Annotated in this window: 218 protein-coding genes, 3 tRNA genes and 3 rRNA genes (2 of these 224 only partly in view); 113 read left to right on the top strand and 111 right to left on the bottom strand. The window is 56.5% G+C overall.

Annotated elements, in window-relative coordinates; translation table 11 throughout:
* The 5 genes from SynPROS91_RS11555 to SynPROS91_RS11535 form a co-directional block, all read left to right on the top strand.
* On the top strand, nt 1-2,099 hold the 3' portion of the coding sequence (locus SynPROS91_RS11555; RefSeq protein ID WP_186517063.1) for a valine--tRNA ligase. It extends 646 nt beyond the left edge of the window; only the last 2,099 of its 2,745 coding nucleotides appear in the window; the start codon falls outside the window, past its left edge; it ends in the stop codon at nt 2,097-2,099.
* A gap of 12 nt (nt 2,100-2,111) precedes the next feature.
* The gene (locus SynPROS91_RS11550; RefSeq protein WP_186519795.1) at nt 2,112-3,086 is read left to right on the top strand and encodes an ATP-binding cassette domain-containing protein; all 975 of its coding nucleotides are present in this window, start codon (nt 2,112-2,114) and stop codon (nt 3,084-3,086) included.
* Complete coding sequence (locus SynPROS91_RS11545; protein ID WP_186517055.1) at nt 3,086-3,883, top strand: ABC-2 family transporter protein; 798 nt, start codon at nt 3,086-3,088, stop codon at nt 3,881-3,883. Before SynPROS91_RS11550 ends, SynPROS91_RS11545 begins: the two co-directional genes overlap by 1 nt.
* Nucleotides 3,884-4,672, top strand: coding sequence for an ABC transporter permease (locus SynPROS91_RS11540; RefSeq protein WP_186517047.1), 789 nt, complete (start codon nt 3,884-3,886; stop codon nt 4,670-4,672).
* Between the two features lie 89 nt (nt 4,673-4,761).
* On the top strand, nt 4,762-5,370 hold the full coding sequence (locus SynPROS91_RS11535) for a TVP38/TMEM64 family protein (RefSeq protein ID WP_186517038.1): 609 nt from the start codon (nt 4,762-4,764) through the stop codon (nt 5,368-5,370).
* 469 nt (nt 5,371-5,839) lie between these two features.
* On the opposite strand, the gene ligA is transcribed toward SynPROS91_RS11535, so the two are convergent.
* Both ligA and SynPROS91_RS11525 read right to left on the bottom strand, forming a co-directional pair.
* Nucleotides 5,840-7,933, bottom strand: a complete 2,094-nt coding sequence (gene ligA / locus SynPROS91_RS11530; protein WP_186517036.1) for an NAD-dependent DNA ligase LigA — start codon at nt 7,931-7,933, stop codon at nt 5,840-5,842.
* A gap of 9 nt (nt 7,934-7,942) precedes the next feature.
* The gene (locus SynPROS91_RS11525; protein WP_186517028.1) at nt 7,943-8,362 is read right to left on the bottom strand and encodes a hypothetical protein; all 420 of its coding nucleotides are present in this window, start codon (nt 8,360-8,362) and stop codon (nt 7,943-7,945) included.
* 98 nt (nt 8,363-8,460) lie between these two features.
* On the opposite strand from SynPROS91_RS11525, the gene SynPROS91_RS11520 reads away from it, so the two are divergent.
* The 3 genes from SynPROS91_RS11520 (at nt 8,461) to SynPROS91_RS11510 (ending at nt 10,196) form a co-directional block, all read left to right on the top strand.
* The gene (locus SynPROS91_RS11520) at nt 8,461-9,009 is read left to right on the top strand and encodes a SprT family zinc-dependent metalloprotease (protein WP_186519793.1); all 549 of its coding nucleotides are present in this window, start codon (nt 8,461-8,463) and stop codon (nt 9,007-9,009) included.
* A 106-nt stretch (nt 9,010-9,115) separates the two neighbouring features.
* On the top strand, nt 9,116-9,628 hold the full coding sequence (locus tag SynPROS91_RS11515) for an RNA helicase (protein ID WP_186517026.1): 513 nt from the start codon (nt 9,116-9,118) through the stop codon (nt 9,626-9,628).
* A 46-nt stretch (nt 9,629-9,674) separates the two neighbouring features.
* On the top strand, nt 9,675-10,196 hold the full coding sequence (locus SynPROS91_RS11510; protein WP_186517024.1) for a DUF1269 domain-containing protein: 522 nt from the start codon (nt 9,675-9,677) through the stop codon (nt 10,194-10,196).
* Here the strand turns inward: SynPROS91_RS11510 and SynPROS91_RS11505 are convergent.
* The 8 genes from SynPROS91_RS11505 to SynPROS91_RS11470 form a co-directional block, all read right to left on the bottom strand.
* Nucleotides 10,183-10,629, bottom strand: coding sequence for a hypothetical protein (locus tag SynPROS91_RS11505; RefSeq protein WP_186517022.1), 447 nt, complete (start codon nt 10,627-10,629; stop codon nt 10,183-10,185). The genes SynPROS91_RS11510 and SynPROS91_RS11505 overlap by 14 nt on opposite strands.
* A gap of 87 nt (nt 10,630-10,716) precedes the next feature.
* Complete coding sequence (locus tag SynPROS91_RS11500; RefSeq protein WP_370586807.1) at nt 10,717-11,301, bottom strand: chorismate lyase; 585 nt, start codon at nt 11,299-11,301, stop codon at nt 10,717-10,719.
* Nucleotides 11,302-11,869: 568 nt separating this feature from the next.
* On the bottom strand, nt 11,870-12,472 hold the full coding sequence (locus tag SynPROS91_RS11495) for a M23 family metallopeptidase (protein WP_255439792.1): 603 nt from the start codon (nt 12,470-12,472) through the stop codon (nt 11,870-11,872).
* A 196-nt stretch (nt 12,473-12,668) separates the two neighbouring features.
* Complete coding sequence (locus SynPROS91_RS11490; RefSeq protein WP_255439791.1) at nt 12,669-13,310, bottom strand: DNA polymerase III subunit beta; 642 nt, start codon at nt 13,308-13,310, stop codon at nt 12,669-12,671.
* A 24-nt stretch (nt 13,311-13,334) separates the two neighbouring features.
* Complete coding sequence (gene mnmG / locus SynPROS91_RS11485) at nt 13,335-15,284, bottom strand: tRNA uridine-5-carboxymethylaminomethyl(34) synthesis enzyme MnmG (protein WP_186517020.1); 1,950 nt, start codon at nt 15,282-15,284, stop codon at nt 13,335-13,337.
* Between the two features lie 35 nt (nt 15,285-15,319).
* Nucleotides 15,320-16,735 carry a replicative DNA helicase gene (dnaB, locus tag SynPROS91_RS11480; RefSeq protein WP_186517018.1) on the bottom strand — a complete coding sequence of 472 codons (1,416 nt, stop codon included), beginning with the start codon at nt 16,733-16,735 and terminating at the stop codon, nt 15,320-15,322.
* A gap of 62 nt (nt 16,736-16,797) precedes the next feature.
* Complete coding sequence (gene rplI / locus SynPROS91_RS11475; RefSeq protein WP_186517016.1) at nt 16,798-17,256, bottom strand: 50S ribosomal protein L9; 459 nt, start codon at nt 17,254-17,256, stop codon at nt 16,798-16,800.
* 42 nt (nt 17,257-17,298) lie between these two features.
* A complete protein-coding gene (locus tag SynPROS91_RS11470; protein WP_186517014.1) occupies nt 17,299-18,231 on the bottom strand; it encodes a fatty acid desaturase in 933 nt (310 codons plus the stop codon).
* Between the two features lie 54 nt (nt 18,232-18,285).
* Here SynPROS91_RS11470 and SynPROS91_RS11465 point away from each other — a divergent pair, with 54 nt between their 5' ends.
* Nucleotides 18,286-19,035 carry a hypothetical protein gene (locus tag SynPROS91_RS11465; RefSeq protein WP_186519785.1) on the top strand — a complete coding sequence of 250 codons (750 nt, stop codon included), beginning with the start codon at nt 18,286-18,288 and terminating at the stop codon, nt 19,033-19,035.
* On the opposite strand, the gene SynPROS91_RS11460 is transcribed toward SynPROS91_RS11465, so the two are convergent.
* Complete coding sequence (locus SynPROS91_RS11460) at nt 19,023-19,886, bottom strand: acyl-CoA desaturase (protein WP_370586806.1); 864 nt, start codon at nt 19,884-19,886, stop codon at nt 19,023-19,025. The genes SynPROS91_RS11465 and SynPROS91_RS11460 overlap by 13 nt on opposite strands.
* A gap of 164 nt (nt 19,887-20,050) precedes the next feature.
* Between SynPROS91_RS11460 and SynPROS91_RS11455 the strand changes: the two genes are divergently transcribed.
* The 4 genes from SynPROS91_RS11455 to SynPROS91_RS11440 all read left to right on the top strand — a co-directional run bounded on the left by SynPROS91_RS11455 (nt 20,051) and on the right by SynPROS91_RS11440 (nt 25,134).
* Complete coding sequence (locus SynPROS91_RS11455) at nt 20,051-21,355, top strand: methionine gamma-lyase family protein (protein ID WP_186516998.1); 1,305 nt, start codon at nt 20,051-20,053, stop codon at nt 21,353-21,355.
* Between the two features lie 20 nt (nt 21,356-21,375).
* A complete protein-coding gene (gcvH, locus tag SynPROS91_RS11450) occupies nt 21,376-21,765 on the top strand; it encodes a glycine cleavage system protein GcvH (RefSeq protein ID WP_186516991.1) in 390 nt (129 codons plus the stop codon).
* A gap of 68 nt (nt 21,766-21,833) precedes the next feature.
* Nucleotides 21,834-24,770, top strand: a complete 2,937-nt coding sequence (gene gcvP, locus SynPROS91_RS11445; protein WP_186516989.1) for an aminomethyl-transferring glycine dehydrogenase — start codon at nt 21,834-21,836, stop codon at nt 24,768-24,770.
* Nucleotides 24,771-24,864: 94 nt separating this feature from the next.
* Nucleotides 24,865-25,134, top strand: coding sequence for a hypothetical protein (locus tag SynPROS91_RS11440; protein ID WP_186516987.1), 270 nt, complete (start codon nt 24,865-24,867; stop codon nt 25,132-25,134).
* Between the two features lie 12 nt (nt 25,135-25,146).
* Here the strand turns inward: SynPROS91_RS11440 and SynPROS91_RS12295 are convergent, their stop codons facing one another.
* The 6 genes from SynPROS91_RS12295 to SynPROS91_RS11410 form a co-directional block, all read right to left on the bottom strand.
* The gene (locus SynPROS91_RS12295) at nt 25,147-25,353 is read right to left on the bottom strand and encodes a hypothetical protein (protein WP_255439787.1); all 207 of its coding nucleotides are present in this window, start codon (nt 25,351-25,353) and stop codon (nt 25,147-25,149) included.
* Between the two features lie 387 nt (nt 25,354-25,740).
* Nucleotides 25,741-26,265 (bottom strand): NADPH-dependent FMN reductase, encoded by a 525-nt coding sequence (locus SynPROS91_RS11435; protein WP_186519783.1) that lies wholly within the window; start codon nt 26,263-26,265, stop codon nt 25,741-25,743.
* A gap of 179 nt (nt 26,266-26,444) precedes the next feature.
* A complete protein-coding gene (locus tag SynPROS91_RS12330; RefSeq protein ID WP_186516985.1) occupies nt 26,445-27,158 on the bottom strand; it encodes a rubrerythrin family protein in 714 nt (237 codons plus the stop codon).
* 91 nt (nt 27,159-27,249) lie between these two features.
* Nucleotides 27,250-29,079, bottom strand: a complete 1,830-nt coding sequence (locus SynPROS91_RS11425; RefSeq protein ID WP_186516983.1) for a diflavin flavoprotein — start codon at nt 29,077-29,079, stop codon at nt 27,250-27,252.
* A complete protein-coding gene (locus SynPROS91_RS11420) occupies nt 29,079-30,854 on the bottom strand; it encodes a diflavin flavoprotein (RefSeq protein WP_186516981.1) in 1,776 nt (591 codons plus the stop codon). The genes SynPROS91_RS11425 and SynPROS91_RS11420 overlap by 1 nt, the downstream gene beginning before the upstream one ends.
* Before the next feature lie 293 nt (nt 30,855-31,147).
* Complete coding sequence (locus SynPROS91_RS11410; RefSeq protein ID WP_186516979.1) at nt 31,148-31,576, bottom strand: Hsp20/alpha crystallin family protein; 429 nt, start codon at nt 31,574-31,576, stop codon at nt 31,148-31,150.
* Between the two features lie 425 nt (nt 31,577-32,001).
* On the opposite strand from SynPROS91_RS11410, the gene SynPROS91_RS11405 reads away from it, so the two are divergent.
* Nucleotides 32,002-33,315 carry an NRAMP family divalent metal transporter gene (locus SynPROS91_RS11405; RefSeq protein WP_186516977.1) on the top strand — a complete coding sequence of 438 codons (1,314 nt, stop codon included), beginning with the start codon at nt 32,002-32,004 and terminating at the stop codon, nt 33,313-33,315.
* Nucleotides 33,316-33,344: 29 nt separating this feature from the next.
* Here SynPROS91_RS11405 and SynPROS91_RS11400 read toward each other — a convergent pair whose 3' ends face one another.
* The 4 genes from SynPROS91_RS11400 to SynPROS91_RS11385 are packed head-to-tail and all read right to left on the bottom strand — an operon-like array spanning nt 33,345 to nt 38,334.
* A complete protein-coding gene (locus tag SynPROS91_RS11400) occupies nt 33,345-33,839 on the bottom strand; it encodes an MEKHLA domain-containing protein (protein ID WP_186516975.1) in 495 nt (164 codons plus the stop codon).
* Nucleotides 33,840-33,842: 3 nt separating this feature from the next.
* Nucleotides 33,843-34,730 carry an SWIM zinc finger family protein gene (locus tag SynPROS91_RS11395; RefSeq protein WP_186516973.1) on the bottom strand — a complete coding sequence of 296 codons (888 nt, stop codon included), beginning with the start codon at nt 34,728-34,730 and terminating at the stop codon, nt 33,843-33,845.
* Nucleotides 34,727-37,921 (bottom strand): DEAD/DEAH box helicase, encoded by a 3,195-nt coding sequence (locus SynPROS91_RS11390; protein WP_186516971.1) that lies wholly within the window; start codon nt 37,919-37,921, stop codon nt 34,727-34,729. Before SynPROS91_RS11390 ends, SynPROS91_RS11395 begins: the two co-directional genes overlap by 4 nt.
* The gene (locus SynPROS91_RS11385) at nt 37,918-38,334 is read right to left on the bottom strand and encodes a hypothetical protein (RefSeq protein WP_186519781.1); all 417 of its coding nucleotides are present in this window, start codon (nt 38,332-38,334) and stop codon (nt 37,918-37,920) included. The genes SynPROS91_RS11390 and SynPROS91_RS11385 overlap by 4 nt, the downstream gene beginning before the upstream one ends.
* A gap of 34 nt (nt 38,335-38,368) precedes the next feature.
* Here SynPROS91_RS11385 and alaS point away from each other — a divergent pair, with 34 nt between their 5' ends.
* Nucleotides 38,369-41,050, top strand: coding sequence for an alanine--tRNA ligase (alaS, locus tag SynPROS91_RS11380; RefSeq protein ID WP_186519779.1), 2,682 nt, complete (start codon nt 38,369-38,371; stop codon nt 41,048-41,050).
* 105 nt (nt 41,051-41,155) lie between these two features.
* On the opposite strand, the gene SynPROS91_RS11375 is transcribed toward alaS, so the two are convergent.
* Nucleotides 41,156-41,818 (bottom strand): Coq4 family protein, encoded by a 663-nt coding sequence (locus SynPROS91_RS11375; protein WP_186516969.1) that lies wholly within the window; start codon nt 41,816-41,818, stop codon nt 41,156-41,158.
* Between the two features lie 163 nt (nt 41,819-41,981).
* Entirely contained in the window at nt 41,982-43,928 is a 1,947-nt protein-coding gene (speA, locus tag SynPROS91_RS11370; protein WP_370586771.1) for a biosynthetic arginine decarboxylase, read from the bottom strand.
* A 103-nt stretch (nt 43,929-44,031) separates the two neighbouring features.
* Between speA and ndk the strand changes: the two genes are divergently transcribed.
* Entirely contained in the window at nt 44,032-44,490 is a 459-nt protein-coding gene (ndk, locus tag SynPROS91_RS11365; protein WP_186516967.1) for a nucleoside-diphosphate kinase, read from the top strand.
* A 73-nt stretch (nt 44,491-44,563) separates the two neighbouring features.
* Here the strand turns inward: ndk and thiO are convergent, their stop codons facing one another.
* Entirely contained in the window at nt 44,564-45,664 is a 1,101-nt protein-coding gene (thiO, locus tag SynPROS91_RS11360) for a glycine oxidase ThiO (RefSeq protein WP_186519775.1), read from the bottom strand.
* A 99-nt stretch (nt 45,665-45,763) separates the two neighbouring features.
* On the opposite strand from thiO, the gene gatB reads away from it, so the two are divergent.
* Nucleotides 45,764-47,248, top strand: coding sequence for an Asp-tRNA(Asn)/Glu-tRNA(Gln) amidotransferase subunit GatB (gatB, locus tag SynPROS91_RS11355; RefSeq protein WP_186516965.1), 1,485 nt, complete (start codon nt 45,764-45,766; stop codon nt 47,246-47,248).
* On the opposite strand, the gene SynPROS91_RS11350 is transcribed toward gatB, so the two are convergent.
* Both SynPROS91_RS11350 and coaE read right to left on the bottom strand, forming a co-directional pair.
* The gene (locus SynPROS91_RS11350; protein WP_255439786.1) at nt 47,238-47,816 is read right to left on the bottom strand and encodes a hypothetical protein; all 579 of its coding nucleotides are present in this window, start codon (nt 47,814-47,816) and stop codon (nt 47,238-47,240) included. The two genes, gatB and SynPROS91_RS11350, sit on opposite strands and share 11 nt — an antisense overlap.
* A 192-nt stretch (nt 47,817-48,008) precedes the next feature.
* Entirely contained in the window at nt 48,009-48,635 is a 627-nt protein-coding gene (coaE, locus tag SynPROS91_RS11345) for a dephospho-CoA kinase (RefSeq protein ID WP_186516961.1), read from the bottom strand.
* A gap of 112 nt (nt 48,636-48,747) precedes the next feature.
* Here coaE and argJ point away from each other — a divergent pair, with 112 nt between their 5' ends.
* From argJ to SynPROS91_RS11325, 4 genes are read left to right on the top strand one after another with little or no spacing between them, the layout of a single operon-like run.
* On the top strand, nt 48,748-49,983 hold the full coding sequence (gene argJ / locus SynPROS91_RS11340) for a bifunctional glutamate N-acetyltransferase/amino-acid acetyltransferase ArgJ (protein ID WP_186516959.1): 1,236 nt from the start codon (nt 48,748-48,750) through the stop codon (nt 49,981-49,983).
* A gap of 47 nt (nt 49,984-50,030) precedes the next feature.
* Nucleotides 50,031-50,645 (top strand): hypothetical protein, encoded by a 615-nt coding sequence (locus SynPROS91_RS11335; protein ID WP_186516957.1) that lies wholly within the window; start codon nt 50,031-50,033, stop codon nt 50,643-50,645.
* Nucleotides 50,646-50,704: 59 nt separating this feature from the next.
* The gene (locus SynPROS91_RS11330) at nt 50,705-51,037 is read left to right on the top strand and encodes a hypothetical protein (protein ID WP_186516955.1); all 333 of its coding nucleotides are present in this window, start codon (nt 50,705-50,707) and stop codon (nt 51,035-51,037) included.
* Nucleotides 51,034-52,722 carry an AarF/ABC1/UbiB kinase family protein gene (locus SynPROS91_RS11325; protein ID WP_186516953.1) on the top strand — a complete coding sequence of 563 codons (1,689 nt, stop codon included), beginning with the start codon at nt 51,034-51,036 and terminating at the stop codon, nt 52,720-52,722. The genes SynPROS91_RS11330 and SynPROS91_RS11325 overlap by 4 nt, the downstream gene beginning before the upstream one ends.
* Before the next feature lie 568 nt (nt 52,723-53,290).
* Here SynPROS91_RS11325 and eno read toward each other — a convergent pair.
* A complete protein-coding gene (eno, locus tag SynPROS91_RS11320) occupies nt 53,291-54,583 on the bottom strand; it encodes a phosphopyruvate hydratase (RefSeq protein ID WP_186519773.1) in 1,293 nt (430 codons plus the stop codon).
* A gap of 99 nt (nt 54,584-54,682) precedes the next feature.
* Here eno and gloA point away from each other — a divergent pair, with 99 nt between their 5' ends.
* From gloA to rplL, 8 genes are all read left to right on the top strand, one after another.
* Entirely contained in the window at nt 54,683-55,084 is a 402-nt protein-coding gene (gloA, locus tag SynPROS91_RS11315; protein WP_186519771.1) for a lactoylglutathione lyase, read from the top strand.
* 15 nt (nt 55,085-55,099) lie between these two features.
* Nucleotides 55,100-57,958: an ATP-dependent Clp protease ATP-binding subunit gene (locus SynPROS91_RS11310; protein WP_186516951.1), complete on the top strand. Its 2,859-nt coding sequence runs from the start codon at nt 55,100-55,102 to the stop codon at nt 57,956-57,958.
* 83 nt (nt 57,959-58,041) lie between these two features.
* Nucleotides 58,042-58,281, top strand: a complete 240-nt coding sequence (gene secE / locus SynPROS91_RS11305; RefSeq protein ID WP_048347450.1) for a preprotein translocase subunit SecE — start codon at nt 58,042-58,044, stop codon at nt 58,279-58,281.
* 51 nt (nt 58,282-58,332) lie between these two features.
* Entirely contained in the window at nt 58,333-59,001 is a 669-nt protein-coding gene (gene nusG, locus SynPROS91_RS11300) for a transcription termination/antitermination protein NusG (protein ID WP_186516942.1), read from the top strand.
* A gap of 108 nt (nt 59,002-59,109) precedes the next feature.
* Nucleotides 59,110-59,535, top strand: coding sequence for a 50S ribosomal protein L11 (rplK, locus tag SynPROS91_RS11295; protein WP_048347448.1), 426 nt, complete (start codon nt 59,110-59,112; stop codon nt 59,533-59,535).
* Nucleotides 59,536-59,611: 76 nt separating this feature from the next.
* The gene (gene rplA / locus SynPROS91_RS11290) at nt 59,612-60,319 is read left to right on the top strand and encodes a 50S ribosomal protein L1 (RefSeq protein WP_186516940.1); all 708 of its coding nucleotides are present in this window, start codon (nt 59,612-59,614) and stop codon (nt 60,317-60,319) included.
* A gap of 224 nt (nt 60,320-60,543) precedes the next feature.
* Nucleotides 60,544-61,071: a 50S ribosomal protein L10 gene (rplJ, locus tag SynPROS91_RS11285; protein WP_186516938.1), complete on the top strand. Its 528-nt coding sequence runs from the start codon at nt 60,544-60,546 to the stop codon at nt 61,069-61,071.
* Nucleotides 61,072-61,120: 49 nt separating this feature from the next.
* A complete protein-coding gene (gene rplL, locus SynPROS91_RS11280) occupies nt 61,121-61,510 on the top strand; it encodes a 50S ribosomal protein L7/L12 (RefSeq protein WP_186516936.1) in 390 nt (129 codons plus the stop codon).
* 282 nt (nt 61,511-61,792) lie between these two features.
* Here the strand turns inward: rplL and SynPROS91_RS11275 are convergent, their stop codons facing one another.
* Nucleotides 61,793-62,491, bottom strand: coding sequence for a DUF3747 domain-containing protein (locus SynPROS91_RS11275; RefSeq protein ID WP_186516934.1), 699 nt, complete (start codon nt 62,489-62,491; stop codon nt 61,793-61,795).
* A 62-nt stretch (nt 62,492-62,553) separates the two neighbouring features.
* On the opposite strand from SynPROS91_RS11275, the gene SynPROS91_RS11270 reads away from it, so the two are divergent.
* The 5 genes from SynPROS91_RS11270 to SynPROS91_RS11250 are packed head-to-tail and all read left to right on the top strand — an operon-like array spanning nt 62,554 to nt 66,875.
* Nucleotides 62,554-63,309, top strand: a complete 756-nt coding sequence (locus SynPROS91_RS11270; RefSeq protein ID WP_186516932.1) for a ribonuclease H — start codon at nt 62,554-62,556, stop codon at nt 63,307-63,309.
* Nucleotides 63,310-63,317: 8 nt separating this feature from the next.
* Nucleotides 63,318-64,496, top strand: coding sequence for a quinone-dependent dihydroorotate dehydrogenase (locus SynPROS91_RS11265; protein ID WP_186519767.1), 1,179 nt, complete (start codon nt 63,318-63,320; stop codon nt 64,494-64,496).
* Between the two features lie 47 nt (nt 64,497-64,543).
* Entirely contained in the window at nt 64,544-65,443 is a 900-nt protein-coding gene (locus SynPROS91_RS11260; protein WP_255439783.1) for a hypothetical protein, read from the top strand.
* Complete coding sequence (locus SynPROS91_RS11255) at nt 65,440-66,132, top strand: PilN domain-containing protein (RefSeq protein WP_186516930.1); 693 nt, start codon at nt 65,440-65,442, stop codon at nt 66,130-66,132. Before SynPROS91_RS11260 ends, SynPROS91_RS11255 begins: the two co-directional genes overlap by 4 nt.
* Nucleotides 66,129-66,875 carry a hypothetical protein gene (locus SynPROS91_RS11250; RefSeq protein WP_186516928.1) on the top strand — a complete coding sequence of 249 codons (747 nt, stop codon included), beginning with the start codon at nt 66,129-66,131 and terminating at the stop codon, nt 66,873-66,875. The genes SynPROS91_RS11255 and SynPROS91_RS11250 overlap by 4 nt, the downstream gene beginning before the upstream one ends.
* Before the next feature lie 75 nt (nt 66,876-66,950).
* Here the strand turns inward: SynPROS91_RS11250 and SynPROS91_RS12395 are convergent, their stop codons facing one another.
* Nucleotides 66,951-67,457: a hypothetical protein gene (locus SynPROS91_RS12395; protein ID WP_370586770.1), complete on the bottom strand. Its 507-nt coding sequence runs from the start codon at nt 67,455-67,457 to the stop codon at nt 66,951-66,953.
* Nucleotides 67,458-67,526: 69 nt separating this feature from the next.
* Between SynPROS91_RS12395 and SynPROS91_RS11245 the strand changes: the two genes are divergently transcribed.
* On the top strand, nt 67,527-69,179 hold the full coding sequence (locus tag SynPROS91_RS11245) for a type II secretion system protein GspD (RefSeq protein WP_370586769.1): 1,653 nt from the start codon (nt 67,527-67,529) through the stop codon (nt 69,177-69,179).
* Between the two features lie 11 nt (nt 69,180-69,190).
* Here SynPROS91_RS11245 and SynPROS91_RS11240 read toward each other — a convergent pair whose 3' ends face one another.
* Nucleotides 69,191-69,997 (bottom strand): pentapeptide repeat-containing protein, encoded by an 807-nt coding sequence (locus SynPROS91_RS11240; protein ID WP_255439781.1) that lies wholly within the window; start codon nt 69,995-69,997, stop codon nt 69,191-69,193.
* 122 nt (nt 69,998-70,119) lie between these two features.
* On the opposite strand from SynPROS91_RS11240, the gene SynPROS91_RS11235 reads away from it, so the two are divergent.
* Complete coding sequence (locus SynPROS91_RS11235) at nt 70,120-71,241, top strand: histidinol-phosphate transaminase (RefSeq protein WP_186519761.1); 1,122 nt, start codon at nt 70,120-70,122, stop codon at nt 71,239-71,241.
* Here SynPROS91_RS11235 and SynPROS91_RS11230 read toward each other — a convergent pair.
* Nucleotides 71,202-72,278, bottom strand: coding sequence for a glycosyltransferase (locus SynPROS91_RS11230; protein ID WP_186516927.1), 1,077 nt, complete (start codon nt 72,276-72,278; stop codon nt 71,202-71,204). The genes SynPROS91_RS11235 and SynPROS91_RS11230 overlap by 40 nt on opposite strands.
* 58 nt (nt 72,279-72,336) lie before the next feature.
* Between SynPROS91_RS11230 and SynPROS91_RS11225 the strand changes: the two genes are divergently transcribed.
* A complete protein-coding gene (locus SynPROS91_RS11225) occupies nt 72,337-73,089 on the top strand; it encodes a hypothetical protein (protein WP_186516925.1) in 753 nt (250 codons plus the stop codon).
* On the opposite strand, the gene SynPROS91_RS11220 is transcribed toward SynPROS91_RS11225, so the two are convergent.
* The gene (locus tag SynPROS91_RS11220; RefSeq protein WP_186516923.1) at nt 73,086-73,964 is read right to left on the bottom strand and encodes an NAD(P)-dependent oxidoreductase; all 879 of its coding nucleotides are present in this window, start codon (nt 73,962-73,964) and stop codon (nt 73,086-73,088) included. The two genes, SynPROS91_RS11225 and SynPROS91_RS11220, sit on opposite strands and share 4 nt — an antisense overlap.
* Before the next feature lie 215 nt (nt 73,965-74,179).
* Between SynPROS91_RS11220 and SynPROS91_RS11215 the strand changes: the two genes are divergently transcribed.
* On the top strand, nt 74,180-74,602 hold the full coding sequence (locus tag SynPROS91_RS11215) for a hypothetical protein (RefSeq protein WP_186516921.1): 423 nt from the start codon (nt 74,180-74,182) through the stop codon (nt 74,600-74,602).
* Between the two features lie 30 nt (nt 74,603-74,632).
* Here SynPROS91_RS11215 and pgk read toward each other — a convergent pair whose 3' ends face one another.
* Nucleotides 74,633-75,841, bottom strand: a complete 1,209-nt coding sequence (gene pgk / locus SynPROS91_RS11210) for a phosphoglycerate kinase (protein WP_186516919.1) — start codon at nt 75,839-75,841, stop codon at nt 74,633-74,635.
* Nucleotides 75,842-75,931: 90 nt separating this feature from the next.
* On the opposite strand from pgk, the gene SynPROS91_RS11205 reads away from it, so the two are divergent.
* Genes SynPROS91_RS11205 through SynPROS91_RS11195 form a run of 3 tightly spaced genes read left to right on the top strand, consistent with a single transcriptional unit; the run spans nt 75,932 to nt 78,191 of the window.
* Nucleotides 75,932-76,315 (top strand): universal stress protein, encoded by a 384-nt coding sequence (locus SynPROS91_RS11205; protein WP_186516917.1) that lies wholly within the window; start codon nt 75,932-75,934, stop codon nt 76,313-76,315.
* Nucleotides 76,312-77,190, top strand: a complete 879-nt coding sequence (gene ylqF / locus SynPROS91_RS11200) for a ribosome biogenesis GTPase YlqF (protein WP_186516915.1) — start codon at nt 76,312-76,314, stop codon at nt 77,188-77,190. The genes SynPROS91_RS11205 and ylqF overlap by 4 nt, the downstream gene beginning before the upstream one ends.
* Nucleotides 77,187-78,191, top strand: a complete 1,005-nt coding sequence (locus tag SynPROS91_RS11195) for an RluA family pseudouridine synthase (RefSeq protein WP_186516913.1) — start codon at nt 77,187-77,189, stop codon at nt 78,189-78,191. Before ylqF ends, SynPROS91_RS11195 begins: the two co-directional genes overlap by 4 nt.
* A gap of 283 nt (nt 78,192-78,474) precedes the next feature.
* On the opposite strand, the gene SynPROS91_RS11185 is transcribed toward SynPROS91_RS11195, so the two are convergent.
* Nucleotides 78,475-80,088, bottom strand: coding sequence for an ABC transporter ATP-binding protein (locus tag SynPROS91_RS11185; RefSeq protein ID WP_186516911.1), 1,614 nt, complete (start codon nt 80,086-80,088; stop codon nt 78,475-78,477).
* A 55-nt stretch (nt 80,089-80,143) separates the two neighbouring features.
* Here SynPROS91_RS11185 and SynPROS91_RS11180 point away from each other — a divergent pair, with 55 nt between their 5' ends.
* Both SynPROS91_RS11180 and SynPROS91_RS11175 read left to right on the top strand, forming a co-directional pair.
* Complete coding sequence (locus SynPROS91_RS11180) at nt 80,144-82,480, top strand: bifunctional (p)ppGpp synthetase/guanosine-3',5'-bis(diphosphate) 3'-pyrophosphohydrolase (RefSeq protein ID WP_186519759.1); 2,337 nt, start codon at nt 80,144-80,146, stop codon at nt 82,478-82,480.
* 11 nt (nt 82,481-82,491) lie between these two features.
* On the top strand, nt 82,492-83,943 hold the full coding sequence (locus SynPROS91_RS11175) for a YdiU family protein (protein WP_255439778.1): 1,452 nt from the start codon (nt 82,492-82,494) through the stop codon (nt 83,941-83,943).
* 17 nt (nt 83,944-83,960) lie between these two features.
* Here SynPROS91_RS11175 and SynPROS91_RS11170 read toward each other — a convergent pair whose 3' ends face one another.
* On the bottom strand, nt 83,961-84,449 hold the full coding sequence (locus SynPROS91_RS11170; protein WP_186516907.1) for a DUF2062 domain-containing protein: 489 nt from the start codon (nt 84,447-84,449) through the stop codon (nt 83,961-83,963).
* Nucleotides 84,450-84,529: 80 nt separating this feature from the next.
* Between SynPROS91_RS11170 and mnmE the strand changes: the two genes are divergently transcribed.
* The 5 genes from mnmE (at nt 84,530) to SynPROS91_RS11145 (ending at nt 90,881) form a co-directional block, all read left to right on the top strand.
* Nucleotides 84,530-85,909, top strand: coding sequence for a tRNA uridine-5-carboxymethylaminomethyl(34) synthesis GTPase MnmE (gene mnmE / locus SynPROS91_RS11165; RefSeq protein WP_186519757.1), 1,380 nt, complete (start codon nt 84,530-84,532; stop codon nt 85,907-85,909).
* A 70-nt stretch (nt 85,910-85,979) separates the two neighbouring features.
* Nucleotides 85,980-86,870: a carboxylating nicotinate-nucleotide diphosphorylase gene (nadC, locus tag SynPROS91_RS11160; protein ID WP_186516905.1), complete on the top strand. Its 891-nt coding sequence runs from the start codon at nt 85,980-85,982 to the stop codon at nt 86,868-86,870.
* A 28-nt stretch (nt 86,871-86,898) separates the two neighbouring features.
* A complete protein-coding gene (gene argS, locus SynPROS91_RS11155; RefSeq protein WP_186519755.1) occupies nt 86,899-88,671 on the top strand; it encodes an arginine--tRNA ligase in 1,773 nt (590 codons plus the stop codon).
* Nucleotides 88,672-88,752: 81 nt separating this feature from the next.
* On the top strand, nt 88,753-89,868 hold the full coding sequence (locus SynPROS91_RS11150) for a histidinol-phosphate transaminase (RefSeq protein WP_255439777.1): 1,116 nt from the start codon (nt 88,753-88,755) through the stop codon (nt 89,866-89,868).
* The gene (locus SynPROS91_RS11145; RefSeq protein WP_186516901.1) at nt 89,868-90,881 is read left to right on the top strand and encodes an asparaginase; all 1,014 of its coding nucleotides are present in this window, start codon (nt 89,868-89,870) and stop codon (nt 90,879-90,881) included. The genes SynPROS91_RS11150 and SynPROS91_RS11145 overlap by 1 nt, the downstream gene beginning before the upstream one ends.
* Here the strand turns inward: SynPROS91_RS11145 and SynPROS91_RS11140 are convergent.
* The 6 genes from SynPROS91_RS11140 to prfB all read right to left on the bottom strand — a co-directional run bounded on the left by SynPROS91_RS11140 (nt 90,871) and on the right by prfB (nt 94,643).
* Nucleotides 90,871-91,608: an MBL fold metallo-hydrolase gene (locus tag SynPROS91_RS11140; protein ID WP_186516899.1), complete on the bottom strand. Its 738-nt coding sequence runs from the start codon at nt 91,606-91,608 to the stop codon at nt 90,871-90,873. The genes SynPROS91_RS11145 and SynPROS91_RS11140 overlap by 11 nt on opposite strands.
* 38 nt (nt 91,609-91,646) lie before the next feature.
* Nucleotides 91,647-92,243: an aminodeoxychorismate/anthranilate synthase component II gene (locus SynPROS91_RS11135; protein WP_186516897.1), complete on the bottom strand. Its 597-nt coding sequence runs from the start codon at nt 92,241-92,243 to the stop codon at nt 91,647-91,649.
* Nucleotides 92,244-92,245: 2 nt separating this feature from the next.
* The gene (locus SynPROS91_RS11130) at nt 92,246-92,719 is read right to left on the bottom strand and encodes a diacylglycerol kinase family protein (protein WP_186516895.1); all 474 of its coding nucleotides are present in this window, start codon (nt 92,717-92,719) and stop codon (nt 92,246-92,248) included.
* Between the two features lie 25 nt (nt 92,720-92,744).
* On the bottom strand, nt 92,745-93,278 hold the full coding sequence (gene ybeY / locus SynPROS91_RS11125) for an rRNA maturation RNase YbeY (RefSeq protein WP_186516893.1): 534 nt from the start codon (nt 93,276-93,278) through the stop codon (nt 92,745-92,747).
* Nucleotides 93,275-93,484, bottom strand: coding sequence for a DUF3285 domain-containing protein (locus SynPROS91_RS11120; RefSeq protein ID WP_186516885.1), 210 nt, complete (start codon nt 93,482-93,484; stop codon nt 93,275-93,277). The genes ybeY and SynPROS91_RS11120 overlap by 4 nt, the downstream gene beginning before the upstream one ends.
* Before the next feature lie 30 nt (nt 93,485-93,514).
* Nucleotides 93,515-94,643, bottom strand: a protein-coding gene (prfB, locus tag SynPROS91_RS11115) for a peptide chain release factor 2 (RefSeq protein WP_186516883.1) whose coding sequence is annotated in 2 segments (ribosomal slippage) — nt 93,515-94,567 and nt 94,569-94,643 — 1,128 coding nt in all. Because the reading frame shifts where the segments join, the coding sequence is not laid out codon by codon here.
* A gap of 81 nt (nt 94,644-94,724) precedes the next feature.
* Here prfB and grxC point away from each other — a divergent pair.
* Together grxC and gshB are read left to right on the top strand one after the other, a co-directional pair.
* Entirely contained in the window at nt 94,725-94,988 is a 264-nt protein-coding gene (grxC, locus tag SynPROS91_RS11110; RefSeq protein ID WP_186516881.1) for a glutaredoxin 3, read from the top strand.
* 13 nt (nt 94,989-95,001) lie between these two features.
* Nucleotides 95,002-95,928: a glutathione synthase gene (gene gshB / locus SynPROS91_RS11105; RefSeq protein WP_186519754.1), complete on the top strand. Its 927-nt coding sequence runs from the start codon at nt 95,002-95,004 to the stop codon at nt 95,926-95,928.
* A 27-nt stretch (nt 95,929-95,955) separates the two neighbouring features.
* Here the strand turns inward: gshB and SynPROS91_RS11100 are convergent, their stop codons facing one another.
* The gene (locus SynPROS91_RS11100; RefSeq protein WP_186519752.1) at nt 95,956-97,389 is read right to left on the bottom strand and encodes an isochorismate synthase MenF; all 1,434 of its coding nucleotides are present in this window, start codon (nt 97,387-97,389) and stop codon (nt 95,956-95,958) included.
* A 70-nt stretch (nt 97,390-97,459) separates the two neighbouring features.
* Here SynPROS91_RS11100 and menA point away from each other — a divergent pair, with 70 nt between their 5' ends.
* The 3 genes from menA to SynPROS91_RS11085 are packed head-to-tail and all read left to right on the top strand — an operon-like array spanning nt 97,460 to nt 100,690.
* The gene (gene menA, locus SynPROS91_RS11095) at nt 97,460-98,404 is read left to right on the top strand and encodes a 2-carboxy-1,4-naphthoquinone phytyltransferase (protein ID WP_186516872.1); all 945 of its coding nucleotides are present in this window, start codon (nt 97,460-97,462) and stop codon (nt 98,402-98,404) included.
* Nucleotides 98,405-98,409: 5 nt separating this feature from the next.
* Nucleotides 98,410-99,414, top strand: a complete 1,005-nt coding sequence (locus SynPROS91_RS11090) for an o-succinylbenzoate synthase (RefSeq protein WP_186516870.1) — start codon at nt 98,410-98,412, stop codon at nt 99,412-99,414.
* Nucleotides 99,401-100,690, top strand: a complete 1,290-nt coding sequence (locus tag SynPROS91_RS11085) for an AMP-binding protein (protein WP_186516868.1) — start codon at nt 99,401-99,403, stop codon at nt 100,688-100,690. The genes SynPROS91_RS11090 and SynPROS91_RS11085 overlap by 14 nt, the downstream gene beginning before the upstream one ends.
* On the opposite strand, the gene SynPROS91_RS11080 is transcribed toward SynPROS91_RS11085, so the two are convergent.
* Together SynPROS91_RS11080 and SynPROS91_RS11075 are read right to left on the bottom strand one after the other, a co-directional pair.
* Nucleotides 100,661-101,125: a thioesterase family protein gene (locus SynPROS91_RS11080; protein WP_186516866.1), complete on the bottom strand. Its 465-nt coding sequence runs from the start codon at nt 101,123-101,125 to the stop codon at nt 100,661-100,663. The genes SynPROS91_RS11085 and SynPROS91_RS11080 overlap by 30 nt on opposite strands.
* A 29-nt stretch (nt 101,126-101,154) precedes the next feature.
* Nucleotides 101,155-102,339 carry an NAD(P)H-quinone oxidoreductase subunit H gene (locus SynPROS91_RS11075; protein WP_186516864.1) on the bottom strand — a complete coding sequence of 395 codons (1,185 nt, stop codon included), beginning with the start codon at nt 102,337-102,339 and terminating at the stop codon, nt 101,155-101,157.
* A 45-nt stretch (nt 102,340-102,384) separates the two neighbouring features.
* Here SynPROS91_RS11075 and rsmH point away from each other — a divergent pair, with 45 nt between their 5' ends.
* Both rsmH and SynPROS91_RS11065 read left to right on the top strand, forming a co-directional pair.
* On the top strand, nt 102,385-103,317 hold the full coding sequence (gene rsmH / locus SynPROS91_RS11070) for a 16S rRNA (cytosine(1402)-N(4))-methyltransferase RsmH (protein WP_186516863.1): 933 nt from the start codon (nt 102,385-102,387) through the stop codon (nt 103,315-103,317).
* On the top strand, nt 103,314-103,862 hold the full coding sequence (locus SynPROS91_RS11065) for a DUF456 domain-containing protein (protein ID WP_186516861.1): 549 nt from the start codon (nt 103,314-103,316) through the stop codon (nt 103,860-103,862). Before rsmH ends, SynPROS91_RS11065 begins: the two co-directional genes overlap by 4 nt.
* Here SynPROS91_RS11065 and SynPROS91_RS11060 read toward each other — a convergent pair.
* Nucleotides 103,849-104,607 (bottom strand): hypothetical protein, encoded by a 759-nt coding sequence (locus tag SynPROS91_RS11060; RefSeq protein ID WP_186516859.1) that lies wholly within the window; start codon nt 104,605-104,607, stop codon nt 103,849-103,851. The two genes, SynPROS91_RS11065 and SynPROS91_RS11060, sit on opposite strands and share 14 nt — an antisense overlap.
* Nucleotides 104,608-104,662: 55 nt before the next feature.
* Nucleotides 104,663-105,844: a cysteine desulfurase family protein gene (locus tag SynPROS91_RS11055; protein ID WP_186516857.1), complete on the bottom strand. Its 1,182-nt coding sequence runs from the start codon at nt 105,842-105,844 to the stop codon at nt 104,663-104,665.
* Between the two features lie 3 nt (nt 105,845-105,847).
* Between SynPROS91_RS11055 and SynPROS91_RS11050 the strand changes: the two genes are divergently transcribed.
* From SynPROS91_RS11050 to SynPROS91_RS11040, 3 genes are read left to right on the top strand one after another with little or no spacing between them, the layout of a single operon-like run.
* On the top strand, nt 105,848-106,384 hold the full coding sequence (locus tag SynPROS91_RS11050; protein ID WP_255439774.1) for a hypothetical protein: 537 nt from the start codon (nt 105,848-105,850) through the stop codon (nt 106,382-106,384).
* 33 nt (nt 106,385-106,417) lie between these two features.
* On the top strand, nt 106,418-107,131 hold the full coding sequence (locus SynPROS91_RS11045) for a response regulator transcription factor (protein WP_186516856.1): 714 nt from the start codon (nt 106,418-106,420) through the stop codon (nt 107,129-107,131).
* Nucleotides 107,131-108,114, top strand: a complete 984-nt coding sequence (locus SynPROS91_RS11040; protein WP_186516854.1) for an RNA pseudouridine synthase — start codon at nt 107,131-107,133, stop codon at nt 108,112-108,114. The genes SynPROS91_RS11045 and SynPROS91_RS11040 overlap by 1 nt, the downstream gene beginning before the upstream one ends.
* A gap of 54 nt (nt 108,115-108,168) precedes the next feature.
* On the opposite strand, the gene bchM is transcribed toward SynPROS91_RS11040, so the two are convergent.
* Nucleotides 108,169-108,882: a magnesium protoporphyrin IX methyltransferase gene (gene bchM / locus SynPROS91_RS11035; protein ID WP_186516852.1), complete on the bottom strand. Its 714-nt coding sequence runs from the start codon at nt 108,880-108,882 to the stop codon at nt 108,169-108,171.
* A 27-nt stretch (nt 108,883-108,909) separates the two neighbouring features.
* Nucleotides 108,910-110,061 carry an amidohydrolase family protein gene (locus SynPROS91_RS11030; RefSeq protein ID WP_186516850.1) on the bottom strand — a complete coding sequence of 384 codons (1,152 nt, stop codon included), beginning with the start codon at nt 110,059-110,061 and terminating at the stop codon, nt 108,910-108,912.
* 57 nt (nt 110,062-110,118) lie between these two features.
* Here SynPROS91_RS11030 and purE point away from each other — a divergent pair, with 57 nt between their 5' ends.
* Together purE and SynPROS91_RS11020 are read left to right on the top strand one after the other, a co-directional pair.
* Nucleotides 110,119-110,673 carry a 5-(carboxyamino)imidazole ribonucleotide mutase gene (gene purE / locus SynPROS91_RS11025; RefSeq protein ID WP_255440003.1) on the top strand — a complete coding sequence of 185 codons (555 nt, stop codon included), beginning with the start codon at nt 110,119-110,121 and terminating at the stop codon, nt 110,671-110,673.
* A gap of 54 nt (nt 110,674-110,727) precedes the next feature.
* Nucleotides 110,728-111,807, top strand: a complete 1,080-nt coding sequence (locus tag SynPROS91_RS11020) for an AI-2E family transporter (protein ID WP_186516842.1) — start codon at nt 110,728-110,730, stop codon at nt 111,805-111,807.
* On the opposite strand, the gene cysC is transcribed toward SynPROS91_RS11020, so the two are convergent.
* Both cysC and SynPROS91_RS11010 read right to left on the bottom strand, forming a co-directional pair.
* Nucleotides 111,788-112,414, bottom strand: a complete 627-nt coding sequence (gene cysC / locus SynPROS91_RS11015; RefSeq protein WP_186516833.1) for an adenylyl-sulfate kinase — start codon at nt 112,412-112,414, stop codon at nt 111,788-111,790. The genes SynPROS91_RS11020 and cysC overlap by 20 nt on opposite strands.
* An 81-nt stretch (nt 112,415-112,495) precedes the next feature.
* Nucleotides 112,496-112,822: a translation initiation factor gene (locus SynPROS91_RS11010; RefSeq protein ID WP_186516831.1), complete on the bottom strand. Its 327-nt coding sequence runs from the start codon at nt 112,820-112,822 to the stop codon at nt 112,496-112,498.
* 39 nt (nt 112,823-112,861) lie between these two features.
* Here SynPROS91_RS11010 and SynPROS91_RS11005 point away from each other — a divergent pair, with 39 nt between their 5' ends.
* Together SynPROS91_RS11005 and trpB are read left to right on the top strand one after the other, a co-directional pair.
* Entirely contained in the window at nt 112,862-113,821 is a 960-nt protein-coding gene (locus tag SynPROS91_RS11005) for a class I SAM-dependent methyltransferase (RefSeq protein ID WP_186516829.1), read from the top strand.
* A 38-nt stretch (nt 113,822-113,859) separates the two neighbouring features.
* Complete coding sequence (gene trpB / locus SynPROS91_RS11000) at nt 113,860-115,116, top strand: tryptophan synthase subunit beta (protein WP_186516827.1); 1,257 nt, start codon at nt 113,860-113,862, stop codon at nt 115,114-115,116.
* Nucleotides 115,117-115,445: 329 nt separating this feature from the next.
* Here the strand turns inward: trpB and hrcA are convergent, their stop codons facing one another.
* Together hrcA and SynPROS91_RS10990 are read right to left on the bottom strand one after the other, a co-directional pair.
* A complete protein-coding gene (gene hrcA / locus SynPROS91_RS10995; protein WP_186516820.1) occupies nt 115,446-116,438 on the bottom strand; it encodes a heat-inducible transcriptional repressor HrcA in 993 nt (330 codons plus the stop codon).
* A gap of 71 nt (nt 116,439-116,509) precedes the next feature.
* The gene (locus SynPROS91_RS10990; RefSeq protein WP_186516818.1) at nt 116,510-116,860 is read right to left on the bottom strand and encodes a rhodanese-like domain-containing protein; all 351 of its coding nucleotides are present in this window, start codon (nt 116,858-116,860) and stop codon (nt 116,510-116,512) included.
* 48 nt (nt 116,861-116,908) lie between these two features.
* On the opposite strand from SynPROS91_RS10990, the gene SynPROS91_RS10985 reads away from it, so the two are divergent.
* The 9 genes from SynPROS91_RS10985 (at nt 116,909) to SynPROS91_RS10945 (ending at nt 124,610) form a co-directional block, all read left to right on the top strand.
* Nucleotides 116,909-118,528, top strand: a complete 1,620-nt coding sequence (locus SynPROS91_RS10985) for a DUF3352 domain-containing protein (protein ID WP_186516816.1) — start codon at nt 116,909-116,911, stop codon at nt 118,526-118,528.
* Complete coding sequence (locus SynPROS91_RS10980) at nt 118,506-119,006, top strand: histidine phosphatase family protein (protein ID WP_186516814.1); 501 nt, start codon at nt 118,506-118,508, stop codon at nt 119,004-119,006. Before SynPROS91_RS10985 ends, SynPROS91_RS10980 begins: the two co-directional genes overlap by 23 nt.
* A 32-nt stretch (nt 119,007-119,038) precedes the next feature.
* A complete protein-coding gene (locus SynPROS91_RS10975) occupies nt 119,039-120,229 on the top strand; it encodes a citrate synthase (RefSeq protein WP_370586805.1) in 1,191 nt (396 codons plus the stop codon).
* Between the two features lie 60 nt (nt 120,230-120,289).
* The gene (gene nuoH, locus SynPROS91_RS10970; protein WP_186519746.1) at nt 120,290-121,408 is read left to right on the top strand and encodes an NADH-quinone oxidoreductase subunit NuoH; all 1,119 of its coding nucleotides are present in this window, start codon (nt 120,290-120,292) and stop codon (nt 121,406-121,408) included.
* An 80-nt stretch (nt 121,409-121,488) separates the two neighbouring features.
* A complete protein-coding gene (gene ndhI, locus SynPROS91_RS10965; RefSeq protein WP_186516804.1) occupies nt 121,489-122,148 on the top strand; it encodes an NAD(P)H-quinone oxidoreductase subunit I in 660 nt (219 codons plus the stop codon).
* Nucleotides 122,145-122,744, top strand: a complete 600-nt coding sequence (locus SynPROS91_RS10960) for an NADH-quinone oxidoreductase subunit J (RefSeq protein WP_186516802.1) — start codon at nt 122,145-122,147, stop codon at nt 122,742-122,744. The genes ndhI and SynPROS91_RS10960 overlap by 4 nt, the downstream gene beginning before the upstream one ends.
* 20 nt (nt 122,745-122,764) lie before the next feature.
* Nucleotides 122,765-123,097: an NADH-quinone oxidoreductase subunit NuoK gene (gene nuoK, locus SynPROS91_RS10955; protein WP_006854001.1), complete on the top strand. Its 333-nt coding sequence runs from the start codon at nt 122,765-122,767 to the stop codon at nt 123,095-123,097.
* 15 nt (nt 123,098-123,112) lie between these two features.
* Entirely contained in the window at nt 123,113-124,069 is a 957-nt protein-coding gene (locus tag SynPROS91_RS10950; RefSeq protein WP_186516800.1) for an NAD(+) kinase, read from the top strand.
* 1 nt (nt 124,070) lies between these two features.
* A complete protein-coding gene (locus tag SynPROS91_RS10945; protein WP_186516798.1) occupies nt 124,071-124,610 on the top strand; it encodes a CYTH domain-containing protein in 540 nt (179 codons plus the stop codon).
* Between the two features lie 172 nt (nt 124,611-124,782).
* Here SynPROS91_RS10945 and SynPROS91_RS10940 read toward each other — a convergent pair whose 3' ends face one another.
* A complete protein-coding gene (locus tag SynPROS91_RS10940) occupies nt 124,783-125,061 on the bottom strand; it encodes a helix-turn-helix transcriptional regulator (RefSeq protein WP_186516796.1) in 279 nt (92 codons plus the stop codon).
* A gap of 81 nt (nt 125,062-125,142) precedes the next feature.
* Between SynPROS91_RS10940 and SynPROS91_RS10935 the strand changes: the two genes are divergently transcribed.
* Complete coding sequence (locus SynPROS91_RS10935; protein WP_186516794.1) at nt 125,143-126,033, top strand: methylenetetrahydrofolate reductase; 891 nt, start codon at nt 125,143-125,145, stop codon at nt 126,031-126,033.
* On the opposite strand, the gene SynPROS91_RS10930 is transcribed toward SynPROS91_RS10935, so the two are convergent.
* From SynPROS91_RS10930 to SynPROS91_RS10905, 6 genes are all read right to left on the bottom strand, one after another.
* Entirely contained in the window at nt 126,017-127,192 is a 1,176-nt protein-coding gene (locus SynPROS91_RS10930) for an NDP-sugar synthase (RefSeq protein ID WP_186516793.1), read from the bottom strand. The two genes, SynPROS91_RS10935 and SynPROS91_RS10930, sit on opposite strands and share 17 nt — an antisense overlap.
* A 45-nt stretch (nt 127,193-127,237) precedes the next feature.
* Complete coding sequence (locus SynPROS91_RS10925) at nt 127,238-128,140, bottom strand: segregation/condensation protein A (RefSeq protein ID WP_186516791.1); 903 nt, start codon at nt 128,138-128,140, stop codon at nt 127,238-127,240.
* A gap of 97 nt (nt 128,141-128,237) precedes the next feature.
* The gene (locus SynPROS91_RS10920) at nt 128,238-128,627 is read right to left on the bottom strand and encodes a lipopolysaccharide assembly protein LapA domain-containing protein (RefSeq protein WP_186519744.1); all 390 of its coding nucleotides are present in this window, start codon (nt 128,625-128,627) and stop codon (nt 128,238-128,240) included.
* An 85-nt stretch (nt 128,628-128,712) separates the two neighbouring features.
* Nucleotides 128,713-130,389 (bottom strand): NAD(P)H-quinone oxidoreductase subunit 4, encoded by a 1,677-nt coding sequence (locus SynPROS91_RS10915; protein WP_186516783.1) that lies wholly within the window; start codon nt 130,387-130,389, stop codon nt 128,713-128,715.
* 116 nt (nt 130,390-130,505) lie between these two features.
* Entirely contained in the window at nt 130,506-132,509 is a 2,004-nt protein-coding gene (locus tag SynPROS91_RS10910) for an NAD(P)H-quinone oxidoreductase subunit 5 (RefSeq protein ID WP_186516781.1), read from the bottom strand.
* A gap of 34 nt (nt 132,510-132,543) precedes the next feature.
* Nucleotides 132,544-133,266 carry an NnrU family protein gene (locus SynPROS91_RS10905; RefSeq protein ID WP_186519742.1) on the bottom strand — a complete coding sequence of 241 codons (723 nt, stop codon included), beginning with the start codon at nt 133,264-133,266 and terminating at the stop codon, nt 132,544-132,546.
* A 115-nt stretch (nt 133,267-133,381) separates the two neighbouring features.
* Here SynPROS91_RS10905 and SynPROS91_RS10900 point away from each other — a divergent pair, with 115 nt between their 5' ends.
* On the top strand, nt 133,382-134,377 hold the full coding sequence (locus SynPROS91_RS10900) for a LysR family transcriptional regulator (RefSeq protein ID WP_186519740.1): 996 nt from the start codon (nt 133,382-133,384) through the stop codon (nt 134,375-134,377).
* Here the strand turns inward: SynPROS91_RS10900 and SynPROS91_RS10895 are convergent.
* Complete coding sequence (locus SynPROS91_RS10895) at nt 134,374-134,976, bottom strand: DUF3172 domain-containing protein (RefSeq protein WP_186516779.1); 603 nt, start codon at nt 134,974-134,976, stop codon at nt 134,374-134,376. The genes SynPROS91_RS10900 and SynPROS91_RS10895 overlap by 4 nt on opposite strands.
* Nucleotides 134,973-135,320: an NAD(P)H-quinone oxidoreductase subunit M gene (locus tag SynPROS91_RS10890; RefSeq protein ID WP_186516777.1), complete on the bottom strand. Its 348-nt coding sequence runs from the start codon at nt 135,318-135,320 to the stop codon at nt 134,973-134,975. Before SynPROS91_RS10890 ends, SynPROS91_RS10895 begins: the two co-directional genes overlap by 4 nt.
* Nucleotides 135,321-135,428: 108 nt before the next feature.
* Between SynPROS91_RS10890 and pds the strand changes: the two genes are divergently transcribed.
* The gene (pds, locus tag SynPROS91_RS10885) at nt 135,429-136,847 is read left to right on the top strand and encodes a 15-cis-phytoene desaturase (RefSeq protein WP_186516775.1); all 1,419 of its coding nucleotides are present in this window, start codon (nt 135,429-135,431) and stop codon (nt 136,845-136,847) included.
* A 3-nt stretch (nt 136,848-136,850) separates the two neighbouring features.
* Entirely contained in the window at nt 136,851-137,759 is a 909-nt protein-coding gene (locus tag SynPROS91_RS10880; protein ID WP_186516774.1) for a phytoene synthase, read from the top strand.
* 22 nt (nt 137,760-137,781) lie between these two features.
* On the opposite strand, the gene SynPROS91_RS10875 is transcribed toward SynPROS91_RS10880, so the two are convergent.
* Both SynPROS91_RS10875 and SynPROS91_RS10870 read right to left on the bottom strand, forming a co-directional pair.
* Nucleotides 137,782-138,222: an RNA-binding protein gene (locus SynPROS91_RS10875; protein ID WP_186516772.1), complete on the bottom strand. Its 441-nt coding sequence runs from the start codon at nt 138,220-138,222 to the stop codon at nt 137,782-137,784.
* A gap of 70 nt (nt 138,223-138,292) precedes the next feature.
* Nucleotides 138,293-139,453: a CCA tRNA nucleotidyltransferase gene (locus tag SynPROS91_RS10870; RefSeq protein WP_255439773.1), complete on the bottom strand. Its 1,161-nt coding sequence runs from the start codon at nt 139,451-139,453 to the stop codon at nt 138,293-138,295.
* Between the two features lie 49 nt (nt 139,454-139,502).
* Here SynPROS91_RS10870 and SynPROS91_RS10865 point away from each other — a divergent pair, with 49 nt between their 5' ends.
* From SynPROS91_RS10865 to SynPROS91_RS10855, 3 genes are read left to right on the top strand one after another with little or no spacing between them, the layout of a single operon-like run.
* Nucleotides 139,503-139,754 carry a Ycf34 family protein gene (locus SynPROS91_RS10865; protein ID WP_186516768.1) on the top strand — a complete coding sequence of 84 codons (252 nt, stop codon included), beginning with the start codon at nt 139,503-139,505 and terminating at the stop codon, nt 139,752-139,754.
* A complete protein-coding gene (gene tsaB / locus SynPROS91_RS10860; RefSeq protein ID WP_186519738.1) occupies nt 139,751-140,374 on the top strand; it encodes a tRNA (adenosine(37)-N6)-threonylcarbamoyltransferase complex dimerization subunit type 1 TsaB in 624 nt (207 codons plus the stop codon). Before SynPROS91_RS10865 ends, tsaB begins: the two co-directional genes overlap by 4 nt.
* Nucleotides 140,374-140,961 carry a YdcF family protein gene (locus SynPROS91_RS10855; RefSeq protein WP_186516766.1) on the top strand — a complete coding sequence of 196 codons (588 nt, stop codon included), beginning with the start codon at nt 140,374-140,376 and terminating at the stop codon, nt 140,959-140,961. The genes tsaB and SynPROS91_RS10855 overlap by 1 nt, the downstream gene beginning before the upstream one ends.
* On the opposite strand, the gene SynPROS91_RS10850 is transcribed toward SynPROS91_RS10855, so the two are convergent.
* The 5 genes from SynPROS91_RS10850 to rpaB all read right to left on the bottom strand — a co-directional run bounded on the left by SynPROS91_RS10850 (nt 140,940) and on the right by rpaB (nt 145,692).
* On the bottom strand, nt 140,940-141,623 hold the full coding sequence (locus SynPROS91_RS10850) for a 1-acyl-sn-glycerol-3-phosphate acyltransferase (RefSeq protein ID WP_186516764.1): 684 nt from the start codon (nt 141,621-141,623) through the stop codon (nt 140,940-140,942). The genes SynPROS91_RS10855 and SynPROS91_RS10850 overlap by 22 nt on opposite strands.
* Nucleotides 141,624-141,629: 6 nt before the next feature.
* Complete coding sequence (gene fabD / locus SynPROS91_RS10845; protein ID WP_186516762.1) at nt 141,630-142,526, bottom strand: ACP S-malonyltransferase; 897 nt, start codon at nt 142,524-142,526, stop codon at nt 141,630-141,632.
* 27 nt (nt 142,527-142,553) lie between these two features.
* Nucleotides 142,554-143,543, bottom strand: a complete 990-nt coding sequence (locus SynPROS91_RS10840) for a beta-ketoacyl-ACP synthase III (protein WP_186519736.1) — start codon at nt 143,541-143,543, stop codon at nt 142,554-142,556.
* 81 nt (nt 143,544-143,624) lie between these two features.
* Nucleotides 143,625-144,965, bottom strand: a complete 1,341-nt coding sequence (gene plsX / locus SynPROS91_RS10835) for a phosphate acyltransferase PlsX (protein WP_186516760.1) — start codon at nt 144,963-144,965, stop codon at nt 143,625-143,627.
* On the bottom strand, nt 144,946-145,692 hold the full coding sequence (rpaB, locus tag SynPROS91_RS10830; RefSeq protein ID WP_186516758.1) for a response regulator transcription factor RpaB: 747 nt from the start codon (nt 145,690-145,692) through the stop codon (nt 144,946-144,948). Before rpaB ends, plsX begins: the two co-directional genes overlap by 20 nt.
* Nucleotides 145,693-145,783: 91 nt before the next feature.
* Between rpaB and radA the strand changes: the two genes are divergently transcribed.
* The gene (radA, locus tag SynPROS91_RS10825) at nt 145,784-147,181 is read left to right on the top strand and encodes a DNA repair protein RadA (protein WP_186516756.1); all 1,398 of its coding nucleotides are present in this window, start codon (nt 145,784-145,786) and stop codon (nt 147,179-147,181) included.
* A 3-nt stretch (nt 147,182-147,184) separates the two neighbouring features.
* Here the strand turns inward: radA and SynPROS91_RS10820 are convergent, their stop codons facing one another.
* Entirely contained in the window at nt 147,185-147,733 is a 549-nt protein-coding gene (locus tag SynPROS91_RS10820; protein ID WP_370586688.1) for a photosystem I assembly protein Ycf3, read from the bottom strand.
* A gap of 37 nt (nt 147,734-147,770) precedes the next feature.
* On the opposite strand from SynPROS91_RS10820, the gene SynPROS91_RS10815 reads away from it, so the two are divergent.
* From SynPROS91_RS10815 to SynPROS91_RS10805, 3 genes are read left to right on the top strand one after another with little or no spacing between them, the layout of a single operon-like run.
* Nucleotides 147,771-150,116, top strand: coding sequence for a cation-translocating P-type ATPase (locus SynPROS91_RS10815; protein WP_255439772.1), 2,346 nt, complete (start codon nt 147,771-147,773; stop codon nt 150,114-150,116).
* A gap of 2 nt (nt 150,117-150,118) precedes the next feature.
* A complete protein-coding gene (gene tmk / locus SynPROS91_RS10810; protein WP_186516754.1) occupies nt 150,119-150,769 on the top strand; it encodes a dTMP kinase in 651 nt (216 codons plus the stop codon).
* Nucleotides 150,766-151,749, top strand: a complete 984-nt coding sequence (locus tag SynPROS91_RS10805; protein ID WP_186516752.1) for a DNA polymerase III subunit delta' — start codon at nt 150,766-150,768, stop codon at nt 151,747-151,749. The genes tmk and SynPROS91_RS10805 overlap by 4 nt, the downstream gene beginning before the upstream one ends.
* Nucleotides 151,750-151,759: 10 nt before the next feature.
* Here the strand turns inward: SynPROS91_RS10805 and SynPROS91_RS10800 are convergent, their stop codons facing one another.
* The 4 genes from SynPROS91_RS10800 to SynPROS91_RS10785 form a co-directional block, all read right to left on the bottom strand.
* Nucleotides 151,760-152,560, bottom strand: a complete 801-nt coding sequence (locus SynPROS91_RS10800; RefSeq protein ID WP_186516750.1) for a response regulator transcription factor — start codon at nt 152,558-152,560, stop codon at nt 151,760-151,762.
* Between the two features lie 300 nt (nt 152,561-152,860).
* A tRNA-Asn gene (locus SynPROS91_RS10795) sits at nt 152,861-152,932 on the bottom strand.
* Nucleotides 152,933-152,967: 35 nt separating this feature from the next.
* On the bottom strand, nt 152,968-153,648 hold the full coding sequence (locus tag SynPROS91_RS10790) for an ABC transporter ATP-binding protein (protein WP_186516748.1): 681 nt from the start codon (nt 153,646-153,648) through the stop codon (nt 152,968-152,970).
* Between the two features lie 5 nt (nt 153,649-153,653).
* The gene (locus tag SynPROS91_RS10785; protein ID WP_186516747.1) at nt 153,654-153,917 is read right to left on the bottom strand and encodes a hypothetical protein; all 264 of its coding nucleotides are present in this window, start codon (nt 153,915-153,917) and stop codon (nt 153,654-153,656) included.
* 157 nt (nt 153,918-154,074) lie between these two features.
* Here SynPROS91_RS10785 and psbD point away from each other — a divergent pair, with 157 nt between their 5' ends.
* Nucleotides 154,075-155,130 (top strand): photosystem II D2 protein (photosystem q(a) protein), encoded by a 1,056-nt coding sequence (psbD, locus tag SynPROS91_RS10780; protein WP_115071676.1) that lies wholly within the window; start codon nt 154,075-154,077, stop codon nt 155,128-155,130.
* Nucleotides 155,131-155,561: 431 nt separating this feature from the next.
* On the opposite strand, the gene SynPROS91_RS10775 is transcribed toward psbD, so the two are convergent.
* The 4 genes from SynPROS91_RS10775 to SynPROS91_RS10755 form a co-directional block, all read right to left on the bottom strand.
* The gene (locus SynPROS91_RS10775; RefSeq protein ID WP_186516745.1) at nt 155,562-156,998 is read right to left on the bottom strand and encodes a DUF2079 domain-containing protein; all 1,437 of its coding nucleotides are present in this window, start codon (nt 156,996-156,998) and stop codon (nt 155,562-155,564) included.
* Nucleotides 156,999-157,275: 277 nt separating this feature from the next.
* Entirely contained in the window at nt 157,276-158,934 is a 1,659-nt protein-coding gene (locus SynPROS91_RS10770; protein ID WP_370586768.1) for a DUF2079 domain-containing protein, read from the bottom strand.
* A 186-nt stretch (nt 158,935-159,120) separates the two neighbouring features.
* A complete protein-coding gene (locus tag SynPROS91_RS10760) occupies nt 159,121-160,719 on the bottom strand; it encodes a glycosyltransferase family 39 protein (RefSeq protein ID WP_255439770.1) in 1,599 nt (532 codons plus the stop codon).
* A gap of 197 nt (nt 160,720-160,916) precedes the next feature.
* On the bottom strand, nt 160,917-162,554 hold the full coding sequence (locus tag SynPROS91_RS10755) for a DUF2079 domain-containing protein (RefSeq protein ID WP_186516739.1): 1,638 nt from the start codon (nt 162,552-162,554) through the stop codon (nt 160,917-160,919).
* A 268-nt stretch (nt 162,555-162,822) separates the two neighbouring features.
* On the opposite strand from SynPROS91_RS10755, the gene SynPROS91_RS10750 reads away from it, so the two are divergent.
* From SynPROS91_RS10750 to SynPROS91_RS10735, 4 genes are all read left to right on the top strand, one after another.
* Nucleotides 162,823-164,430 (top strand): iron uptake porin, encoded by a 1,608-nt coding sequence (locus tag SynPROS91_RS10750; protein ID WP_186516737.1) that lies wholly within the window; start codon nt 162,823-162,825, stop codon nt 164,428-164,430.
* A gap of 234 nt (nt 164,431-164,664) precedes the next feature.
* Nucleotides 164,665-165,633 (top strand): cysteine synthase A, encoded by a 969-nt coding sequence (gene cysK / locus SynPROS91_RS10745; RefSeq protein ID WP_186516735.1) that lies wholly within the window; start codon nt 164,665-164,667, stop codon nt 165,631-165,633.
* Nucleotides 165,630-166,355, top strand: a complete 726-nt coding sequence (locus SynPROS91_RS10740) for a J domain-containing protein (protein ID WP_186516733.1) — start codon at nt 165,630-165,632, stop codon at nt 166,353-166,355. Before cysK ends, SynPROS91_RS10740 begins: the two co-directional genes overlap by 4 nt.
* Nucleotides 166,355-168,442, top strand: a complete 2,088-nt coding sequence (locus SynPROS91_RS10735) for a phospholipid carrier-dependent glycosyltransferase (RefSeq protein ID WP_186516726.1) — start codon at nt 166,355-166,357, stop codon at nt 168,440-168,442. Before SynPROS91_RS10740 ends, SynPROS91_RS10735 begins: the two co-directional genes overlap by 1 nt.
* On the opposite strand, the gene ndhO is transcribed toward SynPROS91_RS10735, so the two are convergent.
* A complete protein-coding gene (gene ndhO, locus SynPROS91_RS10730; RefSeq protein ID WP_186516717.1) occupies nt 168,421-168,678 on the bottom strand; it encodes an NAD(P)H-quinone oxidoreductase subunit O in 258 nt (85 codons plus the stop codon). The two genes, SynPROS91_RS10735 and ndhO, sit on opposite strands and share 22 nt — an antisense overlap.
* Before the next feature lie 55 nt (nt 168,679-168,733).
* Here ndhO and SynPROS91_RS10725 point away from each other — a divergent pair, with 55 nt between their 5' ends.
* On the top strand, nt 168,734-169,987 hold the full coding sequence (locus SynPROS91_RS10725) for a cation:proton antiporter (RefSeq protein WP_186516715.1): 1,254 nt from the start codon (nt 168,734-168,736) through the stop codon (nt 169,985-169,987).
* 29 nt (nt 169,988-170,016) lie between these two features.
* Nucleotides 170,017-170,961 carry a TIGR01777 family oxidoreductase gene (locus SynPROS91_RS10720; RefSeq protein ID WP_186516708.1) on the top strand — a complete coding sequence of 315 codons (945 nt, stop codon included), beginning with the start codon at nt 170,017-170,019 and terminating at the stop codon, nt 170,959-170,961.
* Here SynPROS91_RS10720 and SynPROS91_RS10715 read toward each other — a convergent pair.
* The 4 genes from SynPROS91_RS10715 to SynPROS91_RS10700 are packed head-to-tail and all read right to left on the bottom strand — an operon-like array spanning nt 170,897 to nt 173,248.
* Nucleotides 170,897-171,172 (bottom strand): hypothetical protein, encoded by a 276-nt coding sequence (locus SynPROS91_RS10715; RefSeq protein ID WP_186516706.1) that lies wholly within the window; start codon nt 171,170-171,172, stop codon nt 170,897-170,899. The two genes, SynPROS91_RS10720 and SynPROS91_RS10715, sit on opposite strands and share 65 nt — an antisense overlap.
* Nucleotides 171,173-172,375 (bottom strand): lipid-A-disaccharide synthase-related protein, encoded by a 1,203-nt coding sequence (locus tag SynPROS91_RS10710; protein ID WP_186516704.1) that lies wholly within the window; start codon nt 172,373-172,375, stop codon nt 171,173-171,175.
* Nucleotide 172,376: 1 nt separating this feature from the next.
* The gene (locus tag SynPROS91_RS10705; RefSeq protein ID WP_186516703.1) at nt 172,377-172,805 is read right to left on the bottom strand and encodes a hypothetical protein; all 429 of its coding nucleotides are present in this window, start codon (nt 172,803-172,805) and stop codon (nt 172,377-172,379) included.
* A 50-nt stretch (nt 172,806-172,855) separates the two neighbouring features.
* Complete coding sequence (locus SynPROS91_RS10700; RefSeq protein WP_186516701.1) at nt 172,856-173,248, bottom strand: iron-sulfur cluster assembly accessory protein; 393 nt, start codon at nt 173,246-173,248, stop codon at nt 172,856-172,858.
* A gap of 113 nt (nt 173,249-173,361) precedes the next feature.
* On the opposite strand from SynPROS91_RS10700, the gene zds reads away from it, so the two are divergent.
* The 3 genes from zds to SynPROS91_RS10685 are packed head-to-tail and all read left to right on the top strand — an operon-like array spanning nt 173,362 to nt 175,799.
* On the top strand, nt 173,362-174,834 hold the full coding sequence (zds, locus tag SynPROS91_RS10695; RefSeq protein WP_186519730.1) for a 9,9'-di-cis-zeta-carotene desaturase: 1,473 nt from the start codon (nt 173,362-173,364) through the stop codon (nt 174,832-174,834).
* 4 nt (nt 174,835-174,838) lie between these two features.
* The gene (locus SynPROS91_RS10690; RefSeq protein ID WP_186516699.1) at nt 174,839-175,294 is read left to right on the top strand and encodes an SRPBCC family protein; all 456 of its coding nucleotides are present in this window, start codon (nt 174,839-174,841) and stop codon (nt 175,292-175,294) included.
* A gap of 1 nt (nt 175,295) precedes the next feature.
* Nucleotides 175,296-175,799, top strand: a complete 504-nt coding sequence (locus SynPROS91_RS10685) for a hypothetical protein (RefSeq protein WP_255439767.1) — start codon at nt 175,296-175,298, stop codon at nt 175,797-175,799.
* Here the strand turns inward: SynPROS91_RS10685 and SynPROS91_RS10680 are convergent.
* Genes SynPROS91_RS10680 through SynPROS91_RS10660 form a run of 5 tightly spaced genes read right to left on the bottom strand, consistent with a single transcriptional unit; the run spans nt 175,778 to nt 180,086 of the window.
* Nucleotides 175,778-176,587 (bottom strand): uroporphyrinogen-III synthase, encoded by an 810-nt coding sequence (locus SynPROS91_RS10680; RefSeq protein WP_186516697.1) that lies wholly within the window; start codon nt 176,585-176,587, stop codon nt 175,778-175,780. The genes SynPROS91_RS10685 and SynPROS91_RS10680 overlap by 22 nt on opposite strands.
* Complete coding sequence (locus SynPROS91_RS10675; protein WP_186516695.1) at nt 176,584-177,792, bottom strand: glycosyltransferase family 2 protein; 1,209 nt, start codon at nt 177,790-177,792, stop codon at nt 176,584-176,586. Before SynPROS91_RS10675 ends, SynPROS91_RS10680 begins: the two co-directional genes overlap by 4 nt.
* 40 nt (nt 177,793-177,832) lie before the next feature.
* Nucleotides 177,833-179,473 (bottom strand): glycoside hydrolase family 3 N-terminal domain-containing protein, encoded by a 1,641-nt coding sequence (locus SynPROS91_RS10670; RefSeq protein WP_186516694.1) that lies wholly within the window; start codon nt 179,471-179,473, stop codon nt 177,833-177,835.
* A complete protein-coding gene (gene rbfA / locus SynPROS91_RS10665) occupies nt 179,470-179,874 on the bottom strand; it encodes a 30S ribosome-binding factor RbfA (RefSeq protein WP_186516692.1) in 405 nt (134 codons plus the stop codon). Before rbfA ends, SynPROS91_RS10670 begins: the two co-directional genes overlap by 4 nt.
* 2 nt (nt 179,875-179,876) lie before the next feature.
* Nucleotides 179,877-180,086 carry a DUF751 family protein gene (locus tag SynPROS91_RS10660; RefSeq protein WP_186516690.1) on the bottom strand — a complete coding sequence of 70 codons (210 nt, stop codon included), beginning with the start codon at nt 180,084-180,086 and terminating at the stop codon, nt 179,877-179,879.
* A gap of 58 nt (nt 180,087-180,144) precedes the next feature.
* On the opposite strand from SynPROS91_RS10660, the gene SynPROS91_RS10655 reads away from it, so the two are divergent.
* Nucleotides 180,145-180,870 carry a glutathione S-transferase family protein gene (locus tag SynPROS91_RS10655; protein WP_186519726.1) on the top strand — a complete coding sequence of 242 codons (726 nt, stop codon included), beginning with the start codon at nt 180,145-180,147 and terminating at the stop codon, nt 180,868-180,870.
* Here SynPROS91_RS10655 and SynPROS91_RS10650 read toward each other — a convergent pair.
* On the bottom strand, nt 180,782-181,543 hold the full coding sequence (locus tag SynPROS91_RS10650; RefSeq protein WP_186516688.1) for a DUF6816 family protein: 762 nt from the start codon (nt 181,541-181,543) through the stop codon (nt 180,782-180,784). The genes SynPROS91_RS10655 and SynPROS91_RS10650 overlap by 89 nt on opposite strands.
* A 25-nt stretch (nt 181,544-181,568) precedes the next feature.
* Between SynPROS91_RS10650 and SynPROS91_RS10645 the strand changes: the two genes are divergently transcribed.
* Complete coding sequence (locus SynPROS91_RS10645) at nt 181,569-181,829, top strand: chlororespiratory reduction protein 7 (protein ID WP_186516686.1); 261 nt, start codon at nt 181,569-181,571, stop codon at nt 181,827-181,829.
* Here SynPROS91_RS10645 and SynPROS91_RS10640 read toward each other — a convergent pair.
* Nucleotides 181,786-182,400: a shikimate kinase gene (locus tag SynPROS91_RS10640; RefSeq protein WP_186516679.1), complete on the bottom strand. Its 615-nt coding sequence runs from the start codon at nt 182,398-182,400 to the stop codon at nt 181,786-181,788. The two genes, SynPROS91_RS10645 and SynPROS91_RS10640, sit on opposite strands and share 44 nt — an antisense overlap.
* Nucleotides 182,401-182,452: 52 nt before the next feature.
* On the opposite strand from SynPROS91_RS10640, the gene SynPROS91_RS10635 reads away from it, so the two are divergent.
* From SynPROS91_RS10635 to SynPROS91_RS10620, 4 genes are all read left to right on the top strand, one after another.
* Nucleotides 182,453-183,373, top strand: coding sequence for a 6-carboxytetrahydropterin synthase (locus tag SynPROS91_RS10635; RefSeq protein ID WP_186516676.1), 921 nt, complete (start codon nt 182,453-182,455; stop codon nt 183,371-183,373).
* Between the two features lie 27 nt (nt 183,374-183,400).
* Nucleotides 183,401-184,057 (top strand): dihydrofolate reductase family protein, encoded by a 657-nt coding sequence (locus SynPROS91_RS10630; protein WP_186516675.1) that lies wholly within the window; start codon nt 183,401-183,403, stop codon nt 184,055-184,057.
* A gap of 243 nt (nt 184,058-184,300) precedes the next feature.
* Complete coding sequence (locus SynPROS91_RS10625; RefSeq protein WP_186519724.1) at nt 184,301-185,482, top strand: GNAT family N-acetyltransferase; 1,182 nt, start codon at nt 184,301-184,303, stop codon at nt 185,480-185,482.
* A gap of 24 nt (nt 185,483-185,506) precedes the next feature.
* The gene (locus tag SynPROS91_RS10620) at nt 185,507-185,905 is read left to right on the top strand and encodes a DUF4346 domain-containing protein (protein WP_186516673.1); all 399 of its coding nucleotides are present in this window, start codon (nt 185,507-185,509) and stop codon (nt 185,903-185,905) included.
* 4 nt (nt 185,906-185,909) lie between these two features.
* Here SynPROS91_RS10620 and SynPROS91_RS10615 read toward each other — a convergent pair whose 3' ends face one another.
* From SynPROS91_RS10615 to rimO, 3 genes are all read right to left on the bottom strand, one after another.
* Nucleotides 185,910-187,484 carry a B12-binding domain-containing radical SAM protein gene (locus SynPROS91_RS10615; RefSeq protein WP_186516671.1) on the bottom strand — a complete coding sequence of 525 codons (1,575 nt, stop codon included), beginning with the start codon at nt 187,482-187,484 and terminating at the stop codon, nt 185,910-185,912.
* Between the two features lie 235 nt (nt 187,485-187,719).
* On the bottom strand, nt 187,720-188,949 hold the full coding sequence (locus SynPROS91_RS10610; protein ID WP_186516669.1) for an MFS transporter: 1,230 nt from the start codon (nt 188,947-188,949) through the stop codon (nt 187,720-187,722).
* Nucleotides 188,946-190,343, bottom strand: a complete 1,398-nt coding sequence (gene rimO / locus SynPROS91_RS10605) for a 30S ribosomal protein S12 methylthiotransferase RimO (protein WP_186516667.1) — start codon at nt 190,341-190,343, stop codon at nt 188,946-188,948. Before rimO ends, SynPROS91_RS10610 begins: the two co-directional genes overlap by 4 nt.
* Before the next feature lie 113 nt (nt 190,344-190,456).
* Between rimO and SynPROS91_RS10600 the strand changes: the two genes are divergently transcribed.
* A complete protein-coding gene (locus SynPROS91_RS10600; RefSeq protein WP_186516659.1) occupies nt 190,457-191,398 on the top strand; it encodes a vitamin K epoxide reductase family protein in 942 nt (313 codons plus the stop codon).
* 16 nt (nt 191,399-191,414) lie between these two features.
* Here the strand turns inward: SynPROS91_RS10600 and nadB are convergent, their stop codons facing one another.
* The 3 genes from nadB to SynPROS91_RS10585 form a co-directional block, all read right to left on the bottom strand.
* Nucleotides 191,415-193,094, bottom strand: coding sequence for an L-aspartate oxidase (nadB, locus tag SynPROS91_RS10595; RefSeq protein ID WP_186516658.1), 1,680 nt, complete (start codon nt 193,092-193,094; stop codon nt 191,415-191,417).
* A gap of 48 nt (nt 193,095-193,142) precedes the next feature.
* A complete protein-coding gene (gene psbU / locus SynPROS91_RS10590) occupies nt 193,143-193,520 on the bottom strand; it encodes a photosystem II complex extrinsic protein PsbU (protein ID WP_186516656.1) in 378 nt (125 codons plus the stop codon).
* Nucleotides 193,521-193,632: 112 nt separating this feature from the next.
* Nucleotides 193,633-194,271 carry a DUF3120 domain-containing protein gene (locus SynPROS91_RS10585; protein ID WP_186516653.1) on the bottom strand — a complete coding sequence of 213 codons (639 nt, stop codon included), beginning with the start codon at nt 194,269-194,271 and terminating at the stop codon, nt 193,633-193,635.
* 230 nt (nt 194,272-194,501) lie between these two features.
* Between SynPROS91_RS10585 and SynPROS91_RS10580 the strand changes: the two genes are divergently transcribed.
* The 11 genes from SynPROS91_RS10580 to SynPROS91_RS10530 all read left to right on the top strand — a co-directional run bounded on the left by SynPROS91_RS10580 (nt 194,502) and on the right by SynPROS91_RS10530 (nt 206,670).
* Nucleotides 194,502-195,353, top strand: a complete 852-nt coding sequence (locus tag SynPROS91_RS10580) for an undecaprenyl-diphosphate phosphatase (RefSeq protein ID WP_186516652.1) — start codon at nt 194,502-194,504, stop codon at nt 195,351-195,353.
* Nucleotides 195,354-195,374: 21 nt separating this feature from the next.
* On the top strand, nt 195,375-196,772 hold the full coding sequence (locus SynPROS91_RS10575) for a TIGR03279 family radical SAM protein (RefSeq protein ID WP_186519722.1): 1,398 nt from the start codon (nt 195,375-195,377) through the stop codon (nt 196,770-196,772).
* 156 nt (nt 196,773-196,928) lie between these two features.
* Nucleotides 196,929-198,488, top strand: coding sequence for a TolC family protein (locus SynPROS91_RS10570; RefSeq protein ID WP_186519720.1), 1,560 nt, complete (start codon nt 196,929-196,931; stop codon nt 198,486-198,488).
* Nucleotides 198,489-198,493: 5 nt separating this feature from the next.
* The gene (locus tag SynPROS91_RS10565; protein WP_186516650.1) at nt 198,494-199,294 is read left to right on the top strand and encodes an inositol monophosphatase family protein; all 801 of its coding nucleotides are present in this window, start codon (nt 198,494-198,496) and stop codon (nt 199,292-199,294) included.
* 604 nt (nt 199,295-199,898) lie between these two features.
* Nucleotides 199,899-201,383: ribosomal RNA gene (locus SynPROS91_RS10560) — 16S ribosomal RNA — on the top strand.
* Between the two features lie 182 nt (nt 201,384-201,565).
* Nucleotides 201,566-201,639 (top strand) — tRNA-Ile (locus tag SynPROS91_RS10555).
* Between the two features lie 9 nt (nt 201,640-201,648).
* Nucleotides 201,649-201,721, top strand: a tRNA-Ala gene (locus SynPROS91_RS10550).
* Nucleotides 201,722-202,139: 418 nt separating this feature from the next.
* Nucleotides 202,140-205,005, top strand: a 23S ribosomal RNA gene (locus tag SynPROS91_RS10545).
* A 115-nt stretch (nt 205,006-205,120) separates the two neighbouring features.
* Nucleotides 205,121-205,237: ribosomal RNA gene (gene rrf, locus SynPROS91_RS10540) — 5S ribosomal RNA — on the top strand.
* Together the 16S, 23S and 5S rRNA genes with 2 tRNA genes alongside form the textbook arrangement of a ribosomal RNA operon.
* Before the next feature lie 98 nt (nt 205,238-205,335).
* Nucleotides 205,336-206,268, top strand: a complete 933-nt coding sequence (locus SynPROS91_RS10535) for a YihY/virulence factor BrkB family protein (RefSeq protein ID WP_186516648.1) — start codon at nt 205,336-205,338, stop codon at nt 206,266-206,268.
* 51 nt (nt 206,269-206,319) lie between these two features.
* Nucleotides 206,320-206,670: a hypothetical protein gene (locus SynPROS91_RS10530; protein WP_186516646.1), complete on the top strand. Its 351-nt coding sequence runs from the start codon at nt 206,320-206,322 to the stop codon at nt 206,668-206,670.
* A 5-nt stretch (nt 206,671-206,675) separates the two neighbouring features.
* Here SynPROS91_RS10530 and SynPROS91_RS10525 read toward each other — a convergent pair whose 3' ends face one another.
* The 7 genes from SynPROS91_RS10525 to SynPROS91_RS10495 form a co-directional block, all read right to left on the bottom strand.
* Nucleotides 206,676-207,032 (bottom strand): DUF2834 domain-containing protein, encoded by a 357-nt coding sequence (locus tag SynPROS91_RS10525; protein ID WP_186516644.1) that lies wholly within the window; start codon nt 207,030-207,032, stop codon nt 206,676-206,678.
* The gene (xseB, locus tag SynPROS91_RS10520) at nt 207,025-207,309 is read right to left on the bottom strand and encodes an exodeoxyribonuclease VII small subunit (RefSeq protein WP_186516642.1); all 285 of its coding nucleotides are present in this window, start codon (nt 207,307-207,309) and stop codon (nt 207,025-207,027) included. Before xseB ends, SynPROS91_RS10525 begins: the two co-directional genes overlap by 8 nt.
* Before the next feature lie 5 nt (nt 207,310-207,314).
* Nucleotides 207,315-208,487: an exodeoxyribonuclease VII large subunit gene (gene xseA / locus SynPROS91_RS10515; protein ID WP_186516641.1), complete on the bottom strand. Its 1,173-nt coding sequence runs from the start codon at nt 208,485-208,487 to the stop codon at nt 207,315-207,317.
* A gap of 279 nt (nt 208,488-208,766) precedes the next feature.
* Nucleotides 208,767-208,910 carry a chlorophyll a/b-binding protein gene (locus SynPROS91_RS10510; protein ID WP_186516632.1) on the bottom strand — a complete coding sequence of 48 codons (144 nt, stop codon included), beginning with the start codon at nt 208,908-208,910 and terminating at the stop codon, nt 208,767-208,769.
* Between the two features lie 89 nt (nt 208,911-208,999).
* Nucleotides 209,000-211,558, bottom strand: coding sequence for an ATP-dependent helicase HrpB (gene hrpB, locus SynPROS91_RS10505; protein ID WP_186516623.1), 2,559 nt, complete (start codon nt 211,556-211,558; stop codon nt 209,000-209,002).
* Nucleotides 211,559-211,775: 217 nt separating this feature from the next.
* The gene (locus SynPROS91_RS10500; RefSeq protein ID WP_186516621.1) at nt 211,776-212,159 is read right to left on the bottom strand and encodes a hypothetical protein; all 384 of its coding nucleotides are present in this window, start codon (nt 212,157-212,159) and stop codon (nt 211,776-211,778) included.
* A 57-nt stretch (nt 212,160-212,216) separates the two neighbouring features.
* Entirely contained in the window at nt 212,217-212,474 is a 258-nt protein-coding gene (locus SynPROS91_RS10495) for a DUF2973 domain-containing protein (RefSeq protein WP_186519718.1), read from the bottom strand.
* A gap of 248 nt (nt 212,475-212,722) precedes the next feature.
* On the opposite strand from SynPROS91_RS10495, the gene SynPROS91_RS10490 reads away from it, so the two are divergent.
* Nucleotides 212,723-213,784 carry a trypsin-like peptidase domain-containing protein gene (locus SynPROS91_RS10490; RefSeq protein WP_255440000.1) on the top strand — a complete coding sequence of 354 codons (1,062 nt, stop codon included), beginning with the start codon at nt 212,723-212,725 and terminating at the stop codon, nt 213,782-213,784.
* Between the two features lie 18 nt (nt 213,785-213,802).
* Here the strand turns inward: SynPROS91_RS10490 and SynPROS91_RS10485 are convergent, their stop codons facing one another.
* A complete protein-coding gene (locus tag SynPROS91_RS10485; RefSeq protein WP_186516617.1) occupies nt 213,803-213,988 on the bottom strand; it encodes a hypothetical protein in 186 nt (61 codons plus the stop codon).
* Between the two features lie 117 nt (nt 213,989-214,105).
* Nucleotides 214,106-215,830 (bottom strand): ATP-binding cassette domain-containing protein, encoded by a 1,725-nt coding sequence (locus SynPROS91_RS10480; RefSeq protein WP_186516615.1) that lies wholly within the window; start codon nt 215,828-215,830, stop codon nt 214,106-214,108.
* Nucleotides 215,831-215,833: 3 nt separating this feature from the next.
* Between SynPROS91_RS10480 and SynPROS91_RS10475 the strand changes: the two genes are divergently transcribed.
* The gene (locus SynPROS91_RS10475; RefSeq protein WP_370586767.1) at nt 215,834-216,124 is read left to right on the top strand and encodes a hypothetical protein; all 291 of its coding nucleotides are present in this window, start codon (nt 215,834-215,836) and stop codon (nt 216,122-216,124) included.
* Here the strand turns inward: SynPROS91_RS10475 and SynPROS91_RS10470 are convergent.
* Both SynPROS91_RS10470 and SynPROS91_RS10465 read right to left on the bottom strand, forming a co-directional pair.
* Nucleotides 216,102-216,329, bottom strand: coding sequence for a hypothetical protein (locus SynPROS91_RS10470; RefSeq protein ID WP_186519715.1), 228 nt, complete (start codon nt 216,327-216,329; stop codon nt 216,102-216,104). The genes SynPROS91_RS10475 and SynPROS91_RS10470 overlap by 23 nt on opposite strands.
* Before the next feature lie 57 nt (nt 216,330-216,386).
* Entirely contained in the window at nt 216,387-216,734 is a 348-nt protein-coding gene (locus SynPROS91_RS10465; RefSeq protein ID WP_186516607.1) for a hypothetical protein, read from the bottom strand.
* Between the two features lie 137 nt (nt 216,735-216,871).
* Between SynPROS91_RS10465 and SynPROS91_RS10460 the strand changes: the two genes are divergently transcribed.
* Entirely contained in the window at nt 216,872-217,183 is a 312-nt protein-coding gene (locus SynPROS91_RS10460; protein ID WP_186516605.1) for a hypothetical protein, read from the top strand.
* Between the two features lie 7 nt (nt 217,184-217,190).
* Here the strand turns inward: SynPROS91_RS10460 and SynPROS91_RS10455 are convergent, their stop codons facing one another.
* The 5 genes in view from SynPROS91_RS10455 to hflX are tightly spaced (at most 24 nt apart) and all read right to left on the bottom strand, a layout consistent with a single transcriptional unit that may run on beyond the window.
* Nucleotides 217,191-218,345: an anhydro-N-acetylmuramic acid kinase gene (locus SynPROS91_RS10455; protein ID WP_186516603.1), complete on the bottom strand. Its 1,155-nt coding sequence runs from the start codon at nt 218,343-218,345 to the stop codon at nt 217,191-217,193.
* 3 nt (nt 218,346-218,348) lie between these two features.
* Nucleotides 218,349-219,053 (bottom strand): TrkA family potassium uptake protein, encoded by a 705-nt coding sequence (locus SynPROS91_RS10450; RefSeq protein ID WP_186516602.1) that lies wholly within the window; start codon nt 219,051-219,053, stop codon nt 218,349-218,351.
* 24 nt (nt 219,054-219,077) lie between these two features.
* Nucleotides 219,078-220,481: a TrkH family potassium uptake protein gene (locus SynPROS91_RS10445; RefSeq protein WP_186516601.1), complete on the bottom strand. Its 1,404-nt coding sequence runs from the start codon at nt 220,479-220,481 to the stop codon at nt 219,078-219,080.
* A 5-nt stretch (nt 220,482-220,486) separates the two neighbouring features.
* Complete coding sequence (locus SynPROS91_RS10440; protein ID WP_186516599.1) at nt 220,487-220,627, bottom strand: hypothetical protein; 141 nt, start codon at nt 220,625-220,627, stop codon at nt 220,487-220,489.
* A gap of 8 nt (nt 220,628-220,635) precedes the next feature.
* Nucleotides 220,636-222,061, bottom strand: partial view of a GTPase HflX gene (hflX, locus tag SynPROS91_RS10435; RefSeq protein ID WP_186516597.1) — the 3' portion only. The gene runs 275 nt beyond the window's last position; 1,426 of the gene's 1,701 nt are visible here — the last part of the coding sequence; its start codon lies off the right edge, out of view; it ends in the stop codon at nt 220,636-220,638.

Below are 222,061 nucleotides of genomic sequence, written 5' to 3'. Positions count from 1 at the left end.
CCACCACCCGCCCAGAAACCATGCTCGGTGATTCGGCAGTGGCGGTGAACCCCAGCGATGAGCGTTATGCCCATCTGGTCGGACAGACCCTTGATCTTCCTTTTACGGGCCGCCAGATCCCGATCGTTGCCGACGATCACGTGGAGAAGGATTTCGGCACTGGCTGCGTCAAGGTCACACCGGCCCATGACCCCAATGACTTTGCGATTGGGCAGCGTCACGGTTTGGCCCAGATCACTGTGATGCGTAAGAACGGCACGATGAATGCCGAGGCTGGCCGCTTTGAAGGCTTGGATCGCTTTGAGGCGCGTAAGGCTGTGGTGGCAGCCCTTGATGAAGAGGGTTTGTTGGGCAAGGTGGAGGACTACCGGCACAGCGTTCCCCACTCCGATCGGGGCAAGGTACCGGTGGAGCCCCTGCTCTCCACCCAGTGGTTTGTGAACACTGAGCCTCTCGCCGCTCGCTGTCGAGAAGCACTCACGAAACAGGACCCTCGCTTTAGTCCTGAGCGCTGGGAAAAGGTCTACCGCGACTGGCTCACAGATATTCGCGACTGGTGCATCAGCCGTCAGCTCTGGTGGGGCCATCGCATCCCCGCCTGGTTTGTGATTAGTGAGACCGGCGGGAAGTACACGGACTCCACGCCTTATGTGGTGGCTCGGAATGAGACAGATGCCCTTGCCCAAGCCAAAGAAAAGTTTGGAGCTGAGGCCCGCATTGAGCAGGACGAAGATGTGCTCGACACCTGGTTCTCCAGTGGCCTTTGGCCTTTTTCAACCCTGGGTTGGCCCGATGCAAATGCCGCTGACCTTCAGCGTTGGTACCCCACCAGTACCTTGATCACAGGCTTCGACATCATTTTTTTCTGGGTGGCTCGGATGACGATGATGGCCGGTGCCTTCACTGGTGAGATGCCTTTTAAGGACGTCTATATCCACGGGTTGGTGCGGGACGAGCAGAACCGCAAGATGAGCAAGAGCGCTGGGAATGGGATCGATCCCCTGTTGTTGATTGAGCGCTATGGCACCGATGCCCTGCGGTTCGCTCTAGTGCGCGAGGTGGCCGGTGCTGGGCAAGATATTCGCCTCGATTACGACCGTAAGAAGGACACATCGGCCACGGTGGAGGCCTCTCGTAATTTTGCGAACAAGCTCTGGAACGCCACCCGGTTTGCCCTGATGAATCTGGGTGGGGGCACACCAGCACAACTCGGTGAGCCTGATCCTTCCGCGTTGCAGCTTGCCGACCGCTGGATTTTGTCGCGCTTAGCGCGCGTGAATCAGGAAACGGCTGCCCGCTACAGCAGTTATGCCCTTGGTGAAGCTGCAAAAGGTTTGTATGAATTCGCTTGGAACGACGTTTGTGACTGGTACTTGGAACTGAGCAAGCGTCGTCTAAATCCAGGTGAGGAGCCCAGCGCTGCAGCTTTGGCGGATCAGCACACGGCCAAACAGGTGCTGGCCAAGGTGATCAGCCAAATGCATTTGATGTTGCATCCGTTGATGCCCCACCTCACCGAAGAGCTGTGGCACAGCGTGACCGCCGAGCCCGAAAACACGTTTTTAGCGCTTCAGCCTTGGCCTTCTGTAGACGAGGGTGCTTTGGATGATGGCTTGGAAGCGTCTTTTTCCGAGCTGATCGCTGCGATCCGAGTGGTCCGTAATTTGCGAGCTGTTGCGGGTTTGAAGCCATCCCAATCGGTGCCCGTGCGTTTCGTGACGAGCCGCCCAGAGCTGATGGCCGTGTTGGTGCAAGGTACGGCTGATATCACCGCGCTTACTCGAGCTGAATCGGTGGAGTTGATGACGCAGGCGCAGGCCGAGGCTGCACCTGTTGCCAAAGCACTCGCTGGCGTCAGCGGTGAGTTGCAGGTGTTGCTGCCCATCGAAGGTTTGGTTGACCTTGAAGCACTTCAGGGCCGTCTTGAAAAAGACATCGCCAAAGCGGAGAAGGAGATCAAGGGATTGGCGGGACGCCTCAGCAATCCCAACTTTGCGGATAAGGCTCCAGCCCCTGTGGTCGCTGAATGCAAGGCCAAGCTTGCTGAAGCGGAGGTTCAGGCTGAGCTGGCGCGCAGACGGTTGGTGGATTTGCGATGAATCGTGACTGTTGTGATCGAGGTTGAAGGCCTTAGCAAGATTTACCGGGTTGCTGACAAGCAACCGGGTTTGGCTGGAACCTTGCAACACTTCATCCGCCGGCGCCATCGTGATGTGTGCGCAGCGAGGGACATTTGTTTCACCATTGCTCCCGGAGAGATGGTGGGATTTCTTGGTGCCAATGGGGCTGGCAAAACCACCACCTTGAAAATGTTGTGTGGGTTGATCTATCCCAGTGAGGGTCAGGTGGTCGTTGCAGGTCATCAACCGCAAAAGCGTCATCCCGACTTTTTGCGTCGGATCACTCTGGTGATGGGGCAGAAACAGCAGTTGCTATGGGACCTGCCGCCGATGGATTCCTTGAGGGTGAATGCTGCTGTTTATGGCATTAGTGATCGGGATGCCAATCGCCGTATTTCAGAGCTGTCGGATTTATTGGAGTTGGGAGAGGAGCTCACGCGTCCTGTTCGCAAGCTGTCGTTGGGCCAGCGCATGAAAGCTGAGTTACTCGCTGCTTTGCTTCACCAGCCTGACGTGTTGTTCCTTGATGAGCCCACCCTTGGATTGGATGTGAATGCGCAGGCCCGGGTGAGGCAGTTTTTGGCTGATTACAACCAAAGGACCGGTGCCACTGTGTTGCTAACGAGCCATTACATGGCCGATATCACGGCCTTATGTCCGCGCGTGTTGTTGATGCATCAGGGGCATTTGTTCCATGACGGCCCGCTCGATCGCTTGGTGAGTCGGCTCGCGCCTGAGCGCCATGTTCGTCTGGAACTTGCTGCACCAGTTGGGGCTGAGGCGTTTGCTGGTCTTGGCCGCCTCGACAGTTGCTGCGACTGCGAGGTGAACTTGCGAGTCCAGCCCGATGAACTCACGGCTGTGGTGGCACAACTGCTGGACCGCTTTGAGGTGCGGGATCTGGAAGTGAGTGATCCCCCGATTGATCAGCTGATCGGTGATCTGTTTCGGCAGGGAAAGGTGTAATGCGGATTTTTGGACTCAATCGCAAAATCGTTCGTGTTTTGTTGGGCACGGAATACGCCCATATGCTGGAATATCGCGCCGAAATCGCCCTTTGGGCTCTTTCCGGTGTGCTCCCTTTCATCATGCTCAGCCTTTGGAATGGCAGTGATGCCCGCGGAGCGTTGGGGATGGATGGTGTGGGCCTTGATCGTTATTTTTTGAGCGCCTTTTTGGTGCGGCAATTTTCTGTTGTTTGGATGGTTTACGCCTTTGAAGATGATGCTCTCACTGGGAGATTGTCTCCTTATCTTCTTCAGCCACTCCACCCGCTCTGGCGTTATGTCGCAAGTCATCTTGGCGAGCAGCTCACCCGTTTGCCGTTTGCTGCGGTGATCACCGCGATTTTTTTCTTGATTCAGCCCAATGCCTTCTGGTTGCCATCGCTTGGTCACTTTCTGCTGGCTTGGTTGGCAACATGGATGGCCTTCTCGATTGCTTTTCTGTTGCAGAGCCTGATTGCCTCCCTTTGCTTTTGGAGTGAGAAGGCCAGTGCTCTGGAGAGGCTGTTGTTCATTCCATTCCTGTTTTTGTCTGGGCTGCTTGCTCCGCTTACAGCGTTCCCACCCTTTGTGCGCACGTTGGCGCAGTGGACTCCTTTCCCTTATTTGATTGACTTCCCGGCGCGTGTATTAGCTGAACAGCCTGTGGACTTGTTGGCTGGATTTGCAATCCAGTTGGCCTGGATCGTGCTGCTTTTGCCGCTTGTTCTTCTGCTTTGGCGCGCTGGGGTTCGGCGTTACAGCGCGATGGGGGCCTGAATGGGGCGTTACTTCAAAAGTCTGCGGCGATTCTGGGGAACAGCAGTGGCCTCGCAGCTGGAGTATCAACTCAACGTTGTGATTGAGTTGGTTGCGGTTGGTTTGAGTTTGCTTGGCAGCCTGTTCATGCTGTCTCTCTTTTTTGGACCAGGACGGGAGTTGGGTGGCTGGAGCTGGCATGAAGCCTTGATAGTTCAGGGTTTTTATACGGTTCTCGATGGTGTGGCCAGCACCTGGTTGCGTCCCAACCTGTCTTCGATCGTGACCCATGTGCGTGAAGGCACGCTTGATTTCGTGCTGTTGAAGCCGATTGACAGTCAGTTTTGGCTGTCCTTGCGAACGATCTCGCCAGCAGGGTTGCCGGAGATCGTTCTTGGCTTGTTATTGGTGATTTGGGGCGGGCAGCAGGCGGGCGCTTCTTTGTCGCTAGGAGGCATTGCGGTGGTGTTGTTGATGCTCTTGGCTGGTGGTTTGATCCTGTATTCGCTCTGGTTTTTGATTGCAGCGACCAGCATTTGGTTTGTGAAAACCTGGAATGCAACTGAGGTTTTGCGGGCTGTGCTGGCGTCAGGTCGCTATCCCGTAGCGGCCTACCCAGCTCCCTTGCGCTTGCTCTTCACCTTGGTGATTCCGGTGGCCTTTCTTACGACTGTTCCGGCTGAAGTTGTGCTGGGACGAGCCAGCACTCCCATGCTTTGGCTGGGGTTAGGCCTCGCTGTTGGTTTTTTCGTCGCTTCCCGTCGCTTCTGGTTCTATGCCTTGCGGCATTACACCTCCGCCTCCAGTTGAGTGCAGGCTTTGTTGAAGGCTCCGTTTCTACTCCAAACGGTCAGCATGGAAGTGTGGCTTCGGATGGGCTTGAACACATGATTGAGGGGATGTCCTGGTTTGAGCCATTCACGCTGTGGCTGCGCTCTCCTCTGGGTGGATTGGTGTTCATTCCGCTGTATGCGGCTTGGGTGACACTTCTGCTTCCAGGGGTATGGGCTTCGATGTTGGCTGGAGCTCTTTACGGAACCTGGTGGGGAAGCCTGATTGTGTTTGTGGGGGCCTGTCTCGGCGCAGAGGCAGCGTTTCTGCTCGGCCGATATTGGTTGCGCGATTGGACGAGCCAGCGTTTGACGCATTATCCAAAGCTTCAGGCTGTGGAGAGGGCTGTCAGCCGAGAGGGGCTCAAGCTTGTGCTTTTGACGCGTCTATCTCCAGCGTTCCCCTTCTCTTTGCTGAACTTGGTTTATGGCCTCAGTGAGGTGAGCTTGCGTGATTACAGCATCGGTCTGATTGGCATCGTCCCAGGCACTATTTTGTTTTGTGCGTTGGGCGCGCTGGCAGGTGATGCAGCTCGTTTTGGTGAGGTGCTCGCTGGAGAAGCTTCTGCCCAAGCATGGATCCTGCGCGTGGTGGGCGTCTTAGCCACGGTTGGAGTGGTTTGGTTAGTCGGGCGTGCAGCAAAGAACGCCTTAAATGATGAAACAACTTTCCTCTAAGGTTAATTCAAGCACGTGACTTGGTCTTGTCTCTATCTCCAAAGATCTCTCAGATCAATGATTTAGGCGATGGCTTACATCAAGTGAAGTTCTGATCTTGCTCGTGCGAGGGAATGCCATAGACAAATCCTATTTTAGTAGCTAATCCGGGTTGGGAAGGTTAGCATCTCGAATGCAGGCAATAAGTACAAACCATCCCAGTCTCAACTTGGGAATGACACCATTGCGAGATGAGAGGTCGATATATTTGGCTCGACCACAGTCTGTTTTGATCCAGCGGAAGGCTTTGGGTGAGTTCATTAATGTTTTTCTTCAGTGATGGTGTGTTTGAAGATTAGTTTGATTGTGCACCTGATAAAGTGCATTAATCATGCAGAAAGGGTGAAGATAATTATTTTGAGATCTGGCCAACAGATTGGCACTGAAAAATCCCAGGTTCTTTAAGGGCTGAGGTAGGTTTGATAGGTACTTATGGCGATGGTTTCAGAAGGTTCTGAAGGGCATCTTCATCGAGAACTTTGATCCCCAGCTCCTGGGCTTTGGTGAGTTTGCTTCCTGCCTCCTCGCCTGCCACGAGATAGCTGGTTTTCTTACTGACGGATCCCGATACTTTTCCGCCGAAAGCCTCGATTTGTTCTTTGGCCTGAGAGCGGCTGAGTGTGGGCAAGGTGCCGGTCAGCACAAAGGTGGAACCGGATAGATGATCGTTGGCTGCCGCCGCCGTGGCTCGCGTTTGCTCTTCCTCATTGAGTGCCAGGCTGAATCCGAGGCTGCGCAACTCATCGAGGAGCCGCTGATTGGCAGGGTTGGAAAACCACTGCTGCAAACTTTGGGCAATTTCTTTGCCGACTCCAAAAATTGCGGTGATGCTGTCCGGTGCGCGACACGCCGCTTGATTCAGGTCGTCTGCATTGGCAAAAGCAGCGGTAATCGCCTTGGCGTTGACGTCTCCAACGTGATGGATGCCGAGGCCGTACAGCTGTTTGGCCCATCCTTGAGAGCGGGATGCCTCCAAGGCTTGAATTAAATTCTCGGCGCTCTTCGATCCCATGCGCTCCAGGCTGCCGAGCAGGGCTGGGTCTAGGCGATACAGGTCTGCAATCGACTGAACGAGACCTCGATCCACTAATTGTTCGATCAGTTTGCTGCCAAGGCCATCCACATCCATGGCCCCTTTGCTGACCCAGTGGCGCAGAGCGCCGCGCAGGATCGCCGGGCAGCTGCTGTTGATGCAGCGCGTGGCCGATTCGCTGGTTTCGCGTACCAAGGTGGATCCGCAGGCCGGACAGATCTTGGGGAGCTCCACGGGTTGGCTGAGCGCAGGTCGTAGCTCTGGCAAGACCCTCACCACCTCCGGGATGATCTCTCCGGCCTTGCGCACCACAATCGTGTCGCCGTTGTGGAGGTCAAGCTCTACCAGTCTGTCGGCGTTATGAAGGCTGGCCCTGCTGACGCTCGTGCCGGCCAACAGCACAGGCTCGAATTCCGCCACTGGGGTGATCACTCCCGTTCGTCCCACCTGACAGCTGATCCTCAGGATCTTGGTTGGCGCTTCCTCCGCTGGGTACTTGAGCGCAATCGCCCAGCGTGGTGCTTTCTGGGTGAAGCCTGCGGCATCCTGCAGCCGTAATTCATTGAGCTTCACCACCACACCGTCGGTGGCGTAATTGAGTTGCCGTCGCTCTGTATCCCAGCTGTCGAAGAAGTTCTCGACCGAGGGAAGATCCGGCAATAAGCCCGCATTTGGGTTCACCTTGAATCCCGCATCTCCTAGCCATTGCAGGGCATCCCATTGCGTGAGTGGTCGGCGCCCTTGCCAATCGTCCGGCAGCTGAAGCGTGTAGGCGAAAAAGTCCAGCCGTCTTGAGGCAACAACGCTTGGATCCAGTTGGCGCAACGTTCCAGCACAGGCATTGCGGGGATTGGCAAACAGAGCTTCGTCGCGGCTTAGGCGTTCGTTGTTGATGGCATGGAAGGTGGCATCGGGGATGAAGGCCTCCCCACGCACTTCTACCCAGGCTGGTGCCGGTTCGAGGTGCAAGCGCAAGGGAATGGAGCTGATCGTGCGCACGTTGGCGGTGATCTCTTCTCCCTGTTCACCGTCCCCGCGCGTTGCGGCCCGAACGAGCACCCCGTTTTCGTAGCTCAAGGCGAGGGCGTTGCCATCGATTTTGAGTTCTCCCACCATGGCCAGGGCCGGAGGTGGAACTCCTTCTGCTGGTGCACGATCAAGCACCTTGAGCAATCGGCCATACCAGCCATGGAGCTCGTCATGGTTAAAGGCGTTGTCGAGGCTGAACAGGGGAATCCTGTGGCGCACGCTGCTAAATCCTTCTGCTAGGCGCCCACCCACCCGCTGGGTGGGACTGTCTGCACTCACCAATCTTGAATCTTGGTGCTCTAACTCTTGGAGTTCCCTGTAGAGCTGGTCATAGACCGCATCTTCCATGTCCGGAGCGTCGAGCACGTAATAAGCGTGAGCAGCCCGATTGAGCAGGCGCCGCAATTCTTCCGCTCGCGATTGAGAGCTGCTGGACGATCTCAGCGGCTGCGACCTACTCAACGCTCCTGCTCAGCTGTTCACGGCGACGATTCGCTCGATCTTCCAGGAATCATCCGTCTTGATAAACGTGAAATCCAGAGGCATCTCCTCTTTGTCTTCTGCGATCAATTTCACGGTCAGGATGATGTTGCCTTCCTGCAGCCTCGGGCGACCAGATTTGAGATTGCGGAAGCGATTCAGCTTCAAACCCGCCAGGTAGCGAATGAACTGTTGACGGTTCACATGCTGGCGATAGTTCTTGGTGGTGAGCAAGTAAGCGGCATCGATCCTGCCCGCTGCCACTTGCGTGAAGAACTGCTTAATTAGCGGATTGATCCCACGGGCGCTCAGCACGAGCTTCACCGCCGTGAATGTCCAGTAGAGGAGCAGCGCTCCACCACCGGCTAATAAAGCCTTGCTACCGATCTCGCGAACCAAGCCCAGTTCCATCGGGTGTATCCGAATGAGTGCAGATTCTGACTGACTGGATGCAGGAACGAGGCAGACTGGGCCGGCTTTCGTCCTGTTTGGCTTTTTTCGCAGTCCCCATGCCCCTCGAGCCACTGCTGCCGTTGTTTCACAGGCTCAATCGAGAACACTTTGATGGCTGCCTGGTGCGGGGCACGGGACCCCTGGTTGCCTTGCGCTGGAGTGATGGGCGGATGCGAAAGACGGCAGGCTTTTATCGCCGCGGGCCGGCGGTGGCTCCCCCGCTTGGACGGGAGATTGTGCTCTCAAAACCCTTGCTGGATCCCTTGCCTCGCTGCGCCACCGAGAGCACCCTCTGCCATGAAATGATTCATGCCTGGGTGGATCTGGTGTTGGGTCAGAGCGAGAGTCATGGCCCTTGCTTTCGGGCTCAGATGGAGGTGATTAATGCCTCACAAACCCGATTCAAGGTGAGCATCCGCCATCGTTTTCCTGTTCAGCAGAGTTCCCCTCGTTGGATTGCCATCTGCCCCATCTGTGGGCAGCGGACTCCGTATCGGCGACGGGTCAGGCAAGCGGCTTGCAGGTTGTGCTGTGATCGGCATCATGACGGTCACTGGGATGTGAGTTGTCTGCTCAGCTATGTATCTGCCCCCGCTCAGGATTGAGATGGATTTGTTTCTTTGGGTCTTAGAAGCTGGTGGGGTGTCGATCGCGTTAATCGGTTGGCAAAGGGAGCGTTGGCTGCAGCAGCGGCGTCGTTAAGGTCAAGGGATGGATGGACGTTTTCAACCGCGGCAGCGCAGTCAGGGGCAGCGCAGTCAGGACTCTGGTGATCGGCGATTGGATCAGTGGATTGAAACCGGTCGCCAGCTGGTGGATGGTGTTGCTGGCACGCGACCTGGTCGACGTTCTGCCGGTGGTATGCGTCCTTCAAGGGATCTCGAAAGAATGGGTCGCTGGGTCGGCGACAAGATCGATTGGCTGATGGACGAAGAAGAAGGCTGGAGAGATCCTGTTGAGCCGTCCCTGCAAGCTGAATCGCCTGCGGTATCAAGCCGCAAGCGGCCTCTCGATGCGATCTCACGGCGGCAGGTTATGGACCCCGTGCCTGAGCATCAGTCCACCTATGGCGAGGATGACAACAGCTGGCCTGATGACGAAAGCTTCCGTGTAGAGCGCTGGTCCCGCTCCTCGTCGCCCCCATCAGCTGCGGCGTCCACCCAGCCTTTATCCCGTGGCTCCTCCAGGCGACCATTGCCTCGCTCCAGTAGGAGACGGGACTGATCGTTAGATCGATTGATCTCTACTCTTTTAAAAACACTCTGGTTGTATGAGCAATTTGGTGGTTGTGGGCTTTCCAAAGGCTCAAGAAGCGGAGGAGGTCCGTCGCGAGTTGGTCACCATCCAGCAAGAGCATTTGATTGCGCTTGAGGATGCGGTGGTGCTTGAGCATGGAGAAGACGGCCATGTGCACTTGCGTCAGGCGATCAACATGACGGCGGCTGGAGCGATGGGCGGGAGCTTCTGGGGATTGTTGATCGGATTGTTGTTTGCCAATCCTTTGTTGGGTCTCGCCGTTGGTGCCGGTGCCGGTGCTGCCTCGGGATCACTCAATGACGTGGGAATCAACGACAACTTTTTGAGAGAACTCGCGGAAACCCTGCCGAAGGGCAGTGCTGCTTTGGCGTTGTTAGTGAGGGATGCCACGCCCGATCGCGTGATCGAGCGCTTGCGTCGCCATGCGCCTCATGCCCGGTTGATTCACACCAACCTCAGCCATACCGATGAAGACCTACTGAAAGAGCAACTCGAAAAGGCACGACGCCAGGCGGAAGGTCTCAGGTTGGGCTGACTAAAGGCTGTTTCTCCTGGAGACGTTGGACCTGATAGCGACAGCCTCGATGACTCAGCTGATGGTTCACGTCTTTGATCAGATCAAAGGGCAGATCTTCGGCCATTTGATCGGTGCTCGTGGAGACCGAGGCCGACCCTTCTTCCATGGCCTCGAGCAATGTCACCCACTGTGAAACCTGTTCACTGCGATTGATGGGGCGCTGGCTGTGGGTGGAGAGCACGGCGGCGCAAATGTCCACGTTCCAGCGGTTTGAGTGTCTGTGGTGATGGCTGTTGTGGCGCTGGCCTGCACCGGCTGCGATCGCAGCTGGCGTTGGATCTCCGTTGCCGTCGCGCCAGCCTTGATGGTCGAGAGCGTGGCCGCAATGTCTGGCAGAAAGCCCAAATCTGCGACCGAGGTCGGACAGGTTTAGCCACTGGGACGTTGTCATGAAACCATCGCAACTAGCGACATGATCCCGATCGCATGACCTACTGCAAGATCACAAGCACGTATTACGCGAAAACGCTGGCTTTCTTCATCTAGAAAGATGAAGAGGTTGGCGCGGAGTGGCTCCTAGCCATTGCTCCAAGGCAGGGCTGAACACCTCACGAATCACCGTGAGCTCTCGTCCTTGACGAAAAAATCGATAGTGGCGACTCCAAAACGGTCCTGAGCAGCCAAACCGTTCCTCAAGCCAGGGTTCTTGCACGAGCGCTAAACCATCCACTTCGCGAAAGAGCTCAGAGCGACCCTGCGTGAGGCTGAGCCAGATCGGCAGGTTTCGGTCTTGTAGGTGCTCGTTGGCTTCATCCTGATTCCACCAGCTTTCAGCCCAAGCCAAGGTTTGTCCGTCACAGTTCAACCAGACTTGCCGGCGTAGCAAAGGAGGTTTGAGCTCCTGCACTTCGCGTGGGCAGCGGACGGAAGGCTGTCCTCCTGGTTCTTCTGCCATGGCAATTAATTGCACGGCCACTGGATGTCCTGTGAGCAGACGGAGATGACGGGTTGGGCTGCCGTCTCCTAGGAGCATCAGTCTCCAGGGGCCCGGTAATTCCCCTGGATCATCCCCGGCCACAACCGTGTCGGCAGGTGCTTCCCATAAACAGCTGGGAGAGGGCAATAGCCCAGAAGACAATGCCAACTCTGAAGGTGATGTCAGTGGGTACCTCCCACTGAGACGGATTGGCGATGGAAGTTGGAAGCTGTGCTTAGCAAATCCTGTTGCATCAGTGAAATTTGGCGCACCCTAACCAGCCTTGTTGTCCTGGCTCGCAACTGGGGCTGGCCTTGATCAGTAACCACTGAAACGAAGGGCTAGCTCAAGGGCTCCAAGCCCGCAGAGAAAGGTTCCGCCAAGTAGTGCAGCTTCTTTAAAAGAACGAGCCATGATCATTAGGGCAGAACCCACGACTAACGCTCCAAAAAATCTAAATGGAATCTCGAGCTCCAATATTGAGACGTGTTTCATGAATCAATCATCAGGCGCCTTTGCTGCACTGATTTCACTCAACTTCATGAAGTTCGTGGCAGAAAGGCTGAATCCCCCAGCTTTGTCGGGCGAAAGGCAACGTTTCTACACTTTGATTTACCGATCTAAATTTATAAATGTCTAATTAAAGATCAAGGGCACGTTTTTCTCTGGGTACATTGACTCACGTCTAGTCAGGCTTTCGCTTGATTTCTCTCTCTCAGCGTCTCGATGTCTTGCGTAGCTGAAGAAGCGGGGCAGGGTCAATCGCCATCATCTGCCCATTCTTGAAGCGACGGAGCTCGAAATGAAGATGAGCGGTGCTGGCATGGCCGCTTTTCCCTACATTCCCGATTAGGTCACCGGTTTGGATGAGTTGGCCGGGCCTGATTCGAGCACGAAGTAAATGAGCGTAAAGCGTTTGCCAGCCATTGCCATGATCGAGTACGACGGTCAGTCCGTATCCAGAAATGGGTTGCACCATCAAGGCTTTTCCTGAGAGTGCAGCCAAGACTCCTGTTCCAGCGGGTGCGATCAAATCATGTCCTGTATGTAAGCGCCACTTGCCTCTATGGTCTGAAAATCGCCAACCGTAAGGGCTCACTTCCTGGGCAAGATAGGGAAGCGGGTATTCGAGTCTGATCCTCTCTCCACGCCTGATTGGCCACAAGCGTTGAGATAGCGGTCTCACTTTTGGGCCTAGAAGTGCAAGGTCGGAGACGCTCGTCAGGATTGGTGTATCCCTTGGCCGTGAAGGCTTGGCATCGGCATGGGTGCCTGCAATCATTGCGATCAGCAATACCGCGAAGATCTGTCGAGGCACCGGCTGCAGGCACAATGAATTCGTTGTATCTCTCCTTCGAGCGAATGCAACTCTGCAAACCAGTTGATGGGACGCTTAATGAGCAGCTAAAAGTGCTCTTTCAAAGACTCTCTATCTAGAGTCACTCTTCCTTTTAGTGTCTTTTCTTTTTAGTCAAAAACTATATGTTGGTAGCTATTTGATTGGATCTCTCTAGCTAGAAGGCACCTCCGATCGAAAGGGACTGGCGCTTGCCGTTGCGTTCAATTACCGCACCGGTGCTGGAAAGGCTCAGCAAGGACCAGCCACTGTTGCCGATGCTTTCGCCAGGAGTGGCAGAGAGCGATTGATTGTCTATTTGGAAGATCGCCGATCCCCCCACTTCGGCGTGGACAACTCCCACGAGAGCTGGCTGGCTCAAGGGAGCTGGGGCAATCGCTGCACTGAGCGGCAGCGTGAGCGGTTCGAGGCTGGGCAGGCTGGCGACCGTCTCAGGTTCAGCTGGTTTGGGAGATGCAGAGGGAGAGGGGGTGGCGCGTGCTTTGAGCTTTTCAGTGAGAGCCATATTGCGCTCGCGATAGAGGGCTTGTTCGGAGAGCTGCCAGCTGCGAGCCAACCAAGCACTACAGAGCAGGGCGCCGAGCGTCATGCCGATCAGGGTGAGCTGCTGCCACTGCTGAGTGCTGCGCTGCGATGTTGCAAGCGGATCCGCAACTTGGTTGTTGGCTGGATCTGGGGCTGGTTCCACTCGAATCTCAACGGCCTTCAGCGAGGGTTCCGCTGCTTGGAACACCTGGTCCATCACCTGTTCAGCGCGCAGATTCCAATACGCCGTGGATGTGGAGAGGCGAGAGGGCACTGCAAACCTTTGGTTGGGCCAAAGTTATCGAGAGTTGGCGCTGCTGGCGAGGCCTTCACTTTTTTTGGATCGGCGCTTTTGTAGCTCCAGCCAAAGCAACAGAGCCGTGAGATCTGCTGGGCTGACGCCAGGGATGTGGGTGGCCTGGCCCAATGTTGTGGGTTGAATGGCAGTGAGCTTTTCGCGCGCTTCTCGCGACAAGGTGCCGATGCTGGCGTAATCAAGATCGGCGGGGAGTTTGCGCAGACTTTGGCGTTTGACCTGATCGATCTGTTGTTGCTGGCGCTGCAGGTATCCGCTGTATTTAATGTCGATTTCCGCGCCCTCTCTCACCGCTAGGGGAAGTTCGGGATCGGCCAGGCCATGGCGCACGAGATCAGAGCTGTGGACCCCTGATCGACGCAACAGATCCGCAAGCGTGATCGAGCCTCTGATCGGAGCTCCGCTTTCTTGCTCAATGGCTGGTGCGACAGGGTCGCTGACCTTGAGGCGAATTGTTTCGAGGCGCTGTTTTTCTTCCTCCATAGCCTGGAGCTTGTCGTTGAACAGTTGCCAACGCCGGTCGTCAATCAGTCCAAGCTCACGGCCGAGAGGGGTGAGGCGCCGGTCGGCGTTATCACCACGCAACACCAAGCGGTATTCACTGCGACTGGTCAAGACCCGGTAAGGCTCGCGTAAGTCTTGGCTCACGAGATCGTCGATCATCGTGCCGATGTAGCTGTTTTCCCTGGGGAAGTGCACGGGCTCTTGGCCTCCGATCAGGCGGGCGGCGTTCAGGCCAGCGACAAGGCCTTGGGCCGCGGCCTCCTCGTAGCCCGTTGTGCCGTTGAGTTGCCCGGCACTAAACAGACCCCGCACGCGCTTGGTTTCTAGGGAGGGTTTGAGTTGGGTGGCGGGAAGGTAGTCGTAATCCACTGAATAGGCCGGCCGAAGCATGACGCAGTGCTCCAAGCCAGGGAGGGTGCGCAGCAGTTCCAGTTGGATCGTTTCTGGCAACCCTGTTGAGAAGCCCTGCACGTAAATCTCTGGGGTGTCGCGTCCTTCTGGTTCCAGGAAAATTTGGTGGGAGTCTTTGTCGGCAAAGCGCACGATCTTGTCTTCGATCGAGGGGCAATAGCGCGGGCCCTTGCTATCGATCACACCGCCGTAAATAGCCGTGAGATGGAGGTTGTCTTTGATCAGTTGATGCGTTGCTGCTGTGGTGCGGGTGATGTGGCAGCTCATCTGTTCTCCGCTGGCCCAGGCCGTTGGGTCAAACGAAAAGAAGCGATCAGCGGCATCGCTTGGTTGTGCTTCCAATTGGTCGAGCGCAATGCTGCGCCGATCAACGCGGGCAGGGGTGCCGGTTTTGAGCCGATCGGTGTGGAAGCCCAGCTGCTTCAAGGCGTCGGTTAGGCCTTCCGCGGCCTGCTCGCCAGCGCGCCCGGCAGACATCGATTGATGGCCCACCCAGATGCGACCGCCAAGGAAGGTGCCAGCGGTGAGCACCACGGCTTGGGCGCCGTAGACACTGCCGAAGTAAGTGCGGATGCCTTTGATCCGGGCACTGCCTGGTTGATTGGGATCTCCATCCACTTCGAGGCCCGTCACCATCGCTTCGCGCAGGGCCAGGTTGGGGGTGTGATGCAGCAGCTTCAGCATCTCCCGGGAGTAATGACGTTTGTCGGTCTGGGCGCGCAGGGCCCAAACCGCAGGGCCGCGGCTGGCATTTAAGACCCGCTTTTGGATGGCGGTGGCATCGGCGAGGCGGCCAATCACGCCACCGAGGGCATCCACTTCATGGACAAGCTGGCTTTTGGCTGGTCCGCCAACAGCAGGATTACAGGGCTGCCAGGCGATCCGGTCGAGATTGAGGGTGAACAGGGCGGTATTCAGCCCCAAACGAGCAGCCGTGATCGCAGCCTCGCAACCGGCATGGCCGCCTCCCACGACGATCAGGTCAAAACGTTCTGTGGGGGCAGGGCTGAAGCTCATATCTTTATTGTCTAGTTCCTAAGACGGCTCCTCGCTCAGGCCGCCAGGTTGCGGAAGCGCGTGAACTGGGGCTCGAACAGGAGTTTCACGGTGCCCACGGGCCCATTGCGGTGCTTGGTCACGATCACTTCGGTGATGCCCCGGTCTGGGGTTTCGGGGTTGTAGTACTCATCGCGGTAGATCATCAACACCAGATCAGCGTCCTGCTCAATCGAGCCCGATTCCCTCAGGTCACTGAGCATGGGCCGTTTGTTGGTGCGTGATTCCACGCCACGGCTGAGCTGGGACAGGGCGATCACCGGCACGTTCAGCTCGCGGGCCATGCCCTTGAGCCCTCGGGTGATCCGTGAGATTTCCTGGACGCGATTGTCGGGGGTTGATCCTTCCATCAGCTGCAGGTAATCAATCACCACCAGGCCTAGATCCTTGCCTTGTTCGGCCATCAGCCGGCGGCAGAGCGAGCGCATCTCCAGCACGCTGGAGTTGGGTTTGTCATCGATGTACATCGGTAATTGCCCCAGGGTGTTGATGCCTTGGCCCAGCAAGGGCCATTCCTCCTGTTGCAGCCTGCCGGTGCGTAAACGCCCCGCTTCGATGCCAACCTCCATCGAGAGCAGGCGATAGGTGAGTTGTTCTTTGCTCATCTCCAAGCTAAAGATGCACACCGGAAGGTTGTGCAATTGAGCCACGTTTTTGGCCAGGTTGAGCACGATCGAGGTTTTGCCCATTGCTGGACGGCCCGCCACGATGATCAGGTCACTGCGCTGCAGGCCTTGGGTCATCGCATCCAGGTCGTAGAAATTCACCGGAATGCCCGCCACCGAGGTGCCGAGTGATCGGCTTTCGATTTCGTTGAACGTGCTGGTGAGGATTTCAGCTGTGGGCGTGAGTCCTTTGGAGGGTTTCTCTTGGCTGATGGCGAAAATTTTCTGTTCGGCTTCATCCAGCACCTGATCCATCGGCAGACTTTGGTCAAAGCCCAGCTGAATCACTTCATTGCCGGAGCGGATCAGCTGCCGGCGCAGGAACTTATCCATCACCAGACGGGCCACCTGTTCGATCGAGGCCGTGGAGGCCACCCGCTCCACCAGCTCCACTAAGCGGCCACTACCGCCAACCTTGTCGAGCGATCCTGTATCCGCCAACCAGGCGGTCATCGCGGTGAGATCTGTGGGTTTGCCCTGGCTATGGAGCATCACCGCGGTGCGAAAGATCTCGCGGTGGGCACCTAGATAAAAGGCCTCTGGTTGGAGCACGTCCGCAACCCGTCCGATGGCGTCGGGATCCAACAAAACCCCCCCAAGAACCGCTTCTTCCGCCTCAAGGTTTTGGGGCGGAAGTGAGTCGGGCAGGGCTTCGAAATTGGGCTCATCGCGTTGACGGCCTTTGCCGTAACCACGCTGTCCCCCACCTTGGCTCGCGCTGTGATCAGGTTGGGAGACACTCGCCATGGCAGTGAACTGGCGCCGTTAAGTGATCACACTCTGGCTGGCCGTGACGGCGATGCCAAGAATCAATAACTGACGACTTCGAGGTTGATTTCTGCTGTGACTTCGCTGTGCAACTTCACCTGCACCTTGTAGGAGCCAGTGCGGTGGATATCGGGAACAGTGATGTCGCGGCGATCCACTTCTTTCTTTGTTGCCGCTTCGATCACTTCGGCGACATCGCCATTGGTCACGGTGCCAAACAGCACGTCGTCTCCACCGGTTTGTTTCTTCACGGTGAACCGCCCGATCGTGTCGAGAGCGGTGCGGAAAGCCACAGCATCTTGCTTCAGGGTGGCTTGGCGTTCTGCCTCTTTAGCCCTGCGGTGCTCCACCTGCTTCATCACCGCTGGGGTGACGGGAACAGCTTTACCGAAGGGAAGCAAGAAGTTGCGGGCGTACCCGGGTGCAACGTCAACCAGATCGCCATTGCGGCCCAGGCTGAGGATGTCCTCATTGAGTACGACTTGTACGCGCTTGGCCATGGCGATTTAGAAGGGGTTGACGATGAGAAGCGATTGCGAAGTTTACGACGTGACCGGTAGGCGCACCTTGGTTGCGAGCCCTAATGCGCGCATCAGGCGGATGTGTTCCCAGGTGAGATCGATCTGTCCCGGTTGCATGCCGTGGCGTGCGGAATGGGGGAAGGCGTGGTGATTGTTGTGCCAGCCCTCGCCGAAGGTGAGCGCCGCGACCCATTTGTTGTTGCGTGATGCGTCACCGCTGTCGAAGACAACGTTGCCCCAGCAATGCGTGGCGGAGTTCACAAGCCAGGTGATGTGATACACGACCACTAAGCGCAAGGGAATCCCCCACAACACCAGGGCCCAACCGCCAGCACCTGTGGCGGTACCGATCCAGAACAACAGCAAGCCAAGAGGGAGCTGGAGCCAGAGGAAGTGGGCATTCAGCCAGCGGTAATAGGGATCGCCCACGAGATCGCCGGTGAGACGGGGCACCGCAGGCATGGCTTCGATCGGGTGGAACATCCAACCCATGTGGCTCCACCAAAATCCGCGATGGCTGTTGTGGTGATCGGGATCCGTATCAGAAAACTTGTGGTGATGCCGGTGCAGCCCCACCCAGTCGATGGGGCCGTGTTGGCAGCTCAGGGCGCCGCAGGTTGCGAAAAAGCGCTCCAGCCAACGGGGTAGGCGGAAGGATCGGTGCGTCAGTAGGCGGTGATAGCCAAGGGTGACGCCGAGGCAGGCCGTGACCCAGTACAGAACCAGCAGGCTGGTGACAGCAGGCCAGCTCCAGAAGCTCGGCAGTAGGGCCACCACCGCGAGGGCGTGGATCACGATCATGAATCCAATCGTGATGGAATGCTGGTGATTTTTAGGGTTGGGCGCAGGCTGGCCCTTGCGTGGGCGATAAAGAAGTCTTGCTTGAGCTGCTGCCAGGTGCGAAGCTGCTGGCCGACTGGGCGGCGACGGAGTTCTGATCGTGCTTGCAACCATGGCTAATCCGCTTGATGTTTATAGACTATACCCAATAAGGATCCGTATCAAGTGATGAAGGAGGAAGGCATTCCTGATCATCTGCCCAAGGGTTACCGGGATCGGCTCGATGAAGGCCGTCGGGCGATGGCGCACTTGATCCATGTCTGGCACGAGCGCAATGGCTGGTCCCACAAGGTGTTGCCTGCCCTCGCCGATGCCCTCGATCTCGGTCGTGTGCACAACTCCCAAATCTCGAACTTGCGCAACGGCAAGCTCGCCTCTCCCGGTCCCGAGGTGTTCCTGGCTCTCGGGCAGGCCAATGCGATCCTCGAGGCAGGGTTGGATCCGATCCAAGAGCATCTCGCTGAGGTGCATCCCGATCTGCTCAAGGTGCTCAAGGTGAGCGCTGTGCCTGTGATCAGCGCCAACGGCAAGCCGTTGGGAGCAGGCCAGTTATTGGAGATCTTTGTAGGCCTTGCCCCTTTGCCACCAGGTTTCGATTGGCGCATTGATCCAATAGAAGCAGCCCCTTTGAGTGCAGCGCTCGCGGATTGTCTCTGCCGAGGGCAGCCTTGGCGTCATTGTCGCGATCAGTTGATGAGCGCGTATCCAGTCGGGAAAACGCAACGCCGTGAACGATTCGCTGCCGTGATGGCGGGTCTGCGTGATTACTCAGCCGAGGAACTTGATGGGGAGTTTCTCGATCTCCACTCCACCTATCTCTCCTTGGATGGTCAAAAGGGGGAGACGCCAGCGGCATTCCTTGATGAATTGCGACGTCTTCTCCCCTTCAAGGCAACCCAGGACGATCAGCCGGAATAGCGCGCTTGTCGCACTTTGCGGGTGAGTCCGAGTCTGCGCAGCAGTCGAATGTGCATCCAGGTGATGTCGAATTCGAACCAACGCAAGCCATGGCGGGCGCTATCTGGATAGGCGTGGTGATTGTTATGCCAGCCCTCTCCGAAGGAGAGCACGGCCACCCACCAGCAGTTGCGTGACAAATCAGGACTGTTGAAGTTCCGGTAGCCAAACGCGTGAGTGGCGGAATTGACCAGCCAAGTCACGTGATACACAACGGCGAGACGTAAAGGGATGGCCCACAGAACGAGCCCAACTCCACCACCGTGAATTCCTGCGGCCTCTCCGTACCAGTAAAGAGCTAATCCCAGTGGGATTTGGAGCAGGAGGAACCAATGGTCGAGCCACACATAAAAACGATCGTTCAGCAGATCGCCCGCATAGCGATGCTTTTCTTTCAGAGCGGGGATGTCGTGGAGCATCCATTCGCTGTGGCTCCACCACAACCCCCGGCCGGCATCGTGATGATCATTGGGCTGATCGGAAAAGCGGTGATGGTGGCGATGCAGAGCTACCCAATCAATCGGTCCGCTTTGGCAGGCCAAGGTGCCCATCACCACGAGAACCCTCTCAAGCCAACCGGGCACTTCAAAGCTGCGGTGCGCCACAAGCCGATGCAGGCCCAGGGTGACGCCAAGCACGGTCATCCAATACAGAACGCCGAAGGCAACCAGCCCCTGCCAGCTCCAGAAGCGTGGGAGTAAGGCCACTGTTGCCAGCACGTGGATGACAACCATGAAGCTGGTGGTCCCCCCTTTGAGGCGGCGCTGTTTTGAGGGGAGCGTTTGACGCGGTGCCATCACAGCTGCGCGCATGCGCAGCTCGCGTTGGGTGCTTGCGTCAGCCGGGGTGGATGTAACCAAGAGAGTCTCCTTGCACCGGATCTAGAGATTCAGACGACGAGAAATCGGCGAATCTTGAGACGGCTAGAAGATGCGAATGTAAAAGAACTGAGCACAAAAAGTGCGAATAAGCAGAGATGGATTCAAATTCTGGGGATGGCGCAACGGATGCTGCGAGCGCTGAGCAGTGGGCGCGAGCACGCATTCGGCAAGCGAAAGATCGACTCAGGCCCATGGCAGAGCAACGCACTGCGGGCGTCTCGGTTCGCTTGGAAAAGGTGCTGAATGCCTTCGCAGCTGAGCGCGTTGGGACCCAGCATTTCGCGTCTGTGAGCGGCTATGGCCATGGCGATCAGGGGAGAGAGGTGCTGGATCGCGTCTTTGCCAGGGTGCTGGGTGCTGAAGCCGCGGCTGTGCGACTCCAGTTTGTGAGTGGCACCCATGCGATTGCTGCAGCTTTGTTCGGGGTGTTGCGCCCTGGTGAGCGGATGCTCTCGATTACGGGTCGCCCTTACGACACCCTTGAAGAGGTGATTGGTTTAAGGGGAGAGGGGCAGGGGTCTCTTCGTGACTTCGGAGTGCAGTACGAAGAACTTCCCCTGCTCGACTCTGGAGCGGTTGATGAGGCGGCTTTGGATGCTGCTTTAGAGATCCCCCGCCGGCTGGTGTTGATGCAGCGCAGCTGTGGGTACAGCTGGCGGCCATCGCTGTCCATCAACACGATCGAACGCCTCTGTGAGCGCATTCATCAGCGGCAGCCCGATTGCGTTTGTTTCGTAGACAACTGTTATGGCGAGCTGGTGGAGGAGCGAGAACCCCCTGAGGTCGGTGCCGATCTGGTGGCCGGTTCGTTAATCAAGAATCTCGGTGGCACGATCGCCCCCGCTGGCGGCTACGTAGCAGGTCGAGCCTCGTTGGTGGAACAGGCTTGTTGCAGGCTGACTGCTCCAGGGATTGGGAGCGAGGGCGGCAGTGGTTTTGACCTGCATCGCCTGCTGTTGCAGGGCTTGTTTCTCGCTCCGCAGATGGTGGCGGAAGCCTTGATTGGTGCTGATTTGGTGGCGGCTGTGTTTGCTGATCTTGGTTATCCGGTGCAACCGTCTGCAGGGGAGCCACGCAGTGATCTCATCCAGGCGGTGCAGATCGGAGACCCAGACGCCTTGAAATTGATTTGTCGGGCCTTCCAGGGAATCTCGCCAATAGGGTCCTATCTCGACCCGGTGCCAGCGCCGATGCCTGGTTATGCCAGTGATTTGGTGATGGCCGGCGGCACCTTCATCGATGGCAGCACCAGTGAATTTTCTGCGGATGCTCCCCTGCGAGAGCCCTTCAATCTCTACGTGCAAGGTGGAACCCATCGCGCCCATGTGGAATTGGCTCTGATCAGGGCCCTTTGCGCTTTGCTGACGGCAGGTTGGGTTGATCTGGCGCAGACTGGGTAACAACCGCATCTCCTGGCCCGATGGCCTTTGACTTTCCCGACCAGTTTCGGTTCGCCGACAGTCATGAATATGTCCGGCAGGAAGCGGAGTTCGTGCGGGTTGGCCTAAGCGCCTATGCCGTGGATCAGCTCGGAGACATTGTGTTTGTGGATTTGCCTGAGCTGGGGTCTGCGCTCAGCCGCGGAACCAGCTTTGGAACCGTGGAATCGGTGAAGGCCGTTGAGGAGATGTACGCGCCGATTACGGGTGAAGTGGTTCAGCGCAATGAAGCGGTGTTGGCCAATCCTGAGGAGCTTCAGAACGATCCTCACGGGGAGGGTTGGCTCTTGTTGATTCGCCCTTCAGAGCCATCCCAGATTGAGGAATTGATGGATTCAGCGACCTACTCCGCCAAGGTGGCGGCTGCCTAACCGAAGCTTGATTGGCCCGTCAATGCGGCGGGGACTTCCTTACAGTCACTCTCCCCGCACCCGACCTTTTGACCTTGCTTGAACAGCGTGTGTCTGACGCGTCGGTGGCTCAGACACTGTCTCCGTTCGTAGGCCGGCATATCGGACCCGGAGATCAGGCGCAACAACGGATGTTGAAGGCGCTGGGATTTGAGGATCTCGATTCTTTTTTGCGTGCGGTTGTTCCGGCCAATATTTTTGATGCACTTCCTCCTGTTGAGGACCTTCCCCGTGGCTGCACCGAAGCCAGTGCTCTGGCGGAGCTGCGTGGCTTGGCTGACGCCAATCAGGTGAGGCGATCGCTGATTGGTCTTGGCTACTACGACACCGTGACGCCAGCGGTCATTCAGCGTCAGGTGCTGGAAAACCCCTCTTGGTACACGGCCTACACGCCTTATCAAGCTGAGATTGCGCAGGGCCGCCTGGAAGCGTTGTTCAATTTTCAGACCCTGATCAGCGAGCTCACTGGCTTACCAATCGCCAACGCTTCACTGCTCGATGAAGGCACTGCCGCAGCAGAAGCGATGGGCCTGAGCTTGGCCACCTGTCGCCGGCCAGAGGCCAAGCGCTTTTTGGTGGACGCAGCTGTGTTGCCCCAGACATTGGCCGTGTTGCAAACCAGGGCCCTACCCATTGGGGTGGAGCTGGATGTGGCGGAGCCCGAGGCGTTCCGCTGGGGTGACGATGTCTTTGGGGTTTTGCTCCAACTGCCAGGCCGTTGTGGGCGGCTTTGGGATCCGTCCGCCTGCATCGCTTCTGCCCATGACAGCGCTGCCCTTGTCACGGTGGCGGTCGACCCCCTTGCCCAGGTGTTGCTTGCTCCGGTTGGTGAGCTCGGTGCCGACATCGCTGTTGGCAGCACCCAGCGTTTTGGTGTGCCGATGGGCGGTGGCGGCCCCCATGCCGCCTTCTTTGCCACCCGCGATGCGTTTCGCCGCCAGGTGCCTGGCCGGATTGTCGGCCAGTCTCGAGATGCGGATGGCCAGCCAGCGTTTCGGTTGGCCTTGCAGACCCGCGAGCAGCACATCCGACGCGACAAAGCCACGAGCAATATTTGTACGGCCCAAGTGCTGCTCGCTGTGATGGCCTCGTTTTATGCCATCCATCACGGCCCTAAAGGGCTGGAGGCGATGGCGCACAGGCTTGTGGCCCTTCGGCTTCAGCTCGAGGAGGCGGTGCGTCAGTTGGGCTATTCGCTTGAGGCGAAGCCTCGCTTTGACAGTTTTGATGTTTATGGATCGATGGCTCCGCAGGTGCATCGCCTGGCAGCACTCGAAGGCATCAATCTCCGTGTCTTGCCAGATGGAGCCTCAGTGGAGACGGCTCAGGGATTTGGAATCAGCCTGGATGAACTCTCGGATTCCGACGAGATCAAGCGTCTCATCGCGGTTTTGGCGCAAGCGGTGGAGGCTCCTGTCCCAACGGATCTCGGTGAGCAGAGCACTGACGCTCATTTGAGTGGTGTTCCCTGTCGCCAAGCGCCCTGGCTTCAACAGTCGGTCTTTCACCGCTACCACAGTGAAACCGAGCTGATGCGCTACATCCAGCGATTGGTGAGTAAGGATCTGTCCTTGGTGCATGGAATGATTCCCCTAGGGAGTTGCACCATGAAGCTCAATGCGGCTTCAGAGCTTGTGCCTGTGAGTTGGCGGGAGTTTGCGGCGATGCATCCCTTCGCTCCTTTGGATCAGCAGCAGGGTTCCCAGCGGATGGTTCAGGACCTCGCAACCTGGTTGGCGGCACTCACCGGGTTTGCCGGTGTGTCGCTCCAGCCCAATGCCGGATCGCAGGGCGAATACGCAGGGCTGCTCGTGATTCGTGCCTGGCATCGCTCCCGTGGCGAGGCTTCTAGAAATGTTTGCTTGATCCCAACGAGTGCCCACGGCACCAATCCAGCCAGCGCCGTGATGGCGGGCATGCGTGTGGTGGCGGTGGCCTGCGATGACGAGGGCAATGTGGATGTGGAGGATCTGCGCTCTAAAGCAGAGCAGCACAGTGCATCGCTCGCGGCCTTGATGGTGACCTATCCCTCAACGCACGGAGTGTTTGAGGTTCGTATTCGTGAAATCTGTGCGCTCGTTCATGAGCATGGAGGGCAGGTGTATCTCGATGGAGCCAATTTGAATGCGCAGGTTGGGCTTTGCAGGCCTGGCTCCTTTGGGGCTGATGTCTGCCATCTGAATTTGCACAAGACCTTCTGCATCCCTCACGGTGGAGGTGGGCCAGGGGTCGGTCCGATTGGGGTGGCAGCTCATCTGCTGCCGTTTTTACCCGGACATCCCCTGATGGCCTGTGGTGGAGAGCAGGCCATCCAGGCTGTGTCTGCTGCCCCTTGGGGAAGTGCAGGCATCTTGCCAATCAGCTGGATGTATTTGCGTTTGATGGGTCCTTTTGGACTGCGTCAGGCCACGGCGATCGCCCTCCTCTCCGCCAACTACTTAGCGAGTCGCTTGGATGCGCACTACCCAGTGCTGTTTCGAGGGGAGAGTGGGCTGGTGGCCCATGAATGCATCCTTGATCTGCGGAGCCTGAAGCGAACCGCCGGATTGGAAGTGGATGATCTGGCCAAACGCTTGATGGACTTTGGCTTTCATGCCCCAACGGTGAGTTGGCCTGTGGCCGGCACGGTGATGGTGGAACCCACGGAGAGCGAGAGCTTGGAAGAGCTGGATCGGTTCTGTGACGCGATGATTGCGATCCGTGCTGAAGCCGCTGCGATCGAAGATGGATCCAGTGATCGGGAGAACAACCCTCTGCGCCGTGCACCGCACACCTTGGCTGCGGTCACAGCGGACAACTGGGACCGTCCCTACAGCCGGCAGCAGGCTGCATTTCCGCTTCCTGAACAAGTCAGCAACAAGTTTTGGCCTTCAGTGGCACGCATCGACAATGCCTTTGGCGATCGCAATTTGATTTGCACCTGTCCAAGCGTTGAAGAGATGGCAGAACCCGTTGCAATGCGTTAACTTCACGGAAATCGGAAATAAACGTTTCGATTTCAATCACGCATGCTGACCTGTTTGCACACTGATCGGCAATTGCTCCGTCCTAGGAGACAACATGAGCAGCGACATTTCCAACATTCATGGTCAAGGAGCGGTAACTCCAACTGCATCAGGCGATTCTCTTCAGCTGCCTGATCTCCCCGAGTGCCTGCAGGCAGCGTTGGGCAGGGGGCATACGCTTGCTATTGAGGGCACCAACGTGGTGCGCGTTCCTTTTGGAGTGCGTCGTCCCCGTCGTGAACGCCCCCAGCGTCCAGAACGTTGGGCAACCTTGGTGTTGCCATTGCAGCCTCATGGATCACCCACGCCTCCACAAGCGGCTTAAAACAGTTTTTAATTAGGCAACTTCTATTAAGTCTGGGCTGGTTCTGAGCTTCCAGTCCACGAGTGATTTTGCATCTTCAAGTGAACAAATCGTTGTCCTAAATGGAAGAAGCTGCATGGGACTCCGTTCTGGCCGAACCAACCAGCTCTGATTCGGCTGTTGCAAAAGAATGAATCCGCGGTAGCGCACAGCGAATTGCGGCTCGCCAAGAAATCCCATGGATGCTGGGGTTAATGGGTGGTTATGTGAGTTATTTCAAGGCAAAAAAGCAGGTTTAAGTGCCATCAGCTTGTTTTCTTTAGGTTTCGCTTTTTAATTGTCAGTGTTTGAATGTTTTTGATGGCTCGGTCAGATATCTGGCCTGTTAAGCGTTGAATGAAATTCATTTTGATGGCATTTGTTACAACAAAGGCTTTGAGCTTGTTGTATTAATAATCACTCGTTTAGCTCAACCCAAGCAGGAGTGAGTCTGTTTGATCGTTCGAGGCATGGTTTTGATGTCTGCCTGCTTGACTTGCATGAAATTCAAGCCCATCCGCCGCTAGAAAGATCTGATTGGGACGCTGCGGTGTCGCCCGAGATTGAGATCGTGCCGTGTGGGCGGAGTCATTGAATCGGTTGTTTTTGTCCTAAACGTTGCAGCAGGTCCTGGATGCTCTCGTCTTTGGCTGGTTTGGAGTGATTGCTGAGTAATTGACGACCCACCACTTCAGCACCGAGGTGCGTGAGCTGGATGCGAAGAGACAAAAGGAGTTCCATACCTCCGCCTCCTGAGAAGGTGGCGATTGCGATCGGCCGACCATTGAAGAGCGTCCGGAAGTCGTCGCCTTGTACAGACAGCCAGGCAATGGCATTGGTGAGGCAGGGTGGAATCGAGCCGTTGTATTCGGGTGCGCAGATCACCCAACGGGGAGAGGCCATCAGCTGAGCCTCGAGTGGGGCGAGCGCCTCCGGCGTTCCTTGCGTTTGAGCCCTGGGGGTGAACAAGGGCAGATCGATGGTCGTGAGATCGAGCAGGTGGGCTGATTGGCCCAGGGTCCCTGCTGTCTCAACGAAGCGCTGGGCCAGCTTGAGGTTTTCGCCATTGCTTGCGGTGATCACCAACACATCGCGCGTGTTTGCTCTGTTCATGCCCAGAATTTCCACCATGCCCGCTGAATTTTGCCTGATGTCTCTGCATCCTTGTCATGGCTGCCGTCGCAGACCTGCCCGTTTCTGCTGAGCTCGCTGCCGCTGGATAGGTGGTGCGAACGATTGATCCCGAGGTGCCGCCACGGGTGGACTACCCGTTGACGGACCTCGGGCGAGCGTTAGGCCGACTTCAATTCCGCTTCTCGATAGGGCACAAAGCTGGCTTTACGAACACCGCAAATGGGGCAGGACCAATCATCTGGAATCGCTTCGAAAGGTGTGCCTGGCTCAATTCCGGAGTCGGGATCGCCCTCAGCAGGGTCATAAATCATCGAGCACACCTTGCAGATCCATTTGCCGGCTACCGGCTCATCGGCCTGTCCCGCTTGACCCTTGCCTTGAAGTGCTTCAAGGGCAACGCCATACGACTCGGCATGGTGCTGTTCGATGGGCGTGAGTAGGCCGAAGTTCTTGGCAGCTGTTTTAAAGATGCCCGCGTGATCTTTGGATTCGCTGGTCTGTTCGTTGAACTCAGCTTCAGCTCCGTGATCGCGATCGTTGCGGGCTTGCTCAGCAAACTCCGGATACATGGTGGTGTATTCGTAGGTTTCGCCTTCGATGGCAAGCTCAAGGCAGCGCGTGAGCAAGGCCTGTTTGTCGTCGTCGCTGAGTGCACTGGGGTCGCTGAACACGAGCTCCGGATGGAGCAGGCGGAAGTGAGCAAACGCGTGCTCTGTTTCTTGGGCGGCGGTGTCGCGGAAGAGCTTGGCGAGATCGGTGCGACCGAGTTTCTTGGCGACATCGGCAAAGAACAGGTATTTGCGATTGGCCATGCTTTCGCCGCCAAAGGCAGCTTCGATGTTGGCCTGGGTGTACGGCTTGGAAAGATCCATTGGCTCCTTGGTCGATCATTTGATACTAGCGCTATCTCATACTCGCTATGAGTTAGCGCTAGGGGTCGATGGGGTTGATTGGTGCAGTCCGTTAGTAATTCGCGCCACTGCGGCGCTGATGCACTGCGGTACCGCCTTCGGAATCGAGCACGCCTCCATGGGAGACCTCGGCGTAAATCAGCCAGTGATCCCCGCATTCCATGCGTTGCTTCACCGTTGCTTCCATCCACGCCAAGGCGTCTGGGAGTAAGGGCTGTTCACTTGGAGTGGCCTTCAATTCCAGGCCGGCAAAGCGATCAGCTCCCGGCTCAAACGGTTGGAGGAATTGCTTCATGGGCCCGCTCTCGCGCCCTTCGGCGAGCACGTTCAAGGCGAAGCAATCGCCGATATGCAGGAGGGCCTCAACGGCTCGATCCTTGGCGACTGCCACGGTGAATCCCGGAGGAGTGAAACTGGCTTGGGTGACCCAGCTTGCAATCATGGCGCCGGAGAGCTCACCCTTTCGGGCGGTGAGAACGCAGAGAGATCCCACGACCCGACCCAGGGCCAGCACGGCAGGGTCACTGCGGCTTTCACTGAGTCCACCGCCGCTGCGACGTTGCTGTTTGCGTTGCTCTCGATGCAACTCGCGACCAAATCGGGTGCCGGTTTCTTCGAGGGTTTGAATCATCGCTGCATCGGGGCTGAATTTCACTCGGATCGGCTCGAACGCAAAGTGAAATCCGCCGTCTCGAAGCTTGTTCTCCAGCAGGTCGATGGCTTCACCGCTCCAGCCAAAGCTGCCAAACACGCCCACGGGTTTACTGCGGTCTCCTTCGGCAAGAAGCGTCCCCAAAGCCGAGACGATTGGCGTTGGCGCATGGCCACCAAGCGTTGGTGAGCCGATCAAAATGCCGTCTGCTTGGTTGATCGTGTTGATGAGTTCGTCAGGAGGTGTGAATTCACAATTGAGGCTGGTAATGCGAATCCCAGTACGACCAACACCTTGAGCTAAGGCATCAGCAATGGCAGCCGTGTTTCCGTAAGCACTGGCAAAGAGCAGTGCAACAGACAAGCTGGCTTGCTGTTGGCTTTCTCCCCAGCGGCGGTAGTCATTGAACAAACTGCGCCAGCTGGTGTCGATGGCTGGACCGTGGCCGGGCGCCACCGTGGTGATGTCCAGCTCTTCCAGACGCTCCACAAGCGAGTCCACTTGGCCCGCCATCGGTGCCATCAGGCAGTCATAAAAGTGACGCCGCTCTTCTTCCGTTGCACTGCGTCCGGACTCAGCCCATTCATGAGTGCAGATGTGCGCCGAAAACAGCTTGCCGCTCATCAGAAGTCCGATGGACTCTTCAAACGCGAGCAGGCCCCCGGGCCATCGGGGGGTGGGAGCGGGAACGAGTTGAAGCTGGTGGTGACGACTGAGAGACAGGGTTTGCTCTTGGCGGATCACCTGGATGGGCGGCAGGTCGGGGATGGCTGGCTGTTCGCTCTCCTGTCCTGGCGCTGCAGGTTTGCGTTGTGACCAGAGTTCCCCCAGGAGCTTGGCTCCAGCGTTGGAGGCAATCAGTTCGAGCTCGGGATACAGGCCTGCAAGATCACGCAGTAGTGCCACCCTGTTGGGGTTGACGTGGCCAACGACAACCTTGAGTGCAGTGGTTTGGGCTGGAAGGAGACCAGCAAGAGCCGTGAGGAAGGCCTTGTCGTAAGCCTTGCCGGGAGGATGCACGAGCAGTGCGGCCTGGTGCTGACCTTCGCGATCCGTGCCGGCATCAAACAGAAAACTGTTGGCGGTGCTGCCCCGTTCCAGCGCATATTCCAATTCGAATCGGAGCCGTTGGGGACTCAGCCCCCGCAGGCAAGTGAGTCCTTCATCGATGGGCAGGCTGATCACTTGCCGGGTCGCTGCTGCAGGGGCCTCGAGGTTGGATGTCGCCATTAATAGTGATTCCCCACTTTGCGGTGATGGACGGCGGTCATGGCGTTTGCATCGGCCACGTTCCCCTGTTCCACCACGGCATAGATCACCCAGTGATCGGGGCCTTCCATGCGTTGTTCCACGCGGCAGCCCAGGTAGGCCAGTGCATCTCCGAGAACGGGGCCACCCTCGGCTTCCGCCTCCAGCACATTGATGCCAGCGAAACGGTCGGCGCCGGGCGGGAAGCGTTTAAGAAAATGCCTGAGAAGTTGTTGATGGTTGTCCTCTCGGAGAATATTCAGCACAAATTTGTCGCCAACCTGCATCAGAGCCTCGATCGCCCTGTCTTTGGCCACGGCCACGGTGATGCCTGGTGGACTGAAACTGGCCTGACTGACCCAGCTCGCCACCATCGCGCTACGGCGCAGGCTTTCACCGTCGCCTTGGCTGGCCGTGACCACATAAAGCCCGCCACTGAGACGGCCTAGGGCTTTGTCGAGATCGCCATCCAAGCTCTTCATTGCTGCGATCGTTTTGTCGCGCGTTAAGAGTTGGCCTAGGTCGGTGCCTGATTCTTCGCAGCGCTGATAGTCGCCACCTGAAGGAAGCTGGCGAATGCGCAGGGGTGAAAAGGCCTCCTTCTGTCCTTGGCTGCGTAGTTGTACGGCCACGGAATCGATCGGCTCGTCATCTCCACCAAAGGCGTCGTAAACGCCCACCAGCTGTTTGCCATTTAAGGCAGCCAACAAGGTTCCAATGCTGCTTTGCAGCTCAGCATCTGCGTTCGCTGGCCAGGTGGGAACCACCACGGCCTTGGCTTCGCTGATCAGGGCTGTGAGCTCTTGGGCATCGGTGGCACGTAGATCAACAAGTTGAACCTGGGCCTCGGTTTTGCCGATGCCGTGGGCGATCGCCTGACTGAGCCGATCACAGAAGCCGTATTGACTCAAATAACAAACGGCTGCGTAACTCTCGCCTTTATTGCGTTGCCCGCTCCATTCGCGGTAATCGTTGATCCAGTGGCTGAGGTGATGGCGAAGCAAAGGGCCATGACCTACCGCGATCGTGTTGATCTCGGGCAGACCATCCATACGCTTAAGGGCTTGAAGCACGCTGCGGGCATTGGGCCCCATCAAGCAGTCGTAGTAGAAGCGGAAATCCGGTGCAATCGCGCCAGGATCGCTATCAAAAACGTCTTCTGAGCAGTAGTGCAGCCCAAAGGCATCGCAGGTGTAGAGGATTCCGCTGCCGTGATCAAACGAAAAAATTGTGTCCGGCCAGTGCAGGTTGGGTGCACTTAAAAACTCAAAGCGATGCTGCACGCCGCTCTCAGGATTGATGCCGAGATCAAGCTCTTCTCCGCTTTTGACGGCTCGGGAGCGGAACGGCCGATGGACCTGGTCTTTGAGGAATTGAATCGCCACCTTGGATCCAACAATTTCGATCTCAGGGTTCAGGTCAATCAGGTCTCCAATCAGTCCTGAGTGGTCCGGTTCGGTATGGCTCACGATCAGGTAATCGATCTGTTGCGGATCGACTTGCTCTTTCAGAAGCGGCAGCCAGGTGTCGCGAAATTTGGCGTGACTCGTGTCAATCAGGGCGGTGCGGTCACCCCGCACTAGAAAGGCGTTGTAAGTGGTGCCGTTGCGCAGGCCAAATTCAATATCGAAACGGCTTCGCTCCCAGTCGAGGGAACGAATCGTGCTGCTGTCAGCCGCAATCACTTCCGATTGAAGGGAGAGCCTCGGACTGGTGCTTGACGCAGTCACTGATGGCTTCAAGCTTGAGGTGGCCATAGCAATTACTCGCTGACCTGAACTCTACGGAGAAGATCAGGTCTGCGGCTTGGGTGTCATTGCTGCGGCAAGACGCGGGAACCAGTCCACCAGGTCAGGTACGGCGATGATTAAAGCCAAAACGGCCACCTGCAAGCCAACGAAAGGCAAGGACCCCAGGCCAAACCAGATCAGAGCATCAGGGCCCAGCAGTTGCCGTCGCTGCCTTAAAAAAGGCCCCCCGCCATGGCGAGGAGCCCAGTACCTCTTTTCCGTTGTATTCGTTGTCTTGAACTGGTGTTCACCAGGGTGTTTCAGCTTTCCACCTTCACCGACACGGTGGTGCGGTTGTCGCTTTTTGCAGCCCTGATCTCAAGAATGCCGTCGCGATAGGAAGCTTCCAGTTGGTCGCGATCGAGCGGCTTGGCGAAGCGAAAACTGCGACTCCATGTGCCCGTCCGGAACTCGCTGAGCAGCTGCTGCGCATTGGCTTCTGCGTCTACTTCGGTTGGGGTTGTGTTGTCTTCAACGGGGATGGTGGGTTGTCGTTCAGCACTGATCACAAGCGATCGATCTGTGGCTTTGACATCAATGGACTCGTGGTCGACGCCTGGGAGTTCCAGTCGCACGGTGTAGCTGGTGTTGGTTTCGATCACTTCAGCAGCAGGAACGCGTTCAGCTTGTGAAACTTGCTGTTCAAGGCGATCCAGCAAATCAAAGGGTGATGTACGAAGGGTGATCATGGGTCAATCTCAAATTGGCTGTGAAATTCAGGAGGTTTGTGTTTCCCGCAACGTCAATCTGCGCTGAATTGATCTCAACTGGGAGTGTAAGAACCGCCCTTTTCGGTACGGCCTAGACCACCAGGTTCGGTTGCTGCTACTGAGAAGTCGTGAGAGCCGAACTGTGATGGAGATGGCTCAAATCGCCTCTCATTGAAAAGCGAACTGTCTCGCCTGCAAACTGCTTAGATCTCATCGCAAAGGACATTGCAAACGAAGAAGATTGAGGCCTTGTTCATAAGGCAAGCTTGGCTTTCTGGCTTCATTCGTGTTCGACCGCTACGGATGCGCATTCAGATTGTGCAGCATTTTGATCTCGACCGATGAACGGATGGTCCATTGCGTGAGGCTTGGCAGGAGGATGTCTAGCAACCATTCGTCTTTCTATGGCTACCTCCGCCTCACGTTCGGCAGCTGGTCTCAGGCAGAGCCTAGGGCCGGGGATTTTGATGGCGGGGGCCTGTATTGGCGGGTCTCACTTGATGTCGTCCACAACGGCTGGGGCCAGGTTTGGCTTTGCGTTGTTGGGCCTGATCCTGCTCACCAATTTGGTGAAGTATCCATTCCTGCGAGTGGGCACACGCTTTACCGCAGTCACTGGATTGACGTTATTGGAGGGGTTTCAGCGCCGTAATCGCTTCTACCTCCCGCTTTATCTCCTGGTCAGTCTGGTGACCGGAACGCTCACAATCGCGGCGGTCAGCTTTGTGGCGGGGCTCTTGCTGACCAATGTGCCGCTTTTGGCGAATTTCAATACGTTCGGCTTGGCCATCGCCGTGCTGGCAGTGAGTGGCTTGATCCTTCTGCTGGGGCACTACCGGGCGCTGGATCGTCTTTCGAAAGTGCTGGTGGTTCTGTTGACCATTCTTTCCGGAGTGGCAGCGTTGACTTTGTTGTTCCGCGGCTCTGTTGGGGATGTGGCAGCCACCTGGGTGGGCACGACTCCCTCTCCCTGGACAGCGGCAAACTTGGCATTCCTGATTCCCCTTATGGGCTGGATGCCCGGTCCGGTGGAGATGTGCGTGTGGCCGTCGTTGTGGATGTTCTCTCGCGCCCAAGACAGCAAGCATTCGGCGTCTTTGAAGGAGGCCGAATTTGATTTCAACCTTGGCTATGCGGTCACTGTTGTGACGGCTGTTTTCTTTGTGATTCTGGGCGCTTACACGATGTATGGCACCGGTGAGGGAATGTTTGCGGGCAGTGGGGTGTCGTTTGCTCAGAACCTCATTCGCCTCTACACCGAAGCGATGGGTGGCTGGGCTGCATGGGTGATTGTCCCGGCGGCATTCGCAGCAATGTTTAGTACCACGCTCACCTGTTTAGATGCATACCCACGCAGTATTTCAGCGATCCAAGGCTTGCTGCAGGGGTCCGATCGAGGTGATTTGGCCTCAGCTTCTCAGCAGCGTCGGCTGTCTGTGTGGTTGGTGCTGCATCTACTGGCCGCCTTGGTGGCCCTGCTGTTTGCGTTCAGTGGAGTGATTGGAGTGAAAGATTTTGTCTTCGGTGCGATGACAGGAAGCTTTCTGACTGCTCCCTTATTTGCCTGGATGGCGATGGACACGATGAACAGTGACTTGGTGGCTGTGGAGCATCGCGATGGTCCTGCCATGCGAGTGCTTACTTGGTTTGGTTTGGCCTTTTTGACAGGCTTCAGCCTGCTGTTTATCGGTTGGTCGGCTTTCGGTTGGGGTGCCTGAATCAGCAGTCAATCTGTTCACTTCAGTGATTAAAGCCACCACCAGCTGGAAAAAGCAGCGGCCTGACCACAGACCGCATTGCTTTCATTCCATAGGGGCCAGATTCGAGCGTTGTGGATCATGAAACGCCTACCCGCTTGATTGATTCGAATCCCGCAATAGCCTTTAAAGCCAGCATTTTGATGGGCTTGTTGAAGGGCGCTTGCACGCTCGCCTCGCGCACTTTCTTCAGCAGTCAGCCTGGAGGGCATGCCCACCATGGTTGCCCAGTTGTGCCCCCAGATCCGCAGGGCTGCGCCGTTGGCATAGGTCAGCAAGGGATCAGCGCTGTGGTCATGAGCCAACACGGCAATGGGGCTCGCGAAAAGCTCTTGCGCTGCGGTTCGATCGAACTGGATGCCCTGATCACACACCAGTAGGGGGTGAGCAAAGGCCTTTTGGTAGGAGATCAGCAAGCGGTTGATTAATGCCTGGGTATCGGCTCTCAACCAGGGAGCGCTGGTGCTTGGAATCATGCCCGTCATGGCTTAATTCCCCGCTGCCATCGCCTCCAACATGGCCTGTTGCGCCATGGCTTGTCCCTGGTCGCGCAGGTGCTGCAAGAAACGGGGGCGGGCCTCCGGGAAGCGAGGCTCTTCGGCCAGAGGCAGTTCACCTGCCGCGTCCAGTCCCGTGTCCCCTTCCATCGCTGGAGTGATCACCACCAGGTCTCCGTCGAGGCCAGCGTCGTAGCGCCACCAAAGCGTTGGATCGAGAACCGCGGGATGGGGGGGATTGAGTTCGCTACTGGTGACGTCGATCGCAAGCGCTTCTGCGTTGTCGTGCTGGTTTGCGCTCTCAGCAATGGCTTGTAGGCGATACGCCGCCAGGTCTTCCAGCAACTTCGCTCGGGTGCGACCACGCAGCTGAAACAACACAAATGGATCTTCGCTGAACCGTTCTCCCATCAAGAAGTAAACGGCGCTGATGTGTTTACAAGGGTTGGCTTTGTCTGGACAGCTGCATTCGCTCCTCACCTCTTGAAGCTTGAAGGGGAACAGGCGACGACCACTGGCAGCGAAGGCCCGCTCGATGTCGGCAGGCATGATCCCGGCCAACAGTTGAGCGGACCAGCGGGCCTTCATCGTGAGCGCTTCGAGCACGTAGCGCCAGTCCTCATCTTTCAGAACGTCGAGCCAGAGCTTCACCTTGTAAGGGTCTTCGTCGGTGCCTTGCACGCGGGCATGCACCCGCCTGCCTTCAAAGCGAATCGAGTTCACATGACCTTCTCGCGCGTAGGCCCAGGCCCGCTCCAAGCGCTTTTTGAAGCGGTAGGAATTGATGAGCTCCATCCACTGCTCAACCCACCAGGGTTGCTGGGAGAGACCGTCGTCACTGATCGAGGTGTTGATGCCGCCTGGTGGGGTGATGCTCATGCTTGGTTGTCCTCCAGGCTCACGAGTTCTTTGAGTTGTCCCATCTCAAGGCCCCCAAGCCAGTCTTCGCCGGAGCCAATGATGTCTTCAGCCAGTCTGGACTTCTCTCTAATCATCCGGTCAATTTTCTCCTCAACGGAGCCGCTGGTGATGAATTTATGCACCATGACGCGGTTCGTTTGGCCGATGCGATAAGCACGGTCCGTGGCTTGATTCTCAACGGCGGGGTTCCACCAGCGGTCGATGTGAAAGACATGACTGGCGCGAGTGAGGTTGAGGCCAACGCCGCCAGCCTTCAGTGACAAGAGGAAAAGCTGAGGCCCGCGCGGATCCTCCTGGAAGCGATCGACCATCGCTTGCCGTTCACTTTTGCTGGTGCTGCCGCTGAGAAAGGGCACTTCACTGCGCCAGCGTCGTTGCAAATAATCCTGGAGCAACTTGCCCCATTCCGCGAACTGGGTAAACAGCAAAGCTCGATCTCCAGCTTCCATCACCTCGTCAAGGATTTCTTCGAGGCGTTGCAACTTCACGGACCGCTTGAGGAAATCCTCGCTGGCACCCTGCTCCTTGAGGGCAAGGGCAGGGTGGTTGCAGATCTGCTTGAGCTTGGTGAGCAGCCCCAACACCTGGCCATGACGTTTGCCGCGCGGTGCGCGCGCAATGGCATCCAGGGTGTCTTCAACGGTTTTGGCATACAGCGACTTCTGCTCTTTGCTCAGACCCACCCATTCGCTCAATTCCACCTTCTCGGGCAGATCCGAGATGATCGCTTTGTCGGTCTTCAGTCGCCTAAGGATGAACGGTCCCACACGGGCTTTGAGGTCGCGCAGGGATGACAGGTCTCCATAACGCTCAATCGGCATGCGATAGCGATGACGGAAAAACTCTTCTTCTCCCAGCACCCGTGGGTTGAGGAAGTCCATCAGGGCCCAGAGCTCGCTGACGCGGTTTTCCACTGGTGTGCCAGTGAGTGCGATGCGAAAACGGCTGTTCTTTTTCGGGCGGGCTAGGTCACGGGCGGCTTGGCTTTGCTTTGCAGAGGGGTTTTTGATTGCCTGCGCTTCATCGATCACGAGACCTTGCCAATCGTGACTTTCGAGCAGCTCACTGTCGCGTTGCAATAGGCCATAGCTGGTGAGCACCAGATCCACATCCTTCAGCGCCTTCTTCAGTTCTGTTGGGGTGCTGGGGCGTTTTGGACCGTAGTGCTCAAGCACATTGAGCTCAGGTGTGAACGCTGTTGCCTCCCGCTTCCAGTTGGTGAGCACGGATGTGGGTGCAATTAAAAGCACCGAGCGCTTGAGTTCGTTTTCTGCCTTGAGGTGCTGCAGAAAGGCCAGCAGCTGGATGGTTTTGCCGAGGCCCATGTCATCGGCCAGGCAGGCGCCTTGGTCGAAGCGATGCAGGAAGGCAAGCCAGCCGAGACCTCGCTCTTGATAGGGCCTGAGTTGACCCGAAAATCCTTCGGGGGCGGGGAGTGGGTCTGGCGCTTTCTGCTGGTGGTACTGCTCCAGCACGGCTTGCAGGCGCGGACCGGCGTCAAATTGATGCACGGGCAGGCGCATCATCGTGTCGCCTTCGGTGGCGGTGAGTCGAAGCGCGTCGTCGAGGCTTAGGTCTGGATTGGCGGCGCAAAAGCGCTCAGCATTTTTTAGGTCATTGGGGCGTAGTTCGATCCAAGCGCCTTTGTGACGCACCAGAGGACTGCGCTTTCCAGCCAATCGCTCAAGCTCTCGTAGGGTCAGCGTCACACCGCCGATCATCAGTTCCCAGTTCCAGTCAAGGTTTTCGCCGAGTGTGAAGCCTCGAGAACGCTCGGAGAGTTCTGCCTTAATGGCGAGGCCAAGCCGGCTGGCCAGCCCTCCAGACAGGCTTGGTGGTAGGTCAACGCCAACGCCCACATCCCGTAGTTGTCGGGCTGCTGTGCGCACCAAAACAAACGCTTCAGCTGGTGTGAGCTGCATGCTCTCTGGCGTGGCGCTGTCCAGTCCGCGTTCGATCGGCTGGAACACGGTCAGGGCCCGTCCCATGCCCTCGAGCAAGACTTCGCTGGGGTGATCCACCTTGATTTCCCCGAGTTGGAGGCCGCTGGGGCCTGCAGCCCAGGCCGCTCCAGCGGGCAGCTTGAGGGTTGGATCTGCTTCCGCTTGCAGAAAGAAGCGCAGTGGCCAAAGGTCTTCATCGTCCGCTGGTGTAGCTAGCTCCAAGCAGGCGCGGGCTGCTGCCACATTTCCAGCGACCCCTTCACGCCAATGATGACTAGCGGTGGCGAGGCGCTCGGTGTCTTCATCGCTGAGTTGGAGCTCCCCTGTATCCGAGCTCAAGGCCTCTTCCCAGGCGCGGAGCAAGGGGTCCAAGCCTTCATGGTCAGGGGTAAAGCCCTTGCGCAGCTGCGCGTCCATCAGGTCAGCTAAAAGCGTGGCAACCCGTAGTCGTCCGCTGCGAGGCCGGCAGCAAGCCACCGGATTCGCGGCGCGCATGGCTTCTGGTCTAAGCCTGGTAATCCGGTTGCTGCGTTTGCCCGTTGGTTCTCGCCAAGGCAGGGCGCAGGTGGCAACGAGAGGGAGCCCTGAAGCGAGGTCCTCAAGACGGCGACGGTCTTCTTCCCGATTCAGGAGCGGCACCCAGCGGGCGCGATGGGGATAACCCTCGCCCTTGCTCAGCTCCACTTGGGGGAGCCAGCGGCTTCGGGCGACGAGGCTGAGGGACCAACGCTGCATGTGACTCCACCAGCGCAACTCATCAGCCAACTCAGGATGTCGTCCTGAAAGAGGAAGTTTGGAGAGCCAGGCAGTAGCCGCCATGGGTTCTATGGCGAGGCCCTGAACCTGCCAAGGCCACCACTCTGTTTGTTTCGGGATCGGCTCTCCAGCTTGCAAGGGAAGGCCTGTCCAGCCTGGTTCTTCAGTGCCGCTGGTCTCTGTTCCGCGTTTCTTTCGGGGCTTCACACTGCGGCTCGGCAGGGTGAGGCATGCCGTGGCATCAATGATGCCGTCGGGCAAGAGATCCCTTTCCGTTAGCAAGGCCCTGAGATCATCTGGGCTGAGGGTGAAGGGGTGAAGCGCAGGGGTTGTACTTGGGCCTGCAGGTTCGGCAACCCGCCAAGTATCAGCCCACACCAACAGGGCAGCTCGTCCAGAGCTGGCAGGAGTACGAATGGCCGGAAGCCAGGTGGCGTGCAGCAGGCTCATGGCCGCGACGCTGAGAACATGCGTTGGGTTCCGTAAAGCACGAGTGCACTGCCGATCAACGGCAACCACCCAATGAGGAGATCCAATACCAATACTGCCAGGGCATCGGCCCCTGCCAAGGGGGAAGGTAACGACATCCCCAGGCTTCGTAACCCACAGACCGCTCCCACGAGACCTGCGCGTAGGTGGGAGTCGTTGGAGTCCACCCGCTCCAGATGGAAGGCCAGAAGGCCATAAAACAATCCGCAGCCACAGGATCGGACCGCCATTTCAAGGCCAAATGGAAGGCTGCAAAGGCCTGCTGTTAGGCCAGCAAGGCAGGCCCAGCCCACGGAGAGGCGGCGCAGGCGATCACGGCTGTCGGTGGCAGGAGACGGTGCGACGACGGGGCGCGGCGGCTCAGGGGCGATCATGGCCTTTCGATCTGTTGTTGAAGCGGAATCCGCCATGGCTGTTGCACGTTCGTCGCGATCCGCTGCTGCCACCCCTCGCACAGGTGCTGAAATTCGGGCGGCATTCCTGAGCTTCTACGAAGAGCGGGGCCACAAGGTGATGGCAAGCGCCTCCTTGATTCCTGAGGATCCCACGGTCTTGCTCACGATTGCGGGGATGTTGCCGTTTAAGCCGGTCTTTCTCGGGCAGCAAAAGCGGCCAGCGCCGCGGGCCACCAGTAGCCAAAAGTGCATTCGCACCAACGACATCGAGAACGTGGGCCGTACGGCGAGGCATCACACGTTTTTCGAGATGCTCGGCAACTTTTCCTTCGGCGATTACTTCAAGCAGCAGGCGATTGAGTGGGCCTGGGAGCTGAGTACGGATGTCTTTGGTATCGACCCCAAGCATTTGGTGGTGAGTGTCTTCCGAGAAGACGATGAGGCTGAACAGATTTGGCGTGATGTGGTGGGGGTGAACCCCAAGCGGATCATCCGCATGGACGAAGCCGACAATTTTTGGGCGTCTGGCCCGACCGGTCCCTGCGGTCCCTGTTCGGAGATCTACTACGACTTCAAGCCTGAACTTGGTGATCAAGGCATTGATCTCGAGGACGACGACCGCTTCATCGAGTTCTACAACTTGGTGTTCATGCAATACAACCGCGACGCTGAGGGCACCCTCACGCCGCTCGCGAACCGGAACATCGACACCGGTCTGGGCCTGGAGCGGATGGCTCAGATCCTGCAGAGGGTTCCCAACAACTATGAAACAGACCTGATTTTTCCGCTGCTTCAAGTGGCTGCTGATCTTGCTGGGGTCGACTACCACCAGCTCGACGATGCAAAACAAACGTCTCTCAAGGTGATTGGTGATCACAGCCGTGCTGTGACGCAGCTGATTTGTGATGGCGTTACGGCGAGCAACTTGGGACGGGGGTACATCCTGCGTCGTCTCTTGCGCCGGGTGGTGCGGCACGGCCGTTTGTTGGGCATTCACAAGCCTTTCCTTGTCACGATGGGACAGGCTTCGATCGCGCTCCTCCAGGACGCTCATCCGTCGGTGCTTGAGCGGCAAGAGGTGATCTTGGCTGAGCTTCAGAGGGAGGAGTCGCGCTTTTTGGAAACCTTGGAGCGCGGGGAGAAGCTGCTGGCAGACGTTCTCGAAAGCAAGCCCAAACAGATCAGTGGAGCACAAGCATTTGAGCTCTATGACACCTACGGCTTCCCCCTGGAGCTCACCCAGGAAATTGCTGAAGAGCAGGGCCTTGATGTGGATCTGGCCGGATTCGAGCAAGCGATGGAGCAACAGCGTCAGCGGGCCAAGGCTGCAGCGGTCAGTATTGACCTCACGCTGCAGGATGCGATCGATCAAGTGGCGGCCGATCTCAATGCCACGGCGTTTGAGGGATATGAACTGATAGCCCTGTCCAGCAGCACCGTGCAGGCCTTATTGGTCAACGGTGAAGCCGCTGCATCAGCCGCGGATGGCGATGCGGTGCAGGTGCTGCTGGACAGCACACCGTTTTATGGAGAGGGCGGTGGACAGGTGGGTGATCGCGGTCTTTTGGTGGGTGATGGCCCTGATGGCAACGGTTTGATCGTCGTGATTGAGGGCGTCAGCCGCAACCGCGGGGTGTTTGTGCATAGCGGCAGGGTTCAACGTGGCCGTCTCGGAGTTGGTGATGTGGTGCATGGTCAAGTCGACCGCGCCTGCCGACGCCGTGCTCAAGCGAATCACACGGCCACTCACTTGCTTCAAGCGGCACTCAAACAGGTGGTGGATGCAGGCATTGGCCAGGCTGGCTCACTGGTCAATTTCGAGCGGCTGCGCTTCGACTTCCACTGTCCGCGGGCGGTGAAGCCAGCGGAGCTTGAGCAGATCGAAACCTTGATTAACGACTGGATCAGCGATGCGCACCGTCTTGACGTCAATGAGATGGCGATTGAACAAGCCAAGGCTGCTGGTGCCGTCGCGATGTTTGGCGAGAAGTATGCCGATGTGGTGCGCGTGGTTGACGTTCCTGGTGTGTCGATGGAGCTGTGTGGTGGCACGCATGTGAGCAACACAGCCGAGATTGGTTTGTTCAAGATCGTGAGCGAGAGCGGTGTTGCTGCTGGGATCCGCAGGATTGAAGCGGTGGCTGGTGCTTCTGTGCTGGCGTATCTCAATGAGCGTGAGGTTGTGGTCAAGCAGCTCGGTGATCGCTTTAAGGCGCAGCCTGGTGAGATCGTCGAGCGCGTGTCGGCGTTGCAGGAGGAACTGAAGAGCAACCAAAAAGCGTTGACTGCAGCACGGGCTGAATTAGCGGTCGCGAAGTCAGCGGCCTTGGCAACCCAAGCCATTGCTGTTGGTGACTATCAGTTGTTGGTGGCCCGTCTTGATGGTGTGGATGGTGATGGCTTACAGGGCGCCGCTTTGGGATTGCTGGATCAGTTGGGTGATTCCACTGCTGTTGTGTTGGGAGGTTTGCCTGATCCGAGCGACCAAGGCAAGGTGATTTTGGTGGCAGCGTTTGGGAAAGCCGTGATCGCTCAAGGTCAGCAGGCGGGCAAGTTCATTGGTTCGATTGCCAAGCTCTGCGGCGGCGGTGGCGGCGGTCGGCCGAATCTGGCTCAGGCGGGCGGACGCGATGGAGCCGCTCTGGATGGGGCGCTAGAGGCGGCTAGCGACGATTTAAAACATCATTTGGGATGACTTTGATGGCTCTCACCACCTGGTGAGAGCTGCCTTATTTCTTCGATATTTCTGCGATCAAAATGCATGCTGCAGGGGCCTAACAGTTGCCCTTGTTGATGCCGTTCAATCTTCAGTGTCTAAGGGAAGCTTTAACTCCTCGCGCCACTCTTTCAGTGGCCGCTCCCAGCCTTCTTCTAGTTTTCGGCTCACAACGAGTTCTGCATCAAGTCCCATCTGGAATCCATGGGCGAGTGCGCGCAGTAGGGGCTCGAGTGGTGCATCGTCTTGCAGGCTGCTGAGCATCGATCCGAAAATCAGCATGACCGCAAGAGGCGAGCGGTTCTGAGCCAGGTTGAAGCCCTGAAGTCCTATTTCGCTGATGCCATCAATGCCAAACCCTGTCAGTACATGAACAATGTCATGGGTTTCCTTGAGCCGGTGAATCACGAACTCGTTTGCGTTCGTCACAGGCGAGGGATCGATCAGGGTGTCGGGTGTGATGCCCATGCTGATTAACTGATTGGCATAGCAACGTCCGAGGCTGCCCTCCGGCAGGGTTTTCAGCTTTTGTAGGTCAATCTGATTGGGTCGCCAGCCCTCGTCGACGAGGGCTTTGAACTGGGGATTCGAGAGAAGGTGGCGGACGGTTTGCTCGCCCAGTGGTCCATCTTTGACGCTGTTGGATATGGCAAAGATGCTGTCGAGGGAGCCTGGATTTTTTAGAAATGTGGCGAGGCTGGCCACCATCTTCAAATTCTGAAGACGTTCGTGCAATTTGAGTTGCATTCTAAAAATGCGGTTTCGTCATTATGAACCCGAAACTTGTGTGTTCACCTAAGAATTGCCTTCAGGGTTGACAATCGTTTTGCTCTGTCAGTCGCATTTAGATCTCGAATTGGATCCAATAAGTATTAGCAAGTGCTCATTTTCGTCTCGTGTGTGCATAATTTTAACTTTGCAAATAGGTGCTTTGGCGCAAGCTGCTTTCAAGGTGATCCATTAATCGCCTTGCTTCGCTGATACGCAGCTGTCCACTGCTGATTGCTTTCTCACTGGCCATGCGCAACCGTTCCAGGAGTTGATCTGGGTCGTGTTCCATCATTTCCAGCACGTCGGCGTTGGTGTCGCCACGAACAACATGATCCACTTGGTATTCACCGCCTGGGGCTAGGCGGATGTGAGCGGCATCGGTGCTTCCGAACAGGTTATGCAAGTTGCCCATTACTTCTTGATACGCACCACCGAGAAACATTCCGATCAGATAGGGCTCATTTGGCTTGAGTGGATGTAGTTCCAGCAGGGGCTTGTGCTGGCCGTCGTTGATGAATCGGTTGAGCTTGCCATCGGAGTCGCACGTCAAATCGGCGAAATGGCCAAGTCTTGTGGGCTTTTCGTTGAGACGATGCAGCGGCATCAAGGGAAAGAGTTGCTGGATCGCCCAGGTGTCTGGAGCAGAGCGGAAGATCGACAGGTTGGCGTAATAGGTTTCCGCTAAGACAGCTGGAAGTGCTTTGAGGTCGTCGGGCAGTTTTGTGTCATCAGATAAACGGTCGAGCAATGCTCTGGCACACGCCCAGGTGAGTTGTTCCGCCATGCTCCGTTCTTTCAAGCTCAGATAGCCGAGCCGGAATGCGGCTAAAGCGTCTTCTTTGAACTTGAGCGCATCGTTCCAGGCTTCCTGTAGGCGAGATGGGTCAACAGGAGTGTCGGTGGGTAAGGCTTCGATGCCTTGAAAGGTGTCGCGCAGATTGCGAACGATCAGAGGTTCATCCTGTTCAACTGGCGGTGCAGGTTGCTGCAGGCCACCGCTACCGAGAACGTTGAACACGAGCACTGAGAAATGACTCGCGATCGCTCGCCCGCTTTCGCTCACCAGCGTTGGTACGGGAATGTTGTTGGGTTCACACCCTTCTTTCACGGTGGCAACAACGTCGTTGGCGTAGTTCTGCAGGGAGTAGTTGGTTGAGGCCGCCGTGGCGGTGCGACTGCCGTCGTAGTCGATCCCAAGACCACCGCCTACATCCAAGTAGCCCATCGGCGCGCCAAGGGCGTGCAGTTCCACATACAAACGCGAGGCCTCTTGCAAGGCATCTTTCACAACGGCGATGTCGTTGATTTGGCTGCCCACATGGAAATGCAGAAGGCGCAGCTCACTGAGCAGGTTGGCGTCACGCAGGGCCTCAACTGCGCTAATGATTTCGGGGGCGGGGAGCCCAAATTTCGCTTTATCTCCTACGGAGCTACCCCAACGCCCGGTGCTGCGGCTGGAGAGTCGAGCGCGAATGCCGATGAGCGGTGCGGCTCCGAGCTCCTGGCTGGCATCGATGATGCGCTGAACTTCGTCCGGTTGTTCGATCACCACGACTGGCCTTCGGCCAAGACGTCTGGCGAGGATGGCGGTTTCGATGTACCGCTGATCTTTGTAGCCGTTGCAGATCAGAAGGGCCTCAGGGTCATCCATCAATGAAAGAGCGATCAGAAGTTCGGCTTTGCTGCCTGCCTCTAGTCCGAAATGCCAACGCCTCCCGCAAGTCACTAGTTCTTCCACCACGTGGCGCTGTTGGTTGCATTTCACAGGGAAGACTCCCTGGTAGCGACCGTCGTAGTCGTAGGTAGTAATGGCCCGTTCGAATGCGGCGTGCAGCCGTTCCAACCTGTCTTCGAGAATGTCGTCGAAGCGGATCAGGAGGGGCAGCCCAAGGCTGCGGTCCTGCAGGCCAGCCACCAGCTCCATCAGGTCAAGACTGCCGCCCCGGTCTCCGCGTGGTTGCACGCTCACATGCCCGCGTGGGTTGATGGAGAAGTAAGGATCACCCCAGCGTTCCAGCCCATAAAGCTGGGCGCTATAGCTCCCCGTCCAGGTGATGGAATCGGCGAGCACCATGGAAACGGACATCGATCAGATGGGGGGAATCTAAGGAGCTTCACCCCCATTGCCACACCGGTGCTTGCCAATTAGGGCATCTGGCGTTGACGATGACGACGGTTTTTTCAACGTTATGGCTGCCGAACGCTCTTTCATTGCTATCAAGCCCGACGGCGTTCAACGCGGTCTTGTAGGCGAGATCCTGGGTCGCTTTGAGCGCAAGGGCTTCAAGTTGGTGGGGCTGAAGCAGCTCACCCCAAGCCGTGAGCTGGCTGAACAGCACTACGGAGTGCACAAAGAACGTCCCTTCTTTCCTGGTTTGGTGGACTTCATTACCTCAGGCCCAGTGGTGGCCATGGTGTGGGAGGGCGATGGAGTGATCGCCAGTGCTCGCAAGCTGATTGGTGCCACAAAGCCTCTGGAAGCAGAGCCTGGAACGATCCGTGGCGATTTGGCGGTCAACATCGGTCGCAACGTGATCCATGGCTCTGATGCACCAGAAACAGCTGTGTTTGAAATTGGGCTTTGGTTCCAGCCTTCGGAATTGAGCGATTGGACACCTTCCGATCAAAGCTGGCGTGTCGAGGGCTGATCGCTCTTCGTTCCCATAGGTTTCTTGCCTGCTTGCCCTCGGGATTCATCCTCGAGGGCTTTTTTTTAGAGATTCAGTCACTGAATCGGTCCCAGCGGAAGGCTCTGAGCAGCCTCATGGCTTCAGAACTTGTGGCATGGCCGGTGATCGTGTCTGCCAACAATTCTGTTGTGATTGCTGCTAGCAACACGCCATTGCGGTGATGGCCGCAGGCCAGCCAAAGCCCAGGGATTGGGCCTTGCCCCAGCAGTGGGCCCTCGTCCGGAGTGCAGGGACGAAATCCCCACCAACGCTCCATCGGCGGCCAGTTCACAGCATCGGGAAGCAGGGAGGCGATCCCTTGGTTGAGACTTTGTTGTCCTTGGGGCGTCAACCCTTCTTTGAAGCCAGCCTCTGGTTCTGAGGTCGCTCCTACGACGACGAGACCATCTTCCCTAGGGACCAAATAGGTGCCCGGTCCAAAAATGATGTGCCTGAGTGCGCCACGTGGGGTTTGTAGTGACACCATCTGTCCTTTAACTGGAAACACCGGCAACTCAGGAAGCAACTGAGCGCTCCATGCTCCGCTGCAGAGGACAGCTGTATCGCAGTTAAGAGTCGAAAGGATTCCCTCTGAATCTCGGGTTCGAACCCCTGTGAGCTGTCCGTCTTGTTTCAGTAGCTCGAGAACTTCCACGCCTTCCTGGAAGTGCACACCCCGATCCACACAGGCACTTTCTAAGGCGCGCATGAGTTGACGGCGATTATCAATTTGCCCGTCCTGGTCGAAAAGGAGACCGGCCTGCCAGGCCGGTGCGATACCTGGCAGTAGTTGCTCAAGTCGTTGACGGTTCAGGGCTACTCCAAAGGCGGTGGTTGGATACCGATCCCTTTCATTCGCATCTTTGAAGGGAACCACAATTCCTGTGGCGCGAAGTCCGCAGGGCAGTCCGCTATCGGCTTCAATCTGGGCAACCCAGCGGGGAATGCGCTCCAGGCTCAGTTGGCCAAGTCGCAAGAGATCGCCAGTCAACCCTTCGGCGTGAGGGGCCAGCATGCCAGCTGCGACAAAACCAGCGGCTTCGTTTCTACGCCTGCTCAGCACGGTGACAGCACGGCCGCGTCGGGCGAGCTGATGGGCAATGGCGAGGCCCATCAGTCCGCCGCCAAGGATCAGCACTTGCTGGTTGCTCATGGTTGATTCCGCAGCTCCACCACGCTGAAATTCTTGCAACAGGATGGCGTCTTCCTTCTCTTCCATAGGATTGAGATGGTTTAACGACGTTCAAAGCTGATGGCGGCAACTGCAGCAACCCTTTTGCCTTGGGAGGCCGTGATCGGTCTTGAGACCCATGTGCAGTTGGGCACCAACAGCAAGATTTTCACGTCCGCTTCCACGACTTACGGGGATGACCCCAACACTCATATCGATCCGGTGGTGTGTGGCCTCCCAGGCACGCTTCCGGTTTTGAATCAAAAAGTGCTCGAGTACGCCGTTAAGGCTGCGATGGCGCTGAACCTGAATATTGCTGAACACAGCAAATTCGATCGCAAGCAATATTTTTATCCAGACCTTCCGAAGAACTATCAGATCTCTCAATTCGATGAGCCGATCGCAGAGGAGGGTTGGATCGAGGTGGAAGTTGCTGAAAAAGGAAAAGACACCTATCTGAAAAAGATCGGAATCGAGCGCCTGCACATGGAGGAAGACGCTGGCAAGTTGGTGCACGCCGGAAGCGATCGCCTGGCGGGCTCGACGCATTCGCTCGTGGATTACAACCGAGCGGGTGTGGCCCTAGCCGAGATCGTGAGCAAGCCCGATTTGCGCAACGGCCGGGAAGCGGCGGAATACGCCTCTGAGATCCGCCGGATCATGCGCTACTTAGGCGTAAGTGATGGAAATATGCAGGAGGGCTCCCTGCGCTGCGACGTCAACATCTCCGTGCGTCGCGGCCCCGATGCACCCTTTGGCACGAAGGTGGAGATCAAGAACATGAACTCGTTTTCGGCCATCCAGAAGGCTTGCGAATACGAGATTCAGCGTCAGATCAAGGCCTATGAAACCGGTGAACCGATCGTTCAGGAAACGCGCCTTTGGGACGAGAGCAAGCAGCTCACCAAGAGCATGCGCAGCAAGGAGGGAGCGAGCGACTACCGCTATTTCCCTGATCCGGATCTTGGCCCGATTGAGGTGAGCGTTGAGCAGCGCGAAGCCTGGAGGAGTGATCTACCTGAACTGCCATCGGCCAAGCGTCATCGTTATGCCGATGCCCTTGGGCTCTCTCAGTACGACGCGCGTGTGCTGACGGACGAACGTTCGATGGCGCAGTATTTCGAAACCGTTGTTGCTGCTGGGGCAGACGCCAAGCTTTCAGCGAATTGGATTACCGGTGATATCGCTGCTTATGTGAATAGCAATCGTTTGAACTTCGTTGAATTGGCCTTTCGACCTGAACAGCTGGCGGAGATGGTCAAGCTGATTGATGGCGGCAAGATCAGCGGAAAGATTGCCAAGGAAATTCTCCCCGAGCTTCTTGAGAAGGGTGGTTCCCCTAAGGCGATTGTGGATGAACGTGGACTGGGGATGATCAGTGATCCGGCAGCGATCACCGCGATCGTGGAAGAGCTTCTGGCTGCTCACCCTGATGAGGTAGAGGCATTCCGTGGCGGAAAAAACAAACTGCAGGGCTTCTTTGTGGGCCAGCTGATGAAGAAAACCGGCGGCAAGGCTGATCCCAAATTGGCCAATCAGATCCTTAGTCAAAAGCTCAAGGGATAACGGCTTCTGATTGGTCGCTCTGCAGTAATGCGCGGCCATCGGCTGCGACCAGGATCCGCGTTGTCAGGGATGGAGGATCTCCGGCCTGTTCCCAGCCGGGTGTACCGCCAGGAATCTTGAATTCAAAGCCTTCTGGACCTGCATGGACGAGGCAAGGATTGTTAGTCGCACTCCCAAACATGCAGGTCCCCGGGCGATAGACCCGCAGGCCGCCATTACGCCGAGTTGCGGCCCCGCGGGCCAGATTCAGGGCACGTCTTGCCGAAAGAGGATTGTTGCGGACAAACAGATTCACGGACTCCGGGTCGGGTGTGATGTCGACGTAAGGGCTGGGGCCGGTGCTGACCTCTGGCTCCGGGGTTGCAACGCTTGGGGGTTTCAGTGTGGTGGGCTCGCAGCTCACCTCGGGCGTGCTGAGGTCGACAAGGCTTGCCGCCACCGGACGTCGCGTGCTCCGCTCAAAACATTGATATTCGATGGGGTCGCTCTTTGCAGACTGCGCTGTGAGCACTAGCAGCGTTGTCCATCCCAGTGAGCAAGCCAACCGTTTCATGGGCACCTGGTGCATTAAGGCCTTGGAACGTAGTGAGCTTTTTGTCGATTGGTCAAGGCGTCTGATGTGACAGGTTCCGACTGAGGAGTCACGCGCGATGTTCATGCTTTGCCAATAGGTCGGCTTGATCTCTGCGCCTCCTGTTGCCTGGCGTTCGCCGCCGCTTCGGTCGTTGTCTGGAATTTGGTTTTCGTTGAACGGATCTGATCAATCAAGTGGTGGAGTTTCACTGAGGAGTTCACGGACCTGTGACGTCCAGCTGCGCGGCACGCCCCCGTTTTTGATGACACAGTCGGCAAGTTCAGTTTTGCGATCCATAGGCCATTGGGTTCTGATGCGTTGCTCGGCCGCCTCAAGAGAGAGCCGATTACGCGTCATGAGTCGCTGTCTTTGCTGTGTTGGCGAGCAGTGCACCACCCAGATCTCCGAGCAAAGACTCTCCAGCCCAGCTTCAAACAGCAGAGGGATCATCAATGCCACGACTCTCTCGCCAACATGCGTCTGCAGCTCCTGGTCGAAACGTTGTCGCACCAACGGGTGCAGTTGAGCTTCCAGCCAAGTCCGTTCTTGTGGATCACTGAACACGATGGAGCCGAGTGCCGCGCGGTCCAGGCCTTCGCTGAGCTCGCTCTGTACTTTTGCGCCGTAGCGCTCCAGCACCGCACGAGTTGCCGGAGTGCCCGGAGCTAAAGCTTCATGGGCATAGAGATCTGCATCCAGAACGGCAATGCCCTGTTGTTCTAGAAAACGGCCAACACTGCTTTTGCCACTAGCGATCCCACCCGTTAGGCCGATGCGCCGTTGCAGTCCTTGCCAGCGGTGTACTCCACTCAAGGAATTGGGCTACCTCTCTAGAAATTATGACCTTGCAGTCTTTCTCAGAGCTTGGCGATGCCATCCTTAGAAGCATAGAAAGAGCGGCTTGGTTGGCCTTGCACCCTGATCCATGACTCAATCTGTGATCTGGTCACCAATCTCTGGAGGAATCACTGCACCCACTGGCTTTGAGGCGGCGGGCTTAAGCGCTGGCCTCAAGCCATCCAGAAAAGCTGACCTCTCTCTTCTGTTGGCACCAGAAGGATCTGTGTGTGCTGGCACCTTCACAACATCCGTTGTCCGCGCCGCCTGTGTGGATCTTTGTGCTGATCGTCTGCAGGCTGCTTCCGGTCGCGTTCGTGCCGTGGTGACCAATTCCGGACAGGCCAATGCCTGTACCGGCGATCGAGGTTTGGTCGACAGCCTCCGGATCACGCAAGCAGTGGCCGATCGTCTGGGCCTCTCAGAGGACCAAGTTTTGATTTGCTCTACCGGGGTGATCGGTGTGCCGATCGTGATTGTTCCCCTTCTTGCTGCGGTGGATCCTCTGGTGAGTGCCTTGGCCCCTGATGGTGGTGCTGCAGCGGCTCAGGCCATCCTCACCACTGATTTAGTGGAGAAGGAGATCGCCTTAGAGGCTGTGATAGCTGGGCGCAGGGTGCGGATTGGCGGGATGGCAAAGGGGTCCGGGATGATTCACCCCAACATGGCCACGATGCTTGGCTATCTCAGCTGTGATGTCGCCGTGCCCTGTGACCTGTGGCAAGACATGGTGCGGCGGGCTGTGGAACGTTCGTTTAATTCCATCACCGTGGATGGTGACACCAGCACCAACGACACCTTCCTGGCCTTTGCGGCAGGTGATGTGCTTCCAGCGGATCAGCTCGGGGTATTGGAGGAGGGGGTGACGTTGGTCGCCCAGCATTTGGCTCGCTCGATTGCTCGGGATGGTGAGGGCGCTACTTGCCTGATGGAAGTGCAGGTGGATGGCACCGACTCAGAGACGGAGGCGCGACAGATTGCGCGCACCATTTGTGGGTCGTCGTTGGTCAAGACGGCCGTTCATGGAAGGGATCCCAACTGGGGGAGGATTGTGGCGGCTGCTGGTCGGGCTGGGGTGGATTTTTCTGCCGATGCTGTAGCTCTTTGGATTGGACCTCACCAGTTGATGTCAGCGGGGCAGCCGTTGTCATTCGACCGTCCTGCCGCTTCGGCGTATCTCAGCGACCGCGCGCGCGGTCGCTATCTCGTGGATGACACGGTGCAGATCAGGCTGACTGTTGGGGGCGGCTCAGGCTGTGGCATTGCTTGGGGTTGCGATCTTTCTGATCAGTACGTCCGCATTAACGCCGACTACACCACCTGAGGTCTGGACACCACTGCAAAGATGGTTGGGCTGAGTAGGACCTGTTGATGCCCGCTGAGACCAATGCCTCCACGGCAAAGCCAAAGGGTCCGGCTCGTCCGCGCTTCTGGGTTGGTCCCCTGGTTGCAGGGGCGTGCTTCGCGCTTGGTTACGGCATTACACAGCGCGTTGTTTTGATCCGATCTGGCTTGGAGCAAGCTGAACCTCAGTCATTTAAAGCACGTGCATTTCCAGGGGAAAGCCTCGAGGCACTTCGGCTTCGCCATGGAGAGACCGGGACTCTTGAGGCGGATGTAGCCGCTAAAGAATTGATTGATGCGAAGGCATCCAAACAGGCCAAGCTCGCTAAGGAACTGGAGCAGCGCAAAGCCAAAGAGGAGGCTGAGCGCATCGCTGCGGCAGCGATTGAGGATGATCGCAGCCAGCAAGCCGCGCTGAACACGCCCCTTCCTTTCGAGGGCATGCCATCGCTGAACGAAACGACTCTGTTTGAGACCGACGCTCCCACTGAGTTGCTGGACTCAGAGCTTCTTTTAGAAGCCCCAAATCCTTTGCAGAATGAGGGCCCCGAGTTGGCACAGCCAACCCCCACCGCCATTGAACCTGCGTCGGCGGCAACAGATCTCTTCTTCACGCCAATCGAGGCGCCTCCCGCTCCTTGATCGAACCTCGCTGATCGGGGTCTGAATCTGCCACAGTTCAAGGGTTGAGACGAATGGCCATGACCTCCCGAGATGCTCTGCTCAGAGCGGCTATGCATCGTGTGATCGCTCGGATGGGTCACGGCGTGGCCGATGCTGCCGCTGGATTGGCGGTGTTGGTGCAAGACGCGCCCGATCGCGTTCGCCAGGAATGGGACTTGTTTCAGGAAGAAGTGAAGGCTGAAGCAGAGAGACTTGACCGTGAAGAGGACGGAAGTGGCGTGGATGCAACGTCCTCGCCTGCTTCAGCCTCGCCTGCTTCAGCCGTGGAAGAGGAGAGCTTGCAGGTCAAGATTGATCAGCTGCGAGCCCGGGTCGCTGAACTAGGGCTGCGCATCGAGGAGCGGTCGTGATCCTGTTCAGTCGCCTGAAGTCCCTGCTGCGTCGAGCGTTCCGGGGACTGCGTATTTGGCGTGCTGTTCTGACCCTGCTGTTTTTCCTGTGGTGGGATGCCAGAGCCTTTAGCTATCCTGGCGGTCTAACGCAAGAACGTCGTGAGGCCCGCCAGCAAGGGCGTGCACGCTGGCTGACGCAAGAGCTGCTTCGCCTTGGATCGGCATTTATCAAGCTTGGTCAGTTGCTGTCGGCTCGGCCTGATGTGTTGCCAGCTGGTTGGGTCACTGAATTGGCGGCACTGCAGGATCGTGTTCCCTCCTTTTCCTTTGACCGTGCCCAGTCTGTTCTTGAGGAAGAGCTTGGTGCCCGCTGCGCAGAAATCATTGATTTAGATGAGCAGCCGATTGCGGCGGCTTCCTTGGCCCAGGTGCATCGGGCGAGTCTTCGCAGTGGTCGTCAGGTGGTGCTGAAGATTCAGCGCCCCGGATTGGAGAGTTTGTTTCGGCTGGATCTTGAAGTGATGCAGCAGGTGGCAGCTGTGCTTCAGCGTCATCCCAAATGGGGGCGTGGGCGCGATTGGGTTGCGATTGCACAGGAGTGCAGGCGTGTGTTGCTCCGAGAGCTTGATTTCCGTCTTGAAGCGCAGCATGCCGCACGGTTTCGACAGCAGTTTCTCGATGATCCGAACATCCGGGTGCCTGGGGTGGTCTGGGAGCTCAGCACCAGACGCGTGCTTTGTCTTGACTACTTGCCAGGGATCAAAATCAATGATCGTCAGGCTCTTCTCGATGCTGGGATTGATCCGTCCAAGGTGGCGGAGATCGGCTCGGCTAGCTACCTACAGCAGCTTGTGCGCTACGGCTTTTTCCATGCCGATCCCCATCCAGGGAATTTGGCGGTTGCGGCCGATGGAGCGCTGATTTACTACGACTTCGGGATGATGGGGCAACTCTCCGAGCGCCTACGTAGGCGTTTGGGAGGGATGGTGAGGGCTGCCGCTGCTAGGGATGCTGCGTCGCTTGTGGATGAGATGCAAGCGGCTGGAGTGATCGCCACTGGTGTTGATGTGGGCCCGGTTCGCCGCTTGGTGCGTCTCATGCTGAAGGAGGCACTCACTCCTCCGTTCAGTAGCTCCGTGATTCAAAAACTATCGGGCGACCTTTACGAACTGGTGTATGGGCAGCCGTTTCGCTTGCCAGTGGAGCTGATCTTTGTGATGCGTGCCCTGTCCACCTTTGAAGGGGTCGGCAAAAGTCTTGATCCCGGCTTTAGCCTTGTGGCGATTGCTAAGCCCTATCTGCTGCCGCTCATGACTTCCAGTGGATCTGGCTCCAACGATCTTTTAAATGAATTTGGCCGTCAGGTCGGTGCCATCAGTTCAAGGGCTGTTGGCCTTCCTCGTCGGTTGGATGAAAGCCTGGAGCGCCTGGAGCAAGGGGATCTGCAACTCCAGATCCGTATGGGTGAATCAGACCGTCAGTTCCGGAGAATGGTCACGGCCCAGAATTCGATCGGTCAATCGGTTTTGCTTGGTGGCCTTGCCGTCGCCGCCGCTTTGATGGGTGCGAGCTCAAGGCCACTTTGGGCTTTGCTTCCCTTAGGAGCGGCTTTACCTGTAGGCATGGGTTGGCTGAAGCTGCAAGTAAAATTGCGCAGGGATGGACGGATTGAGACGTTGTCAGGAAGTGAGCCTTCATCCTGAAGGGAATTCTTTTTTTAAGTGCGCATTGTTTTCGTTGGTCCCTTTTAATGTCCTTGGCAATTGTTTGAGCTGACTGACTTTGATGAGCCACCCTGGAAATCTTTTCGTGCTTCTTTGATCGTCCTCGACTCGAAAAAATGTTCGAAAGTGAGTGATTCCTGCGAGGTTCTATCAACTTTTTAACCTGTTCTGTCAAGCCTAGGGAATGTTTGCTTTCCTGGTTCTCAATAATGAGACGTGCAAGTCCTGCTGTGACGATCACCGTATTGACAAGGCTGGTAGTGCCCGAGCTTCTTTTTGTTCTTTACTGCGGCTGAAATAGGGAAGAACTCGTTACTTTTTTGCTGATTCTGCTATGAATAGCTGCTCTTCTAATTGCTAGAAGTTTGAGATGCTAAGTGTCATTTAAGTTGGTGATTGGAGCGTGAGTGCCTGTTTGGATCTTCAGGCAACCGAGACGATCAACTCTCTTGAACCGCTCAGGGTCAGGGGGGTCATCAGCGCAAGCCATGACCCTGCAATCAGCGACCGGTTGGAGCTCCTTGACCGAGGCCAGAGAAGGCAAGCCTCAGTCGCGACCTCGAGGCCCTTGGCCTGTGGCACCGGCATACACCGCTTGATTGCCAAGCTCGTCCTCAATCCGCAGCAGCTGGTTGTATTTGGCGACGCGCTCACTGCGGCTCAGCGAACCAGTTTTGATCTGGCCTGCGCGCGTGGCGACAGCTAAGTCAGCAATGGTTGTGTCTTCTGTTTCTCCGCTGCGGTGACTAATCACGCTGGTGTACCCAGACCGACCGGCGAGGTCGATGGCTTGAAGTGTTTCGGTCAGTGAGCCGATTTGATTCACTTTGATCAGGATCGAATTGGCGGTATTGGCATCGATGCCACGCTGCAGGCGTTTGGTATTGGTGACGAACAGGTCATCTCCAACAAGTTGAACGCGTTTGCCGAGGCGCTCGGTCATTAGGGCCCATCCGTCCCAGTCGTCTTCTGCGAGCCCGTCCTCGATCGAAATGATCGGGAAGCGATTCACGAGTTGTTCCAGCTGGTCCACCATCTCGGCACTGGAATAACTCCCACCACTGAAGGCATAGCGGCCATCGCTGTAAAACTCCGTGCTCGCTACATCGAGCGCCAGCGAAATTTGTTCACCTGGCTTGTATCCAGCTTTCTCGATGGCTTGGACCAGGATGTCTCCTGCTTCCTCATTGCCGAGATCAGGAGCGAAGCCGCCCTCATCGCCCACGGAGGTGCTCATGCCGCGTTCGCTGAGCAGGTTCTTCAGGGTGTGGAACACCTCTGTTCCCATCCGCAGCGCCTCTCTGAAGTTGGGAGCGCCGTGCGGAACAAGCATGAACTCTTGGAAATCCAAGTTGTTGGCGGCATGGGCGCCCCCATTGATCACATTCATCAAAGGCACCGGCAGCAGCGTTGCCATTGGGCCTCCGAGATAGCGATAGAGAGGCAGGCCTAGGCCATTCGCAGCGGCGCGAGCCGTTGCCATGCTCACCGCGAGGATGGCATTGGCGCCTAGGCCGGATTTGTTGTCGCTGCCGTCGAGTTCAATCATCGCTGCGTCCACGCTGGCCTGATCCAGAGCCGACAGGCCACAGAGCGCAGGTGCAATCCGATCTTCGATGTGATCCACCGCCTTGGTGACGCCTTTGCCCATATAGCGGTCGCCACCGTCCCGGAGCTCATGGGCTTCATGAGCTCCGGTGCTGGCTCCACTGGGGACCATGGCGCGGCCACTGGCACCGCCTTCAAGCAAGACCTCTGCTTCCACCGTGGGGTTCCCACGGGAATCCAAGACCTCCCTGGCCACGATGGTGTCGATGACGAGATCGAGGGAATCGAGCACGGGTGGTGGAGACAAGACTAAGTAGATCTTATGGAACTCCCCCTGCCGCGTCTCTTTGTGTTTTGGCAGCATGAGGAAAGAACAGGCGGAATCAGCAGCATGCGCATGCTTCACACCATGCTCAGAGTGGGCGATTTGGAGCGATCCATCCGCTTCTATACCGAGGTCTTAGGGATGCAATTGCTGCGTCGTAAGGACTATCCCTCCGGCCGCTTCACGCTTGCGTTTGTGGGATATGGGGATGAGCGCGACAACACCGTTCTTGAGCTCACCCACAACTGGGATACAGAGGAATACGCCCTGGGTGATGGCTATGGCCACATCGCTCTTGGTCTCGATGACATCTATTCGGCTTGCACCGCGATTGCAGAAAAAGGAGGGCGGGTTGTCCGTGAGCCCGGTCCGATGAAACATGGAAACACCGTGATTGCTTTCGTGGACGATCCAGATGGCTACAAGGTGGAACTCATTCAGCTCTCCTCCCGATCAGACGCGGCCTAATCACGCCCCAACCCAATGACTTCCCCCTCCCGCACCAGCCTTGAGCCTCCAAGCAGCCTGACCTCAGAGCCTGATCGTTTCAGTGACGACGCTTGGGAGCTCTTGCTGTCTGGCCAGGATGTGGCCCGTCGTTGGCGTCATGCAGATCTCGATGTTGAGCATCTTCTGCAGGTGCTCTTTAGCGATGAGCGCTACCGGCGTATCGCTGGGGCCTTGCCTTTGCCGCTTGACCGGCTGCTCGATCGACTCGAGGGCTTTCTGGCTGAGCAGCCCATGGCTCGGGGTGAGGATCTGTTCGTGGGAGAGGATCTCGAATCCTTGCTGGAGGAGGCGGATCGGGTGCGCTCGCTCTGGGGCTCCCGCTTGATCGATGTTTCCCATCTCTTGATTGCGATGGGGCGTGACCCACGCGTGGGAGCAGAGTTATTTGCTCAATTTGGGCTGCCCGCCGATCGGCTTGAAGCAGAACTGACCCGTGCGCCCGATCGCTCAGCTTCAAGCGTTGTCGCGTCTCCTCCCCCAAGACCTCGTCCTCCCGCAGCCTCCCCTGCCCCTGCGTCAATGCCTCCAGCGCAGATGCCTCCTGCGCAGATGACGCCAGTTCAACAGCCTTCAACGCAACAGCCTTCAACGCAACAGCCTTCAACGCAACAGCCTTCAACGCAGCTGCAGCGCGGGCAAACGGCTGCATCGCCTCCGCTTCAGGGCGATGGAATGGATCGGTCTGATGAGCTGATCAGCGAGCCGACCGCGCTGGAGAGCTACGGCCGCGACCTCACCGCTGCTGCTGCCGCTGGACTGCTTGACCCAGTGATCGGCAGGGATGGCGAGATTCGCAGCTTGATCAAGGTGCTGTCGCGACGCGGCAAAAACAACCCTGTGCTGATTGGTGCGCCTGGCGTGGGTAAAACCGCGGTGGCAGAGCTCCTGGCCCAACGGATCGTTGCTGGGGAGGTCCCTGAATCACTGCAGGGCTTGCGGCTTGTTGCCCTGGATGGAGGTGCCTTGATCGCCGGAGCCAAGTTTCGCGGTCAGTTCGAGGAACGTCTTCGGGCCGTTCTCGATGAGGTGAGCGATCCGGAAGCGGCCGTTGTGCTGTTCATTGATGAACTCCACACCATGGTGAACAGTGATCGCTCCAGTGCTGATGCAGCCAGTTTGCTGAAACCAGCCCTGGCACGCGGTGAGTTGCGTTGCATCGCCGCCACCACTCCAGAGGACTATCGCCGCACCGTGGAGAAGGATCCGGCTTTGAACAGGCGCTTTCAGAAAGTGCCGATTCAGGAGCCATCGATTGAACTCAGCGTGGACATCCTCCGTGGATTGAAGGAGCGCTACGAGTTGCATCACGGGGTGACGATCACGGATGAGGCCGTGCTGGCGGCAGCACGGTTGGCGGATCGCTACATCAGTGACCGCTGTTTGCCGGATAAGGCGATCGATTTGATCGATGAAGCTGCCGCTCAATTGAAAATGGATGTGACCTCCAAGCCTCAGGTGGTGGAGGATGCAGAGACTGAATTACGCCGAGTGGAGTTGGCGGTTCTCGCTGCGGAGCAGGCACCGGAAGGGGAACGGGTTCAGCTCCAGCGCAATCGTCTTGAAGCGTCTAACCGCCTGAGTCAGCTCCGGGAGCGTTGGCAGGCGGAACGAGAGCAGCTGGAGGAGTTGCGTCAGTTGCTTCAGGAGGATGAAGATCTCCGCCATGCCATGGCTGAAGCAGAGCGTGACGGAAATTTGGAAGAGGCTGCCCGCCTTCAATACGACCAATTGCATCGCGTCCAGCAACGCCGCGCCGATCTTGAACAGTTGCTGAATGAGGCACAGGAGGAAGGATCTGCCCTGTTGCGAGAACAGGTGGAGGCGGCTGATATTGCCGATGTGGTGGCCCGTTGGACTGGGATTCCGATCCAGCGTCTTCTCGCTGGTGAGCGTCAAAAGCTGTTGGAACTGGAGCAGCGTCTTGCTGAACGGGTGATTGGCCAGCCGGAGGCGGTGCAGGCTGTGGCCGCGGCGATTCGTCGTGCCCGTGCTGGCATGAAAGATCCACGCCGTCCGGTGGGCTCATTTTTGTTTTTAGGACCGACAGGAGTGGGCAAGACGGAGCTGGCGAAAGCGCTTGGAGCTTTGTTGTTCGACGAGGAGGAGGCTCTCGTTCGCCTCGATATGAGTGAATTCATGGAGCGCAATGCAGTGGCTCGTTTGCTTGGTGCCCCTCCTGGGTATGTGGGCTACGAGGAGGGTGGCCAACTCACCGAGGCTGTTCGGCGTCGCCCCTATGCGCTGTTGCTCCTGGATGAGGTGGAGAAAGCCCATCCGGATGTGTTCAATGTGCTGCTCCAAGTTCTTGACGATGGACGGCTCACCGACTCGCAGGGCCGGACCGTTGACTTCCGCCACACCGTGGTGGTGATGACCAGCAATTTGGCCAGCAGGGCCATTCTTGATTCATCGCGACAAGCCCAATCGGGGGATGAGGCCGGTGCCGCTCAGGCGCTCAATACCGCCGTGGACGATGCGTTGGCCCACCATTTCAGGCCGGAGTTTTTGAATCGGATCGATGAAGTGATTCGCTTCCGTCCGCTTGGTGTGGAAGACCTGGAACGGATTGTGCGTTTGCAGCTTGCCGATCTAGCCCGCTTGCTCGCTGAACAAGGACTTGAACTGCGGGTGGATGATGCGGTGGCGCATGAGTTGGCGACCCTGGGCTACGAGCCTGAATATGGCGCCAGGCCGTTGCGTCGGGTGCTGCGCCGTCGCGTTGAAAATCCACTGGCGACCGAATTGTTGGAAGAGCGATTCAATGGGGCTCAGGCGGTTCGGGTTTACTCCGGAGACACCTCGACCGAACCGTTTCGATTCGAAGCTGAATAAAGGCTTGAGTAAGCGTCCAGTAGGATGCTTGTTTGCCGTCACGTGCCCAAGGCACCGGCGTCAGTTCCGGCTTCGCAAGATTCGTGACCAGCCCTACTTCTGAGGACACCGAAACAGCTTCCCCGCAAACACCGGCTGAAACAGGCCGGAGGGGTGGTTTTTTAGCTGCCACTTTCGAAGAGCTGAAGCTGGTGGTCTGGCCCAGTCGTCAGCAGCTGTTCAGTGAATCCGTGGCTGTGATCTTGATGGTGAGCCTTTCGGCCGCGGCTATTTCAGCCCTCAGCCGTTTCTACGGTTGGGCCGCCTCTCAGGTGTTCCGTTGATCTGTTGCTTTTACAGCAGATCGCCTTTGTCCCAATTGTTCGTCCGCATCCGTGTCTGACCTCGAAACCACCCAGCAGGAGAGCACCGAGGTGCTTGAACTGCCAGCACCCAATGAGGGAGAGGAAGGCACGCTTGAGTCGATGCCTGCACGCACATCGATCGCCCGTTGGTACGCGGTGCAGGTGGCCTCAAGCTGTGAGAAAAAGGTCAAGGCCACCCTCGAGCAGCGCGCCGTCACGCTTGGGGTGAGTACCCGAATTCTTGAGATTGAAATCCCCGAGACACCGGCGATAAAAGTTAAAAAAGACGGCAGTCGTCAATCCACCGAGGAGAAGGTGTTCCCGGGTTACGTCTTGGTCAGGATGGTCCTTGATGAAGACACGATGATGGCGGTGAGAAGCACGCCAAATGTCATCAATTTTGTTGGCGCGGAAGACCGGCGTGCCACAGGTAAGGCCCGTGGTCATATCAAGCCCCGTCCCCTGAGTCGTCAGGAGGTGGATCGGATTTTCAAGCGCGCCGCCGAGAAGAAGACCGTTGTCAAAGTCGATCTCACAGAGGGCGATCAAATCCTTGTAACCGCAGGTCCCTTCAAAGACTTCCAAGGCGAGGTCATCGAGGTGTCTGGGGAACGCAGCAAGCTCAAAGCGTTGTTGTCGATCTTTGTTCGAGAAACCCCAGTTGAACTTGAGTTTTCTCAAATCAGTAAACAGAACTGATTGATTCGGCGGCCGTCTCCTGCGGAGGACGGCCTTAGAGATGGTTCGCCATTTCGCCGCACCGCCCCTCGGGGTTGGTGATCCGCAGATGTTTAACTCCGCTTGCCGATGGCCAAGAAAGTCGTAGCTGTGATCAAGCTGGCCCTTCAGGCCGGCAAAGCCAACCCCGCACCACCGGTGGGTCCTGCCCTCGGTCAGCACGGGGTCAACATCATGGCGTTCTGCAAGGAGTACAACGCTCGCACCCAGGACAAGGCCGGATACGTGATTCCGGTTGAAATTTCGGTTTTCGAAGACCGCAGTTTCACCTTCATCACTAAAACCCCGCCTGCCTCGGTTCTGATTACCAAGGCCGCTGGAATTCAAAAGGGTTCCGGTGAGTCCGCTAAGGGCAGTGTTGGCTCCATCAATCGATCCCAACTTGAGGAGATCGCCAAGACCAAACTCCCCGACCTCAACTGCACCAGTGTTGAGTCGGCGATGCGCATCATTGAAGGCACCGCCCGCAACATGGGTGTTGCCGTTAGCGACTGAACGCACTGCGTTCGTTGTTTGTTCCGTTCACTGATTTCGGGGGAGGCCTCAATGCCGCTTGAACCCCACACCTGTCATGCCAAAACTTTCCAAACGCCTGGCCAGCCTCGTTACCAAAATCGAGGACCGTGCCTATCAGCCTCTTGAAGCCATTCAGTTGGTCAAAGAGAACGCCAACGCCAAATTTGACGAAACCATGGAGGCGCACATTCGCCTTGGTATCGATCCCAAATACACCGACCAGCAACTGCGTACGACGGTTGCTCTTCCTCAGGGAACAGGTCAGACCGTTCGTATCGCGGTGATTACCCGCGGTGAAAAAGTTGCTGAGGCCAAGGCCGCAGGCGCTGAACTTTCTGGTGATGAGGACCTTGTTGAGGCCATCTCCAAGGGCGAAATGAATTTCGACCTTCTGATCGCGACCCCGGACATGATGCCGAAGGTTGCCAAGTTGGGTCGGGTTCTTGGTCCACGTGGCTTAATGCCAAATCCCAAAGCCGGAACGGTCACCACCGATTTGGCGTCTGCGATTCAGGAATTCAAGGCAGGCAAGCTTGAGTTTCGTGCGGACCGCACCGGAATCGTGCATGTTCGCTTTGGTAAAGCGAGTTTCACTGCTGAGGCCTTGCTGGAAAACCTCAAGACCTTGCAGGAAACCATTGATCGCAACAAGCCCAGTGGCGCCAAAGGTCGTTACTGGAAAAGTCTGTACGTCACATCCACGATGGGACCTTCTGTCGAAGTCGATATCTCTGTGCTGCAGGACATCGAGCAGGAAGGTTGAACTCAGTGATGTAAATTTGTGGACTGGCTATTGCCAGTCCACGGGCACGCGCCCGGCCTAAGACAGCAGGTTGTTCCATCTCAACAGCGTTGAGCATGTTTCATAAGTCCTGCCGAGGAAAATGCGACGATTTTTTCCCATTGGGTTGGATCGACACGCGGCCTCGTCTCCCTCGGGAGCCCTGAAACGCCGCGTGTCCAGCTTGTTCCTCCGATCTAATCCCTATGGGCCGCACTCTGGAGAGCAAGCAACAGATCGTCGAGGAGCTTAAACAGCTTCTTGGCGAGGCCGAAATGGCACTGGTCCTGGATTATCAGGGCCTCTCCATCAAGGAAATGTCTGATCTGCGGACTCGTCTGCAGGCCAGCAACGGCGTTTGCAAGGTGACTAAAAACACCTTGATGCGTCGTGCCATCGATGGTGACAGTGTCTGGTCAAGCCTCGACTCTCTTCTGAGTGGCACCAACGCTTTCATCCTGATTAAGGGTGATGTTGGCGGTGCTTGTAAAGCGGTTCAAGCTTTTCAGAAAGAGACAAAAAAATCCGAGACCAAGGGCGGCCTCTTTGAAGGCAAGCTTCTGTCTCAGGACGAGATCAAAGCTATTGGGGAGCTTCCTTCCAAGGAAGTGCTCATGGCCCAGATCGCCGGCGCCATCAACGCAGTTACCACAAAGGTTGCTGTGGGTGTCAACGAGGTTCCCTCCGGTCTTGCAAGAGCGCTCAAGCAGCACGCCGATAGCGGCGAAAGCTGAACGTCTTCGACCTCACTTTTTTTTCCTGATCTGTTGCTGATTCCCAATCATGTCTCCAAAAACTGACGAAATTCTTGAATCACTGAAAAAGCTCTCATTGCTTGAAGCTTCCGAGCTTGTGAAGCAAATTGAGGATGCTTTTGGTGTGTCTGCTGCTGCATCTGCTGGTGTAGTGATGGCTGCCCCTGGCGCTGCTGCTGGTGGTGGTGAAGCGGCTGAAGAGAAGACCGAATTTGATGTTGTGCTGGAAAGCTTTGATGCTGCCGCCAAGATCAAAGTTCTCAAGGCTGTTCGCGAAGCCACAGGTCTTGGCCTGGGCGATGCCAAGGCCATGGTCGAGGCTGCTCCAAAGACCATCAAGGAAGGCGTCTCCAAGGATGACGCTGAAGCCTTGAAAAAGGCCATCGAAGAGGTGGGTGGCAAGGTCACAATCAAGTGATCTTTGTGAGCCCCTGCTTCTAAGCAACGGGGCTCTTCTATCCCCCTTCAATCGTCTTGAGCCGGTTCTCTGAGCCGGCTTTTTTATGGCGTTATGCGCTGCCTTTCGCCAATAAAAAGACCCTGCCAAAGGCAGAGTCTTTGAAGAACAAGGCATTCAGGAGTCTTTCCTTGTTTCGACCCTGAAGAGGCGCAAAGCACTCCTCACCAAATGAATGTAGGCAGATTGGCTTGGTTGGGGTGGTTGCAGTTGTCGCTCATTCAACTGTCCTTGACGCGTTGTTCACGGACGGAATGGAATTACTTCGAGTTGGATGGGTCCCTTGCCGGCATACAAAGATGGGGGTCTAGGTGCCCTTGGCAGTTTGGCCATTGTCGACATCCGAAACGAATGGCTTGGACGCTTTGAGGCCTTCGCTCTCAATTGATTCAACGATTCACTGTTGGCGAAATACACGTGGCTCAGGGTTCGTCCTTGATAGGCCCGACGCTCAAGTTGCCAACCCGGCTCCAGTTTGAGTCTCACGAAAGCATCTTTGTTGCGTCTGGTTTGTCTGGCCTTGGCCACCACGACTGCCGTGCTGCGGTTGGGGTCTAGTGCTTGAAGCTCAAGCCCATTTCGCCTTTGCCGAAGGCGTAAACGAACAGATTTTTTTGTGTCGTCTCCTGCCGTACGCAGTGAATAGCCATTGCTGTCGAGATATCGGCTGCAAATACCGGTGAAATCAAAGCTGTTCAGCGATGGTTCAACCAGTCCATCGGCTTGTTCTTTCCAACAAAGAGGACGGGCTTTGATCTGCTCAAGGACCAACAGTTTCCAACGGTTATGGCCAACGGCGTGGGCCAGGATCGCAAACTGGTCTTGCTTGAGTGGCTTGCTGTCGAACAACGAACGGGTCCACCCAGGCAGCGCCGAGGAACTGCCCACCAACATCAGTGCTGTTCCAGTCAGAAGGAGCCGCCGGAGGTAGGTTCGCCGCATAAACGGGGGCTCCAAATTGGAGAACAACGACCTGTTGTACCGAACATCCGGTGGTGGAATCAATGGCTGATCAACCTGATGAACGTGGTCGCGTCGTGGCTGCAGCGACGGATGGTGCCTGCAGCGGCAATCCAGGGCCGGGCGGCTGGGGTGCGTTGATTCGCTTCGAAGACGGCAGCGTGGAAGAATTTGGCGGTGCGGATCCAGCGACGACCAACAACCGTATGGAGTTACAGGCTGCGCTTGCCACCTTGCAACGCTTGGCTGAATTGCCACTGCATCCGGATCTCACGCTCCGCACCGACAGCAAATACTTGATCGACGGGCTCGGCAGTTGGATGGCTGGTTGGAAGCGCAAGGGCTGGCGCACTGCGGCAGGCAAGCCAGTGCTCAATCAGGATCTCTGGCAGGCGCTTGATCAAGCTCGGTTGGCCGAGGTGCCGCTCAGTTATGTGAAAGGTCACAGCGGAGACCCTGACAACGACAGGGTGGATCAAATTGCGGTGGCTTACTCCAAAGGACGGAAGCAAACGCCTCCAGCTTCAGCTGCCCTACGTCCAGCTTCCCAACGTCAGCCCTTGGTGGATTCGGCACCAGTTTCCCTGCAGAAGCTCCTCACACGCATGGAATTGGCTGATCGCTTGGCATCCGGAGGCTATGCGTTGTCGGCTGTGGAGTTGGCGCAGTTGGTGGAGCAGCCCCTCAATCGTTTGTCAGAACGTCAAGGTTCTTGGCGTTGGCGTGACTGGATGGTGGAGCCTGTGGAGAATGATCGTTGGCGGTTGCGACGCGACCCGGCAGGATCGAAACAGACCTAGGAGCCCAGATGGCTGATGCGTCATCCCCCGGGGTGTTATCCACCGCCGGCTTTTATCGGCGATGGTTGGGCCCGCAATTGGCGCGGGATGAGGGGGTGGATGCAGAACAACTCAGCCAGTCGGCGTTGCAGGCCCTCGCTCAGGTGAGCTTGCGACGAGGTTGGCCTGGGATCTCCTCCGTGCTGGAGGGCATAACCACCGAGCTTCAGCGACGGGATCTGCGGCTGGAGCAAGTTCTGTTTGGTTGTCGATTCAGCAATCCAGTGGGTTTGGCAGCGGGGTTTGATAAAAACGGAGTTGCCGCTGGGGTGTGGGATTGCTTTGGGTTCGGATTTGCAGAAGTGGGCACCGTCACTTGGCATGCACAACCAGGCAACCCCAGGCCCCGTCTGTTTCGTCTTGCTGCTGAACGGGCTGCTCTCAACCGAATGGGGTTTAACAACAACGGTGCTGAGGCGATGCAACGCACCCTTGAGCGGCAGGCGTTGCCGGCTCCAGGCCATCGTCCGGCGGTGCTTGGGATCAATTTCGGGAAGTCGAAACTCACTCCTCTCGACCAGGCCCCTGATGACTACGCCGCGTCATTGGACTGTCTTGCGCCCTGGGCGGACTACGCCGTGATCAATGTGAGCTCTCCCAATACTCCTGGCTTGCGAGATCTGCAGGATTCAACCCAATTGCGTCGTTTGGTCGAGCGGTTGCGTCGCCTACCAGCTTGCCCACCACTTCTGGTGAAGATCGCGCCTGATCTTGAAGATGATGCCATTGATGGCATCGCTCGATTGGCCTACGAGGAGGGTTTGGCTGGCGTCATCGCCGTCAATACCAGCCTGGATCGACTGGGTCTAGGACAGCGGCTGATCGTGCAGACCGGCCGAACCCTTGCGGAAGAGGCTGGTGGCCTCAGCGGCGACCCTCTGCGCCATCGCGCTGTAGAGGTGATTCGGCGACTGCGCGCCAGCGCCGGTCCGGCTTTGCCGTTGATTGGAGTGGGGGGAATCTCATCTGCCGAGGCGGCCTGGGAACGCATTGCTGCTGGCGCATCCCTCGTGCAGCTCTACACCGGTTGGATTTTTGAAGGTCCCGATTTGGTTCCACGCATCCTTGAAGGTTTGATCAGTCAGCTCGATCTCCATGGCTTTCGCCATCTGAGTGAGGCGATCGGAAGCGGCGCGCCCTGGAAGTAGTCGATACGCTTCCAGCACATCCTTCATGACGCATCGAGGAGCAGACCTTGGAGCTGGCTGATCTGCGTGATCGCTTCCCTGCCCTCGATGGCCTGCTGGTTCAGATCAGCGGCTTGCTCACTCGGCGGCGTGTGCTTCTTGCTGCTTCTGATCGTGTTCTGAGTTTGGCCTGGTGGGAACGGGGTGAGCAGCGCATCATCAACACCGATCTTCCTCCGGATCTTTGTCAGGGAGGGGTGCCGCTCCAACGCGAGGTGCTGGCTGAGCTGGTTGCGGATCTGCTGATCGAACAGGGTATTTCCTCTGTGTCTGTGGAGTTGGAACTGTTGCTGCCTCTGCCGATTTGCGATTGGCGACTGCTGGAGGGTGCTGCTGGCCTGGCTGATGCCACCTCCCTCCGAGTGCTTGCGCCCGAGATGACCTGGCCGCTGCAATGGCAGGAGTCCTATGTCGCTTTGACCGCGATGAACGAGAGGGAGATGGCGTTGGTGGTGGGCGCCGATCGCTTGATCCTGCAGGCCTGGATTGACACGGTGGCATTAGCAGATCTCAATCTCTGCCAAGCGGAGTGGCTGTTGGTTGCTGCTTGGCGAGCACTGCATGCTCTCAACGCACCACTTGAGGGAGAGTGGGTTTGGTTGATTGAGTCCGAAGGGATTTGGCGTCTTGTGGTGCTGTGCGAAGGACTGCCTGAATTGGATGTTGGGTTGAAAGCCACGCAGCTCCCGACCGTTAGAGATGAGGTGCTGTTCCTTCTCGATGCATGGGACCAGAAACAACGCCAGGTCGGTGTAAGGCGCAGCTGGTGGATTACAGCGGGGCCAAGCTGGAAGGGTCGTTGGCAGGAAGGTCATGGTGCTGGTCTCCATGGCTCGCTTGTTTCCGATGGTGAGATGTCACTGCTGCAGTTGGCCTTGAAGGCTCCTCCCGCGGAGAGCAAGCCGTGAGGGAAAGTACAGAAGCCCCCGTCGATTTGCTCCGGGAGCGGCGCATCGAGTTGGGTTTGCCTGCTCAGCCCGCCCCGTTTGTTCCTGTCCGCCTTTTGCTCAGGCGAGGTGCGTTGCTGGGTGGGGCTGCGCTGTTGATTGCTTGCGCCATCACTGCAGCTTTGAACTGGCGGGGACAACAACAGCAGCAACAGTTGGAGTCGCTGGCACCGCTGGCACAACGCCTCACCGCGGCAGAAGCACGGTCGCGGCGGTTGAGAACGAAGACCGCCGCAGTGAACAAGGAGACCATCAGGATTGCGCAACAGCTGGTGGCTTTCCCCGGTGGCTCTCCCCTGTTGGAGCAGCTCCGACGCATCACTCCTGTTGGCGTGCAATTGCAGGATTTATCGGTTGGTCAGGCGCAAATTCAACTGTCTGGCCGGGTGCAGATCGGAGAAACTCCAGGGCCTTTGGAACGGATCAATGCCCTTGTGATCTCCCTGTCTCAATTGCCCATCACCCGTGAACAGGGCGTCAAGGTGATCAAGATCACGAGGGAGGACGGGGATGATCCTGCTGTGATTTTCAGCGTGGACTGGGCGCTGAATCCAAAGCTGCGCTTATCCCTGATCCAACTTCAGGAGCTGGGAGCCATCGGCCTGGCAGAGCGCTACCGCTTGCTCGAGCAGCGTGGGGTGCAGTTATGACGAACCTGAACGGCACAGGGAGCTCTTGGCAGAACTATCTAACCCGTCAGCGGCTGTTGGTCGGTGTCCCACTCCTCATTGGTGTGCTGATCGGTGCTGGTTTGTTTGCAATTGCCGGACTTCCCCATTGGTTGGCATCAGGGGAACGGACGCGTCGAATCGCTGAGCTCAAAGTGCAGGAACAGTCCCTGCCGTTGATCGAGGCTCGGGTGAAGCAAGAGCAGCAAAAGCATGTGGCGGCCCAACAACAGCAAGATCTTGTGGTGAACTTGGTGGCTGGCCGCGGCCAGATCGAGACCTTCCTTACCCAGTTGAGTCGTACCGCGACTGAGAGTGGTGTGGTGATCGAGCGGTATGAACCCGCTGCCGCGGCTCCTGGCGTCACGGAGTCTCCCTCGCCAGGAACCAACAATCAGAACGAGGCAGGCGAGGACAAGGGCCAAGCCCCTCCAGAGATGCAGGGATATGAGAAAACAGCGGTGCTGCTTCAGGTGCGTGGCCCCTATGTGGCAGTGCTGCAGTTCTTGCGGGCCATGGAGACACTGGAACTCCTGGTGCAGCCCAGTGATCTAGAGCTCAAGGCAGTCTCGCCAGAGACCAATGCTGACGGGGCCCCTACGGGCCCACCGCTAACCGAGCTCAAGCTCAGACTTAGCTTTTTTGACAAGACAATGGATGGGGATCAGGACGCGAAGGAACCTATGGAATCCGTGCCTCAGTCCAGGGTCAGGGCGCCATCCTGAATCGTCCACATGCTGGGTTTTAGGGCTGGCTCCTGAGAGTTTGGCTCGATACCATCCGCCCATAGTGTTTGTGAATCAGGCGTGGGAATCCCCTCGAGACCCTCCCGGCTGATTCCATTGGTGTTGATTGGCAGCCTTGCACTTGTTGAGTGCGATGTGATGTTCGGGCTCGGAGGTGCTGGAGCAATCAGGGCTCAAAGTCAGGGCTCCATGAACTTGCGCTTGCGCCGCAGCAACGAAGGCGTGGAACTTGTGATTGAGGGAGTCGGCGATCAGCCCCTTCTGCAGCAGCGCATGAACGGCAAGGTTTGGGAGGGGAGTTTGCAGACCCAGGGGGCACCGGGGGTTCGTAATGGCCAGGTGCGGCTCACCGATCCAGTTACTGGAATTCAGTCCGCCACGTTGGTTGGTAGCGGCAGCTCCTATGCGTTGAAGGTCACGCCGAGTCCAGGCCAGCCCTTGCAAGACCCTGTGGTCAGTGCCAATGGGCGTGATCTCATCCTCAAATTTCCAGGGTTGGTTGCTGCTCCCACCCTGCAAACAGGACGCCTCAATCTGAATACGCCAGGGCGTGTCCCCCAAACGCAGTACGCCCCACCATTGCGTCCGCGTGCTGTTGCACCGCCACTGGGCGATATGGCAGTGGGAACCATGGTGCTTCAGAACCGCAGTTATGTGAATGTGAGCGGGCCGCCAGTCACCCTCACTCTTAATAACGCCCCTGCCAAGGATGCGCTGATGGCTTTGGCTCGCTTAGGTGGCTATGGCTTTGTGTTTGTCGGTGAACAGGATGGTGGAGCTGAGGGCGTAGGACGAGATGGTGTTGTTTCAGCTAAGACCACTGATCGTCCAGTTTCAATTGCTTTTCAGAACGAGTCCTATGCGAGAGCTCTCAATGGGGTTCTGCTCGCCTCCGGTCTTCAGGGGAAATTGGATGGTCGCACCCTGATGGTGGGCTCGAAAGTTTCCGCCAAGACCTTCGGCCCACAGATGTCGAAGGTGTATCGACTCAATCAATCTTCGGCAGTCTCCGCCGCAAATTATTTGGGGAGCTTGGGAGCAGATGTCAATAAAGTTATGACAACAAGCATAACTTCTAGTGAGACGAATTCAACAGGTACTCCTGCTAATAACTCTGCCTCTACGACTGCGCAGCAATCGTCTTTGACGAATGTTGAAACCTATGGAGCCTCTGTTGGTCCGTTGAAAGGCTTAATAGTCACGACAGATTCTCGGCTTCAGTCAGTCACGCTTGTTGGCGACTCCAAGTTGGTTGTCATCGCAGAAGGCTATTTGCGTCAGATTGATATTAGGCAAAGACAGGTAGCTTTGTCTGTCAGAATTCTTGACGTTAATTTAACGAATGATTCGGTTATCGAGAATAGCTTCGCTTTCCGATATGGCAATAATTTTATTGTCAGCGATCGCGGCGAATTGATCGGAGCATTTGGAGGCTTGCTGCCACCCAATAACGGTACTTTTGACACTATATCTGGGGGAGCATCAAGTGGTAAAAGCGAATACAAGGAGCTCGATGCAGCTTCTCAGGAAATCACCAAGCCACCATTGGACCCTGTTCCTATAAATCCAGGTAATCTTTATCCTAGGGACAATTTTTTTAACTTGCTTAAGTCGTTGATAACATCTTCAAATACAAAAACTCTAGCTTCGCCTACTTTGATTTTGGGGGAAAATCCCGACAAGTTGCTTGGCAGAGAGGTTGCAGTGTCGGGTGGCGAAGATGCGTTTAGGTCTGCGTCAATCGGGAGGCCATTCGCTAACGAAAGCTTTGTCACTGTTGGAACGCAGGTGATTACTAATTACAGTGTTTCTCCTGGGCAGAATGGCGCTCCCAACAGCTGTCAACCCGAAGAGTCAACTGCTGGTTTAACGTTTGGCGCAAGGGTGTCGAAAATAGATGATAATGGCTTTGTCACTTTTTCGCTTTCTCCGGCAATTTCTGCCGTGACTTCTACAGGGCTGATTGAAAATTGTGGGCCAAGAAGTGTTCTAAGTATTCGAAGGTTGGATACTGGAAGTCTTAGGGTGAGAGATGGTCAAACTCTTGTTTTGACTGGCGTCATCTCAGATGGAGATGCTGAAGTAGTAAGAAAATGGCCAATTCTTGGCGATATTCCCTTGATTGGTCAGTTCTTTAGACAATCATCGGGCCGAAGGGAAAAGCGAGAATTAGTGATTCTTGTGTCTCCTCGAATTATTAATGATCATGAGGGAGGAACGTATGGCTATGGCTATCAGCCTTCTTTGCCTGCTGCGCGTCAACTCACTGGCTTGGGTATTTAATGTCCTGCAAATCAGAGTCCTAACCCCATTGGGATTAAGGCCTTCATGGCGAGGGGGGCAAGAGTTTGAGCTAAGGAGGTCATTCCATTGAGAATTTGCCCTCCCCATCCTTTCCCTGAGACTGTTTGGGAAGCTTTCTTGCGCCGTTTCTGAACTGCTTCGGCTGCTGTTTGGAGTTGTTCAACCACCTCCGTTTGGCCGCTCTTTAGGTAAAGAGAGGCTGCATATCGGAAATCAGCTGCTGCAATATCGTCTTTGGCTTGTTCGCTGCGACTGATCCCTCGAGCAATCCAGCTCAAAGGCTCTTCCGGCGAACGAAGGATTGCGGCGCTAAATAGTTGTTCGGCTTGAGACCAACGAGCAGTTTGAGCAGCTTCTACCCCTGCATTGTGTATTGCGGCATGGCTTTGAATGCCACTTCTGATGCCCTTGGCGCCTTGCCAATGCGCCTCTTCCAGGGCGTTTGGGCTCAGACGAGCGCCACTGAGATCGGCATCGCGCAGGTCGGTGCCATGCAAGACGCTGCCTTCGAGATTGGCGCCACGGAGTGAAGCCCCGTGCAAGCTTGTGAAACTGAGATTGGCCCCTCGCAAGTCAGCCCCATCCAATTGCGCTTCGCCGAGATTGGCTCGCTGCAAGCGCGCATCGCGTAGATCGGCATCGCGTAGATCGGCATGCACAAGGTCGGCATCGGCCAGCCGGCAGTTGCGGCAATCACCCTCCTGGAGCACCTTGATGAGGTCATCCATGCTCTCGGCTTGCGCCGGGCTGGCGATCAGCAATAAACCGAGCAAGGGCAACCAACGGGAAGGATTCAAAACGTGGGCTTGCTTGGTTGTAAGGGCGTTTTATCGGCCTTCTCTGTCTGCGTCGACCATGGAGAAGAAGGTTGGCCGTGACCGATGCCTGGGCAGGATGGGTGAATCCAGCACCAGTAGGCGTGAGCAACGGCCTTCCTCCCCATGGAGGCAATCTCAGCCAGGAAGCCCGGCGGCTGGGGATGAAGCCTTCCCAGGTGCTCGATGCCAGCGCCTCGTTGGTGCCGTTTCGTCCGCCTCGTGCTCTGCGCAGGGCTCTCGCCGTTGCCATTCAGGGCCAGGCGCTGCGTGATTATCCCGACCGCGCTCAGGCTGATTTTCGCTCTGCGATCGCGTCATGGCATGGGCTGGATCCTGATCAGGTGCTGGGAGGGAATGGGGCCGCGGAGTTGTTCACATGGGCGGCTCGCGATGCGACCGCCGCTGGTCTCAATGCTCTCCCTCAGCCTGGATTTGCCGACTATTCCCGAGCTTTGGCTTGTTGGGGTGGCGCGATTGAGGAGCTGACTTTGCCCTTGGAGTGGGGCGATGGCTGGCCGCAACCTTTTCCGTTGGGCGCGTTGAAGGCGACGACCGATGTGGTGTGGATCACCAATCCCCACAACCCCACCGGTCAGCTTTGGAGCCGTTGTTCTTTGGAACCCTTGCTGGCTCGATTCGCGCTGGTGATCTGTGATGAGGCTTTCCTGCCTCTGGTTCCAGGCGGCGAAGATCAGTCGTTACTGCCCTTGGTGGCAGACCATCCCAATCTTGTGGTGATCCGCAGTCTCACGAAATTGTTTGCGATTGCGGGGTTGCGTCTTGGCTATGCCGTTGCGGCACCCGATCGTCTGCAGCGATGGCATGGATGGAGAGATCCTTGGCCTGTGAATGGTTTGGCGATTGCTGCTGGAGTGGCTGTGATGAACGACGCGGTTGGCTTGCAGCGTTGGCAATGGCGCGTTCAGCAGTGGGTGCAACAGGAAGGCTCGTGGTTTCGGGCACAACTTGATGCCATTCCTGGATTCAAGGCCTACCCCTCGGCTGCTAATTATCTGCTGATCCAAGGCGAGCAGTCCTTACTCGAGCTGCGCGAGCAGCTTGCACACCAGGGAGTTTTACTCAGGGATTGCCGTTCTTTCGCAGGGTTGGGTGAGCGTTGGTTGCGCATTGGTCTGCAAGATCGGCGGGGGAATCAACGCATCCTTAGCGCGCTTCAGCGTGCTCAAGCCAACAGTCCTTGGAGCAGGGCCACGAGCTTCTGATCCGCATCATCCACGCCCAGCTCCCGCATGGCCTGCCCCATCTCGGGCAGTGGGTCGGCGCCTGGATCGCCTCCTTGAAGCCTTGATCCAAGCAGGCGCCAGACCGTGTCACGAAGGGTCGTCTCGCTGGGGTCGTGTTGATGCACGATCACGGCAGCGGCCACTGCTGCAGCACACACGGCATTGGCATCTTGATGTTGATCGGCGGCTTGGGGGAAGGGCACCAGCACGGTGGGTGTTCCGCTCACGGCCAGTTCACTCAAGCTGCCGGCACCGGCTCTGCTGATCGCGAGGTCGGCGTGTTGGAGCAAGGCCGGAATCTCATCGCTGAACGGTTGCTCCACCAGCAAAGGGTGTTCGATGCAACCCACATCGGGGTCATTGCTGCCGGTGAGATGAACCACGCGGCAGCCGCTGCTGAGCAGGGAAGGAAAGATCACTCGTGTCATACGATTCAGCCCCAGAGCGCCTTGGCTTCCACCGATCACCACCAGCAGGGGGCCATTGCCCTGAGGGACCCACATCGGTAGGGAGTGTTGCTGGAGAAAAGCAGCCCGCACCGGGGTGCCGGTCACCACCGCTCGGCAGCCCGGGATGCGTGGTGCGGCAGCCCCAAGCCCCACGGCAACGCGGGTGCAGAAGCGTCCAAACAAGCGGGTGACCCGGCCGGGAATGGCATTGGATTCATGGAGCACCACGGGGAGGCCGCACCACCGTGCCGCCAGGATTGCTGGTGCAGCGATGTATCCGCCTGTGGTGAAGACAGCATCGATGCGTTCCCGTTGGATCAGGCGGCGGATGCTTCCGCTGGCCGCCAGCAATTGGATCAGTTGGATGAGTTTGCGCAGTCCTCGACCTTGCAATCCACCGGCCTTGACTGTGGTGAGGGGATAACGGCCAGGAACCAGGCTTGTTTCCAGGCGGTCGGGAACGCCCACCCAGCGCACACTCCAGGGCTCCGGCAGGGCATCAGCAACGGAGAGGGCTGGAAACAAGTGCCCTCCGGTGCCGCTGGCAGCAACAAGAAGCCGAGGCATGAGCTCGAGCGGGATGAGAAAGAGCGCCCTAACTTAGATGGACTCAGGGGATGTCTTTATGTCTCGAGCTCTCCGCGCCTCGTTGGTGTCATTGCTGCTTGGCTCCGCCCTGGCACTCCCCTTGTCCAGTCGGGCTGTAACCAAGTCTCAGTTTGATCTCAGTGAGCGCTTGGAAGCCGCCCTCAATCAGCCTGAGGGCAATGTTGCAGCGTTGAAGTCACTATTTACGCCTGAGCAATTTGGTGGTCTTGAGGAGAGATACCGCCTGTTCAGCAGCCGGTTCCCTCAGCTGAACTGGTCTGTGAGGCCAGGCTCTCCTACATCAGATGGTCGCTCGACCATGCAGATCGCCGTCAAAGGCACACTCCAGCAGGAAGCATTGAGTTTTTTCTTTTATGCGAATCAACGTCTAGCGGTGACCACTGAGAGCGGCTTGATTGCTAATCAGGAAATTCTTAGCGATCAAGCGGTGATGACCAGTGCCAAGCAGTCACTGCCGATCAGTTTGCTCATCCCCGACAGTGTGCTCACCGGAAGTCGGTACGACGTGGATGTAGTGGTGGAAAAGCCCTTGGGAAATGCTCTGTTGGCGGGTGGTTTGATCGCGCTGACCCCTCAGCAGGTGTTGGGGCAAGAGAGTCCAGATATCCAGCTCCAGCCCCTTGGTGGTGGCGGCCTGTTTAAGTCTGTGCAAGCTCCGTTTAAGTCGGGCATTCAAACCTGGGCTGCCTTGTTGGTGCATCCCGAGGGTGTGGTGAGTGTGAGCAAGCAGGTGCGAGTGGTGGATCACAAAGGTCAGCTCCAGCCCTAATTGGAATGAGCTGGATAGCAGCGCCTTAGGGCCGACACATCGGCGTTCCCGAGCCCCTGTTGCATCAGCTCCGACTCTTGTTCGAGCACGCGTTGGGTGATCGGGAGTTCCAACTGCTGCTCCTTGGCGGCATCCAGAGCGATCTTCAGGTCTTTGTGATGGAGTGCGAGCTTGAACCCGAGCGGGTATTGATCGGCAAGCATGGCGGCAGAACGATGTTGCAGGGCCCACGATCCGGCAGCGCCTCCCACGAGTGCCGCCACAACCTGCTGCATGGGGAGCTGGAGATGTTGCCCCAGAGCGATCGCTTCGGCGACGGCGGCATAGCTTCCTGCCACTAGGACCTGGTTCACCGCTTTCACCTGTTGGCCGCTGCCAACGGACCCGAAGTGATGGATCGAGCCACCGATCACCTCCAATAGCGGACGGGCCCGCTCCAGCGCCGTGCTTTCGCCACCACAGAGCACGGTGAGGGTGCCGGCCTTGGCGCCCTCCGTGCCGCCTGTCACAGGAGTATCGATGTAGTGCACGTTGCGTTCCGCCAGTCGCGTGGCCATCGCTGCCGCTGTGGCTGGCGCGATCGTGGAGCAATCGATCACCAAGCTTCCTGGTGCGAGGGCAAAGCCTGCTCCATTATCTCCCCAGAGAACGTCTTGCACTGCGGCGTCATCGCTCACGCAAATCAGTAGGACCCCACAGCCCTCTGTGGCCTTGCCCGGCGAGCTGCTGTAGGTCACCGTGGGACCTTGATCATCCAAGAGTTCTGCTGCCGATTCCGCTGAGCGGCTGCGGGTATGCACGTTGAGCCGGTAGCCGGCTCGTCGCAGGTTGACGGCGATGGGTAGTCCCAGTGCGCCAAGCCCCACGATCGCCACCGCAGCGGGCGGAGTCAGGGGAGGACGGTGATCATTGGCGAGTTTCAGAGTTGGCGTGCCCCAGCTTGGTCAACAGCTGTTTCATTTTCTCAGGCATCGCAGTGGAGCGGAACGCTCAATCGTCTTGGTTAGATCCGGTCATGCTTGCAGCCCATTTGGGTCAGATTTCAACGGAACCTTGCTTTCAGCATGAGAACGTTCTGTGAATGATTCGCATGGTCACTCTTAAGCATTGGCAGCGTTATCTGCTGATCCCTTGTGCCGCGTTTGCCGCTGCCGCTCTTCATCCCGCTACGGGATGGGCTGAGTCTCCAATGAAGTCGCCGGCCTCTCGATCAACGCTCACAAATGCGCAAAAGCAGCAGTTGTTTGAGGCACGTCGCCGTTGGGAGTTGAGCAGCGTTGACCAGCAAAAAGCGTTGTTGGCAGCCAAGCAACGTTGTCTCCAATCAGCCAACACCATCGATGCCTTTCGTGTGTGTAAGCAGGAACAACGCCAAGGCAGACGCGAACTGTTTCGGGAGGCACGCGCTGCCATGACGGCTGAGCGGCAGCGACTGGGACTTCCTCTTAGGCCAGAGCGTCGAAGAGTGCAAAAAAAAGGCCGCTCCAATTGGAACGGCCCTGAGTTCAGCTGATCAATCAGCTGTTTGCTGTTGCGGCTTGATTCAAGCGGCGTCGTCAAGGGCGGCGACGCCGGGAAGCACCTTGCCTTCCAGCAGCTCAAGGCTGGCGCCACCACCGGTGGAGATGTGAGACATCTTCTCGGCCAGGCCTGCTTTCTCAACAGCCGCAACGGAATCGCCACCGCCAATGATTGTGCAGCAGCCTTTCCCACCGATTTCAGCCAGGGTTGTTGCAATGGCGTTGGTTCCGGCCGCGAACTTGTCGAACTCGAACACGCCCATGGGGCCATTCCAGATCACGGTCTTGCAATCAGCCAGAGCGGCTTGGAACACCTTGATGGCATCAGGACCGATGTCAAGTCCCATCCAGCCGTCGGGAATCGCTGTGACGTCTGCCACTTGGCTGTTGGCATCAGGAGCGAAGTTGTCGGCGAGCAACACATCGGTGGGGAGCAGCAGCTCAACGCCTTTGGCCTTTGCTTTGGCTTCCAATTCCTTGGCCAGTTCCAGCTTGTCTTCTTCCACGAGGCTCTTGCCGACAGCCAGGCCGCGGGCTTTGTAGAAGGTGAAAATCATGCCGCCACCGATCAGCACCTTGTCGCACTTGTCGATCAAGGCTTCGAGAACGCCGATCTTGCTGCTCACCTTGGAGCCACCAACGATCGCAGCCAAAGGACGCTTGGGCTCATCCACGGCGCCTTGTAGGTACTGAAGTTCCTTCTCCATCAAGAAGCCAGCCACGGAAGGCTTGAGGAACTTGGTCACGCCTTGTGTGGAGGCATGGGCACGGTGAGCGGCACCAAAGGCGTCGTTCACATAAACGTCGGCGAGGCCGGCGAGCTTCTCAGCGAAGGCGGGATCATTCTTTTCTTCTTCCGCGAAGAAGCGCACGTTCTCGAGCAGAACCACATCGCCGTTGGCCATGGCGTTCACCTTGGCTTCGGCATCAGGTCCGATGCAGCTGTCGGTTTTGGTCACAGGCTTGCTGAGCAGCTCGCTTAACCGTGCGGCCACTGGGGTGAGGCGCATCGCGTCGTTCACCTGACCCTTGGGACGGCCGAAGTGAGCCGCCAGGATCACCTTGGCGCCTTTGCCGACCAGATCATTGATCGTTGGCAGTGCGGCACGAATGCGCGTGTCGTCTGTGATCGCACCGGCGTCGTTCAGAGGCACGTTGAAATCGACCCGGACAAGAACGCGTTTTCCGCTCAAGTCGCCGGTATTCAGTTTTGCCAGAGAACGCTTCGCCATGTGGTTATGTCGTGAGGTGTGAAATCGGGGCGAGATTAACCCGATTACGCGCTAGCACTGCAAAAGAGGGGTACTACCGGAGGTGGCCCAATGTTTGAAACCGTGTTGTTTCCGCTTGATTACAGCCGAGAAGCAGTGGAAGCGGCGACCAAAGCCTTGGACTTGGCACGCAGTCACAACAGCAGGCTGATCCTGTTGTCCGTGGTTCAGTCCGAGCGACCTGAGATGCATGACCATGCAGTGGTAGCAACGTTATTGGCCGAAACTCAAGCCCGTTTTGAGCAGGTTGGGGTGTCTTGTGATGTGGTGGAGCGTGAGGGGATGCCAGCGTTTGTGATTTGCGACGTGGCAGACGAGTTGAATGTGGATGTGATTGTGATGAGCACCCGCGGCGTGAATCTCGAAGCCGAAAGTGGCAGCACGGCAGCGCGGGTGATTCAGCTCTCGCCTTGTCCAGTTTTGGTGGTTCCGTGAAAACACCTCCGATTCAGTGGTATCCGGGGCACATTGCTAAGGCGGAACAGCAGCTCAAGCGCAACCTCGACAAGGTTGATTTGGTGATTGAGGTACGTGATGCCCGAATCCCTCTTGCCACCGGACACCCCCATCTGAATCGCTGGTTGAAAGGGAAGCAGCATTTGCTGGTGATCAATCGACGCGACATGGTCACGACTGCGGCATGGGAGGCCTGGGATCAGTGGTTTAAGGCGCAGGGGCAGCGCACGGTTTGGTGTGATGCCAAGGCCGGTACCGGGGTGAAGCTGGTGCAGCAGGCGGCGATTCGGGCTGGAAATCAGCTCAATGAGAGGCGGAAGACTCGGGGGATGCGCCCGCGGGCGGTGCGTGCCCTCACCCTCGGCTTTCCCAATGTGGGCAAGTCGGCCTTGATCAATCGGCTGGTCAAGAAAAAGGTGGTGGCGAGTGCTCGTCGGGCTGGTGTGACCCGCACCTTGCGTTGGGTGCGGCTTGGTCAAGACTTGGATCTGCTCGATGCTCCTGGCGTTTTGCCACCTCGTTTGGATGATCAACGGGCGGCGCTGCATCTCGCCCTCTGTGATGACATCGGCCAAGCGGCCTATGACGGCGAGTTGGTGGCCCAGGCGTTCTTGAGAATCTTGATTGATGCGCAGGGACGGGCGGCTTCCGGGGTTGTGCTGTCGGTTTTGGAGCAGCGTTATGGAACCCCAGTGGCTGGGCATACGGCTGATCCAGCGTTTTGGCTGGAGGCCACGGCCGAACGCCATACCTCTGGGGATACGGCACGGATGGCACAGCGTTTGCTGGATGATTTCCGACGTTCGCTGTTGGGTTCGATCGCTTTGGAATTACCGGAACAGGGGGAGTCTTGAGCGTTCAAGGCCAAGGGTTTGTGCGCCCCCCCTTGCCTGAGGAAGTGTTTACGGATGGGTTTGGAGAAGGGGAAGGAGAACTCGTCACCCTCACCTATGCCAAGCCCCTTCCGATGCGTTTGGATCGCTGGTTGGTGAGCCAACGGTCTGAGCAAAGCCGGTCTCGGATCCAAAAGTTCATTGATGCCGGATACGTGCGCGTGAATGGCAAGACGGGGAAGGCCAAAACTCCCTTGCGAGAGGGAGATCAGGTGCAGCTCTGGATGCCACCGCCAGAACCGCTGCCTTACCTCAAGCCCGAGCCGATGGATCTCGATGTGCTGTTTGAAGACGAGCACTTGATTGTGATCAACAAACCAGCCGGCTTGACCGTGCACCCAGCTCCTGGAAATAAAGATGGAACCCTGGTGAATGGTCTCTTGCATCACTGCCAGGACTTACCCGGCATTAGCGGCAAATTGAGGCCTGGAGTGGTCCATCGCCTCGATAAAGACACGACGGGTTGCATCGTGGTCGCGAAATCCCAGGTGGCGTTGGTTCGTCTGCAGGCTCAGATCCAACAAAGGATTGCCTCACGCGAGTATCTGGCTGTGGTCCATGGGGTGCCGCAAGGAGAGTCGGGAACGATCCTTGGAGCGATCGGCCGTCATCCTGTGGATCGCAAAAAATATGCAGTGGTGAGTGATGAAAGTGGTCGCTACGCGCGCACGCACTGGACCCTCCAAGAGCGACTCGGTGATTACTCCTTGTTGCGCTTCAAGCTCGATACGGGTCGCACGCACCAGATCCGCGTGCATTGCGCGCACATCAATCACCCCGTGGTGGGAGATATCACCTACAGCCGCTGCCGGAAACTTCCTGTGGAGCTTCCTGGGCAAGCCCTGCATGCCTTTCAGTTGGGCCTCGATCATCCGATGACGAAAGAGCGGATGTTGTTTGAGGCCCCAGTCCCATTGGCGATGGAGAAACTGTTGATCGTGCTGCGAAAACGAAGTGCTTAGAGGAGCGTGAGCTCCGTTCCTGGGGCCATCAGTAGTTCGGAGGTGAGAGACGCATACCCGCTGAGGTCCTCTCCACTCAAAGCATTGAAACCCACCGTCATGGCTCGACCAGCCTCGAGGGATTCCGCCCAATCAGCACCGATGAGCTCGTAGCGGTAGAGCGAGGCCAGATCTATTTTTGTTGCTCAGAAATCAACGCCAGATCCTCAGCCAGAGCTTGCTTTAGAACGCTCAGGCTCTCGTGTCTTGCGGGAAAAAATGTTTGCTTTTGGGACTGTGATGCTCATGGGTTGCTGGTTGGCAGCACCGGACAGGCTTCCACCAATGTGCGGGTAATGGCCGCTTCTGGGTGGCGTAGCAACTGATCTCCAGGGCCTTCTTCCACAACCTGACCTCGATCCAGCACGATCACGCGATGGCAGAAGCCACTCGCCACTGAAAGGTCATGGGTCACGAAAATCATCGCCAGGCCTAGGTCTTGCTGCAGACGTCTCAGCAATGCGAGGACTTCGGCTTGGATCTCCGCATCGAGCATGCTCACGCTTTCATCGCAGATCAGCACCCGCGGGCCTAACGCCAAAGCGCGAGCAATGGCGACACGTTGCTGCTGGCCACCAGACAGTTGCTTGGGCAGTCGATTTTGAAAATGATCCGCTGGTGACAATCCCACAAGCTCCAGAAGCTCCCGAGCCCGTTCTCGAGCGGCTGCCCGTGAGGCGAGACCATGAATCAGTAGGGGGTCTGCGATGGCGTCGGCGACGGTGAGGGCTGGATTCAGGCAGGCCAATGGGTCTTGAAACACCATCTGAATGGTGCGTCTTGCTTGTCGTTCAGCGCTGCCGCGCAGTTGGAGCAGGTTTTGTGTTTGGAGCCAAACGTCGCCTCCCCGAATCGGGGTGAGTCCCATCAAAGCCCGGCACAGGGTGCTTTTCCCGCAGCCAGAGCCACCCACCACCCCCAGCGATTCACCGGATTGCAAGCTGAAGCTCACGCCATCCACCGCTTTCAGCCAGTTGGGAGACCAGGGTGGTCCTCCGAGGTTGTGCCAACAGCGCAGTCCTTCCACCTGCAGCACGGCTGTGCCGTCAGGTGTTTCTGGCGTGTCGCCTCCTTCTCTGGCCCTGGCGGCTGTGACGAGCCGCTTGCCGATCTCGGATTGGGGATGGGTCAGCACTTGATTGCTGCTGTTTTGTTCCACCAGACGGCCCCCATCCAGCACCGCCATGTCTTCACACCAACGGTTGGCCATCGCCAAGTCATGGGTGATGAGCAGGAGGGCGCTTCCGAGCTCTTCGCAAAGAGTGCGCAGCACCGCCATCACCTGCCCCGCAACTGCAACATCCAGGCTGGTGGTTGGTTCGTCAGCGATCACAAGCGGTGGTGCGAGCGCAATGGCCAGCGCGATGGCTAAGCGCTGGCGCATGCCACCACTGAATTCGTGGGGATAGGCCCGAAAGCGCTCGGCCCCGATACCCACCTGTTCCAGCAGGCTTTCAGCGCGGTCTTTCCGCTCTTGATGTCCCATGGCTGGGCGGTGAGCGGCGAAAGTGTCGAGGAGGTGGCCACCCACGGTCATCAGTGGATTGAGCCGAGTCATCGGGTCTTGAAACACCAGTCCCACCGTCGCCCCGCGCAGGGCGCGTAGAGCCGGCCGCCTCAGTTGGCGTGGATCTTGACCGTTAAGACGTAGATCTCCTTCGCAGCAGCTCCCCGGAGGTAAGAGTTGCAAGGCGGCTCGCGCCACGGTGCTCTTCCCGCATCCAGACGGTCCAACAAGTGCCAAGCGATCTCCCGATTTCAGGCTGAGATCCAATCCATCCAACGTCCAGGATTCACTTCCTGGATAGCGCAGGCGCAATTGATTCAGCGTCAGAACCGTTCCTGGCGCGTTGGGCATGAAAGAAAGCACGGTGCCTCATGCCTACATACCATGGAAGCACCTGCCGGGTCGGATGCTCAACGCAACCTCTGCACCCGAACCTTCTCAGACTCAGTCTGGATCCATTCAGGTGGCTAGCCGCCTAACGGCCTTGCGCGAGCGTGTTGTGCGCTCGCCAGAGGATTACGGCATCGAGCTCCCAGAGTGGTTGGAGCAATGTTTGATTCACGTTCCTCCGGGTGTTGGACATAGTTGTCCGACCGATCCAGAGGCCCTGTTAGCGGCTGCTTTTGATTTCGCGTTTCAATTGCATGAGGGGCAGTTCCGCGCCAGCGGCGACCCTTACATCGTGCATCCTGTGGCCGTTGCAGATCTGCTCCGGGACATCGGGGCGAGCGCCAGCGTGATTGCTGCTGGTTTTCTGCACGATGTGGTGGAAGACACCGATGTCACGCCAGATCAAGTGGAAAGCCATTTCGGATCTGAGGTCCGTGAGTTGGTGGAGGGCGTCACCAAGCTGGGAGGCCTTCATTTCACCAATCGCACGGAGGCCCAAGCAGAGAATCTGCGCAAGATGTTTCTGGCCATGGCGAGTGATATTCGTGTGGTGTTGGTGAAGCTGGCGGACCGTCTGCACAACATGCGCACGATTGGCGCGCTTAAGGAGGAGAAACGGCAGCGCATCGCCAGGGAAACGCGTGAGATCTACGCCCCGCTGGCCAATCGCTTAGGGATTGGTCGCTTCAAATGGGAACTCGAAGATCTCTCGTTCAAGTTGCTGGAGCCCGAGGCCTTCCGCGAAATGCAGCAGGAGGTTTCAACCAAGCGCAGCGAACGCGAGGAGCGCCTCTCCGTCACGGTTCAGTTGCTCTGTGATCGTTTGGCTGCTGTTGGCCTCGACAGCTGTGAGGTGAGTGGTCGCCCGAAACATCTCTATGGCATCTGGACCAAGATGCAGCGCCAGCAGAAAGAGTTTCACGAGATCTACGACGTGGCTGCGTTGCGGATCCTCACGCCGAATGTCGAGAGTTGTTATCGCGCTTTGGCCGTCGTCCATGACACCTTTAGGCCCATTCCAGGACGGTTTAAGGACTACATCGGGCTCCCGAAGCCGAATGGATATCAATCACTTCACACCGCTGTGATTGGTCGCCATCGTCCGATCGAGGTGCAGATTCGTACCTGGGAAATGCATCAGGTGTCGGAGTTCGGCATTGCTGCTCACTGGAAATACAAGGAGGGTGGCTCCCCTGCTACGGGTGGAGATACGGAGCGCTTTAACTGGCTGCGTCAGCTCGTGGATTGGCAGCAGGAGGGGGGCGCGGATGATCACAATGACTACCTGGCTTCGATCAAGGAAGATCTATTCGACGAGGAGGTGTTTGTGTTTACGCCTAAGGGCGATGTAGTGGGGCTTCGTAAGGGGTCAACCGCGGTTGATTTCGCATTTCGCATTCACTCTGAGGTGGGCAATCATTGTCATGGTGTGAGGATTAATGATCGGCTTTCGCCTTTATCAACCCCGCTTCAAAATGGTGACTTCATTGATATTCTCACCGCAAAAAATTCCCATCCAAGTTTGGATTGGCTCAATTTTGTAGCCACTCCAACGGCACGAAATCGCATTCGTCAGTGGTACAAGCGCAGCCATCGTGACGAGACGATTGATCGCGGTAAAGAGTTGCTTGAACGCGAGTTGGGACGCAGTGGCTTTGATGCTCTGCTCGGCAGTGAAGCGATGCGCAGGGTGGCTGAGCGCTGCAATCTGCAAACCACGGAAGATCTCCTTGCTGGCCTTGGGTTTGGGGCTTTAACGCTGCATCAGGTGCTCAATCGCCTGCGCGAAGAAATTCGTCTGCAAACGGCTGAGGCGGAGGCACCTCTGAGCAATGAGGATGTCGCCAAGCAACTGGTCAAGCAGTCCGAGCACCCATCCCATCGCGATGTTCCGTCCGCAGGAGCGGCGCCCATCCTTGGTGTTGAAGGCTTAGATCATCGTCTTGGTGGATGTTGCAGTCCGCTGCCAGGAGAGCCGATCTTGGGTGCTGTGGCCCTTGGTAATCACGGCATCACCATCCACCGTCAAGACTGCGCCAACCTGGAAGCGATCCCGACGGAACGTCGTTTGCCTGTGCGTTGGAATCCATCGCTGCAAGAAGCAGGTTCTCGATTCCCTGCTCACTTGCGCATTGAGGTGATTGATCGCGTTGGGATTTTGAAGGACATCCTGATGCGTTTGTCCGATGGTTCGATCAACGTCAGTGATGCGCAGGTGAGAACGGCCTATGGCAAGCCGGCCCGGATCGATTTGATGGTGGAACTGGGGAGTGCAGCGCAGTTGCAGCGCACCCTGGACCAGATCCGCTCGATGGCAGATGTGATCGACATCGCGCGTACTGGCCAGAGTTGAGCAATCCGCTGTTGGCCTTGCCATTCGAACCTTCAATCGAGGGTTTGGGTGGGTCGTATTGGGATGTGGTGGAGGCGGCGGTGTTTCCACGAACGCAGCTGCGCTTTCGCAACGACGCACTGTTGCGTCAGCTGGGGGTGGAGCCAGATGGTGTATCAGATCAAGACGTCGAGATGGCCTATGGCCGTTTTGAAGAGCGCGTTCCCTTGCTTGCTCTCCGGTATCACGGCTACCAGTTCGGAACCTACAACCCCCAGCTTGGCGATGGCCGCGGCTTCCTTTATGGCCAACTGCGCGATCGAACCGGCCGGCTTCAAGACCTTGGCAGCAAGGGGAGTGGCACCACTCCTTGGAGTCGTGGTGGGGATGGACGCCTCACCTTGAAAGGAGGGGTTCGCGAAGTGATCGCCTCCGAGGCGTTGCATCGTCTAGGTGTGACGACGAGCCGAACGTTGTCGTTGATCGAAACGGGTGATGAGCTTTGGCGTGGGGATGAGCCATCGCCGACGCGGAGTGCCGTGATGGTTCGGATGGCGCGGACCCATCTGCGCTTTGGAACCTGTGAACGGCTGCTGTATTTGCGCGACCCCGAAGGGTTGGAGCGCTTACTGCGCCATGTGGTGGCTGTGTATTACCCCGATATTGCGGCAGCCCATCCTGCTCCTGACGGTGATCGACTGGCCTTGGAGCATCAGCTCCTCGCGTTCTATGGCGAGCTGGTGGAGCGGGTGGCTCGCTTGGCAGCTGAGTGGATGTCAGCAGGTTTTGTTCATGGCGTGCTCAACACCGACAACATGTCGCTCGCGGGTGAAAGCTTTGACTACGGCCCGTTTGCCTTTTTAGACCGCTGGGATCCAAGTTTTACGGCAGCTTATTTCGATCAGACCGGGCTGTATTCCTATGGGCGACAGCCAGCAATCTGTCGAAAAAATTTGCAGCTTCTTCAAAACCCTTTGGCGATGTTGCTGCCTCGGCCGCGGATGGAAGAATCGCTTGAGCGGTATGCAAGCACATATCAAAATCACTATCGCTTCTGCTTGGTGAGGAGATTGGGACTGACGACCAATCCTGATCTGGAAAGTGATGAACGCTTGGTGAGCGCAACGCTGGAGTTAATCGCGAGCTGGCCCGTTGGTTATGGAGACTTTTTTGCTGGGCTCGCTTCGGCGATTCAATCCGCTGGTTTACCCCAGGAGCCAGAGGGCTTGCCTGTCTTTTTGAATGATGGACCAGCTCCTGCCAGGGAGATGTGGCAAAACTGGCGCAATGCCTGGTGGTGGCAGACCCAGGCCAGAGAGGTGCCTGGGACTGAGCCAGACGCCTCAGTTCCTGAGGTGTTGAGGCGTTGGAACTTGAGCCAGACTCCAACGCGTTCTTTGATTGAATCGCTTTGGGAGCCCATCGATCAAGGAGACGATTGGCTCCCTGTTGGGAGCTGGCTTGCATCTGTCATGAAGGCTTGAGAACGCACTGAAGGGATTTACCTTCTCCCACGCTCTCGATGGCGAGGGTTCGTGGCCCGGTTTCTTTGGGGTTGCAAGCAGTAAAGGGTGAGCCACCAGCCAAGCCCACCAAACACTGTTCCTGTCAGGCTGGAACCCAGCAAGAGACGGCTCATCACATCCCACCCCGCCGTGGCGAGCAGTTCTTGATTGAGAGTGTTGAGCCCTGGCCAGCCAGCTCCTTCACCGAGGATCAGTGCCCCTAAGCGGTAGTTGAACCAAAACAGCGGCACGTAGGTGAATGGGTTGCTGATCCAGGTGCCAGCGGCGGCAAGCAAATGGTTGCCGCGCACAACGCTGGCCAAGCCAATTCCCAGCAGGGTCTGAAATCCAAAAAAGGGAAAGCAACCGCAAAACACTCCTGCGGCCAGTCCGCGGGCGCGTTGGCCAGGGGTTCCCTCCTGCTGCCAGACCCACTGCAGCCATCGGTTCAAGCGTCGCTGCAATTTGTTCCGCAACCGCTTCATCGAAACTGCTGGCCGCTAGTGCGGCTGAGGAAGCATCGGGATCGTAGGAAGGAGTGCGTGATGGCGGCAGGGATCGGGGTATGTCTGGGATTGGGCCAGATCAGGAGCTTTCGATCGCTGCGATCGCTACCGCTGTGGCACCGGGACAGGGTGGCATTGCCGTGATTCGGTTGTCGGGTCCCCGTGCTGTGCGCGCTGTTGCCGCGATCACGGTGATTCCTGGTCAACAGCTATGGGAGAGCCACCGGGTTCTGTATGGACATGTTGTGGCTGCCGGTGGTGTGGAACGGCTCGATGAGGTGCTGGTGCTGGTGATGTTGGCGCCGCGCAGTTTCACCGGAGAAGACGTGGTCGAGATTCATTGTCATGGCGGGGTGATCGCGGTACAGCAGGTCTTGGCACGTGTCTTGGAGCAACCAGGCGTGCGACGGGCCCTGCCCGGTGAATTCAGCCAACGCGCGGTGCTGAATGGCCGTCTTGATCTCAGCCGGGCGGAAGCGATGAGTGATCTGGTGGGAGCGCGCAGCAAGCGGGCAGCGCAGCTGGCGATGGCCGGTCTCGATGGTGGGATCCAAAAAAAAATGGTGGTCTTGCGCGAGCGCTTGCTTGATCAGCTCAGTGAGTTGGAAGCCCGCGTGGACTTTGAAGAGGATCTTCCTCCCTTGAACGCTGAGGCGCTCTTGCAGGAGCTGCAAGCTGTTCGCCAAGAGTTGCTCACGCTCGTTGCCGATGGCGAGCGGGGATCGGTTGTGCGCCATGGATTGAGGGTGGCGCTTGTGGGCCGGCCCAACGTGGGGAAAAGCTCCTTGCTCAATCTGTTGAGTCGCCGGGAGCGGGCGATTGTGACCGACTTGCCAGGCACCACGCGCGATTTGCTGGAAAGTGAGATCGTGCTTGATGGCGTACCGATCACCCTGCTGGACACTGCAGGGATCAGGGCCACCAGTGATGCCGTGGAGCAGTTGGGGATTGCTCGCAGCCGCGACGCCCTTGCGAGTGCTGATCTGGTGCTGCTGTTGTTTGATCTCGCCCAGGGTTGGTCTGATGACGACCAGGCCTTGTTTGCCCTGATCCCTGAGGGGGTTTCCTGCCTCCGGGTCGGCAACAAAGCAGACCTTCGCCTTGAAGCTGATGGGGACGCGGCTTCGGTTGCCGATGTGCGCCTCAGCGCGGTCACTGGAGACGGGGAACCGACTCTCGTGCGTGCAGTCCTGGAGCGTTGTGGCGCCTTGATCGAACAGCCCCTGCTCCTGGCCTTGAATCAGCGACAGTCTGATTTGGCTGCCACTGCGGCTGAGGCCCTGGCCCGGAGTGAGCAGGTGGCGGCTGATGGTCTCCCTTGGGATTTTTGGACGATCGATTTGCGTCAGGCGATTCGCAGCCTGGGGGAGATCACCGGGGAGCAGCTCACGGAGTCGGTGTTGGATCGGATCTTTTCTCGCTTCTGTATCGGCAAGTGATTCCGGTGCCCTCTGGTATCGATCGAAGGATTCCGGATCATCATGAAGAGACTTCTGTGTACCTTCTCTGATGGCGCCCAGCACGCTGGCAATAACCCCGGGGCTTCGTCGCAAGCTAGGGGAATGGTTGCAGGAGGATCTGGGCCGCGGAGATCTTTCTGCCCCTGCGCTGCGAGGACAAGCTGGCGTGGCGCATTGGCTCGCTAAAGCCAATGGTGTGTTCTGTGGAGGTGTCCTTTTAAAGCCGCTACTTTCTGAGCTGGTTGGACCTGCTGGCCATCAGGTTGAGCTTCAACTGCTGGTTTGTGATGGCGCACCCATTGCAGCTGGGGATCGGCTCTTGGAACTATCTGGACCGGCGGAGATGTTGGTGGCGATGGAACGCACGGCACTCAATTTGGCGATGCGGCTGTCGGGCATCGCAACAGAAACAGCAGCTTTGGTGATGGAGCTCGAGGGCAGTGGTGTTTTGTTGGCTGATACCCGTAAAACCACGCCTGGGCTGCGGGAACTGGAGAAATACGCCGTGCGCTGCGGTGGAGGTGTGAATCACCGGATGGGCTTGGATGATGCGGCCATGCTCAAGGAAAATCACCTGGCTTGGGCTGGTGGCGTCTCGGCTGCCATCAAGGCCGTGAGGGCCGAGGCCCCTTGGCCATCACGGGTGATTGTTGAGGCGGAAACCGCTGAGGAGGCCCGTGCAGCGGTGGCTTCAGGCGCTGATGGTGTGTTGCTGGATGAGTTCACTCCAGCGGAGTTGATCGGGTTGGTGCCCCAGTTGCGATCTGAGGCAAAGGCTCGGCTTAGTGGTTCCCCGGTCGTTCTTGAGGCCTCTGGTATCCAGCCCGCAGATTTGAGGGCCTATGCCGCCACGGGAATCGATTTGATCTCTACCAGTGCGCCAATGACACGCAGCTCCTGGCTGGATCTGAGCATGCGCTTCACCCCCGTCGGGAGATGATTAAGGGCTTGCGCCTTTGCTGCCGTTCATGCTTTGCATCGCCAACGCCCTTGAAGCCCAGTTGCGTGAGGCGATGCAGCGGGCCTTCCCGGAGGTGGATGCTCTGCTCGATCCCCAGCTGGCACCTGCAAGCAAGCCGGAATTTGGTGATTTCCAGGCCAATGGAGCCCTGCCCTTGGCCAAACCTCTCAAGCAGGCTCCTCGCCAAATTGCCGGGGCGATTGTGGAGGCGCTTCAGGCAGACCCAGCATTCACAGCCCTGTGTTTAGAGCCCCAGATCGCTGGTCCTGGCTTCATCAATCTCACCATTCGGCCTGAGTGCTTAGCGGCTGAGGTGTCGGCACGGCTTGGTGATCCGCGACTGGGGGTCCCGGCGGTGCAAAACGATGCAGCGGTGGTGGTGGATTTTTCCAGCCCCAACATCGCCAAGGAGATGCACGTTGGCCATCTGCGCTCAACGATCATTGGCGATTCTCTGGCTCGGGTGCTCGAGTTCCGCGGCCATCGGGTGCTGCGCTTAAACCATGTGGGTGATTGGGGAACGCAGTTCGGGATGCTGATCACCCATCTCAAACAGGTGGCCCCCGAGACCCTCAACACTGCCGATGCGGTTGACCTTGGTGACTTGGTGGCCTTCTATCGCGAAGCTAAAAAGCGTTTCGACGACGACGACGCCTTTCAGACCACGTCTCGCGAAGAGGTGGTGAAGTTGCAGGGTGGTGATCCGGTGTCACTCAAGGCGTGGGGATTGCTCTGCGATCAGTCGCGGCGAGAGTTCCAGAAGATTTACGACCGGCTTGATATTCGTCTGAGCGAACGGGGCGAATCGTTCTACAACCCGTATTTGGCGCCAGTCCTCAGTGGCTTGAAGGAGGCTGGTTTGCTCGTCACCGACGACGGTGCCGAGTGTGTCTTCCTTGAGGGCGTGAATGGGAAGGATGGCAAGCCCTTGCCCGTGATTGTTCGCAAGAGTGATGGTGGGTTCAATTACGCCACCACCGACCTAGCAGCGATCCGGTATCGCTTTGCGCCTGCCTCGGATGGAGATGGTGCGCGCCGGATCATTTATGTGACCGATGCGGGCCAGGCGAATCATTTCGCTGGTGTGTTTCAAGTGGCGAAACGGGCGAATTGGATTCCAGAGGACGGCCGACTGGAGCATGTGCCTTTTGGGTTGGTCCAGGGCGAGGACGGCAAGAAACTCAAGACCCGTTCTGGTGACACGGTTCGGCTGCGCGATCTGCTCGATGAAGCGGTGGAACGGGCAGAAGCCGACTTGCGCCGGCGCTTGGAGGAGGAGGGGCGGGAGGAGGATGAGAGCTTTGTCGAGCATGTGGCTGGCACGGTGGGGCTCGCGGCGGTTAAGTACGCCGACCTCAGCCAAAACCGGATCACCAATTACCAGTTCAGTTTTGATCGCATGCTGGCCTTGCAAGGCAACACAGCTCCCTATCTGCTCTATGCGGTGGTGCGGATTGCGGGCATTGCGCGCAAGGGTGGAGACCTTGAGGCCGAGGCAGGCATGCTGCAGTTCAGTGAGCCCCAGGAGTGGGCCCTGGTGCGGGAACTGCTCAAATTTGATGCGGTGATCTCCGAGGTGGAGGAGGAGTTGCTGCCCAATCGTCTCTGCAGCTATTTGTTCGAGTTATCGCAAGTGTTCAATCGCTTCTATGACCAGGTTCCAGTGCTCAAGGCTGAGGGCAAGTCCCTGGCATCCCGTTTGGCGTTGTGCCGTCTCACCGCCGATACCCTGAAATCAGGGTTGGGATTATTGGGTATTGCCACGTTGGAGCGGATGTAGTGACACCATGACGGGCAAGTGCAGCTGCTGTGGTTCGAATTCGCCTTCAGGTTTTGATCGTTTGGTGACTGGGGATTGGCTGTGAACGGACACTCTCAACGCAAGCCACTTCGCGCCCGGCCGGAGGTTGAGCAGCTCAAGGGATATAGCGCTCCTCTGGAGGGGAGGCGAGGTTTGTTGCGGCTTGATTTCAACGAAAACACGCTTGGACCCAGCCCAAAGGTCGCGGAGGCGATCCGAGCTTTTCCGGCCGAACAGATCGCGATTTATCCCGAGTACGACGGGCTTCGGGAAGCCCTGATTGCCAATCTTGAGTCGTCGCCAGCGGGCCTGGCCTGTGCGCTGACGACTGCGCATGTTGGCGTGTTCAACGGGGTTGATGCTGCGATTCATGCCGTGATTCATGCCTATGGCTCGGCCGGTGACACGCTGCTGACCACCAGTCCCACCTTTGGGTATTACGGCCCCTGCGCGGGCATGCAGGGGATGGCGATTGAGGCCGTGCCCCATGAGCTGCCAGGGTTTGTGTTTCCGATGGAGGCGATTGGCGCGGCCTTGTTGCGTACGCCGCGCATCTTGATGCTGTGCAATCCCAACAACCCCACGGGAACGCGTTTGCCGGCGGCTCAAGTGTTGGCACTAGCGGCTGCCGCGCCTCAAACGCTTGTGGTGGTGGATGAGTTGTATGAGGCGTTCACGGGAGACAGCGTCTTGCCGTCGATTGATTTTCGCGCAGTCCCCAATCTGCTCGTGCTGCGATCGTTGGCTAAAACGGCTGGCCTTGCTGGTTTGCGGATCGGGTTTGCCCTTGGCCATCCCGAGGTCGTGGACCGGGTGGGCAGGGTCACTGGCCCCTATGACGTCAATAGCTTGGCCGTGACGGCGGCGATGGCGGCCCTAGGCGATCAGCCCTATACCGACGCTTATGTCGCTGAAGTGTTACGTGCGCGTCACTGGCTCGTTACTGAAATGAGGCGTGAACGTGCCTCTTGTCATGTGGCCGGTGGCAATTACCTGTTGCTATGGCCTCGTCGCTCGTCTGCAACCGTTGAAGCCGAGCTGAGGGCGGCAGGGATTTTGGTGAGATCGATGGCGGGGAAGCCTCAGATTGATGGTTCGCTGCGCATCAGCATTGGCACCACTGAGCAGATGCAGCTTTTTTGGCAGGCTTATCAAGCGATCGATTCAGAGCCTTGATGGTTGATCAGCCTGCATCACCCCCGCAGTTGCTCCTGCTTGCCACGGGCGGCACGATCGCTGGCCGCAGTGCAAATAGCACCTCCCTCAACGCCTACACCGCGGGAGCGATGACGGGATCGGAACTGCTCCAGGAGCTGCCGCAGCTGCAGGAGGTGGCTCAGATTCAGCTGGCACAACTCACCAACCTGGATAGTGCTGATCTGCAGTTTCAGCATTGGATCCAGCTGGTGAAGCGAATCCGTGAGTGTTTTGCTGTGTCCCCTGAGCTGGCGGGAGTGGTGATCACCCATGGCACCAACACCATGGAAGAAACCGCCTGGTTGTTGGAGCTCCTCATTGATGATCCGCGGCCGGTGGTGTTGGTGGGAGCGATGCGTCCGGCCACAGCCCTCAGTGCCGATGGTCCGCTGAATCTTTTTCAAGCGGTGCAGGTGGCAGGTAGTTCTCAGGCCCGTGGGCATGGGGTGCTTGTGGTGATGGATGGTCAGATCCATGGAGCCAGGGCTGTTACCAAGGTGGCCACCCAGGGTGTGGGTGCGTTTCAAAGTCCAGATTTCGGCCCCCTGGGCTGGGTGGATGACAGCGGGGTGCATTTGCCGGTGGCAACGGGGTCCCGCTCCGTTCCGTTCGCCACGCTTGCTTTGCCGCTTCAGTGGCCCGAGGTGGCCATCCTTTACGGCTGCGTGGATCCTTCGTTGGCCATGGTTTCGGCCCTCTTCAATGCAGGGGTGAAGGGGCTGGTTTGGACCGGCACCGGGGCCGGACAGTTGTCTGCGGGTGAGCGTGATGCCATCAAAACCTGGCCTGGTGTGTTGCCTCTGATGTTGCGGTCGAGTCGGTGCGGTAGTGGCCCTGTCCATCCGTCTGAGCTTCAGGATGAGCTTGGTTTGTTGCCGGCAGGAACTCTCAACCCTCAGAAGGCAAGGATTCTGCTCCTTTTGGTCTTGATTGCTGGGATGGAACGAGACGAACTGTCAACGCTGTTGGCTTCGATCGCGATCAACGCATGACATCGATCACGGTGTTGTCCCCAAGGGTTCCCGGCAGGTTGAGGTTTGGCCCCACTTTGCGCACCTTTGTACCGGACATCGCATCCAAAAATGGCTGCACCCCGCCGAGGTCACAGCCGGTAGGAGCCTCCCCATTCACGTATTGAACGGGAATCACCCTGCGGGGATTGAGTTCACGCACCACCTTGGCCGCCTCCTCTCCGTTGTAGACCTTGCCGCCGCCGCCGACGCCGATGATTAAGACGTCGGGGCGACCGAGAAGCACTTTGTCTTCACCGCTGAGTGTGGCGGCGGTGCCTCCAAGATGGGCAAAGTTGAGACCTGCTTGTTGCCAGCGCCACAACGTGGCTTGGCCAAAACGACGGCCTCCAACGCGGTCATGGGGAGCGGCGAACCCTTCGATATTGAGTCCTCCGATGCGATAAGAGCCTGGTTGTGCCAAATAGGTCCCACCACCGATGCGAGCCCCTTCATCGGGTAATTCCGAACTGGCAAGGATCACCGTTGCGTTCACACGGGGCTCAGCGAGTCCTTTGGCGCAGCCCACGGCACGAAACGGATTGACCATCACGGATTGGCCACCTCCGCGGATGAGTAAGGCGCTATGGCCGTAATTGGTCACGGAGACGCCAGCGGCCCGAACTGGAGCAACCGTTCCAATCGCCAGGAGTGCCGAACCACTCACAACAATGCGGAAAAGACTCTGAACTCGTTCGTGGACCGACATTGTTGATCGTCTTCTTGCTCAGGAAGCTAGCAGTGATATCACTGGGGCTCTGCTTGACGCAGGAAGTTGGCCAGCAGCTGGTGCCCTGCTTCTGTGAGCACACTTTCCGGATGGAACTGCACCCCCTGCAGATGGGGGTAGTTGCGATGGCGCAGCCCCATGATCGTTCCGTCTTCTAGCCAGGCAGTGACTTCAAGGCATTCAGGGAGTGTTTCACGTTCAGCAATCAGGCTGTGATATCGGGTCGCGGTAAGGGGTTGGGGAAGCCCGGCGAAGACGCCTTCACCGCGATGCTGAACAGGAGAGGTTTTCCCATGCATCAGTTCTCTGGCTCTCACAACGCGTCCGCCGTAAGCCTGCGCGAGCGATTGATGCCCGAGGCACACCCCAAGGGTTGGGATGGTGGGTGAGAGTTGGCTTAAGACCTCGAGGCAAACACCGGCTTGATCCGGATCGCCTGGGCCAGGTGAAAGCAAAATGGCGGATGGATTGAGGTCGCGAATCTCCTCAAGGCTGAGGGCGTCGTTTCGCTCGACGCGTAGGTCGGTCGCCACCGGGAACTGGTTGGCAAGCTCCCCCAGGTATTGCACCAGGTTGAACGTGAAACTGTCGTAGTTATCGATAACCAGCAGCATGGTTAGAGGCCCAGGCGCAGAATCAGGGGTGGAAGCAGAAGCAGGAGCGCGATCAGCATGGAGCTGATCGCAGAGACGAGAACAGCGGCAGCAGCACAATCCTTGGCAATTCTGGCGAGGGGATGGAAGCGGCGGCCGATCGCCAAGTCCACCACCGCCTCAATGGCCGTATTGAGCAGCTCCAGCACCAACACAACAGCCACCGTGAGCACCAACACCGCCAGCTGGATGGCGGGAAGTTGGAGCCAAATCCCCATCCCTAAAACCAACCCTCCCGTACAAACGTGGATACGGAAGTTCCTCTGACTCACGAAGCCGTAGCCGAGGCCTTGGGCCGCGTAGCGGAAGCTGGAGGGGAGATCCCCCGCGATCCGCCAGGCACCCCGTTTGGCTGCACGATGTGCTCGCTGAGTGCTGCGCTGGCTGATCTCCTCCGGCACCGATGCTCCGTCTTCAGGGTTCAGCAGTGACTTCATCTGCTGATTCACAGTTGATCTCACCTCAGGAACGAACGTTACCGCCCATGCCAAGCAGCTGCTCCTGTTTTTGCAGCATTGCAGCCAGGGACTCTTCATCGGGATGATCCCAGCTCAGCAAGTGCAGAAGCCCATGACTGACCAACCAGCGCAGTTCCCTTTCCAGGCCATGCTCCTGTTCCAGAGCTTGACGACGGGCGGTGGGCACCGACACGACGATGTCTCCTAGCTCAAGCTCCTGGCCTGCACCCATCGGCATCTCACTCTCCAGAGCCGCAAAGGAGAGCACATCTGTTGGCGTGGGTTTCTGGCGCCAGCGGAGATTGAGTTCGGCGATGCTGGCGTCATCGAGTAGCGAGACCCCCAGACTGACCGAGTTGGAGGTCCTCACGACGTCGGGACAGTGATTGTTGCGGTCCTGACGAAGGGCTTCAATCCAAGCGCTTAATTCACACTCCCAGTCGCTGGCTTGTTGCAGCCTGGAGCGCGTGCCTTGGTCATCCGCTGGATCAATGAGGTCAGCGGCTGCAGGGCTGAAGGCCAGGTCGAGGCTGATCATTGCGGGAGTGTTGGTCGCCCCAACCAAGCCACCACAAGAATGAAACCAATGAAGCCTGCAGCGGTCAGGCCGAAATGGAACAGGCTCTGCCCGCCTTTGCGCACCATGTTGCGCATGGCCAATTTCACGAAACTCGGTGGTGGAGCTCCCTTGTCGGCGCTTTGGGGGGTGGAGGGACTGCTGTCGTTTTCGGGAGCCTGAGTCATGAAGGGATCATCGTGATAAGTGCACGTCGGTCAGCTGTCGTCGTCGCTGCCTGGGCGATCCACACCTTGGCGCAATAACGCCTGGATGAAGGGGTTGAGATCTCCATCCATCACGCCTTGCACATCTGTGGTCTCCTCTTGGGTGCGTAGGTCTTTCACCATTTGATACGGGTGAAAGACGTAGTTGCGGATCTGATTCCCCCAGGCTGCTTCCACAATGTCGCCGCGAATGTCGGCAATTTCTGCTGCACGCTGCTCCTGGGCAATCACCAGCAACTTCGCCTTGAGCAGGGCCATGGCCTTCTCCTTGTTCTGAAGCTGAGAGCGCTCTTGGGTGCAGCGCACCGCCAGGCCGGTGGGCACATGGAGGATGCGAACGGCCGTTTCCACTTTGTTGACGTTCTGCCCGCCTGCTCCGCCGGAGCGGGAGGTGGTGACCTCGAGATCTTTTTCAGGAATATCGAGCTCTACCTCTTCATCCAGCTTGGGCATCACTTCCACACCGGCAAAACTCGTTTGCCGTTTGTCATTGGCATTGAAGGGCGAGATCCGCACCAATCGATGGGTGCCCTTCTCGTTGCGTAAATAGCCGTAGGCATAGCGACCTTCGATCTCAATCGTGGTGCTTTTGATGCCAGCTTCCTCTCCCTCCGAGAGCTCATTCACGCTCACGCTCATCCCTTGGTCTTCGGCCCAGCGGGTGTACATGCGCAGCAGCATCTGGGCCCAGTCCTGGGCGTCGGTTCCGCCGGCACCGGCGTTGATGCTTAAGACCGCACCTTCTTTGTCGTATTCGCCACTGAGAAGGCGCTCCAACTCCCAGCGTTCTAGAGCGAGTCGCAGCTGATCGAGTCCTTGTTGAGCCTCGCCAAGGAGGTCTTCATCAGCCTCTAGTTCATAGAGCTCAAGGGTGGCTTGCCCATCGTCGATCGCTCCACGCCAATCCACAAGTTGCTGCAGCTGCGCCTTCACTTCGTCGAGGCGACGCATCTGCTTTTGCGCATTTTGCTGATCGTTCCAAAAGTCGGGTTGAGCGGCGAGTTGCTCGAGATCCTGTTGCCTGGCGTTCAGTGCAGGGACGTCAAAGACAGTCCTGGGCATGGCCCAGGCGGTCAGTGAGCTCGGAAAGATCGCGTTTGAAGTCTGTGAGATCCAGCAATGGTGCAAGGGAGTCTTCTGAACTCGACGCTATCAGCGCGGTCGTTCTGCATAAGATTCAGCCTTCGTATGCGGCAGTTCGATGGCCAAGGTTGAGATCTACACCTGGAGCACCTGTCCGTTTTGCGTGCGCGCCAAGGGTCTGCTTGACCGAAAAGGTGTTGCCTACGTAGAAGTCTCGGTGGATGGGGATGAGCCTGGACGTGATGCGATGGCGGCCCGAGGCAACGGCAAACGCAGCGTTCCTCAGATTTTTATCGATGACCAACACGTAGGGGGCTGCGATGAACTTCATGGCCTGGAGCGTGCAGGGAAACTGGATGCCCTGCTCGCCGGTCAGGCCTGAAGAGGTGTCTGCCATGCGACATCTCTTCGTGTTGGATCCGCTAGATCGGATCAACCCTGTAAAAGACTCCACAGCCGCCTTGATGCAGGCGGCCCAGCGCGCCGGCCATGAGGTCTGGGCATCCATTCCTGCTGACTTGATTGCACTCGGTGATGAGCCACTAGCGGTTGCGGTGCCAGTGCAGCCCGATCCCTGGGTTGAAATCGGCGAACCTGAACGCTGTCCGCTCAATCGCTTTGGAGCGATCTGGATGCGGAAAGATCCTCCAGTTGATGAGGCCTATCTCTATGCAACCCATCTGCTCGATGTGGCCGAGCGAGCGGGTGCCTTGGTGCTGAACCGTCCGGCATCGCTGCGTAGTTGGAATGAAAAGCTTGGCGCCCTGCGCTTCAGCCGCTGGATGGCCCCGACGTTGGTGTCGGGCCGTATTTCGGAGCTATCGGCCTTTGCGCGCGAACAAGAAGAAGTGGTTCTGAAGCCCCTCGGGGGCCGTGCTGGTTTAGGTGTTGTGCGTGTCTCAGCATCAGCACCTGGACTTGGTGCGTTGCTTGAACTAGTCACGGAACAGGGATCCCTTCCGGTGATGGCTCAGCGCTTTCTTCCTGCCGTTACCGATGGCGATAAGCGGATCCTGCTCGTGGATGGAGAACCACTGGGAGCTGTCAACCGCAAGCCCAAAGAGGGGGAATTCCGTAGCAACCTCGCCGTTGGTGGATTCCCGGAGGCCACGGAGCTCACGGAGCGCGAACGCTTGATTTGTGAGGCCTTGGCTCCGGCCTTGCGCTCGGAAGGTTTGTTCTTTGTGGGTATCGACGTGATCGGAGGAATGCTGAGTGAAATCAACGTCACCAGCCCAACGGGCATTCGCGAGGTGGAGCGACTGATGAATGTGCCCTTGGCCGACATGGTGATCGCTCGCCTGAGTGCTTCTTCGAGTTGATCTCAGGTGATAGATGCGCTCAAGCCGTTATCGATGGAGTTGCGACTGCGTTTGCTCCCTACTCCCTGAGTGAAGATCAAGCTGGTCGGCGAGAACGGCCAGCTTTTGGCTGACCTCTTGCAGTTCCCGTTCCGCAATCGATCCCTGCACAAGGCCCGCTCCTGCGGTGAGATCAAGTTGCTTTCCGCGTAGATGTCCGCAGCGGATGGCAACGCGCAATTCCGCATCCCCAGCCTGATCGATCCAACCGATGGGCGCGGCGTAGCCACCGCGCTCGAATGGTTCAAGCGTTTGCAGCCAATGCATGGCCTCCCGTCGTGGCAGTCCCGCTACCGCGGGAGTTGGGTGGAGTGCGGCTGCGAGGGCAAGCGCCTGGTGGCCTGAGGCATCGGCACTGATCGGGGTGTGTAGGTGGATCAGTTGGCCATGTCGCGCCAGTTGGGGGCGCCGCGGGCTTTGGGGTTGAAGTCCTTCCTCTCTGAGGCTCTCGCTGATCGCCTTCACCACGAGCTCATGTTCGTGGCGGTCCTTGTTCGACTGCATCAGGGTGTCTCCGCCTTCACCTCGACCAGCAGTGCCTGCTAGGGCATCACTGCGCAGCCGTCCGGTACGCAGGCTGAGCAGCCGTTCCGGCGAGGCTCCAAAAAAAGCATCATTGAATCCTCGCTGCCAGAGGAAGCGGCAGCTCCCGGTTTGCTGATGTCGCAGCCTCTCCAGCAGGCGCAAGGGAGAGAGGGGTGTGGTGAGTTCAATCGACTGACGCACAGCCAACACCAGCTTGTGCAGCGCTCCCTCATTCACTAACGCCAACCCTTGCTCGAGTGCGGGGCGATAGCGCTCTTGCCAGCAGCCCACGGGGGTGCCCAGGACCATTGCATCGTCTGGCTCATCTTGAGGTGAGGTTGCGTTGAGCGCGTCGGCCATCTGCCAAAGCGCCTCCACTAAGACACGCACATCGGATGCATCGGAGGCATGGCCGTGCATCCGCAACCAGCTTTGTTGGCCATGACTGCTGAGTTGCCAGCGGGGGAGCAGCGCTTGCAGGCAGGGAACTCTGTCAACACTCCCCTGTTGTTCCCTGCTTTGCTCGAAAAAGCTGAAGGCCAGCAGTACGCGGGAACGGGCTTGGCAAGGCGCCTCAGGGCTGGCATTGATCAGGCGTTGCAGGGTGGTGTCGCTGAAACGTTGAGCCAGCTCAAATCGCCGCGGACCTGCCAGGTCAAGGTGTTGGCATTGACCGGCCGCAGCGAGGCACAGGCCTGGGGCGCTGTCCCACAAGAATTGAAAGGAGCTTTCTCGCGCCAGGCATGGCAATTGCTTCAGCGGATCCTGAGGGGGCACCTGTAGGGCGATGCTGAACGTGCCCTCCTCCACTTGGCGCTGATGCCAGGCGCGCTGAGCCCTGTCCAGCAGTGTGCCGAAACGCTGAGCAGCCGTTGATTGTTGAAGTGCGGCTGTCATGTCCAGGCGAATCAGTGCAGCGTCCTGCTCAAATGTATGAGCCACATCGCAGTGTGTCTGGATCCTGCCCATGCCAGATCCCCAGGCTGTTGCATCCCGTTACTCCATGTCCGATCGCCGACGCCTTTGGAAGGCCGCCATTAAGTGGCGGATGTATTCCGTTGCAGTGATGCCCGTGCTGTTGGCGGCAGGTTGGCGCCTAGGGGGCGAGGAGGGGGTGCGTTGGTCCCAGTTCTCAGGCTTTTTGCTTGCGGCGGTGCTGCTGCTGCTCTGGGAAAACCTCAGCAATGATCTGTTTGATGCCGACACCGGTGTGGATGTTGTTGGCAAGCCCCATTCGATCGTGGCGTTGGTAGGGCAGCGAAGGCCTGTCCGGCGTTGGGCCTGTTTGGCGTTGATGCTTGGCTTAGGACTGATGCTGATGCTCGCTCTGCGCAGTTCGTTCGCGGTGCTCCCCCTTGTGCTCGTGAGCTGTGGACTCGGATATCTGTATCAGGGTCCACCCTTTCGCTTGGGATATCGGGGATGGGGGGAGCCGATTTGCTGGTTGGCTTTTGGCCCCTTTGCGACGGCGGCTGCGCTGCTGGTGCTGGCTCCTTCTAACCAAGCAGCTGTGCCTTGGGGACTTGCGCTGATGCTTGGCTCAGGGCCTGCTTTGGCCACGTCTCTGGTGTTGTTCTGCTCCCATTTTCATCAGCTGGAAGAGGACGAAGCCCATGGCAAATGCTCCCCGGTGGTGCGCTTGGGTACGGCCAAAGCTGCCAGCTTGGTGCCTTGGTTTGTTGCCGGTACTCTCGCGCTGGAATGGGTGCCAGTCGTTCACGGTGATTGGCCGCTCACGGCCCTATTCGGCGCGATTGGCCTACCAGCGGCAGCAGCGCTGATTCGTTTGCTTCGAGATCACCATGCCGAACCGGATCGAATCGCTGGTAGCAAATTTTTGGCGCTCCGTTTTCAGACTCTCAACGGTCTTGGCTTAAGTGCGGGATTAGCGCTGGGACCCCTCCTGAGTTGAAAGGCATGGAGCTTCGGTTGCAGATCAAGCCCTATGGGTTCAACCTCAACCGGCCGTTGCACACCGCTGCCGGAGTGTTGCAGCACCGTCGCGGTTGGGTGTTGCGCTTAGAAGACTCGGCCGGCCGTCTTGGTTGGGGAGAGGTGTCGCCCTTGGAGGCTGAACAGCATGAGGCTTGCCAGGCCGCCTTGGTTCGGATGATGGGGCTTGGGGTGGTCTGGACTGTCAGCAGCCTTGAACACTGGATCGCAACAGGTCCAGCTGCGTTGGCTTTCGCCATTGGTGCTGCCCTGGCTGAGCTTGATGGCGAACTGGGGAGTGCCTCCTCTGCTGGTTGGCTCCAGGCGCCAATGTCGGCGTTCTTGTTGCCGGCAGGAGTCGCGATGCGGGATGTACTGGATCGCCTGCTGGCCTCAGTGGATCCCAACCTGCCGTTCACGCTGAAGTGGAAGGTGGCGGTCTGCGATCACGAGGAGGAGTGGTGCTTGCTCCAGGGTCTGCTCGACAAGCTTCCGGCTTTGGCACGTTTGCGGCTGGATGCCAATGGTGGCTGGGACAGGCTTCAGGCTTGGCAATGGGTGGAGCGGCTTCGTGGAGATTCGCGCCTGGAGTGGTTAGAGCAACCGCTTGCGGCCGATGATTGGGAGGGCCTTCAGGCCATCGCTGCGGTGGTGCCGGTGGCTCTGGATGAGTCCTTGCAGGCCTATCCCACCTGGCGTGATCATTGGGAGAGCTGGCAGGTGCGCCGACCCTTGTTGGAGGGAGACCCAAGGCCTCTCCTGCGGGATCTGCTTCGGGGCAGGCCTCGCCTCATGCTGAGCACAGCGTTTGAAACCGGGATCGGTGGTCGCTGGTTGGCGCACTTAGCGGCCCTCCAGGCTCAAGGGGAAACCCCGGCAGCTCCTGGCTTGGCCCCGGGGTGGTGTCCAGCTGGCCCGTTGTTTAGTCCCGATCCGGCAGAGGTGTGGGCCGCAGCTGAGATGAGCGAGGAGTGCGATGAGCATCCTTGAACAGTTGCGATGTGATCCAGAGAGCCCATCCACTGTGGCTGGATCTCTCCTTCCTGCCCTCGAGCGGGGGAATTGGGTGCGCTTACTGGGTCCCCAGGATGTTCTGCTTGAGGCTCCTAAGGCTCTGCCGGCGGGGCCTGGATTGGTTCTTTCCACCGGTGGAAGCAGCGGTGGTCGACAGCTTTGTCTTCAGCCATCAATCCATTTGGATCGATCGGCCGCGGCGACTGGCCGTTGGTTGCATGCGCTCGGACTAAATGCATCGCAAGTGATCGTTTGGAATCCGCTGCCCTTTCAGCACATCAGTGGCTTGATGCCTTGGTGGCGAGCTCAGCAGTGGAATGTTGCCCATGTATGGCTGTCACCAGCTTTGATGAAAAGCCCTCAGGCTTTGCTGAAGGAGTCCTGTCAGCGCTCCGATTGGGACTCCATGCCGATGGTGCTTTCACTCGTGCCCACTCAGCTCGGGCGCTTGTTGGCCGATCCTGCAGGTGTGCTCTGGTTGCAAGCGATGGCGCTGATTTGGGTGGGTGGAGCAGCGTTGCCATCCGAGCTTGCTGCGAAGGCCCGCGCGCTGGGGATCAAGCTTGCGCCTTGTTATGGGTCCACAGAAACGTCCGCGATGGTGGTGGCTCAATCCCCTGAGCGCTTTCTGGATGGGGAAGAGGGAGTGGGTGAGCCCCTCGATGACGTTGAGCTGCGGGTGGAGGCGAACGGTGCGCTGGCGGTGCGCTGCAGGCGTCTCGCGATAGGCCGTTGGAAGCCTGATGGGGATGGATCGCTGGCTGCACGATCGAGGCAGCCGTCTTTTAGACCCCTGACCGATGCGGATGGCTGGTGGAGCTCTGGAGACGCTGCTTGTTTTCAAGGGTCTGCGGCAACTCCGCAGCTCACGCTGCTGGGCCGCCTGGATGGTGCGATTCACTCCGGTGGGATCACGGTCTTCCCAGAGCAGCTAGAGGCTCGCTTGATGGCTGCTGCGCGAGAGGTTGGCCTCCCGCTGAAAGCAGTGCTGTTTCTCGGCGTTCACGACCGCGAATGGGGGGAGCGCCTCGAAGCACTGGTGTGTTGGCAGGAAGCGGAGCAAGACCCTGCCAGATCCGTAGCAGCAATGCTTTCGATCAAGACCCTGACGGATCGTTGGTTGCCGCCAGAACGACCGCGGCGTTGGCATCACTGTGCTGATCTTGCGTCAACCACTGCTGGCAAGTGGGAGCGCACACACTGGCGGGCTTGGCTGAAGGATTTAGAGCGTTCCAATGGTGCCGATTGCTGATGCTTCCAGCCAGCGATCGATTGCTTCTGGCAAAGCACAGCGTCGTCGCGTTTCAGCGTTGATTGCCAGTTGGCGAATGATCCCTTTGGCGACGTTGGTGTCGTCGATTTGAAAGAGGAAGCGCACCTCGTATTGGCTGGGATCCACCCTGGTCGGCGTCAGTGTCACGACTAAGTGATCGCCACCATGCACAGGACGTAAAAAATCGGCTGCGCAGTGCACCACCGGCAAAGCGATGATTGGTGGATCTTGTGCTGCTCTGCATCCAGGAAAAAGATCCGCTGCGGCAATCCCGTAGCGCTCAAGACTGTCCTCCCATGCTTCATGGCACCAGCGCAACAGTTGGTGGAAGTGCATCACACCAGCTGCATCGGTATCGCCAAAACGCACGATGCGCTCAAGCTTTAACCACTCATCTGGGGAACGAAAGGCCAAGGTTCAGTTGCGTCAGGACTCCAGAGTGGTCAGCGATCAACGGATCCCATGATCACGTCGATCGAGCCCAAGATCGCCATGATGTCGGCAACTTTGTGTCCCTTGAGGATGTGAGGAAGGATTTGGAGGTTGTTGCTGTCAGCGGCCCTGATCTTGAAGCGCCAGGGGGTCACATCGTTGTTGCCCTGGATGAACACTCCGATTTCGCCTTTGCCTGATTCCAGGCGGGTGTACAGCTCGCCATTCGGGATCTTGAACGTAGGCGCCACTTTTTTGGCCACGTATTGGTAGTCGAATCCTGCAAAGGGACTGTCTTTCCCTTCCGCCATGCGGTGGGCTTCGAGATTTTCGGTGGGGCCGCCGGGGATCATGTCGCAGGCTTGGCGCAGGATTTTTAGCGATTGACGCATCTCTTCGATGCGGACGCGATAGCGAGCAAAGCAGTCACCCTCCTTCTCGCAGACCACATCCCAATCGAAATCGTCGTAACACTCGTAATGATCCACCTTGCGGAGATCCCAAGGCACACCGGAAGCTCGCAGCATTGGACCTGACAAGCTCCAATTGATCGCCTCTTCTCTGCCGATCACGCCAAGCCCTTCAATGCGGCGACGGAAAATTGGGTTGTTGGTGATGAGTTTTTCGTACTCATCGATTTTTGGACCAAACCAGTCGCAAAAATCCCGACATTTTTCCAACCAGCCCCAGGGCAAATCGGCGGCAACGCCACCGATGCGGAAATAGTTGTTGTTGATGAGTCGCTGGCCCGTGGCCGCTTCCCAGAGGTCGTAGATCATCTCCCGTTCACGGAAGATGTAAAAGAACGGTGTTTGGGCACCAACATCAGCGAGGAAGGGGCCAAGCCAAAGCAGGTGGTTGGCGATCCGGTTGAGCTCCAGCATCAAGACCCGGATGTAGCTAGCCCTCTTGGGCACCGGGATATTGGCGAGGCGCTCAGGAGCGTTCACCACGATGGCTTCATAAAACATGCCCGCGGCGTAGTCCATACGGCTCACGTAGGGCACGTACATCACGTTGGTGCGGTTCTCGGCGATCTTCTCCATGCCGCGGTGGAGGTAGCCGATCACCGGCTCGCAATCCACAACGTCTTCACCGTCCAGGGTTACGACGAGCCTCAGCACCCCATGCATGGAGGGGTGATGGGGGCCGAAGTTGACCACCATCGGCTCGGTGCGCGTTTCCAGCTGCGTCATGGTGAGCCGAGGTTCATTGCGTTATCGGGATCTTAGGAAGGACCGATGCCCGATCACTCGCTGTCTTCCGGTGTGGCGTTCAGCCACGTGCCCGTATTGGCTGAAACGCTGATGCGGATTTTGTCTGAGCAGCCCCCATCCCTTTGGCAGAACACAGCTGTGATTGACGCCACTCTTGGCGGTGGTGGGCATAGCAAACTCATCTTGGAACGCTGTCCTGGCTTGCGTTTGCTTGGCTTGGATCAGGACCCCACGGCCAGGGCTGCTGCTGCTTCCAGGCTGGAGCCCTTCCTTGAGCGCGTCCAGATCGTGCCGGTCAACTTTGCTGCGTTTGAACCACAGGAACAGGTGTCGCTGGTGCTGGCAGACCTTGGGGTGAGCAGTCCCCAATTAGATGTGGCCTCCAGAGGATTCAGCTTCCGGCTGGATGGTCCTTTGGACATGCGCATGAACCCAGCGGCTGGAGCTGAAACGGCAGCGGATCTGATCGAGCGGCTGGATGTGAATGCCCTGGCTGACTTGATTTACGCCTTTGGCGAGGAACGCTTGTCTCGCAGGATTGCTCGACGGATCAAGGCGGATCTGGAGGCAGAAGGCGCCTATTCGGGCACGGCGGCGTTGGCCTATGCCGTGGCTGGTTGTTACCCCCCGAAAGCCAGGCGGGGAAGGATTCATCCCGCCACGCGCACCTTTCAGGCATTGCGGATTGCTGTGAACGATGAACTGGGAGTGCTGGACCGATTGCTGCAGATTGCGCCCGGTTGGCTGAAGCCTGATGGTCTCCTCGCGATCATCAGTTTTCATTCGTTGGAGGACCGCCGGGTTAAAACCGCCTTTCTTCAGGACGAGCGGCTCGAACGGGTCACGCGCAAACCGTTGATGGCGTCAGAACAGGAGCAGGCAGACAATCCGCGCAGTCGCAGCGCAAAACTCAGAATTGCCAGGCGGAGGCCCGACACCGCTCGGCCTGAGGGATGAGCATCCCTTGGTCTTCAGATTGGTGGTGGTGGATGGCGCTGTTGGTGCAGCTGCTGGCGATTCCGGGCACGCTCTTTCCCCTGCTTCCAGGCTTGATTTGGCTTCCGGTGGGTGGATTGATTTGGATCGTTGCTGTCGGATGGCAACAGGCCTGGCCTGAGCTCGTTGTCGCTTTGGTGTTGTTTGGTCTGGGCCTTGTGGCCGACCTGTTGGCTTTGGGCCTTGCATCGGCGCGTCTCAAGGCCAGCCGTTGGTCTGCAGCAGGTGCCGGGGTGGGGCTGCTCTTGGCAGTGTTGGGCCTGCTTCCGGCCTTGCCTTTTGGAGGCCCACTGCTTGGGGCCTTGTTCGGCCCTTGGCTTGGTGCGCTGGCGGTGGAGACCTGGGTCACAAAAAAGCCACCCCGGAATTTGGGGTGGCTTGAGGCGCTGCGCCAGGGATCCGTGGTGGGATTGGCTGTTGTGGCCGGACTTCTGGTGAGTCGTCTGGCTCAACTGGCCTTGGCACTGCTCGGTGTGGCGGCTTTTATTGGACTCAGCTCTCGCTAAGAAAACCGGTTTGGTCTTCTGTGCCAAACAGTTGGCGATAGGCCGCTGTTGAGATGCAGATCACCAAGGGGCTAGCCACCAGAAGGCCCACTCCGTTGAGTAGAAGTCCAAGGCCCAGGATCACAACTTCCACGATCAGGAGCAAGAGCATCCACCCCCAGTTGGGATCCACGACGGCTCTGCCGCGCTGGATTTTTTGAAGAGGATGGCCCTCTCCCATGATCGCGATGAAGGGAAGGAACTTTTGGTTCACTCCCAAATACAGGAACACGATGCCAGCCACGAGGCCAGGAATCACGGCCAAGGCCTGATTGATCTGGAACAGGCCCGTGCCGATGGCAATGGCGATGAACAAAATGATCGCAAGAACAACGGCCAGCACTAGCTGGTTAATGAACAGGCGACCTGCGGCTTGGCCATCCCAGTGGGTGAGGTCTCCAAAGGAGGGCTTATGGCCACTAAGGGCCTTCCATGCTCCGCGAATCAGACCTGTAACCGCCCATAGGCTGATCACGGTGCTGCCAATCACGGAGACAATCATCAGCAGGACCGTGCCTGGATCGAAGCCTGATCCTGCAGAGGATCTGATGGTGGCTGCATGGCTCATCACCTGAAAGATCAGCCCTAACGCCCCCGATAGCAGGGTGAAAAGCACAAAGGGCAATGGGGCTTTGCAGAAGCCTGACCAGCCATCTTCAATTGCTTGCAGGACGTGGAGCCTGCTGCTCTCCGTGGTGTCGCTCATGGCCAGATGTTGATGAAAAGGCTTGGCCGGAAAGTAGCGAGCAGCACCATTTATTTCATGGTTTATGACGCAATTGGTGGATGACGTCGTTAATTGCCTGAATGGCTTGGTCGATCTCGTGCTCCGTGGTGCTTCGCCCCAGGCTGAGTCGTAGGGAGGCTTCCGCCTCTTGGCGGCTTCGACCTAAGGCCATCAGCACATGGGACGGTTCACCGCGACTGCAGGCCGATCCACTGCTACAGGCCACGCGGGATCTCAGTGCTCGATGCAGCTTGCTTCCGGAGATGCCTGGAATCGTGATGTTGAGATTGTGCGGCAGTCTCTCGATGGCATCTCCGTTGAGAAGCACCGTGGGCTGCCTCTGCTTCAGGCCCTCCCAAAGTCGATTGCGCAAACGTTCGAGGCGCTGACTGCGGCTAGCGAGATCGCTTCGTGCCAACTCGGCCGCTTTGGCAAATCCGATGATGAGTGGCACCGGCAAGGTGCCAGGTCTCAACCCCCGTTCTTGCCCCCCTCCCCATTGCAGCGGCTCGACCGCTAAGTCCAGGTTGCAGATCAGGGCGCCGACCCCTTTGGGTCCATTCAGCTTGTGGGCGCTAAGGCTGAGAAAATCTGCGCCAAGACGTTGGCTGTCTAAGGGGATGTGGCCGAAGGCTTGAGCGGCATCGCTATGCAGCGTCACACCCTGATCTCTGCAGATGGCCGCGACTTCAGGGAGTGGCTGGATGACGCCGATTTCGTTATTGGCCAGCATCACACTCACCAATTGGGTGTCTTTGGTGATGGCGTCCTCAAGCTTTTTTGGGTCGAGGAGACCATCCGGCCCTGGCGGGAGAAGGGTGATGCGAAAGCCTTCTCGCTGAAGCTGCTGAAGCGGATCGAGAACTGCGTGATGTTCGCTGACCATGCTGATCAAATGCCCTGCTTGCCCCCTCTCTCGGGCGATGGCTCGTGCATGACCGAGCAGGGCAATGTTGTTGGCCTCTGTGGCCCCGCTGGTGAAGACCAGCTGTTCGCTTGAGCAATTCAAGCAATCGCTTAATTGTTCTCGGGCCACTTGCACGGCGGCGGCGGCCGTCAGCCCTAGCCGATGCTGCCGGCTAGAAGGATTGCCCCACAGTTCACTCCACCAGGGCTCCATGGCCTTCACCACATCCTTGTGACATGGCGTTGTGGCTTGATGGTCGAGGCCAATCGGTGCCGATTGAGTCAAGACGTTGTCGGAACTTGGCAGCATGGTGTGAGTCTGTCCTCTTTTCAGATGCGTGCGGCTTATTGGATCACCAGCTTGAGTCTGCTCGCGATCAGTGTTGTGCAGCCTGGCTTGGCAGAAAAATCCTTTCGTCAGAAGGTTCTTGAACAGATGCGGGCGTCTCGGCCTGCCGATCTGGTCGTGCTCGAGACGCGTGAGCTGGGAGGCACCTCCACTCTTGGGATTTTTGCCATCCAGGTGGATTCGGCTGATCCTGCTCTGAGGCATTACAAGCTTTGGAGGGAATCGCCTGAAAATCTGATCATCCCCACGGAATCGCTGAGTTGCAGTCGGACGGAGCCCATGCGTGTCACACGCGATCAGACCGCGATCTACCTAAACCGACTGAACCCTGGCGGTTTGATTACCTCGGCGAATAGGGAGCACCATCTGGTGTGGTGGGCTGCCTGTGAGCCAGATCATGCTGGTAGAGACCCCTCTGCGTTAACAGAGAAGGCCAAGGCGTTGGGTTTTTCCACCCTGCAGGTGGAATCCCAAGAAATTTTGCAGTTGCCAAGCCAATAGCGCCTCTAGATTTCACGGAGATATGTCAGGTCCATGACGGAGACTCCAAGCGAGGTTCTGAACCCACGGTTGCTGCTCGTCGATGACGAGCCTGGTTTGCGCACCGCCGTTCAGGCCTACTTAGAGGACGAAGGGTTTGATGTCACGACGGCCGAGGACGGGGAAGAAGGATTCAGCAAAGCCCAGCAAATGCTGCCAGATGTCGTCATCAGCGACGTGATGATGCCTCGCCTTGATGGCTATGGCTTGCTTCGCAAGCTTCGCGAAGACGAGCGTTTGGGAGGAACGCCAGTGATTTTTCTAACTGCCAAAGGAATGACGGCGGATCGCACTCAGGGCTATCTCGCAGGCGTGGATGACTACATCCCCAAGCCTTTTGACCCTGATGAACTCGTCGCGAGGGTGCGCAATGTTGCCCAGCGGCAGCAGCGGTTGTTGCAGGAGGCAGCACGGTTCGCTGATACCGACATGGGTCAGATGGCCAAGCAGATCACAGAGATCCGCTCGCTTCTCGCCCAGGCAGATGCCCTACCCAACCAGGATCCGGTCCAACACAATTTCACTCCAAGGGAGGCAAGTGTGTTGCAGCTTGTGGCTGAGGGCCTGATGAATAAGGAGATCGCGCGGCAGCTCGAGACCTCGATTCGCAATGTGGAGAAGTACGTGAGCCGGCTCTTCATCAAAACGGAAACCTCCAGCCGCACGGAGCTCGTGCGTTATGCCCTTCAACATCATCTTGTGACCTGATGGCTGAGCCGGCGGAATGGCGGCCGGCGGCGTTGAATAACGGCTGGACGTACTGCGACCGGGTTCGACAACGGGAACAGTCCACTCGATTGAGCAGTGTTCTGGCGCAGCGCCATCGCCATTCCTGTGCAGCGACTTGGCAGCAGCGCTTGGCCAGCGGGGAAATCACCCTGAATGGTTTGGCTTGTCCCGATGACGTCGAGGTGAAGGCTGGCGATTGGATTCGTTGGGCGCGTCCTCCCTGGGTGGAGGCTGCGGTTCCTGATCAATGGGAGGTCATTCACGATGACGGCGATGTGCTGGTCGTGAACAAGCCCTCAGGATTGCCGGTGATGCCAGGTGGCGGCTTCCTTGCACACACTCTGACGTCATTGTTGGAGTGGAGGAGCCGCTCTGAAGGAGAGGCCTTGGTGCCAAAGCCGATTCATCGCCTCGGACGGTTCACGTCTGGCCTTCAGGTTTGCGCCCGTCGGCCCGAAACCCGGGCAGCGTTGTCGAAGCAATTTCGACCTAACGGTGATTGCCGAAAAACGTACCTGGCCTTAACGGAGCGTATGGAGAGTCTTCAACAAGGTCAGACGCTTGTCATCCAAACCGATGTTGTGGAGAGGCAGCATCCGTTGCTCGGTTGGATTTGGGGACCAGTGCCGCCCACGCCTGAGCCAGTGCGTAAGCGCTTATCGGCTCACTCTTCAGTGCAACTGAGGGAGCGACGCGAGACGGGAGATCTTTTGGAAGTGCTGATCCATACAGGCCGCCCCCATCAGATCCGCATTCATCTCTCTCAACTTGGGTGTCCCTTGCTCGGAGATCCCTTGTATCAAGCCGATCAGGGCCTGACGGCAACTGCAACCCCAGGTGATGGTGGGTATCAATTGCACGCTTGGCGCCTGGAGGGTTTGCGTTGGCCGCCAACGAAGCAGCTATCGCTCCATGCTCAGCCGCCCAAGCTGTTGGGAGTCCAAGACGGTGCTGGGCGTTGAAGCGACGATCAACCACTGAAGTGATTCGAGCTGAGTGCAATCCATTGCCTGAGATCAGCTCTTTTGGAATTCAACAAGGCGCGAGAAGTAAAAAGGTGCTTTGTTCAAGCTGCGACGAATCAGCTTGAATCCGCAGGATTCAGCGGCTTGCACAATTCCTGTTTCCTTCAGGGTGTAAGCGCGGGTGGTTTTGCTGGGGCCAGGGAACAGTTGTCCGATGCCCTTAAGCAATGCCAGCAAAGGGGTGTAAGGAGCGAAGCTCACGATCAGCCTCTGCTCGGTGAGGCTGCAGAGGTGGCGAACCATCTCCTCTGCCGCTGGTTGTGGGTAGTGAATGAACACATCCAGGCAGCACACGGTATGAAACGAGCCGCTGAGGCTTTCGAGATCACTGGCGAAGAAATTGAGCTTGCTCATGTTCAAGCCCGCCTCTTCGGCGCGGCGCTGAGCCTCGTTCGCCATCGCCTCAGAAATGTCGCTGGCGTTGATGGAGCCAGCGCCCATCTCTGCTAAAGGCAAGCTGAGACTGCCGACTCCGCACCCCGCATCACAGAAGCTCACGTCGCTGAGCTCGCCACTTTCCTTGATCCAGCTCAACACCTCATCCACGGTCTTCTGGTGACCAATGCGAATGTTGCGCTGCACCTTGTTCACATCATCTGTTTCGCTGTAGATGCGATTCCAGCGTTCGAACCCTGTGGTTTCGAAGTACCCCTTCACCTCCTGCTTTTCAGCCTGCGTGTCGTCCAGCAGGGACTCGGGTGACATGGCATCAGACGGAAGGGTCGCGAAATCTTAGTCAGCGTGTTGCCAGCTGAGGGTTTTGGTCTCGCTATCCCAATGCCAGCGCAACAGCTCGTTCAGAGAGCGTCCAAGCATCTGGAACGTTGCTTGGGCACTGAGGACCTTCCTGGGTGCAACGGTTGCGGCATAAATGGCAGCACTTGGATGGGAACTCCAGCGGGCCAGCCGCTTCACTCCCTCAAGCAGCGGCAAGGTCACGCCTGCAAGGGTTCCATCCTCAAGCCGGCAGGTGCCATCGGCAACCAGAAGCGCACGCTCATCCCAGTGGTGAACACCGTCTTTTAATCCGTAGGGGGCGAGTGCGTCGCTCACGAGCACGAGTTGATCGCCTGCCAGTCGCTGCAAGAGCACCGCCATCGTGGGGTCCACGTGAACCCCATCAGCAATCAGGCCGAGTGCAATGTCATCCCGCAGACAGGCGGCTCCGATCGGTCCGGGATTGCGGTGATGCAACCCCTGCATCGCATTGAAGCTGTGGGTCAGCATCGTTACGCCCCTTTCAAACGCTGCGTTGGCCGTGGTTGCATCCGCTGTGCTGTGACCAAGGGCCATGCGAATGCCCAGGCCACAAAGGTGGTCGATCAAGGCCGCGGCCCCATCGAGTTCTGGAGCGAGTGTGACTAGGGCAATCTCGTGCTCAAAGCCGCTGATGCGTGCCTTGAGTTCGGCCATGGTTGGACTGGCGAGGTGATGGCGCGGATGGGCTCCCCGTCTTGATTCGGCAAGAAAAGGGCCTTCTAAATGGGCACCAAGCAGCTGGCAGCGATAGGGCTGGTGAGCTTCACGGGCCTGCCTGAGCACAGCAAGGGCTCGGCGCAAGGGCTCAACGCCGCACGTCACAAGGGTGGGACTGATCGCTTCCAAGCCATCGCGCCAGAGCTGATCGAGGAGTTGCAGGAGTTGTGGCAACGCAGTCTCTGTCAGTTCTGGGAACGGCAGTCCCAAGCCTCCATTGATCTGGAGGTCCACACCCATCGGACTGAGCACATCTCCGCGCCAGCTTTCACCAGCGATGGCAGACCCATCAGGCATCAGCCCCAGATCAACAATGCGGTTTTGCTGATCGATCTGAAGCCACCACTGCTGAGAGTGCCCGTCCTTATTGGTGCTGTGGGGCAAACAGACGTGTGTGATCCGGCGCATGGGGAATGGTCCTTTGATGCCAGTGCGGGACGATGGCAGTCTCGCTGCAAGCTTGCTGTGTCCAAGCCATCGGAGCCCACAATCGTCGCCACTCCCCGTGTTGCAGTGATCATGGGGAGTGATTCTGATTTGCCGACCCTGAAGCCAGCGGTTTCGGCTCTTGAAGAACTAGGCGTCAAGGTTGAGGTGCGTGTGCTTTCGGCCCATCGCACTCCACTGGAAATGGTTGACTTTGCCCGCCATGCCAAACAGCTGGGATTCCGGGTGATCGTTGCTGGGGCAGGCGGTGCTGCCCACCTTCCAGGAATGGTGGCCTCACTCACCACACTTCCTGTGATCGGTGTTCCTGTGAAGAGTCGAGCTCTCTCGGGAGTGGACTCCCTGCATTCCATCGTTCAGATGCCTGGGGGAATCCCTGTGGCCACGGTTGCGATCGGAGGAGGTTTAAACGCTGGTTTGCTGGCCGCTCAGATTCTGGCAATCAGTGATTCGGCCCTCTCGGAACGACTGGAGGCGTATCGCCAGCAACTTCACGACATGGTGGTTGACAAGGATGCCCGCCTCAACGATCTCGGTACTGACGCGTATCTCGATTCCATGTCGAGTAGCTGATCACACAGCTTCGATCGTGGTCCGCTTCACAGTTCATTCTCAACGGAACGTTTGATGTTCGGTCCTGCCTGGATGCGTTGGGGACTAGCTCTACCTCTTTTAACGCTCAACTTATTTGTGTTGCGTCAGCTGCTTGTGCCGCTAGCGCCCTTCCCGGGGTTGTTCTTGACGGCGGCTCTGATCGCCTTCCTCCTCAACATCCCCTCCCGCTGGCTTCGTGCCCGGGGTCTTCCAAGTTGGCTTGCGATCACCCTTGTTTTTTTGGCGGCTGTAGGAATCCTGGTGATCTCAGGCATGACGTTGGTGCCCCTTTTGATTGATCAACTCGCGCAATTGATCAATGCCTTGCCAGGTTGGCTTGAAGCATCCCAAGGGTTGATCGGCCGTCTCCAGGAATGGGCGATGGCCCGTGGTTTGCCAAGTGAATTCGGAGATCTGAGCAGCGATGTGCTGACGCGTGTCAGTCGCATAGCGAGTCAATTCAGTCAACAGTTGCTGAGCATCCTTGGTGCGACCCTTGGCACCACCATTAATACCGTCATCGTCCTGGTGCTGGCGGTGTTCTTTCTGCTGGGAGGAGAGTCCATCACAGCAGGGTTGGTGCGTTGGTTACCGCAAGAGTGGCGCCAGCTGGTTGTGACCACAATCACCCGCACCTTTCGGGGCTATTTCGCGGGTCAGGTCGTGCTCGCCTTGATTTTGAGCGCCGGTCAGATTGCGGTATTCACGTTGTTGAAGATCCCTTATGGCGTGTTGTTTGCCGTCTTGATTGGCTTAACCACGTTGATCCCCTACGCCAGTGCCTTCACCATCGTTGCGGTGAGCCTTTTGTTGGCTGTGCAAGATCCCGGAATGGGCCTAGCCATTCTGGTGGCAGCGATTGGCGTAGGTCAGATTGTGGATCAGGTGATCCAGCCACGCTTGATGGGGAGCATCGTTGGCTTGCAGCCGGCTTGGCTGCTGATTGCTCTCCCGCTTGGTGCGAGAGCGGGCGGTCTATTCGGTTTTGGAGAACTTCTGGGTCTGTTGCTAGCCGTGCCAGTGGCCAGTTGCATCAAAACCCTGATCGATGCCTGGGCTGATCGTCAGGGCTTTGATCTCCCTTCAAGAACGATCAGCTCTGCGCAGGAATGATTGTTTGGTCGACCAGATAACGGATGACCTGTTCAACGCAACTGTCCAGGCTGTTGTTGCCTGTGTTGACGTTGAGCTCAGGCTGTTCGGGTGCCTCATAGGGGCTGGAGATTCCAGTGAATTCTTTGATTTCTCCCGCACGCGCTTTGGCATAGAGCCCTTTGGTGTCGCGTTCTTCGCAAACGCTGAGATCGGCTGCGCAGTGGATCTCGATGAAGTCTCCCGCGTTGACAAGGGCCCTGGCTTTGTCGCGGTCAGCCCGGAAAGGGGACACAAACGCAGTCAGAACGATCACGCCTGCATCGAGGAACAGCTTGGCCACCTCGCCGATGCGACGGATGTTCTCTTCTCGATCGGCGTCGGAAAAGCCCAAGTCCTTGCAGAGGCCGTGGCGAACGTTGTCGCCGTCCAACACGTAAGTAGCAAGTCCGCGTTCAAATAAAGCAGCGTTCACGGCATTGGCCAAGGTGCTTTTGCCCGCCCCGCTTAAGCCTGTAAACCAGAGGATCGAACTGCGGTGCCCGCGTTGCTCAGCGCGAGTGTCGCGATCGACCGAGGCCTGGTGCCAAACGATGTTGGTGGCTTTTGGATTGTCGGCGGCGGCCATGAACGGAACGCGAATGATGGCATTGTCTCGTGGCGCAAACGACCATTGCCCAATCTCCTCATCAAGCCGGAGGCTGAGGTCTCAGCCTCCGGCTCTCTTGGGCTTGTATCCCTCTTTCTTGAGGTATTCGAGACTGAGCTCAACCTGATCACCCTGCAATTCGATCACGCCACCCTTTGCGGTGCCGCCGCTGCCAATCCGCGTTTTCAACTTTTTCAAGAGGGCTTTGAGGCCATCTGGATCCACCTCAAGACCTCGGATCACCGTGACGGTCTTGCCCCCTTTCCCTCCTCGCGTGGGCTGTACCCGAACGACCTGTTCATCCTTGGGTGTCGCCCCTGCTGAGGGTCCAGTGGGGCGTTGCAGACTGTCGGCACTGCTGAATTCCTGCCAGCCTCCCTTGCGCATGAGCCATTCGCATCCCTTCCCATCCTGCCCCTTCTCGCGATGAGTGAGACCGCTCCCGCTCCCCAATGGGCTGATTCCAGTCGGGGTCTAGGCCGTTGGATTGAACGGTTGATCGGCATTCGCCTCTTGCGTCGCCCGCTGTTTTTTCAAGCGCGACAGCTGATCATCCGAACGGCTGAGCGCAACGGGATTCCATGGCGAAAGCGACGCTCTGAATTGCGGGAGGCTGCCGCTCCTCTTCTGGCCAAGAGCCGTAGCGAGGGTCTGGTTCCTCCCGCCTATTACCAAGCGCGTTTCCATGCCTATGAGCAGGGCAACCTCTGCTGGCAGGCAGCAGCGGAGGCTGAGCAAGCCACCGATGCGATGGCCCTGCGCATTTGGCCTGAGGAAAAGCTGGCACCGCTGCAGGCTCAGACGCGACTCCGCAATGCGATTCATGCGCTGGTGGAACCACTCCTAAGCGATTCCATCCACGAAGTTTTGGATTTGGGTTGTTCCGTTGGAGTCAGCACCCAAGCGCTTGCCCGTTGGTTGAACGACCGGGCAGATCAACGTGGCCTGAAGAGGCCACGGCTGATCGGTTTAGATCTCTCACCAGAGATGCTGGCTGTGGCACGGGTTAGAGATGGCGACAGCTTGATCAGTGAGTGGTGCCATGCCGCCGCCGAGCACACCGCTTGGGCGAGCGAGACGTTCGATTTCATCAGTCTTCAGTTCGTTTGCCATGAGCTACCTCAAAACGCCACCCGTGAGGTCTGTGCGGAAGCCGCGCGTCTTCTTAAGCCTGGGGGCGTGCTGCTGATGGTGGATCAGGATCCAGCTTCATCGGTGTTGCAACGCCTGCCAGCCGCCGTTGCGACCCTCCTGAAGAGTACGGAGCCTTACATCGAGGACTATTTCGGTCTCGATATGAGCGCCACCCTTCTGCAGGCTGGGTTTCGAGATCTGCGCATTACGGCCTGTGATCCACGACATCGTGTGATCGCCTGTTTACGCTGACGCATCGCAAGACGCCGTTTCAGCGGCCTGCCAGACCTGTGACAAGCACTCTGCCAACTGCCAGCACACCCGATCCCGCCAGCCTGACGCCTTCGGTTCGTCCTGAAGCGCATGGCCGGTTTGGACGTTACGGGGGGCAGTACGTCCCCGAAACACTGATGCCAGCGCTGGCGGAGCTTGAGCAAGCGGCGGCTGAAGCTTGGAAGGACTCAGCCTTCACCACTGAGCTCAACCGCCTGTTGAAATCGTATGTGGGGCGAGCCACCCCGCTCTACGAAGCTGAGCGTCTGACCGCTCATTACCGCCGTTCTGATGGTGGTCCACGCATCTGGTTGAAGCGTGAAGATCTCAATCACACGGGTGCGCACAAAATCAACAATGCCCTCGGTCAGGCTTTGTTGGCCTTGCGCATGGGCAAGAAGCGGATCATTGCTGAAACCGGTGCCGGTCAGCATGGTGTGGCTACAGCAACGGTCTGCGCTCGTTTCGGCCTGGAGTGCGTGGTTTACATGGGGGCTGAAGACATGCGTCGTCAGGCGCTGAATGTCTTCCGAATGCGCTTATTGGGAGCCACTGTTCAGCCGGTCACGGCAGGGACGGCCACTTTGAAAGATGCCACGAGCGAAGCCATCCGCGATTGGGTGACCAATGTGGAAAGCACCCATTACATCCTGGGATCCGTGGCTGGCCCCCATCCCTATCCCATGTTGGTGCGCGACTTTCATGCGGTGATCGGCAATGAAGCCCGTGAGCAATGCATGGAGTCCTTTGGGCGGCTCCCTGATGTGTTGTTGGCCTGTGTGGGTGGGGGTTCCAATGCAATGGGCCTCTTTCATCCGTTCGTGCAAGACACCTCTGTTCGCCTGATTGGCGTTGAGGCCGCTGGTGATGGAGTCGAAACCGGTCGTCATGCCGCAACGATTACTGAGGGCCGAGTGGGTGTATTGCACGGGGCGATGAGCTTGCTGCTTCAAGATCAGGACGGCCAGGTGCAGGAAGCGCATTCCATCAGCGCTGGTCTTGATTACCCCGGCGTGGGGCCAGAGCATAGTTATCTCCGCGAAATTGGCCGCGCTGAATATGGTGCCGTGACGGACGATGAGGCGATCTCAGCGTTACGGCTCGTGAGTGAGTTGGAGGGAATCATCCCAGCGTTGGAAACGGCCCATGCGTTTGCTTGGCTGGACATGTTGTGCCCAACGCTTCCTGATGGCAGCGAAATCGTGATTAATTGTTCTGGTCGTGGTGACAAAGATGTGAATACCGTGGCAGAAAAACTCGGAAGTCAGCTTTGAAGACTTTGCTTCCGAGTTGCTAAAAACTCCTAAGAAGTAGGCGTCGAAATAATGCGTTTGCAATGGCAAAGGCAGCTTTTAGGTGAGGGTCCGTCTAAGTGAAGCGTCTTTGCAAGTAGCTAAGAGCTGGATAGCTCGTTGAGTAGCGAATCAATCTTTTCACTAGTACTTTTCGGTCTCATAGAGACAATCCTGGTGCTCTTTCGGCTGAAATCAATCCTGTTTCGTTGTCAGATTGATACCGCTCAAATGGCAAACAATGCACCCCCATGCTTAGTCCGAGGACGATTGCGAGACGTATCTTCAGTGCTCTCCCTTGGAACGCCATGTCAGTTCAGGAGATAGTCGAGATGATGAGCGGCACTCCTCACAGCAGCAAGTGCTGTGGCGTAGGCCATGCGCATCGGACCCACAAGCGCCACGTGCCCTACTCCGTCAGCGGCGCTTGTGTAGGTGGCTTGGACCACTGAGCAGTGGTGAAGGGCTTGCTCGGGATGTTCTTGGCCAATCCACACGCCATATCCAGGACCTGGAGCGGAGAGAGTCAGGGCTGCGGGACTCTGATCCATTAGTTCCAGGAGTGGTCTGACCTTGGCGCTTTGGCTGAATTCAGGCTCGGCAATGAGCCGAGACACTCCATGAAACAAGGCCTTGGTTTCTTGTGAGGTCTGCAAGCTCTGATGACTGTGAATGGCATCGCGGAGGGCCTTGCCGCAGGCCTGAAGTTCTCTTGGAAGTGCATTCCAATTCAAACTGCCATTGCTGTCGAGCTGCCGACGCGCCCACTGATCCATCGCTTCAATTTGATGCTCACTGCCATGGGGCAGCCGCAAGTTGAGATGACTGGCTTGGCTGGAATTCTCCACCAACATCACCAGCAAGCGCTCTTCGCTGCGAACCAGTCGGATGTCTTCCAACGCTGGTTGCCTTTGCGTGGGGTGAGTGATCAGGCTCATCAGTCCCGTGAAATCGGTGAGCCGTCTTGCCATGTTTTGAAGCAAATCATCAAGAGCTGCCCAGCGAAGGCTGAGTTGGGTTAACTCTTGATCGAGGTGTTGGGAGATCGTCCCGGGTCTAGGGAGCAGGCAATCCACGTAATGCCGGTATCCACTGGGGCTTGGAACCCGTCCGGCAGACGTGTGTGGTTGGGTGAGAAGACCCCGTTGCTCTAGAGCCCCCATGGCAGAACGCACGGTGGCAGCACTGGCATGCAGATCGAACCTCTGAACCAGGGTTCGACTCCCCACTGGCTCAATGGTGTCAACGTAGTGGTGCACCGTGGCCTTGAGCACCTCCTGTTGTCGGCGGGGCAACGGCTGCACAGGCACACAATCAGCCCAATGATCGTACGGAGGTTTTCTCTTGGATTGGCGGCGTTGTCATGAACCGCTGCTCAGTAACGAGGAACGCTCGGATCGACCTCCACACTCCAGGCATGAATGCCACCTTCTAAGTTCCAGACGTCGTAATCCGCTCCTTGCTCTAAGAGCCAGCAGCCAAAGTTCCTGCTGCGAATCCCGGCATGACAAATCACCACGATGGGCTTGCTGGTTGTCAGCCTTGTGGGCAGATCGGAAAGCCAGAGACTTGATTCACTCAGCGGTAGATGTTCCACTTGTCCGGGGAAGGGCGCGATCTCCAGTTCGGAGTGCTCGCGAACATCAACGAGCTGAAGGGCGTTTCCGCTCGACAACCACTCGTGAAGGTCTCTTGCGCTGATGGATTGGGGTGAAGAGGATGTCATGGGATTCATCATGAACAAAGATGAGGCCATTCCCACGCCTGCTGCTTCATGAAGGCGCGTTCCTTCCTTTTAGCTGTCGCTGCAGCGGTGTTAGTGCTGCTCACCACCGCATTGGGCTTGTGGTGGGCGATGGCACAGCACAGTCCCCTGAAGATTGTCGGCCAACCCCTGGTGTTGCCACGAGCAGCTCGGTTCGTACCAAGAGACGCATCGCTCAGCTTGCATTGGCTCACTGATCCTGGCCGGATGCCTGCTTATGCCCAGGCGGTGGCCCCGGTGTCACGACGACGCCAAGCGCGCGACAGCACGCAGCAATTGCGGGATGGCGCCTTTGCGTTAGCAGGCTTGGATTTTGTTGGAGAACTCGCGGATTGGATCGGTCCCCAGGTCAGCCTTTCTTTGATTGCGCCTGTCGCCGATGCACCGGCGGGCTGGGTGCTTGCTCTTACCAGCCTCGATCAAGACGGTGCCAAGCGTTTTCTTCAACGCTTTTGGCAAACGCGCAGTTTGGCTGGAACCGATCTGCAAATCAGTCGCTATCGGGGAATGGGTGTGATCAGCGGCCGCGGAGCGCTGCTCGGTCGAGAGCCACAGCCCATCGCTACAGCCTTGATCGACGATGACCTGCTTTTGATTGCGTCCAGTCGTGGTGTACTTGAGCAGTCTCTAGATGTGTCCCAGCTGGATGCTCTGCACCAGCTGGGCGATGCAGATCTTGTAGCTGATTTGAAGCAGCTCGGTCGGGGTGCGGCTCTGCTGACTGCTGATCCCGCCGCGATGGCGACGTGGCTTGGAATGCCGAGCTCCATCTCTGATCGCGATGACCTTGTTGGTCTCGTGGCAGCACTGGAACCCAAAGGGACTGCTCTCAATCTGGATGCTTTGTTGCGTTTTCGTCAGCCGCTTGGACGTTCAGGGGAAGGGGTAATGCTGTCGCAGTCCTTGATGCGTTCCGCTGGTGGATCTGCATCGGCCCTGGCTGTGCTCTCTGATCCTGCCGGTCTCCTAAGCCCTCAAAGTGAGGACCCCGTCGCTCAATGGTTAGCGCCTGTTCTTCAGGAGAGTCTTCAAACGCTTGGAGCCGAGGGGGCTTCCGATGTGGTGGGGTTGGATGCGGGCCCATTGCTTTGGAAGCAGGGAGAAGAGGGCTGGCTGTTGGGAACATCCACGGATCAGCCCGGTTTGGAGGCCGTGGATGCGGACCTCCAGGCCAAGGGCCTCGTGCGCTCGGCCCTGCCCTCTGATGGCTCATCTCTTGAGGTGTGGACCCGGCTAGCCCGGCAGCGTCAGCGGGGTGAAGCCTCTCTACAGGCCCAACTTGCGGTGGCTTTAGAACGCGAATCCGGCCAAGACTGGTGGGGGCAGACATTGGATGCTCTGACAACGCGTCAAAATCACTCAGCCCTCGAGCCACGTTTGAATCAATTACGGGCCTTGCAAGACGAAGGGGCGGCGCCTCTGGCACAGCAGTTGGCATTGGCGACAGAACCCAGCCGCGCTCAGCTCCAAAAGTGGCGGCCCTGGAGCTTGATTCAGTCGGTGGCCGGAAGGCCCCTGCTCCCAGCGGTGCAGGAACTTGCTGTGGCCGCTGGTCCCGATCAAGAGGAGGGCGCTGGTCCAGCAGGCTCCAACCGCTTACGACTTCGTGCTCAGCTGCGATTTGGTTGACCTGCTGCTGTTGCGTCACGGCATCGCGGTTGAGCGCCACCAAGGTGTGGATCATCCGGATCGTTGTCTGACGCCTCTGGGAGTCGAGCGCACATTCAAGGTGTGCTGCCGTCTGCGCGATCTCGGATTGATCGCCGATCGCTTGTACAGCAGTCCTTATCGTCGGGCGCGTGAAACAGCTGAGCTGGCCGTGAAAAGCGGTTTGGCTCCTGAGGTTGAGCTCGCTAGTGGTCTTGAGCCTGGAGGGGATCCATGGCCCTTGGTTCAGCGCTTGCAAGGCTCGTGTTTGCTTGTGGGGCACGAACCTGATTTGAGCCAGCTGGCTGCGGTGTTGATGGGTGCGCGATCTGGTGGCCTGCGTCTGCGCAAGGCAGGGCTTTGTCATCTCCGTTGGGACGGATCCCATCAAGATCCACGCGGCGTAGCGCAGCTGCAGGGGTTACTAAGGCCACATCTGTTGTTGCCTGGCTGCGTTTAAGTTGCGTTGATGAGTTGTTGTAGTGGGTGGTGGTGAGTCAGACCGGCGGTAACGAAATCCGGCATGAACGCACGGGGTTGGTGTTCAGACCAGGTCTTGAGGGTGTCCCCGCCACCCAATCCTCGATTTGCGACATTGACGGCCTGAAGGGGCGTCTCTCCTATCGGGGCTACTCCCTCGATGACCTCGCAGTCCACAGCAGTTTCCTGGAGACCACCTATCTGTTGATCTGGGGTGAACTCCCCACACCTCAGCAATTTCGTGATTTCGAGCACGAAGTGCAGATGCATCGTCGCGTCAGCTTTCGGGTGCGCGACATGATGAAGTGTTTCCCTGCCAACGGGCATCCGATGGATGCTCTCCAGTCGAGCGCGGCCTCCTTAGGGCTCTTTTATTCGCGTCGTGCCATTGATGATCCTCAATACATCTACGACGCTGTTGTCAGGCTGATTGCCAAGATCCCAACGATGGTGGCGGCCTTTCAGTTGATTCGTAAAGGCCAGGATCCAATCCAGCCCCGCGACGACCTGGCTTACTCAGCCAACTTTTTGTACATGCTCACGGAGCAAGAGCCCGACCCTCTCGCCTCTCGGATCTTTGATCGTTGTTTGATCCTTCATGCTGAGCACAGCCTTAATGCCAGCACCTTTAGCGCCAGGGTGACGGCAAGCACGTTGACGGACCCCTACGCCGTCGTGGCGTCGGCCGTAGGAACTTTGGCGGGGCCTCTCCATGGCGGCGCGAATGAAGATGTACTCGCGATGTTGGAGGAGATCGGGACTCCGGAACAGGCCGACTCGTACCTCGAGTCAGCCGTAGCGAACAAACGCAAAGTGATGGGTTTTGGCCATCGCGAGTACAAAGTTAAAGACCCTCGGGCAGTGATCCTTGAGTCCTTGGCTGAGGAATTGTTTGCTCGGTTTGGTCACGACGATCTCTACGACGTGGCCCATTCCCTTGAGACGGCTGCCGCGATTCGACTCGGGCCGAAGGGGATTTATCCCAACGTTGATTTCTATTCAGGCCTCGTCTACAGGAAGCTTGGGATTCCAAGAGATTTGTTTACTCCTGTGTTTGCGATTTCCCGCGTGGCTGGTTGGCTGGCTCACTGGAGGGAACAGCTCGGTGCGAATCGAATTTTCCGCCCATCTCAGATCTATACCGGCACATCCGCCCGTCATTGGGTCCCTGCTGACGAGCGGGTGAATGCCGCGGGCGCTTAAGTTGCATCTATCTCTTCTCCGACCATGGTGACTTCCCTCGCCACCACCGCGCCGGCTCTGGTGAGCCCGGGACTTGATCTTGAGCAGAGCTTCAGTCAGGCGCTGGAGGGTCTTGGCCTCTCGGCTCAGGCTGCACGCATGCTCTGGCTTCCCTTTCCGATGTTGCTGGTCCTTGTGGCCGCCGTTGTTGGGGTTCTGGTCACGGTGTGGCTTGAACGAAAAATTTCTGCGGCCGTGCAACAAAGGATCGGGCCTGAGTACGCCGGAGCACTCGGCGTTCTTCAGCCTCTTGCCGATGGTCTCAAGCTGCTCGTCAAGGAAGACATCATTCCGGATCGTGCAGACAGCATTCTCTTCACCCTTGGCCCTGTGCTGGTGGTGGTGCCGGTCATTTTGTCCTGGTTGATCGTGCCCTTTGGGCAAAACCTGTTGATCAGTGATGTGGGCGTAGGCATTTTCCTTTGGATCTCTCTCAGCAGCGTTCAGCCCATTGGCCTTCTGATGAGCGGCTACGCCTCAAACAACAAATATTCGTTGTTGGGCGGCCTCCGTGCGGCAGCCCAGTCGATCAGTTATGAGATCCCACTCGCGTTGGCCGTCCTGGCCGTCGTGATGATGAGCAATTCCTTAAGCACCGTCGATATCGTTAATCAACAAACTGGAGCTGGTGTTCTGAGTTGGAACATCTGGCGCCAGCCGGTTGGCTTCTTGATTTTCTGGATCTGTGCGCTCGCGGAATGTGAGCGTCTGCCTTTTGACCTCCCAGAAGCGGAGGAAGAACTCGTCGCTGGCTACCAGACCGAATACTCGGGAATGAAATTTGCCCTCTTCTACCTGGGCAGTTACATCAATCTCGTTCTTTCGGCTCTGCTCGTTTCCATCCTCTATCTGGGTGGTTGGGGCTTCCCGATCCCGGTTGAATGGCTTGCTTCGTGGTTAGGTCAGCCCATTGACGCGCCTCTGGTGCAGCTGATCACAGGCACCGTGGGCATTGTGATGACTATTCTGAAGGCCTACCTGCTGGTCTTCATCGCAATCCTTTTGCGTTGGACCACCCCACGGGTCAGGATCGATCAGTTGTTGGATCTTGGCTGGAAATTCCTGTTGCCTCTGGCCTTGGTCAACCTCTTAGTCACAGCAGCCCTCAAGCTGGCCTTCCCGGTCGCGTTTGGCGGCTGATCTCGTCACTTCCCCATTCCCGGGGCATCATGAAGACCGGGTTTTGATTCCTCGATCGCTCACTCCCCCGATTCCAAACCATGTTCGGCTTCCTTAAACAGGTTGGTGATTACACCAGGGATGCAGTGGATGCGGCCCGTAATCTCACGCAAGGCCTATCGGTCACCTTCGATCACATGAAGCGCCGTCCAGTCACGGTGCAGTACCCCTACGAAAAGCTGATTCCTTCGGAGCGGTATCGAGGACGCATTCACTACGAATTCGACAAGTGCATCGCCTGCGAGGTCTGTGTGCGTGTGTGTCCCATCAATCTCCCAGTGGTTGATTGGGTGATGAACAAGGAGACGAAGAAAAAAGAGCTCCGCAACTATTCCATTGATTTCGGAGTTTGTATTTTCTGTGGCAACTGCGTGGAGTACTGCCCCACCAATTGCTTGTCGATGACTGAAGAATATGAATTGGCCGCCTTCGATCGCCACAGCCTGAATTACGACAACGTTGCTTTAGGTCGTCTGCCAACCAGTGTGACGACAGATCCATCGGTCCAGCCTTTGCGGGAACTGGTGTATTTGCCTGCTGGGGAAGTTCATCCCCATGGCGTTTCTCCTGACCGTCCCCGAGCGGGGAAGCTCCCTGAGCAAATCCTTGAGGAACTCAAGGCAGCTGGATCCATCAAGGCTGCCGAGGATGGGAGAGAATCATCTTCATCAGCGTCCAAAGAGGAGGAGAGCGCAGGATGACGATCGCCGCGTCAACGCAGCTCATTAGCTTTTTGGTACTGAGCGCCGTCATCGTGCTGGGAGCTCTCGGTGTTGTGCTCTTAAGCAACATCGTTTATTCAGCCTTCCTCCTAGGCGGGGTGTTTTTGGCTGTGGCAGGTCTCTATCTCCTGCTCAACGCCAGTTTTGTGGCAGCGGCGCAGGTGCTGGTGTATGTGGGTGCCGTCAACGTCTTAATCCTGTTCGCGATCATGTTGGTGAACAAGAAGGAGGATTTGGCTCCGATCCCTGGACTCCTCATACGCCGTCTTCTCTCTGGGGGCGTGTGTGTTGGCCTGTTTGCTCTTTTGACCCGTGTGGTTGTTACCACTCCCTGGGCCAAGGGCCCAATGCCGATTGGGGAGGAAGCAACCGTGCGAATTGGTGAGCACTTGTTTACCGATTACTTGCTGCCTTTTGAGTTGGCATCTGTTTTATTGTTGATGGCCATGATTGGAGCGATTGTTCTGGCTCGTCGTGACGTTCAATCTGTGGATCCTGTTACCGGAGAAGAGGTTGATCAGGGCCTGATTGAGAAGGCACGCACCCCCTTACTTGTTGACCAGCCTCGCGCCTGAATTCTTTCTCCTTTTTTGTGATGCTCTCTGAGCTTCTTTCCGGTTCCGTTCCTCTCCAGGCCTATCTGCTGTTGGCAGCAGTCCTGTTTTGTACAGGGGTGTGGGGACTCATCAACAGCCGTAATGCCGTCCGAGTGTTGATGAGCATTGAGTTGATGCTCAATGCAGTGAACATCAACCTGATGGCATTTTCGTCCTATGTCGATGGCCAACTCATTCGTGGCCAAGTGTTCTCGGTGTTTGTGATCACAGTTGCAGCAGCTGAAGCTGCTGTCGGTCTGGCGATCTTGTTATCGCTATACCGAAATAGAGTCACTGTTGACATGGAACGCTTCAACCTTTTGCGCTGGTAAAAGCGACACGCTGTTATGCGTCTTCAACGGGTCTGGCTGATCTATCGCGCAGATAGCCCACTGGCATTGAAAGAAGCACGTCGCTGCGCCGATGAGCTTGAATCGATTGGGGTGACTTGCGTCCTGGCGATGAGTGGCCTGACGGCAGACCCTTTCCCTGGGTTGCTGGCCTCTGAGCCTCGGCTACCGGATCTGGCGGTGGTGTTGGGTGGTGATGGAACGGTGCTTGGTGCTGCCCGACACCTCGCTGTTTTGGATGTCCCGATTCTGAGTTTCAACGTGGGAGGCCATCTGGGCTTTCTGACGCATGATCCCGGCTTGCTGCGGAGTGAAGGGCTCTGGCAGCGCGTGCTGGAAGATCGTTTTGCCTTGGAACGGCGCATGATGTTGCAGGCGGTGATCCAGCGGATGGGTGATCTCCATGGTTCGGAGCGGTCAGACCAGACCTCTGGCATAGAAGATGGCTCTCCTGACCATCAGGAGATTCACTGGGCCCTAAATGATCTTTACCTCAAGCCCTATCACGAGGATTTGTCTCCAACCTGCATTCTTGAGATGGAGATCGATGGAGAGGTTGTTGACCAAGTCCGTGGAGATGGCTTGATTTTGGCCTCGCCTACGGGCTCAACGGGTTATGCGATGGCGGCGGGCGGCCCGATCTTGCATCCAGGCATCGATGCAATTGTCGTCAGTCCGATTTGTCCAATGAGTTTGTCGAGTCGCGCCGTGGTGTTGCCTCCCCGATCCAGGGTTGTGATTTGGCCTCTAGGTGATGCCAGCAGACAGGTGAAACTTTGGAAAGATGGGTCTGCTGGAGAGGTCTTTGGTCCAGGTGAATGCTGCGTGATTCAGCAGGCTGCTCATCATGCGTTGATGGTGCAGCTGGAGCAAAGTCCCTCCTATTACCGAACGCTGTCACGCAAACTTCACTGGGCGGGGAGTTTGCTGGATAGTGCTCCCTCCTCAAACTGAGATGGCACTGGAGATTGAACGGCGATTCCTGGTCACAAATCCCAGATGGCGACTTGTGGCGGGACCCCCTCAACCTCTGCGACAGGGATATCTGTCCGCCTCGCCAGATGGATTCACTGTTCGCATGCGTTTGCGCGCAGATGGCAGGGCATGGCTGACGTTGAAGGCTCCTGCCGCAGGGATTGCTCGCCATGAATTCGAATACGACATTCCGGCGACGGATGCGGAGGAGCTTTGGGCACTGGCGCCCCATCGCGTGGTTAAAACGCGCTATTCCCTCCAACAGGAAGGTGGCGACTGGGTCGTTGATTGCTTTGAAGGAAGCAATTCACCTTTAATCCTTGCTGAGGTTGAGCTCGACGCTCCCGATAGCCCCTTGACCATCCCCGACTGGTGTGGCCTTGAAATCACAGGGGATCAGCGCTGGAGCAATGCAGCACTTGCGCATCAGCCGTTTTCAACGTGGCCCCAGGATTGGATTGATCAATTTGGATTGACCAATATCGACTCGAAAACTAAAAATTCTTTTGATTTCCTTTAGATTTGGAGGATGACTCTCGAGGGAGACGGCATGCTTGGTCTATACGACTCTGATGGCATCCTGCGTTTCACAGGATTAGATCGTGAAGCCTGTCTCGCCTACGCCAGTTTGTTTGGTCTTTCTTTGGCAAGCTGCTCCCTAACAGACATCCCAATCCCTATTCCTCTTCCTGTCAGGTCGCGTCGGAGGCATCAGGGGGAAGGGTGCAGCAATTGAAGCCGTCTCGACAGATTTTGCCGTGATCCATTGCCCAGTTGAGCAAGGCCACGCGATTTTTTGAGCCTGTTTTGGTGAACACGTTGCTGACATGGTTGTCAACAGTGCGCTTGCTGATCGTCAGTCGTTCAGCGATCTCTTGGTTGGTCAGCCCCTCGGCTACCAGCTCGATGATCTCGATTTCACGGCTGGAGAGGGAAATAGTCATTGAACAGGGGTCCTCACCAATGGCCATTCTTCTAGGACCATGGTTTACATCTTAAGCAGGTATGGAGAACCTGATCTTCCATAGTGTTCTGTAGTAGCGATCGTTCATTTGAGTTCAGCGCTGCAAAGCAGCCTCGAGGCTGGGGCCATCACCATTACGGCTGAAGTGATGCCTCCACGGGGTGGAGACCCATCCCATGCTCTCAAGATGGCAAGTGCCTTAAAGGGACTTGTTCATGCCGTCAATGTCACGGATGGCAGTCGTGCGGTGATGCGGATGAGCAGTCTTGCCGTGGCTCGACTCCTCTTGGACCAAGGCATCGAGCCTGTGCTGCAGATGGCCTGTCGAGATCGCAATCGCATTGCGATTCAAGCGGATCTCTTGGGTGCCCATGCTTTGGGGATCCGCAATCTCCTTTGCCTCACAGGTGACCCTGTTCGTGCTGGTGATCAGCCCAAAGCCCGCCCTGTGAATGAGCTGGAATCCGTGCGATTGCTGCAGCAGGTCACGGCCTTCAATCGTGGGGAAGATCCGGTGAAGGGTGATCTTGCCGACGGTCCGACTGACCTCTTCGCTGGCGCGGCGGCTGACCCCCAGTGTTCGAGCTGGTCAGGTTTGCTGCGACGCATGGAGCGAAAAAAAGCAGCAGGAGCACGTTTTATTCAGACGCAGATGGTGATGGATGCTTCTGTGTTGGAACGGTTTTGCCGTGAGATAGCCGAACCCATGGAGCTTCCTGTCCTCGTGGGTGTGTTCTTGCTGAAGTCGGCGCGCAACGCAGGTTTTATTAATCGGATGGTGCCTGGTGCTTGTATTCCCGACAACCTGATTGCCCGATTGGAGGCCGCGGCAGACCCGGCGGCAGAGGGAATTCAAATTGCCGCTGAACAGGTTCAGCGATACCTAGGCGTGGCTCAAGGCGTCCATTTGATGGCTATCAAAGCAGAGGAACGCATCCCAGCGATTTTGAATCAAGCAGGCGTCAACTTGCCTGGGTGAGATCGGTGCCCAGAAGTTCTGCCATGGCTTTCTGTTGAGGAGAAGGCTCCACCAAATCCTGGCGGCGTGCATCCGTGATCAACCAATCAAGTGCCGCTTCCTGGAGATCAATGTGATCGCCTTCTTTGTCAACGCAATAGCGGCCAAACACCAATTTCTCGACAAGCTGGACCCCCGCCCCGATCCTTGAGTAATCAAAAATGATCGAGTTGTCGATGGTTGCGCTTTCGCAGATGTAGCAGCTTGGTCCAATCATTGTGGGTCCAATCAGCGTGGCACCATCCTCAATTTTGGTCATCCCTCCCACGTAGACCGGGCCTTCAACATTGATTTTGTCCCAGTTGGCCGCCACATTCAGGCCCGTAAACACTCCGGGCTTGACTTCTTTCCCAGGGATTCCAACTTGGCGAACTTCTCCCTGAAGAACACTACGAATGGCTTGCCAGTAATCAGGCACTTTGCCAATGTCGACCCATTCAAAATCCATGGGTAGGGCATAAAACGGAGCTCCTTCCTTCACCAAAGCGGGGAAGAGATCAGCTCCGATGTCGAAGGATGTCCCGGAGGGAATGTGCTCAAAAATCTCAGGTTCGAAGAGATAGATGCCGGTGTTAATCGTGTCGCTTAAAGCTTCCTCAACACTGGGTTTCTCTTGGAAGGCTTGGATTTTGCCGTCGTCATCACTCACCACCACGCCGTAACTGCTCACCTGGTCCTTCGGGACCGTTTTGGTGACAAGACTGGCGAGAGCCCCTTTGGCACGATGACGCTTAACGGCCTCGGTGAGGTCGAGGTCGATCAGGGCATCACCACACAACACCACAAAGGTGTCATCAAAAAAGGTCTGAAAATCTTGAATTTTTTTGAGGCCTCCCGCAGACCCCAGGGCGTCTCCGATCAGTTCGCCGTCTTGAATACTTCCCTCGAAGCTGTAGGCGATTTCGACACCGAAACGCTGGCCATCGCGGAAATAGTTCTCGATTTCCTCGGCCAAGTGAGACACGTTGACCATGACCTCAGTGAAACCATGCTCTTTGAGGAGCTCCAGCAGGAACTCCATCACAGGTTTCTGCAGGATCGGAATCATCGGCTTCGGGATCACATGCGTGATCGGTTGCACCCGGGTTCCCTTGCCTGCGGCCAGGATCATGGCCTTCATTGACGTACCAAGCTTGAAAACGTAGGCCTCAACATACGAGGGTGATTAAGCGGCAATCGCGGGCAAGGTCGGCGTGATATCTGGCACTTCCAGACTGTTGATCGGCAACTGAGTGATTTCGCCGGCAACGAGCAGACGCTTTAAACGAATGGGTGCATGCAGCGAGCCAACTTGCTCCAGTTCGATCTGACTCTGAGAGGACAGAAATAAAAGGGCCCAGAACACCCCAACGCGGTCTGTGTCGAGGTCAGGCGCAGCAGCCACTGCCCAGCGGCTGACGAGAAACTCGAAATCAATCCAGTGCAAGGCCTGTTCCCATCCTTTCAAGAACACCCCTAAGGCAGCAGTGGTTTCAGGGAGTTTTTCCCGGTGGGCCAATGCCGCTACTTGAGCGATCGCCTCGCGATTGCTAAAGCGCTTCTGACGCTGACGCCGGCGCATGTCGAGTTCGTCTGTCTCTAATTGCTCGGCAATGGTTTCAAGCTGTTCGATCAGTTCCCCAAGCGTGACTGGCCGCCTTAGGGGAGGCGGAGCAACAGGACGCCTTAGGAGGTGGCGTTCAGGATGTCTGGGCAAATTGAAGCGGGGATCCAGCCAACCCTGCTCCATTAAGTCAGCGTCGAAGGCGTCTTCCACGATTGGTTCTGGAGCGAGGGTGCTGGCTTCAAGCACCTCCGCTTTAAGCCCAACCAACACTGAAGCCGCGAGAAAGGCTTCGCTGCTCTCGGCCAGATCACGCTCGTAGCTTCCTCCCTGTTGCCCCAACTGAGCAGCAACGCGTCTGGGAATTTCGATGCGTTGTCTGAGTTGATCTAAGAATCCGTCTACCACTGAAATGACGTCGACATCCCAAGGATCGAGTGTTCCGCTTTGGGCGGCATCCTGGAGAAGGCGGATCGCAAGACGGGCGCCGGCATCAGCTTTTGAGGTCAGGCCGGCATCAGACACAAAAAACCTCAATCTGATGCAAAGGTATCGGCCCAATCCCGGGGACGCCAGTCCCCATTGGAGATTCGCTTGCTTGTTACCGTCTAGCTTTCACTTGTTAGAACTTGGAATCGATGTCGACGGTGGGGCTCTCCTCCGAGGTTGAGTTCGATTCACTGTTGCCTGAGGGCAGGAGTCCTAGTTGGGTCTGCACCGTTGAGCGGTAGCGATCGAGGTCGGTTTCTAATTCTTGAATCCGAACCTGCTGGGCTTCGAAGTCAGTGGCTTTGCCTAAGCGTTCCACCGTGTTGAGCATTCCGCTCCAGCTTGCAAAAAGCCAGGCAGCAGCAGCACCGATTCCCGCTGATAGCAGCAGCAGAGCGGCCAGAGGCAAGGTGTAGTGCATCCACGGCAAAACGTTCACCGTGGTGGGATTGGTGTTCTCCAAGGTGAAAAACACCGTGCCGAGTCCGAAGATGAAAATCAGACTGAAATTGATCTGACGCATGGCGAACAGAGTGTGCGGCAAGCGTCTGAAAATTAAGGAGCGATTCAGGCTCTGAATCGCATTCGCAGAGAAAGGACGAAGATCTTTACGAGATGGACTGGGTGGCCTCTGTCAGTTTTGGTGCTGAGAACAGCGCTGGCACAAGGGAAGTGCTGCGGATTAAAGGTGCTGTTGGTCGTTTGATCCTTTCCATCGCATCGACATCACGCCTCACAAGAGCTGAGATTGTGTTGCTGTAGCTGTCAGTCATCAGCTTTGGATAGAGCCCGATGCCGATGATGGGAACCAACAGGCAACCAATGATGTAGACCTCCCTTGGCTCAGCATCAACAAGATTGGAGTGGGACACGAGTTCGCTGTTTTCTTTCCCGAAGAAGATCTCTCTCAGCATCGACAGCAAATAGATCGGCGTCAGGATCACGCCGATCGCAGCCAGCCCATCAATCACGATTCGGAAGCTCAGGGTGTAAGCCTCATCGGTGGCAAAGCCTGTGAACACCATCAGTTCGCTTACAAATCCACTCATCCCAGGCAGGGCAAGGGAGGCGAGGCAGCAAACAGTCCATAGGGCAAACATGATGCGCATTTTTTGGCCAATGCCACCCATTTCATCAAGCTGAAGGGTGTGGGTACGGTCGTATGTGGCTCCCACGAGGAAGAACAGACTTGCTCCGATCAGTCCATGACTGATCATTTGAAGCATGGCGCCACTCGTTCCTAGCTCGCTGAAGCTGCCAATGCCGATCAGCACGAAGCCCATATGGCTGATGGAGCTGTAAGCGATCTTGCGTTTGAGATTGCGTTGAGCGAAGGATGTGAGCGCTGCATAGATGATGTTTACGACTCCCAGCACCACGAGTAGGGGTGCGAACTGGGCATGCGCTCCAGGAAGGATTTCGGCGTTAAAGCGCATCAACGCATAGCCACCCATTTTGAGCAAAATGCCTGCCAGCAACATGTGTACAGGCGCGGTGGCCTCACCATGGGCATCAGGAAGCCAGGTATGGAGGGGAACGATCGGTAATTTCACCCCGAAGGCAATCAACAACCCCGCATAACAGAGCAGCTCAAATCCAGAACTGAATCCCTTTTGGGCCAGAACGCTGTATTCAAAATTGGGCACTCCACCGCCAAAAAAGCCCATGGCCAGGGCCGCCAAGAGGATGAATAGCGAGCTGCCAGCTGTGTAAATGATGAACTTTGTCGCCGCATATTGACGTTTCTTTCCGCCCCAGATGGCCAGCAAGAGATAAACAGGAAGCAGCTCCAGTTCCCAGGCGAGGAAGAACAGCAGCATGTCTTGGACGGCGAAGACGGCAATTTGGCCGCCATCCATCGCCAGGATCAAGAAGAAGAACAGTTTGGGTTTAAAGGTCACGGGCCAGGCTGCCAGCACCGCCAAGGCCGTGATGAAGCTTGTGAGCAGGATCAGCGGCATTGACAGGCCATCAGCCCCAACAGCCCATGTGAGCCCGAGATTGGGCAGCCAGCTCACCCGCTCCGACAGCTGGAGTCCGCTGTAACTGGGGTCATATCCCGTGAGATACGCCGCAGCTGTAATCAGGAAGGTGGTGAGAGCAATACCGAGCGCAAACCAGCGCACCTGCTTGCCATCACCATCGTCTGGCACGAATGGAACGATGAAGGCCCCAACGATGGGGAACAGGATTGAAAGGCTCAACCACGGGAACGTGGCCGGAACGATACCGCTTGAGATGTCGAATGCCGGATCAAAGGGTGCACTGACGGCAAATTCGAGCACGGGACAGGTCTTTCACCACTGCTCGGAGTGTAGAAATCTTGGGCGAACGCGCATCCACTCGATAGGCGTTGACACACATAACCCTCACTCCTGAAGGTTCGGAATCCTTGGGTCGGTCAGCCCAGGGCCCCGAACAGCACCACCAAGGCAATCACTCCACCAAACACAATGAGGGCATAGAACTGGGCTCTGCCGGTCTCGAAGTATTTGAGGCCTTCGCCACTGCCAAGGGTGAGCAGACCAGTGAGATTCACCACCCCGTCCACAACCTTTGCATCCACTTCAAGGACTTCACGCGCCAACTTGCGGCTGCTGCGAACGAACAATTTCTCGTTGATGGCATCCAGATACCACTTGTTCGCCAAGAAGGCGTTGATGGTTGGGAAGCGAGCTGCAACCAGTTCGCCGAGGTCGATGCGGCGCAGGGCGTAGGCGAGGACGGCCACCGTTAGGCCGGTGACTGAAATGGCGACGGAGGCGCCTGCGAGCGGAAGGAATTCTCCCCAGCTGAAGTGTTCGGCCATTTCAGCTGCCTCTTCAGGATTCAGTAACCCAGCAAAGCGACTGTTCCAGGGTGTTCCGAGCAGGCCAATCAGGGCTGAGGGCACAGCGAGAACGGCGAGCGGCAGCGTCATTGACCAGGGTGACTCGTGGACACTTCCTGCGGCGTGGTGATCGTGACCCTCCTCGACTTTCTTTCCTGCGGCAGCCATGAGCTCATGTTGCAGGGCTGAATCATTGCCTCGAAACTCACCCTCAAAGGTGAGGAAGTAGAGGCGGAACATGTAAAAGGCGGTCATGCCCGCCGTGGCAAAGCCAACAGCCCAGAGGAGTGGATAACTGTTGAAGGCCTGGCCAAGGATCTCGTCCTTGCTCCAGAAGCCAGCCAGGGGTGGGATGCCACTAATGGCAACACAACCGATCAAAAATGTGATGGCCGTGATCGGCATCTTTTTGCGAAGTCCACCCATCAGTCGCATGTCTTGGGCGAGGACAGGTTCGTGACCCACCACATCTTCCATGGCATGGATGACAGATCCAGAGCCAAGGAACAACATCGCCTTGAAAAAGGCATGGGTCACCAGGTGGAACATGCCAGCAACGGGAGCGCCGCAACCCATGGCCAGCATCATGTAGCCCAATTGCGACACAGTGCTGTAGGCAAGCCCTTTCTTGAGATCCATCTGTGTCAGAGCGATGGAGGCGCCTAAGAAGCAGGTGATCGTTCCAATCACGGCGATGAACGTTCCCACAGCAGGGAATTGGCCGTAAAGAGGTTCCAGCCTGGCAACAAGGAACACGCCTGCAGCGACCATGGTGGCCGCGTGGATCAAAGCAGAGATCGGTGTAGGCCCTTCCATGGCATCAGGCAACCAAACATGGAGAGGAAATTGCGCTGACTTGGCCATTGGCCCCATAAACACCAAAAGGCAGAGAGTGAGCGCTGCCCATCCAGGCACCACACCACTGCTGACCGCTGCTGATAATCCATCGGCAATGCCTTGAAATCCAAAGCTTCCGGTGGCCCAATAGAGCCCGAGGATGCCCAGCAGGAGTCCGAAATCGCCAACGCGATTCACGACAAATGCTTTCTGGGCGGCGTGAGCGGCCCCTTCCCGGTCGTACCAGAAGCCCACCAAGAGGTAGGAGGCCATCCCCACCAGCTCCCAGAACACATAAATTTCCAGAAGGTTGGGGCTCACCACGAGCCCCAACATCGAGCTGCTGAAGATGGCGAGATAGGTGAAGAAGCGCACATAGCCCTTGTCGTGGGCCATGTAGCCGTGGGAATAAATCATCACCAGCAGCGCCACCGTTGTCACCAAGGCGAGCATCACAGCTGCAAGTGGGTCGACGACATACCCCATTGGAAGGCTGAAGTCTCCAGCACTTGCCCAAATGAAGAGATGCTCGACGGGGGGGGCTCCACCCAACTGCTCGAACAGCACGGCGTAACTAATGACCGCTGCAGCTCCAATGCAGCTGATCAAAAGCACGGCCACCGGTTTTTTAAGCCGGTTAATGGTGCGATTGAAGCTAATCAGACCAAGCCCTGTGATCAATGCCCCAACGAGAGGGAGCACTGGGATCAGCCAGGCAAAATCGGCAGCCGATGGCATCCGAGTGAAGCAGAGTGATTTGAGTGTAGGCAGCTCAGCTCAAAAGCCCTTCAAGACGTGAGTGAAGGAAGGCGATGCCTCCCAATGAGATAAAGCGATGAGCCCACCAAAAAACCCCCACGGCAATCGCGATGCCGAGTTGTGCTGGCCGCAGAAACTCGCTCCAAATCAGGGTCTGGCGTCCATCAAGAACAGCGGCGAAAGGCAGCACAGATGTGCTTTGTTTCAGCTTGACGAAGTCATCGCCAAACCGAGCCTTTAAGCGTCGGTCTCCATGCCACACAGCGAAAAGGTGATGTCCGATCAGGCCGATGCAGGTCACGACCATGAAGCTGCTTCCGATCCAAAGGGCATGGCTAAAGCACCAGAGAACCTGACCAACGGCCTGAGGGTGTCGGCTAATCCGGATGATCCCGGTGGCGTAGAGACGCACTTGCGGTTTCAGGACAGCAGGGATTTCAAGCAGGTTGTAGGTGGCTGGATAGAGGAACAGGAAACTGATGGCTGTTAGCACCCAGATCACGGGCACCAAGCCCTGTACACCTTGAAGATTCCAGAGTCTTAGGCCGTCATACCGATGGGCAAGGAAGTACCCGATCACGACAATCGCCGAGGGAATACTCAAGGCGGCAAACAGCACTCGCCAGGCCCTGGCTCCGATTTTGGCTTCAGCGCGCGTGCGAAGGGCAGCCCCACCGCTGTGAATGACAGCGAAAACCAAGAGCAGCAACAGCATCACAACGCTGGAGTGATGCATTCCGCCGCCTAGGAGCTCATCCAAAGAGTTGCTGCATGAAGGGTAATTCTGACGGGCGGTGGGTTCCTCCCCCTCTAAACTTTTGGTGCTATCCCTGCCGGGTCGGCTGTCGCTTATGGCCGATCTGCCTTTCACACTGGATCAGCTGCGTATTCTTCGCGCCATCGTCAGCGAAGGCAGCTTCAAAAAAGCTGCTGACAGTCTTTACGTCACGCAGCCAGCGGTCAGTTTGCAGATCCAGAACCTGGAGAAGCAGCTTGAGGTGTCTTTGTTTGATCGCGGCGGTCGCAAGGCTCAGCTCACCGAAGCCGGTCACTTGCTGCTGAGCTATTGCGATCGAATTCTGAGTCAATGCCATGAGGCATGTCGTGCTCTTGATGACTTGCACAACTTGAAGGGAGGATCTCTCGTGGTGGGTGCGAGCCAAACCACGGGGACCTACTTGATGCCCCGAATGATTGGTCTCTTTCGGCAAAAATTTCCAGATGTGGCAGTGCAGCTGCATGTTCACAGCACGAGACGAACGGGCTGGAGCGTGGCAAATGGTCAGATCGATCTGGCCATCATCGGCGGTGAATTACCTGCTGAATTGAATGAGTTGCTTCAGGTGGTTCCTTACGCCAGTGATGAATTGGCGCTGGTGCTTCCGGTGAAGCATCCCTTGGCTCGCTTGCCAGAACTCAGCAAGGAGGATCTGTATCGATTGGGATTTGTTTGTTTAGATGCCCAGTCCACCACTCGGAAAATGGTGGACCAGCTTCTGGCTCGTTCTGGTTTGGATGTGCAGAGGTTGAGGATTGAGATGGAGCTCAATTCCCTCGAGGCCATCAAAAATGCCGTGCAATCCGGTTTGGGTGCCGCTTTCCTTCCTGTGGTCTCGATTGAGAGGGAGCTCACAGCAGGCAGTTTGCACAAGCCGTCTGTGGTGGGCCTGCAGGTGCGGCGCCAATTAAGGCTGATTACCCATCCGGCTCGCTACCGCTCTCGGGCTGCAGAGGCATTTCGCTGCGATGTTTTGCCGGTGTTTGCCAGCGCTGATAGTCCTTTGCGGCAACCAAGACCTGCGTCCGTAGGGCCAGAGCCCGTGGTCGCAGATCTCGACTATTCCTAAAACTGATCAGCTTCCGGCGTGATTCCAACAGTGTCGTCGGCAATCCCTTTGGTCAGAAATTTGTTCTGAGTGATATCGGTTTGGTACACGCAGCGCACTACGGGTTTGTCCCTCACTGATCCGATGTAAGCGAAGGTGTTCATCCTTTGTTTGCACTGCCTTTCCTGAGCAGCGGTGACAGCGCCTTCTTTGCGTAAAACAGACCAGTTTTCTCGGCGAATCACGCAGCCAGGCTGGAGGGTGGGCTGCGTGACAAAGCTGCTGGATGGGTTGAGTGTGGTGTACATCTCAATGTCCATCACAAAAGCACTCGCTCCCCACTGCCTGCAAAACTCCGGATCAGGCACCGCCATATCCAACTGTTGGCTGCTGGCGATGTTGCCTTGATCACCCCCTGTGGTGCTCGTGACGGCACTGCCGATGCCGATTCCCACCACCAACACTCCGGCGAGGACCGCGATTCTGGTGGTGTTGAAACGACCTCCTCCATCGCCACCATCGTTGTTGCCCTGTGGAGGGGGGCTGTACCGACCTCCTCTGCGTTCATCAGGCCGACGTGGATTTCCACCCCGTGGGCGGTCGTAGGGGGAGCGACTCACAGCAGTTCAGGTGTGCGGGGCAGGCCCATGGAGTAATTCAAGACCCTGCAATCAGGGTTGTAGCTCAGCTGGCCTGCCTGAAGGAGCTGGCGAATGCTTCCTTCTAATTCTGAGCCAATACGTCGGAGGTTGTAATCGTTGAGAGGTTGGCCGGCATGGGCGTCCACGAGCTCACGGAAGCGTTGTTGAACGGTCTGCACACAGCTGTCGTTCCAAAGGAATTCGTTGTCTGGATCCAGGTCGAGAGTGAGCTGATTGGGATCTGGAATGAGCTTCCCGTCATTCACGCGAGCTGTGAAAAGGCGAACGTGGCGAGTGGTGCTCTTTAGCAGGGTGTCGGCCATGGGGGCTTGCTTTGCGTAAGGACACCGCGCTTGCGGTTTGCTTGGGACTTTAGGAAGCGAACCGGGCCTTGATCCTTTTAAGGTTGTTTTCAAATTCTGGTTTGAAGCATGCGTATCGCCATTGCAGGAGCAGGTCTGGCTGGTCTCTCCTGTGCGAAATATCTGGCGGACGCGGGGCATACCCCCATCCTGATGGAATCCAGGGACGTGCTTGGCGGCAAGGTTGCGGCTTGGAAAGATGAAGACGGTGACTGGTACGAAACGGGTTTGCATATCTTTTTCGGGGCCTACCCGAACATGTTGCAGTTGTTTAAAGAGCTGAATATTGAGGACAGGCTTCAATGGAAGAGTCACTCGATGATTTTCAATCAGCCAGAAGAGCCTGGTACTTATAGCCGCTTTGATTTTCCAGATTTGCCGGCGCCTATTAATGGTGTCGCGGCAATTCTGGGCAACAACGACATGCTGTCGTGGCCAGAAAAGATTAGTTTTGGTCTTGGCTTAGTGCCAGCGATGCTGAGAGGGCAGGGTTATGTGGAAGAGTGCGATAAATATTCTTGGACTGAGTGGCTCAAGCTTCACAACATCCCTGAACGTGTTAACGATGAAGTCTTCATTGCCATGAGCAAGGCATTGAATTTCATTGACCCTGATGAAATTTCATCAACGGTGTTGCTTACGGCTCTGAATCGGTTTTTGCAGGAAAAGAATGGTTCCCGGATGGCTTTTCTCGATGGAGCACCTCCGGAGCGTCTTTGCGACCCGATTGTGGAGCATGTTCAATCGCTAGGCGGTGAGGTGCATCTGGACAGCCCATTGAGAGAGATCAAGCTCAACCCTGATGGAAGCGTTGCCGCTTTCCATATCGGGGGGGTCAAGGGTAAGGAAAGTTTTGATCTCGTTGCTGATGCTTACGTGAGTGCTCTTCCTGTGGATCCATTCAAGCTGTTGATACCAGAGCCATGGCAGCAAATGGATGTATTCCGCAAGTTGGATGGGCTCCGTGGAGTGCCGGTCATCAATATTCATCTTTGGTTTGACCGAAAGCTGACGGACATCGACCACTTGCTTTTCAGTCGCTCGCCTCTGCTAAGTGTTTATGCCGATATGAGTATCGCTTGTAAAGAGTATGAAGATCCGGATCGATCGATGCTCGAACTTGTGTTTGCTCCTGCAAAGGATTGGATTGGTCGTAGTGATGAAGAGATCATTGAAGCCACCATGGGTGAGCTTCAGAAATTATTCCCAATGCATTTCGGCACTGATAATCCTGCAAAACTTCGTAAGTCTAAAGTAGTAAAAACCCCTCTCTCTGTCTATAAAACTACGCCTGGATGTCAGCAGCTTCGTCCTGACCAAACTACTCCAATTAAAAACTTTTTCTTAGCTGGAGATTATACGATGCAGCGCTACTTGGCTTCCATGGAGGGGGCTGTGTTAAGCGGCAAACTATGTGCTGGGGCTGTGGACCGCAAGCATGATCAACTGTCATCATCGACCTCTGTCAGTGAACCGGTCTCGGCCTGAGTCATGACCCTCGCAGCTTCGGATCTCGATGCTGCCTTCGAGGCCTGTCGCTCTGAGACGGCCGAGTGGGCAAAGACATTTTATTTGGGCACGTTGTTGCTGCCTCTGGAGAAGAGGCGGGCGATTTGGGCCATTTACGTCTGGTGTCGACGAACCGACGAGCTTATGGATAGCGAGGAGGCTCAATCACGTCCGGTTGATGAGCTTGCCGAGCGACTGGATCGTTGGGAAGAAAAAACCAGAGCACTTTTTAACGGCCATGTCGTGGATGATCTGGATGCGGTGATGCTCGACACCTTGCAAAAGTTTCCGCAGGATATTCAGCCTTACCTCGACATGATCGAAGGACAGCGGATGGATTTATCTTGGACTCGCTATCCCACCTTTGAAGATTTAAAGCTCTACTGCTACCGCGTGGCTGGAACCGTTGGCTTGATGACCCAGGGCGTCATGGGAGTCGACGAGGCGTACACATCTGCTCCATGGAGTGATTGCCCTGACCCCTCCGATGCAGCCGTTGCTTTGGGGATTGCCAATCAACTCACCAATATTCTTCGAGACGTAGGGGAAGATCGTTCGCGTGGACGAATTTATCTTCCCCAAGAAGATCTGCGCCACTTTGGAGTGAGTGAAGATGATCTCTTGGCTGGAAGGATCAACGAGGCCTGGATTGAGCTGATGACGTTTCAACTGGCCCGTGCCAGGGAATGGTTTGTCCGCTCAGAAGCTGGAGTGCGTTGGTTGTCTGCCGATGCGCGCTGGCCTGTATGGACTTCTCTTCGTCTGTATAGAGGAATCCTGGATGCAATTGAACGCAACAACTATGACGTCTTTAATCGACGTGCTTTCGTGGGCAAATTGGGCAAAGCCCTTGAACTCCCAAGATGCTTTGTGATCGCTCAGTCTCGCTAAGTGATCACAAAGCTCAAGAAAATCAGACTGTTGTCTTCTGATCAGCGAGTAAATCCTTCAGTTTGGATAATTCTCCGGCCCAACGAGGGTCGGGTGCTGATTCAGCTTTAGCGTCGCTGTGAACCACTTTGTTTACGGCCTTCCGTGCTGAACCTGGTGCGTTGCCAGCACCGCCGGGACCGCCACGACGACCACCTGCACTACCTGCGCTGCTCTCGCGTCGCTCAGAGCGTTCTACCCGCAGGGTGTTGCCGTTGAAATCCTTGCCGTTGAATTGCTCGATCAAAGCATCGGCAACTTTTTCATCGTCGACGTTGGCGAAACCAAAGCCGCGGCATGCGCCTGTTTCTCTGTCGAGAACGGTCTTGAAGCGGATTCCCTCCCCCACGCTGGTGAGTTGGGTCTCCAACTCTTTGGCTTCGAATGTTTGCGGCAAGTTGCCGATGTAAAGACGCACGCTCATGAGAGGGGGGGGAGAGAGAGAAGAAAACTGCCTATCAGGCCGATCGCTGTCGTTAAGGCAAGTTAGTTAATCACAGCGGCTTGTTAATCCAAGCGCGTGCACACTGAATGGCGTCGTCTTGGCTACGAATTCGACCAAAGGCTCGTTCAAGGCAAAGATGATCCATTAGTTCCCCTAATCGGGGCCCTGGATGCAAGCCAAGCTCCGCCTGCAATGTCCGACCATTTAGTGGGGCACTGGGATGGAACAGCGTGTCCTTCTGATCACGCCAGCGACTCAGCCATTCCTTTTGGCGCTCCATTGGCCAAGCCAGTGTGAAGGCAGGAAGATCCTCTTCAAGCTCTTGATGCAGTTTTAAGCGCTCCCGCTCATTCAGAGCGTCAGCGCTTTGCTGTTGATCTCGCATCCACCACGTCCGCAGTCGCAAGCAGCGTTGGATTTGCTTCCGGCTGAACCGCAAGTCGTTCACGCCTTGATCGCTGAGTAACTGCGTTAAGCGCGCGAGCGGTAAGGCGAGTTGTTGTTCTTGTTGTGTCAATGCTTCTGCGTTGAATGTCCTTTGTGGTTGATCGGAGCTCCATGGCGCGATCAATTGCAATGAGTGCAGCAAACGGATCGCCTGATCGGCGTTGTTGGCTTGAACCAACTTCAGCAATTCAGCCTGGATTCGCTCTGGTGCCACCTTGGGCAAGTGGTGGCGATGGCGCGCAATCATCTCCAGGGTGGCCTCGTCAATCGTCATCGAGAGCTCGGCAGCCAGTCTTAGGGCTCTCAACAGCCGTAAGGGATCATCCAGCAGGTTCTGTTCGTGGACGGCAGTGATGCGTTGATCGCGTAGATCAGCGATTCCACCGCTGGGATCCAACAGTTTTGGCTCAGTTGTGAGAGTGAGACCAATTGCGTTGATTCGATAGTCACGCCGCAAGAGATCAGCTTTGAGGTCATCACCGTCTTGTCTTGCAAGATCGATGGTCCAGTTCCCCAGCACCAGGCGCGCCATGTCCCTGTCTCGATCGAGGACCACGCAGGCGCCACCAAACTCTTGAGAGAGCTTGCGGACTTGTCCCAGCGCATCTGCTGGAACCACCATGTCGAGATCTGGATGCTCTGGCAAACGGTTCAGTAATCCGTCACGGACGGCTCCGCCTACCAGCACCGTTCCTATGGGTAAACGATCGAGAGGGATCGGCCAGCTTTGCGGTTGCAGCCGAGTCATGAGTTGACGTGCCATGAGGCCGACCTCCCCCTCCAGAATGGAGTCCTCTGCAGAGGTGGGGTGTATGTGCATCTGCGTGGATTGCCGCTGGGTGGATCGTTGTCAGGCTTATCACGCTGTGGAACGGCAGCATGGTGTGGCTCATCTCACTGACAAGCCTGACGTGAGTCCCCAAGATCCCCGCATTCATATCAGTCTTCATGACCTCAGCGGGGGTGGCGTCGGCGTGGAATGGGATGTGAGAGCTTGCGCCAGCTTTGAGGCTGATTACGGACGATGGCAGCGATTGCGCCCGGAGCAGGAGGTACCCCGATGAGCCGCTGGCTGCTGGCTATGCATAGCTCCAGTGAAACCCTCGGCCTTGCCGTTTGCGACGCTAACGACCCCGCTGGGGGAACTCGCATCCTGTCTCGCCCGATGGGACGCCAGCTCACGAATGGTTTGATTCCTGCTGTCGATGAACTGCTGCCTCGAGCGGAATGGGCTTCGATTGGCCGTTTGGCAGTGAGTACCGGTCCTGGAGGGTTCACGGGGACTCGCTTGACCGTGGTGATGGCACGCACCCTGGCCCAGCAGTTGGGGTGCCCTTTGCATGGTGAGAGCAGTTTCGCTTTGATGGCCCCACGGTTATCGCAGACCTTGCCGGCCACTCAGGCATTGCAGCCCTTCTCAATTGTGCAGCCCCTTCCCCGTCGTGGTCGAGTGGCTGGGCGCTACCGCCTACGTTCAGGCTCAGCCCCTGTGGAGGAGCTGGAACGTCCTCGTTTACTCAGAGAGGACGAGCACCCATCTCCCGCGCTGACCATGGAGCTTGATGTTGCGTCGGATGTGCAGCATCTGCTTGAACTCTGTTGCCAATGGGAGCAGGCGGACACCCCAGGTCCCTGGGAGCCTGTGCTGCCCATTTACCCCACGTCGCCTGTGGGACCCGTCTAATGGCCCCAGGTTGGCGCTCCTCGCTCGTGATCCTTGCTGCTCTGGCCTGGGCGAGCACGACAGGGCCCTTAAAGCCCTTCCGTCAGGCCCTCACGACGGTTGAGCCTCCGCAACGGATTCTTGTGCTGGGTGGAGATCTCGATCGCGAACGGGTGGGACTGCGCTTGGCGCAGCAGTTGGAGCTCCCTTTGGTGGTTAGTGGCGGCAGCAATCCGGAGTACGCGCAATGGCTCTTACGGGATGCGGGGATAGACCAACGCCGGGTTGTGCTCGATTACAGAGCCAAAGACACCTTCACCAATTTCACATCCTTGGTGGATGACTTGAAACGCGAGGGTGTGAAGCACGTTTATCTGGTTACGAGCGAAGATCATCTGCCCCGTGCCATGACCGTGGGACGGCTGGTGGCGGGAAGCCGAGGGATTCGCCTCACCGGGGTGCCAGTTGCGTGTCAGCCCTCCTGTCGAAAGGAGACGTTGGGAAAGCGCTTGGGTGATGGGATGAGGGCGCTGACCTGGGTCATCACAGGTCGAGACCTCAAGCCCTGGGCGCTAAGGAATTGGCCTCAAGGATTTCCCACGCCTTGATCGATCAAGGCATTGATTCGCCGCTGAAGCTCCTGGGTGGTGGCCTCTAGTTCAGGCTTTCTCCGACTGGTCGGCGCAGGGATTGGCTCTCCGATGCGAAGTGCCACGGGAACGAGTCTTGGCCAGCTTCTCCCCCCGCCTAGGGCGCGATGGCTGTTGATGATTGCCACAGGGAGAAGGGGGGCTCCACTGCGCGCAGCAAGCAAGGCTGAGCCTGGTCTTGGTTGATTCACGCGGCCGTCCGGTTGACGGGTGCCATCAAGAAAGACACCGATCGCCCAGCCTTCTTCAAGTCGAGCTGTGGCTGTACGAATCGCTTCTCGATCACTTGCTCCCCGTTTCACCGGATAAGCACCGCAGGCGCGAATAATGCTCCCCAAGATTGGAATCTGGAACAGTTCGGCTTTGGCCATGAACGCCACAGGACGACCCAGGGCGTGGCCAAGCAAAGGCGGGTCGAGATGGGAACCGTGATTAGCGACCACGACCAATGGCCCTTGAAGAGGCACCAAGGCGTTGCCGCTCGTGCGCCCTTTCAAGAGTCCTCGAAAGACAGGAAACACCAGCAAGTAGCTCACGAGCTGGTACATCAGGCTCGGTTTTGGCGTGACTGATGTCACAACAGCAGAGCCGTCGCTCGGGCTGGGCACAAGAGGGGGCATGGCTTCTTAGAGACCTAAATCAGCGGAGCTCGAGAGCTGGGCGGTCGTGACACCACTCATCGCCCTTTTGGCAAGGCCACTGAGCACATTCCCTGGCCCCACTTCGATCAAAGTGTCGACCCCCGCTGATGTCAGTGTCTCCATGGTTTCTCTCCAGCGAACGCCCGTGGTCATCTGCTGAGACAAGCGTTGCTTTAGTTGAGAAGCGTCGGTACAGGGGGTTGGATCGGTGTTGCTCAACACAGGGAAGCGAGCATCTTCAAAAGCCAGGCCCTCCAGGTGGACCTTGAAGGCTGCAGCCGCTTCTGCCATCAAGGGCGAGTGGAAAGCTCCAGAAACAGCCAGGGGAATCGCGCGCTTGCAGGTGAGTTGCTCACTCACACTTTTTACATCCTCCGGGTTTCCTGAGATCACGACCTGAGCAGCGCTGTTGTCATTGGCGATCACCACGCCATCCGTGCTGTTGACAAGGCTTTCAAGCTGATCGCGGTCAAAGCCGATCACGGCAGTCATCGCTCCGCCTCCAGCGGCTGCCATGAGTTCTGACCGCCGCTGCATCAACTCAAGGCCTGTGGTCACATCAAAGACACCAGCGGCGTAAAGCGCCACGAGTTCTCCGAGGCTGTGGCCAGCGACAAACGCTGGCTCGCGCTCCTGCCTGCGCAGTTCATCCACAATCAGGCTTTCAACGACGAATAGCGCTGGCTGGGTGTTGCGGGTGTCGTTGAGATCGGAGGGATCGGTTTGCGCATCGGCCTCTCCTTGGCAGATCGCTAGTAAATCTCTGCCAAGTAGGCGGGAAGCAAGTGCAAATCGTTCTTCCGCTCCGGGAAGGGTCAGCACGGGCGCAGCCATGCCCGACTTCTGAGACCCCTGTCCGGGGAACACCCAGGCAATCGTCATCGTTAGCAGGTAAAGATGGCTGGGAGCCTAGGCGGGACCTTGCCAACGCAACAATGCGGCTCCCCAACTGAGGCCAGCTCCAAAGCCACTACTCGCTAAAAGGTGACCAGGTCTAACGCGGCCGTCGCGCACGGCTTCGTCAAGCATGAGCGGGATCGTGGAGGCAGAGGTGTTGCCGTAGTGCGCCAAGTTGCTCAAGACCTTGGAGTGAGGGATTGAAAATCGATCCGCCACTGCATCCAAAATGCGCTGGTTCGCCTGATGAAGCAGAAGCCAGTCCAGTTGGTCTGGAGTTGTGGCTGTTTGCTCCAGAAGCTCTTTGAGGATGGCTGGCACTTCGCGCACGGCAAATTTGTACACCTCTTGTCCATTCATCTGAATCGGCAGATAGCCGCCGCATTGATGGCGGGTGGTGTTGACCAGAGGAAGACTGGTGGGGATCTGCGGCAAGGTCAGGGAATGGCCGCGGCTGCCGTCGCTGCGCAAGCGGAAACCCAGTAAGCCGTCGGCCTCTGCAGAGGTGGCTTCGAGGGCAACGGCGCCAGCCCCGTCACCGAAGAGCACACAGGTGCTTCTGTCGTCCCAGTCGACAAAGCGGCTCAACTGGTCGGCACCGATCACCAGCACCCGTTGCATGGCGCCTGTACGTAGATACTGAGCGGCTGTAACGAGGGCGAAAAGGAAGCCGCTACAGGCCGCCGTGAGGTCAAAGGCCACGGCATTCTGCGCTTTCAATCCGGCCTGAACCCTTGGTGCAGATCCAAATAGGTCGTCAGGGGTGGAGGTGGCAAGCAACACCAGGTCGAGGCTGTCAGGCTCCCACTGGGCCATCTCCAGGGCTTTTTGGCCAGCACGGACAGCCAGATCGTTCAGCGATTCCTCCGGGGTGCTGACGCGCCGAGACTGAATTCCTGTACGGGTGCGAATCCATTCGTCGCTGGTCTGCACCCGCTCGCTGAGGGCAGCATTGCTGATGGTTTGGTTCGCCTGGGCGCTGCCACTTGCGACCAGAGCCATGCCACGGAAGGGTGGGGGAGAGCCAGCCAATGTGGAAGCGCTGTGAGTGGCGTCAGTCAATCACAGTCCAGACAAGTTGCTTCAGCTTTTGAGCGTTGTTGGCTTGCTGAGTTCGGCGAGATCGTCCATCACACCATGACTTGCAGCGGAGTGAGCCAAGCGCAGAGCGCTCACCACGGAGAGGGCTTTGCTGCTTCCATGGCCGATCACGCAAATGCCATTCACGCCAAGGAGAAGTGCGCCGCCGTGTTCAGCGTGGTCGAGCCGTTTCTTGATGCGTTTGAGATTGCTGCGTAGGAAGGCTGAGCCAACTTTTCCGCGGCGGCCCCTCGGCAATTCAGCCCTGAGCACACCGAGCAAAACACTGCCGACGGATTCAAGGAATTTGAGCAGCACATTGCCCGTAAAACCATCGCAAACCACCACATCAAATTCACCGGAGAGAACATCTCTTCCTTCGCAATTTCCTGCGAAATGAAGACGGGTTTCCTCGCGCAGTAATTCGTGGGTGCGTAGAGCTAGTTCATTGCCCTTGCATTCCTCTTCTCCAATGTTGAGTAAGCCAATTCGAGGGCGATCAACTTGGAGAACGTCGCGGCAATAGATGTTGCCGAGCAAAGCAAATTGATGCATGTAGGCAGGTTTGCAGTCCATATTTGCTCCCACATCCAGCACCAGCACGGGCTGGCCGGGGTCTTTGGTGGGGAACAGGGCTCCAATGGCGGGTCGATCGATCCCTGCTAGGCGACCGAGGCGAAAGATGGCCGAAGCCATCACGGCACCAGAATTTCCCGCGGAGTAAATCGCCAAGGCGTCTCCGCGTTTCACCAGATCCATGGCCACATTCACGCTGGCATCGCGCTTCCTGCGCACAACTGTGGCTTCCTCGTGCATCTCCACTGAAGGTCCGCTGGGGATCAGCTCCAGATGCCCTGCGTTGATCGCGTTGTTGAGCGGTCCTGTGAGTCCAGAGGTCTCAGCGGCCTCCATGACCCGGTTGGTCTCACCGATAAAGCGGATTCTCAAGGGCAGCCGATCGATGGCTTGAAGAGAGCCCTCCAGGATCTCCCCAGGGGAATGGTCTCCACCCATTCCATCCACTGCTACCCAAAGGCGATCACTGTCCTTGATCAGTCCGTCATCACCCACCTCTGTGCTTTGCAAGCGGCGCAGAGGGTCCATCATGGGTTGGAGCATCTGTCCAGCCATGCTTCCGGCGTTGGTGACGACGCTTCCTGCCATCGATCCGACCGATTCAGCCACGTTGCTCGCAGCGCTGGCAGAGGTGGTAGCGGTGTCGACGAGACTGGTTACGGCGCTATTGCGCCGATACCAAATCACAAGTCTCCTTACCGCCTTTGATCGGCGTGGTTTGCTCCGGGCTTCGTCGGCCGGGCTGAATTCAGGATCCTTCGGGTGCAACGGAATCGATGATGCGCTGGAACAAGTAACCGGTTCCCCTAGCCGTGAGGATCAGCTCGGGATTGGCCGGATCGTCTTCGAGTTTGGAGCGAAGCCGCGAGATATGAACATCCACGACCCTGGTATCCACGTGGCGTTCAGGCGTATACCCCCAGACATCCTTCAAGATTTCACCGCGGCTGAACGGTTCACCGGAGCGACCCACCAGCAGTTCCAGGAGGCTGAACTCCATTCCGGTGAGACGAATCCGTTCATCCGCACGAAACACCTGGCGCTTATTGGTGTCGATGCGTAGATCTGCTACTTGAATAATCCCAGAATTGGGGATTCCAGCGACCTGTTCTTTTTCAACTCGGCGAAGAACGCAGCGGATTCTTGCTTCAAGCTCTTTGGGACTAAACGGTTTGACGACGTAGTCGTCAGCACCGAGCTCAAGGCCGGTAATCCGGTCTGCAACGTCACCCAAAGCGGTGAGCATCACGATCGGAACATCCGACTCCTTGCGCAATTCTTGGCAGACGCCGTAGCCGTCAAGCTTGGGCATCATCACGTCCAAGACCACCAGATCGGGATTGCACTGTTCAAAGCTTTCGAGAGCTTCAGTGCCGTCGCAGGCCGTTACAACGTTGTAGCCAATCATCGACAGACGAGTTTCCAGAATGCGTCGAATACTGGCCTCGTCGTCCACAACGAGAATGGTTTCTTTGCTGGCGGCTGTGGCCGTCATATCCGAACTCATTTCGTACTGGTATTGGCTATAGGTAAATGGACGGAGGCCCCGTTTATTCACCAATAGCCAACTTTCTTCATAGTTCGACGTGTCCCGACCCGCTTCAATTTTTGTTTGCCAGAGCTGTGGTGCTCAGACTCGGCAGTTTTTTGGCCGTTGCAGCAGTTGCGGGAGCTGGAATTCTCTTGTCGAGCAAACCGCTCCGAAACACGACGGCCGGCGCAGACGCGCTCCTGCCGAGTCAGCAGCGTCTCCAGTGGCGCGACGTTCCACCGCCATGGCCGATCTGGGTGATCGGCCGATTCAGCGTCTTGAGAGCGGCTACCCAGAATTGGATCGAGTCTTGGGCGGTGGAGTTGTACCCGGTTCGCTTGTGCTGGTCGGGGGTGACCCAGGAATTGGCAAAAGCACGCTGCTGCTGCAAAGCGCATCGGTTATGGCGAACCGGCTTTCCGTTTTGTATGTCAGTGCTGAGGAATCAGCCCAGCAAGTGAAGTTGCGCTGGTTGCGTTTGGGTGGAGAGAGCGAGGGGCTCCAACTGCTTGCCGAAACAGATTTGGAGTTGGTGTTGGAAGAACTCGAGGCTCTGCGGCCCGATGTGGCGATCATCGACAGCATTCAGGCCCTTCATGACGCCAACCTGTCGAGTGCGCCGGGATCAGTGGCTCAAGTGCGGGAATGTGCAGCGTCTTTGCAGCGATTGGCTAAGCGTCAGAACACGGCTTTGCTGCTTGTCGGCCATGTAACCAAGGAGGGAATGTTGGCAGGACCAAAGGTTCTCGAGCATTTGGTAGATGCCGTGCTCACCTTTGAGGGGGATCGTTTTGCCAGTCATCGACTCCTGCGTGCCGTTAAAAATCGCTTTGGCGCTACCCATGAACTGGGCGTCTTCGAAATGCAGGGCCAAGGTCTTGTGGAGGTCAACAACCCGAGCGAGCTGTTCCTGAGTGGAGATGAGGCCAGCGGAGTTGCCACGATCGTGTCCTGTGAGGGCACCAGGCCTCTTGTTGTGGATCTTCAGGCCTTGGTGAGTACTACGAGCTATGCCAGTCCAAGACGGACGGCCACAGGGATTGCTGTGAATCGTTTGCATCAGATCTTGGCGGTGCTGGAAAAGCACATGGGCCTGCCCCTGTCACGTTTTGACTGCTACCTCGCGGTGGCTGGTGGTCTCGATGTGGAGGAGCCTGCGGCTGATTTGGGCGTGGCTGCTGCTGTTGTGGCGAGTTATCGCGATCTCATCTTGCCGGCAGGCACCGTTCTGCTAGGTGAACTTGGCCTTGGTGGGCAGCTCAGGCCTGTTGGTCAGTTGGAGTTGCGCTTGCAAGAGGCCGTTCGTCTTGGATTCAGACGAGCGGTGGTTCCCAAAGGCTGCGGTCTCGGAACGGGGGAGGCCAGCTTGGACCTGGAGCTGCACGAAGCTGGATCGATCACGGAAGCTCTGGTCCTTGCTTTGGGTGTGAACCCTGCCGATGACCAAGCATGACCGTCAGAAGTACACATCCACGTTGCTGCGGCCAGTTGATTTCAGCCAGTTCTCAATATCGAGATAGCCACCTGGATTCAGCCTGACGGCTTGGGTCCAAACATCTGCTGCTAGGTCAAACCAGCCATCCGCATCATCACGTCGACCGTCTTCTTCCGCAGTGCGACCGCGTTTTTCATAAATCAGGCCCATGTTTTTCAGGCATGACGGTTGCTTGGGGTTCTCATCCAAGGCCTTTTGGTAGGTCTCCAGCGCTCGCTCTTCCTCACCATTGCTCATATAGATGATGGCGATGTTTTTGAGGGTCTCGCCCCTATCGATCGCGTTCTCCTCAAGCTTCAGGCTTTCCTCGTAGTTTTCCAAGGCTTCGGCGTAATCACCGTCGTTCTGGGCTGAGAGCCCGTCGCGGTAATACACATAAGCTTCTTTGGCACGGGCATTAATCGGCAGTAGCTTCACGATGAGATCGGCCATGACCGTGAAGCTTTTGTCGATGAAATTGTCGTTTCGGTTGCTGCGCGGCACAGGAAGCCAAAAAAGGTGTGACTCCATCCTGACTGGAATCAGCAGCCCTGCCTAGCGTTCCTTGATGCGTTCTGCCGTTGTGACAAATTCCGCTAACGCCACAAAGTCCTCTCCCACGATGCTTCTAGACGTGGACGGCATGAAGTGCGGTGGTTGCGTGCGTTCTGTCGAGCGCACGCTCCTGGATCAACCCGGGGTGTGTGAAGCCAGCGTGAATCTGGTCACTCGCAGCGCTTGGCTTCGTTTTGAAGACGATGCCGATGCTGATCTTGATGGTGTCGTTGAGGCGTTAACGGCGCGAGGTTTCAGTGCCCATCTTCGAGAGACGAATGCGTTCGGTTCATCGCTGGAGGCTGATCGCAGTTGGGGGTGGTGGCAGCAGTGGCGTCAGTTAATCGTTGCTCTTGTCTTGCTCGTGTTGTCCGTGGTGGGTCACCTGGCTGAAGCCGGAACCGTCAACGTTCCACCTCTTGGCTCGCTTCCTTTCCACGCAGGCTTGGCCACTGTGGCTTTGGTGGGGCCCGGCCGACCCATCCTGATCGCCGGATGGCGATCCGCCCGCATGGGGGTGCCAACGATGGACACCTTGGTGAGCCTTGGGGTGGGCAGTGCCTACCTGGCCAGCTTGGTCGCTTTGGCTTGGCCTCAGGTGGGTTGGCCCTGCTTCTTCAACGAGCCAGTGATGCTCTTGGGTTTTGTGCTGCTAGGACGCTTTCTGGAAGAGCGGGCGCGCCGTCGCACGGGCCGTGCACTGCAGGACTTAGCGGCTCTCCAGCCAGATGGTGCTCGGCTGTTGATGGACGATGGCACGATCCGTGAGGTGTCTGTTTCGGCGCTGCGCCCAGGAGAGCATGTGCAGCTTTTGGCCGGCGACCGCGTCCCAGTGGATGGAATCGTGCGTGAAGGGCATTCGGCTGTGGATCTCTCCAGCCTCACTGGGGAACCCTTGCCTTTGGATGCCTCTCCAGGCGCTGAGCTCAGTTCAGGCAGCCTCAATTTGGAGGCAACCTTGATCATTGAGGTGCAGCGGATTGGTCGCGAAACCGCCTTGGCTCGGATTATTGATCTGGTGGAGCAAGCTCAGGCAAGGAAGGCACCGATTCAGGGTCTTGCCGATCGCGTGGCCGGCCAGTTTTGTTACGCGGTGGTGAGTTTTGCCATTCTCACCTTCCTGTTTTGGTGGCAGGTCGGTTGTCGACTTTGGCCTCAGGTCCTGGATGTTCCTGTCGCGTTGATGGATCACGGCCATGCGCATGGTCTGCATGGCTCTCTTGGTGCGGGAGCTGAGACGCCACTTGGTCTCGCTCTCCAACTCTCCATTGCGGTGCTTGTGGTGGCTTGCCCCTGTGCTCTTGGATTGGCTACTCCCACCGTGATCACCGTCTCATCAGGCTTGGCAGCAAAGCAGGGCTGGTTGTTTCGAGGCGGAGATGTGATCGAGTTGGCAGCCTCCGTGCAGCGCATGGTGTTCGATAAAACAGGCACGCTCACGCTCGGGCGGCCCCTGGTTGATTCGGTGTTGGCCAGCGAGGATCCCCCTCAAACGCTTCAGTTGGCGGCCAGCCTTGAGCAGACGAGCCGGCATCCACTCGCCCATGCGTTGTTGCAGGAGGTGCAACGGCTGCAGTTGCCTCTTCTAGGGGTTGAATCCAGCCGAACCACTCCTGGTGCAGGGATGGAGGGTCGTTTGCAGGGAGTGGATGGCCTGGTACGCGTTGGCTCTCCAGAATGGCTACGTGATCAAGGTGTGTTCTGGACGGAGCAACAGCAACAAACGCTTGATGCTGCTGTCCAGCGTGGCCAGTCGTTAATGGCTGTTGCTTTGGCCGAGACTCCTCTTGGCCTCGTGACCGTCGACGATCGACTTCGTCCGGATGCATCGCTCGCTATCCAGCGCTTACGAGACCAGGGTCAGTCTGTCGCCATGTTGAGTGGCGATCGTCGCCAGACCGTTGAACGGGTGGGACGTGAGCTTGGTTTCGCTGACGCCGATTTGGCTTGGCAGCTGTTGCCGCATCAAAAACTTGAACGGCTTGAGCTTTTGCGAGAGCAGGGTGCTGTGGCAATGGTGGGTGACGGAATTAACGATGCCCCTGCGTTGGCGGCAGCTGACCTCGGCATCGCCGTGGGCACAGGCACTCAGATCGCTCAGGACACGGCCGACCTTGTGTTGCTTGGTGACAGGCTTGAGGCGGTCCCTGAAGCGCTTTGCTTGGCGAGGCGAACGATGTCCAAAATTCGTCAGAACTTGATTTGGGCTTTTGGTTACAACCTCATTGCCTTGCCGATTGCGGCTGGTGTGCTTTTGCCCGGCTTTGGTCTCCTGTTGTCCCCGCCTTTGGCAGCCTTGCTCATGGCATTTAGCTCGGTGTCTGTGGTGCTGAATGCCCTCAGCTTGCGGCTTCGTTAACGATGGCCAGGAGCAAGGGACGACTGCTGGTGCTGGAGGGTATTGATGGTTGTGGCAAAACCACCCAGCTTCAGCAGCTGTCCAGTTGGCTTCCAAACAGCGGACTCATGCCCGATGGATCTCAGCTGGTTGTGACCAGAGAACCAGGGGGAACGGCCCTAGGGGCAAGCCTTCGTCAACTTTTGCTCCATCCCCCTCCAGATGCTGACCCTGGGCCCACAGCAGAATTGTTGCTGTATGCAGCAGATCGTGCCCAACACGTAGACCGAGTCATTCAGCCCGCCTTAGAGCGAGGTGATTGGGTGCTCAGTGATCGCTTCACAGGATCGACGATGGCTTACCAGGGATACGGACGAGGTCTCGACCGGGAGCTCATCACTGATCTCGAGCGCATTGCCACGCGAGGGCTCAGCCCCGACATGACGGTTTGGCTTGATATCCCTTTGGCATTGAGTATTCAGAGACGCGGAAGTCGCGAGGACGACCGCATCGAAGCGGAAGGTGTTGCGTTCTTAGAGCGCGTTTCCAATGGTTTTTCTAACTTGGCTAAGGCGCGTGGCTGGGAGTCGGTTGTGGCTGACCGTCCACTTTTGGAGGTTGCGGAGGCGATTCAAACCGCTTTGCTCACCCGAGCTACGGCTTGGCAGCGATGAGCGACGTGTCGCTCGAAGAGCAAGATCTGTTTGCTGATCTGGTGGGTCAGCCTCTGGCTGTGACTCTTTTAAAGGCAGCCCTGAATCAAGGGCGCCTCGCTCCTGCCTATCTCTTCGCTGGTCCAGAGGGCGTTGGTCGTCGCCTGGCTGTTCTGCGCTTCCTCGAGGGTGTGATCAGTGAGGGCCAGTGCAATCAACGCCAGCGGCGGCGCTTGGCAGAACGCAACCACCCTGATCTCCTCTGGGTCGAACCCAGCTACAGCCACCAGGGGCGTTTGATCTCCCGCTCTGAAGCTGAGGAGGCGGGCATAAGTCGTCGAACCCCTCCCCTCGTGAGGTTGGATCAGATTCGAGATATCAGCCGTTTCTTGTCACGGCAGCCGCTTGAGTCGTCGCGAGGCCTTGTGGTGCTTGAGGAGCCGGAAGCGATGGCGGAAGCCGCCGCCAATGCTTTGCTCAAAACTCTTGAGGAACCGGGCCATGGAGTGTTGATCCTGCTCTCAGCGGCTCCCGAACGGCTGCTCTCCACCATTCGTTCGCGCTGTCAGCTGATTCGATTGATCCAGCTGAGTGCTGAAGACATGCAGTCAGTTCTCCAACGTTTGCCAGCTGAGGTCGACCAAGAGGCTGTAAAGCAAGGGCTCATGCAGCCAGAGTTGGTCGCCATGGCTGGTGGTTCTCCAGGTGCGTTGTTGGGCCATGTCAGGCAGTGGTCTCGTGTTTCACCCGAACTGATGGGACGTTTGCAAACTTTGCCAACCCAACCGATCGAAGCCCTGGGGCTCGCCCGTGATCTCACTGAGGCTCTTGATGGAGAACAACAGCTTTGGCTCATCAATTGGCTGCAGCAGCACCTTTGGAGGGTGCAAAAAAATGAGCGAGTTCTCAAAAAAATCGAACGACTACGCGTTCAATTGCTTTCTTTTGTGCAACCCAGATTGGCGTGGGAAGTCACCTTCCTGGATTTGATGGGACTTTGATCGTTGTCAATCAGGCCGTGGCCCTATTCGATGCCTCAGCTTTTTGTTCTCGATCTTGGCGCGCTTGAGCGAGGACATCGTGGAGTCCATCGAGTTGAGCTCCGGTGGGCAGCTCGAGGCAGTAGCCAGCTCCATAAACCGTTTTAATAAAACGGGGCTTGCGTGGATCTGGTTCTAATTTTGTGCGTAGGTGACGGACGTGAACGCGAATCGTTTCGATATCGTCGTCTGGCTCATAACCCCAAACTTCCTTGAGGATCAGAGAGGGGGCAACCGTTTGACCATGGCGTTGGAGCAAGCAATGCAGAAGCTCGAATTCCAAGTGGGTGAGTCGTACCGGGTGATCGAACCAGATCGCCTCAAAGCGCTCTGGCACCAAGGTCAGCGGTCCGTAACTAAGAATTTCGTGATGATTTACAGATGTTCCGATAGGAGCTCTGTCACTACGCCGCAGGAGCGCTTTCACTCGCGCTTGGAGTTCTTCGAGATCAAAAGGTTTTGTGAGGTAGTCATCTGCGCCTGAGTTAAACCCGCTCACCTTGTCTTTCGTCCCGCCCAGAGCTGTCAGCATCAGGATGGGAATGGAAGCCGTTCTTTCATCTCGGCGCAATCGTTGGCAGAGCGTGAGCCCATCCACATTGGGAAGCATTAAATCCAGAAGAATTAAATCTGGGGTGTATTGCAGTGCAAGCGCCTGCCCCTTAATGCCGTCGTCGGCTCGTTGAACATCAAAACCACTGTGCTCTAGGTGCCCGCCTACTAGTTCACTCATGTCCCGGTCGTCTTCGATCAGCAGGATGGAAGGCTTCATCTAAATGCTGGCGAACAAACAGTGGGACGAGGTAATGCCGCGTCATTAAGGAGTAATTCTCTCAAGATTCACCAGTTTGTGCAGAATTCATGTATATACCTCCATGGTTGGCATGTCCCGGGAAGTTGTTTGCCTAACTGGGATTTGCTGCAGTAAGTCGAAGATTAACTCGTGCGGCTCTACAGGAAATCTTTTGATTTGAATGGCACGCCTTGGCGAATTTCTTCTGATTAGAGAAAAAGCATTGCCACAAAGGCAAAAAAATGTCACCACCTTGAGGGCGATGACATTCGTTTGAAACTCCCCGGGCGGGATTCGAACCTGCGACCAATCGATTAACAGTCGACCGCTCTACCGCTGAGCTACCGAGGATTGAGACCTGGAGACCTTAACTGTCTGGCCTTGCCTTAGGCAAGTGCCTTGAGTGTGCGGCGCAAGGCGGAGCCTTTCTCCCAAGGGCCAATCCTGCCCTTTTGCATCAGTGCCGCTCCGTCAGCATGGTCCAGTTCATCCAATCGATGGGTGATCCAAAGAGCTGTAAGTGGATTGAGTGAGCGGTGACAAAGCTGTTGAACCGTTGCCAACACCGAGCTTTGGCTCGAAGGGTCCAACAGTGCTGTTGGCTCATCAAGCAACAGCAGTTTCGCTTCACTGGCTAAGGCACCAGCAATAGCCAAACGCTGCTTTTGGCCTCCACTCAATGTGTGAATTTGCCGGCCAGTCATCCCAGCGAGCCCAACCTGTTCCAGCAGGTGAGCGATCCGCTCGCGTTTCAGGGAAGGGGCAAGCGTGGGGGGGAGGTTGAGCAAAAGGTCGCTGCCGCAACTTGGGAGCAGCAATTGATGGTCGGGATTTTGGAACACCAGGGCCGTTTGGACATTGCAGTCCACTCGTCCTGATTGAGGTTGGATTAACCCTCCGATCATTCGAAATAGGGTGCTTTTTCCGCTGCCATTGCTTCCCACAAGCATCCACAGACCTGGCCCTGGGACGCTGAAGCTGCAGCGGTCCAGAGCGCGGGTCCCGCAGGGCCAGCAAAAACTCACGCTTTCAAATTGAAGAACCTGTTCGTAGGTGTCCGTTCTCACAGGGGTTAGCTGTCGAGTGAAAAGCCCGGGCGTTTGCTACCCCCGGATGCCGCCGTCTTCTCGTAGGTCTGAACAGCTAAAACGTCGCTTGTGAGCACGCTGAGTCGTTTGCCTTCTACTTTTTCGCAAGTCAATTCAAGCAATCGTGGCTGTCCCTGCTCGAGGGCTTGCCGTACTTGTTGATAAACCGATTCGGCATCTCCCGATTCCTTGCGTTGAACAGAGATGGGCATCGGGCTCATACGAAGAGCTAATTCGATGACGTACACAGGTATAAAAAATGTTTGTGGTTCCATTCTCCTCGCCAGGAGCATGAAACGGAGGCCTGAGTATTTTCACTCATCTATGGCTTGCTTGGCTGTGTCGCCCCTGCAAAAACAGCGGAAGCCATTAGCCTCCGGATGTAAAGCTTCATGAAGCAACCTCATGACGATCGCTGCAGGTCGCATGCCGCAGCGGGGATGGTTCGACGTCCTCGATGACTGGCTCAAACGCGACCGATTTGTTTTTGTCGGCTGGTCCGGCATTCTCCTTCTTCCCACGGCCTACCTCTCGATTGGTGGCTGGTTAACGGGAACCACTTTTGTAACTTCCTGGTATACCCACGGCATTGCGTCGTCCTACCTCGAGGGTTGCAACTTTTTGACCGCTGCTGTGTCCACCCCCGCTGATGCGATGGGTCACAGCTTGCTGTTGCTCTGGGGCCCAGAAGCCCAGGGTGATTTTGTCCGCTGGATTCAGCTTGGAGGCCTCTGGGCTTTCGTTGCTCTCCACGGCGCCTTTGCACTGATCGGCTTCATGCTGCGTCAGTTTGAAATTGCTCGTCTCGTCGGCATTCGTCCTTACAACGCCATCGCCTTCTCAGGTCCGATTGCGGTGTTCGTCAGTGTCTTCCTGATGTACCCCTTGGGACAGAGCAGCTGGTTCTTTGCACCCTCCTTTGGTGTGGCTGCAATTTTCCGCTTCCTGTTGTTCCTCCAGGGCTTCCATAACTGGACCCTGAATCCCTTCCACATGATGGGAGTGGCCGGCATTCTTGGCGGTGCACTGCTTTGCGCCATTCACGGCGCGACCGTGGAAAACACCCTTTTTGAGGATGGTGAACAGTCGAACACCTTTAAGGCGTTCGAACCCACCCAAGAAGAAGAGACCTATTCAATGGTTACCGCCAACCGTTTCTGGAGCCAAATCTTCGGAATTGCGTTCTCCAACAAGCGTTGGCTGCACTTCTTCATGCTGTTTGTGCCAGTGATGGGCTTGTGGACCAGTTCCATCGGCATCATCGGCCTTGCACTCAACTTGCGTGCCTATGACTTCGTGTCACAGGAAATCCGCGCTGCTGAGGATCCTGAATTTGAAACCTTCTACACGAAGAACATTCTTCTGAATGAAGGTCTGCGTGCCTGGATGGCACCGGCTGATCAGCCGCACGAAAACTTCGTCTTCCCTGAAGAGGTTCTGCCCCGTGGAAACGCTCTCTGATTGAGTCAAGAATTTCAAGTCCTTTTCTTAATCTCTTTAAACGCTCATTAATTTGGGCGTTTTTTTGTTTGCCTCGCCAAAGGTTCTCTCTTGCTGTCTCTAAGTTGTAAGTGAATAGTTCTAAAAGATGATCAAGTCCCAGCTCTTTGTTTCATGGTTGATTTGCTTAAAGATTATGCTTGAGTTCTTTTGGTAAATATTTATTTGGGAATTTTTGATGTAGTTTTTGTCTTTTTGTTGGTTTTTGTACTTTTAGTGCTAAAAGCGAATGCATTGCCGGCCGATCATTTCCCCTTCCTGAAAATTGGCTCATGATTTAGTACTTTGACTCAGGGTCTTCTGATCGCGGAAGGACGTCTGAGTTAAGGCGTCTAGTTCCTAGATCAATTGGTTCCGCGATAAAGCTGTCCTGGCGAGAGCCCCCGATTGCTTTAAGAATCGGGGGCATCGTTTTGATCGGTTGAATCGCTTACTTCCTCAAGTTTCCTGCAAAGTTCAAGCCCGCTTTTCCAGCTTTGGCAATACCAATTATCCCCTTTCGCAAGCTGCAAAGCCTTGCTCTGAACAGAGCTCCCTGATTGCCAACCAGGGTCAGACGGATTGAGCAGCATTACATCGAAACGATCAAGGCGTCTCTGATTTAACGGGTTCCGGCCGATTGCTTCTATCTGGAGCCGATGCGTCAGCTGCGGAGCTAAATGGCTAGTGGTTATTACTCGACTTTCTGCTGGTATTCGCCGCAATGCTTCATTCACGTCAGTAAGTTGATCCACTCTGCTGAGGTAATGCCCGCTAAAGAACCATGGCTTTGCGAGTGCTGCCCAGCAAACGGCAGACCAAGCTAAACGGCGCCAGGGCCACGCTCTACATCCGCTTGTTTGTAGTCCATCAATTGCAGCGACCACTGCAATCACAGCTAGAGGTAAATTGTAATGATGCACCAAGTTACGTTGGGCACCGTTGCTGGAGATCAAATTCACTAACCAAAGTGGTAGAGCAGTAAGTAGAACTGTTAGGGAATTTCGCCGCCAGAATAAAGCTGTTGGGACTGAGATCAGCACTACATAGATGGGCAGTTCCTGCCAGGGCACTACGTCCACCAAGACCCATGGCCTTTGCAGGCTGCCTATAAGAATTGAAGGAATACTGTCTCCAAGACTGCTGAATCTGCTTAAGGCGGCCGGTCCTTGGTCAGGGCCATTAAGCCAGGGATAAAGCCATTCGCTAAGCGAAAGCATCCAGCCCAAACCAAGCGCAATTGCAAAAAGTCCCCAGCACCATCGTCGCTGAACTAGCTCTGACAACCCCAGTCCGATCACTACAAGAGCTAAGCCGTCACGGCAGCCAAGTAGCCAAAGAAGGCACAGCAGCCATGGCAAGGGCTTTTGCGCACGACTGCACCAGATGCAACCTGCCAAGGCAGGCATCGCCCAAACCTCTGGGTGAAAATCAAAAAGGTTGGTATTAAAAACTTGCGGCTGTAGCCACCACAGCAAGCAGGGCAGCCAGCTGAGGCGCTCTGGTAAACGAGCCTGTCGCCAGAGAGCTGCAAGAGGCAACGCGGTGAGTGCAAGGCTCAGAGCTTGACTGGCTAGTAGCCATTGGATGCTGGGCCATAGGTAGTAAGCAGCCCCGATTGCATAGAAAGCCCACGCTCCGTGGTTACCCATGTGATGCAAGCCCAGCAGGGAGGAGCGGGGCTCAAGTCCACGGCTGATCTGCCATGCAACCTGGTCGTAAATCCCTAGGTCGAAGCCATTACTTTGCAGCCAAAGATGTCTTAGAGCTGAACTGAGCCACCACACCAGGCCCACTATTAGTGAGGTCGTGAGTTGACGTCGGAAGTTGGTCCTTGCGGAATACGTCAAGGTTTCAGGGAAAAGAAGAACTGAGCAGAACCGGCAGGATGAAAAATTAAAATCCAATGTTGCTAATCAGTGCTCGCTACAGCAGAGATCGCTCGTGAGTTTCTCTATGGGGTCTAAGAAAGAAGCGATTGGACCGAGTGCTGTGATTCAGTTTGACCCTTTATCAAAGTGTCGCTAAAGGATGAGGCCTAGATAGACACTGCAGATCTAAAGGAAACTGAGATTATCAGCACGTCTTAGCGGGAAGCTTTTTTGGCTGTAAATCGGAATGCCTTGATCAACGTTGCACTGTTTTAGAGAAACGTTCGAATGCTTTTTGAGCTTCGTTATCTCCCGAAGCATTCCGTTGTAATAACACCACGTCGTCGTCGAAAGCCATGACGCCGTAGCCCTGATTCAGTAGATCATCGAGTTCACGGAGATTGCCCAGTAGCCCTCTTCTCTGTTTGCTGTACGTCTGAAAAAGTTTTTGGTTGTGCATGTCTACCGCTACCCAATCAACAAAATCAGGATTCCCATCCTTGTCTTGAAATTGGTAGTGATAAGGGAAACGAATCAGCACTTCACGATCGGCTAGGTGGGGTATTAACCCTGTGGTGGCAGCGACTCTGCTGCCCTTAGGGATGCGCTGAATCAAGTCAAGGGCTTTGTTCCCGTGGCGGAGCTGCTCCATAGGATTGCGATAGATCCAGGGCTGGATGCTGTCTGGAATTATCCAAGAAAGGCTCTTGTTGGGATTGCCCGTCACGGTGAAGAAGCAAGACAGTGCAAGAGCTCCAGCCCAGATCCGTCGCAGTCGCCGTGATTCGAATAGGGCCTGACGTTCTTGCCACCAGAAAATTGCTCCAGCAAATAGGCCTGGAACAACCAAGTAGGTGTAGCGGATGCTGATGGACAGAGGATTATTGAATCCCTGAGCCAGCATTAGCCCCAGCAGCGGGAGTCCCATCAACAGCCAGCTGTCTATCGAGAGGAAGGGCACCATGATCAGTGGCAGGCCTTGCGCTATTAGATAGGTGATGGTGACTCCCGGTGGCGTCACCAGCTCGCGGACCAGGATTAGGGGTTGGCGTAGCGCTAGTCCTAGTACCTCAAGGCTGCTGGCCTGATTGCGACCCTCCAGGTACTGGCCGAAGTTCTCCACCATGAATCGCTGAGAGCTGTCGGCGCTGAACATGGGCATTAAGAGATTGGTGGTTATGGCCACCCACGCCCCTCCGAAGAGGATCAGCGTTGCGGCCAGGGGCCAGCGTCCGGAACGGCGCAAGCCAAGCCAAAGGCCTATGCCCATCAGCACAACTCCTGTGTCCTCACGAATCAGAGGGATGACTAGGGCTGCCGCGATCGTTAGCCAGAGTTGTTGTTGCTCAAGCCCCAGCAACAGCAAAAACACACACAGCGGCAGCTGACTGAGATCGGTGAAATTGGCGAGCATGCAGGGTGCGATCACCGCATTCGCGCAGTAGAACGCGATCGATACCATCGCAGCTAGCTCAGGCTTGAGATGTTTCGTTGCGAGTCGATGTAGTACAAGTCCAGCGGCCGTGATCAGGACCACCTGCAGCATCGGTAGGGCCCACTTCCCAAGTAGACCCACAAGAGGGATCCACAGCGCCAGGATCGGTGTGAAGTGCTGACCGAGGCGGTGGTAGCCGAGGCTTGGCAGTTCACCGCTGTGGATCACATTGGTGGAGAGCTGTGAGGAGAGCGTGCTCTCAAAGGGGTGTCCACGCAGCCCGTTCCAGAGGACCTGCATCAGGATTCCCTGGTCCATGGAGGCTGTGAGGGACTGCAACCGCCACCACTGAAGAGCGCAGCCGACAATTAAGAACAGTCCTGCAGCTAGCAACACCCGCCGCTGGGATTGTTCGGCTGGTCGGCTCTCGTTGGCCTGAAATGTTGCCATGGAGTCTTCCATCATGATCAGCCAGGACATGAACTTCTTCCATCGAAGATATGGGTAGTGGCCCATTGCCGATGATCCAGGCCCATTGCTCAAACAGGCCTAGATCGTAAGCATTGCTCAGAATCAGCTAATGGCGCGAAGCCGCTACTCCCCAACCAAGGAATGCCACGCAAGAGGATAAGGATGCCCATCAAAGGCGTGCGGATGGCGTGGTGTTCATGGTTGGTCAAAGGAAAAACAATGCCAGAGGTGCCAATCAGTCGCTTTTGGATCGACGGATATGTTTGTGCAGCCTTGACGGGATTGCTCGCTTACGAGCCAAAACTCCTTTGGCGTACTGGTATTTAATTCTTGTAGAGAATGTTTGGCATACCAATTCAGTGAGGGGCGTGTAGATCCGTCCAGCATCACAATTGCATCAGGAGGGAGCAATCGGATCTGTGCTGCGACAGGCCTGGGATCCCAGCTTTCATTCAGTTCCCATAGCCATAGATGGCTGTGCCACAGTGCAAGAAGCCCAAGGCTCCAACCCGTGACCACCACGGCGAGCCCCTGCTGGCGTGAAAGCTGTAGGGGCTTCGAGAGCTTCAGCCCGCCGATGATCAAGCCAAGGCCTGCGGCAACCAAGGCTGGCAATGGAAGTGCTGCGCTGGTGTTCATCGCCAGCAGAACCGTAGTGCTGATCAGGAGGAGAGCTCCGATCCATTGCCAGGCTTGTGGGATCCAGTGGGGGCGACCCTCCTTTAGGAGTCCAGCCAGGGTTTCTCCGCATAGAAGGGCGATAGGTGGCCAGAGGAGGTGGCTATACCAAGGCAACTGGGTCTGTAAGGGCAACACCATCAGCGCGCTACCGGCTAGAAGGCCTAGTTCCCATAAGCCAGTAGAGGTTTTCCGATGGCGCCATGCCCAGTACACGCCACTAGGTAGGAGCAGGATCCAGGGCCATCCCCCCTCAAGAACTTCCGTTAGTGGCATCACCCAGGCCCCACTCTTGTCGCCGAGGACCTCTGTTACGCGACTAAACCCTTGGCCTCCCCACATCAAGAGTGCATTGCTGCCGCGCTGCCCAAAGTGCCAGAGGTGCCAGATCGCTCCTGGGATCAGGCCGCTGATCGCCCAGCCCAAGGCTGAAGTCTTTCTGCTGGAGGGTTTGTCGAAAAGGGTGATGATCCCAACTATGGCCAAGTAACCAATCAGGGCTGGTGGCTTCAGGAGCAAGATGCCGCTCCCTCCCAATCCAGCAAGCAAGCCATGCCAAGGCCAGCGTTTGCTGCTGAGCCAACCGCTGATTAGTAGCAAACTGCAGCTCACAAGCGTCCCGTCCAACATCGCCAGCCGCCCATGGCGTGCCATGGGCAAAAGGGTCATCAGGATCAAACCGGAACAAAGGGCGGAGCGCTCAGTCCCTGTTCCATTGCTGAGTTGGCGTCGCAGGATCACGATGAGTGGAACGGCCAAGCTGGCAAGAAGACTTGGTATTAGGCGTACGGCCCATTCGTCGTCTCCAAATCGCTTGATCGATGCACCGATCAGCCAGTGCAGTCCTGGTGGTTTGTTGAGGTAAATCGACTCACTGTTTTTCATGGCTAGTAGCCAGTCCCAAGCCGGTTGTGCTGCGGTGGAACGGGAGACTCCTGCAACTAGAGCTTCATCCCAATCTCGTAACGGCAGATTGCCCAGCCAAGGGAGCCAAATCAGCAGGGTGAGCAACCAGAGCAAAAGCGGCAATGGCACTGACGGAACCTCCCAGCGTCCGTTATCTTTCAAAGGACTAGATCGCAGTGATGTGGTCTCATCCTCAACCTTCGGGTCCATGAATGAGATCGAATGCATCGCCGGCGTTCATTTATCCATCCAGGAGGAGGTGTCCATGAGTTCCAGTTGTTTGACCCAGGGTCTGCTGATCGCGGAGAACGCCGGCTGACGGCATTTTCTTTTGACTGATCAATCGGTTCCGCGCCAGAGCGGACCCGGCGAGAGCCCCCGGCCAGTTTCTGGTCGGGGGTATCGTTTTAGGATTTGTTGTTGGATGGTTGGCTTGGGTCAGGTGCCATAGGAGTCGCTAGCCGTTTTCGCAATTGCCTCTCCAACGCAAGCTTTTGAGGTCCGTCACGTTGCAAAACAGCGATACCATTCTCGATCGCTTGCACTCGGTAGGCGTCCATTTGTCTTGGTAATTCCTGCTTGATGCGTTTCAGCGCACGCCAATCACCGCGAAAGGCCACGCTGTAGCGCTCTAACCAGTCGAGATCGACGGCGATCCAATCCACCGCAAGTTTGTTCTTGTTGCGGTCGAGGTAATGCAGCGATTTGGGATAACGCACTGCCACCTCACGTCGAGCGATTAAAGGGACGAGGGGTGTGTTAGCGCTCACGGATGCGTCTTTAGGGATCAGATTCAGAACTTGGCGCGCATCCCGACCGTGTTCCCATTGCCGAATAGGACTGCTAAAAACTATTGGCCTAACGCTGTCAGGAATAATCCACGAAAGGCTTCGGTGGGGGTTGCTGCTCACGGTGAGCAGAAGAGAAAGGCTGATGGCGATTCCCCATGCCAGACGCGTTCCGCGGCCGGGGATTTGTTGCTGGCGACGGCTCCACCAGAGCAGTGCTCCGAGGCTGAAGCCTGGCACCACAAGCAGCGTGTAGCGAATGGTGATCGAAAGCGGGTCATTGCTGCCTTGGGCCAGAAACAAGCCAAGGAGTGATGGGCCCGCAAGGATCCATGCATCGAGGCTGATCAGCGGCACCATCAGAAATGGGAGGCCATGCCCCAGGAGGTACAAGAAAGTTTTCCCTGGGGGGGAGAAAAGTTCCTTGAGAAGGATGAATGGTTGGCCCAAAGCCTGTTGCAATACGGAAAGGCTGCTCGCTCCTTCGCTCGGATCCACATCGAGATATTGGCCAAAGTTTTCCACCATGAATCGCTTGCTGTTGTCCTCCGAGAACAGCGGCATCAATGCATTCGTGACCAGCACCATCCATCCAGCACCCCAGATGATGAGGGCAATCGCGATGGGCCATCGTTTGGGTTCTCGAAAGAGCAACCACAGTCCGATGGCAATCAGCATGATGCCCGTGTCTTCTCGAATAAGCGGGATCAGAACAGCGGCGCTCAGGATCAACCATCCCATTCGCCTCTGAAGACCCAACATCAAGGCAAAAACAGCGACGGGAAGCTGGCAGAGATCAGTGAAATTTCCCAGCGTGGGTCCGATCAGTGCATTCCCTCCGTAAAACCCATACGTCAGCCAGTTCGCCGTCCTTGCTGGAACGAGTTGAAGGGCGAGTCGATGGAGGAATAACCCTGCAGAGACAATGAGCCCCACTTGTACAAGGGGAAGTGCAGCACCTCCGATCAACGCGAACAAAGGCGCCCAAAGGAGTAGGGAGGGGGTGAAATGTTGGCCTAATCGCGCATAGCCCAAGCCTGGTGGTTCACCGCTGTGGATCACATTGGTGGAGAGCTGTGAGGAGAGCGTGCTCTCAAAGGGGTGTCCCCGCAGGCTGTTCCACAACACTTGCTGAAAAATGCCTTGGTCGTAACTGGCAAGGAGTACATGGGAGCGCCAAGCCTGAAGTAGCAGTGCAATGACTGCAAAGATCAGCGCAGCAATGACGATGCGCCGGTTGGTGCAAAAATCTTTCATCTGAGGAGAGCGCGGCCACCTCAGGACTTTGATGATGGTGAAGGGAAACCGCACAGCCCTAAGAACGCATCACTCATCAATAGTTGATGCTTATTCTTTTTGCAGTGGTATCAGCGATCAGCAAAACGGCTGCCTGGAAACCGTAGCCCTTGATACATGACGTTGTGATTTCTGGCACAGGCGGACTTAATTCTTTTGTCTGGGTAATGCATTTTGGAATGGGCGTTAATACGTCTTAAGTACCTCAAATTTTTGGTGTGAGGCCGAAATGAAACTTTTCCATCAACTGCTGGTGGCCCCAGCTGCCTTGGGCCTTTTGGCTCCTATGGCTGCTAACGCCACTGAGCTGAACTTCAACGGTGTATCTGACTACGCCGCCACAGGCGAGCAAGTCACCAGCATCACTCAGTTTTCAGACGTTTACCCAACCGATTGGGCTTATCAGGCTCTTGGCAACCTGGTAGAGCGCTACGGCTGTGTTGCTGGTTACCCCAACGGCACCTTCCGCGGTAACAGGGCAATGACCCGCTTTGAAGCGGCTGCTCTGTTGAACGCATGTCTCGACCGCGTCACTGAAGTGACCGACGAGCTGAAAATGCTGATGAAAGAGTTCTCTAAAGAACTCGCCATCCTCAAGGGCCGTGTTGACGGACTTGAAGCCAAAGTTGGTGAACTGGAAGCTCAGCAGTTCTCCACCACCACCAAGATGACGGTTAATTCCTTCTGGGCTCTTGGTGCTACTACTTATGGTGGTGATGCAAAGAATCCAGCTGGTGGAGACTTAGGAGATGCCACTGACAAAGCAGATGGTGCCACATCATTTTCTTATGATCTGAGAATCTTCCTTGATACCAGTTTCACTGGTGAAGACCTCCTGAGAACTCGTCTCCGTTCTGCAAACATTTCAGATGTTTATGCTGGAAATGGAGTAGTTGGACTATGGAGTCAAGAGTATGGATATCAAACTGGTAATAACCTGGAACTCGACAGGCTCTTTTATCAGTTCCCTGTAGCAGATGAGTTCACCTTCACTGGTGGCCCAATGGTTCGTCAGGATGACATGTTGGCAGTGTGGCCTGCTGCTTATCCAGCAGCTATGACTGTTGATTTCTTCACCTATGCAGGCGCTCCAGGTGCCTACAACCTTGCTTTAGGTGCTGGTGCTGGAGTCATTTGGTCTAAAGATGATTTCAATATCAGCGCAAGCTATCTCAGCACCAATGGCAACGGTTCCGATCCCGATACTGGTGGTATCGCAACTGATGGTGCTGGCTCAAACGGAACCGTTCAGCTCTCCTATGCTCCTGAGCAATGGGGTGTAGCTGTTGCCTACAACTACGGTTCCACTGACAATGGTGTTGGCCTTTATAGCGGCAACGGCACTCCTTTGGCCAACAAACTTCAGGCTAATGGGGTAACAAACTCAGCAGCTTTAAGTGCTTGGTGGATGCCTGAGGAAACTGGAATTATTCCTTCTGTCAGTGCTGGTTGGGGTATTAATTCCACCAATAGTTCAGCTGATGGTAACGGAATTACTTATGATGGATCTGTTCTTGAATCCTCAACGTCCCAGTCTTGGTACGTAGGTCTTCAATGGGATGATGCATTCCTTGAAGGTAATGCACTTGGATTTGCAGTTGGTCAGCCAACTTTCGTGACCAGCATCGATAAGAAAAACTCCAGTGATGATTTCGTTGCTGATGGGAACTATGCTTTCGAGCTGTTCTACAACTTCCAAGTCACCGACAACATTTCTGTGACGCCTGCAGTTCACTACTTCAGTCGTCCTCTTGGTGGAGACAAGGACAGCACGGTCACCGACGGCGATAGCTTCAACAGCTTCGGCGGAATGATTAAGACTACGTTCGTTTTCTGATCGTTGTATTAATTTCAATACCGTTACTTACCCTCTCTCGCGAGAGGGTTTTTTTTATGGATTCAATATTTAGAATCATGTTTCAAACTTTTTTATAGGAATTTTGTTCTCGAAATAATTATCTGAAGGCCAGCCAGTACCTTGTAAAAGCCTTTTTTATAATGAGTGCTTTCTATTGTTGGCTTTGACCGGAAGAGAATAGGTCTCTGGGTCGTCATCTGATTGGATAAGAGCATGGCAATTGCACCCGACATCACAGAACTGGTGGGTCATACGCCTCTTGTACGTCTGAACAGGCTTCCCAAGCGCAGCGGTTGTCTGGCTGAATTGGTAGCAAAGCTAGAAAGCTTCAATCCCACGGCTTCTGTCAAGGATCGGATTGCAGGTTCGATGGTTCAGGCTGCTGAACAAGCCGGCACCATCGCTCCAGGACGCACCGTGCTTGTGGAGCCCACCAGTGGAAACACAGGAATTGCTCTGGCCATGGTTGCGGCAGCTCGGGGCTACCGGTTGATCCTCACCATGCCAGACACGATGAGTACGGAGCGTCGCGCGATGCTCCGGGCCTACGGGGCAGAGTTGCAGCTCACCCCAGGGAATGAAGGAATGCAAGGGGCGTTAGATCTGGCCAGAGAGCTCGTCTCTGAGATCCCAGAGGCTTATCTCTTGCAGCAGTTTGATAATCCTGCCAATCCAGCGGTTCATGCCGACACGACGGCAGAAGAGATCTGGAGTGATACAGGAGGTGAGATTGATGCCTTTGTCGCTGGAGTTGGGACGGGTGGCACCATTACAGGCTGTGCCAGGGTTTTAAAGCAGCGCAATCCTGATCTGAAAGTGATTGCGGTAGAACCGGCAGCAAGTCCAGTCTTGGCGGGTGGAGCCCCTGGCCCCCATCGCATTCAGGGCATTGGCGCTGGTTTTGTTCCCACTGTCTTTGATCGAAGCTTGATTGATGAAATCGTTGGGGTGAGTGATCAAGAAGCGATGGAAGTGGGGCGTTGTCTGGCTCGGGAAGAAGGCTTGCTCTCCGGGGTTAGTAGTGGAGCGGCTGTGGCTGCTGCCCTCCGTCTTGGCCAAAGACCTGAGATGGCTGGGAAAAGGATCGTTGTGATTCTCGCCAGCTTCGGTGAGCGTTATCTGTCTACGCCCATGTTCAGTGCTTCTGCTGCTTCACCGGCGCGGCGGGATGGTCAGCTTTGAGCCACTCTGACCAGCTTGAGATCAAAGGGGGTGATCCTTATCGCGTGCTCGGAGTGAGCCGCAGCGCCACTGCAGCTGAAATCAAGGCGGCGTATCGCCAACTTGTGAAGAGGCATCACCCTGATGCGGGTGGCGATTCTGAACGCATCCTTGATTTGAATGCGGCTTGGGAGTTGCTTGGCGATCGCGACCGACGGCGCGCCTTCGATCAGCGAGTGTCCCCTAAGGCTGGAGAGAAGGAAGAAGCACGCCGCCGTGGTGTCAGAAATGCTCGAGCGAGTCAGGCTGCTCGTCATGCCTCTGGACATGCTGCCGCTGAGGATGATGCCTTAGCGAATTGGTTGAAGAAGGTGTACACACCGATTGATCGCATGCTCGGACAGGTGATCAATCCCTTTTCCGCCCAGTTGCGTGAGCTTTCGGCGGATCCTTATGACGACAGTTTGATGGAAGGTTTCTGTCAATACTTGGAGCAAAGTCGCAGCAAGCTGGACAAGGTGAAAGATCTGTTCCAATCCACTCCTACGCCCTCATCTGCAAAAGGATTCGGGCTGAGTCTTTATCACTGTCTGTCTGAAGTGGAAGATGCGATTGGCGAATTGGAGCGTTACACCATGGGCTACGTAGATGGCTATCTCCACGATGGTCGTGAGATGTTGCGAGAAGCTAGGCAAAGGCGCAAGCGTCTTCAGGAGGAACGCCGCCGCTTGGAGATCGGTTGATGAAGTCTTGGCAATTCCGGGGGTTGCTGGCTTTGATTTGGCTGCTCTCAACCTTGATCGACAGGGTGTGGTGGGCCAATCATGGCGGCATACCCTCCTGGGATCAGGCGGATTACCTCAACAGCGCCCTTGATCATGGTCGTGCCTTGGCCGTTCTCCCGGGTGGTAGCTGGCAAGGTTGGGGCTCTTTATTAGATCTTTCGCCCAAAATCCCTCCACTGGCTTCCCTGGTGAATGGGACGGTGATGGCCATCGCCGGGGATTGGCCTAGGCAAGCGGCCTGGAGCTTGAGTCTTTGGAACGGACTGTTGCTGTTTGTGGTTGCGTCCTGGGCACATGCGTTGCGTCAGCCCATGAAAGGGGCACGAGCCTTTGCCCTGCTTTGCAGCGTTGTCGTCGCGATGGCTCCGCTTCTTCTGGAGCTTCGGACCGATTACGTGCTGGAACTTCCGCTCACCGCCATGGTCGCCCTAGCGCTCTGGCGTCTTGGCTGTTGGTGGCATCCCCTTGATGGGGGACGTTGGCAGCAGGCACTCTGGGCTGCGCTGTCGATAGCAGGTGCGTTGTTGGTGAAACAAAGTGCACTGTTGATTCTCATTCCTGTGCTGCTGTTGGTTGTGGCGAGCGTTTGCCTTGGCCGTGGCCGTCGCTTCGTTGCGCGCCGTTGGCAGTTGGTGATGGGTGTGGGCTGCGTAGTTGCGGCACTCTTGCCCTGGTTAAGACACAACTGGATTACCACCTTGGGTGGCACCAACCGTGCCGTGATCGAATCGGCCGCTCTTGAGGGTGATCCCGGTGTGTTGAGTCTCGAGGGGTGGCTTTGGTACGTCCGTTTGCTTCCTGATCAGATCGGTTGGGGGTTGTTAGTGCTTGGCGGAAGTGGGGTCATCCTTTGGTATTGGCAGCGTCGCACTCTCAATGGCGATGAGCGCCTCGCGTGGCGTTGGTTGATTCTCAGCCTTGTAGCGGGATGGATTTTTACCCATCTCAGCCCCAACAAGGACGACCGCTACATCGCGCCCTTGCTGCCCATGTTCCTGATTCTGTTGTCGCGTGGCGTTTGGCAGTGGGGCCTTTGGGTGAAAAAGCGCTGGCCGGCGCGTTCCAGCTGGTTGCCGGGATTGGTCTTGCTGTTGGGTGGTTGCAACATGGTTTCGAATGGCTGGTCGGTTCAATCCACGCGTTTGGGACATGGCCATCAAGGCCCCTTGGATGCGATTGTGCGTCGGGCTGGAGGCGCAGATCCCAAATCGCAGCCTGTGACGTTGATTGTGGTGCCGAGTACCCCTGACCTCAATCAGCACAATGTGAGCTACTACGGTCGCCGACAAGGAGGACGGCTGGTCGGGAGGCAATTGGGCAGCAGCAAGTTTGATGTGAAGCCCGTGCTTGAGCAGGGGCAATGGGTGTTGCTGGCGGAAGGGGATCAGGGCTCGGTGCGGGGCAGTGCTGAAACACTGGATCGCGCCGTTCGCACGAGCGGAGTTTTTGTGCATGTTGAAACCTTCGCTAGGCCGCAGGGGGGGACTTATTCCCTGTGGCGTCGTGATGCAGACAGCATGGAACCTGTGTTGTTTCAGGAACGGTTTCCAGCCTTAGCGGCAGGCCTGTCGCTAGGGCCTCCGGGATTAGAAGCTGTGTTCAGCTCCATTGCTGTGGAACACATGCTTGATGGTCACTTCCTCTATCGCGAACCGTTGAAGAAGCAGGCTCTGAGACGTCTGGCTAACAATCCTTCAGACAAAGAAGCTCGCTGGAGCCTTGCTCTCTTAGCTGTTTTGGCCAATCGGCCATTAGAGGCGGCCAAGCAGTTTGCCGCCCTGGAAGCCTTGCTCCCAGACAATCCTTGGCCGAGTGCCTATCGAAGTGTCGTGACCCTTGCGGGCTGGAATCCTTGGGGAGCATCCTCGGTGGCTGCTGCTGCTCGGCAACAGCATGGCGATCAGCCTGTTTTGGTGGGACTGGATGCGATCTCTGTCGTGTTGGGGGGGGGGCTCTGGAGGTTGCCGGAGGCAGTGCAGTCACTACCGCCGGCCGTGCGTGCTGTGGAAAAGTCCTTAAATAGTCAGGAGAACACCTCTAATTGAGAGAGCTTCAGCCAGATGTCTGGAACAGGACGCCTCCAGCGCACTTGGCCATAATCCCCTTTCACTAAAAGAAGTTCTCCCGGTCCCTCGAAAATGTATTCGGGTGGTCTTGGATCACTGGCTGACGCTTCCACGCTCCCCATATAGGCAGAGCGGTTGACGCGAACCAGCACCCCCTTTTTGAGCGTCGCCGCTGGTTTGGCGGTTGGGGTGGGGTCAGCGGATGGTTCAGCCATGAAGAGACGATCAATCGAAACCAGGCTAAAACCTTCCTACCAACAAGGCTGATGTTTGTCCCACCCTCTTGCCTTGTATTTAGTGGCCTTTGGAGGGCTGCTTCTCGTTTCAGTCCTTCTTGACGATCTTGCCGCTCGGATCAGGGTCCCTGGCATCCTCATGGTGCTGCTTTTGGGTCTGCTGATTGAAAACAACGTTGGCGTTGTGGGAGATCAGCAGATCACTCTGCTCAACATCAATCAAGCGCAGCAGATCAGTCAGGCCTCCCTGGTCCTCGTCCTTTTCTTTGGTGGTCTTACCACCAACTGGACCGCAATTCGCGATGTGATTAAGCCTGCTGCGCGATTGGCCACGGTTGGAGTGGTCATCACAGCGGCCTTGATTGGATGGGCTGGATTCGGACTGAGCGCAGCCAATGGTCTCGGAACGAATCCAGCGACTCTTCCGCGGGTTCTATTCATTGGAGCCATGGTGGCCAGTACGGATGCCTCTGCCGTTTTGGTCCTGCTCCGCCCCTTAGCCGGGCGATTGCCAAAGCGATTGATCGATTTGATCGAGTGTGAGTCGGCATTCAACGACCCAATGGCTGTTGTTTTGGCTGGATTGGCGTTGGCTCTTGCCGGGGGTGATGGTGTTGCTGCCGGGGTCTTGGTCACGGATGTTGTCAGACAGTTTGTGCTCGGGATCTTGCTGGGGTTCATCGGCGGCACCCTCACCCTGCAGCTGCTCGGAAGCCGTCTAACTCTCAACCATGCCGCCATGCTCCCGGTCGTGAGCTTGGCGTTGTTGATGGTCTTAACCGGTGGAACGTTGTTGCTGGGTGGGAGCCCCTTGCTTGCGGCTTATGTGGCGGGGTTAGTGCTCGGCAATGGCCCAATCCTGGATCGAACCGCGCTTGCTGAGGCCCATTCCAGTTACGCCAAAATGGCTGAGCTTTTGCTTTTCTTGTGCATGGGGCTTGTTGTAGCCCCGCAGGATGTGGTGCATGCCTCTGGCTGGGCCTTCGTTTTATTCCTGCTAATGCAGGGGGTGAGATTCCTGATGGTGCATGCCCTGCTTTGGCACACCACATTCAGCAGGCCTGAACAAATTTTTGTGAGCTGCGCGGGATTGCGTGGAGCGGTTCCCATCGCACTGGCCATTGATGCCTGGTCGTCAGGCATTAGCTGGGGGGCGTCGATGCCCCCTCTTGCCCTTGCCGTCGTGCTTTATGGCCTTTTTATTCAGGGCTTTGCCCTGGTCCCGTTGGCTGAACGCATGAACCTCACCCTGCCCGCTCCTCAACATCATCCGGACGCTGCTGCTTAGCCTCTCGAAGCAGACAAGATGGAGACTCCATGCGCCTTTTGCTGATCGGATGCACCGGACTGGTCGGTCGTGCCTTGGTTCCCATGCTCCAAACCGCTGGGCACGATCTCACCATTGTGAGTCGCAGGTCAGCTCCGGCTGGACTTCCTGCCAGTTGCCTCGCAGGTTTGTCGTGGGTGCAGTGCAATCCAGCCGATTCGATCAGTTGGGAGCCTTCCAGCCCTCTGCAGCAGGCATTGGCGCAAGCGCAAGGCGTTGTGAACTTGGCAGGCGAACCGATTGCAGAGAAGCGTTGGACGTCAACGCATCTTCAATTGTTGGAAGACAGTCGCCTGAAGACCACACGTCAGCTTGTGAAGGCGATGGCAGATTTGGCACAGCCTCCAGACGTGTTGATTAATGCCTCCGCTGTTGGTTATTACGGAACCAGTGCAGACGAGTGCTTTGAAGAATCCAGCCCTTGTGGCAACGACGTGCTTGCTGGGCTCTGTCAACGCTGGGAAGCGGTAGCGGCGGAAAAGCCTGACGCCACTCGATTGGTGGTGTTGCGCATAGGGATCGTGCTGGCGGCCGATGGTGGCGCGCTAGGCAAAATGCTGCCGATCTTTCGGATCGGTTTCGGTGGACCGATTGGAACAGGCCGCCAGTGGATGAGTTGGATTGAGCGCAGCGATCTGTGTCGGATGATCCTTGCCGCTGTGGAGAACGATGCTTGGTCGGGAGCAGTGAATGCAGTGGCTCCTTCACCGGTCACGATGTCCACGTTCTCAGCAGGCCTCGGTCGTTGTTTGGGGCGTCCCAGCTTGCTTCCTGTCCCAGGACCGCTCTTGAAATTATTGCTTGGCGATGGAGCGCGGGTGGTGCTGGAAGGACAGCGGGTCCAGTCAGCGCGTCAAGCAGCGTTGGATTTCAGCTGTCATTTTTCTGAGCTGCCTGCTGCATTTGACGCTGCCACCAGCTCCACAGGCCGTTGATCAGCGCGGCTGCCATGAGTAGCCCAATCGCTGGGGTGAAAAGGGGATCCCAGAGCCGTTGAAATTGCTGCATGGGCGCTGTCAAGCCTTGCCCATCGGCGATGACGGCCACGGCAAACCAAACCGCACCTCCCAATACCAAAAATACATCCAGAACAAGCAGCCGATCCAGCCAGCGTTTCCATGGGGGTTCAATGTTCTTTGAGTTCATCTAGCTCTTTTGCATCAGCCCACTGATCAAGCCAGCCATTTTGCTGCTTCCTCCTTGGGGTCCTATCCGTTTCATCGCTTGCTCCCGACACTCACGACGCAGGTCTGGATCATTCACGCTTCGTTCCAGCAGCTCGATCGCCAGTTTGGCTGTTGCCTTGAGAAGCTCTTCTCCTTTACAAGGGGGGGCAGCACAAAAAACGGTTGGACCAAGCAACCGGCGCTGGGCTTCCGCGAAGCCAGCGGTGAATTGAGGGCCTTGGCCAGGGAGTTGCAGCACTGGCTTGGCCATGCCCACGGCCTGCTCTGCAGCTGTGCCGGCCATACACAGCAAGAGGTCTGAGCCGAGAATCACGGAGCTGAAACCCTTCCGTCTCACTTGAATCTGACGCCCGCCCTTCTCTAACCGTGCTGGAACGCTGCCTTGCCCCAGCACAAGAGACCAGCCATGGAACTGGGCAAGGTTTCCCAAGTGGTCATCTCCCAGTGCTCCAACGAGTGCCAGGTCGATTTCAAGGCCACCAGGGCTGTGCTGCGAGATCGGGATCTGCTCGATCACGCCCAGAAGCAGCAGCAGATTGTCTTCAAGTTCTGGTCTACGGCTGCCGGGCAAGAGTCCAAGACGTCTTTTGGCGTAGGGCAGGCAATTGCTGCGGCTTAAAACAGAATCCATAAAAGGATTGCCAACGAACACCACCTCCCGCTTCAGCTGTTCGCTGAGATCTTCTGCTGTAAGGGCATCTCGACTGAACACCGCTTGAAACCTCTGCGACTTGAGGCAGCTTCCGCAGGGCCATGGAAGTCGCAGTCGACCCTCGTAATGACTGGAGTAAGCCACCAAATACGTTGCAACTGGTCGCCGGCAGAGCCATGCCGCCATCACGGGGATCACATCCCCGATCACTACCACTAAGTCATAACGGCCGGCGATACGAATCAGCCGTAGGAGGTGCCTGAGGAGATAGATCACCTGGCCCTGGATCAGCTCCGTGAGGCGCCCGCGAAACGTTGTGTAGCCAAGCCCACCAGTGCTGAATTCGCGCGTGCGACCGACGAGCGGGATGCTTGCTTCGCTGTAGGGATTGCCGCGACCCACCAAGGGAAGAGCTTCCACGTCGTGCCCCTGCGCTTTTAAGGCTTGCCCAAGCAGAGCACCCGATAGGTCTTCGCCATGACCATTGCTTAGAAGCAGGAGCCGAGCCACCTCAGAGCTCCAACCAACTCTTCACTTTGAGAAGGGCGGGCCAGTCCGGCCGACGTTTAAAGCCATCGTTGATGGACTCTCTCAGCTCATCTCCCATTTCGGGTGCAACAGCTAAGACCTGTTGCACCACAGCAATTTGATCACGAACTCCCTTCGCTTTGGTCTCAAGCATGGCCAGGGTGAGGTTGATCCTTGCCTGAGGATCCTGGCTGTTGAGCTTTACCGCCAACCGAGCAGAACGCAGCGCATCCTCTGGCTTGTCACAGAGCAAGAGAAGCCAAGCCAAGCAAGTCCAGCCTGACGATTGACGGGGTGCGGCTTCGGTGATCGCGACGAAATCATCGATCAAATCGGCCGCCGGCGCTCCATCTTGATAACGGGCCATGGCCTGCTCGAACAGGCTGGATTCCTGAGATTCCTGGGACTCCATCGCTGATTCTGATCTCTAGAAATTGTCAACAGATTCCCACGCGGTGTTGTTCAGACTGCAAAGGAACTCCCGCATCCACAGGTTTGGGTGGCATTGGGGTTGGTGAAGTTGAACCCACCCCCAATCAGGGCAGTGCTGAAATCCAGCTGCATGCCATAGATGTAAAGGAGGCTTTTGGGGTCACAGACCACCCGAAACGCAGCACCAGAGGGGGCTGAGTAGTCGTACACCTCATCGCCTTCCTCGATCTCAGAGGCGGGCACAAAATCCATGGTGTAGCTCATTCCGCTGCACCCACCGGAGCGCACGCCAACACGAAGGATTTGCTCATCGCCTTGCTCTCTGCAGAGCTTCGAGAGTTGAAGCATCGCTGGATCCGTGATCTGAATGCCTTTTCCACCTTTGGCTGTGTGGGTCGCAGTACTGGGGGTGGAGGTGGTCATGAGTCAAGAGTCCAGCTGGCCTGACGTCACTGTATTGAACCCACGCGTCTCTTGCTTAAAGCAGTTAAGGCGTTCGGATTCATAGAGTCATTGAATTCTTGGTAGAAGCGCTGGTGCAGGTCGCGATTGTGGGCTCAGGACTGGCCGGCCTAGCCGCTGCCGTCGACCTCGTGGATGCAGGTCACAAAGTCGATCTGTACGAAGCGCGTCCGTTTATGGGCGGCAAGGTCGGCAGCTGGGTGGACGAAAACGACAATCACATCGAGATGGGATTGCATGTGTTCTTTTTCAATTACGCGAACCTCTTTGCGCTGATGCGCAAGGTGGGTGCGATTGAGAATCTCCTGCCAAAAGAGCACACGCACTTGTTCGTGAATAGCGGAGGTGATCTGCGCGAACTTGATTTTCGTTTCCCGATCGGTGCTCCTTTCAATGGCCTCAAGGCCTTTTTCACAACTCCGCAGCTGACCTGGGTAGACAAGCTTCGCAATGCATTGGCCTTAGGCACGAGTCCAATTGTTCGAGGTCTCGTTGATTACGAAGGAGCGATGCGCACGATTCGCGCCTTGGATTCAGTGAGTTTTCAGACCTGGTTTGTTAGCCATGGCGGCAGCTTGGAGAGCATTCGCAGAATGTGGAATCCGATTGCTTACGCCTTGGGCTTCATCGATTGCGAAGCCATTTCGGCGCGATGCATGTTGACCATCTTCATGATGTTTGCGTCCAAGACAGAAGCCTCAAAGCTCAATTTGCTGAAGGGTTCACCCCATCGATGGCTCACTGGGCCAATTTTGGAGTACATCCAGGAACGCGGCGCCACGTTGCATCTTCGCCACCGTGTAAAGGAGGTGCATTACGAGGAAGGTGAGACCCCGAAGGTGACGTCCCTGACCTTGAGCACTCCCGAGGGTGAGTGCAATGTTCAGGCTGATGTGTACCTGGCAGCCTGTGATGTTCCGGGGATCCAGCGCCTTCTCCCCGATGCATGGCGTAAGCATGAGCAATTTGATGCCATTCATCGCTTAGAAGCTGTTCCTGTGGCCACGGTGCAGTTGAGATACGACGGTTGGGTGACGGAATTGGCCGAAGGAGATCTCGCCGATACTCGTCGAACGGATCTGTCTAATCCGATTGGTTTGAATAATTTGCTCTACACCGCTGACGCAGATTTCAGTTGTTTCGCTGATTTGGCATTGGCGAGTCCTGAGGACTATCTAAAGCCAGGGGAAGGATCGTTGTTGCAGTGCGTCCTGACGCCTGGTGATCCCTGGATTCCAAAATCAGTGAGTGACATCGTTGCCCATACCGATGCTCAGGTGCGCAACCTTTTCCCATCAGCCCAGCACTTGAACCTCACTTGGAGCAATGTTGTGAAGTTGGCCCAGTCTCTGTACCGAGAAGCACCTGGCATGGAGCCGTATCGCCCTGATCAACGCACACCGATCAGCAATTTTTACCTTGCTGGTAGTTACACCCGACAGGATTACATCGATTCGATGGAGGGAGCCACGATGAGTGGTCATCTTGCTGCCGCAGCCATCCTTGGCACGTCCGCGAAGCTGGCCACCAACACCGCGGTGGCCTGAACCGATGGGACGCTGGCTTGACCACACCGTCATCACCGAAGTTCAAGCACCTGTCGCGCAGGTTTGGACTGTTTGGAGTGATCTCGAAGCGATGCCTCGCTGGATGCGCTGGATCGAATCTGTCAAAACCCGAGAGGACCCTGATCTCACCGATTGGACCCTGGCAGCCCAAGGTTTCCGTTTTCAATGGAAAGCGCGCATTACCAGCCGCATTGATCAGCAGCAACTGCTGTGGGAATCGGTGGGGGGACTTCCCACCAAAGGTGGTGTTCGTTTTTATCAAGAGCAGCCTGAAGTCACAGCGGTGAAGTTGAGCGTCGGCTACGAACTGCCCGGAGTCTTGGCACCGCTGCTGGAACCGAGCATTCTGGGAGGGATTGTCACCAAGGAGCTCCAGGCAAACCTTGATCGTTTTAGGGATTTGGTGGAAAGCGGTTACACGCCACGGACGGAGCCTTGAGTTGGGGCGAGCCTCGCGCGTTGCTCTTTCAACGCTGATGCTTGGGGCATTGATCGGTGGATGTTCCGCTGATCCAACGGATGCAACCCAATCCAATCGCGTTAACGAAACCCCCTTGGTGTTGCCTGAGGCCAAGGTTGTGCCGCAGCCACCAGCAACGGCCTTAACCATTTTGCCCAGTGTTAATGAGGTTCTTGTCGCGGTTCCAGAGGGACGCAATGATCCTTTTGCACCTTTCCCGAAACGTACGTCTGGGCCCGAGCTTGGTGCCTCGGGAGAACGGGACTGGAAGCTCCTAGGTGTGCTCTCTGTGGCTGATCAGGTGCGTGCACTGATCAGCACTGGGGAAGGATCGGGAGTGGTTTGTTTGGGGGCAGGCGGCCGTTGCCCTGGCGAGGCTCAACAGCTTTTCCCAATGGACCTTGAGGTCCAAGCCATCAATATCCGCACAGGCTGCCTAACCGTGCATCAGTCCGGGCAGTCTCAGCGGGTTTGCATCACCTGAAGGCAGGCCTGGGTTAAACCATCGAGATCGTGGGGGTTGGCTTCCTGGTCGACCCGTCCGAACTGTTCCAGACAACGCTTGCTGGTCTGCGGCCCAATCGACACAAGTGCGATCGAGCTCATGGCACGGGCTGCTGTCTCAGCTCCCAGTGTTTGCTCAAGCAGTGAAGCCGTATGGAGAACGGTTTTCCCACTGCTGAATGTGATCGCATCAACCTTCCCTGAGGCCAAAGCCGTGGCCGTGGTTTCTGGCATGTCCGCTGGACAGCGGGATTCGTAGGCAGGCGCTTCCACCACCCTGGCACCCGCTTCACCAAAGGCTTCAGCGAGCAGCGTGCGGCCTCCGCTTTGCACCCGCGGCAGCAGGAGTCTGAGCCCCCAACCTGAAACAGGGAAGTGTTCGATCAGGCTGTCGGCCACGAAGTCAGGTGGCACGAAATCAGCGGGAGCACCCAGCTGGTCCAGCAGCCCTGCTGTTTTGCGTCCCACAGCGGCAATACGGAGCCCAGCAGGCCTACGACCCAGGCTGCTGCCTTGGAGCTGCAGGCGTTCATCAACGGCCTGCACCCCATTGGCACTGGAGAAGACCAGCCAGTGGAATTCATTCAATTCAGCCAGGGCATCATCCAGAGGTCCCCATTCATCAGGAGGGCCGATTTCTAAAGCCGGCAGGTCGAGGACCCTGGCACCCTGCTGCTCTAAAAGCTTTCGGGCTTCTCCCAGTTGTTCACGAGCCCTTGTGACAACGATGGTGCGTCCTTTCAGACCGGGACTGCCTCCAGCAATCATGCATTCACCTCATTCAGTTTCACCAGCCCGCTCACTTGATCGTGCAAGGCTCTGGCCTGGTCGCCTTTCCCCTGACTGTTGAGCAGGGCGATCGCCTCACGGAATGATGCTCTCGCTCCGTCGATGTCTCCACCGACCAGCCTGGCAACAGCAAGGTTCTGATGGCATTCAGCATGGTTGGGTTCCAGGCTGATCGCTCGTTCATAGGACTGCAACGCATCCTTGATCTCACCCTTGCGGCGTTGCATCAGCCCCAGGTTGTACCAGGCAAGGGCCACTTCAGGAGCACGCTGGCACGCTGTTGTGGTCAGTTGGATGGCCTCTTCGATCTTGTTGGTCTGGAGCAGCAGGGCGGCCAAATTCAGCCTGGCGCCAAGGCCAAGACGAACGTCCAAAGCTTGCGCCAAGGCTTGTTTGTAGAACCCGATTGCCTGGTCGGTGTCCTCTGAGCTCAAGGCGATACCCAGATGGAGCAACAGCTCGTAGCGCTCTGCAGCGTTCTCATCACCCTCGCCAAGGTTGGCTAGCCCTTCGCGCAGAAGGGCGATGCCATGAATCCGATCCCCATCCGCCACCTCGAGGGCCCCGAGCTTGGCGCAGGCGTAGGGATGTCCAGGCTCCTGTTCCAGCCATTCCTCCATGGACCGGCGCAGACGGCCTGCCTTATCCGTTCCTTGCAGTTGTTCGGGCCGGTAACCGTCGTGAAGTAGGGCTGGCTCTGGGCAGGCTGCAATGCGCCAGTGGAATTCGTCCTGGAGCAGTTCGCGCACGCTGTCATCCACCATCGAGTGATACGGGCGGCTCCAGCGGATGCGGGGATGGCGGCGAAAGAGGCGACTCACACTGGAATAGGGCGCCATCGCAGCACCCTGCTCATGGCGCAGCAGATTGATGACCAGCACATCCGGCTGGGCCATGAGCGCCTTGAGAGCAGGGATCGCTTCAGCTCTTAGGCATTCATCCGCATCAAGCACGAGCACCCAGTCGCCGGTTACATAGTCCAGGGCGGCATTGCGTGCTGGAGCGAAATCGCCTGGCCAAGGCAACTGTTCGACCCGGGCACCAGCTGCTTTTGCAATAGCAATCGTGTTGTCGGTAGAGCCCGTGTCAAGGATGACCATTTCGTCGGTGAAGGCCTTCACGGAGTCAAGGCAGGCCCCCAGACGCTCCTGCTCGTTTCGCACGATCATCGACAGGCTGAGCATGGTCTTGGTTAGGCACGTCTGGGGCAGAGGCTAGGCCCGTTCAGTCGGTGAATTCATTGCTGCCCAACCTGGATAGAGCTGGCGACGGATCCGGATTCAATAGACGTTCAAGCAACTGTTGCTGTGCGTCAGGCATTTGCCCCGGGCTATAGCCCGCTGGAATTGAGCTCGGCAGGAGTGCGCTCAGGGCCTCCCAGACGTAGGGGCTTCCGTAGACCACCAAGCCAAACAATCGGTTCAAGTCAATCAGTTGTTTGATGGCGTCAGCCCAGGGTTCCCGAATGCTGCGGTTGGCTTGAAATGGATTGCCGCGCACAAATAATTGCAGGAGCAGAGGCCCTTGCCCGAGGCGATCGATCGCCAGAGGCGCCAGAGGCTCTGCAGGATCTGTCCACGGAGAAATCCCGAGGGGATGACTCAGCACAGATTGGAATCCGAGCCTCTTGGGAAAAAGGATTGCAGGGGCATCCGCAGAAAGCATCGGGCAGGGAAGAACACCATCCACCCGGATCAGGTTGATGCCATCGATGGGGTTGGGCTGTGTTGACTCTTTGGCGGTTGAAGAGTTGGAGATCTCCAGCGAATGTGTCACGAGCTCCAAGGTGAGGGATCTTTCCTCTGCGCTTTCGATCTTGTGGTCGTTGTTGCCTGAATCGAGCGTCATCGGGATCGACTGCACAGCAGCCTGGCGGCGTTCCAGAGAGTCATGAAGACGGGCCATCGGCACACGACCCGAACGGAGTGCAGCGCAGAGGGCGTCGATGGCAGCCACGGCATCGGCCGGCATCAAAATGAGGTCAGCGCCTGCCGCGAATGCCAGCACTGCGGCTTCGCCTGCTCCGTAGCGAGCCGCTATGGCCTCCATCACCAAAGCATCGGTGACAACAAGGCCCTTGAAGCCAAGATCAACTCGTAAAAGCGTGGTGAGCACGTTGGCGGAGAGGGTGGCCGGCCACTGTTTATCTAACGCTGGAATCAGCAGATGGGCGGTCATCACACTGCTGACTCCCTCCTCGATCAGGGTGCGAAACGGTTGAAGTTCAAGGCTCTCTAGGCGTTCGCGACTGTGTTGCAGCAGAGGAAGGTCCAGGTGGGAGTCGGTGGAGGTGTCGCCATGCCCAGGGAAATGCTTGGCGCAGCCCAAGACACCTGTAGCGGCCAGTCCACGCTGAAAGGCTCCTGTTAACTCCCCCACGGTGTGTGGATCTTCTCCCCATGCCCGCACGTTGATGACGGGGTTGTCGGGGTTGCTGTTCACATCGCAAACCGGAGCCAGCACCCAATTCAGCCCGCAGCGCTTTGCCTGATTGCCGCAACAACGTCCGTAGTTTTCCGCAAGCTGCACGGCCTGTTGTGGAGCTCTCCGATGGAGCCGTCCGAGCGCCATTGGTGGCACAAGCCAGCTGGCCCCCTCAAAGCGTTGGCCAACGCCTTCTTCAACGTCGGCGCATAACAGGATGGGTTGCCCAGCCCAGCGTTGCAATGTGCGGCAGCGTTGTTGCAACTCTGTGGCTGTTCCACCGAGAAGGATCACCCCCCCGACCCCAGCGCCTAACAGCTGCTCTAACTCGTTATTGCTGAGCTCCCAGCGCGGGTATCGCCTTTGCTTGTCTGTGGCATGACCGCTGGCGCGCACAACCAACAATTGAGCGACGGCCTGACGGATCTCGCCTGCATTCATGGATTGTCTGGGAGGTCGGTTCCTTCCGGTACGTCTCCTCGTTCTTCCCGATCCCGTCCGAGTTCCCCAAGCAAATGGAGCACGGTGGTGCCTTTCTCAATTCCGAGATCGAGCTTGAAAACGATTTCAGGGGCTCTGCGCATTTGCAACCGACGGCCTAACTCTCCACGGAGGAAGCCTCTTGCTGCCTCAAGGCCTTCCATGACTTCGTCTTTTTGCGCTTGTTCGCCGAAGACACTGACGAAAATTCGACAATGTTGAAGGTCGCCGCTGACCTCCACCTCGGTAATGCTCACCATCCCTTGATGGACCCGCTCGTCACGGATCCCATTGATGAGCAGCTCGCTGGTTTCCTTGCGGATCAAGGCGGCAACCCGTTCAACTCGACGTCCCTGGGCCATCGTCAGCTCAGTGGTGCTGTAGTAGTCACCATGGCACGCAGCACCAGGCTCAGGGTGATGAAGCCACTAATCAAAGCCCCGATCAGAGCAACTGCGGTGACGGGATTGCTGCGCCGCTGAGCTAGGGGCTCGGCAACGGAGTTGAGCACTCCAAGAGTGAAGGCAATGAGATAGCGCGGGTAACGCGTCACATTGACGAAAAACTCGCGCATGGTCCTGGCAGTGAAATGAATCTGATAGCTACTCTGCCGGCTTATGGCAAAGACGGTCATGCTTGAGCTGCATCAATTCCGTCATTCCGCCTTCTGCCTCAAGGTGCGAATGGCCTTGCATGCCAAAGGTTTGAGCTTTCGAGAAGTGGAGGTCACTCCTGGGATCGGTCAACTTGCCGTGTTTCGTTTGTCAGGGCAAAGGCAAGTTCCGGTGCTCGTGGACGGCGATACGGTGGTGGCAGATTCCAGCGCGATCTGTCGTTACTTGGACGAGCTGCAGCCCGAGCCGCCGCTCTTCCCAAAGGACCCTCGCGCTGTGGCCCAGAGTCATTTGATCGAAGACTGGGCCGATACAACCCTGGCAGGATCCGTCCGCGCGGCTCTGCTTCAGGCAGCGGTGGATGATCCTGATCTGCGTGCGGCCCTTTTGCCTGATGACGTACCGGGCCCGATTCGGCAGGTGATGACTGGAGTGCCAACGGGTTGGCTGAGTGGGGTCAATGAGCTGTTTGGCCAGGAGGAGCGTTCCGCCATGCTCCACAACCTGATCGCGATTGCGGATGGTCTGACTCCGGACAGCGTCTTGGTTGGCGATTCCCTCAGCCTGGCCGATTTAGCAGTGGCGGCGCAGCTATCCCTGTTGCGCTTCCCCGCTTCTGCAGGGTCTCAATTGGCTGGCCGCGGCGTTGCTGGTCTCAGTGATCATCCCCGCCTTCAGCCTTTGTTTGAATGGCGCGACCAACTTGAGGCTCGCGTGTTTCAGCAGGATCCTGCTGCCGTGTGAGCGTGAGCTTGTAACGGCTTGCTCGTTGCACAAAAGATGTGCTGGCTTCCCCGGGAGCTGGATAGGTTTGCTGCCATTGCTCCACACAGATTCGGCTGATGATTTCAGCGGTTGGCACGTCTGGGCAGGGTTGATAGCGACTCAGGGTTTCAATCCTGCTGAGCCTTGGCGCTCTTGCCCCATGCATGACCTGGAGAACAAGCTCATCACTCAGAAAGGCAGCGGCGTGGATCGAGGTTTGTTGCCTCCCGATCACGGTCGTTTCCAGCAGTCGATCGTCGCTCAGTCGAGCGAGCTGACGGTTCACTTGATGAGGGGCTTGCTCCACGCTGATGAGTTGCTGGCCTAAGAGCGCCCGTCCAACAGCTCTGGCATTAAACGGTCGATTCCCCACCACATCCTTCTGCTGATTGAGCTGAAATTGGGCCAAATGCTGCAAGGGGGGCACGCTTTCGTCCACCGTTCCATTCGCCAAAAGATCAAGACTTTCCACCTCCCAAAGCCCTTCAAACCAATCTGGATAGACCAAATCCTGTTTGGCTCGTGGCCGCGGCAGAGCAGCAGGATCCGACCAGGCTGGCCATGCTTCTAGGCGGGCTTCGAGCTGCTGATTATTTTGGGTGTTGTCCGCTAGGGCCGGTTTTGAGGGCCCACTTAGAAGAAGCACGGCCATGATCAGTGCCAGCAGTGGCCGAGTTATGTCCGATCCCCTCATCCGTGCTTGTGATCACTATGTAGTGCTTGAACCGGGCAAGCCAGAACAACTGCTCAGTTCCGACGACACCCTGACATGGCTGACGGAGCAGTTGGAAAACATGTCAGTGCTACCTAGTGATTTGCGTGATTTTGGCTCCTCATCTGCTGCCGCAGAAAGGCTGTTGGATACGGCGTGCGATCTCGAATTGGCTCCAGGGTTCAATCTTCAGTGGTTTGCGGTGCGCTTGGAGCCTGGAACATGAGCTCATGGGGTTTGAGAATGCCAGGGATGGCCTCAAGGATGCGCTCTGTCACAGCATTGACCGTTTCGTCGCCCACCTTGATCCGTAAATCGGCCTCGGCATAAAGAGGGGTCCGAGCTTCAAGGAGCGCATCTAGAGCCGCGCCAGGATCGCGCTCCTGAAGCAGTGGCCTTGCCCCTGGATCCGCAAGCAGACGCGCCAGAAGTTGGTCCCGTTCAGGCGCAAGCCAGATCACGATCCCTTGATGCAGAACGCCCCAGTTTTCTGGTTGTGTGATCACCCCACCACCGGTCGCAACCACGAGCGAATGGCGCTCGCCAATGGCCTGCAGCACCTGACTCTCGAGTGCTCGGAACCCTTGCTCACCATCAGTCTCAAAGATTTGGGGAATCGGGCGGCCAGCCAGCGCTTCCACGACTCCATCGGCATCGACGAAGCCATAGCCCAGTCGTTGAGCTAATGGGCGTCCTGTGCTGCTTTTGCCGCTTCCCATCATTCCGACCAGGTAGAGGTTGCGGCCGCCCAGACGGGCCTTCAAAGGGTGTGGTGTCGTGGTCGCGCCGTCAGCCATCGGTTCGGCAGGTGGGTGAACTCACTAGGATGATCGCTGGTCAGACCACGTCATGACTGATGCCATCACGACGGCACCGCACGGCCAAGGTCGTGGCTGTGTCATCACCCGCCGAGCCTGCTTCAGCTCCAGCCACCGTTATTGGTTGCCGGAATTAAGTGCTGATGACAATGCGGCCCGCTTTGGATCGTGTGCGATGGCCCCTGGCCATGGACACAATTACGAATTGATCGTTTCCATGGCTGGTGGCCTCGACGCCAACGGCATGGTGCTGAACCTCTCTGAGGTGAAGCATGCGATTCGTTCGGAGATCACTGAACAACTCGATTTCCGCTTCCTCAATGAGGCTTGGCCAGAATTCGATGTCACCAGTTCGGAGGGTTGCCTGCCAACCACCGAAGCTCTTGTTCGGATCATCTGGTCTCGGTTGGCCAATCAGCTCCCGCTTGTGGCGCTGCGCCTCTATGAATCATCAGGCCTGTGGGCCGACTACCTCGGACAAACCATGGACGCCTATCTCACCATCCGCACTCACTTCGCCGCTGCGCACCGTCTGGCAAGACCAGAGTTGAGCCAAGAGGAAAATGAGCAGATCTACGGCAAATGTGCCAGACCCCATGGTCATGGCCACAACTATTTAGTGGATGTGACTGTTCGCGGAAGCATTGATCCCCGCACTGGGATGGTTTGCGATTTAGCAGCGCTTCAGCGTCTCGTGAGCGATCTGGTCGTTGAGCCTTTTGACCACACCTTCCTCAACAAGGACGTTGCCCACTTCGCCGAATGTGTTCCTACCGCTGAGAACATTGCTCTTCACATCGTTGATCGACTGACCACTCCTGTGCGCGCCATTGGCGCTCAGCTTCACAAGGTGCGGCTTCAGGAGAGTCCTAATAACGCTGCTGAGGTGTACGCCGAAGCTCCTGCACTCAACGCGATGCCCGAAGCGATGCATTCCGTCGTGAACGGCTAGGGCTGTTTCAACTGAGGCTGTTTCAACGTGGAGCGACCGTCGGTTCGCCTGGTTCTAGCCGTCAGCCTGGATGGACGGCTTGCACCTGCCTCTGGAGGGGCCGCTCAGCTGGGCGGTGCTGGTGATAGGCACGTGCTTGAGCAGGCTTTGGCTTGGTCCGATGCTGTCCTGATCGGTGCAGGAACACTGCGGGCCCACCGCTGCACTTGTTTGATTCATGAGCAACAGCTTTTGGCTCAGCGCAAGCAAGACGGACGGCCCCTGCAGCCAACGGCTCTCGTGGTGAGTCGCCGCCCAGATTTTTGTCTGGAGTGGCCGTTTTTTCAACAAGAGATTGAGCGTCATCTCTTGACCCCAGATCGGTTGTCAGTGGATGGTTTCTCCACCACTCATCGGTTGCAAGCGTCTTGGGAGAGCACCTTGGTTGAGCTCGCTGCATTGGGCTTTCATCGCCTTGTTCTTCTTGGAGGGGCGGGCCTCTGCGGATCGTTATTGGAAGCCGATCAAGTGGATGAGCTGCAGCTCACCCTGAGCCCATGCCTTCTGGGAGGTCGGTTCAGCTGGATTCCGATCGATGGATGCAGCATGCCAGCGGCGCTCGCGCAGCCCGACGCTTGGACGCTGTTATCGGCCGAGCGACTGAGCGGCAATGAGCTTGTGGTTCGTTATGGACGCAGTCGCTGAAAAAGCTCGCTTAGGGGGACATCCTGTTTTGGACGCATGATTTGCAGCAACGGCTCCAGTACTCCTGCTTGGAGTGCACCTCCGCTGAGCATCAAGCTAAGCGCCAAGAACGTTAAAACCACCCGCTTTTTTCGTGGGGTTAAATGGCTCACAGCAGGTTGGATAGAACTGGCCTGCGTTCAGTGTGACTCCGACGGCTCTCACTGGTTAGGGTCTTGATCTTCGCCGTTGTCTTCGCCGGTTATGGCATCCCTGAAGGCTCGTTGGCATCGCTCGATTCGGGAAATACCCGAACAGCAGTGGGAGCAGTTGCTTGGTCCTGAAGTCATTCCCTTCTATCGCTGGAATTGGCTCGCTGCCCTTGAGGATTCTGGGAGCGTGGCGCCCAACCAGGGATGGCAGCCACTGCACCTCTCCCTGTGGCGTGGAGAGGACCATCTTTGTGCGGTCGCGCCGCTTTATCTCAAGGGCCACAGCTATGGGGAATTTGTGTTTGACCAAGCGTTCGCAAGACTCGCTGGCGATCTTGGTCTTCGTTATTACCCAAAGTTGATTGGGATGAGCCCCGTAAGCCCGGTACAGGGCTATCGCTTTCATGTGGCTGCAGATGAAGATCTTGCGGCATTGACTCAACTCATGCTGGAGTTAATTGATACCTTCGCTCGTAATAATGGAATCCTCAGCTGCAACTTTCTCTATGTAGATCCGCTCTGGCGTCCTTTAGCAGAAGCGGCAGGTTGCGCCTCTTGGTTGAATCAGCAGAGTCTTTGGACATCCGATGGTCAGACAAATTTTGGCGACTATTTAGCAGGATTTAATGCTAATCAGCGCCGCAATATCAAAAGAGAGCGTAAGGCAGTCCGTGAAGCAGGCCTTGAGATCACGCCTCTGTCTGGTGAGGACCTCGACCCTCCCTTGATGCAATGCATGCATCGGTTCTATCAACAGCACTGTGCTCGTTGGGGGATGTGGGGTAGTAAATACCTCGACGAATCATTTTTCGATGCTTTGGCTACGAACTCGTTGCGTGAGCAGATAGTTCTCTTTAGTGCTCATCGCGGCAACCCCCATGAGCCAGTAGCCATGTCACTTTGCGTTCACGATGATGCGTCGCTCTGGGGCCGTTACTGGGGCAGCAATGAAGAGATTGATTGTTTGCATTTTGAGGTTTGCTATTACGCCCCGATCGAGTGGGCTCTAAAGCAAGGACTGAAGAGTTTTGATCCAGGAGCAGGAGGGAGCCATAAACGAAGGCGTGGGTTTGTGGCCCGACCTCATACCAGCCTCCACCGCTGGTATGAACCCCAGATGGATGGCCTGATTCGTGGCTGGCTCGGAACGGTCAATCCACTGATGCTCGAGGAGATTGAGGCAATCAATGCTGAGCTGCCTTTTCGAAAAGAGACGCCTTCACTTGCTCTGTAAGTTGAGAAGAGCATCGCTGCCAGATTGAACCAGATCAACACCGCCATTGACCGAAACGCGTGTGCTCAGCTGGATGATCAGTTGTCGCAGCGTTTTATAGCTTTGGATCCGTTGGGTTATTTCTTGATTCGAGTGGATGTTGCTGCCGCTGAATTGGTTGTTGAGCACTATGTCAACACGATCGATGAGCAAGGCATTGCACGAGATACCGACTCCGGGGAAGTGATCGCTTGCCGCCAGGATGGTCCGAGAACGCCGTCGGCCATTTGGCGAGGGCGCACTGCAAAAGAGGTGGGGATTCATTTAAGCGAAGGGGAAGTAGACCATCCCCTTAGCCGTTTAGATCATGCGTTGTATTTAGGCCGGGAACTTCAGAAGGCTGAACAGTGCTTGCGGGACGGAAGTACTTACGTTCAGGATTAATTCTTCAAACAGGTTGAAGCTCGCGCGAGTTGCTGGGTTCTTCTGGTGGCAGTGATTCCAGCTGCTCACGAATCTCCTGTTGCACAATCGCTCTGTATTCCATGAAATGCTCGTTGTGCGCCAGTACAACGATGAACTGCTCAAGCATGGCTGGATTCTTGCGTGCCATTCCAAAGAGATAGCGCCAAAAGCGCCCGCGAGTATCGCGTTTCAGACCTTGGCGCCAGATCACGATCGAAAGTGCTTTGACATCAGTCCAGGTTGGCAATTTGCTGGTGCCTTTCCAGCGCGGAGCACCCATCTTTAAGTAATAGGAGTAAACCCGATCCATATAGGCATTGGGTTCATAGAGCGTGCAAAATGCTTCGACATATTCATTGGCGATGTCACGAATGGGCCTGGTTGGTTTGAAATTAAGCAAATTCGTTTGATTCACGCCTTTGGCAGCCGATTCGTCTTGAATTAGGCGACCTTCTTTCTCAAGGCGATGCCATAGGGCTGTTTGGGGAAGGGCTTGAAGCATTCCCATCATTGCTGCGGGGATGCCTGTACGGGTCACGAAATCTACGATCCGTAAACCAGCACCATCCTTTTCTCCATCAAAACCAATGATGAATCCAGCCATAACCCGAATGCCATTTGCTGTAATCCGGTCAACGGCGGCATCAAGGGGATTGCGAGTGTTTTGAACTTTTCTCGCAATTTCTAAACTGGCTTCGTCTGGAGTCTCAATTCCCAGAAACACACTTTCAAAGCGTGCTTCGTGCATCATTCGCATCATTTCGTCGTCATCAGCTAGATCAACTGAGGCCTCAGTTGCAAAACTGAATGGGTAGCCACGGTCTTCTTGCCAGGTTTTGATTTCGGGAAGCAAAAGCTTCGCGTTGCGCTTGTTCCCGATGAAATTGTCGTCAACCAGGAAGATCGAGCGTCTCCATCCCAGGTCATAAAGCGCTTGCAATTCAGCAACCAACTGTTCAGGCGTTTTGGTGCGTGGTTTGCGGCCGTAGAGAACGATGATGTCGCAAAATTCGCAATTAAACGGGCATCCGCGAGAGAACTGCACGCTCATTGAGTCGTAGGCATCGAGCTGCAGCAGATCAAAGCGAGGAATTGGGGTGGAGGTCACATCTGGTTTCTCTCCTTCTGCGCTAAATCGACCGCTGCTATCACCCCTTTGGATGGCTTCGATAAACAAGGGAAGAGTGATTTCCCCCTCATCCAAGATCTTGAAATCGGCGTCCGCAATTTCCGGAGCATCAGGGGTTGAGCTGGCGTAAGGGCCTCCCACCGCCACAGGGATCCCACGACGCCTTGCTTCGCTGATCTGCTGCTTCATGTCGTCCTTCTGGACGATCATTCCTGAGATCACCACCAGTTCTGCCCAATCCCATTCGGCATCGGTCACCTCGCGCACGTTGCGATCCACCAACTTCATGTCCCATTCCTGGGGAAGTAGGGCTGCAACGGTGACCAGGCCTAAAGGCGGCAGCAACACCTTTCGGTTGACCAGCTCCAGAATTTTTTCGTAACTCCAGAACGTTTTGGGGAATACGGGGTAGACGAAAAGAGTGCGCATGGTGGTATCGGGAGAGCTAAGCGTTCGTGGAAGCCGGCCGACCCTCAATGCAGACCGGTTTTAAATCCGAAGATTTCGATGCTTACAAGCTTAAGCGCGTTTGTACGCATCTCGGCAGGGTTTCTGATCTAATGGTTGCTTCAACCTGTGTCTTTTATGGGCGTCGTTATCTATTTGGGTCTTGTGGGCGCTGGTTTGGTCGCAGCATTTGCTTTCAGCACTCTTTTGCGCGGCATCAAGCTGATTTGACCACGTTCATTGTCATCCCACCGCGACGCCAGATCTCCCCTATGGAGAGAATCAGGCCAATTCCCCCTGCAATCGCAAACGTTGCTTGGAGTCCAAGGGTGATCGTGAGCTGAGCTGCGATCAAGCCACTTAAGCCTCCACCACCCAAAAAAGCGATTTGGCTTAACCCCGCCATACGGCCTCTGATCACCTGCTTCGAGCCAACCTGGGTGATCAAATTGGCGCTACTGAGAAGACCAGCGGTTCCAGCGCCAATAAGCCAAACCATCAGCAGCACGATCGGAATCAATGTGCTGCTCGCCATCCCAAGTTGAGCCACCGCTGTAATCAACGCAAAACAACCCAGCGTGAGGCTAGGACGGCTGCTGAATTTGTGGCTGTTGCGTTGTAAAACGATCCCACCGGTGATGCTTCCTGCGGCCAGCACACTTGTGAAGAGACCAAGATCTTGGGGACTGGGCCCAAGGGTGTTTGCGGCAATGAGTGGTGCCAGGCCTGGGTGAAAGAAGCCAACAACACAGATCAAGCCGGTGAATTTCAGTACATGCCTCAACATCGGACCGCACTCCTGCCAAGCGGACTTCAATGTGGCGGCATTCATATTGCTGCTCAGTTGTTCGAGAGATCTGATGGGCTTCAACAACCAGATCACGCTGGCAATGGGGAGCACATAAGTGAGGGCATCGAGGGTTAAAGCCGTGGTGGGACCGGTGAAAGCCACCAGCCAGCCGCCTAAGGGCGGGCCTACTAGCTTCCCGACATTGAAAACCACTGAAAAGCTGGTGAGGTAGGGCGCTAGTTTCTGCGGCTCCTCCACAAGCAAAGCGCAGTATTTGTTGCGCGCGGTGAGTTCATAGGCGCCAGCAATACCCATGAGCAGTGTGCTGGCCAGCAGCATTGCCACTTGGGCGTTTCCTACAAAGAGAGGAATGGAGAGGGCACCAAGCAGGCCTGCTCCAAGTAATGCCCACTGCGCCTGAATCAGAACCTTCTCGCATCCGATTCGGTCTGTTCGCACACCAGCAGGACCGCTGACCAACAGAGTTGGTAGAGAGAGTGCGGCGAAATGCAGAGCGAGCAACATGGCGCTGTCTGTGCCACTCATCAGGATCCAGCCCTTTGCGGTGAGCCCAGCAAAGGATCCAGCTGTGCTCAAGCCAGAGGCAAGAAGAAAAATAGTGCGTTGACGTTGATGCCAGCTGGGGCCTCTGTTCACGTCGCAGCGCGTGCTGCAGCAACCATGTGCGAAGCGCCAACAACCCTGCCGGTGAGGTCATAGATGTCTGCTCCGGTGATCTGAACAGGCACCATGGTTCCCGGATTCACTTGCAGGCCGTTATCCCCAGGTTGTACGAGTACTTCCCCATCCACTTCTGGAGCGAATCGGGAGCATCGACCGATCATTTCTCCGGTGGAGGGATTGTGTTGCTCCACTAAGACATCCACGGTTCTGCCAATCCAGGAGGCATTACGAGCCGCTGAAATGGGCTGTTGCAAGGTCATTAATTTGTCCTTGCGCGCGATGGCAATGTCGTCAGGTACTGCATCAGGGAGTGTTGCCGCAGCCGTGCCGTCTTCTGGCGAGAAGGTGAAAATGCCAACGTGATCGAAACGTTGACGTTCTAAGAAACCGGCCAGATGTTCGAATTGGGCCTCTGTTTCGCCAGGGAATCCCACAATCAATGTGGTGCGAAGGATCGCGTCAGGGAGTTGTTCGCGAATCTGATCGAGCAATCTTTCATTGACATCGGTTTGCCAAGGGCGATTCATCGCTCGTAAGACTTCAGGATGGCTGTGCTGAAGCGGCAAATCGAGATAAGGCAGCACGTTGGGAACATCTCGGTAGGCCGCAAGAACGTCTGGGGTGAGGCCCGTGGGATAGGCGTAATGCACGCGGATCCAAGGGATTTCCACGTCTCCAAGTGCCTTGAGAAGGTCGGCAAGGCGGGGCTTGCCATAAAGGTCCAGGCCGTAGTTGGTCGTGATCTGACTGATCAGGACCAATTCCTGAACCCCTTGTGCTGCCAATTGATGGGCTTCAGCCACGATCGATTCGATCGTTCTTGAGCGTTGATTTCCGCGGAGATGGGGAATGATGCAAAACGCGCAGCGGTAGTCGCAGCCTTCAGCAACCTTCAAGTAGGCAACGGCTTCCCCTGTGGTGCGATAACGGGGCAGGTTTTCGTCTGCCACAAAGGTTGGCGTCTCACTCACGCGCTTCACTCTCTCGCCCGCTTCTACCTGCTGCAGCACCTCCACAATGTGCTGATAATCGCCGGTCCCCACGATCGCTTTTGCCTCTGGTATCGACTCCAGGAGCTCGTCCTGAAAATGCTGGGCTAAGCATCCGGCAATGATCAGCTCCTTGCCTTGCTCTGCAAGTCCCACAAGGGTTCGTACTGATTCTTCGCGGGCGTCTTGAATGAAGCTGCAGGTATTGACCACCACAAGGTTGGCGTCGTTCTCATCGCTGCTCACCCCGTAGCCTGCCTCCGCGAGAAGTCCGAGCATGTGCTCCGTATCCACGCGATTTTTTTCGCAGCCCAGATGGGCGAAGGCCACCGTGGGCCGTTCCGAGAGGCTGTTGCCTGTTTTGGCGTCCCCGGCCATGGCATGACCCTGCAATCCCCCACTTTAGGAGCGGATGAACAGATGACACCCATGCTTAAACGCTGAATTGCTCACGCTTTGCTGCCAAAATCATCGGTAATTGATCAGCCTTAATGGCAACTCAGCGTCTCACTAGCCGACGCCGGCAGGACCAAGGTTCGAAATGGGTTCGGATTGTCATCGCCGTTCTGGCCACGGTCGGCATCATCGATACGGGCTCGATCACTCTGAAGTTTTGGGGAGTGCTGGGGGATCTCACCTGCCCGATGGGCGCTGGTGGTTGTGACAAGGTCCTGAATAGTCCGTGGGGCACTTTGTTTCAGGGGGATGGGTTCAGTATTCCCCTCTCTTTTGCCGGCTTAATCGCCTATCTCGCGGTTCTGGTCATGGCGGTTGTGCCCTTGCTTCCAGGGTTGTCAGAGAACAAAGCTGACTTGTCGCGTCGCACCTGGTGGGGCTTATTCACTGTCTCACTTGTTATGGCTGTGTTCAGCCTGGTGCTCGTGGGTCTGATGGTGATCAAGATCCAGGCCTTCTGTTTTTTCTGCGTTCTTTCTGCTCTGCTCTCCCTCACTTTGTTGGTGTTGTCGTTGGTCGGAGGTGGATGGGACGAACCCTCTCAACTACTGTTTCGCGGTTTCCTTCTCGCTCTGGCAGTGTTGCTTGGTGGCCTGATTTGGGCTTCGGTTCTTGACCCTTCACGTCCGGATGCCGTAGCGACAGGCCCAGGTGCACCTCCACCAGTTCTGACGGAGAGCAATCCAGCCAAAACTTCTCTTGCCGAGCACCTCACGGCTTCAGGAGCAGTGATGTATAGCGCCTATTGGTGCCCTCATTGCCATGAACAGAAGGAGATGTTCGGGAAGGAGGCTGCCAAAACCCTCAAGGTTGTTGAGTGCGCTCCAACAGGTCAAAACAACGACGCCAAGCTCTGTCAGCGCAAGGGCATTGAGGGATTCCCTACTTGGGAGATCAACGGCGAGCTCGATTCTGGGGTGAAAAAACTTCCTGATCTTGCTCGTCTTTCTGGATATCAGGGGCCCAAGGACTTTTGAACACAGGATCCACGTATTAAGAGGTTACGGCTCTCGTCCCGATGGCTTGGCCTTTGACTTGGCGGCTATGGCGGCACCATTGAGGCATGGGAGCTGGGGTGTCATTACGAAAATGTCCGCCCCTGCTTTCTGTCCGAAATAAACAAGCGTCCAAAAGCAAAGAACTCGATTGCTGGCGATGAAGCAGATCCAACATCAGGTTCAGCTCCACGCGCCTGCTTTCATCGAGAAGGGTGCTCCGCTCAGGATGTTGTTCCTGCATCAGCTTGAGAGGAGTCATCGCTTCGAGGATTGGCGTGGCTTTCCGCAGTGTTTTCAATACATCTTGCATGCCATGGGCTGAGCGATCAACGCCCGCGACCCGCCAGCATTCTGATCTCAGCCACTCGATGGATTGGGTGAGTGCTTGTTTGCTGAACGCTCCATGATCGTGATCGTTGTCTGATGTTGCTTCTGTTTGTCGTTCTTTTGTGGTTGTTTTCGGGAGTGGATTGCCAAGGTCGATGTCACGCAGTTGCCTTGCAAACACAAGGCATTCCATCAATGAGTTGCTGGCGAGTCGATTGGCTCCATGCAGACCGGTGCAGGCCACTTCACCAACGGCGTAAAGGCCAGGAAGACTGGTAGCAGCTTTCAAGTCGGTGGCGACACCTCCCATCCAATAGTGGGCTGCTGGAGCCACTGGAATCGGCTGTTGCTCTGGGTTGATCCCAAAGTTGTGGCAGCGTTCCAGGATGGTGGGAAAGCGCCGGAGCAAGGTCTCAGTGTTGATTGGGGTGAGGTCCAGCCCCATATGAGCGACCCCCTGGGCCTGCATGCGACGAACCAGAGCGCGACTGACTTGATCTCTCGGGGCTAAGTCTTTTCCACCGAGTTCATGGACGGGGCTTTGCCCCAAGGCGTCGACGAGGAGAGCCCCCTCACCGCGGACGGCTTCAGAGATCAAGAAGCAAGGTGCATGCTCAAGCTTGAGGGCTGTGGGATGGAACTGAATGAATTCCAGATCTTCGATTGCAGCTCCGGCTTGCCAGGCCAGCGCAACACCTTCGCCGCAGGCTTGTGCTGGGTTGGTGGTGTTGGTGTAGAGGTGACCTCCACCTCCGGTGGCTAGCACCACTGCACGGGCAGGAATCCAGTGAAGGCGAGGGCCTTCGAGGACCTGGACGCCACAGCAGCGATTGTTTTGTACCCACAGCTGGGTCACCCGTACGCCACGGCGATGTTGCAAACCAGGACGAGCATCCACGCGGTCTCTCAAGACATCCACCAAGGCTTTGCCTGTGCGGTCCTGCACGTGGAGAACCCTTCGATGACTATGTGCCGCCTCGAGGGTGGTCGCGAGTGACCCATCCGGGTTGCGATCAAACTCCATGCCGAGCTCTTGAAGTCTGAGCACGCTTTGCTGGGCTTCATCAACCAGAAGGCGCACGGCATCGCCATCACACAGTCCAGCTCCTGCGCGCACTGTGTCTTCGCCGTGGCTTCCAGCGTTGTCGTTGGAACGGGTGACCGCTGCGATCCCTCCTTGAGCCCAGCGACTAGACGATCGCCTGCTCGTGTTTCGATTGAGGAGCAGGACCCGCAGACCCGTGGGAAGTTCCAAGCATGTCATCAGTCCGGCAGCACCGGCGCCAATCACGATCACATCCCAGGGTCCAGGTGCAATCGGATCGATAGAGGTTTCGTGGCTGCTCATGGGAGCAAAAACCACCAGTGTTTCTGGCGGTTCAAGCTTGGTTCAAAGTCAACGATATTGACCGTCGTTGACGCGATCGAAGCCCTCGTTGAGAGCAATCGATGGAGCTGTGACCACGAAATTGTCGCGGTATTTCTCGAACAATTCTTTCTGACGTTCTGAAAGGTCGAGGTCCAGAACGTCGTCGACGTTCTCGTAGGGACCTCCGACAACAATCTTTCCAGCGAAGGTGGGATACATCCCAGGGAATTGCTGAAAGCGACGCACAGAGGAATTGTTTAAGTCAACTTTGTCGCCGCGTTCGGCGAGTTTGTCGTCTGCGACATTTCTGATCTCAGCGGCAGAAACACTGGGGGGAACGAGTAGGCCTATCAATAGGCCACCGATCACTACCAAGCCCGTTAGCCAGGACAACAGGCGCTTCATCTGAACTCTCCGTCGGGAATCGGAACTGCACTTCCGGCAGTGCCGGTAGGGAAACCTTACAAGTGCAGAACCCTTTTGCTGCCTCAGCACTGTCAGGCGTTCGCAGTTCGTTTCAGATCAGACCGCTCAGGCTTGGGACTGTTAGGGAAATCAGCAGAAACAAAGCATCAATCAAGAGGGTGGTGGAGAGGACAGCCGCTGCAACCCGCCAAGCTTCTTGATGCTCTGAAGGTCTTGCTGCTTGCGCCCAAAATTGCTTTGCCAACAAGATGACCAGCCCTGCTACTGAAAACAGGATCAAGAGAGGAGTCGGTTGCAAAACCAGTTTTGCCGCCTCGTTGAGAAGATGGGACGCTTCGTTTGAGTTGGCTTTCACAACCTCTGGCCAAAACGACATCACCCCGGTCAGAGCCATTGTGATATCAGTGATTGCTGTGCCCAGCAGTGAAGCTAGGTAAAAGGAACAGCTCAGCTTCCAGCGACTGTTTAGGCCGCCAATGGCTAGTGGTAGGGCAATGGCCTCCACGGGTAAATGCAACATCGGATGCATGCGCAGCCACCCCCAAAACAGGGTGCCCGCTAGCCAACTCCCACTGAATCCCACCAGCAGGGATCCGGATTTTTTCCAAAAAGTATTGCCAATCTGTACAGCCACGATCCCTCCTGTCAGGAGAACTGCTGTGAACAGACAAGAACTAAAGGGGTGAAAGCGTACCCAGGGCGCCTGAAGAAAGACTGGCAGAACAACCATCGCCGATGCCCATAAGGACAGCGAGCGAGGAAACGAAAACGCTGGACCCTGGTATGACACCAGGGTCTTCGTCTCCGTTGTTGGCGTCTGAATCAGACCACTCAGCAAAAGGGCTTCCCCGGATGAGGCAACGAAAGGACTCGAAGATTAGAAGATTTGAAGCCATTGTTGGGATCTGGATCACAAGCCCAGTGGCTCATAGTCGTATTGCCCTCATTTAAAAGAGCGCTTTGACGACAGATCCCGGACTGCTTGAAGCTTGCTGGCGTGATTTTGTGCTTGGTGTAGTGCAGGGGCTAACGGAGTTTTTGCCGATTAGCAGCACTGCCCACCTCAAAGTTGTTCCTGTTCTTGCCGGATGGGGCGACCCTGGCGTCTCGGTAACCGCCGTGATTCAACTAGGCAGCATCGTGGCTGTCATTGCCTATTTCCGTGTTGATTTGACTGGAGTGCTCAAAGGCATCAGCGGTGTGTTCCGGCGCGGTCAATGGCGTGAGCCTGAGGCGCGGCTTGGGATTGCGATGGCGATCGGCACCGTGCCCATTTTGATTGCCGGTTTGTGCATCAAGTTGTTTTGGCCTGGCTACTCAACCTCCCAATTAAGAAGTGTCCCGGCCATTGCTGTGGTCTCGATTGTGATGGCGCTTCTCTTGGGTTTTGCTGAACGGCTAGGGCCGCGATTGAAGCAACTCACTCAGGTGGAAGGCCGCGATGGTCTGGTGGTGGGTCTAGCTCAGGTCCTAGCCTTGATCCCAGGTGTTTCTCGTTCCGGAAGCACGCTGACGGCATCACTGTTTGATGGATGGAAGCGGGCCGATGCCGCTCGCTTCTCGTTTTTGTTAGGGATTCCTGCCATCACGATCGCAGGATTGGTGGAATTGAAGGACGCCTTCTCAGAGCCAAGCGCGGGAGGGGTCTTGCCTGTTTTGGTAGGAATCTGTTCCGCCGCAGTGGTGTCCTGGCTGGCCATCGACTGGCTCATCAAATATCTCCAAAGCCACAGCACCTGGATTTTTGTGGTGTACAGGTTGCTCTTTGGTGTGCTTCTTCTGGTCTGGTGGTCTGGTTCGGCATCAAACTGAGCGCAGTTGACCGTCAGCTCCGTGTGGAATGAACCTTCTGCTGGCGTGGCTGTTGCGGCGCTTGATCCAGATCGTGGGTCCCGCCAGCCCGCACCGGCTGTGGTGGCATCGGTCGAGCCTGGATCGATCGGAGAGGACCTTGGCTTTGAGCCTGGCGATCAGTTGTTGAGCATTAATGGTGTTCGTCCCCGAGATCTGATCGATTACCGCTATTTGATCGTTGAGGAGGAGTTGCACTTAGAGATTCGCGATGCAGCAGGGGAGCTACATCAGGTTGATCTTGAAAAGGATGAGGACGACGGCCTTGGCTTGGCCTTCACAGAAGCCTTGTTCGATGGATTGCGGCAGTGCAGCAATGCCTGTGCGTTCTGCTTCATCGATCAGCAACCACCCGGCCATCGCAGCAGCCTGTATCTCAAGGACGACGACTATCGCTTGAGTTTTCTTTACGGCTCCTATCTCACGCTTACGAATCTCAGTGATTCCGATTGGCACAGGATCGAACAACAGCGTCTTTCGCCCTTATTCGTTTCTGTTCATGCCACTGATCCCGATCTGCGCTCGAGCCTTTTGCAGAATCCACGAGCCGGTCAGCTCTTGCAGCAACTGGCCTGGTTCGCCGAACGCGACCTGCAGATCCACGCGCAGGTGGTGATATGCCCAGATCAAAATGATGGAGAGGCTTTGCAGCGCACCCTTCAGGATTTGGCTCAATTTGCTGGCGGTGAGTGGCCAGCAGTGCTCTCTGTCGCAGTTGTTCCTGTTGGCCTGACCCGGTTCCGGCCAGCATCTGATGGCTTACGTGCGGTCAATCCAGCGGATGCCAAAAAAGTGATTGCCGCGGTGGAACCTCTTCAGAAGGAGTTTCAGACCAGATTTGAGAGCAATTTTGCTTGGCTCTCAGATGAGTGGTACCTGATTGCTGGCTTGTCGTTGCCTTCGCGCGCGAGCTACGAAGACTTTCCTCAGCAGGAAAATGGGGTTGGCAGTATCCGGGCGTTCCTGGCTGCATTGGATGAAGCCACCACCAATCTTCCCCAGTCTGTTGAGAAACCAGTGAAGAGCAGCTGGGTGGTTGGACGTTTGGTTGAAACCGCCCTGAAACCTGTACTGAAGAGGCTTAATGCGGTGGAGGGAGTTGAGCTGACCTTGCATGGCCTGACAAGTCCTTACTGGGGGCAAGATCAAGTTGTTACGGGCTTGCTAACCGGACAAGATCTGCTTAGTGGCTTGATGGATCAAGACCTTGGTGATCAACTTTTGCTGCCTTCCGTGATGCTCCGCCAAGGCGATCCGGTGTTTTTGGACGACATGACCTTGGATCACTTAAGGGCAACTTTGCCGGTTCCGATCCGAATCGTGCATGGAGCAGCTGAGATCGTGGCCTCTGCACTCGGTTCTATTGAAAAAAGCACTTAAGCTCCGCAAAGTTCAATTTTTAACGTGCTCCGGACAGCTGCTCATATTTTTCTGGTCGCAGGTTGTCTTCCAGTGTTTGCAGCTTCGACTGCCCTTGCTCAGGTTGTTGATGGTGAGTCCCCCTCCTCTGAACCGTCACTGGCTGAGTCGTCACTGATGGACCAGTCGAAGCTTCCAAGTGCACTCGACCTCAAAGGATCACGTCCGAAGGCTGATCCATCCGTCATGCCGTCCGCGGCAACAAGGCTTCCTGAGGATTTGGATGCGCTGAATTCACCGGACAGCCTTGCCTTGCCTGAGCTCCCCTCTCAAGTCACGATCCGCGAACTTCGCCCCTTAACGCTTCAAGAGGTAGAGCGCTTAGTTGAAGTCAACAATCCCAGCCTTAAGGCGGCAGCTAGTCAGGTTGAACAGGCCAAATCAGGAGTTCTTGCTGCGATTTCGGCCTGGTATCCCACAGTTAATCTCACAGCGAATGGGTTGCCTCAGTATTTAGATGGTGAGAAATATCAAAATCCTGACTTCGCTTCCTCGCCCAATACCTCCACAACACAATGGTCTGCCAATTTTTCGGCTCAAGTTCGTTGGAATCTGATTGATCCTTCGCGCGTCCCCCAAATTTCAGCTGCTCGGGATAACTTCGAGAAGGCAAGCGATACTTATCTGATCGCTTTAAGGGAAGTGAGGCTTCAAGCGGCAACCAGTTACTTCCAGCTCCAACGTCAAGATGAGCAGGTGCGCATTGGACAACAGTCTGTTCGTGCTTCGTTGGTCAGTCTCCGCGATGCCCGTGCTCGTTTTCAAGCTGGAGTCGCAACAAAGCTGGAAGTGCTAGAGGCTCAAACTCAGCTTTCGAGAGATCGCCAAGTCCTGACCAATGGTTTAGGCGCTCAATCCCGTGCCCGCAGATCTTTGGCTGAAGTTCTTGATCTCCCACAAGATGTCACTCCCACGGCTGCTTCACCTGCACGTGTTTTGGGGGTTTGGCAGCCTTCACTTCAAGAAAGTATCATCGCTGCCTATGCCTTTCGTGAAGAACTTGATCAGTTCATTCTTGATATTTCGATCAACAACAGCAATGCGAATGCGGCCCTTGCCGCGGTCCAGCCAGTACTGAGCATTTTTAATGATTTCAATACGAGCAAGAGTCAGGGGCAATCCAATCAAATCGGTACCATCGACATGGATGATTACTTTTGGAATGTCAGCAACACCGTCGGTTTAAGTGCTACTTGGGCCATTTTTGATGGAGGCCGTGCTCGTGCTCAGTACCGTCAAAACAAGCAGCGAGCAAAGCAAGGTGCATTTAATTTCGCGTCCGAGAGAGATAGTATTCGTCGTGAAGTTGAAGATAGTTTTTTCAATCTTCTCGAATCTACTCAAAACATCCACACCACTTCTATAGAGGTTTTATCAACGCTTGAATCTCTCCGCTTAGCACGTCTTCGCTTTCAAGCGGGAGTTACGACCCAGAGAGAGGTTGTTAACACGCAGCGTGACCTGACTACAGCAGAGGTTCGCTATGCAGATGCAATTACCAAATACAACATCAGCCTTGCTGAATTGAGAAGGCGTACGGGGCTTGATCAAGTCGCGCCATGCCCAGCCCTTAATTTGCCTTCTACAAAGTCAAATCAGTCAGATATTGATATCCCTATAGATCCACATCCCAATCGTCCTGCTTGTGAAGCTGCAGTTCCTTTCGTTCAGGGCTGATCAGGGTGCCTGATCCGCTTACTGCTCGACAGCTGCAGCGAGTGCATCGCTTGCTGGATCATGTTGCTGAACGTCAGCGCAATGATTTTGGCCACATCGTGTCCGATGTCAAACCTGATGGAAGCCTGATCACAGCCTGCGATCGGTGGAGCGATGCTGCCTTTGTTGAGGGACTAGCCGAGATTGCCCCTGGCGAGGGGGTGCTTAGCGAGGAGGGAATTCAAGAGTGTCCGTCGACCCAGGCGTACTGGGTTGTGGATCCATTGGATGGCACCACCAATTTTGCTGCTGGAATTCCCTACTGGGCCATTTCAATCGCGAGATTCGTGAATGGTGAGCCATCGGAGGCGTTCCTCGACATCCCTTCCTTGCGTCAGAGGATCGTTGCGATTCGAGGACAAGGGGCTTGGCGGAATCAAAAACGTTTGACCCCTGAGAGCCGGGCTGCTGCTGGAAGCTCTTGCGTATCGCTATGCAGTCGATCCATTCGTGTTCTGCAGAAAAGGCCCGACCAGTCTTTTCCTGGAAAAATTCGTCTCTTGGGAGTTGCAAGCCTCAATTTGGTCAGTGTGGCGATGGGGCAAACAGCCGGTGCACTCGAGGCCACTCCGAAAATTTGGGACTTGGCCGCAGCTTGGCTCGTGCTCACTGAATTGGACTGCCCACTGATCTGGCTGGGCCCTCACCCGGCTCATTTACAGCCAGGTCGTGATCTTTCAGAGATGGGCTTTCCTGTGGTGGCTGCTGGCTCTCAGAAGCAGCTCGAACGCTTGGCGCCTTGGGGGGAGTCTCTGCTGAAGGGTTGAGCTCGTTCTATCTCAAGAAAAGCTTGCAAAAGGGGAGGTTATTGGGTTATGGTTTTGGACTGCGCAGGGGAGCAATGCTCCGACGCGCAGTCTTAGGGCGTAAAGAGCGAAAGCTTGGAGTGCACTGAGGGTTCTTACGAGGTTGAGGGAGCAATCCCACGATGTTGTAAGTTTCAAAGGCGGTCGCGAGACCGCAGGCCGACCGTCTCTGAAAGGGGACGCAAAGCCAGAACCTGGACAATTGAAAAGTTTAGGAACTGACGCTTTTATCGCGTTTAGTTTGAGTTAAGGCCGGAAGGTTTTAATGAGGACTAAATGATATTGCGATAAAGGTGTGAGGTCCCGTCAACAAAATTTTAGTTGCAGAGAAGCATTGTGCTTACAACTTGAAGGTTTTCACGAACCGTTGAGTTGTCGGTGTGCGCAATGTGGAGCAACGACCGGATCTGAGATCCTGGAAAGTCAAAGGAGGAAGAGATTCTAAATTTGCACTCTTGTGAATCCTTCTGTCAGAGGAAGGGGGCGACAACTGCGAGCAGTACGCCAGTGCTGTGAAGTGGGTGAAGCAAGTCAATCTGAGGTGAGAACCAAAAGGGATTGATCTACAACGGAGAGTTTGATCCTGGCTCAGGATGAACGCTGGCGGCGTGCTTAACACATGCAAGTCGAACGAACCTTCGGGTTAGTGGCGGACGGGTGAGTAACGCGTGGGAATCTGCCCTCAGGAGGGGGATAACGGTTGGAAACGGCCGCTAATACCCCATATGCCGAGAGGTGAAATGAATTTCGCCTGAGGATGAGCCCGCGTCTGATTAGCTAGTTGGTGAGGTAAGAGCTCACCAAGGCATCGATCAGTAGCTGGTCTGAGAGGATGATCAGCCACACTGGGACTGAGACACGGCCCAGACTCCTACGGGAGGCAGCAGTGGGGAATTTTCCGCAATGGGCGAAAGCCTGACGGAGCAACGCCGCGTGAGGGATGAAGGCCTCTGGGCTGTAAACCTCTTTTATCAAGGAAGAAGATCTGACGGTACTTGATGAATAAGCCACGGCTAATTCCGTGCCAGCAGCCGCGGTAATACGGGAGTGGCAAGCGTTATCCGGAATTATTGGGCGTAAAGCGTCCGCAGGCGGCCCAACAAGTCTGCTGTTAAAAAGTGGAGCTTAACTCCATCATGGCAGTGGAAACTGTTGGGCTCGAGTGTGGTAGGGGCAGAGGGAATTCCCGGTGTAGCGGTGAAATGCGTAGATATCGGGAAGAACACCAGTGGCGAAGGCGCTCTGCTGGGCCATCACTGACGCTCATGGACGAAAGCCAGGGGAGCGAAAGGGATTAGATACCCCTGTAGTCCTGGCCGTAAACGATGAACACTAGGTGTCGGGGGAATCGACCCCTCCGGTGTCGTAGCCAACGCGTTAAGTGTTCCGCCTGGGGAGTACGCACGCAAGTGTGAAACTCAAAGGAATTGACGGGGGCCCGCACAAGCGGTGGAGTATGTGGTTTAATTCGATGCAACGCGAAGAACCTTACCAGGGTTTGACATCCTGCGAATCTCTTGGAAACTTGAGAGTGCCTTCGGGAGCGCAGTGACAGGTGGTGCATGGCTGTCGTCAGCTCGTGTCGTGAGATGTTGGGTTAAGTCCCGCAACGAGCGCAACCCACGTCTTTAGTTGCCAGCATTTAGTTGGGCACTCTAGAGAGACCGCCGGTGATAAACCGGAGGAAGGTGTGGATGACGTCAAGTCATCATGCCCCTTACATCCTGGGCTACACACGTACTACAATGCTACGGACAAAGGGCAGCAAGTTCGCGAGGACAAGCAAATCCCATAAACCGTGGCTCAGTTCAGATCGTAGGCTGCAACTCGCCTACGTGAAGGAGGAATCGCTAGTAATCGCAGGTCAGCATACTGCGGTGAATACGTTCCCGGGCCTTGTACACACCGCCCGTCACACCATGGAAGTTGGCCACGCCCGAAGCCGTTACTCCAACCCTTGTGGAGGAGGACGTCGAAGGTGGGGCTGATGACTGGGGTGAAGTCGTAACAAGGTAGCCGTACCGGAAGGTGCGGCTGGATCACCTCCTAACAGGGAGACAAACAACGATTTTGATGTCTGAGTTATTTATTCTTAGGCCGAAATCCTGTCACCTTAGGTCGATCGGTACCTCAACTTTGAAGCTAAGAGTTCCAGCAATGGATTTCTGCTTAGTGGAGATTTTTAGTTCCTAAACTTTGTCTAGTTCACAACCCATTAGGGATGAGACTCCTGGGCCATTAGCTCAGGTGGTTAGAGCGCACCCCTGATAAGGGTGAGGTCCCTGGTTCAAGTCCAGGATGGCCCATTCGGTGTAGGGGGTTTAGCTCAGTTGGTAGAGCGCCTGCTTTGCAAGCAGGATGTCAGGAGTTCGAGTCTCCTAACCTCCACTGACTGCAAAGAATCCCCATCTCCAAAACCTGGAGTATGAACTCGTATGGATTGTGATTTAGATGTGTCCGCTAGATGACCCTAGCTTCTTGTCATTTTAAGGCGTGGAAATTATTCCATGATTTGATTGATAGGATGCTGGGCTCGATGCAATGTATTGAGAGATCAATGCATTGTTTTGATGTCTGGCCGAACCTTGACAACTGCATAGTAAGTCTGGAAAGAATAAAGCATCTTTATGGATGCATCATTCTTGAGTGTTAATTCACGATGGGATGGTGTTAATTCTAAAGCAAGAGCCGAGACTCCAGCATGTTCTTTCAAATGTGTCGAGCATTTGAGAGTTTGATTTTAATTTCTACTTGTAGAAGTTAGAAGAATCTGTTTCAACGACAGCAAGCGTGTTGGAGATACATTGGTCAAGCTACAAAGGGCTCACGGCGGATACCTTGGCACACAGAGGCGATGAAGGACGTGGTTACCTGCGATAAGTCTCGGGGAGCTGGAAACACGCTTTGATCCGGGAATTTCCGAATGGGGCAACCCTTAGAACGGCCAGCTGAATCTATAGGCTGGCGCGAGCCAACCCAGCGAACTGAAACATCTTAGTAGCTGGAGGAAAGGAAAGTAAAAACGACTCCCTAAGTAGCGGCGAGCGAACGGGGAAGAGCCTAAACCAATGGTTTCGACCATTGGGGTTGTGGGACAGCAATGTGGATCAGGAATGTTAGTGGAAGTGTTTGAAAGACACGCCACAGAAGGTGAAAGCCCCGTACACGAAAACTGAACTGACCTAGCTGTATCCCGAGTAGCACGGAGCACGTGGAATTCCGTGTGAATCAGCGAGGACCACCTCGTAAGGCTAAGTACTCCTGTGTGACCGATAGCGAAACAGTACCGCGAGGGAAAGGTGAAAAGAACCCCGGGAGGGGAGTGAAATAGAACATGAAACCGTGAGCCTACAAGCAATGGGAGCCCTACTAATAGGGTGACCGTGTGCCTGTTGAAGAATGAGCCGGCGACTTATAGGTACTGGCGGGTTAAACCGGAAATGGTGGAGCCATAGCGAAAGCGAGTCTGAATAGGGCGTTTGTCAGTATTTATAGACCCGAACCCGGGTGATCTAACCATGGCCAGGATGAAGCTTGGGTGATACCAAGTGGAGGTCCGAACGGACTGACGTTGAAAAGTCAGCCGATGAGCTGTGGTTAGGGGTGAAATGCCAATCGAACCCGGAGCTAGCTGGTTCTCCCCGAAATACGTTGAGGCGTAGCGTCTCGTGCTCCAGCAGGGGGGTAAAGCCACCATTTCGGTGCGGGCTGCGAGAGCGGTACCAAATCGAGATGAACTCTGAATACCCTGTGTGTAGCGAGGCAGTCAGACTGTGGGGGATAAGCTCCATGGTCGAGAGGGAAACAGCCCAGACCGCCAGCTAAGGTCCCCAAATCAACACTAAGTGATAAAGGAGGTGGGATTGCCCAGACAACCAGGAGGTTTGCCTAGAAGCAGCCATCCTCAAAGGAGTGCGTAATAGCTCACTGGTCGAGCGATCCTGCGCCGAAAATGAATGGGGCTAAGTGTTGTACCGAAGCTGCGGATTTATGGTAGGGGAGCGTTCTATGTGGGGCGAAGCGTTAGCGTGAGCGGGCGTGGACTGCATAGAAGTGAGAATGTCGGCTTGAGTAGCGAAAACATGGGTGAGAATCCCATGCACCGAAACCCTAAGGGTTCCTCCGGCAGGCTCGTCCGCGGAGGGTTAGTCTGGACCTAAGGCGAGGCCGAAAGGCGTAGTCGATGGATAACAGGTCAACATTCCTGTACCGGTTATGTTTTGGGAAGAGGGACGGAGAAGGCTAGCCAAGCCAGATGTTGGTTACTGGTTCAAGCGTTCGAGGCGTTGAGGATCGGCGAAAACGATCCGAGCTGAGGCGTGAGTACGAGCTGCTACGGCAGCGAAGTTGGTGATGTCATGCTTCCAAGAAAAGCTCTATACCCGTTAAGGCATAACTGCCAGTACCCGAAACCGACACAGGTGGGGTGGTAGAGAATACCGAGGTGCGCGAGGTAACTCTCTCTAAGGAACTCGGCAAAATGGCCCCGTAACTTCGGGAGAAGGGGTGCCACAGCAATGTGGTCGCAGTGAAGAGGCCCTGGCGACTGTTTACCAAAAACACAGGTCTCCGCTAAGTCGCAAGACGATGTATGGGGGCTGACGCCTGCCCAGTGCCGGAAGGTTAAGGAAGCCGGTCAGCGTAAGCGAAGCTGGCGACTGAAGCCCCGGTGAACGGCGGCCGTAACTATAACGGTCCTAAGGTAGCGAAATTCCTTGTCGGGTAAGTTCCGACCCGCACGAAAGGCGTAACGATCAGGGCGCTGTCTCGGAGAGAGGCTCGGCGAAATAGAATTGTCTGTGAAGATGCGGACTACATACACCCGGACAGAAAGACCCTATGAAGCTTTACTGTAGCTTGGTATTGTGCCCGGGCTCTGAATGCGCAGGATAGGTGGGAGACGTTGATCTAGTGCTCGTGGGTACTAGGGAGTCAATGGTGAGATACCACTCTTTCAGAGCTAGGGTTCTAACGTTCACCCGTTATCCGGGGAGCGGACAGTATCAGGTGGGCAGTTTGACTGGGGCGGTCGCCTCCTAAAAGGTAACGGAGGCGCGCAAAGGTTTCCTCAGGCTGGTTGGAAATCAGCCGACGAGTGCAAAAGCAGAAGGAAGCTTGACTGTGAGACCTACAAGTCGAACAGGGACGAAAGTCGGCTTTAGTGATCCGACGGTTCTGAGTGGAAGGGCCGTCGCTCAACGGATAAAAGTTACTCTAGGGATAACAGGCTGATCTCCCCCAAGAGTTCACATCGACGGGGAGGTTTGGCACCTCGATGTCGGCTCATCGCAACCTGGGGCTGAAGTCGGTCCCAAGGGTTGGGCTGTTCGCCCATTAAAGCGGTACGCGAGCTGGGTTCAGAACGTCGTGAGACAGTTCGGTCCATATCCGGTGTATGCGTAGGAATATTGAGAGGATTTCTCCCTAGTACGAGAGGACCGGGAGGAACGCACCTCTGGTGTACCAGTTATCGTGCCAACGGTAAACGCTGGGTAGCCATGTGCGGAGTGGATAACCGCTGAAAGCATCTAAGTGGGAAGCCCACCTCAAGATGAGTATTCCCATGGGGTAACCCAGTAAGGTCACGGGAAGAACACCCGTTGATAGGCTCTACGTCGAAGTCCAGTAATGGATGCAGCGGAGGAGTACTAATAGACCGAGGGCTTGACCAACACTTGGTTCTTGCCTTTAAAAGACTTTATTCAATCCAGATTGCATCATCAAGACGAAAGTTGAGGTGATGTAGCTATGCAGTTCTCAGGGGTCAAACCTTGGGAATTTTTCTATCCTGGTGTCCATAGCGCTGTGGAACCACTCCGATCCATCTCGAACTCGGTTGTGAAACGCAGCAGCGGCGACGATATTTGGGGGGTAGCCCCCTGAGAAAATAGCTCGATGCCAGGTAAAAACATTCCAAACGAAGAAAGCCATCCCTTGAAGGGGTGGCTTTTTTTGTGATCTTTTTCTTGTTAGTTTGGTTTTGATTGGTGCCAGCACCTGAGATGGTTAGACAGAGGTTGCTGAGACGCTTGATTCGTAGTCTTTGGCGCGCCTGTTTGCGTTGGGCGAAGTGCGATTGCGTGGATTTGAGTGCTGCTTTTGCGTATTACACGCTGCAGTCGATCTTCCCTATCCTTCTGATTTCGTTGTCAATTGCCTCGTGGTTTCTTGGTCGGCAAGATGCACTGGAGAGCAAGATTATTGCCTATGCAAGCGGCATCTTGCCACCATCGGCGGTAGTGATTGTGCAAAATACGCTGATGCAGTTAGTTCGTCAGGGATTTGGGGCTGGATTGTTAGGAGCTGGTGTGTTGTTACTCACTGCGGGGAATGTTTATCTGACGTTGCAACGTGGATCGGAACGGCTTTGGGATGGCGTCATTGCTCCACAGCAACGAGACCTGCCGTTCAAGCGTCAAGCTGTTCAGTTTATTCGGATCAGGCTCGAAGCTTTTTTTGTGGTGATCTTGATAGGACTCTTGGTTGTTCTTGATCAACTCAGTGCCAATTTGCGCATGATTCCTGCTGACGCTTTAAACGATTTATCGCAGGCAATCCCTTGGCTGGGTGGATTTCTTTCTTATATTCCTGTCTTGCAATTTGGCCGGTTGATGGTTCCATTCTTTGGGTTTTCGGTTACAGCTCTATCCCTTCAATTTTTGCTGCCAAGTCGCCGAGTTCCGTTTAAACCGTTAATACCAGGTTCGTTATTGATTGGCTTTGCTCTTACTGTTCTTAATCTTGCTGTTAGTCGAAGCATCCTCTCTCTGGGGTCTCGTTTCCAGGCTTACGGAGTGATTGGGAGTGTTCTCGTTCTCACCTTGTGGGTTTGGATGGTGGGTGTAGTGATTTATTTCGGTCAATGTTGGAGTGTTGAGCTAGCGAAAGAATCTGCCAGATATGGCAGGGATCCGAACAAATCCAGCCATGTCTGAACCCAAAAAAGCAGCGATTATGAAAGCACCGTTCGTTTGGAGTGTTGATTGATGGGGCGTTTCCCTCCACTCCTTTGGTTGCTTCTGTTAGGGCTGTTGCTGCTGCCCACAGCCGCAGGCCGAGTCTTGCTGGATTTGGCAGGCGGACTCCTCGTCACACTGCTTGCGTTACCTGTTGTCCTCGGCGGTTTGGGTTGGATTGGTTGGAAGGTGTTGCAGTTCAGGGTAAGAACGTGTGAAGCCTGTGGCTTAAGCACCATGACAACCGACGCCCAATGTCCTGCCTGCGGATCTCCTCTTCCGCCAAAAAAATCTGGAGGCTCAACCACGAAAGCTGTTGATGACTCTCTGCCAGCGAGTGACGTCACCATTGATATCAAGGCTGAGGACGTCGATTCTTAGCCTTTTTAATTTGTTTCTTGTTCTGAATTGACCGCAATTAATTTGCGTTCTCGCAAATAGAGAAAGAGTGGGCCTCCGCAAGCGAAGGAAATGCTGAAGCTCACGATTAAAGCGATCCACCAACCCTTGATCTGAAGCTTTCTTCCTTCGCTAACGATCCAGATGCTGAATGCTGTTGCAGCAATTAAAAGATCTCTGTTTAAAGAGCGGGAGGCTGCATTGATATTGGCATCTTGGATAAAGGTTTGGAGATTAAATCCACCACCAGGATTCATTTGCATGAATTCGAGATTGGCTTGCCAAGGGAGGATGGCACCAAGGATGGCAAGCAAGAGGTAAATCCAGGGGAGAGATTTATTCATTGTTGCTTGTGTCAAGATTTCGCTCTTCCATTGTATTCGGATCGAGTTGCCGTACTGATTGCTCTACTTGGTTGAGAAGTAAGTCACAGCGATCGAGGTAGATCGACGCACGAGCATGATTTCTCTGTAGATCCGCTAATGGGACGGAATCGTCCTGCAATTGGCTTAGCAGTACATCGAGAGCTTGTAAGGCCTCTTCATAGCTGAGCTGCGATGCATCTTCTCTCCAAGTGTCTTGTTCGGATGTCTTTGATAGTTCGGGTTTTTTGCGTGGCATATCAGTTATGCAGATGCTTGTGAGTCAGATGTTTCATTCGCTTGAATGGTTTTGGTGACGGCCTGAATCACACCATCCTTGAGCCGGATTTGCAGCTGTTCATTGAGGCTGATGTCATCAATGCTTTGCAGGGGTTGGCCGTTCGTTGTGTGGAGCATCGCAAAGCCCCGATTGAGCCATCGTTGGGGTGAAAGAGCACGCAACAATTGTTGCCGCTGTTGCCACTGATCTCGACGACGTTGCAGCGCCACAGCAGGCCGAAGTGCATGGAGGAGGAGATGTCGCTCTTTCAGTTTTGAACTGGCTTGCTCAAGTCGCCAGCGTTTGTATTCGCTAAGGCGTGTGCGCCTTTGAATCATTGTTTGTTGTGCTGACTCTTTGCTCGGCATCAGAGTGACCATCGCTGCTGTCGGCGTTGCAGCTCGATGGTCTGCCACGAGATCAGCAACGGTGAGATCATCTTCATGCCCGAGTCCAGTCACGACTGGAAGTGGGAAGTTGGCCAACTTTCGGCAAACGTCCCCATCATCAAACACCATCAAATCTTCTCGGCTCCCTCCCCCTCGGGCGATCACGATTGCATCCAATCCGAGCTGCTCATGGTGTTCCGCAAGGCGACTAAGAACTCCGCAAATGATCGGCGCTACCTCCCCTTGTACGGGGATCGGCACCACAAGGAGCTCGCTTAAAGGCCAGCGCTCTTGTGCTGTACGCAGCATGTCTGCGAGTGCTGAGCTTGGAACGCTTGTGAGTACGGCCAGCCGTTTGGGGTAGGCCGGTAACTTTCGTCGCCGGCTTGGATCAATGACGCCTTCCTCAAGCAATTGTGCTTTGACCGTTTCAAACCGTCTCAACACGGTGGTCAGGCTGGGCCTGATATCGAGCACCTGCACGGCAAGGCTCGCGCGTGCTGACCAGAAATTGAGCTTGCCAATCACGGTGACTCCGTCACCGTCGGCAGGGACAAAGTCCAATTGTTTTAATTTCGAGGCCCAGGCCACAGCAGTGATGCTCGCCTCTCCATCGCTCAAGGTGAGCCAAAGATGCCCCTTTTTGACTTGAGGTCTAGAGGCTGTTGCTTGGATCACAAACCGAGGTGCAAACCCCCGTTCCAATAAGACCCCGATCGCGTTGTTGAGTTCGCGGACTGAGTAGGTGGGAAGGGATTCAGCGCTCAAGACGTTGGTATGCCAAGCCCCAATAAATGCAGACGATTCCTGAGACGATGCTCAGGGTGAGTCCCCACGTCTGGTGAACCTGTGTCAAGCCGATAGCGAGGAATACCAGCATGCTGCTCAGCAGCCTGGCTCCTTCACGGCGAGAGCTAGCAAAGAAGGGAAGCATTGCTAACGACGCGAATCTATCCAGTTTGGCCTAGCGGGTGGTTCCCATAAAAAAAGTCCCACCAGATGGCTGGCGGGACTAATCGCTGGGAGTTAGCCCCAGCCTTCAGTGAATCAACCGAGGCCGACCTGGGTCAGGATGCCTTGACCGGTCAAAAGCTCTGTGCCCAAACCAATCACGAAACCGAGCATGGCGAGACGGCCATTCCAGGTTTCTGCGAAATTTACGAAGCCGAAGCGTGATGTGTTGTCAGACATGTGAAACTCCAAGACCATTGCATCGTAACAAACCGTAGCGATCTCTTGACTGTTGCTTTGGATACGTTTAAGGGGATCGGTGAAGCGGTTCAGGCTCGGGCCTTCCTTTTGGCAGTGGGTTCGGCCATGGCCGGATCCTCTGGCCATGGATGCTTCGGGTAGCGACCGCGCATCTCCTTTCTCACTTGTTGGTAGCTGCCATGCCAAAACCCAGCGAGGTCGCGGGTGCGTTGGAGCGGGCGTCCTGCTGGAGATAACAATTCAATGGTCACGTGGATTTGGCCTTTTAAAACAGCAGGTCCCTCGAGGCAGCCAAACATTTCTTGCAGCTTGACCGACAGCACAATGTCGTCATTCTGATAATCCAGTGCTGCCTTGCGCCCTGATGGGATTTTGATCTGCGTTGGCAAGAGCAGATCGAGTTGCTGCCGGTTCGACCAGGCGAGATCACCCCAAAGGGCTTCCATCAGGTGCTCTTCCTTGACGTCCTCCCAGCCTCGGCAACCCATCAAAGTGTCTCCAATCCAGCTGTTGGGATGCTTTTCCAGGTGTTGGAGAGTGCGAAGCGGCCACGGGTCTCCTAGCTGATGGTGGGCTAGAGCGAGACGACTGCGAAGCTGCTCCGTGCGCTGGCTCCAGGGGAGTGCCGACAGTCCGTCTTTGCTGAGTTGCTTGACCAAGACGTCCCGGCTTTGTTCGCAAGACGCCTGTTGTTGTGGCTGCCGCTCGAGTTCCAGAGCACCAAGCTGCAAGACCCGTTCAGCTCTGACCCGCTTGGTTTGCTCGTCCCAAAGCACACGCTCTTGCCAGTGACCGTTCTGATCTGCAAAGTCTCTAACCCATTGGTGTGTCAGGGGTAGTGCCAGTCGGATCTTGGCTCTCGTGTCACCGAGGTCAAGCTGTGCAATCGCAAGTGCCTCAGCTCCATCAAGCGGATCGCTGACCTGTATAGCCGCACCGCGGCCTTGGCGCAGCAGAAATTGTCCGCGTTGTCCTGGACGGGCCACTGCAACCCATTCTGGAAAAGCTGTCGCAATCAGCTCCGCTGCGAGTTGCTCGTCTGTGGCCTCAATGCCTTGGGGCTCTTGATCCTGTTCGAATTGACCTAGTTGTTGGAGCCATCGACGGCTCTGATCGAGGACTGTTCTGAGGCGATCGGCTGCTGCCCGATCCCCTGGAATTCGCGCTGAGCTCCGGTGGTCGCGGAGCAAGAGCATGCGAGCCCAAAGGTCACTGCCGTGGTTGTTCTGGCTTAAAAGATCGCGCTCATTGAGGATGGAGGCGAGATCGGCTCCTACTTGTGGTCGCCCTAAGGCACGAGCTTGTAGAAGGAGCAATCCCAGTCGCGGATGGGCGCCAAACCGCGCCAATTTCTGCCCGGTGTCCGTGGGATGTCCCTCTGAATTCAGTGCTCCTAGCTCAAGCAATTGCCGGCGGCCTTCCTGAAGTGCGGCCCTCGGAGGGGGCTCGAGCCAAGGCAAGGATTCGCCTAAGCCAGCACCCCAGAGTGCGAGATCAAGAACGGTGGGTTGAGGGTCAGCTCGCTGCAACTCTGGAATGTCGTGGGCAGGCCTTCGTTGCTGTTCGGCAGGAGACCAAAGCCTGATGCAACGACCGGTGTTTTGGCGTCCAGCACGGCCTCGCCGCTGATCAGCACTGGCCTGACTTGCCGGCACGGTGATCAGTCCCTCCATTCCGGTTCCAGGATCAAATTGGGTGTGCCGAGTGAGTCCGCAATCGATCACAAGGCGAACACCATCCAGGGTGAGGGAACTTTCGGCGATGGAGGTTGCCAAAATCACGCGTCCGTCCTTCTCGTGGGTGCAAGGCTTCAGGGCTCGCCCCTGCTCAGCGAGGGATTGCCTTCCATGCAGAGAGATGACCTCCCATTGGCTCAGCAGCCCTGACTTGAGTAAACGTTGCCGGCAACGTTCGATCTCCCGTAATCCAGGCAAAAAAACCAAGACGGTTGGCGGATGATCGCGACTTTCTTCTGCGGATAGCAGGTGGTCCAGCTCCTGCTCAATTGCTCGTAAAACGCGCCCCTCGAGAGGTTCATTTGGCCGGGGAGAAAGGTGTTGCGTCTCAACAGGGAAGGCCTTCCCTTCGCTCGTGAGGACCTGCGCATGAGGCAATTGGGCGCGCAGGTTGGTGAGATCCAGCGTGGCCGACATCAGCAGCAGGCAAAGGTCTGGCCTGAGTAGTTCCTGCGCTTCCCGAACCAAGGCAAGCGCTAATTCACTGTTTCGACTGCGCTCATGGAATTCATCAAAGATCACGCAGTTAATCCCTGTGAGCTCTGGATCGTTTTGGAGTCGACGGAGGAAGAGCCCGTCCGTCATCGCTTCGATCCGCGTGCGAGAGGAGCGCTTTTGCTCGTGCCTCACGGAGTAGCCAACGCGCTCCCCAAGCGGTTCGTTCAGGCTGACCGCGAGCCTGGTTGCGGCAGCCCTTGCGGCAAGTCGCCTGGGCTCAAGCATCAGGGAGCGACCTGGCAGAGGCTCGGTCCCTGCAATTTCTCCAAGAAGTGCCAAGGGCACCCGGGTTGTTTTACCGGCACCCGGCGGTGACTGCAGTAAGACCGTGGCACCTGGAACAAGGCTGGCTCGCAGCCTTGGCAGTAAGGGATCAATCGGGTATTCGCCCAATGCCTCTCGCCCTTAGCTGAAAAAGTTGATCATCCCAACGAGCAGAATGCTGCTGAGGGCTCCGAAGGCTGCCAAGAGGCGCACCAGTGGACCAAAGCGAACAGGAATGGAGGCCATGAAGAAATCCTTAAGGCCGGATTTGATTCATTTTTAGCTGAGCTCAGGGAGGATTCTCACTCCCTGGTTGCAGTGCTTTACAACTTCTCTGAATCAGGTGTCAGCGAATGTGACGTGCGCCGTCAACCGGGTGGTATTCCTCCCCCGTGAGCTCCTCGTAAACAATGGCGGGGAGCCCTGTTTCGAAGATTGTTTGCAGCGCTTCCTTGAGATAGGGGTTCCAGCCGCCTGTGCTGACATCTCCATGACGTACGGTCCAGTCCCAGGTGCCTTGTAGGTCTCGTGGAATGCGGCCTTCCCGATCTCGACGCGCCACTAAATCCAACGATTCGACCAGCCCCACCTGAATGGGGTCTTTCCCGTAGGCAGGAGTCAGGCTGAGCTCAAGCCGAACAGGATCTTCTTTCAACAGCCTTAAGCGGAAGCGGGGGGGCAGTTTCACGGATTTGATTACCGCCGCCACAATCCGTGTTCGTTGGTCCACCTAGGAGTCCCCTCTACGAGTCAATCGTGCAACTCAAGCAGTTGCCATTAACCCAACCTATTCACCGGCCTTCGAAGTTGGATTTGGCGGCTCACCATCGCCACCAAAACGCACCGTCAAAAGATCCTCTTCGGTGAGGCGTCCTTCGCCATCAAGCAGCTCTGGATGAATCGTCAGGCGACCTGTCCGGTCGACTTTTTCCGCGACAAGCGGTTTGCCAGCAGCGCTGAAGCCGCGTCCCATCACGCGAAAGGCTTGCCACAAGAGGACGATGAAGATCAGTCCATAGATGAGAGGAAACAGGCTGCTGAGCATGGCAATCACCGCTGAACTCGGAGATGGGCCGAACCATCTCACCCATCATCGCTCTTTTTAAAAAAAGGGGTGCTGATTTTGCTGACCCTGGTCGCATCCAGTCATGAAATCGCTGGAAATGGGTCTGTTCTTGTAGGCATTCACTGCCTACGGTCACGGTGACTCACATCATTGATGAAATCGCGGCCATGGCGGTGTCTAACCCTTTGCTCCCATTGGTTTGCGCTGGTGCGTTGACGTTTCCAGGGATGCTGATGCAACCGCCGCGAGCCTTCGCTTCGGCTGCCTCACAGGCTGTCGCCCCAACGTCGTTCGTTGCGAAAGCAGTCGCTCGCAGTGGACCGGCTGTTGTCACGCTTGAAACGCAGCGAACTGTCCGGACGGCTGGTGGAAATGGGCTCCCTCGGAGCTTGATGGCGGATCCATTCCTGCGCCGTTTTTTTGGGATGCAAGCTCAAACGGCCCCGCGTTCACGGGTAGAGCGCGGGCAGGGCAGCGGCGTGATTTTTGATGAACAAGGGTTGGTCCTGACCAATGCTCATGTTGTGGAGAATGCGGATCGAGTGATGGTGGGACTGCCTGATGGCAGACGAGTTGCTGGTCGGGTGATTGGACAAGACTCCCTGACCGACTTGGCAGTTGTGCAGTTGGAAACCAGGGGGCCATGGCCTACGGCTCCCTTGGGCAACTCAGATCGTCTTCAAGTGGGGGATTGGGCGATCGCTGTAGGAAATCCTTTTGGCCTTGAAAACACAGTGACGATGGGGATTGTCAGCAACCTCAATCGCAACATGTCTCAACTGGGGATTTCAGGAAAGCGTCTGGATCTCATCCAGACAGACGCTGCGATTAATCCTGGTAATTCGGGTGGCCCGTTGTTGAACGCCCGTGGTGATGTCATTGGAATCAATACCCTCGTGCGCTCAGGACCAGGAGCAGGCCTCGGTTTCGCGATCCCCATCAACAGGGCAAGGTCGATCGCCAGTCAGCTCGTCAAGCAGGGAAGGGCGAGTCACCCCATGGTGGGTATAGGCCTTTCAACGGTTCCTGCACCCACACCTGGATCGAGTGCTCCTCCTGGAGCAGTGATTCGATCAGTTGTGCCGGGTGGACCTGCAGATCGTGGAAACTTGCGAGTCGACGATGTGATCGTGTCGATCGATGGACAATCGATTAGCAATCCTGCTGAAGTTGTTTCGGCGATTGATCGGCATGGAGTAGATCGCCCCTTGAATCTTGATGTGCTGCGATCTGGTCAACATATTACTCTGTCAATCACACCAGTTGAGATGAGATCTTTACGTCGATAGCCATCTCATAGTTGTTAATTAGCTGTCTGTGTCTTTGAGTTGTTCTACGCACTGTGTGATGCATTCACCATCATCGAGGGAGCATGTTGTGATGCACTCGAAGTAGGTCTCAACCGCGTCCCAGGTCTCTGCATGCTCAGCGCTTTCAGTCATGGACGCAGGTGTTCCAGCGGTAGTGACATGACGTGATTGCGTGTTGTTCATGGCCGACCGGGGATCAATGATGTCAGCCTATCCACACCAACTGAACTGGTAAAGGGAAATGAGTCTTCCTGCCTAACCAAGTGTGAAGTTTCGTCTTGCGATCGCCGAGAAGCTTTGCTACGCAGCGTTCTTTTTGCGAGAGGCTCGCTGTTTTTGCTTTGCGTTGTTCGCCTTGCGTTTGGCTTCTTTCTCGGCAATCAGCCGGTTTGCCTCCGCTTCGGCCTTTTCCTCCACCTTCTTCTCTTGGTAATAGTCGTAATTTCCTCGATAGATCACGAGTTCTCCATCGCGAATTTCTACGATCCGGTTTGCTACACGTGAAATGAAATAACGGTCATGCGATACCAATAAAGCTGCTCCCTCATAGGCGCATAGCGCATCTTCAAGCATCTGTTTGGCAGGAATGTCGAGATGGTTTGTGGGTTCATCGAGAACCAGCAAATTGCAGGGACTGAGCAACATCAGAGCAAGAGCAAGGCGTGCTTTCTCTCCGCCACTAAGTTTGCCGACGTCTTTGAAAACACTGTCATTACTGAAACAGAAACTCCCCAGTAATGAGCGCACTTGAGTTTGCGTCCAATCAGGAACGGCTTCGAACATGGTTTCGATCACCGTCTTGGTGAGATCGAGGGCTTCGGCCTGGTTTTGTTCGAAATAGCTGGCAATGACGTTGTGTTCCCCGAGCCTTGCTGAACCTTCATCGGGAGTTTCGACCCCCATGATCAATCGGAGCAGGGTGGACTTTCCGGCTCCGTTGGGACCGACAAAGGCGATCCGATCACCTCTCTCGATTTCGAGATCAGTTTCCATGAAAAGGATGTTGTCCCCATAGCAATGGGTCATGTTTTCGATCAAAGCCACCTGAGCTCCAGATCGTGGTGCGGGGGGGAAGCGGAAACTGGGCCCACTCACTGACTCAACCGGGGCATCAACCCTCGCCACTTTGTCGAGCTGTTTCTCTCGGCTTTTTGCCTGGGTGCTGCGCGTTGCACTGGCACGGAATCGATCGATGTAGGCCTGTTGGGTTGCGATCTCTTTCTGCTGCCGTTCAAAAGCTGCTTGTGAGGCTTCTTGCTCGAGAGCTTTTTGCTCGAGGTGCGAGGTGTAATTGCCCAAGTAGGCCCTCGATACGCCTCGCTCCGTGCTCACAATTTGATTGCAGACACGATCCAGAAACGTGCGGTCATGACTGATCACGACCAGTGCAGCTTTTTGTTCGATGAGATATCCCTCGAGCCACTGAATCGTTTCGACATCGAGATGGTTGGTTGGCTCGTCTAACAGAAGAAGATCAGGGTCTTGTAAGAGAATTTTTCCCAGTGCAAGGCGCATTTGCCAGCCACCGGAGTAGTCCGAAACCAGGCGGTCTGCCTCATCGAGCTTGAACCCGATGGTTGGGAGCAATTTGTCGATGCGTGCATCGAGCTCGTAGCCATGCAGTCCTTCAAATCGGGTCTGCAGCCGCCCTAGTTCGTGAATGAGCTCATCGAGATGATCGGGGTCTGCCGCTGCACGTTCTGACCCCATCTCCAATTCAACTTTTTTTTGTTTGTCCAGAACAATGGCGGCCTCCCCAAAGGCTTGAAACAGCTCTTCTCGCACCGTGCGGCTGGGGTCGACATCGAATTCCTGCTGGAGGTAAGCGATTCTTGGCTCGCCTTGTTTCACGACTTGCCCACTGCTGGCTTCTTCCATGCCAGCAATCAGCCGTAGCTGAGTTGACTTCCCCGCCCCATTCACGCCAACGAGGCCGATCCGGTCTCCGGGTTTGACCTCCCAGGTCACATCCCGCAGAACTTCTCCGGTGGGATAAATCTTGCCGACTCGCTCAAGTCGCAGCACGGAGTGGAGGCAGGGGAAACCCATCATCCCGTGCCGGGGTTTCCAGGCAGACTGCTGGAGCTGGGAGCAGGCTCAATGCGAAGACTGGAGCAGGTCACGGCCCTTGTGGTGGCAGCCGGTCTTGCCGTGATTAGTTATTGGTTGTTTTTTAGTTGGGCTGGAGGAGAAGGCGTGCGAGAACGTTCGGCACCCAAACCACTCTTAGCGCCCTCTGATCAATCGATCTCTGATCAATCCAGGGAGTCCAAAGACTCGATAGAAGCAGCTGAGATTAAAGCCCTCCCCTCGCCTTGATCAGCCATTGCTTGGTGATCTCGTCGTCGAGGCTATTGAGGTGATCCTTCACCTCTTGGAGCGTGACAGGCAAGTTGAGTTGATTGCCGATTTCACAGATGGAATCGAGAGCTCCTGAAGGATTTTGAAGTGCCTGCCTGAATAACCCCTTGCTGAGCTCTTGATCATTCTCAATGCGTGCGTACAGCGCAGCTGCGTTGGACATCATCGTGATGCTTCTGACGAAACCTTATTCACGCCATCACGAACTGCCATCCCTTCTCTATGCAGCTTGGTCGAGCTCCGTTGCCTTGAGCCCAGAGGCTGAGGCGTCTTCCATGCTGCGGGCATCCATGCAAAGCACTTTGCGCAGCTGGGCGTAATTCGCTGCTTGTGATCGGCGTCCGTCTTGGACGGCGCTGTATTCAGCGCGTTGGAGCACGTGATGAAGGTGGGTGAGCAAATAGGTGCTGATGACGCCCGAGACGAGCACCTCGCTGTTCTCAGGGGTGCGGCTCGGGCGTCGACTCTTTCGAGGGACGTTGCTTTGGGGATTGCTTTTACGGGCGACAGGTTTGCTGCGACTTGGTAGCTGGGGGGAGCTGATGTCCGGGCTTTGCGAATGGGGCATGGCACTCCTGGAATGGGTCGGCCGAGGGCCTGGCCTGCTGATGGATCAGAGATCTGATCAATGACAGCAGCATAGTGCTGGATACTACCCTTGCACATCTCTGTACACTTTTAAGTAGCTCTGCCTCTTTCTGGGTCGTGCCCACTCGCCAAAATTCATCCAGTGGGAAGCCAAAGTCACCTCGTATTCAGGTGGTGCTCCCCGAAGATCTTTGCCTCCGCTTGACTGCATTGGCTGAGGATGAATCGCGCACGGTCAGCAACATGGCCAAGGTGTTGATTCAACAAGGGGTTCAGCGGTACGAACAGGGAGGCGACAGGCAGGAGGCAGCTCCAGTTGCGGACGCAAATCAGTCGTCAACAGAGCAATTGCGCAACGCTCTGGAGTCGAAGCAAACCGGTCGGCTACGGGGTGCACCGCGTCGGGTCAGGCTTTACCGCCCGAATTAATCCGAGATCAAGCCGGATTGACGCGTACTCCGAGGACGGCCTCATGCTTTGCACCCGTAATTGCTGGTGCATTTCCTGGATATCCCAAGTGATGCCACCACGCCAAAAGAGCAAACACCATGGCTTCGCGGCTTTGACTGGGAAGTTGTAGCTCGTCGCTATCACGAACCCTGAGGCCTCGGCAGCGTCTGTTGAGTTCTCTCATCAACGTGAGGTTCTGGCTGCCACCGCCTGCGACTACGAGCTCGATGGGGAGGGGATGGTTCTGGTTGGAGAGCTGTTGTAGATCCTTCGCTACGGCAGCTGCTGAGAAGGCTGTGAGCGTTGCGATTTGATCGGCAATCGCTTGTCCTTGCATCTCCTGCAGGCGTCTTGTTAGGTCAGCTCGCCCGAATGCTTCACGACCTGTGGACTTGGGAGGGCTGAGCTGGAAGTAAGGCTCAGTGAGCCAGCGAAGAATCAGTGCTTCATCGCAGTGACCTGACGCCGCAAGGCGGCCACCCTCGTCGTAGCTTTCCTTCCCTTCGCTGAACTGCTCCATCGCTAGGTCGATCAAGCTATTCGCAGGCCCGCAATCCCAGCCCCTGACGGGAAGGAGCCGATCAGGACCTGCGTCGGGTGGAATGAGGGTGAGGTTGGCGATGCCACCCAAATTGAGCAACACTCTCCAGCCTTTAGTTCGTCCCAAAAGGGCCGCATCAGCTTTGGGAACAAGTGGTGCTCCTTGGCCTCCAAGGGCGAGATCAGCAGCCCGAAAGTCAAAGATCACTGGGCTTTTCAGCAGTTGTGCCAGCAGGGGTGCTTGCAACATCTGCCAGCTTGCTCCGTGCTGAAGTTCGCCAGTTTCAGCGTTTTCGGGTGGGCGATGCCAAAGGGTTTGGCCATGACATCCCACCAGCTGCGCTTGTCCTTCCGGGTCGCACTGACAAGCGGCTGCGGCCTGAATCTTGGTGATTGTCTCGGAGAGATTGAGGAGCGAGGACGCGGTTTTGGCTTCGCCTTGCCCTACGGCCAAGATCAGTTGCCGTGTCGAAGCTGGATAGTCCAGCGACGCTGACCGCAGCAGTGTCCAATGGGGATGTTCGGCGGACCCCGAGAGCTCGACAAGGACAGCATCCACGCCATCGGCGCTTGTGCCGCTCATCAGACCGAGAACGCGCATGGCTCAGGTTTTTGGCAGCTCTTGGAGATCGTCGGTTAAACCCATCACCACGAGGACGTGCCCGTCTTGAAGGACATGGGACGCCGGTGGGTTGACCATGAGTTCTTTTGCGGGACCTGCCGCAAGAACATTCACTCGGAAATTCTTGCGCAGGTTTAGGTCTCGAAGCGAGCGGCCCACGAACCGGCCTGGCACCTTGATTTCTTCAATTGAATGATGCTTATCGAGTTCAAGTCTCTCCATCAGGTTGGGGCGCACCAATTCCACACCCAAGCGTTCTCCCTGCATTCGGGAGGGAAAGACGACCCGATCGGCACCCACTCGCTTGAGCATTTTTTCGTGCAAATCGCTAGTGGCTCTTGCAATCACGCGACGAACTTTGCTGCCTGCACTGTCTTTGGCAATCAGGGTGGCCGTAATGCTGGCTTCGATCGGTTCGCTGATAGCGACAACCACGGTTTCCATATCGAGGATCCCCGCTTCACGAAGCGCTTCCTCATCGGTGCAGTCCACAATGCGCGCTTCGATCGACGGTTCGAGTTGGCGGAGTTCCTCGATGGCCTTTGAAGAACGGTCGACAGCAAGAACTTCAGCACCGTTTTGCATCAGTTCCTTGCAGACAGCACTTCCGAAACGACCCAAGCCCACAATCCCAAAGCTTGAAGGTTCTGCCTGGTTGGATTGGGACCAATGCCACCACTCCTTCACTGCCCTGCTCCCATGAATCGGTGATCAGACATAGAGATCCTCACGGGGATAACCAACACGATTCTCGCGCTGCAGATGGCCGCGGTTAAAACTCTCCCAAATGGCGCTTAAAAGTAAAAGGATGCCCAGTCGTCCCACAAACATTCCCATCACAAGTACAAACTGACCAAAAGGAGCCAGTTGGCGCGTAACACCTAGATCTAATCCAACGGTGGCAAAGGCGGAAATACACGTAAAAACCAGCTCCAGGAAAGTGAAAGGTTCTTCTCCGCTGAGATTGCTACTTAATGCCAGTAACAGAGCCATCCCGAGCACAAACAGCAGGGAGGCCACCGTGATGCTCAAAGCGCGCAGCACAACTTTGTCTGAGATTTGTCGATGGCGAATCACCACATCGTTATTACCTCGCAGTGTTGAGCGTGTAGCGGCCATGAGGGCTGCCACCGTTGTGGTTTTGATCCCGCCACCTGTTCCGCCTGGACTCGCACCGATGAACATCAGGGTCATCACCAACAACAGGCCTGAATCGGAAATGCTGTTTAGAGAGAGGGGCACCGTGGTGAAACCAGCGGTTCTTGAACTCACCGATTCAAAAAGGGCGCTCATCAACCGTTCACCCCAACCCATCCCTGTGAGCACATGGCCCCTCGAAAGTGATTCCGTCAGCATTAATCCGAAGGTCCCGATCAGGATGAGAAGACCAGAGGTGCGCAGAACGAGGCGAGTGTGCAGGCTGAGATGCCGCCGTCTAAGCCGATGGCGATTGATCCATAGGTCATTGGTGACACGCCATCCCAGTCCTCCCAGGACCACCAACACCATGATCACTGCGTTCACCGTGCTGTTGGTGCGGTACGTCTCAAGACTGTCGTTCCAGAGCCCAAAGCCGGCGTTGTTGTAAGCAGAAATGCTGTGAAAGAGGGCCGCCCATAGGCGTTCTCCTCCAGGAGCAATGTCTGTGAACCCAAAGACATAGAGCAGGAACGCCCCAATCAAGATCAGCACCACGGCGGTTAGTGCAATGCCGCGAAAGGTGGTTCCTACGCCCCCAACCCCAAACTCATCGAGGGTTTGACCACGATCGAGACGACGCCGAAGAGCGGTTCCTCGAACCACAAATCCCTGCAGAAACGTCGTGACCGCCATCAATCCCAGGCCGCCGAGCATGATCATCATGGCCAGCACGATTTGCCCGGGGCGGGTTAGATCTTCGCGGATGTCGATGATCGAAAGCCCTGTCACAGTGACTGCTGATGTTGCTGTGAAGAAGGCTTCCCATAGGCCCACTCTGGAGCTTGAGCACAGTGGGGTGGCGAGCAGCACTGTGCCTGCTGCGATGACAAGCAGCCCCGTCACAACGGTGAACTGAGGAATCGTGAGGCGGCGGTACCAGGCCTGAGTGCGGTGAATGGCGTAGGGGATCGGCATCGCGCTTACCTGCCTCCCGGTGGCAAGACGATCCTTGCAGGACGCCTGAGCGCCAGGATTAGGCCAGGGTGGCCTAGGGCTAGGGGGGCTAGGGCCAAGGTGACGAGGGGGTTGACCTGGTGATCATTAGCGATGAGCTCAGCCATGGTTTAGCTCAGCCATGGTCGGGAAATGACGTCTTTTGGGTGATGGATACAGGGGGTGTTGCGCCGACCCAGAACTGCTTTTCAAGCCAGTTTCGCAGACCTTTCAATCCCGTACCCTCCGTGGCTGATAGGTAGATCACATCAGGTTCGAGAGTGCGAATCGCATCGATCGCCGAAGCCTCGCAACGGTCGATTTGATTGGCCACCACTTTGCGCAGTTGGTCACAGCTGAGGCCATCCAAGAGTTGATGAACCGCCTCCAATTGTGATTGCCAATCGGGGTCTGCGAGATCCACCACCACCAGCAACAGATCGGCCTCGCGTGTTTCCTCCAATGTGGCTCTGAAAGCTTCCAGCAGTGGTTTGGGAAGTTCACGAATGAATCCCACGGTGTCCGTGATGAGCAGTTCTTTCGGTGCCGCTGATGTTTGGGGAAGGCTGAGTCTTCGCGTGGTGGGATCAAGCGTGGCGAATAACTTGTTCTCCGCTAAAACCTCAAGCCCTGGATTTCGGCAGCACAGCGCATTCAAAAGAGACGATTTGCCAGCATTCGTATAACCAACAAGGGCGACGCGAGGTAGGCCGTCTCTGCGGTCGCGCAAGCGGGCGCGATGGGCGCCTAGCTGGAGTACTGATCTCCCGAGATGTTCAATGCGACGGCTGATCGCACGGCGATCCTTTTCCAATTGGGTTTCACCTGGTCCGCGCGTGCCAATCCCTCCCCCTTGACGCGAGAGGCTGAGGCCGCGGCCCTTCAACCTCGGAAGTCGGTAGCGCAATTGAGCGAGCTCAACTTGAAGACGTCCAGCTGCGCTCGCCGCTCGTTGGGCAAAAATATCCAGGATCAATTCACTGCGATCCATCACTGGGCAGTCAATGAGTGACTCCAGATTCCTGGCTTGAACGGGAGAAAGTTCCCGATCTGTGATCACGAGGGTGGCTTGATGGCGTCTCGCTTCGAGCGCCGCCTCTTGTAATTTTCCAGTGCCCCAGAGGGTCTGAGGGTTGGGTTGTCCCTGCCGCTGCCGGCAGACAGCAACGGGCAGTGCACCTGCGCTACGAACGAGCCCCTCCAATTCAGCCAGATCCCTTTCGCTCCTCTTTGTGTCAGCACCAGTGAGGATGAGCAGCAAGACGCGTTCTTGCACGTCAGAGGGAGCCGTTGCAGTTTGGGTGGAATCAAGATCCTTTGAGGTTTCTGGGGCAGGACGGTCGCAAAGTTCCTTGAGAGTGCCAAGTTCAGCTTGATGCCAGCCGGAAGGATGTCCTGGATCTGGTTGCCAAAGCGAAGCCACATGCCCACCCCCTGTGGAAGGCGATGCCTGAAAGCGAAGCCAGCTGTCGGGCTTGAGGTCGAGGGCGACGACGGCATCTCTGCCATCGGGCTTCAGGTCGGTCCCAGCCTTGCCTTGCAAGCTGCTGATCAACCTCCAG

The sequence above is a fragment of the Synechococcus sp. PROS-9-1 genome, assembly GCF_014279775.1.
In the GTDB taxonomy this organism is placed as follows: Bacteria; Cyanobacteriota; Cyanobacteriia; order PCC-6307; family Cyanobiaceae; genus Synechococcus_C.
Note: the sequence above shows the minus strand (reverse complement) of the source record. Positions and strands in the feature narration are given on the sequence as shown.

Excerpts from the sequence above, each read along its gene's own strand:
- SynPROS91_RS11545 (WP_186517055.1), top strand. The coding sequence starts at position 3,086 with ATGCGGATTTTTGGACTCAATCGCAAAATCGTTCGTGTTTTGTTGGGC.
- SynPROS91_RS11540 (WP_186517047.1), top strand. The coding sequence starts at position 3,884 with ATGGGGCGTTACTTCAAAAGTCTGCGGCGATTCTGGGGAACAGCAGTG.
- SynPROS91_RS11535 (WP_186517038.1), top strand. The coding sequence starts at position 4,762 with ATGTCCTGGTTTGAGCCATTCACGCTGTGGCTGCGCTCTCCTCTGGGT.
- SynPROS91_RS11525 (WP_186517028.1), bottom strand. The coding sequence starts at position 8,362 with ATGGAACTGGGCTTGGTTCGCGAGATCGGTAGCAAGGCTTTATTAGCC.
- SynPROS91_RS11520 (WP_186519793.1), top strand. The coding sequence starts at position 8,461 with ATGCCCCTCGAGCCACTGCTGCCGTTGTTTCACAGGCTCAATCGAGAA.
- SynPROS91_RS11515 (WP_186517026.1), top strand. The coding sequence starts at position 9,116 with ATGGATGGACGTTTTCAACCGCGGCAGCGCAGTCAGGGGCAGCGCAGT.
- SynPROS91_RS11510 (WP_186517024.1), top strand. The coding sequence starts at position 9,675 with ATGAGCAATTTGGTGGTTGTGGGCTTTCCAAAGGCTCAAGAAGCGGAG.
- SynPROS91_RS11505 (WP_186517022.1), bottom strand. The coding sequence starts at position 10,629 with ATGACAACGTCCCAGTGGCTAAACCTGTCCGACCTCGGTCGCAGATTT.
- mnmG (WP_186517020.1), bottom strand. The coding sequence starts at position 15,284 with ATGAGCTTCAGCCCTGCCCCCACAGAACGTTTTGACCTGATCGTCGTG.
- dnaB (WP_186517018.1), bottom strand. The coding sequence starts at position 16,735 with ATGGCGAGTGTCTCCCAACCTGATCACAGCGCGAGCCAAGGTGGGGGA.
- rplI (WP_186517016.1), bottom strand. The coding sequence starts at position 17,256 with ATGGCCAAGCGCGTACAAGTCGTACTCAATGAGGACATCCTCAGCCTG.
- SynPROS91_RS11470 (WP_186517014.1), bottom strand. The coding sequence starts at position 18,231 with ATGGTTGCAAGCACGATCAGAACTCCGTCGCCGCCCAGTCGGCCAGCA.
- SynPROS91_RS11465 (WP_186519785.1), top strand. The coding sequence starts at position 18,286 with ATGAAGGAGGAAGGCATTCCTGATCATCTGCCCAAGGGTTACCGGGAT.
- SynPROS91_RS11460 (WP_370586806.1), bottom strand. The coding sequence starts at position 19,886 with ATGCGCGCAGCTGTGATGGCACCGCGTCAAACGCTCCCCTCAAAACAG.
- SynPROS91_RS11455 (WP_186516998.1), top strand. The coding sequence starts at position 20,051 with ATGGATTCAAATTCTGGGGATGGCGCAACGGATGCTGCGAGCGCTGAG.
- gcvH (WP_186516991.1), top strand. The coding sequence starts at position 21,376 with ATGGCCTTTGACTTTCCCGACCAGTTTCGGTTCGCCGACAGTCATGAA.
- SynPROS91_RS11440 (WP_186516987.1), top strand. The coding sequence starts at position 24,865 with ATGAGCAGCGACATTTCCAACATTCATGGTCAAGGAGCGGTAACTCCA.
- SynPROS91_RS12295 (WP_255439787.1), bottom strand. The coding sequence starts at position 25,353 with ATGGGATTTCTTGGCGAGCCGCAATTCGCTGTGCGCTACCGCGGATTC.
- SynPROS91_RS11435 (WP_186519783.1), bottom strand. The coding sequence starts at position 26,265 with ATGAACAGAGCAAACACGCGCGATGTGTTGGTGATCACCGCAAGCAAT.
- SynPROS91_RS12330 (WP_186516985.1), bottom strand. The coding sequence starts at position 27,158 with ATGGATCTTTCCAAGCCGTACACCCAGGCCAACATCGAAGCTGCCTTT.
- SynPROS91_RS11425 (WP_186516983.1), bottom strand. The coding sequence starts at position 29,079 with ATGGCGACATCCAACCTCGAGGCCCCTGCAGCAGCGACCCGGCAAGTG.
- SynPROS91_RS11420 (WP_186516981.1), bottom strand. The coding sequence starts at position 30,854 with ATGGCCACCTCAAGCTTGAAGCCATCAGTGACTGCGTCAAGCACCAGT.
- SynPROS91_RS11410 (WP_186516979.1), bottom strand. The coding sequence starts at position 31,576 with ATGATCACCCTTCGTACATCACCCTTTGATTTGCTGGATCGCCTTGAA.
- SynPROS91_RS11405 (WP_186516977.1), top strand. The coding sequence starts at position 32,002 with ATGGCTACCTCCGCCTCACGTTCGGCAGCTGGTCTCAGGCAGAGCCTA.
- SynPROS91_RS11400 (WP_186516975.1), bottom strand. The coding sequence starts at position 33,839 with ATGACGGGCATGATTCCAAGCACCAGCGCTCCCTGGTTGAGAGCCGAT.
- SynPROS91_RS11395 (WP_186516973.1), bottom strand. The coding sequence starts at position 34,730 with ATGAGCATCACCCCACCAGGCGGCATCAACACCTCGATCAGTGACGAC.
- SynPROS91_RS11390 (WP_186516971.1), bottom strand. The coding sequence starts at position 37,921 with ATGAGCCTGCTGCACGCCACCTGGCTTCCGGCCATTCGTACTCCTGCC.
- SynPROS91_RS11385 (WP_186519781.1), bottom strand. The coding sequence starts at position 38,334 with ATGATCGCCCCTGAGCCGCCGCGCCCCGTCGTCGCACCGTCTCCTGCC.
- alaS (WP_186519779.1), top strand. The coding sequence starts at position 38,369 with ATGGCTGTTGCACGTTCGTCGCGATCCGCTGCTGCCACCCCTCGCACA.
- SynPROS91_RS11375 (WP_186516969.1), bottom strand. The coding sequence starts at position 41,818 with ATGCAACTCAAATTGCACGAACGTCTTCAGAATTTGAAGATGGTGGCC.
- speA (WP_370586771.1), bottom strand. The coding sequence starts at position 43,928 with ATGTCCGTTTCCATGGTGCTCGCCGATTCCATCACCTGGACGGGGAGC.
- ndk (WP_186516967.1), top strand. The coding sequence starts at position 44,032 with ATGGCTGCCGAACGCTCTTTCATTGCTATCAAGCCCGACGGCGTTCAA.
- thiO (WP_186519775.1), bottom strand. The coding sequence starts at position 45,664 with ATGAGCAACCAGCAAGTGCTGATCCTTGGCGGCGGACTGATGGGCCTC.
- gatB (WP_186516965.1), top strand. The coding sequence starts at position 45,764 with ATGGCGGCAACTGCAGCAACCCTTTTGCCTTGGGAGGCCGTGATCGGT.
- SynPROS91_RS11350 (WP_255439786.1), bottom strand. The coding sequence starts at position 47,816 with ATGCACCAGGTGCCCATGAAACGGTTGGCTTGCTCACTGGGATGGACA.
- argJ (WP_186516959.1), top strand. The coding sequence starts at position 48,748 with ATGACTCAATCTGTGATCTGGTCACCAATCTCTGGAGGAATCACTGCA.
- SynPROS91_RS11335 (WP_186516957.1), top strand. The coding sequence starts at position 50,031 with ATGCCCGCTGAGACCAATGCCTCCACGGCAAAGCCAAAGGGTCCGGCT.
- SynPROS91_RS11330 (WP_186516955.1), top strand. The coding sequence starts at position 50,705 with ATGACCTCCCGAGATGCTCTGCTCAGAGCGGCTATGCATCGTGTGATC.
- gloA (WP_186519771.1), top strand. The coding sequence starts at position 54,683 with ATGCGCATGCTTCACACCATGCTCAGAGTGGGCGATTTGGAGCGATCC.
- SynPROS91_RS11310 (WP_186516951.1), top strand. The coding sequence starts at position 55,100 with ATGACTTCCCCCTCCCGCACCAGCCTTGAGCCTCCAAGCAGCCTGACC.
- rplK (WP_048347448.1), top strand. The coding sequence starts at position 59,110 with ATGGCCAAGAAAGTCGTAGCTGTGATCAAGCTGGCCCTTCAGGCCGGC.
- rplA (WP_186516940.1), top strand. The coding sequence starts at position 59,612 with ATGCCAAAACTTTCCAAACGCCTGGCCAGCCTCGTTACCAAAATCGAG.
- rplJ (WP_186516938.1), top strand. The coding sequence starts at position 60,544 with ATGGGCCGCACTCTGGAGAGCAAGCAACAGATCGTCGAGGAGCTTAAA.
- rplL (WP_186516936.1), top strand. The coding sequence starts at position 61,121 with ATGTCTCCAAAAACTGACGAAATTCTTGAATCACTGAAAAAGCTCTCA.
- SynPROS91_RS11275 (WP_186516934.1), bottom strand. The coding sequence starts at position 62,491 with ATGCGGCGAACCTACCTCCGGCGGCTCCTTCTGACTGGAACAGCACTG.
- SynPROS91_RS11270 (WP_186516932.1), top strand. The coding sequence starts at position 62,554 with ATGGCTGATCAACCTGATGAACGTGGTCGCGTCGTGGCTGCAGCGACG.
- SynPROS91_RS11265 (WP_186519767.1), top strand. The coding sequence starts at position 63,318 with ATGGCTGATGCGTCATCCCCCGGGGTGTTATCCACCGCCGGCTTTTAT.
- SynPROS91_RS11250 (WP_186516928.1), top strand. The coding sequence starts at position 66,129 with ATGACGAACCTGAACGGCACAGGGAGCTCTTGGCAGAACTATCTAACC.
- SynPROS91_RS11245 (WP_370586769.1), top strand. The coding sequence starts at position 67,527 with ATGGTGCTTCAGAACCGCAGTTATGTGAATGTGAGCGGGCCGCCAGTC.
- SynPROS91_RS11230 (WP_186516927.1), bottom strand. The coding sequence starts at position 72,278 with ATGCCTCGGCTTCTTGTTGCTGCCAGCGGCACCGGAGGGCACTTGTTT.
- SynPROS91_RS11225 (WP_186516925.1), top strand. The coding sequence starts at position 72,337 with ATGTCTCGAGCTCTCCGCGCCTCGTTGGTGTCATTGCTGCTTGGCTCC.
- SynPROS91_RS11215 (WP_186516921.1), top strand. The coding sequence starts at position 74,180 with ATGGTCACTCTTAAGCATTGGCAGCGTTATCTGCTGATCCCTTGTGCC.
- pgk (WP_186516919.1), bottom strand. The coding sequence starts at position 75,841 with ATGGCGAAGCGTTCTCTGGCAAAACTGAATACCGGCGACTTGAGCGGA.
- SynPROS91_RS11205 (WP_186516917.1), top strand. The coding sequence starts at position 75,932 with ATGTTTGAAACCGTGTTGTTTCCGCTTGATTACAGCCGAGAAGCAGTG.
- SynPROS91_RS11185 (WP_186516911.1), bottom strand. The coding sequence starts at position 80,088 with ATGCCCAACGCGCCAGGAACGGTTCTGACGCTGAATCAATTGCGCCTG.
- SynPROS91_RS11180 (WP_186519759.1), top strand. The coding sequence starts at position 80,144 with ATGCTCAACGCAACCTCTGCACCCGAACCTTCTCAGACTCAGTCTGGA.
- SynPROS91_RS11170 (WP_186516907.1), bottom strand. The coding sequence starts at position 84,449 with ATGAAGCGGTTGCGGAACAAATTGCAGCGACGCTTGAACCGATGGCTG.
- mnmE (WP_186519757.1), top strand. The coding sequence starts at position 84,530 with ATGTCTGGGATTGGGCCAGATCAGGAGCTTTCGATCGCTGCGATCGCT.
- nadC (WP_186516905.1), top strand. The coding sequence starts at position 85,980 with ATGGCGCCCAGCACGCTGGCAATAACCCCGGGGCTTCGTCGCAAGCTA.
- argS (WP_186519755.1), top strand. The coding sequence starts at position 86,899 with ATGCTTTGCATCGCCAACGCCCTTGAAGCCCAGTTGCGTGAGGCGATG.
- SynPROS91_RS11145 (WP_186516901.1), top strand. The coding sequence starts at position 89,868 with ATGGTTGATCAGCCTGCATCACCCCCGCAGTTGCTCCTGCTTGCCACG.
- SynPROS91_RS11140 (WP_186516899.1), bottom strand. The coding sequence starts at position 91,608 with ATGTCGGTCCACGAACGAGTTCAGAGTCTTTTCCGCATTGTTGTGAGT.
- SynPROS91_RS11135 (WP_186516897.1), bottom strand. The coding sequence starts at position 92,243 with ATGCTGCTGGTTATCGATAACTACGACAGTTTCACGTTCAACCTGGTG.
- SynPROS91_RS11130 (WP_186516895.1), bottom strand. The coding sequence starts at position 92,719 with ATGAAGTCACTGCTGAACCCTGAAGACGGAGCATCGGTGCCGGAGGAG.
- ybeY (WP_186516893.1), bottom strand. The coding sequence starts at position 93,278 with ATGATCAGCCTCGACCTGGCCTTCAGCCCTGCAGCCGCTGACCTCATT.
- SynPROS91_RS11120 (WP_186516885.1), bottom strand. The coding sequence starts at position 93,484 with ATGACTCAGGCTCCCGAAAACGACAGCAGTCCCTCCACCCCCCAAAGC.
- grxC (WP_186516881.1), top strand. The coding sequence starts at position 94,725 with ATGGCCAAGGTTGAGATCTACACCTGGAGCACCTGTCCGTTTTGCGTG.
- gshB (WP_186519754.1), top strand. The coding sequence starts at position 95,002 with ATGCGACATCTCTTCGTGTTGGATCCGCTAGATCGGATCAACCCTGTA.
- SynPROS91_RS11100 (WP_186519752.1), bottom strand. The coding sequence starts at position 97,389 with ATGACAGCCGCACTTCAACAATCAACGGCTGCTCAGCGTTTCGGCACA.
- menA (WP_186516872.1), top strand. The coding sequence starts at position 97,460 with ATGCCAGATCCCCAGGCTGTTGCATCCCGTTACTCCATGTCCGATCGC.
- SynPROS91_RS11090 (WP_186516870.1), top strand. The coding sequence starts at position 98,410 with ATGGAGCTTCGGTTGCAGATCAAGCCCTATGGGTTCAACCTCAACCGG.
- SynPROS91_RS11085 (WP_186516868.1), top strand. The coding sequence starts at position 99,401 with ATGAGCATCCTTGAACAGTTGCGATGTGATCCAGAGAGCCCATCCACT.
- SynPROS91_RS11075 (WP_186516864.1), bottom strand. The coding sequence starts at position 102,339 with ATGACGCAGCTGGAAACGCGCACCGAGCCGATGGTGGTCAACTTCGGC.
- rsmH (WP_186516863.1), top strand. The coding sequence starts at position 102,385 with ATGCCCGATCACTCGCTGTCTTCCGGTGTGGCGTTCAGCCACGTGCCC.
- SynPROS91_RS11065 (WP_186516861.1), top strand. The coding sequence starts at position 103,314 with ATGAGCATCCCTTGGTCTTCAGATTGGTGGTGGTGGATGGCGCTGTTG.
- SynPROS91_RS11060 (WP_186516859.1), bottom strand. The coding sequence starts at position 104,607 with ATGAGCGACACCACGGAGAGCAGCAGGCTCCACGTCCTGCAAGCAATT.
- SynPROS91_RS11055 (WP_186516857.1), bottom strand. The coding sequence starts at position 105,844 with ATGCTGCCAAGTTCCGACAACGTCTTGACTCAATCGGCACCGATTGGC.
- SynPROS91_RS11045 (WP_186516856.1), top strand. The coding sequence starts at position 106,418 with ATGACGGAGACTCCAAGCGAGGTTCTGAACCCACGGTTGCTGCTCGTC.
- SynPROS91_RS11040 (WP_186516854.1), top strand. The coding sequence starts at position 107,131 with ATGGCTGAGCCGGCGGAATGGCGGCCGGCGGCGTTGAATAACGGCTGG.
- bchM (WP_186516852.1), bottom strand. The coding sequence starts at position 108,882 with ATGTCACCCGAGTCCCTGCTGGACGACACGCAGGCTGAAAAGCAGGAG.
- SynPROS91_RS11030 (WP_186516850.1), bottom strand. The coding sequence starts at position 110,061 with ATGCGCCGGATCACACACGTCTGTTTGCCCCACAGCACCAATAAGGAC.
- SynPROS91_RS11020 (WP_186516842.1), top strand. The coding sequence starts at position 110,728 with ATGTTCGGTCCTGCCTGGATGCGTTGGGGACTAGCTCTACCTCTTTTA.
- cysC (WP_186516833.1), bottom strand. The coding sequence starts at position 112,414 with ATGGCCGCCGCCGACAATCCAAAAGCCACCAACATCGTTTGGCACCAG.
- SynPROS91_RS11010 (WP_186516831.1), bottom strand. The coding sequence starts at position 112,822 with ATGCGCAAGGGAGGCTGGCAGGAATTCAGCAGTGCCGACAGTCTGCAA.
- SynPROS91_RS11005 (WP_186516829.1), top strand. The coding sequence starts at position 112,862 with ATGAGTGAGACCGCTCCCGCTCCCCAATGGGCTGATTCCAGTCGGGGT.
- SynPROS91_RS10990 (WP_186516818.1), bottom strand. The coding sequence starts at position 116,860 with ATGACATCCTCTTCACCCCAATCCATCAGCGCAAGAGACCTTCACGAG.
- SynPROS91_RS10985 (WP_186516816.1), top strand. The coding sequence starts at position 116,909 with ATGAAGGCGCGTTCCTTCCTTTTAGCTGTCGCTGCAGCGGTGTTAGTG.
- ndhI (WP_186516804.1), top strand. The coding sequence starts at position 121,489 with ATGTTCGGCTTCCTTAAACAGGTTGGTGATTACACCAGGGATGCAGTG.
- SynPROS91_RS10960 (WP_186516802.1), top strand. The coding sequence starts at position 122,145 with ATGACGATCGCCGCGTCAACGCAGCTCATTAGCTTTTTGGTACTGAGC.
- nuoK (WP_006854001.1), top strand. The coding sequence starts at position 122,765 with ATGCTCTCTGAGCTTCTTTCCGGTTCCGTTCCTCTCCAGGCCTATCTG.
- SynPROS91_RS10950 (WP_186516800.1), top strand. The coding sequence starts at position 123,113 with ATGCGTCTTCAACGGGTCTGGCTGATCTATCGCGCAGATAGCCCACTG.
- SynPROS91_RS10945 (WP_186516798.1), top strand. The coding sequence starts at position 124,071 with ATGGCACTGGAGATTGAACGGCGATTCCTGGTCACAAATCCCAGATGG.
- SynPROS91_RS10940 (WP_186516796.1), bottom strand. The coding sequence starts at position 125,061 with ATGGCCATTGGTGAGGACCCCTGTTCAATGACTATTTCCCTCTCCAGC.
- SynPROS91_RS10930 (WP_186516793.1), bottom strand. The coding sequence starts at position 127,192 with ATGAAGGCCATGATCCTGGCCGCAGGCAAGGGAACCCGGGTGCAACCG.
- SynPROS91_RS10920 (WP_186519744.1), bottom strand. The coding sequence starts at position 128,627 with ATGCGTCAGATCAATTTCAGTCTGATTTTCATCTTCGGACTCGGCACG.
- SynPROS91_RS10910 (WP_186516781.1), bottom strand. The coding sequence starts at position 132,509 with ATGCCATCGGCTGCCGATTTTGCCTGGCTGATCCCAGTGCTCCCTCTC.
- SynPROS91_RS10905 (WP_186519742.1), bottom strand. The coding sequence starts at position 133,266 with ATGCATCACTCCAGCGTTGTGATGCTGTTGCTGCTCTTGGTTTTCGCT.
- SynPROS91_RS10900 (WP_186519740.1), top strand. The coding sequence starts at position 133,382 with ATGGCCGATCTGCCTTTCACACTGGATCAGCTGCGTATTCTTCGCGCC.
- SynPROS91_RS10890 (WP_186516777.1), bottom strand. The coding sequence starts at position 135,320 with ATGGCCGACACCCTGCTAAAGAGCACCACTCGCCACGTTCGCCTTTTC.
- pds (WP_186516775.1), top strand. The coding sequence starts at position 135,429 with ATGCGTATCGCCATTGCAGGAGCAGGTCTGGCTGGTCTCTCCTGTGCG.
- SynPROS91_RS10880 (WP_186516774.1), top strand. The coding sequence starts at position 136,851 with ATGACCCTCGCAGCTTCGGATCTCGATGCTGCCTTCGAGGCCTGTCGC.
- SynPROS91_RS10875 (WP_186516772.1), bottom strand. The coding sequence starts at position 138,222 with ATGAGCGTGCGTCTTTACATCGGCAACTTGCCGCAAACATTCGAAGCC.
- SynPROS91_RS10870 (WP_255439773.1), bottom strand. The coding sequence starts at position 139,453 with ATGGCACGTCAACTCATGACTCGGCTGCAACCGCAAAGCTGGCCGATC.
- SynPROS91_RS10865 (WP_186516768.1), top strand. The coding sequence starts at position 139,503 with ATGTGCATCTGCGTGGATTGCCGCTGGGTGGATCGTTGTCAGGCTTAT.
- tsaB (WP_186519738.1), top strand. The coding sequence starts at position 139,751 with ATGAGCCGCTGGCTGCTGGCTATGCATAGCTCCAGTGAAACCCTCGGC.
- SynPROS91_RS10855 (WP_186516766.1), top strand. The coding sequence starts at position 140,374 with ATGGCCCCAGGTTGGCGCTCCTCGCTCGTGATCCTTGCTGCTCTGGCC.
- SynPROS91_RS10850 (WP_186516764.1), bottom strand. The coding sequence starts at position 141,623 with ATGCCCCCTCTTGTGCCCAGCCCGAGCGACGGCTCTGCTGTTGTGACA.
- fabD (WP_186516762.1), bottom strand. The coding sequence starts at position 142,526 with ATGACGATTGCCTGGGTGTTCCCCGGACAGGGGTCTCAGAAGTCGGGC.
- SynPROS91_RS10840 (WP_186519736.1), bottom strand. The coding sequence starts at position 143,543 with ATGGCTCTGGTCGCAAGTGGCAGCGCCCAGGCGAACCAAACCATCAGC.
- rpaB (WP_186516758.1), bottom strand. The coding sequence starts at position 145,692 with ATGACGGCCACAGCCGCCAGCAAAGAAACCATTCTCGTTGTGGACGAC.
- SynPROS91_RS10820 (WP_370586688.1), bottom strand. The coding sequence starts at position 147,733 with ATGGAGTCACACCTTTTTTGGCTTCCTGTGCCGCGCAGCAACCGAAAC.
- SynPROS91_RS10815 (WP_255439772.1), top strand. The coding sequence starts at position 147,771 with ATGCGTTCTGCCGTTGTGACAAATTCCGCTAACGCCACAAAGTCCTCT.
- tmk (WP_186516754.1), top strand. The coding sequence starts at position 150,119 with ATGGCCAGGAGCAAGGGACGACTGCTGGTGCTGGAGGGTATTGATGGT.
- SynPROS91_RS10805 (WP_186516752.1), top strand. The coding sequence starts at position 150,766 with ATGAGCGACGTGTCGCTCGAAGAGCAAGATCTGTTTGCTGATCTGGTG.
- SynPROS91_RS10800 (WP_186516750.1), bottom strand. The coding sequence starts at position 152,560 with ATGAAGCCTTCCATCCTGCTGATCGAAGACGACCGGGACATGAGTGAA.
- psbD (WP_115071676.1), top strand. The coding sequence starts at position 154,075 with ATGACGATCGCTGCAGGTCGCATGCCGCAGCGGGGATGGTTCGACGTC.
- SynPROS91_RS10770 (WP_370586768.1), bottom strand. The coding sequence starts at position 158,934 with ATGTCCTGGCTGATCATGATGGAAGACTCCATGGCAACATTTCAGGCC.
- SynPROS91_RS10760 (WP_255439770.1), bottom strand. The coding sequence starts at position 160,719 with ATGGACCCGAAGGTTGAGGATGAGACCACATCACTGCGATCTAGTCCT.
- SynPROS91_RS10755 (WP_186516739.1), bottom strand. The coding sequence starts at position 162,554 with ATGAAAGATTTTTGCACCAACCGGCGCATCGTCATTGCTGCGCTGATC.
- SynPROS91_RS10750 (WP_186516737.1), top strand. The coding sequence starts at position 162,823 with ATGAAACTTTTCCATCAACTGCTGGTGGCCCCAGCTGCCTTGGGCCTT.
- cysK (WP_186516735.1), top strand. The coding sequence starts at position 164,665 with ATGGCAATTGCACCCGACATCACAGAACTGGTGGGTCATACGCCTCTT.
- SynPROS91_RS10735 (WP_186516726.1), top strand. The coding sequence starts at position 166,355 with ATGAAGTCTTGGCAATTCCGGGGGTTGCTGGCTTTGATTTGGCTGCTC.
- ndhO (WP_186516717.1), bottom strand. The coding sequence starts at position 168,678 with ATGGCTGAACCATCCGCTGACCCCACCCCAACCGCCAAACCAGCGGCG.
- SynPROS91_RS10720 (WP_186516708.1), top strand. The coding sequence starts at position 170,017 with ATGCGCCTTTTGCTGATCGGATGCACCGGACTGGTCGGTCGTGCCTTG.
- SynPROS91_RS10715 (WP_186516706.1), bottom strand. The coding sequence starts at position 171,172 with ATGAACTCAAAGAACATTGAACCCCCATGGAAACGCTGGCTGGATCGG.
- SynPROS91_RS10705 (WP_186516703.1), bottom strand. The coding sequence starts at position 172,805 with ATGGAGTCCCAGGAATCTCAGGAATCCAGCCTGTTCGAGCAGGCCATG.
- SynPROS91_RS10700 (WP_186516701.1), bottom strand. The coding sequence starts at position 173,248 with ATGACCACCTCCACCCCCAGTACTGCGACCCACACAGCCAAAGGTGGA.
- SynPROS91_RS10690 (WP_186516699.1), top strand. The coding sequence starts at position 174,839 with ATGGGACGCTGGCTTGACCACACCGTCATCACCGAAGTTCAAGCACCT.
- SynPROS91_RS10680 (WP_186516697.1), bottom strand. The coding sequence starts at position 176,587 with ATGATTGCTGGAGGCAGTCCCGGTCTGAAAGGACGCACCATCGTTGTC.
- SynPROS91_RS10675 (WP_186516695.1), bottom strand. The coding sequence starts at position 177,792 with ATGCTCAGCCTGTCGATGATCGTGCGAAACGAGCAGGAGCGTCTGGGG.
- SynPROS91_RS10670 (WP_186516694.1), bottom strand. The coding sequence starts at position 179,473 with ATGAATGCAGGCGAGATCCGTCAGGCCGTCGCTCAATTGTTGGTTGTG.
- rbfA (WP_186516692.1), bottom strand. The coding sequence starts at position 179,874 with ATGGCCCAGGGACGTCGAGTTGAACGGGTTGCCGCCTTGATCCGCAAG.
- SynPROS91_RS10660 (WP_186516690.1), bottom strand. The coding sequence starts at position 180,086 with ATGCGCGAGTTTTTCGTCAATGTGACGCGTTACCCGCGCTATCTCATT.
- SynPROS91_RS10655 (WP_186519726.1), top strand. The coding sequence starts at position 180,145 with ATGCTTGAGCTGCATCAATTCCGTCATTCCGCCTTCTGCCTCAAGGTG.
- SynPROS91_RS10650 (WP_186516688.1), bottom strand. The coding sequence starts at position 181,543 with ATGGCCGTGCTTCTTCTAAGTGGGCCCTCAAAACCGGCCCTAGCGGAC.
- SynPROS91_RS10645 (WP_186516686.1), top strand. The coding sequence starts at position 181,569 with ATGTCCGATCCCCTCATCCGTGCTTGTGATCACTATGTAGTGCTTGAA.
- SynPROS91_RS10640 (WP_186516679.1), bottom strand. The coding sequence starts at position 182,400 with ATGGCTGACGGCGCGACCACGACACCACACCCTTTGAAGGCCCGTCTG.
- SynPROS91_RS10635 (WP_186516676.1), top strand. The coding sequence starts at position 182,453 with ATGACTGATGCCATCACGACGGCACCGCACGGCCAAGGTCGTGGCTGT.
- SynPROS91_RS10625 (WP_186519724.1), top strand. The coding sequence starts at position 184,301 with ATGGCATCCCTGAAGGCTCGTTGGCATCGCTCGATTCGGGAAATACCC.
- SynPROS91_RS10615 (WP_186516671.1), bottom strand. The coding sequence starts at position 187,484 with ATGCGCACTCTTTTCGTCTACCCCGTATTCCCCAAAACGTTCTGGAGT.
- rimO (WP_186516667.1), bottom strand. The coding sequence starts at position 190,343 with ATGGCCGGGGACGCCAAAACAGGCAACAGCCTCTCGGAACGGCCCACG.
- SynPROS91_RS10600 (WP_186516659.1), top strand. The coding sequence starts at position 190,457 with ATGGCAACTCAGCGTCTCACTAGCCGACGCCGGCAGGACCAAGGTTCG.
- nadB (WP_186516658.1), bottom strand. The coding sequence starts at position 193,094 with ATGAGCAGCCACGAAACCTCTATCGATCCGATTGCACCTGGACCCTGG.
- psbU (WP_186516656.1), bottom strand. The coding sequence starts at position 193,520 with ATGAAGCGCCTGTTGTCCTGGCTAACGGGCTTGGTAGTGATCGGTGGC.
- SynPROS91_RS10585 (WP_186516653.1), bottom strand. The coding sequence starts at position 194,271 with ATGGTTGTTCTGCCAGTCTTTCTTCAGGCGCCCTGGGTACGCTTTCAC.
- SynPROS91_RS10570 (WP_186519720.1), top strand. The coding sequence starts at position 196,929 with ATGGACCAGTCGAAGCTTCCAAGTGCACTCGACCTCAAAGGATCACGT.
- SynPROS91_RS10535 (WP_186516648.1), top strand. The coding sequence starts at position 205,336 with ATGGTTAGACAGAGGTTGCTGAGACGCTTGATTCGTAGTCTTTGGCGC.
- SynPROS91_RS10530 (WP_186516646.1), top strand. The coding sequence starts at position 206,320 with ATGGGGCGTTTCCCTCCACTCCTTTGGTTGCTTCTGTTAGGGCTGTTG.
- SynPROS91_RS10525 (WP_186516644.1), bottom strand. The coding sequence starts at position 207,032 with ATGAATAAATCTCTCCCCTGGATTTACCTCTTGCTTGCCATCCTTGGT.
- xseB (WP_186516642.1), bottom strand. The coding sequence starts at position 207,309 with ATGCCACGCAAAAAACCCGAACTATCAAAGACATCCGAACAAGACACT.
- SynPROS91_RS10510 (WP_186516632.1), bottom strand. The coding sequence starts at position 208,910 with ATGTCTGACAACACATCACGCTTCGGCTTCGTAAATTTCGCAGAAACC.
- SynPROS91_RS10495 (WP_186519718.1), bottom strand. The coding sequence starts at position 212,474 with ATGCTCAGCAGCCTGTTTCCTCTCATCTATGGACTGATCTTCATCGTC.
- SynPROS91_RS10490 (WP_255440000.1), top strand. The coding sequence starts at position 212,723 with ATGCTGATGCAACCGCCGCGAGCCTTCGCTTCGGCTGCCTCACAGGCT.
- SynPROS91_RS10485 (WP_186516617.1), bottom strand. The coding sequence starts at position 213,988 with ATGAACAACACGCAATCACGTCATGTCACTACCGCTGGAACACCTGCG.
- SynPROS91_RS10470 (WP_186519715.1), bottom strand. The coding sequence starts at position 216,329 with ATGTCCAACGCAGCTGCGCTGTACGCACGCATTGAGAATGATCAAGAG.
- SynPROS91_RS10465 (WP_186516607.1), bottom strand. The coding sequence starts at position 216,734 with ATGCCCCATTCGCAAAGCCCGGACATCAGCTCCCCCCAGCTACCAAGT.
- SynPROS91_RS10455 (WP_186516603.1), bottom strand. The coding sequence starts at position 218,345 with ATGCGCGTTCTCGGTCTGATGAGCGGCACAAGCGCCGATGGCGTGGAT.
- SynPROS91_RS10445 (WP_186516601.1), bottom strand. The coding sequence starts at position 220,481 with ATGCCGATCCCCTACGCCATTCACCGCACTCAGGCCTGGTACCGCCGC.
- SynPROS91_RS10440 (WP_186516599.1), bottom strand. The coding sequence starts at position 220,627 with ATGGCTGAGCTCATCGCTAATGATCACCAGGTCAACCCCCTCGTCACC.